Annotated in this window: 200 protein-coding genes, 3 tRNA genes and 2 pseudogenes (2 of these 205 cut by a window edge); 77 read left to right on the top strand and 128 right to left on the bottom strand. The window is 64.2% G+C overall.

Annotation, left to right across the window (positions count from 1 at the left end; genetic code table 11):
- The 6 genes from ccmE to N6H05_RS15365 form a co-directional block, all read left to right on the top strand.
- Positions 1-214, top strand: partial view of a cytochrome c maturation protein CcmE gene (ccmE, locus tag N6H05_RS15340; RefSeq protein WP_004207285.1) — the final stretch only. It extends 233 nt beyond the left edge of the window; only the last 214 of its 447 coding nucleotides appear in the window; its start codon lies off the left edge, out of view; its stop codon occupies positions 212-214.
- Positions 211-2,139 (top strand): heme lyase CcmF/NrfE family subunit, encoded by a 1,929-nt coding sequence (locus N6H05_RS15345; protein WP_284110336.1) that lies wholly within the window; start codon positions 211-213, stop codon positions 2,137-2,139. The genes ccmE and N6H05_RS15345 overlap by 4 nt, the downstream gene beginning before the upstream one ends.
- Positions 2,136-2,663: a redoxin family protein gene (locus N6H05_RS15350; RefSeq protein ID WP_284110337.1), complete on the top strand. Its 528-nt coding sequence runs from the start codon at positions 2,136-2,138 to the stop codon at positions 2,661-2,663. The genes N6H05_RS15345 and N6H05_RS15350 overlap by 4 nt, the downstream gene beginning before the upstream one ends.
- The gene (locus N6H05_RS15355) at positions 2,663-3,073 is read left to right on the top strand and encodes a cytochrome c-type biogenesis protein (RefSeq protein ID WP_284114243.1); all 411 of its coding nucleotides are present in this window, start codon (positions 2,663-2,665) and stop codon (positions 3,071-3,073) included. Before N6H05_RS15350 ends, N6H05_RS15355 begins: the two co-directional genes overlap by 1 nt.
- Positions 3,070-3,711: a tetratricopeptide repeat protein gene (locus tag N6H05_RS15360; RefSeq protein WP_284110339.1), complete on the top strand. Its 642-nt coding sequence runs from the start codon at positions 3,070-3,072 to the stop codon at positions 3,709-3,711. Before N6H05_RS15355 ends, N6H05_RS15360 begins: the two co-directional genes overlap by 4 nt.
- Before the next feature lie 133 nt (positions 3,712-3,844).
- Complete coding sequence (locus tag N6H05_RS15365) at positions 3,845-5,767, top strand: potassium transporter Kup (protein ID WP_284110340.1); 1,923 nt, start codon at positions 3,845-3,847, stop codon at positions 5,765-5,767.
- Between the two features lie 7 nt (positions 5,768-5,774).
- Here the strand turns inward: N6H05_RS15365 and N6H05_RS15370 are convergent, their stop codons facing one another.
- Positions 5,775-6,842, bottom strand: coding sequence for a PA0069 family radical SAM protein (locus tag N6H05_RS15370; protein ID WP_284110342.1), 1,068 nt, complete (start codon positions 6,840-6,842; stop codon positions 5,775-5,777).
- 86 nt (positions 6,843-6,928) lie between these two features.
- Here N6H05_RS15370 and N6H05_RS15375 point away from each other — a divergent pair, with 86 nt between their 5' ends.
- The gene (locus N6H05_RS15375; protein WP_284110343.1) at positions 6,929-7,441 is read left to right on the top strand and encodes a YbjN domain-containing protein; all 513 of its coding nucleotides are present in this window, start codon (positions 6,929-6,931) and stop codon (positions 7,439-7,441) included.
- Between the two features lie 6 nt (positions 7,442-7,447).
- Here N6H05_RS15375 and moaB read toward each other — a convergent pair whose 3' ends face one another.
- From moaB to N6H05_RS15390, 3 genes are read right to left on the bottom strand one after another with little or no spacing between them, the layout of a single operon-like run.
- Positions 7,448-7,975, bottom strand: coding sequence for a molybdenum cofactor biosynthesis protein B (moaB, locus tag N6H05_RS15380; protein WP_284110345.1), 528 nt, complete (start codon positions 7,973-7,975; stop codon positions 7,448-7,450).
- Positions 7,975-9,762, bottom strand: a complete 1,788-nt coding sequence (locus N6H05_RS15385; protein WP_284110346.1) for a lytic transglycosylase domain-containing protein — start codon at positions 9,760-9,762, stop codon at positions 7,975-7,977. The genes moaB and N6H05_RS15385 overlap by 1 nt, the downstream gene beginning before the upstream one ends.
- Positions 9,759-10,541, bottom strand: a complete 783-nt coding sequence (locus N6H05_RS15390; RefSeq protein ID WP_284110347.1) for a uracil-DNA glycosylase family protein — start codon at positions 10,539-10,541, stop codon at positions 9,759-9,761. Before N6H05_RS15390 ends, N6H05_RS15385 begins: the two co-directional genes overlap by 4 nt.
- Before the next feature lie 81 nt (positions 10,542-10,622).
- Here N6H05_RS15390 and N6H05_RS15395 point away from each other — a divergent pair, with 81 nt between their 5' ends.
- The 7 genes from N6H05_RS15395 to N6H05_RS15425 all read left to right on the top strand — a co-directional run bounded on the left by N6H05_RS15395 (position 10,623) and on the right by N6H05_RS15425 (position 18,509).
- On the top strand, positions 10,623-12,275 hold the full coding sequence (locus N6H05_RS15395) for an electron transfer flavoprotein-ubiquinone oxidoreductase (protein ID WP_284110348.1): 1,653 nt from the start codon (positions 10,623-10,625) through the stop codon (positions 12,273-12,275).
- Positions 12,276-12,300: 25 nt separating this feature from the next.
- Complete coding sequence (locus N6H05_RS15400) at positions 12,301-13,917, top strand: tetratricopeptide repeat protein (RefSeq protein ID WP_284110350.1); 1,617 nt, start codon at positions 12,301-12,303, stop codon at positions 13,915-13,917.
- Positions 13,918-13,994: 77 nt separating this feature from the next.
- Positions 13,995-14,795 (top strand): 4-(cytidine 5'-diphospho)-2-C-methyl-D-erythritol kinase, encoded by an 801-nt coding sequence (locus N6H05_RS15405; RefSeq protein WP_502958937.1) that lies wholly within the window; start codon positions 13,995-13,997, stop codon positions 14,793-14,795.
- Positions 14,792-15,508 carry an N-formylglutamate amidohydrolase gene (locus N6H05_RS15410; protein WP_284110353.1) on the top strand — a complete coding sequence of 239 codons (717 nt, stop codon included), beginning with the start codon at positions 14,792-14,794 and terminating at the stop codon, positions 15,506-15,508. Before N6H05_RS15405 ends, N6H05_RS15410 begins: the two co-directional genes overlap by 4 nt.
- A gap of 51 nt (positions 15,509-15,559) precedes the next feature.
- The gene (locus N6H05_RS15415) at positions 15,560-15,916 is read left to right on the top strand and encodes a hypothetical protein (protein ID WP_284110355.1); all 357 of its coding nucleotides are present in this window, start codon (positions 15,560-15,562) and stop codon (positions 15,914-15,916) included.
- Complete coding sequence (locus tag N6H05_RS15420; protein WP_284110356.1) at positions 15,916-17,307, top strand: NAD(P)H-hydrate dehydratase; 1,392 nt, start codon at positions 15,916-15,918, stop codon at positions 17,305-17,307. Before N6H05_RS15415 ends, N6H05_RS15420 begins: the two co-directional genes overlap by 1 nt.
- Complete coding sequence (locus tag N6H05_RS15425; protein ID WP_284110357.1) at positions 17,304-18,509, top strand: class I SAM-dependent RNA methyltransferase; 1,206 nt, start codon at positions 17,304-17,306, stop codon at positions 18,507-18,509. Before N6H05_RS15420 ends, N6H05_RS15425 begins: the two co-directional genes overlap by 4 nt.
- A gap of 163 nt (positions 18,510-18,672) precedes the next feature.
- On the opposite strand, the gene N6H05_RS15430 is transcribed toward N6H05_RS15425, so the two are convergent.
- The 10 genes from N6H05_RS15430 to N6H05_RS15475 form a co-directional block, all read right to left on the bottom strand.
- The gene (locus N6H05_RS15430) at positions 18,673-19,866 is read right to left on the bottom strand and encodes a type III PLP-dependent enzyme (RefSeq protein ID WP_284110359.1); all 1,194 of its coding nucleotides are present in this window, start codon (positions 19,864-19,866) and stop codon (positions 18,673-18,675) included.
- A gap of 260 nt (positions 19,867-20,126) precedes the next feature.
- Positions 20,127-21,299, bottom strand: a complete 1,173-nt coding sequence (locus N6H05_RS15435; RefSeq protein WP_284110361.1) for a carboxynorspermidine decarboxylase — start codon at positions 21,297-21,299, stop codon at positions 20,127-20,129.
- A 7-nt stretch (positions 21,300-21,306) separates the two neighbouring features.
- Positions 21,307-22,398, bottom strand: a complete 1,092-nt coding sequence (locus tag N6H05_RS15440; protein WP_284110363.1) for an alpha/beta fold hydrolase — start codon at positions 22,396-22,398, stop codon at positions 21,307-21,309.
- A gap of 101 nt (positions 22,399-22,499) precedes the next feature.
- A complete protein-coding gene (locus tag N6H05_RS15445; RefSeq protein WP_037519881.1) occupies positions 22,500-23,705 on the bottom strand; it encodes a saccharopine dehydrogenase family protein in 1,206 nt (401 codons plus the stop codon).
- Between the two features lie 210 nt (positions 23,706-23,915).
- Positions 23,916-24,697, bottom strand: a protein-coding gene (locus N6H05_RS15450) for an IS5 family transposase (RefSeq protein ID WP_284110366.1) whose coding sequence is annotated in 2 segments (ribosomal slippage) — positions 23,916-24,373 and positions 24,373-24,697 — 783 coding nt in all. Because the reading frame shifts where the segments join, the coding sequence is not laid out codon by codon here.
- Positions 24,698-24,760: 63 nt separating this feature from the next.
- The gene (locus tag N6H05_RS15455) at positions 24,761-25,021 is read right to left on the bottom strand and encodes a hypothetical protein (RefSeq protein ID WP_284110368.1); all 261 of its coding nucleotides are present in this window, start codon (positions 25,019-25,021) and stop codon (positions 24,761-24,763) included.
- Between the two features lie 2 nt (positions 25,022-25,023).
- The gene (locus tag N6H05_RS15460) at positions 25,024-25,596 is read right to left on the bottom strand and encodes a diacylglycerol kinase family protein (protein WP_284110369.1); all 573 of its coding nucleotides are present in this window, start codon (positions 25,594-25,596) and stop codon (positions 25,024-25,026) included.
- Positions 25,589-27,466: a linalool dehydratase/isomerase domain-containing protein gene (locus N6H05_RS15465; RefSeq protein WP_284110371.1), complete on the bottom strand. Its 1,878-nt coding sequence runs from the start codon at positions 27,464-27,466 to the stop codon at positions 25,589-25,591. The genes N6H05_RS15460 and N6H05_RS15465 overlap by 8 nt, the downstream gene beginning before the upstream one ends.
- Positions 27,463-27,834 (bottom strand): transcriptional regulator, encoded by a 372-nt coding sequence (locus N6H05_RS15470; protein WP_284110373.1) that lies wholly within the window; start codon positions 27,832-27,834, stop codon positions 27,463-27,465. The genes N6H05_RS15465 and N6H05_RS15470 overlap by 4 nt, the downstream gene beginning before the upstream one ends.
- Positions 27,834-28,334 carry a hypothetical protein gene (locus tag N6H05_RS15475; RefSeq protein WP_284110375.1) on the bottom strand — a complete coding sequence of 167 codons (501 nt, stop codon included), beginning with the start codon at positions 28,332-28,334 and terminating at the stop codon, positions 27,834-27,836. Before N6H05_RS15475 ends, N6H05_RS15470 begins: the two co-directional genes overlap by 1 nt.
- A 518-nt stretch (positions 28,335-28,852) precedes the next feature.
- Here N6H05_RS15475 and N6H05_RS15480 point away from each other — a divergent pair.
- Together N6H05_RS15480 and N6H05_RS15485 are read left to right on the top strand one after the other, a co-directional pair.
- Positions 28,853-29,689 carry a transcription factor jumonji, JmjC gene (locus N6H05_RS15480; RefSeq protein WP_284110377.1) on the top strand — a complete coding sequence of 279 codons (837 nt, stop codon included), beginning with the start codon at positions 28,853-28,855 and terminating at the stop codon, positions 29,687-29,689.
- Positions 29,686-30,873 carry a GNAT family N-acetyltransferase gene (locus N6H05_RS15485; RefSeq protein ID WP_284110379.1) on the top strand — a complete coding sequence of 396 codons (1,188 nt, stop codon included), beginning with the start codon at positions 29,686-29,688 and terminating at the stop codon, positions 30,871-30,873. The genes N6H05_RS15480 and N6H05_RS15485 overlap by 4 nt, the downstream gene beginning before the upstream one ends.
- Before the next feature lie 20 nt (positions 30,874-30,893).
- Here the strand turns inward: N6H05_RS15485 and N6H05_RS15490 are convergent, their stop codons facing one another.
- From N6H05_RS15490 to N6H05_RS15505, 4 genes are all read right to left on the bottom strand, one after another.
- On the bottom strand, positions 30,894-31,247 hold the full coding sequence (locus N6H05_RS15490) for a YbaN family protein (RefSeq protein ID WP_284110380.1): 354 nt from the start codon (positions 31,245-31,247) through the stop codon (positions 30,894-30,896).
- 98 nt (positions 31,248-31,345) lie between these two features.
- Positions 31,346-32,650, bottom strand: a complete 1,305-nt coding sequence (locus N6H05_RS15495; protein ID WP_284114244.1) for a sensor histidine kinase — start codon at positions 32,648-32,650, stop codon at positions 31,346-31,348.
- Between the two features lie 169 nt (positions 32,651-32,819).
- Positions 32,820-33,485 (bottom strand): response regulator transcription factor, encoded by a 666-nt coding sequence (locus N6H05_RS15500; protein ID WP_284110382.1) that lies wholly within the window; start codon positions 33,483-33,485, stop codon positions 32,820-32,822.
- 48 nt (positions 33,486-33,533) lie between these two features.
- A complete protein-coding gene (locus tag N6H05_RS15505) occupies positions 33,534-33,872 on the bottom strand; it encodes a hypothetical protein (RefSeq protein WP_004207540.1) in 339 nt (112 codons plus the stop codon).
- A gap of 70 nt (positions 33,873-33,942) precedes the next feature.
- On the opposite strand from N6H05_RS15505, the gene N6H05_RS15510 reads away from it, so the two are divergent.
- Positions 33,943-35,436: a DUF389 domain-containing protein gene (locus tag N6H05_RS15510; RefSeq protein WP_284110383.1), complete on the top strand. Its 1,494-nt coding sequence runs from the start codon at positions 33,943-33,945 to the stop codon at positions 35,434-35,436.
- 4 nt (positions 35,437-35,440) lie between these two features.
- Here the strand turns inward: N6H05_RS15510 and N6H05_RS15515 are convergent, their stop codons facing one another.
- Entirely contained in the window at positions 35,441-36,166 is a 726-nt protein-coding gene (locus tag N6H05_RS15515; RefSeq protein WP_284114245.1) for an SIMPL domain-containing protein, read from the bottom strand.
- Positions 36,167-36,306: 140 nt separating this feature from the next.
- On the opposite strand from N6H05_RS15515, the gene N6H05_RS15520 reads away from it, so the two are divergent.
- The 6 genes from N6H05_RS15520 to N6H05_RS15545 all read left to right on the top strand — a co-directional run bounded on the left by N6H05_RS15520 (position 36,307) and on the right by N6H05_RS15545 (position 42,314).
- Positions 36,307-38,085 (top strand): ABC-F family ATP-binding cassette domain-containing protein, encoded by a 1,779-nt coding sequence (locus N6H05_RS15520; RefSeq protein WP_284110384.1) that lies wholly within the window; start codon positions 36,307-36,309, stop codon positions 38,083-38,085.
- A 61-nt stretch (positions 38,086-38,146) separates the two neighbouring features.
- Positions 38,147-38,905 carry a class I SAM-dependent methyltransferase gene (locus tag N6H05_RS15525; RefSeq protein ID WP_284110385.1) on the top strand — a complete coding sequence of 253 codons (759 nt, stop codon included), beginning with the start codon at positions 38,147-38,149 and terminating at the stop codon, positions 38,903-38,905.
- Complete coding sequence (locus N6H05_RS15530) at positions 38,902-39,615, top strand: VIT1/CCC1 transporter family protein (RefSeq protein ID WP_284110386.1); 714 nt, start codon at positions 38,902-38,904, stop codon at positions 39,613-39,615. Before N6H05_RS15525 ends, N6H05_RS15530 begins: the two co-directional genes overlap by 4 nt.
- Before the next feature lie 39 nt (positions 39,616-39,654).
- On the top strand, positions 39,655-40,200 hold the full coding sequence (locus tag N6H05_RS15535) for a glutathione peroxidase (protein WP_284110388.1): 546 nt from the start codon (positions 39,655-39,657) through the stop codon (positions 40,198-40,200).
- A 99-nt stretch (positions 40,201-40,299) separates the two neighbouring features.
- Positions 40,300-41,616, top strand: coding sequence for a M20/M25/M40 family metallo-hydrolase (locus tag N6H05_RS15540; RefSeq protein WP_284110389.1), 1,317 nt, complete (start codon positions 40,300-40,302; stop codon positions 41,614-41,616).
- 53 nt (positions 41,617-41,669) lie between these two features.
- Positions 41,670-42,314: a trimeric intracellular cation channel family protein gene (locus N6H05_RS15545; protein WP_284110391.1), complete on the top strand. Its 645-nt coding sequence runs from the start codon at positions 41,670-41,672 to the stop codon at positions 42,312-42,314.
- A gap of 234 nt (positions 42,315-42,548) precedes the next feature.
- Here N6H05_RS15545 and N6H05_RS15550 read toward each other — a convergent pair whose 3' ends face one another.
- Together N6H05_RS15550 and N6H05_RS15555 are read right to left on the bottom strand one after the other, a co-directional pair.
- Entirely contained in the window at positions 42,549-42,761 is a 213-nt protein-coding gene (locus N6H05_RS15550; RefSeq protein ID WP_004212530.1) for a hypothetical protein, read from the bottom strand.
- Between the two features lie 158 nt (positions 42,762-42,919).
- Entirely contained in the window at positions 42,920-44,293 is a 1,374-nt protein-coding gene (locus N6H05_RS15555; protein ID WP_284110396.1) for a M20/M25/M40 family metallo-hydrolase, read from the bottom strand.
- Positions 44,294-44,395: 102 nt separating this feature from the next.
- Between N6H05_RS15555 and ettA the strand changes: the two genes are divergently transcribed.
- Positions 44,396-46,081: an energy-dependent translational throttle protein EttA gene (ettA, locus tag N6H05_RS15560; RefSeq protein WP_004212532.1), complete on the top strand. Its 1,686-nt coding sequence runs from the start codon at positions 44,396-44,398 to the stop codon at positions 46,079-46,081.
- A 319-nt stretch (positions 46,082-46,400) separates the two neighbouring features.
- On the opposite strand, the gene N6H05_RS15565 is transcribed toward ettA, so the two are convergent.
- Positions 46,401-47,405 carry a cytochrome-c peroxidase gene (locus tag N6H05_RS15565; protein WP_284110397.1) on the bottom strand — a complete coding sequence of 335 codons (1,005 nt, stop codon included), beginning with the start codon at positions 47,403-47,405 and terminating at the stop codon, positions 46,401-46,403.
- Between the two features lie 15 nt (positions 47,406-47,420).
- On the bottom strand, positions 47,421-47,618 hold the full coding sequence (locus tag N6H05_RS15570; protein ID WP_284110399.1) for a hypothetical protein: 198 nt from the start codon (positions 47,616-47,618) through the stop codon (positions 47,421-47,423).
- A gap of 182 nt (positions 47,619-47,800) precedes the next feature.
- On the opposite strand from N6H05_RS15570, the gene N6H05_RS15575 reads away from it, so the two are divergent.
- Positions 47,801-49,261, top strand: coding sequence for a DUF2142 domain-containing protein (locus N6H05_RS15575; protein WP_284110400.1), 1,461 nt, complete (start codon positions 47,801-47,803; stop codon positions 49,259-49,261).
- Here the strand turns inward: N6H05_RS15575 and N6H05_RS15580 are convergent.
- The 4 genes from N6H05_RS15580 to N6H05_RS15595 are packed head-to-tail and all read right to left on the bottom strand — an operon-like array spanning position 49,235 to position 53,012.
- The gene (locus tag N6H05_RS15580; protein ID WP_284110401.1) at positions 49,235-49,873 is read right to left on the bottom strand and encodes a phosphatase PAP2 family protein; all 639 of its coding nucleotides are present in this window, start codon (positions 49,871-49,873) and stop codon (positions 49,235-49,237) included. The two genes, N6H05_RS15575 and N6H05_RS15580, sit on opposite strands and share 27 nt — an antisense overlap.
- Positions 49,851-51,266 (bottom strand): dihydrolipoyl dehydrogenase, encoded by a 1,416-nt coding sequence (gene lpdA, locus N6H05_RS15585; protein WP_284110403.1) that lies wholly within the window; start codon positions 51,264-51,266, stop codon positions 49,851-49,853. Before lpdA ends, N6H05_RS15580 begins: the two co-directional genes overlap by 23 nt.
- A gap of 40 nt (positions 51,267-51,306) precedes the next feature.
- Positions 51,307-51,708 carry an acyl-CoA thioesterase gene (locus tag N6H05_RS15590; protein ID WP_004207606.1) on the bottom strand — a complete coding sequence of 134 codons (402 nt, stop codon included), beginning with the start codon at positions 51,706-51,708 and terminating at the stop codon, positions 51,307-51,309.
- Positions 51,708-53,012 (bottom strand): pyruvate dehydrogenase complex dihydrolipoamide acetyltransferase, encoded by a 1,305-nt coding sequence (locus tag N6H05_RS15595; RefSeq protein ID WP_284110405.1) that lies wholly within the window; start codon positions 53,010-53,012, stop codon positions 51,708-51,710. The genes N6H05_RS15590 and N6H05_RS15595 overlap by 1 nt, the downstream gene beginning before the upstream one ends.
- 189 nt (positions 53,013-53,201) lie before the next feature.
- Between N6H05_RS15595 and N6H05_RS15600 the strand changes: the two genes are divergently transcribed.
- Positions 53,202-53,657 (top strand): universal stress protein, encoded by a 456-nt coding sequence (locus N6H05_RS15600; protein ID WP_284110406.1) that lies wholly within the window; start codon positions 53,202-53,204, stop codon positions 53,655-53,657.
- Between the two features lie 126 nt (positions 53,658-53,783).
- Here the strand turns inward: N6H05_RS15600 and N6H05_RS15605 are convergent, their stop codons facing one another.
- The 3 genes from N6H05_RS15605 to N6H05_RS15615 are packed head-to-tail and all read right to left on the bottom strand — an operon-like array spanning position 53,784 to position 55,462.
- On the bottom strand, positions 53,784-54,089 hold the full coding sequence (locus N6H05_RS15605; protein WP_284110407.1) for an acylphosphatase: 306 nt from the start codon (positions 54,087-54,089) through the stop codon (positions 53,784-53,786).
- Positions 53,992-54,810: an NYN domain-containing protein gene (locus tag N6H05_RS15610; protein WP_284110408.1), complete on the bottom strand. Its 819-nt coding sequence runs from the start codon at positions 54,808-54,810 to the stop codon at positions 53,992-53,994. The genes N6H05_RS15605 and N6H05_RS15610 overlap by 98 nt, the downstream gene beginning before the upstream one ends.
- 13 nt (positions 54,811-54,823) lie before the next feature.
- A complete protein-coding gene (locus N6H05_RS15615) occupies positions 54,824-55,462 on the bottom strand; it encodes a carbonic anhydrase (RefSeq protein ID WP_284110410.1) in 639 nt (212 codons plus the stop codon).
- Between the two features lie 38 nt (positions 55,463-55,500).
- On the opposite strand from N6H05_RS15615, the gene lipA reads away from it, so the two are divergent.
- Positions 55,501-56,481: a lipoyl synthase gene (gene lipA / locus N6H05_RS15620; protein ID WP_004212573.1), complete on the top strand. Its 981-nt coding sequence runs from the start codon at positions 55,501-55,503 to the stop codon at positions 56,479-56,481.
- A 7-nt stretch (positions 56,482-56,488) separates the two neighbouring features.
- On the top strand, positions 56,489-56,965 hold the full coding sequence (locus N6H05_RS15625; protein WP_026109377.1) for a type II toxin-antitoxin system RatA family toxin: 477 nt from the start codon (positions 56,489-56,491) through the stop codon (positions 56,963-56,965).
- Here N6H05_RS15625 and N6H05_RS15630 read toward each other — a convergent pair.
- Both N6H05_RS15630 and N6H05_RS15635 read right to left on the bottom strand, forming a co-directional pair.
- Entirely contained in the window at positions 56,911-57,429 is a 519-nt protein-coding gene (locus N6H05_RS15630; protein ID WP_004212578.1) for a CinA family protein, read from the bottom strand. The two genes, N6H05_RS15625 and N6H05_RS15630, sit on opposite strands and share 55 nt — an antisense overlap.
- 7 nt (positions 57,430-57,436) lie before the next feature.
- Positions 57,437-58,606 (bottom strand): bifunctional 2-C-methyl-D-erythritol 4-phosphate cytidylyltransferase/2-C-methyl-D-erythritol 2,4-cyclodiphosphate synthase, encoded by a 1,170-nt coding sequence (locus tag N6H05_RS15635; protein ID WP_284110412.1) that lies wholly within the window; start codon positions 58,604-58,606, stop codon positions 57,437-57,439.
- A 129-nt stretch (positions 58,607-58,735) separates the two neighbouring features.
- Here N6H05_RS15635 and dusB point away from each other — a divergent pair, with 129 nt between their 5' ends.
- The 7 genes from dusB to hflX all read left to right on the top strand — a co-directional run bounded on the left by dusB (position 58,736) and on the right by hflX (position 68,069).
- Positions 58,736-59,758, top strand: a complete 1,023-nt coding sequence (gene dusB / locus N6H05_RS15640) for a tRNA dihydrouridine synthase DusB (RefSeq protein WP_284110414.1) — start codon at positions 58,736-58,738, stop codon at positions 59,756-59,758.
- On the top strand, positions 59,755-60,864 hold the full coding sequence (locus N6H05_RS15645; RefSeq protein ID WP_284110415.1) for a two-component system sensor histidine kinase NtrB: 1,110 nt from the start codon (positions 59,755-59,757) through the stop codon (positions 60,862-60,864). The genes dusB and N6H05_RS15645 overlap by 4 nt, the downstream gene beginning before the upstream one ends.
- Positions 60,864-62,306, top strand: a complete 1,443-nt coding sequence (gene ntrC, locus N6H05_RS15650; RefSeq protein WP_284110416.1) for a nitrogen regulation protein NR(I) — start codon at positions 60,864-60,866, stop codon at positions 62,304-62,306. The genes N6H05_RS15645 and ntrC overlap by 1 nt, the downstream gene beginning before the upstream one ends.
- Before the next feature lie 98 nt (positions 62,307-62,404).
- Positions 62,405-64,660, top strand: coding sequence for a sensor histidine kinase (locus N6H05_RS15655; protein ID WP_284110417.1), 2,256 nt, complete (start codon positions 62,405-62,407; stop codon positions 64,658-64,660).
- Positions 64,650-66,023, top strand: a complete 1,374-nt coding sequence (gene ntrX / locus N6H05_RS15660) for a nitrogen assimilation response regulator NtrX (RefSeq protein ID WP_004212586.1) — start codon at positions 64,650-64,652, stop codon at positions 66,021-66,023. Before N6H05_RS15655 ends, ntrX begins: the two co-directional genes overlap by 11 nt.
- Before the next feature lie 156 nt (positions 66,024-66,179).
- Positions 66,180-66,662, top strand: coding sequence for an RNA chaperone Hfq (hfq, locus tag N6H05_RS15665; RefSeq protein WP_004212587.1), 483 nt, complete (start codon positions 66,180-66,182; stop codon positions 66,660-66,662).
- 75 nt (positions 66,663-66,737) lie between these two features.
- Positions 66,738-68,069, top strand: coding sequence for a GTPase HflX (gene hflX, locus N6H05_RS15670; RefSeq protein ID WP_284110418.1), 1,332 nt, complete (start codon positions 66,738-66,740; stop codon positions 68,067-68,069).
- Here the strand turns inward: hflX and N6H05_RS15675 are convergent.
- The 4 genes from N6H05_RS15675 to mazG all read right to left on the bottom strand — a co-directional run bounded on the left by N6H05_RS15675 (position 68,066) and on the right by mazG (position 71,679).
- Complete coding sequence (locus N6H05_RS15675) at positions 68,066-68,971, bottom strand: 5'-methylthioadenosine/S-adenosylhomocysteine nucleosidase (protein ID WP_284110419.1); 906 nt, start codon at positions 68,969-68,971, stop codon at positions 68,066-68,068. The two genes, hflX and N6H05_RS15675, sit on opposite strands and share 4 nt — an antisense overlap.
- A complete protein-coding gene (locus N6H05_RS15680; protein ID WP_284110421.1) occupies positions 68,968-70,299 on the bottom strand; it encodes an NCS2 family permease in 1,332 nt (443 codons plus the stop codon). Before N6H05_RS15680 ends, N6H05_RS15675 begins: the two co-directional genes overlap by 4 nt.
- 124 nt (positions 70,300-70,423) lie before the next feature.
- Positions 70,424-70,927 carry a GNAT family N-acetyltransferase gene (locus tag N6H05_RS15685; protein WP_284110422.1) on the bottom strand — a complete coding sequence of 168 codons (504 nt, stop codon included), beginning with the start codon at positions 70,925-70,927 and terminating at the stop codon, positions 70,424-70,426.
- Positions 70,900-71,679, bottom strand: a complete 780-nt coding sequence (mazG, locus tag N6H05_RS15690; protein ID WP_284110424.1) for a nucleoside triphosphate pyrophosphohydrolase — start codon at positions 71,677-71,679, stop codon at positions 70,900-70,902. Before mazG ends, N6H05_RS15685 begins: the two co-directional genes overlap by 28 nt.
- A 195-nt stretch (positions 71,680-71,874) precedes the next feature.
- Between mazG and N6H05_RS15695 the strand changes: the two genes are divergently transcribed.
- From N6H05_RS15695 to N6H05_RS15705, 3 genes are read left to right on the top strand one after another with little or no spacing between them, the layout of a single operon-like run.
- The gene (locus N6H05_RS15695) at positions 71,875-73,089 is read left to right on the top strand and encodes a tyrosine-type recombinase/integrase (RefSeq protein WP_284110425.1); all 1,215 of its coding nucleotides are present in this window, start codon (positions 71,875-71,877) and stop codon (positions 73,087-73,089) included.
- Positions 73,080-75,209, top strand: coding sequence for a tyrosine-type recombinase/integrase (locus tag N6H05_RS15700; RefSeq protein WP_022674669.1), 2,130 nt, complete (start codon positions 73,080-73,082; stop codon positions 75,207-75,209). Before N6H05_RS15695 ends, N6H05_RS15700 begins: the two co-directional genes overlap by 10 nt.
- Positions 75,206-75,676, top strand: coding sequence for a hypothetical protein (locus tag N6H05_RS15705; RefSeq protein ID WP_022674670.1), 471 nt, complete (start codon positions 75,206-75,208; stop codon positions 75,674-75,676). Before N6H05_RS15700 ends, N6H05_RS15705 begins: the two co-directional genes overlap by 4 nt.
- Before the next feature lie 220 nt (positions 75,677-75,896).
- On the opposite strand, the gene N6H05_RS15710 is transcribed toward N6H05_RS15705, so the two are convergent.
- The 10 genes from N6H05_RS15710 to N6H05_RS15755 are packed head-to-tail and all read right to left on the bottom strand — an operon-like array spanning position 75,897 to position 85,870.
- The gene (locus tag N6H05_RS15710) at positions 75,897-77,201 is read right to left on the bottom strand and encodes an MFS transporter (RefSeq protein WP_284110428.1); all 1,305 of its coding nucleotides are present in this window, start codon (positions 77,199-77,201) and stop codon (positions 75,897-75,899) included.
- Positions 77,198-77,857, bottom strand: coding sequence for a retropepsin-like aspartic protease family protein (locus N6H05_RS15715; RefSeq protein ID WP_284110430.1), 660 nt, complete (start codon positions 77,855-77,857; stop codon positions 77,198-77,200). The genes N6H05_RS15710 and N6H05_RS15715 overlap by 4 nt, the downstream gene beginning before the upstream one ends.
- The gene (locus tag N6H05_RS15720) at positions 77,857-78,645 is read right to left on the bottom strand and encodes an MBL fold metallo-hydrolase (RefSeq protein ID WP_284110432.1); all 789 of its coding nucleotides are present in this window, start codon (positions 78,643-78,645) and stop codon (positions 77,857-77,859) included. Before N6H05_RS15720 ends, N6H05_RS15715 begins: the two co-directional genes overlap by 1 nt.
- Positions 78,642-79,430: a TatD family hydrolase gene (locus N6H05_RS15725; protein ID WP_284110433.1), complete on the bottom strand. Its 789-nt coding sequence runs from the start codon at positions 79,428-79,430 to the stop codon at positions 78,642-78,644. Before N6H05_RS15725 ends, N6H05_RS15720 begins: the two co-directional genes overlap by 4 nt.
- Positions 79,431-79,433: 3 nt before the next feature.
- Complete coding sequence (gene metG / locus N6H05_RS15730) at positions 79,434-81,002, bottom strand: methionine--tRNA ligase (RefSeq protein ID WP_284110434.1); 1,569 nt, start codon at positions 81,000-81,002, stop codon at positions 79,434-79,436.
- Between the two features lie 43 nt (positions 81,003-81,045).
- Positions 81,046-82,017, bottom strand: coding sequence for a DNA polymerase III delta subunit-related protein (locus tag N6H05_RS15735; protein WP_284110436.1), 972 nt, complete (start codon positions 82,015-82,017; stop codon positions 81,046-81,048).
- Positions 82,014-82,640, bottom strand: coding sequence for a dTMP kinase (gene tmk, locus N6H05_RS15740; protein ID WP_284110437.1), 627 nt, complete (start codon positions 82,638-82,640; stop codon positions 82,014-82,016). Before tmk ends, N6H05_RS15735 begins: the two co-directional genes overlap by 4 nt.
- Positions 82,637-83,800 (bottom strand): D-alanyl-D-alanine carboxypeptidase family protein, encoded by a 1,164-nt coding sequence (locus tag N6H05_RS15745; protein WP_004207133.1) that lies wholly within the window; start codon positions 83,798-83,800, stop codon positions 82,637-82,639. Before N6H05_RS15745 ends, tmk begins: the two co-directional genes overlap by 4 nt.
- Positions 83,801-83,847: 47 nt before the next feature.
- Positions 83,848-84,834 carry a septal ring lytic transglycosylase RlpA family protein gene (locus N6H05_RS15750; protein WP_284110439.1) on the bottom strand — a complete coding sequence of 329 codons (987 nt, stop codon included), beginning with the start codon at positions 84,832-84,834 and terminating at the stop codon, positions 83,848-83,850.
- Positions 84,818-85,870, bottom strand: a complete 1,053-nt coding sequence (locus N6H05_RS15755) for a lytic murein transglycosylase (RefSeq protein ID WP_284110441.1) — start codon at positions 85,868-85,870, stop codon at positions 84,818-84,820. The genes N6H05_RS15750 and N6H05_RS15755 overlap by 17 nt, the downstream gene beginning before the upstream one ends.
- Before the next feature lie 135 nt (positions 85,871-86,005).
- On the opposite strand from N6H05_RS15755, the gene N6H05_RS15760 reads away from it, so the two are divergent.
- Together N6H05_RS15760 and N6H05_RS15765 are read left to right on the top strand one after the other, a co-directional pair.
- Positions 86,006-86,095 (top strand) — tRNA-Ser (locus N6H05_RS15760).
- Positions 86,068-86,610, top strand: a complete 543-nt coding sequence (locus N6H05_RS15765) for an integrase arm-type DNA-binding domain-containing protein (RefSeq protein ID WP_284110443.1) — start codon at positions 86,068-86,070, stop codon at positions 86,608-86,610. Before N6H05_RS15760 ends, N6H05_RS15765 begins: the two co-directional genes overlap by 28 nt.
- 384 nt (positions 86,611-86,994) lie before the next feature.
- On the opposite strand, the gene N6H05_RS15770 is transcribed toward N6H05_RS15765, so the two are convergent.
- The 8 genes from N6H05_RS15770 to ectA form a co-directional block, all read right to left on the bottom strand.
- The gene (locus N6H05_RS15770; RefSeq protein ID WP_284110445.1) at positions 86,995-88,236 is read right to left on the bottom strand and encodes a mechanosensitive ion channel family protein; all 1,242 of its coding nucleotides are present in this window, start codon (positions 88,234-88,236) and stop codon (positions 86,995-86,997) included.
- Positions 88,233-89,567, bottom strand: a complete 1,335-nt coding sequence (locus N6H05_RS15775) for an MFS transporter (protein WP_284110446.1) — start codon at positions 89,565-89,567, stop codon at positions 88,233-88,235. Before N6H05_RS15775 ends, N6H05_RS15770 begins: the two co-directional genes overlap by 4 nt.
- Positions 89,564-90,799 (bottom strand): MFS transporter, encoded by a 1,236-nt coding sequence (locus N6H05_RS15780; protein WP_284110447.1) that lies wholly within the window; start codon positions 90,797-90,799, stop codon positions 89,564-89,566. Before N6H05_RS15780 ends, N6H05_RS15775 begins: the two co-directional genes overlap by 4 nt.
- A 20-nt stretch (positions 90,800-90,819) precedes the next feature.
- Complete coding sequence (locus N6H05_RS15785) at positions 90,820-92,262, bottom strand: aspartate kinase (protein ID WP_284110449.1); 1,443 nt, start codon at positions 92,260-92,262, stop codon at positions 90,820-90,822.
- The gene (gene thpD, locus N6H05_RS15790) at positions 92,259-93,179 is read right to left on the bottom strand and encodes an ectoine hydroxylase (RefSeq protein WP_284110451.1); all 921 of its coding nucleotides are present in this window, start codon (positions 93,177-93,179) and stop codon (positions 92,259-92,261) included. Before thpD ends, N6H05_RS15785 begins: the two co-directional genes overlap by 4 nt.
- A 178-nt stretch (positions 93,180-93,357) precedes the next feature.
- Positions 93,358-93,771, bottom strand: a complete 414-nt coding sequence (locus N6H05_RS15795) for an ectoine synthase (RefSeq protein WP_284110453.1) — start codon at positions 93,769-93,771, stop codon at positions 93,358-93,360.
- Between the two features lie 15 nt (positions 93,772-93,786).
- A complete protein-coding gene (ectB, locus tag N6H05_RS15800; protein WP_284110455.1) occupies positions 93,787-95,097 on the bottom strand; it encodes a diaminobutyrate--2-oxoglutarate transaminase in 1,311 nt (436 codons plus the stop codon).
- 14 nt (positions 95,098-95,111) lie between these two features.
- Entirely contained in the window at positions 95,112-95,555 is a 444-nt protein-coding gene (ectA, locus tag N6H05_RS15805) for a diaminobutyrate acetyltransferase (RefSeq protein WP_284110457.1), read from the bottom strand.
- Between the two features lie 312 nt (positions 95,556-95,867).
- Between ectA and N6H05_RS15810 the strand changes: the two genes are divergently transcribed.
- The gene (locus N6H05_RS15810) at positions 95,868-96,356 is read left to right on the top strand and encodes a MarR family winged helix-turn-helix transcriptional regulator (protein WP_284110459.1); all 489 of its coding nucleotides are present in this window, start codon (positions 95,868-95,870) and stop codon (positions 96,354-96,356) included.
- 155 nt (positions 96,357-96,511) lie between these two features.
- Here the strand turns inward: N6H05_RS15810 and N6H05_RS15815 are convergent, their stop codons facing one another.
- Positions 96,512-97,435, bottom strand: coding sequence for a LysR family transcriptional regulator (locus N6H05_RS15815; protein WP_284110461.1), 924 nt, complete (start codon positions 97,433-97,435; stop codon positions 96,512-96,514).
- 101 nt (positions 97,436-97,536) lie between these two features.
- Here N6H05_RS15815 and N6H05_RS15820 point away from each other — a divergent pair, with 101 nt between their 5' ends.
- Positions 97,537-98,952, top strand: a complete 1,416-nt coding sequence (locus tag N6H05_RS15820) for an aldehyde dehydrogenase family protein (RefSeq protein ID WP_284110463.1) — start codon at positions 97,537-97,539, stop codon at positions 98,950-98,952.
- Positions 98,949-99,680 (top strand): SDR family oxidoreductase, encoded by a 732-nt coding sequence (locus tag N6H05_RS15825; protein WP_284110464.1) that lies wholly within the window; start codon positions 98,949-98,951, stop codon positions 99,678-99,680. Before N6H05_RS15820 ends, N6H05_RS15825 begins: the two co-directional genes overlap by 4 nt.
- Before the next feature lie 14 nt (positions 99,681-99,694).
- Here the strand turns inward: N6H05_RS15825 and N6H05_RS15830 are convergent, their stop codons facing one another.
- The 5 genes from N6H05_RS15830 to N6H05_RS15850 all read right to left on the bottom strand — a co-directional run bounded on the left by N6H05_RS15830 (position 99,695) and on the right by N6H05_RS15850 (position 103,918).
- On the bottom strand, positions 99,695-100,228 hold the full coding sequence (locus tag N6H05_RS15830) for a cytochrome P460 family protein (RefSeq protein ID WP_284110465.1): 534 nt from the start codon (positions 100,226-100,228) through the stop codon (positions 99,695-99,697).
- A gap of 11 nt (positions 100,229-100,239) precedes the next feature.
- Positions 100,240-101,274: an alpha/beta fold hydrolase gene (locus tag N6H05_RS15835; RefSeq protein WP_284114246.1), complete on the bottom strand. Its 1,035-nt coding sequence runs from the start codon at positions 101,272-101,274 to the stop codon at positions 100,240-100,242.
- 136 nt (positions 101,275-101,410) lie between these two features.
- Entirely contained in the window at positions 101,411-102,181 is a 771-nt protein-coding gene (locus tag N6H05_RS15840; RefSeq protein WP_284110466.1) for an alpha/beta fold hydrolase, read from the bottom strand.
- A 25-nt stretch (positions 102,182-102,206) separates the two neighbouring features.
- On the bottom strand, positions 102,207-102,620 hold the full coding sequence (locus N6H05_RS15845; protein ID WP_284110467.1) for an organic hydroperoxide resistance protein: 414 nt from the start codon (positions 102,618-102,620) through the stop codon (positions 102,207-102,209).
- 26 nt (positions 102,621-102,646) lie between these two features.
- Positions 102,647-103,918: an epoxide hydrolase family protein gene (locus N6H05_RS15850; RefSeq protein ID WP_284114247.1), complete on the bottom strand. Its 1,272-nt coding sequence runs from the start codon at positions 103,916-103,918 to the stop codon at positions 102,647-102,649.
- Between the two features lie 214 nt (positions 103,919-104,132).
- Here N6H05_RS15850 and N6H05_RS15855 point away from each other — a divergent pair, with 214 nt between their 5' ends.
- Together N6H05_RS15855 and N6H05_RS15860 are read left to right on the top strand one after the other, a co-directional pair.
- Positions 104,133-105,218 carry a redoxin family protein gene (locus N6H05_RS15855; RefSeq protein WP_284110468.1) on the top strand — a complete coding sequence of 362 codons (1,086 nt, stop codon included), beginning with the start codon at positions 104,133-104,135 and terminating at the stop codon, positions 105,216-105,218.
- A 107-nt stretch (positions 105,219-105,325) separates the two neighbouring features.
- On the top strand, positions 105,326-108,067 hold the full coding sequence (locus N6H05_RS15860) for an ATP-binding protein (protein ID WP_284110469.1): 2,742 nt from the start codon (positions 105,326-105,328) through the stop codon (positions 108,065-108,067).
- 183 nt (positions 108,068-108,250) lie between these two features.
- On the opposite strand, the gene N6H05_RS15865 is transcribed toward N6H05_RS15860, so the two are convergent.
- From N6H05_RS15865 to N6H05_RS15875, 3 genes are read right to left on the bottom strand one after another with little or no spacing between them, the layout of a single operon-like run.
- Positions 108,251-109,657, bottom strand: coding sequence for an efflux transporter outer membrane subunit (locus N6H05_RS15865; RefSeq protein WP_284110471.1), 1,407 nt, complete (start codon positions 109,655-109,657; stop codon positions 108,251-108,253).
- Positions 109,650-112,739: an efflux RND transporter permease subunit gene (locus N6H05_RS15870; RefSeq protein WP_284110472.1), complete on the bottom strand. Its 3,090-nt coding sequence runs from the start codon at positions 112,737-112,739 to the stop codon at positions 109,650-109,652. The genes N6H05_RS15865 and N6H05_RS15870 overlap by 8 nt, the downstream gene beginning before the upstream one ends.
- 1 nt (position 112,740) lies before the next feature.
- The gene (locus N6H05_RS15875) at positions 112,741-113,883 is read right to left on the bottom strand and encodes an efflux RND transporter periplasmic adaptor subunit (protein WP_284110473.1); all 1,143 of its coding nucleotides are present in this window, start codon (positions 113,881-113,883) and stop codon (positions 112,741-112,743) included.
- A gap of 549 nt (positions 113,884-114,432) precedes the next feature.
- Between N6H05_RS15875 and soxR the strand changes: the two genes are divergently transcribed.
- On the top strand, positions 114,433-114,873 hold the full coding sequence (soxR, locus tag N6H05_RS15880) for a redox-sensitive transcriptional activator SoxR (RefSeq protein WP_284110475.1): 441 nt from the start codon (positions 114,433-114,435) through the stop codon (positions 114,871-114,873).
- 271 nt (positions 114,874-115,144) lie between these two features.
- On the opposite strand, the gene N6H05_RS15885 is transcribed toward soxR, so the two are convergent.
- From N6H05_RS15885 to secA, 4 genes and pseudogenes are all read right to left on the bottom strand, one after another.
- Positions 115,145-115,405 carry a DUF1905 domain-containing protein gene (locus N6H05_RS15885; RefSeq protein WP_284110476.1) on the bottom strand — a complete coding sequence of 87 codons (261 nt, stop codon included), beginning with the start codon at positions 115,403-115,405 and terminating at the stop codon, positions 115,145-115,147.
- A gap of 376 nt (positions 115,406-115,781) precedes the next feature.
- Positions 115,782-116,594 (bottom strand): annotated as a pseudogene (locus N6H05_RS15890) (IS5 family transposase).
- Between the two features lie 330 nt (positions 116,595-116,924).
- Positions 116,925-117,437 carry a glycine zipper 2TM domain-containing protein gene (locus N6H05_RS15895; RefSeq protein WP_284110477.1) on the bottom strand — a complete coding sequence of 171 codons (513 nt, stop codon included), beginning with the start codon at positions 117,435-117,437 and terminating at the stop codon, positions 116,925-116,927.
- Between the two features lie 160 nt (positions 117,438-117,597).
- Positions 117,598-120,330, bottom strand: a complete 2,733-nt coding sequence (gene secA, locus N6H05_RS15900; RefSeq protein ID WP_284110479.1) for a preprotein translocase subunit SecA — start codon at positions 120,328-120,330, stop codon at positions 117,598-117,600.
- Between the two features lie 254 nt (positions 120,331-120,584).
- Here secA and N6H05_RS15905 point away from each other — a divergent pair, with 254 nt between their 5' ends.
- The 4 genes from N6H05_RS15905 to N6H05_RS15920 are packed head-to-tail and all read left to right on the top strand — an operon-like array spanning position 120,585 to position 124,819.
- Positions 120,585-122,102, top strand: a complete 1,518-nt coding sequence (locus N6H05_RS15905; RefSeq protein WP_284110480.1) for an ArnT family glycosyltransferase — start codon at positions 120,585-120,587, stop codon at positions 122,100-122,102.
- Positions 122,103-122,153: 51 nt separating this feature from the next.
- Positions 122,154-123,380: a bifunctional glutamate N-acetyltransferase/amino-acid acetyltransferase ArgJ gene (argJ, locus tag N6H05_RS15910; RefSeq protein ID WP_284110481.1), complete on the top strand. Its 1,227-nt coding sequence runs from the start codon at positions 122,154-122,156 to the stop codon at positions 123,378-123,380.
- A 12-nt stretch (positions 123,381-123,392) separates the two neighbouring features.
- Positions 123,393-124,190, top strand: coding sequence for an inositol monophosphatase family protein (locus tag N6H05_RS15915; RefSeq protein ID WP_284110482.1), 798 nt, complete (start codon positions 123,393-123,395; stop codon positions 124,188-124,190).
- Positions 124,191-124,207: 17 nt separating this feature from the next.
- The gene (locus N6H05_RS15920; protein ID WP_284110483.1) at positions 124,208-124,819 is read left to right on the top strand and encodes a glutathione S-transferase family protein; all 612 of its coding nucleotides are present in this window, start codon (positions 124,208-124,210) and stop codon (positions 124,817-124,819) included.
- 51 nt (positions 124,820-124,870) lie between these two features.
- Here the strand turns inward: N6H05_RS15920 and trxA are convergent, their stop codons facing one another.
- The 10 genes from trxA to N6H05_RS15970 all read right to left on the bottom strand — a co-directional run bounded on the left by trxA (position 124,871) and on the right by N6H05_RS15970 (position 139,153).
- The gene (trxA, locus tag N6H05_RS15925) at positions 124,871-125,191 is read right to left on the bottom strand and encodes a thioredoxin TrxA (protein ID WP_004207167.1); all 321 of its coding nucleotides are present in this window, start codon (positions 125,189-125,191) and stop codon (positions 124,871-124,873) included.
- Positions 125,192-125,250: 59 nt separating this feature from the next.
- Positions 125,251-128,661, bottom strand: coding sequence for a double-strand break repair helicase AddA (gene addA / locus N6H05_RS15930; protein WP_284110485.1), 3,411 nt, complete (start codon positions 128,659-128,661; stop codon positions 125,251-125,253).
- Positions 128,642-131,620, bottom strand: coding sequence for a double-strand break repair protein AddB (addB, locus tag N6H05_RS15935; RefSeq protein WP_284110486.1), 2,979 nt, complete (start codon positions 131,618-131,620; stop codon positions 128,642-128,644). The genes addA and addB overlap by 20 nt, the downstream gene beginning before the upstream one ends.
- Complete coding sequence (locus N6H05_RS15940; RefSeq protein WP_284110488.1) at positions 131,613-132,320, bottom strand: nucleotidyltransferase family protein; 708 nt, start codon at positions 132,318-132,320, stop codon at positions 131,613-131,615. The genes addB and N6H05_RS15940 overlap by 8 nt, the downstream gene beginning before the upstream one ends.
- Positions 132,317-133,303: an aminoglycoside phosphotransferase family protein gene (locus N6H05_RS15945; RefSeq protein ID WP_284110489.1), complete on the bottom strand. Its 987-nt coding sequence runs from the start codon at positions 133,301-133,303 to the stop codon at positions 132,317-132,319. The genes N6H05_RS15940 and N6H05_RS15945 overlap by 4 nt, the downstream gene beginning before the upstream one ends.
- Complete coding sequence (tsaE, locus tag N6H05_RS15950) at positions 133,300-133,743, bottom strand: tRNA (adenosine(37)-N6)-threonylcarbamoyltransferase complex ATPase subunit type 1 TsaE (RefSeq protein WP_502958978.1); 444 nt, start codon at positions 133,741-133,743, stop codon at positions 133,300-133,302. Before tsaE ends, N6H05_RS15945 begins: the two co-directional genes overlap by 4 nt.
- Positions 133,744-133,750: 7 nt before the next feature.
- Positions 133,751-136,099, bottom strand: coding sequence for a sensor histidine kinase (locus tag N6H05_RS15955; protein ID WP_284110493.1), 2,349 nt, complete (start codon positions 136,097-136,099; stop codon positions 133,751-133,753).
- 179 nt (positions 136,100-136,278) lie between these two features.
- Positions 136,279-137,697 carry an adenosylhomocysteinase gene (ahcY, locus tag N6H05_RS15960; protein WP_004207176.1) on the bottom strand — a complete coding sequence of 473 codons (1,419 nt, stop codon included), beginning with the start codon at positions 137,695-137,697 and terminating at the stop codon, positions 136,279-136,281.
- A 119-nt stretch (positions 137,698-137,816) separates the two neighbouring features.
- Complete coding sequence (locus N6H05_RS15965; RefSeq protein WP_284110495.1) at positions 137,817-138,407, bottom strand: hypothetical protein; 591 nt, start codon at positions 138,405-138,407, stop codon at positions 137,817-137,819.
- A 185-nt stretch (positions 138,408-138,592) separates the two neighbouring features.
- A complete protein-coding gene (locus N6H05_RS15970) occupies positions 138,593-139,153 on the bottom strand; it encodes a YqgE/AlgH family protein (protein WP_284110496.1) in 561 nt (186 codons plus the stop codon).
- Between the two features lie 144 nt (positions 139,154-139,297).
- On the opposite strand from N6H05_RS15970, the gene N6H05_RS15975 reads away from it, so the two are divergent.
- Positions 139,298-139,780, top strand: a complete 483-nt coding sequence (locus N6H05_RS15975) for a peroxiredoxin (protein WP_125997541.1) — start codon at positions 139,298-139,300, stop codon at positions 139,778-139,780.
- A 93-nt stretch (positions 139,781-139,873) separates the two neighbouring features.
- Positions 139,874-141,328, top strand: a complete 1,455-nt coding sequence (locus N6H05_RS15980; protein ID WP_284110499.1) for an AMP nucleosidase — start codon at positions 139,874-139,876, stop codon at positions 141,326-141,328.
- A gap of 35 nt (positions 141,329-141,363) precedes the next feature.
- Here the strand turns inward: N6H05_RS15980 and N6H05_RS15985 are convergent, their stop codons facing one another.
- Genes N6H05_RS15985 through N6H05_RS16005 form a run of 5 tightly spaced genes read right to left on the bottom strand, consistent with a single transcriptional unit; the run spans position 141,364 to position 146,901 of the window.
- Complete coding sequence (locus N6H05_RS15985) at positions 141,364-142,512, bottom strand: GGDEF domain-containing protein (protein ID WP_349666193.1); 1,149 nt, start codon at positions 142,510-142,512, stop codon at positions 141,364-141,366.
- Between the two features lie 31 nt (positions 142,513-142,543).
- Positions 142,544-144,367 carry a M2 family metallopeptidase gene (locus N6H05_RS15990; protein ID WP_284110503.1) on the bottom strand — a complete coding sequence of 608 codons (1,824 nt, stop codon included), beginning with the start codon at positions 144,365-144,367 and terminating at the stop codon, positions 142,544-142,546.
- Between the two features lie 58 nt (positions 144,368-144,425).
- Positions 144,426-145,187, bottom strand: a complete 762-nt coding sequence (locus N6H05_RS15995; protein WP_004207183.1) for an alpha/beta fold hydrolase — start codon at positions 145,185-145,187, stop codon at positions 144,426-144,428.
- Entirely contained in the window at positions 145,184-145,867 is a 684-nt protein-coding gene (locus N6H05_RS16000) for a DUF2238 domain-containing protein (protein ID WP_284110504.1), read from the bottom strand. Before N6H05_RS16000 ends, N6H05_RS15995 begins: the two co-directional genes overlap by 4 nt.
- A gap of 8 nt (positions 145,868-145,875) precedes the next feature.
- Positions 145,876-146,901 (bottom strand): aspartate-semialdehyde dehydrogenase, encoded by a 1,026-nt coding sequence (locus tag N6H05_RS16005; protein ID WP_004207185.1) that lies wholly within the window; start codon positions 146,899-146,901, stop codon positions 145,876-145,878.
- Between the two features lie 163 nt (positions 146,902-147,064).
- On the opposite strand from N6H05_RS16005, the gene N6H05_RS16010 reads away from it, so the two are divergent.
- Positions 147,065-147,775: a class I SAM-dependent methyltransferase gene (locus N6H05_RS16010; protein WP_284110507.1), complete on the top strand. Its 711-nt coding sequence runs from the start codon at positions 147,065-147,067 to the stop codon at positions 147,773-147,775.
- Positions 147,776-147,846: 71 nt separating this feature from the next.
- Here the strand turns inward: N6H05_RS16010 and N6H05_RS16015 are convergent, their stop codons facing one another.
- Complete coding sequence (locus N6H05_RS16015; RefSeq protein ID WP_284110509.1) at positions 147,847-150,066, bottom strand: S9 family peptidase; 2,220 nt, start codon at positions 150,064-150,066, stop codon at positions 147,847-147,849.
- Positions 150,067-150,357: 291 nt separating this feature from the next.
- Here N6H05_RS16015 and N6H05_RS16020 point away from each other — a divergent pair.
- Positions 150,358-151,545: pseudogene (locus N6H05_RS16020) on the top strand (MFS transporter); the annotation flags it as partial.
- A 107-nt stretch (positions 151,546-151,652) separates the two neighbouring features.
- On the opposite strand, the gene N6H05_RS28190 reads toward N6H05_RS16020, so the two are convergent.
- The 3 genes from N6H05_RS28190 to N6H05_RS16030 are packed head-to-tail and all read right to left on the bottom strand — an operon-like array spanning position 151,653 to position 156,330.
- Positions 151,653-152,648: a phospholipase C/P1 nuclease family protein gene (locus tag N6H05_RS28190; protein ID WP_349666194.1), complete on the bottom strand. Its 996-nt coding sequence runs from the start codon at positions 152,646-152,648 to the stop codon at positions 151,653-151,655.
- Between the two features lie 8 nt (positions 152,649-152,656).
- Positions 152,657-153,835, bottom strand: coding sequence for a YdcF family protein (locus N6H05_RS16025; RefSeq protein WP_284114248.1), 1,179 nt, complete (start codon positions 153,833-153,835; stop codon positions 152,657-152,659).
- The gene (locus N6H05_RS16030; RefSeq protein WP_284110512.1) at positions 153,835-156,330 is read right to left on the bottom strand and encodes a TonB-dependent receptor; all 2,496 of its coding nucleotides are present in this window, start codon (positions 156,328-156,330) and stop codon (positions 153,835-153,837) included. The genes N6H05_RS16025 and N6H05_RS16030 overlap by 1 nt, the downstream gene beginning before the upstream one ends.
- 125 nt (positions 156,331-156,455) lie before the next feature.
- On the opposite strand from N6H05_RS16030, the gene N6H05_RS16035 reads away from it, so the two are divergent.
- Positions 156,456-157,568 carry an ROK family transcriptional regulator gene (locus N6H05_RS16035; RefSeq protein WP_284110513.1) on the top strand — a complete coding sequence of 371 codons (1,113 nt, stop codon included), beginning with the start codon at positions 156,456-156,458 and terminating at the stop codon, positions 157,566-157,568.
- A 63-nt stretch (positions 157,569-157,631) separates the two neighbouring features.
- On the opposite strand, the gene speD is transcribed toward N6H05_RS16035, so the two are convergent.
- From speD to N6H05_RS16085, 10 genes are all read right to left on the bottom strand, one after another.
- Positions 157,632-157,994, bottom strand: a complete 363-nt coding sequence (speD, locus tag N6H05_RS16040; RefSeq protein WP_284110514.1) for an adenosylmethionine decarboxylase — start codon at positions 157,992-157,994, stop codon at positions 157,632-157,634.
- 8 nt (positions 157,995-158,002) lie between these two features.
- Positions 158,003-159,616 (bottom strand): NAD(P)-binding protein, encoded by a 1,614-nt coding sequence (locus N6H05_RS16045; protein WP_284110516.1) that lies wholly within the window; start codon positions 159,614-159,616, stop codon positions 158,003-158,005.
- Entirely contained in the window at positions 159,606-161,144 is a 1,539-nt protein-coding gene (locus tag N6H05_RS16050; RefSeq protein ID WP_284110517.1) for a polyamine aminopropyltransferase, read from the bottom strand. Before N6H05_RS16050 ends, N6H05_RS16045 begins: the two co-directional genes overlap by 11 nt.
- Complete coding sequence (locus tag N6H05_RS16055) at positions 161,137-161,349, bottom strand: DUF350 domain-containing protein (protein ID WP_004212540.1); 213 nt, start codon at positions 161,347-161,349, stop codon at positions 161,137-161,139. Before N6H05_RS16055 ends, N6H05_RS16050 begins: the two co-directional genes overlap by 8 nt.
- 9 nt (positions 161,350-161,358) lie before the next feature.
- Complete coding sequence (locus N6H05_RS16060; RefSeq protein ID WP_004212539.1) at positions 161,359-161,505, bottom strand: hypothetical protein; 147 nt, start codon at positions 161,503-161,505, stop codon at positions 161,359-161,361.
- Complete coding sequence (locus tag N6H05_RS16065; RefSeq protein WP_284110520.1) at positions 161,502-162,845, bottom strand: DUF4178 domain-containing protein; 1,344 nt, start codon at positions 162,843-162,845, stop codon at positions 161,502-161,504. Before N6H05_RS16065 ends, N6H05_RS16060 begins: the two co-directional genes overlap by 4 nt.
- Entirely contained in the window at positions 162,835-163,506 is a 672-nt protein-coding gene (locus N6H05_RS16070; RefSeq protein WP_284110522.1) for a DUF4178 domain-containing protein, read from the bottom strand. Before N6H05_RS16070 ends, N6H05_RS16065 begins: the two co-directional genes overlap by 11 nt.
- Before the next feature lie 7 nt (positions 163,507-163,513).
- The gene (locus N6H05_RS16075; RefSeq protein WP_284110523.1) at positions 163,514-164,503 is read right to left on the bottom strand and encodes an SPFH domain-containing protein; all 990 of its coding nucleotides are present in this window, start codon (positions 164,501-164,503) and stop codon (positions 163,514-163,516) included.
- Between the two features lie 169 nt (positions 164,504-164,672).
- Positions 164,673-166,784 (bottom strand): TonB-dependent receptor plug domain-containing protein, encoded by a 2,112-nt coding sequence (locus tag N6H05_RS16080; protein ID WP_284110524.1) that lies wholly within the window; start codon positions 166,782-166,784, stop codon positions 164,673-164,675.
- Between the two features lie 584 nt (positions 166,785-167,368).
- Positions 167,369-167,443 (bottom strand) — tRNA-Val (locus N6H05_RS16085).
- A 142-nt stretch (positions 167,444-167,585) separates the two neighbouring features.
- On the opposite strand from N6H05_RS16085, the gene N6H05_RS16090 reads away from it, so the two are divergent.
- Positions 167,586-167,714, top strand: coding sequence for an entericidin A/B family lipoprotein (locus tag N6H05_RS16090; protein ID WP_004207212.1), 129 nt, complete (start codon positions 167,586-167,588; stop codon positions 167,712-167,714).
- Positions 167,715-167,749: 35 nt separating this feature from the next.
- Here the strand turns inward: N6H05_RS16090 and N6H05_RS16095 are convergent, their stop codons facing one another.
- The gene (locus N6H05_RS16095) at positions 167,750-167,935 is read right to left on the bottom strand and encodes a hypothetical protein (protein ID WP_284110526.1); all 186 of its coding nucleotides are present in this window, start codon (positions 167,933-167,935) and stop codon (positions 167,750-167,752) included.
- 183 nt (positions 167,936-168,118) lie between these two features.
- Between N6H05_RS16095 and hslV the strand changes: the two genes are divergently transcribed.
- The 3 genes from hslV (at position 168,119) to N6H05_RS16110 (ending at position 172,238) form a co-directional block, all read left to right on the top strand.
- Positions 168,119-168,685, top strand: a complete 567-nt coding sequence (gene hslV, locus N6H05_RS16100) for an ATP-dependent protease subunit HslV (RefSeq protein ID WP_281391417.1) — start codon at positions 168,119-168,121, stop codon at positions 168,683-168,685.
- Positions 168,686-168,702: 17 nt separating this feature from the next.
- Entirely contained in the window at positions 168,703-170,004 is a 1,302-nt protein-coding gene (gene hslU, locus N6H05_RS16105; RefSeq protein WP_010338799.1) for an ATP-dependent protease ATPase subunit HslU, read from the top strand.
- 110 nt (positions 170,005-170,114) lie between these two features.
- Positions 170,115-172,238, top strand: coding sequence for a S9 family peptidase (locus tag N6H05_RS16110; protein WP_284110530.1), 2,124 nt, complete (start codon positions 170,115-170,117; stop codon positions 172,236-172,238).
- A 126-nt stretch (positions 172,239-172,364) separates the two neighbouring features.
- On the opposite strand, the gene proS is transcribed toward N6H05_RS16110, so the two are convergent.
- The 3 genes from proS to phaR form a co-directional block, all read right to left on the bottom strand.
- Positions 172,365-173,891 (bottom strand): proline--tRNA ligase, encoded by a 1,527-nt coding sequence (proS, locus tag N6H05_RS16115; protein WP_284110532.1) that lies wholly within the window; start codon positions 173,889-173,891, stop codon positions 172,365-172,367.
- An 89-nt stretch (positions 173,892-173,980) separates the two neighbouring features.
- Complete coding sequence (locus tag N6H05_RS16120; protein WP_284110533.1) at positions 173,981-174,325, bottom strand: hypothetical protein; 345 nt, start codon at positions 174,323-174,325, stop codon at positions 173,981-173,983.
- Between the two features lie 6 nt (positions 174,326-174,331).
- On the bottom strand, positions 174,332-174,910 hold the full coding sequence (gene phaR, locus N6H05_RS16125) for a polyhydroxyalkanoate synthesis repressor PhaR (protein ID WP_284110534.1): 579 nt from the start codon (positions 174,908-174,910) through the stop codon (positions 174,332-174,334).
- 124 nt (positions 174,911-175,034) lie between these two features.
- On the opposite strand from phaR, the gene N6H05_RS16130 reads away from it, so the two are divergent.
- Both N6H05_RS16130 and N6H05_RS16135 read left to right on the top strand, forming a co-directional pair.
- Positions 175,035-176,009, top strand: a complete 975-nt coding sequence (locus N6H05_RS16130) for an alpha/beta fold hydrolase (RefSeq protein WP_284110535.1) — start codon at positions 175,035-175,037, stop codon at positions 176,007-176,009.
- Positions 176,010-176,059: 50 nt separating this feature from the next.
- Entirely contained in the window at positions 176,060-177,232 is a 1,173-nt protein-coding gene (locus N6H05_RS16135; protein ID WP_284110537.1) for an acetyl-CoA C-acetyltransferase, read from the top strand.
- A gap of 59 nt (positions 177,233-177,291) precedes the next feature.
- Here N6H05_RS16135 and alr read toward each other — a convergent pair whose 3' ends face one another.
- Positions 177,292-178,335 carry an alanine racemase gene (gene alr / locus N6H05_RS16140; protein WP_284110538.1) on the bottom strand — a complete coding sequence of 348 codons (1,044 nt, stop codon included), beginning with the start codon at positions 178,333-178,335 and terminating at the stop codon, positions 177,292-177,294.
- Positions 178,336-178,362: 27 nt separating this feature from the next.
- Positions 178,363-179,952, bottom strand: a complete 1,590-nt coding sequence (locus tag N6H05_RS16145) for an MFS transporter (protein ID WP_284110540.1) — start codon at positions 179,950-179,952, stop codon at positions 178,363-178,365.
- Between the two features lie 180 nt (positions 179,953-180,132).
- On the opposite strand from N6H05_RS16145, the gene N6H05_RS16150 reads away from it, so the two are divergent.
- Positions 180,133-181,119: a M28 family peptidase gene (locus N6H05_RS16150; protein ID WP_284110541.1), complete on the top strand. Its 987-nt coding sequence runs from the start codon at positions 180,133-180,135 to the stop codon at positions 181,117-181,119.
- 1 nt (position 181,120) lies between these two features.
- Here N6H05_RS16150 and N6H05_RS16155 read toward each other — a convergent pair whose 3' ends face one another.
- The 8 genes from N6H05_RS16155 to N6H05_RS16190 form a co-directional block, all read right to left on the bottom strand.
- The gene (locus N6H05_RS16155; RefSeq protein WP_284110543.1) at positions 181,121-181,492 is read right to left on the bottom strand and encodes a tRNA-binding protein; all 372 of its coding nucleotides are present in this window, start codon (positions 181,490-181,492) and stop codon (positions 181,121-181,123) included.
- Positions 181,493-181,634: 142 nt separating this feature from the next.
- Positions 181,635-183,635 (bottom strand): acetyl-CoA carboxylase biotin carboxylase subunit, encoded by a 2,001-nt coding sequence (locus tag N6H05_RS16160; RefSeq protein ID WP_284110545.1) that lies wholly within the window; start codon positions 183,633-183,635, stop codon positions 181,635-181,637.
- A gap of 73 nt (positions 183,636-183,708) precedes the next feature.
- Positions 183,709-183,927, bottom strand: coding sequence for a hypothetical protein (locus N6H05_RS16165; RefSeq protein WP_069337016.1), 219 nt, complete (start codon positions 183,925-183,927; stop codon positions 183,709-183,711).
- A gap of 132 nt (positions 183,928-184,059) precedes the next feature.
- Positions 184,060-185,073 carry a biotin synthase BioB gene (gene bioB, locus N6H05_RS16170; protein WP_284110547.1) on the bottom strand — a complete coding sequence of 338 codons (1,014 nt, stop codon included), beginning with the start codon at positions 185,071-185,073 and terminating at the stop codon, positions 184,060-184,062.
- Positions 185,074-187,227, bottom strand: coding sequence for a methylmalonyl-CoA mutase (gene scpA / locus N6H05_RS16175; protein WP_284110549.1), 2,154 nt, complete (start codon positions 187,225-187,227; stop codon positions 185,074-185,076).
- 179 nt (positions 187,228-187,406) lie between these two features.
- On the bottom strand, positions 187,407-187,844 hold the full coding sequence (mce, locus tag N6H05_RS16180) for a methylmalonyl-CoA epimerase (protein ID WP_284110550.1): 438 nt from the start codon (positions 187,842-187,844) through the stop codon (positions 187,407-187,409).
- 49 nt (positions 187,845-187,893) lie between these two features.
- Entirely contained in the window at positions 187,894-188,184 is a 291-nt protein-coding gene (locus tag N6H05_RS16185; RefSeq protein ID WP_284114249.1) for a GIY-YIG nuclease family protein, read from the bottom strand.
- 120 nt (positions 188,185-188,304) lie between these two features.
- On the bottom strand, positions 188,305-189,837 hold the full coding sequence (locus N6H05_RS16190) for an acyl-CoA carboxylase subunit beta (protein ID WP_004207231.1): 1,533 nt from the start codon (positions 189,835-189,837) through the stop codon (positions 188,305-188,307).
- Positions 189,838-189,977: 140 nt separating this feature from the next.
- Here N6H05_RS16190 and N6H05_RS16195 point away from each other — a divergent pair, with 140 nt between their 5' ends.
- The gene (locus tag N6H05_RS16195) at positions 189,978-191,393 is read left to right on the top strand and encodes a helix-turn-helix domain-containing protein (protein ID WP_010338815.1); all 1,416 of its coding nucleotides are present in this window, start codon (positions 189,978-189,980) and stop codon (positions 191,391-191,393) included.
- A 244-nt stretch (positions 191,394-191,637) separates the two neighbouring features.
- Positions 191,638-194,094: a TonB-dependent receptor gene (locus N6H05_RS16200; protein WP_284110551.1), complete on the top strand. Its 2,457-nt coding sequence runs from the start codon at positions 191,638-191,640 to the stop codon at positions 194,092-194,094.
- Positions 194,095-194,130: 36 nt separating this feature from the next.
- On the opposite strand, the gene N6H05_RS16205 is transcribed toward N6H05_RS16200, so the two are convergent.
- Positions 194,131-195,027, bottom strand: coding sequence for a LysR substrate-binding domain-containing protein (locus N6H05_RS16205; protein ID WP_284110553.1), 897 nt, complete (start codon positions 195,025-195,027; stop codon positions 194,131-194,133).
- Positions 195,028-195,129: 102 nt separating this feature from the next.
- On the opposite strand from N6H05_RS16205, the gene N6H05_RS16210 reads away from it, so the two are divergent.
- Together N6H05_RS16210 and N6H05_RS16215 are read left to right on the top strand one after the other, a co-directional pair.
- Positions 195,130-195,915 carry an SDR family NAD(P)-dependent oxidoreductase gene (locus N6H05_RS16210; RefSeq protein WP_284110554.1) on the top strand — a complete coding sequence of 262 codons (786 nt, stop codon included), beginning with the start codon at positions 195,130-195,132 and terminating at the stop codon, positions 195,913-195,915.
- A 152-nt stretch (positions 195,916-196,067) separates the two neighbouring features.
- The gene (locus tag N6H05_RS16215; protein WP_284110555.1) at positions 196,068-196,781 is read left to right on the top strand and encodes a 2OG-Fe dioxygenase family protein; all 714 of its coding nucleotides are present in this window, start codon (positions 196,068-196,070) and stop codon (positions 196,779-196,781) included.
- 98 nt (positions 196,782-196,879) lie between these two features.
- Here the strand turns inward: N6H05_RS16215 and gor are convergent, their stop codons facing one another.
- A complete protein-coding gene (gene gor, locus N6H05_RS16220) occupies positions 196,880-198,226 on the bottom strand; it encodes a glutathione-disulfide reductase (RefSeq protein ID WP_284110556.1) in 1,347 nt (448 codons plus the stop codon).
- A 198-nt stretch (positions 198,227-198,424) separates the two neighbouring features.
- Positions 198,425-199,924: a glucose-6-phosphate isomerase gene (gene pgi / locus N6H05_RS16225; RefSeq protein ID WP_037519667.1), complete on the bottom strand. Its 1,500-nt coding sequence runs from the start codon at positions 199,922-199,924 to the stop codon at positions 198,425-198,427.
- 189 nt (positions 199,925-200,113) lie between these two features.
- Between pgi and lepB the strand changes: the two genes are divergently transcribed.
- The 4 genes from lepB to N6H05_RS16245 all read left to right on the top strand — a co-directional run bounded on the left by lepB (position 200,114) and on the right by N6H05_RS16245 (position 204,153).
- The gene (gene lepB, locus N6H05_RS16230) at positions 200,114-200,938 is read left to right on the top strand and encodes a signal peptidase I (protein ID WP_284110557.1); all 825 of its coding nucleotides are present in this window, start codon (positions 200,114-200,116) and stop codon (positions 200,936-200,938) included.
- Positions 200,938-201,618, top strand: a complete 681-nt coding sequence (rnc, locus tag N6H05_RS16235) for a ribonuclease III (RefSeq protein ID WP_284110558.1) — start codon at positions 200,938-200,940, stop codon at positions 201,616-201,618. The genes lepB and rnc overlap by 1 nt, the downstream gene beginning before the upstream one ends.
- A 73-nt stretch (positions 201,619-201,691) precedes the next feature.
- Positions 201,692-202,600, top strand: a complete 909-nt coding sequence (gene era, locus N6H05_RS16240) for a GTPase Era (RefSeq protein WP_284110559.1) — start codon at positions 201,692-201,694, stop codon at positions 202,598-202,600.
- A 53-nt stretch (positions 202,601-202,653) separates the two neighbouring features.
- A complete protein-coding gene (locus tag N6H05_RS16245; RefSeq protein ID WP_284110561.1) occupies positions 202,654-204,153 on the top strand; it encodes an ABC1 kinase family protein in 1,500 nt (499 codons plus the stop codon).
- Between the two features lie 57 nt (positions 204,154-204,210).
- Here N6H05_RS16245 and N6H05_RS16250 read toward each other — a convergent pair whose 3' ends face one another.
- The 6 genes from N6H05_RS16250 to N6H05_RS16275 form a co-directional block, all read right to left on the bottom strand.
- Positions 204,211-204,900 carry a hypothetical protein gene (locus N6H05_RS16250; RefSeq protein ID WP_284110562.1) on the bottom strand — a complete coding sequence of 230 codons (690 nt, stop codon included), beginning with the start codon at positions 204,898-204,900 and terminating at the stop codon, positions 204,211-204,213.
- Positions 204,897-207,485: a type I DNA topoisomerase gene (topA, locus tag N6H05_RS16255; RefSeq protein WP_284110563.1), complete on the bottom strand. Its 2,589-nt coding sequence runs from the start codon at positions 207,483-207,485 to the stop codon at positions 204,897-204,899. The genes N6H05_RS16250 and topA overlap by 4 nt, the downstream gene beginning before the upstream one ends.
- A gap of 64 nt (positions 207,486-207,549) precedes the next feature.
- Positions 207,550-208,194, bottom strand: a complete 645-nt coding sequence (locus tag N6H05_RS16260) for a YoaK family protein (protein WP_284110564.1) — start codon at positions 208,192-208,194, stop codon at positions 207,550-207,552.
- A gap of 16 nt (positions 208,195-208,210) precedes the next feature.
- A complete protein-coding gene (gene dprA / locus N6H05_RS16265) occupies positions 208,211-209,293 on the bottom strand; it encodes a DNA-processing protein DprA (protein ID WP_284110566.1) in 1,083 nt (360 codons plus the stop codon).
- Complete coding sequence (plsY, locus tag N6H05_RS16270; protein ID WP_284110567.1) at positions 209,290-209,904, bottom strand: glycerol-3-phosphate 1-O-acyltransferase PlsY; 615 nt, start codon at positions 209,902-209,904, stop codon at positions 209,290-209,292. The genes dprA and plsY overlap by 4 nt, the downstream gene beginning before the upstream one ends.
- Before the next feature lie 167 nt (positions 209,905-210,071).
- Complete coding sequence (locus tag N6H05_RS16275) at positions 210,072-210,614, bottom strand: sugar O-acetyltransferase (protein WP_284110568.1); 543 nt, start codon at positions 210,612-210,614, stop codon at positions 210,072-210,074.
- Between the two features lie 99 nt (positions 210,615-210,713).
- Between N6H05_RS16275 and murI the strand changes: the two genes are divergently transcribed.
- From murI to N6H05_RS16290, 3 genes are all read left to right on the top strand, one after another.
- A complete protein-coding gene (gene murI / locus N6H05_RS16280; RefSeq protein ID WP_284114250.1) occupies positions 210,714-211,517 on the top strand; it encodes a glutamate racemase in 804 nt (267 codons plus the stop codon).
- Positions 211,518-211,699: 182 nt separating this feature from the next.
- The gene (gene hemA / locus N6H05_RS16285; RefSeq protein WP_284110569.1) at positions 211,700-212,926 is read left to right on the top strand and encodes a 5-aminolevulinate synthase; all 1,227 of its coding nucleotides are present in this window, start codon (positions 211,700-211,702) and stop codon (positions 212,924-212,926) included.
- 135 nt (positions 212,927-213,061) lie between these two features.
- Entirely contained in the window at positions 213,062-214,123 is a 1,062-nt protein-coding gene (locus N6H05_RS16290; RefSeq protein WP_284110570.1) for a class I SAM-dependent methyltransferase, read from the top strand.
- Between the two features lie 9 nt (positions 214,124-214,132).
- Here N6H05_RS16290 and N6H05_RS16295 read toward each other — a convergent pair whose 3' ends face one another.
- The 5 genes from N6H05_RS16295 to N6H05_RS16315 all read right to left on the bottom strand — a co-directional run bounded on the left by N6H05_RS16295 (position 214,133) and on the right by N6H05_RS16315 (position 218,808).
- Positions 214,133-214,777, bottom strand: coding sequence for a class I SAM-dependent methyltransferase (locus tag N6H05_RS16295; protein ID WP_284110571.1), 645 nt, complete (start codon positions 214,775-214,777; stop codon positions 214,133-214,135).
- The gene (locus N6H05_RS16300) at positions 214,774-215,997 is read right to left on the bottom strand and encodes a BtaA family protein (RefSeq protein WP_284110573.1); all 1,224 of its coding nucleotides are present in this window, start codon (positions 215,995-215,997) and stop codon (positions 214,774-214,776) included. The genes N6H05_RS16295 and N6H05_RS16300 overlap by 4 nt, the downstream gene beginning before the upstream one ends.
- 470 nt (positions 215,998-216,467) lie before the next feature.
- Positions 216,468-216,544, bottom strand: a tRNA-Pro gene (locus N6H05_RS16305).
- Positions 216,545-216,736: 192 nt separating this feature from the next.
- Positions 216,737-217,456, bottom strand: coding sequence for a histidine utilization transcriptional repressor HutC (hutC, locus tag N6H05_RS16310; RefSeq protein WP_284110574.1), 720 nt, complete (start codon positions 217,454-217,456; stop codon positions 216,737-216,739).
- Positions 217,453-218,808, bottom strand: coding sequence for a formimidoylglutamate deiminase (locus N6H05_RS16315; RefSeq protein ID WP_284110575.1), 1,356 nt, complete (start codon positions 218,806-218,808; stop codon positions 217,453-217,455). The genes hutC and N6H05_RS16315 overlap by 4 nt, the downstream gene beginning before the upstream one ends.
- Before the next feature lie 95 nt (positions 218,809-218,903).
- Here N6H05_RS16315 and hutI point away from each other — a divergent pair, with 95 nt between their 5' ends.
- The 4 genes from hutI to hutU are packed head-to-tail and all read left to right on the top strand — an operon-like array spanning position 218,904 to position 224,112.
- Positions 218,904-220,103, top strand: coding sequence for an imidazolonepropionase (gene hutI / locus N6H05_RS16320; protein WP_284114251.1), 1,200 nt, complete (start codon positions 218,904-218,906; stop codon positions 220,101-220,103).
- Positions 220,100-221,629 (top strand): histidine ammonia-lyase, encoded by a 1,530-nt coding sequence (gene hutH / locus N6H05_RS16325; protein ID WP_284110577.1) that lies wholly within the window; start codon positions 220,100-220,102, stop codon positions 221,627-221,629. Before hutI ends, hutH begins: the two co-directional genes overlap by 4 nt.
- On the top strand, positions 221,626-222,438 hold the full coding sequence (hutG, locus tag N6H05_RS16330; RefSeq protein ID WP_284110578.1) for an N-formylglutamate deformylase: 813 nt from the start codon (positions 221,626-221,628) through the stop codon (positions 222,436-222,438). The genes hutH and hutG overlap by 4 nt, the downstream gene beginning before the upstream one ends.
- A gap of 6 nt (positions 222,439-222,444) precedes the next feature.
- On the top strand, positions 222,445-224,112 hold the full coding sequence (gene hutU / locus N6H05_RS16335) for a urocanate hydratase (RefSeq protein ID WP_284110580.1): 1,668 nt from the start codon (positions 222,445-222,447) through the stop codon (positions 224,110-224,112).
- Between the two features lie 19 nt (positions 224,113-224,131).
- Here hutU and N6H05_RS16340 read toward each other — a convergent pair whose 3' ends face one another.
- The 4 genes in view from N6H05_RS16340 to bcsA are tightly spaced (each overlapping or abutting the next) and all read right to left on the bottom strand, a layout consistent with a single transcriptional unit that may run on beyond the window.
- Positions 224,132-225,142 (bottom strand): family 8 glycosyl hydrolase, encoded by a 1,011-nt coding sequence (locus tag N6H05_RS16340; protein ID WP_284110581.1) that lies wholly within the window; start codon positions 225,140-225,142, stop codon positions 224,132-224,134.
- On the bottom strand, positions 225,132-225,596 hold the full coding sequence (gene bcsD / locus N6H05_RS16345) for a cellulose biosynthesis protein BcsD (RefSeq protein ID WP_010339109.1): 465 nt from the start codon (positions 225,594-225,596) through the stop codon (positions 225,132-225,134). The genes N6H05_RS16340 and bcsD overlap by 11 nt, the downstream gene beginning before the upstream one ends.
- Complete coding sequence (locus N6H05_RS16350; RefSeq protein WP_284110583.1) at positions 225,596-228,976, bottom strand: cellulose biosynthesis protein BcsC; 3,381 nt, start codon at positions 228,974-228,976, stop codon at positions 225,596-225,598. The genes bcsD and N6H05_RS16350 overlap by 1 nt, the downstream gene beginning before the upstream one ends.
- Positions 228,973-229,418, bottom strand: the 3' end of a protein-coding gene (gene bcsA, locus N6H05_RS16355) for a UDP-forming cellulose synthase catalytic subunit (protein WP_284110585.1). Its footprint extends 3,931 nt past the window's final position; only the last 446 of its 4,377 coding nucleotides appear in the window; its start codon lies beyond the right edge, outside the window; it ends in the stop codon at positions 228,973-228,975. Before bcsA ends, N6H05_RS16350 begins: the two co-directional genes overlap by 4 nt.

The following is a 229,418-nucleotide window of genomic DNA, read 5'->3' on the forward strand; positions in this document are numbered from 1 at the left end:
CGATGGCAAGGCGACCGTGCCGGCGACGTTCAGCGGGATCGCGCCCGACCTGTTCAAGGAAGGCAGCGGCGTCGTTGCGGAAGGGGCTTTCGACCGGCAGGGGCGGTTCGTCGCCACCAATTTGCTGGCCAAGCATGACGAGCGCTACATGCCGCGCGAACTGGACGGCATGACCTATAATGAAACCACGCATGAGATGAAGGCCGCGCCATGATCGCCGAAGCGGGTCTCGCCGCCCTGTGGTTTGCCGCCGTCCTCGCGCTGCTCCAGCTGTTTCTGGTCGGCATGGGGCTGGCGGGCGGCAAAAGCGAGGTGCTGGGCGCTGTGCGCCCGGTCGCTGTTTTGCAGGGCGTGCTGACGGCCGTCGCCTTTGTCGCGCTGATCAGCCTGTTCCTGCGATCCGACATGTCGGTGCTGCTGGTGGCGACCAACAGCCATTCGGCCAAGCCCTGGCTGTACAAATTCGCCGGAACCTGGGGCAATCATGAGGGGTCGATGCTGCTGTGGGTCACGGTGATGGGCGTTGCCGGCGCGGCCGTGGCGTTGTTCGAGCGGGCGTTGAAGCGCGACGCGCATATGGCGACGCTGGGCGCGCAGGCGGCAATCAGCCTGGGCTTCTATGCCTTCCTGCTCTTCTCCTCCAATCCCTTCGCCCGCATTGCCCCGGCACCGGCGGACGGACAGGGGCTCAACCCGCTGCTGCAGGATCCTGGCCTCGCCTTCCATCCGCCGACGCTCTATCTCGGCTATGTGGGTCTGTCGGTCGCCTTCTCCTTCGCGGTCGGGGCCTTGCTGACGCGGCAGGTGGATGCGGCGTTCGCCCGCGCCATGCGCCCCTGGGTGCTGGCCGCCTGGATCATGCTGACGCTTGGCATCACCGCGGGCAGCTATTGGGCCTATTATGAGCTGGGCTGGGGCGGCTGGTGGTTCTGGGATCCTGTCGAAAATGCGTCGCTGATGCCCTGGCTGGCGGCGACCGCGCTGCTGCACAGCGTGACCGTGCTGGCGACCCGCGACGCGCTGCGCGCCTGGACGGTGATGCTGGCCGTCGTCGCCTTCTCCATGTCGATGGTCGGCACTTTCCTAGTCCGGTCGGGCATATTGACCAGCGTCCATGCCTTCGCCGTCGATCCCGAGCGGGGCAGCTTCATCCTGGCCTTGCTGGCGCTCTATATTGGCGGCGCCCTGGCCCTGTTCGGCTGGCGGATCGGCTCGGTGCGCGAGGGCGCGCCGTTCGAACTGGTCAGCCGCGAAACCTTCCTGGTGGTCAACAACCTGTTGCTTTCGGTGATCCTCGGGCTGGTGCTGATCGGCACGCTTTACCCGCTGATGACCGAAGCGTTCGGGCACAAGGTATCGGTCGGCGCGCCCTATTTCGATCGCATTGCCGGGCCGATAGCGCTCATCCTGCTGATCGTGATGGCGGCGGGGCCTCTCACCCGCTGGCGCCGGGATCAGGCGCGCGCCGTGGCCGGGCGCATGCTTGTTCCGGCGGCGGCCGCACTGGCGGCTGTGGTGCTGGTCGGTGCGCTGGCCTGGGGCCGGATCGCGCTGTTGCCCTATTGCGGGCTGGTGGTGGCGCTGGCCGTCGGCGTGGGATCGCTGGCACCGCTGTGGAAGCGTAACCTGCGCCGCACGCCGCTCTTCACCTATGGCATGGTGATTGCCCATCTGGGCTGCGCCGTCAGCCTGGCGGGCATGGCCTGCGATTCGGCGTTCACGGTCGAGAAGCTGGTCGCGGTCCGGCCGGGCGATAGCATCGAGACGGCCGGCTGGACGCTGCGCTTCCAGCGCATCCTGCCGCTTGCCGGCGATAATTGGACGGCGCTGCAGGCGGACGTCATTGCGGAGCGCAGCGGTCGGGCGGTGGTGATCCATCCGCAATCGCGCTTTTTCGCTTCGCCGCCGACGACCACGACCGAGGCGGCGCTGCTGACCCGGTGGAATGGCCAGCTCTATGTCGTGCTGGGTCAGGAAGCCGATGCCGGCCGCTGGCAGATGCGGATCTGGTGGAAGCCGTTCGTGACGCTGATCTGGCTGGGGGGCATCATGATCGCGCTGGGTGGCCTGCTGGCGCTGATCGGGCGGGAGCGGCGCGGCTGGCTGATGAAATGGCGAGCGCGGAGGGCAATGGCATGAGGAAGTTGCTGATCTGGCTGCCGCTCGGCCTGTTCCTCGGCTTTTTCGCGCTGTTCGCAAGCGGCCTTTTCAAGCCGGATGACCGTGTCATCACCTCCAAGCTGATCGGCCAGGCTTTGCCGGTCTTCACCCTGCCGGCTGCCGCCAGCGATCGGCCCGCGCTCGCCAGCACGCAATTGGCGGATGGCAAGCCGCGCCTGCTCAATATCTTTGCCAGCTGGTGCATTCCCTGCGCGGCGGAGGCGCCGCAACTGATGGCGCTCAAGCAGGCTGGGGTAGCGATAGACGCGATCGCGATCCGCGATGCCCGGCCCGATGTCGACGCCTTCCTGGCGCGTAACGGCAATCCCTATAGCCGGATAGGCCTGGATGCGCGCAGTGGCGTGCAGATCGCACTGGGCTCGTCGGGCGTACCGGAAACCTTCGTGATCGATGGCAGGGGCAGGATTGCCTATCAGCATATTGGCGACATCCGCGCCGATGATGTGCCGATGCTGCTGCAACGGCTGAAGGACGCGCAATGATGCGGGGGGTGCTTTCTCTTCTCCTGTTGATGCTGGCAGCGCCGGTTCAGGCGCAGACCGCCCTGCCGCCCGCGCCCTATGCCGACCGGCAGCTTGATGACCCGGCGCTGGAGCGCAAGGCGAAGGCGCTGATGGAAACCATCCGCTGCCTTACCTGCCAGAGCCAGTCGATCGCCGATTCTAACGCCAGTATGGCGGGTGATATGCGCTCCGAGATCCGTGAACGGATCAGGGCGGGGGAGGAGCCGGAGCATATCAGGCACTGGCTGATCGAGCGTTATGGCGATTGGGTCAGCTATGAGCCGACGGCCGCACCGATCCTCTGGCCGCTCTGGGCGGCGCCGATCGTGCTGCTTGCATTGGGGGTGCTGTTGATGCGCGGACGGATCAAGCGGAGGCCGCGGGCATGACGGGCTGGATCATCGCTTTTGGCATCGCCATCCTCGCCATGGTGGCGCTCTGCTTCATCGGTCGCATCCCGCGGGTCACGCGGGAGATCGTCGCTGCGGCTTTGCTGGTCGGGCTCGCCGGCTATGCCTGGCAGGGGCATCCGGGCCTTGCCGGTGTGCCGCATCTGCTGGCGGCCGAGAAGGAAGCGCAATTTGACGAGAAGCTGGCGGAACGACGCCGGAGCTTGGCGGAGCGCTATGGTCCGGCCGGCCAATGGTTGATCATGTCGGATTCCTTCGGACGGCGCGGCTTGACCAAGGAGGCGGCCAATATCCTGCTCTCCGGCCTCAAGCAGACGCCGGAAGACGCCAATCTGTGGCTGGGCATGGGAAATGCACTGGTTGCGCATGCCGATGGCGTGGTCGCGCCGGCGGCAGACTATGCCTATCGCCAGGCGCTGCGGCTTGACCCGGAGGGACCGGCGCCGCGCTATTTCTACGGCCTCGCGCTGGCCCAGGCTGGTCAGCTGGAAGCGGCGCGTGATCAATGGTTGCCGCTGGCACAAAGTGCGCCAGAGGGTAGCAAGATCAAGGCGGAACTGCAGGCCAATATCGCGCGTATCGATGCCATGCTGGCGATGGATGCGGCTTCGCGATGATCCGCATCGGGGCGATCATTGCGTGAACCCTGTGCCCATGGTAGGGGCCGGCGGTTTGCTGGGCTCCGTCCTTGGAATGAGAATTGCCCTGGCAAGGGTTGCGACATGATATTGATGATCGAGCATTTCCTTCATGGCTGATGAGAGCGCGGTCGCCGTCCCCGAAGACGGCGAGCAGGAAGGGCATGGTCATGCCCGCCAGAAAGCCACGGCCAAGCTGGTCGTCGGCGCAATCGGCATCGTTTTCGGCGATATCGGTACCAGCCCCCTCTACGCCTTCCGCGAAACCTTCGCCGGCCATCATCATCTCGACCTCGATCCCGACCATATATTGGGCGTCATCAGCCTGATGTTCTGGTCGATGATGCTGGTTGTGACGCTCAAATATGTCAGCATCATCATGCGCGCCGACAATAAGGGCGAAGGCGGCAGCCTGGCGCTGCTGGCGCTGATCAACGGGCAGACCAAGACGCAGCGCTGGTCGCGCGGCATCGTGCTGCTGGGCGTGTTTGCGACGTCGCTCTTCTACGGTGATTCGATGATCACACCGGCGGTTTCCGTGCTGTCGGCGGTGGAAGGTCTGGCGGTCTACAACGCCAACCTGGCGCCGGCGATCCTGCCGGTCGCGGTGCTGATCCTGCTTGGCCTGTTCTGGATCCAGGGGCTGGGGACCAACAAGGTCGCGACGCTGTTCGGGCCGATCATGCTGATCTATTTCGTGACGATCGCATCGCTCGGCGTGCTCAGCATCGTCAAGACACCGGGCATTCTCTACGCCTTCAATCCTTATTGGGCGGTGATGTTCTTTGCCACCGATCCGCTGCCCGCCTTCCTGGCGCTGGGGTCGGTCGTGCTGGCCGTGACCGGCGCCGAGGCGCTCTATGCCGATATGGGTCATTTCGGCCGCAGCCCGATCCGCGTGTCCTGGCTGATCTTCGTGCTGCCGGCGCTGATGCTCAACTATATGGGGCAGGGCGCGCTTCTGTTCCGTGAAGGTGCCGCGGCGCTGCACAGCCCCTTCTACAATCTCGCGCCGCAATGGATGCAATTGCCGCTGATCGGCCTCGCCACGCTGGCGGCGATCATCGCGTCGCAGGCGGTGATATCCGGCGCTTTTTCGGTCACGCAGCAGGCGATCCAGCTCGGCTTCATGCCGCGACTGCGGATCGAGCATACCAGCGCCTCGACGGCCGGCCAGATCTACATTCCCCTGATCAACTGGGGGCTGATGGTGATGGTCATCCTGCTGGTGCTGGTGTTCAAGACCTCGTCCAACCTGACCGCGGCCTATGGCATTGCCGTCACCGGCGCGATGTTCATCGACAATGTGCTGCTGACCGTGGTGCTGTACCGCCTGTGGCACTGGAAATGGTATTATGCCGCGCCGCTGCTCACCGTCTTCTATCTGGTCGATGGCGCCTATCTGGCGGCCAATCTGACCAAGGTGCCCGACGGTGGCTGGTTCCCGCTGCTGATCGGATTCGTGGTCTTCACCCTGCTGACGACCTGGTCGCGTGGTCGCCGGCTGGTGCAGGAACGGCTGCGTGAGGCGGCGATGCCGATCCCGGTATTCGTGGCTTCGGCCGCCAACAGTGCGGTGCGCGTGCCGGGCACCGCTGTCTTCATGACCTCGACGCCCGACGGCGTGCCGCATGCGCTGCTGCATAATCTCAAGCACAACAAGGTGCTGCATGAGCGGGTGATCCTGCTGACCGTCAAGATCAAGGATGTGCCGGTGGTCGAGGATGATGGCCGCTGCAAGCTGGAGGATCTGGGCCGCGGCTTCTTCCGTCTGGTGCTGCAATATGGCTTCATGCAGGAACCGGATGTTCCGGCCGCACTCAAGAATGTCACCGGCTGCGGCCAGGCGTTCAAGATGATGGACACCAGCTTCTTCCTGGCGCGCCAGACGCTGCTGCCTTCGGCCAATCCCGGCATGCCTTTGTGGCGCGAGAAGATCTTCGCCTGGATGCTCCGCAACGCGGAAAGTGCGATGGAATTTTTCCGCCTGCCGACCAATCGCGTGGTCGAACTGGGCAGCCAGGTCGAGATTTGACCGGCCTCTAGAAGAGCCGCATCTGCGCGCCCTCGGGCGGCCGGAACAGATCGGTGCGGACGCTGATCCGCGCCTGTCCCAGATTGGCCTTGCGCCGGGCCTTGATGAAGCGGGTGCGGGTCAGGTCGGCCCAGACGCCTTGACCGCGCATCCGGCTACCGAAATCGGGGTCATTGTCGCGGCCGCCGCGAATGTCCCGGATCATCGCCATCACCTTGGCAGCGCGATCGGGATAATGGGTTTCCAGCCAGGCGCGGAACAGTGGCGCGACCTCATGCGGCAGGCGGACGAGGATGTAGTTGACGTCCTGCGCGCCGGCCATGGCGAGCCGCGTCACCACTTGCTCGATCTCATGATCGTTGATTGCCGGGATGATCGGCGACATGTTGGCCGATACCGGCACGCCGGCTTCAGCTAGGCGAGCGATCGCGGCCATCCGCCGTTCGGGATGGGGCGCGCGGGGCTCCAGCGTGCGTGCGACCTTGGGATCAAGCGAGGTGACTGAAATCATCACCGCAACCAGATTGTCGCGCGCCAGATCGGCAAGCAGGTCGATGTCGCGCAGGATGCGGTCGGACTTGGTGGTGATGAAGACCGGATGGCGGCATTCCACCATCACCTCCAGCAATTGGCGGGTGATCCCCCAATCCTTCTCGATCGGCTGATAGGGGTCGGTATTCGTGCCCATGGCGATCGGCGAGACGCTGTAGTTGCGATGCGACAGTTCCTTGCGCAGCAGCGCTGCCGCATCCGGCTTGGCGAAGAGGCGAGTCTCGAAATCCAGACCCGGCGACAGGTCGTGATAGGCGTGGGTCGGCCGGGCAAAGCAATAGATGCAGCCATGTTCACATCCGGCATAGGCATTGATCGACTGGGAGAAGGCGATGTCGGGCGACGCGTTGCGCGAGATGATCGTGCGTGGCGTGATCAGCGACACGCTGGTGCGCAGTTTTTGGGCCGGTCCGTCGATTGCCTCCACGGCGTCAAGCCAGTCGCCGTCCGCCTCGCGCGCGGCCAGGTTGAAGCGGCTGCTGGCCTGATTATGCGTCGCGCCGCGTCCTGGGATGTTTGCCATCTTGGAATAAGAACATATCATGAACCTATTGACAAGGTCGCTTCCAACGCGTCATGGCTGCGCCCTTGAAAGCAGGGGGAAATATCATGCGTGCCTGGTGGCTTGTTCCGGCTCTGATGATGATGTCTGGCGCGGTCGATGCCGCGACGCCGACGACGGATTGCGCGGCAAATATGGTCTGCGCCAGCCGGCCCCAGTCGGTGGTCGATGCGCTACAGGCAGCGGGCTACAAGGCGGCGCTGACCAAGAGCAAGTCGACCGGCAACCCGATGATCGAAAGCGCTGCGAGTGGCTATAATTTTACCATCTATTTCTATGGCTGCGAGGAGATGAAGAACTGCAACTCGCTGCAGTTCGGTATCAATTTCGCGGATGATGGTGGCAATACACCGGAAGTCGCGAACAAGTGGAACCAGTCCAAGCGCTTCATCCAGATGTCGATCGCGGACGACAAGACGATGGACGTTTCCTATGACGTCAGCACGATCGGTGGGCTCAATCAGGAGAATTTTGCCGATGTGGTCGACTGGTGGGCGGTGATGCTCGGTGAACTCAGCAAATTCTTCAAGGAGAACCCGGCGCCCACGCTCAGGAAGTGAGGGCGTTTAGCGCTCGGTGAGGCGCGGCATTAGTTCGACGAAATTGCAGGGACGGAACCGGCTGTCGAGCTGGCTGGCGAGAATGCCGTCCCAGGCATCGCGCACCGCGCCAGTCGAGCCGGGCAGCGCGAAGATATAGGTGCCGCGCGCGACGCAGGCGGTGGCGCGCGACTGGATGGTGGAGGTGCCGATCGACTGATAGCTGAGCCACCGGAACAGCTCGCCAAAACCGGGAATTTCCTTGTCCTGCACCTGGGCCAGTGCTTCGGGCGTGACGTCCCGGCCGGTGACGCCGGTGCCACCGGTGGTCAGGATCACATCGACCTGCGGATCGTCGATCCAGGCGTGAAGGCGGGCGACGATGGCGCTGCGATCATCGGTGACAATCAGTCGGTCGGCCAGAACATGGCCCGCGCCGATCAGGCGCTCGACCAGCGTATTGCCGGACCGGTCGTCGGCCAGCGTGCGAGTGTCGGAAACGGTCAGGACGGCGATGCGGACGGGCAGGAAGGTCCGGCCCTCATCGATCGGCATCAGTCCGATCCGCCGGCGATCATCGCCCGGCCATCGGCCTTGCTGAGGCGCACCAGCTTGACGCCCTTGGCATTGGGGAAGGTCGGCCACATGCCCTGTGCCATGCCGGTCAGGCAATCGGCCTCGCCCTTGGCCTGGATCTGGTACATCCAGTAATTGCGCATGACGATGTTCACATAGGCGCGGGTTTCATAATAGGGCAGGGATTCGATGAAGAGCAGCGGATCGCCCTTGTCCTTCACCTCGCTGTTCCAGCGTTCGACCGGCAGCGGGCCGGCATTATAGGCCGCCATCACCTTGGGCAGCAGGCCGCCGGTCGCGCTCATGTCGCGCAGCGATTCCAGATAGCGCTGACCATATTCCATGTTGGTGGACGGCACGAACAGCTGCGATGCGTTGGACAGGCCGACATCGCCGGCGGTTCCGGGCCGCACCTGCATCAGGCCGCGGGCGCCGGCGCTGGAGACGACGTCCGAACGGAAGCCGGATTCTTGCAGCGTATGGGCGTAGATCAGCGACGGGTCGACGCGCCAGCCGCCGTCCGGCCGCCAGGCCGGCGCCGGGAAGCGGGCGAAGCTGTCGGGCTGCTTGCCGGCGGGGCCATTATGGGCGAGCCAGAGCTGGGTTGCCGGCAGGTTGAGCGCGCTGGCGAGGCGCAGCAGTGCATCATATTGAGCGGTGCCACCCAGCTTCGCCTGATAGCGGAGGATTTCATCGGCGCGGCCATTCTCGCCGATGCCGGCCAGCGCGATCGCGCTGCGGACATTGGGGCTGTCCTTGAGCTGGCGCCAGTCATTGTCGCTGAAGCGGGCATTCATGGTTGCGCCGCCCAGTGGCATGCCCAGGCTCTCGCGGGCGAGCAGGCCATAGAAGGTCTCGTCGGATCGCGCCGCGAGCTTCAGCATATTCTCGACCTTCTCGGCCTCGCCGCAGACCATATAGGCGCGCGATGCCCAATAGGCGCCGGCGGCCCGCATGTCCGCGTCGCCCGCCAACGCGGCGACATTGGCGAAGGCCGGGGCGGCGGCGCGGCAGTCATTCTGGCGCCAGGCGGCCAGGCCCGTGGTCCAGTGCGCCTGCACGGTCCAGTCGCCACCGGTACGAGTTTCGAGCGCGCGCGCCGCCATGCGGCGGGCGTTGAGATCATCGCTTTCGATATAATAGGCCCAGGCAACACGCTGGCGCACCTCGGTCAGGCCTTCGGGCGTCAGCCCCGCTTCGCCAGCGGCAAGCAGCCCTTCCGCGCCGGCCGGATCGTCATTCTTGATGAAGGTCAGGATCTGGGCCGACAGGCTCTGGGCCAGCATGTCGGTCTTGCTGCCGCTGACATATTGGCGGCGGGGCGCGGAGCCGAGCCATACCAGCTTCTGCACCTGCGGCAGATCGGGCAGGATGGTCGCGCCGCGCTTCTGGGCCAGGCGGGAAAGCTGGTCCGCCTTGGGCAGCCAGGCCGCCTTGTTGACGAGGTCGAGCAGATCAAACAGCTCGACGCGCGGCGACCCCTTGGCAAGATAAAGTTCCGACAGGGCGAGCGGGCGAACCGCATCCTGCGGGTCGAGCGCCAGGATCATCGCCTTGGCATCCGACCATTTCTGGTCGCGCAGGGCGGCGAAGATCGCATTGTAACGCGCCTTGTCGCCATCGGACAGCAGAAGCGGCGTGTTTGCAATGGAACTGGTCGGCAAGAGAGGGAGGGTTTCGGCCGCCTTGGCACTGGCCGGGATCGCCAGCGCCGCACTCATACTGAGCAGGGCAAGGCTGGAAATGCGGGTTGCAACGCGAATCACGGGCGATCTTCCTCAATCAGGCTTTGCAGGGCGCGCCAGCATTCCGCCTTGGCCGCGGGCTGGCTGAGCAGCAGGCGCGGATGGAATGTGGCAATGACGGGCACAGTGCCGCCATCATGGTTAAAGGGGCGTAAACTGGCGGACTGATCGGCGCCGTCGGTCGGAAGCAGAGCACGGGCCGTCCGATCGCCCAGCAGGAGCAGGCGGCGGGGCGCGGCGAGATGGACATGCAGCCTGATGCGATCGGCCGCATGCGCCAGATCGCTTGCCTCCACCATGCCGCCAGCGGGGCGGACGGTGAACAGTGAGGTCAGGCAGATATCGTCGCGGCGCAGGCCGATGGCGCGCATCATGGCGTCGAACAAGGCGCCGGCACGATCGGCGAACAAATGGCCCGCGCCGACATCTGCCATGTCGGGCATGTCGGTAATGACCATCAACGACGCCTCGGCCGGGCCGGCCGGTAGGATCGGGGTGCCGGGCCATTTGCGTTCGGGCTGGGCCGAATCACTGGCAAGCCATTCGAGATAGGCGTCGAGCGTCTTGGGTTTTTCGGGCGGTGGCGGGGCAAAGGCTTTCGCAGCCTGCTCGGCGATCTGGACGCGCGTCGGTTGCGGCCGCAACCAGTTGACTGGAGCTTCCGCTACGGCGCCATCCACCCCCGCCAGCGACCACCACGCCAAATAAGCGTCAGGCGCTGCGGCTCCAAAGTCCCGCTCTAATCCCCGCATCACGATGCCCTTGGGCCAGAGGTTGACGCGAGGGTCAAGAATCTTCATCGCGTGAGATGTCAAAACGTTGGAGTAATAAGGCGACCGGATGGACGGACATGTGCCGGCGGACGCCTCTATGGAGGGATTATGAGCGAACGGGAATCGATGCCTTATGACATCGTCATCGTCGGTGGGGGACCGGCTGGCCTGTCTGCAGCGATCCGGCTGAAGCAGTTGGCCAACGCCGCTGGGCAGGAACTGGCCGTCTGCGTGCTGGAAAAGGGGTCGGAAATCGGCGCCCATATCCTGTCGGGTGCGGTGGTCGATCCCAAGGCGCTGGATGAACTATTCCCTGATTGGCGTGATATGGGCTGTTCACTCGCCGACGTGCCGGTGACCGACAACCAGCACTGGATGCTGACCAAGACCGGCAAGATCGCGATGCCGCACATCCTGACGCCGGGCTGGATGCACAATAAGGGCACTTATACCGGATCGCTGGGCAATCTGTGCCGCTGGCTGGCCGAGCAGGCCGAGGGCCTGGGCGTCGAAATCTTCCCCGGCTTCGCCGCCGCTGAGATTCTCTACAATGAGGATGGCAGTGTGAAGGGCGTCGCGACCGGCGACATGGGCATTGCCCGTGATGGCGAGCGGAAGGCGGACTATCAGCCGGGCTTGGAACTGCACGCCAAATATACCTTCTTTGCGGAGGGCGCGCGCGGCCACCTGACCAAAATCCTCAAGCGCCAGTTCGATCTGGAGGCCGATTGCGAGCCGCAGGTCTATGGTTTGGGGATGAAGGAATTGTGGGACATCGATCCCGCCAAGCATCAGCCGGGACTTGTTATCCATAGTCAGGGTTGGCCGCTAACTGACGCATATGGCGGCGGTTTTCTCTATCATCAGGCCAATGGACAGGTCGCATTGGGCTTCGTCGTGGGCCTGGGCTATCGCAACCCGCATCTCTATCCGTTCGAGGAATTCCAGCGCTGGAAGCAGCATCCGGAAATCCGCAAGTTCCTGGAGGGCGGACGCCGCGTTTCCTATGGCGCGCGCGCGATCAATGAGGGCGGCTGGCAGTCGATCCCCAAGCTGGTCTTCCCTGGTGGTGCGCTGATCGGTTGCTCGGCCGGTTTCGTCAACGTGCCGCGGATCAAGGGCAGCCATACCGCCATGAAGTCGGGCATGCTGGCCGCCGAGGCCGCGTTCGAGGCGATCCAGGATGAGCGTGCGCGCGACGTGCTGCACGATTATGAGGATCGCCTGCGTTCGAGCTGGATCGCGGATGAACTCAAACTGGTGAAGAATGCCGAGCCGCTGCTGGCCAAGTTCGGCAACACCATTGGCACGCTGCTGGCGGGCATCGACATGTGGATGCGGACGCTCAAGATCGGCCTGCCCTTCACCATGAAGCATAAGCCCGATTGCGAGAAATTGTGGCGCAAGGACCAGTGCGAGAAGATCGCCTATCCCAAGCCCGATGGCGTGATCAGCTTCGATCGTCTGTCCTCTGTCTTCCTGTCGAACACCAATCATGAGGAGGACCAGCCGGTCCATCTGCAGTTGAAGGATCCGTCGGTCCCGATTTCCTACAATCTGCCCCTTTATGACGAGCCGGCTCAGCGTTATTGTCCTGCCGGTGTCTATGAAGTGGTCGGTCTGGATGAAGGGGAGCCTCGATTCCAGATCAACGCGCAGAATTGCGTTCACTGCAAGACATGCGACATCAAGGACCCGACCCAGAATATCAACTGGGTCGTGCCCGAGGGCGGTGGAGGACCGAATTATCCGAACATGTAAGGGCCTGATTCCAGGACTGTTGCTGATGCTGCCGGTTGCGGCCGGCGCATCGGTCGATCCCGATATGGCCTTGCATGCCTATGCCCGCGCGCGCCTTGCCGATGGTGAAGGCGCGCTTGGCGTTGCGGTCGACAGCTATCGTGTGGCCCTCGCCGGCGATCCGACCAGCCTCGCCATTGCCCGTCGTTCCTATGTCCAGGCATTGGAAAGCGGCGACATGCCGCTGGCGCTGCAATCGGCGGCGCTGCTGGATGAGGGCGGCATGCTGCCGCGCGACGGCACCTTGCTGCGGATTTGCGACGCATTGGGTCGCAAGGATTGGGCGGTGGCGCAGGCCTTCACCGACCGACTGGTGGAGGAGGGCAATTTCTCCTTCCTCGCCCCGATCGTGCAAAGCTGGATATCGCTGGGGCAGCGCCGCTATGTGGCGCCGGTCATCGATAGCAAGGACAAGTTCGGCGCGCTGGGCGCCCGCTATCTCGACGAACATCTGGCGTTGCAGGCCATGGCGCGGGGCGACAAGGAAGAGGCCATTGGTGCGATGCGTCGCGCCCTGTCCTTGCGGGTGACGGATGATGACGCGCTGCGCCTGACCTTCGCCGCGCAATTGGCCGGGCGCCGGGCGAAGGCGGATGCCCTGGCCCTGCTGCCCGCCGATGAAGCGAGCTTCGCCAAGGCCCGCGCGGACGTTGCGCGCGGCAAGATGCCCGGTGCGATTGCCATGTCCTTCACGCCCAAGCAGGGCTTTGCCCAATTGCTGGCCCGCTTGGCGGTCGATATCGCGTCCGACGAGACGGGCACGGCGCTGGGCATTCGCCTGGCGCGGATCGCAACCTTTGCCGATCCAGCGGCGGCGGAACCGCATCTGGTGGCCGCCAAGCTGCTGGTGGCGGGCAACCTGGCCAATTATGGCGCGGAGGAAGCGCGCAAGGTGCCGGTCACTGGTTGGTATGGCGCGCTCGCCCAGGCGGAGTTGGTCGAGGCACTGGCGGCCTCGGGGGATCGCGACGGCGCGATTGCACTGGCACAAAGCCTGGCATCGGCTCCCAATGCTGAGCCGGAACGCTTTGTAAGGCTTGGGCGATTGTTGGCGGACTCTGGCGATTTCGACGGCGCTGCATCGGCCTTTCATCGCGCACAGGCGGGCTATTCGGCTGACAACCTGCCTTGGGCGCTGTTGTTGTTCGAAGGCAGCGCGCTGGAGCAGGGTAAACGGTGGGACGAAGCCCATGCGGTGCTGGAAAAGGCGGCCGCCATGGCCCCGAATGAACCGGTCATCCTCAATTATCTCGGCTATGCCCAGATCGAACGGCGCCAGAATGTCGATGTGGCACTGGACCTGCTGAAGAAGGCGAGTGCGCTCAAGCCCCAGGATGCGTCGATCACGGACTCGCTCGGTTGGGCCAAATTCGTGACCGGGGACGTCAAGGGCGCTGTCCCGGTGCTGGAGCGCGCCGCAGCCGGAGCGCCTGGCGATGCTACGATCAACGAACATCTTGGCGATGCGCTGTGGACCGCTGGCCGTCGCTACGAGGCGCGTTATGCATGGCGCGCGGCGGCGGTGTTCGCGGAGGGGGATGTCGCCAATCGGCTTGACGCCAAGGCCCGTGAAGGGTTGAAGCCCGAATATGCCGCGCCCTGAGATTGCATAGAAATTTTGTGAATATATCTGAACAACTAACTGAAATTGCTTATGCAAAGGTCAATCTGGCCTTGCATGTGCGAGAGCGCCGCGCAGATGGCTATCATGCGCTGGAAAGCCTGTTCGTCTTTGCCGAGGATGGGGATATTCTCCGCGCTCGGCAGCGCGACGATGGTGTCATCACGCTCGCCGTGGAAGGCCCTTGTGGCGCCGGCCTGGGCGGTGACGAGGACAATCTGGTGATGCGGGCGGCGCGGCGCCTTCAGGCGGCCACCGGGATAATGGCCGGTGCCGATATCCGGCTCGACAAGCGGCTGCCGGTTGCGTCCGGCATTGGCGGCGGTTCGGCGGATGCGGCCGCGACGCTGCGCTTGCTGATGCGCCTCTGGAATATTGCCGTGGAAGACGCTGTATTACAGCAATTATCCCTGTCGCTCGGGTCGGACGTACCGGCCTGCTTGACCAGCATCACGCAACTGGTGCGCGGCCGCGGCGAACTGCTGGAGGCGCAGGCACTGGATGACCTGTCGGGCCGGCCGATGCTGCTGGTCAATCCGCGGGTTGGCGTCTCGACGGCGTCGGTCTTTGCCGGCTGGGACAGGATCGATCGCGGTGCGCTCGATGCGCTTGATATTGACGGGCTTGTGCGCGACGGGCGCAATGATCTGGAGGCGCCGGCTCTGCTGTTGGCGCCGGTGATCGGTGAAGTGCTGGAGGCGGTGCAGGCGCAACGGCCACGGCTCGCGCGCATGTCCGGGTCGGGCGCGACCTGTTTTGCGCTGTTCGATAACGGGCAGGCAATGGCGCAGGCCGCGACGGCCCTGCGCCGTGATCATCCGGATTGGTGGGTGATGGAAACGAGGATCAGGACATCATGAGCGAAGCCTTCACCACCATGCGGAAGGGCGATCTCGACCTGCTGATCATCGTCGATCATGCCTCGGCCCATGTCCCCGACGATATCGACCTGGGCATCGATCCGGCGCTGCTTCGCGACCATATCGCGATCGACATCGGCGTGGCGGAAGTCAGCCAGTTGCTCGCCGCGCAACTGGGCTGCTCGACGATCCTGGCTGGCATCTCCCGCCTGGTCATCGATCTCAATCGCGAAGAGGATGCACCCGGCCTGTTGCCGGTGATGAGTGACGGCCATGCCATTCCGGGCAATCGCGACGCCGATCTGGCCGAACGGATGCGCCGCTTCCATCATCCCTATCATCATCAGGTGGCGGCGATCCTTGACGGCATGACGTCACCTTTCATCCTGTCCGTGCATAGCTTCACGCCGCGCCTGGCGAGCGATTCGGCGCAGCAGCGGCCCTGGGATATCGGCATTCTCTATAATCAGGATGATCGGGCGGCGCGGATCGCCATTCCGATGCTGGCGGCGGCGGGCCTGAATGTCGGCGACCAACTGCCCTATTCGGGGCAATTGCTCAACGCGACCATGAACCGCCATGCCGAAGCCAATGGCATCCCCTATCTGGGGATCGAGATGCGGCAGGACCTGGTTGGCGATGCTGCCGGGCAGCGTCGCTTTGCCGATCTGCTCGGGCCGATCGTGCTGGAATGCCGCAACCGGCTGAGTTGATGGTGCGGTCTAACATGCCGGGCTATAATGGTGTCGAAAGGGGATATTCTGATGGGGCTGCGATTGTCTGGCGCATTATTGCTGGCGGGGCTGGCCCTGACGGGATGTGACGGCAAGGGTGGTCGGACTGGAGCGATCGCCGATGACGACAGCCTGATCGACTGCGCGATCGGCAAGGGCGATTGGTCGCGGGCGTGCGGCGTCGAACGCGAGGGCGACATGCTGACCCTGCGCCATCCTGACGGCGGGTTCCGGCGGCTCAGGATCGTGCAGGACGGGCGTGGCTTGGTTTCGGCCGATGGTGCCGAGGACGCAAAGCTCACCATTATCGACAAGGGGCTGGTCGAAGTGACGATCGGTATCGACCAGTATCGGCTGCCCGCTACCGTGGCGGCCAAGTCGGACTGATGGTGCCCGACCCGATATTGACGGCAGCAGCCATGCGCGCGGCCGAGCAGGCGGCTTTTAATGCCGGGGTCGATCCTTACGAACTGATGGAACGAGCCGGCGCGGCGGCGGCGCATATTATCTGGCGCGCGGGGCATCGGCGCGATGTACTGGTCCTCTGTGGTCTTGGCAATAATGGCGGTGATGGCTTTGTTATTGCGCGGATATTGCGCGAACTTGGCGTGCCGGTGCGGGTCGCCTCCATAGGGGATAGTCGCACTGCGTCCGCCCAGCGGGCCAGGGCTTTATGGGGTGGCCCGGTAGAGCCGCTGGCGGACGCCGCGCCGGCTGCGCAACTGGTCGACGCGCTGTTCGGCACAGGGCTGACGCGCGGCCTGGATGCGGCTGTCGCGGACCGGTTGGGCGCATTGGTGGCGCATGCCAATCACAGCTATGCGATCGACCTGCCCAGCGGGGTGGGGACCGATGATGGCCTGCTATTGTCGGCGGTGCCGAAGTTCGGTGTGACGATCGCGCTGGGGGCGTTCAAGCCCGCGCATCTGTTGCAGCCGGCGGCGGACCTTATGGGGAGGCTGGTGCGGGCGGACATCGGCATAGCCATGCCGCAGCATGTGCATGTGCTTGCACCGCCGCGGCTCCGTGCGCCTGATGCCGTTGCACATAAATATAGTCGGGGTCTAGTTGGGGTTGTTGGAGGCGCCATGCCGGGCGCGGCGGCGCTGGCAGCGGCCGCAGCGGCCCATTCCGGTGCTGGGATGGTGAGGCGCTATGACGCTTCACCTTGTGAGGCCGGGCTGCACGCCATCGTTCATCAGCAGATTGAGGATGTCATTGTTCTGCGCGCTTCCCTTTCCGACCTTCGGCTGGCGTCTGTGCTGGTCGGTCCGGGACTGGGCCGGGCAGAGGGCGCGCAAGCGCGCCTCGACGCAGCGCTGGCATGTAAGCGTCCAGTGGTATTGGACGCCGATGCACTGACCCTGTTGGCCGGCAAAGCTGAGACCCATGTCCCCGCCGGATCGATCCTGACCCCGCATGAGGGCGAATTCGTCCGGTTGTTCGGCAATCTGCCGGGCAGCAAGATCGATCGGGCGCTGGCGGCGGCGCGCATGACGAACGCGATCATGATCTACAAGGGCGCGGATAGCGTGATCGCCGCGCCGGATGGCCGGGTAGCCGTGGCGCGGAGTGCTTCGACCTGGCTGTCCACCGCTGGAACGGGCGATGTGCTGGCTGGCTTGGCGGCCGGGCGACTGGCCGTGACCGGCGATCCATTCCGCGCGGCGTGTGAGGCGGTGTGGTTGCATGGGGAGGCTGCGCGAAGGGCTGGGCCGGCTTTTGTCGCGGATGATTTGCTTGCTGCGCTTCCAGCCGCTATCGGCTCGCGGCTGTGACCCACGATAATGATCTCATCCTCCGCATCGCCGCCAAGGGCGATGGCGTGACCGCCGATGGGCGGCATTTCGCACTGGTAGCACCGGGCGACCGGATTGCCGCCGATGGCAGCATCATCGCCGGCCCGCATCATGTCGATGCGCCCTGCATCCATTTTCCCGGTTGCGGTGGCTGCGAGTTGCAGCAGATCGACGAGCCGAGCCTCGCTGATTTCGTCAGCGCCCGCGTGACCGGCGCCTTGGCCGGGCAGGGCGTGGTGTCGCAGGCGATACTGCCGGCGCATGTCTCGCCGCCGCGCACGCGTCGCCGCGCCTCGCTGCGGGCTGCGCGGCAGGGCAGGCGGATCACCATCGGCTTTGCCGAGCAGGGCAGCCATGTGCTGGTCGACCTGACGATGTGCGAAATCCTCGATCCGCGCCTGTTCGCACTGATCGCGCCGCTGCGGACGATGCTGCTGACCTGCCTGCCCGACAAGCGCGCCGCGCATGTGCGCATGTCGCTGACCGACCAGGGCGTCGACCTGCTGCTGGAAGGCGTGAAGGTCGAGGGGCTGGCGGCGGACGAGGCGCTGGGCGATTTCGCCCGCGGACACGCTCTGGCACGGCTGACGATCGACCAGGGCGATGGCCCCGAAACCCGTTGGGAGCCGGAACCAGTGACCGTCAGCTTCGGCGGTGTCGCGGTCGGCTTCCCGCCCTATTCCTTCCTGCAGGCGACGCCCGATGGTGAGGCGGCGCTGGTTAAGGCAGTGCAGGATGCGTTGCCCGCGACCGGTGCTGTCGCCGACCTGTTCTGCGGCCTTGGCACCTTTGCACTGGCGATCGGCGTTAATCGGCCGGTCTATGCGGCGGAGGGCGCGCGCGATCTGGTGCTATCGCTCAAGCTTGCGGGCCATCGCGCGCAGCGGCGCATGGTGGCGGATCATCGCGACCTGTTCCGTCGCCCGCTGACGCCCGAGGAACTGAACCGCTTTGCCGTCGTGGTGATCGATCCGCCCCGTGCTGGTGCGCGCGAACAGGCGATGCAGCTGGCGCAGTCGACCGTGCCGCTGATCGCTTATGTCTCGTGCAATCCGGGCAGCTTCGCCCGCGATGCTGCGCATCTGGTGGCGGGCGGCTATGTGCTCGACAGCGTCATGCCGGTCGGCCAGTTCCGCTGGTCCACCCATGTCGAGCTGGTCGGGATTTTCCGGCGCCCCTGAGCGATTTCCTACGAAGTTCACACCGTCGTGGAGGGGTAAAATGCCCCAAAGAAAATCCCCCGCTGCGAGGGGGCGGCAGCGAGGGATATAGTCTTTCGTTCGATCCTCGGCCTATGCGGGCCGTTGGGCGGGCACCCTCTCCTAAAGGGGAGCGGCGCCCGTCTTAACCGAGCTTGATGACAGTTGCGCGACGACGGGCCGGCAGAGTTTCGGCATAGAGGCTGGCCATCGGCTCGTCCGACACTTCGATCGTCGATTCCGACGTGAAGCCGTTGAAGCCGGTGCGCATCGCCGCGCCATAGGCGCCGAGCATGCCGATCTCGATATAGTCGCCGACTTTCACGTCCGCAGGGAGCATGAACGGGCCGACCATATGGTCCATGTCGTCGCAGGTCGGGCCGTAGAAGGAAAAGCCTTCCAGCTCTTCCTCGCTCTCATCCCCGCGCAGCAGGGCGACGGGGAAACGCCAGCCGATATGCGCGGCATCGAACAATGCGCCATAGGCGCCGTCGTTGATGTAGAGTTCCTGGCCACGGCGGCGTTCGACGCGCACGATGATCGAGCTGTACTCGGCCGACAGCGCGCGGCCGGGTTCGCACCACAATTCCGATGAATAGCTGACGGGCAGGCTTTCGAAGCCGCGATGGATCGCTTCGAAATAATTTTCGAGCGCGACCGGCTCCATGCCCGGATAGATGGACGGGAAGCCGCCGCCGACATCGATGATGTCGACCGTGACGGCTGCGTCCACGATCGCGGCGCGCACACGCTCGATCGCATCGCTATAGGCCTGGGGGCTCATCGCTTGGCTGCCGACATGGAAGCAGATGCCCAGCGCATCGGCGGCCTGACGGGTTGCCATCAACAGCTCGCGGGTTTCGCCCAGCTCCGCGCCGAACTTCGACGCCAGGCTGAGTTCCGAATGTTCGGACGAGACGCGCAGGCGCACGCACAGCTCCAGATCGGTCGCATCACCGGTGGCGCGCATGATCTTTTCCAGCTCGTCGATCGTGTCGAGCGAGAAGGTGCGCACGCCATGGACATGGTAAGCTTCCGCGATCGCTTCCTCGGCCTTGACCGGGTGCATGAAGCAGAGCTTGGCCTTGCCTTCGAGCGTTTCGGCAACGAGACGCACTTCGGCAATCGAGGCCACGTCGAAATGCGTGATGCCCGATGCGAAAAGCGTACGGATCAGATCAGGAGACGGATTCGCCTTGACTGCATAGAGCGAGCGACCCGGAAACTTCTCAGTGAAGAAACGGGCGGCCCGAGCTGCGGCTTCGGGACGGATCAGCGTTACCGGTGCTGCCGGTGTGAGGGCGGTCGCTACCCCCAGCGCGCTATGATGCTTGTGCAACTCAAGGGACCTCCAGTGTAGTTCAGGGCGAAAAAGCTGCCTTGCGGTGGAAGTCCCATGGGGCAGCGAGCGGCCGATATATGCGGTGGGGTCCCCCCTGTAAAGCGCATATGAAAATTTTGTTGCGCAGCCCGCTATGAAACGTGCGTCATCCTGGATGGGTCGTTGAAAAGGCAGGATATTTCGGCCGGGCGAAAGATAGTTTCCGTGAAATTAACGCGGAATTTCACACGCCCGGCCGGGCAGAAACAGGAATGGAATCAGGACAGGCGGCCCTTGAAATCCGCGTAGGAAAAGCTGCGGATTTCCCGGAGTTCATCGCTCTGGGAATTCCACAGCCAGATGGCGGGCAGGGGCACGCCGTTGAAGGTGTTGGTCTTCACCATCGAATAATGGGCCTGGTCCAGGAAGGCGATGCGCGCGCCCGCTTCGGCGCCGCCAGGCACCCGATAATCGCCGATGATATCGCCCGCCAGGCAGGATGGGCCGCCCAGGCGCGTGACCGGGCCGTCTTCCTGCTCATGCAGCATGGCGGGGCGATAGGGTGCCTCGATCACGTCGGGCATGTGGCAGGTGGCGCTGATGTCGGTGATTGCGACGGCCATGCCATTGTCGATCACGTCGAGGATCTCGCCGACCAGGATGCCCGCATCGAGCGCCATCGCCTCGCCCGGCTCGATATAGAGTTCAAGCCCGGTCTGCGCCTTGATCGCCTGAAGGAAGGCGATCAACTCGTCGATCTGGTAGTCGGCGCGGGTGACATGGTGGCCACCGCCGAAGTTCAGCCATTTGAGGCCGGTAACATGGGGCATGACGAACGGCTCGATCGCCGCCCAGGTGCGCTGGAGCGGCAGGAAATCCTGTTCGCACAGATTATGGACGTGGAGGCCGTCAACGCCGTCCAGATGCTCTGCGCGCAACTGGTCGATCGGGAAGCCGAGGCGGCTATGCGGCTGCGACGGGTCATATTTGGGCACCTCGCCCTCCGGGTGGAGCGGATTGATGCGCAGGCCGATGTCGAAGATGCGACCTTCTGCGCGCGCGGCGTCGATCACCGGCTTCATCCGGGCGATCTGGCCAGGGCTGTTGAAGATCACATGGTCGGAAATCTTGAGGATTTCGGCCAGATCGTCGGGCTTGTAGGCGGCGCAATAGGTCGCGACCTCGCCCTGATATTCCTCGCGGCCAAGCCGAGCTTCATAGATGCCCGAGGCGCAGACGCCGTCGAGATATTCGCCCAGCACGCCGCCCAACGACCACATGGAAAAGGCCTTGAGCGCGCCCAGCACCTTGATCCCGGCGCGGTCGCCGATATCGCGCAGCACCGACAGGTTGCGCCGCACGGCGGCTTCATCGACGACGAAGGCGGGCGAGGGGACGCGGTACAGGTCGAAATGGGCGAAAGCGGCGGGATCGCCAGCCTTGGTTTCCATGAAATTATTACTCCTGATCCGCCAGCGGGCGGACATCGTTGATCAGGGCCTTGAGGACCAGGCCGGGTTCCTCGACCATCGGCATATGGGCCGAATGCTCGAACCAGATGGTCTTCTTGGCGGGGGCTTTCAACCGGTCCATCCATTGCGCGGCGAGCGGCGAGGGCACGGTATAGTCGGTGCGGCCGAGCAGCATGATCACCGGCAGCTTCATCTCGTGAACCTTGGCGAAGCTGACATCGGCGACGCGCGGCCACATGGTCGTGGTCGAAAATTCGCTGCCCACGCCCCAGGCCTTGCGGTCTTCGGGCGTATAGTCGGGCGACAGGCGCGGCGTCTGGAAATAGAGCGTCGGGTCGGGCCGGTCGGCCATCAGCGAGCCGTAAGGAATGGCATAGCGGCGCCAGCCGTCCGCCTTGTCGATCGTGAACGGCCCGCTGGCGGGATAGGGGGCAAGCGCCTCGATCGCCTTCACGGCATCGGTGTTGCTGGCCTTCCTTGCCTGCGCGATCGTCCAGTCCATGCCCATGCGTTCGCCCGCGCGGAAGTCGATCGCCTGGCCCATGCCGACATAGGCATAGAGCAGGTCGGGCCGCTTGATCGCCACCGACAGGCCGACGGCGGAGCCCCAGCTATGGCCGAGCAGGAAGACCTTGCGCTTGCCATAGCGGGCCTTGAGATAGTCGATCAGTTCGATGGCATCGTCGCGATAGCGATCCAGCGTCATGGTCGGAGCGATCGCCTTGGGATCATTCAGGGCATAGCTTTTGCCAGCGCCGCGCTGGTCCCACTGGACGACGGTGAAGAAATCCTCCCATGGCCGTTGGAACGACCAGGCGAAGGGCATTTCCACCGCGCCGGGGCCGCCATGGACATAGATAAGAATTGGGTTGGCGCGATCGGCGCCGCGCACATTGATCGCCTGCCGCGCGCCGCCCAAGGTCACGACCAGATTTTCCTGGACGCCATTCGGCGTCACGATCCGGTTGACGTCGGCGACGATTGCCTTGGCCGGGGCATAGGGATCGGCGGGCTGCTGCGCAGAAACCGGCGCTCCAAAAAGAGAAAGCGCCAGAACGGCGCTCATCAGCTTTCGCATTCCATCCCCTCCATCATACCGCTGTCACGGATCAACATGCCGCCCCACTCCTATGAACGCGAGGTTCAATGAGTGGAGCGGCATGTGATATCGCGTGTCGCTTAGAAGGCCAGCGGCGCGTCCAGTTCCTTCACCTGCCAGGGCAGGCCATGCTTGTTCAGCATATCCATGAAGGGATCGGGATCGAACTGCTCGATGTTGAACACGCCTTCGCCCTTCCAGGCGCCGGTCAGCATCATGGCGGCGCCGATCATCGCCGGCACGCCGGTGGTGTAGCTGACAGCCTGGTTGCCGGTTTCGGCATAGGCGTCCTCATGGTCACAGACCTGATAGATATAGACGGTCTTTTCCTGACCATCCTTCTGACCGGTCGCGATGTCGCCGATATTGGTCTTGCCCTTGGTGGTCGAACCCAGGCTCGACGGTTCAGGCAGAACCGCTTTCAGGAACTGGAGCGGGATGATTTCCTGGCCATTATAGATGACCGGATCGATCCGGGTCATGCCGACATTCTGCAGCACTTCGAGATGCTTGAGATAAGCGTCGCCGAAGGTCATCCAGAAGCGGATGCGCTTGATTTCGGGATAGTGGGTGGCGAGGCTTTCCAGTTCCTCATGATACATGAGGTACATGTTCTTTTCGCCGACCTGGTCGAAGTCGAACACCTGCTTGTGGCTGAGCGCAGGGCCTTCGACCCATTCGCCGTTCAGCCAGTGGCGCGACGGGGCGGTCACTTCGCGGATGTTGATTTCCGGATTGAAGTTGGTGGCGAAATGCTGGCCATGGTCGCCGCCATTGCAGTCGAGAATGTCGAGCGTGTCGATCGTGTCGAGCAGATGCTTCTTGATATAGCTGGCGAAGACGCTGGTGACGCCCGGATCGAAGCCCGAACCCAGCAACGCCATGATGCCGGCTTCCTTGAAGCGTTCCTGATAGGCCCACTGCCAGCTATATTCGAACTTGGCGGTGTCGCGCGGTTCGTAATTGGCGGTGTCGAGATAGTCGGTCTTGGTCGCGAGGCATGCGTCCATGATCGCCAGATCCTGATAGGGGAGCGCCAGGTTCACGACCAGCTTGGGCTGGACCTTCTGGATGAGGGCGATGGTCTCTTCGACATTGTCGGCATCGACCTGGGCCACGTCGATATCCACGCCGACCAGCTTCTTCACCGATTCGGCGACCTTCTCGCAGCTGACGATGCGGCGGCTGGCCAGCGTGATGTGGCTGAAAATATCAGGGTTCATCGCCATCTTGTGGACCGCGACAGACCCGACGCCGCCTGCGCCGATGACCAGAACCTTGCTCAATTCAACTGCTCCATAACTGTGGTCGCGCCGGACGCGCGAAAGCGCCCATATAGGGGCGTCGCGTGACAGAGCAAAGTCAGAGTTAGAAGCGCGCTCCGTCAATCTTCCGGATGGTCAGTGCTTCAGTATCGATCGCATGCACGCATCGTTATTGGATAAACTCGCCGCAGGAAGGAAAAGGTGCCTCGCTACCAGCGCTGAAATATGGTCCTAGGCGGCGTGGACAAATTTGAGCCAGTATCTGGCGGTTGCGATATGAACCATGCCGAGGAAGCTATTGGCCAGTTGGTCGTAGCGGGTGGCGATGGCCCGGTTGATCTTGAGGTGGCCGAACATGCGCTCGATGCGGTTTCGCTGCTTGTAGAGCGTGCGGTCATGCTCGATCTTCACGCGGCGGTTTGACCGGCCGGGAATGACAGCCTCGATTTTCCGTTCGGCAAGGTCGGCACGGATGGCGTCGGCGTCGTAGCCCTTGTCGGCAAGCAACGCGAGCGGTGCACGCTCGGGCAGGCCGATCAGTGCATCATAGGCTTTGCAGTCTGCCGCCTCGCCGACCGTTAGATGGAAGGCGAGCGGTCGTCCGAGGGCATCGGCCAGGCAGTGAAGCTTACTGGTGAACCCGCCCCGCGAGCGACCAAGAGCGCGTCGATGAGTCCCCCTTTTCCGCCCGCTGCCGAGACGTGCGCGCGAACTGTGGTGCTGTCGATACTGTAATGGCCGCTGTCCGCCATGATCTCGGCCAGCGTCACGGCAACGGTCTCCCAGACCCCGGCTTCGCTCCACCGTCGGAACCGGCGATAGATCGTGTTCCAACTGCCATATTTGGGCGGCACGTCGCGCCACGGAGCGCCGCAGCGGAGCCGCCACAGAATGCCGTTGATAATTGAGCGGTTTTGCTCGGGCGGCCTGCCTCGACCACGGTTTTCAGGCTCGATGGGCAACAAGCCCTTCAGAACCCGCCATTCTGCTTCAGTAAGATCGCCCCTGCTCAAGCCTGCCTCCAAAAGACAGCCTTGAATCAACCCGCTTGCGAACCGTCAATGACCCTTATGCAGCTAGCGAGGGAAAGAAACGGCCTCGCTGACACCCTCGTCCGTGAAACCGCGTTCCGCGCGGTTATGCGGCGTGGCGTCGCTGGTCCAACTCCGAAGTTGCGGCTCATCGCGTTGCAAAGCGATCCAGAGGTCCTCGCTGACATCAGCAACCATATGCGTCATTTCACGGATACGGCTCCATCCAGAGCTAACGCTCATGATGGCGTTCCCTTCGCCTTCAGCGCGACGAATAATGCGCTGGATCGCAATCGAATCTGCCAAGATCAGGCCCTCCACTGACGCGCAGACCCTAGATGCGTCGGTGACTGAGGGAAACCAACATCAAGCCGGAATTTGTCCACGCCGCCTAGCGTCATTGCGCCAATCGCGGCTGCGGCAATCGCGCATAGGAGAACGGCACCGGCTGCCACATCCTTGACGCGCTTCACTGTGGGGTGGCGCGCCTGATGCACCAGATTGCAGAGTTGCTCAATGGCCGTATTGCCGGCCTCTGCGGCCCAGACGAGACCAATCGAGAGGATCAGCCAGCGCCAGTCAGAAAGGCTGATGTGCAACATCAGACCTGCGCCGATGGCGGCTGCTGATGCCGCGAGATGTATCCATGCATTATGTTCATGGCGAACGAGATACCACAGTCCTTCCACGGCATAACCGATACTTCGTGCCCTGGCAGACAGGCTGAAACCGGGATGGGAAGGGCCGTTCATGAGTGTGGCGTCAGGCCGCCAAGCCAGCGGGGATGCGCGACGAGAAAGGAGACGACGCCACGGCCAGCAGGTGAGGGTCAGCAATGCGGCAAAGAGGGCGCAGCAGATCATGGCTTCATACTCATGCAAGCAGTGTGATTGTCAGAGCTGTGCGGCCGGTCAGATTGACGGCCAAGCTTGCTTCGCCCGTTGCTCCTGCTTGAATGATGCTTGGTGCGGGGCCTGCAACGCGATAGCGACGCTCCGGCTGCAGCCCGGCGAGACGAATGAGTTGAAGGCGGTCGAGGCCACCTGGATAGAGAATGAGGGTCAGGCCGCCATCCTCTGCAACGGCGCGTGCCACCAGCACGGCAGGGTAGCAGGCTTCGGCGAGATAGGGGCCTGCGCCAGCGCCGGATTTGGCCATGACAAGATCGGCAAGGCCATTGCGATGGTTGCACAAGGCTGAAAATTCCAGCGCATGCGCCCAGAGCGAGGCCCGAGGCCGATGGCGAACCCCATCAATGAGTATCTGTGGGCATTGCTCGTCGAGCATTGCGAGCATGGCCGCCGCACTGTCGCCGTCGCCCATTTCCGTTGCGGCCGCTGCGCTGGCTGCCAGGCTTGATGCACGGGAGAATCCATAATTGCCGACATCAATGGGCCAGAAGGTACGGTTCCAGTTGGTCCGGTCCAGACGTGCCCGGACCTGTGCCCACTGTTCTTGGGCCAGATCGGGAAAAAGTGTATTGAGGAACAGGCAGGGAAAGGCCTGCATGACGATACCTCCGGCCATCGGCATAGCCATTCCGGTGAGGCTCGATCGGAACGGGACTATCCGGCCATCGCTGGTCATGAATTCGTTCAGGAGGCCGTTACGGAATGTCGGTGCGATCGCATCCCAATCGGAAGCGTCGGAGTGCGCATCGGCAGTGCGAATGGCAGCGGCCGTGATCAGATTGCAAAGTGGGTAGATCCAATTGGGCTCGCAGGCCAGCAGGCCCCAGGGCGATGCCCGATACTGCTCGACAAGTTGGGCCACGAGCGAGAGAAAATCATAGCTGGACCGTTGCTTGCCGATACGCAGATCGAGATGGTCGTCCTGAGCGATCGTCCTTCCGCCTGCTGCCTGTGCGAATGCGATCTGCGCCGCGACGAAGCCGCTATACATGATGTTATCGCGCGACACCGGATTGGTGGACCAGCGCAGATGGCCCCACAGGCTTTCCAGCAGCCAATAGCGCCACATGCGGGGATCGCTCTGCTTGGCGAGCAACTTGCGCTGGGCTTCGAACATATAGCCGGTAAATGCCGGCATGACATGCGCCTGCGACAGCGAAAGGGCATAGGACAGGAAGTTGAGTTGATAGCGTACGGCCGCTGTCTGGAACTGGTCGCGCCATTCAAACCCCTGGAACTCCTCTACTGGCTGGAGGGCGCGGTCAAGCAACAGCCGCTGAAGTTGCAAGGCGGAGATATCCAGTTCGGCAGGGCGGGGAGGGGCAGCGAGCGCGGGAAACGAGGTTGAAACTGCTGGCCGCTTGCCGCCCCGCGTGATCCGCAGCGCCAGCGCGAAAGTCGCGGGCATGATGCTGGCGACAAGCAGCAGGTCAAGAACGGCGATCGGCGGGATGGTATGATTGTCGGAGAGAAAGGCGGCGATGCCGGCGCTGCCGATCCACACGAACAGCGGCGCCAGAACATTACCTGTCCCGAACCACAGGATGAGGGCGGCCAGAAACATTGCCACTGCTCCACATATGGCAATGGCGGGGGCGAAGGCATCTGCGCCCACGCATATCGGCGCGCCAAAACCGGCGCCCGGAGCCATGATGCCCAGCCCGAAAGCCAGCATCGTCGTGGACCGGGCGGTGATCGCGACGGCTAGTCCAATGGCGGCGATCGAAAGTAATGCAGCTATTGTCTGGCGCTGCCGATACAGCGTCAACGGCGCATTGCTCCAGTTATTTAAATAACTTTGCAATGCAAAGTTTACGGGTAAATGAAAGGCACGCCTCATATCGGCTTCTCCGAAAACGTCGGCGCTGATGCGGTTGCCTTGGAAGTTGCTTGTGAAGCCTTTTTGAGGACTTGTTCGAGCACCGTCAGATAGTCGCCGAAACGGCGAAGCCCTTCTTCGGTCAGCTTGCAACGGGTATGCGGGCGCCTGCCTTCATAGCCCTTCTCCAGAGCAACGAACCCTGCCTCTTCCAATAGCTGAAGGTGACGGCTGAGATTGCCATCCGTCAGGCCGCAAAGCGATTTGAGGTCGGCAAAGCCAAGGCCGTCGCCATGGCCGGCAAGAGACGTCACGATGCTCAGCCGTGCCTTCTCATGAAAGATGCGATCAAGGCCTTCATAGGCATAAAGACCCGCAGGCCCCGCCATCACTGTTTCTCCGATGCGCGCTGAAGCAGGGATGCCATGAGGAGTTGGCCGCCTCCAAAGGGGAGGCCCATCATCCATGGCGTTGCCATATGATCCTGTCCTGCAAGCACAAGGACGATAGTTGCGCAGAGTAGATACCAGCCGGCCACCCATGCGACTGTCTGCGGCAGGTTTGTAATGGCAGCGGTAAAGGCCAATAGCGCGATCAGCATCTGCCACAGGCCCGGCAGCAGCCAGTAGACTTCGGGTGCAGTATGCAGCAGGACCAGTGTGAGAAGACCGCCGACCGCACCGAAAGGAACGAACAGGCGTATGGTGCTGCCCATCATCAAGTCGGCCATGTTGCCATGTAGCCGATGCGAGCGACCGAAGGCTTCGATCGCGATTGCGATCGCCGCGATCGCACCGACAATTGTCCAGAACAGCACGAATCTTGCTGGATTACCGGAAAAGTACGCAGGCCAGGTCATCTGGGAAAAAGCGGCTGCCAGAGCGAGCATGCCCGTTCCCGCTACGGCTTCCGGGGCAAGCCCCCTGAACCGAATGCTCGCAGTCATCTGTGTCCGTATGTCAGCCAGTTGGGCCAGGGCACGATCTACGTCACTCACAACGCACATCTCCTTTGCAAGGCAAAGTACATTGCTGTGCAATGAAGTCAAGGGTCGCCCCTGCTTTCAATCTGATCGGCGGCCTGTGCTTCTCCTGTCCCGACATCGGCATTGATTGGGTGTAGCGAAAATTCAATAATTTCTTTGTTGCTGTGAATCAATCGTACCGTATATGCATGGAAACACATTGGAAATAAATGTGTATATTTATTTGCAATTCCGTATTAATGGAATTCCATTTTATGGTGGCAGGGATTTGTTGTGTTGAAATTCGTGTGATGTCATGAATTTTTCATTGGAGTATGATCGGGCGATATTTAAAGATTGAAATTTCTTGTTTAACGTTATTTTCAATTTTCAGCGACAAATTTGAAAGCAATCACTCTTGCCGTCGTAGAAGAATAGCAGCCATGTCGTTCCTTGCCGCGTCCAGCCTTGCTCCTTTTTCAAGCGCTTATCCCTTGTCTCCGACAATGCTGACGCACGCTCTGAGGGGGCATTCGCTGTTGTCATGGGAAGCGCTGGCGAAAGCGTCCCTCGAACTGCCGCCGCAATATGTCGAGCGCCGCATCGGTAACGCTCCAAATGGCGGCATATTTGCGATGGACCAATCGGACCATGCCGATGTCGCAACCGTCATTCGCTCGATCCATGGCAGCGGTAACTGGATCATGTTGCGCTTTGTCGAGCAATTGCCAGCCTATCGCGATCTGCTGGATAAGTTGATGGAGCAGATCGGGCCGGCCATTGCCCCCGCGACAGGGCCAGCCCTGACCGTGAGAGGGTTCATCTTCATTTCTGCGCCGGGAACGCTGACTCCGTTCCACTTCGACTGCGAATATAATATCCTCTTGCAGATTGCGGGCGACAAGCAATTCGCGACCTATCGCCCCGTTGCACCATGGTTGCCGCATGACCGGCACGAGGCATATTATGGCGGCGGCGACAATATGCTGCCCTGGAACGACGCCTATGAGGTCGAGGCAAACATCCATCATCTGCGACCGGACGATGCGCTGTTCATCCCCTATGCGTCCCCGCATTGGGTGAAGGCCGGTGCCGAGCCATCCATCTCGCTATCCATCACGTGGCAGAGCGAATGGAGCCAGGCGCTCGGTGATGCCATGCAGGTCAATCCGTTGTTACGGCGATGGGGGTTGCCAACCGGTGCTGTGCCGGGGTGGCCAAAGACGGCCAAATGGCGTTCGCTTGGCTGCCGCGTGGCGCGCAAGGCGGGGTTCTTATGAGCCATCTGCCTGCGGCGAGTAGCTTTCATGTGGCCACCAGCCGCATATGGCCGATGGCAGGTACTGATCAGCCTATAGTGCGCATTCTGCGTCATGCCGATCTGACGGCGGGTGATCGCGCGCATTGGGCGGCCTTGTCTGCATTGGCCGGGGCAGCCAATGTCTTTGCGCAGGATTGGTTCATGCAGGCAGCGCTGAGTCACGATGATGGCCGCAGCGACGAGGTACTGTTGGTCGTCGTCAGCCCGGTCGACGGGCCATGGCTGGGCGTCATGCCATTGATCGCTGAGCGGGGCTTCGGACGCTGGCGCGTGCGTGTCTGGCGCAATTGGTCGGCGACGAACCAGTTTTTGGGTACGCCGCTGGTGTCCGCGCAATCTGCTGACATCTTCTGGGACAAGTTGCTGGCGTTCCTCGATCAGCGCACAGGCGCCGAGATCATGCTGCATTTCGAGCGTTTTGACGCTGATGATCCGGTCTGCATCGCCTTGTTCGACCGTTGCAAGCGGGAAGGGCGCGGGTTTCACGCCATCCATTGCCATGATCGTCCGGCGCAGCGCGCAGGAGAAGACGTTCAGGGCCGCAGCGACGCCAAGATCCGCAGCCGACTACGGAGTCTGCTGAAGCGGCTCGAACAGGAGCATGGGCCGGTTGCGATCGGCATCCTCGACCCAGGTGAGCCTTGCCTTCCCTGGATTGACACATTCCTAGAGATGGAGGCCGCAGGCTGGAAGGGACGTGGCGGCAGCGCATTGGGTAATAATTGTGCGACTGAAGGCCTGTTTCGCACGGTTGTCGCGCGCGGTCATGCCAATGGTAGCGCACGGCTTGCGACCCTTTCGGTCAATGGCCGTGCGATTGCCATGTCGAGTTGGTTTGAATCCGCAATCTGGGGCCATGGTTTCAAAATGACCTTTGACGAGGAATATCGCCCTTATGCTCCGGGTCAGTTGCTGATGCGCGCCGTCAGGGACACGATCGCGCACCGAACCGATATGTCTTTCGATACCTGCGTCCCACGTGATGCCAGTCACTGCCACAGCCTTTGGCAAGGCAACAGAAGGATTATCGATGGTGTGGTCGCCATCGGTTCTCCATGGCAACGGCTTCATTTTGACGCGCTGATCAGGGCACGAGCAGCCTATGGGGCGGTTAAGGCTCGCCTTTCCGGTCGCCGACCTTAACCAGAGAGGCGACGATAGGTTCAGACTTCCGGCCGGGTCCAGATCCAGCTGCCGCCGATCAGCGCGGCAGCCAGCGGGATGAGATACCAGGGGAAGGGGGAGAAGATCAGCGCCAGGATCGCGCTGAAGGCGAAGGCACAGAGCGCGGCTTTCTTGCCCCTCCGGCTGATCGCGCCGCGTTCGCGCCAGCGCCGGATATGCGGGCCGAAATGCTTGTGATCGAGCAGCCTCGCCTCCAGTTCCGGGCTGGACCGGGCAAAGCAATAGGCGGCGAGGATCATGAAAGGGACGGTCGGCAGCAGCGGCAGGAAGGCGCCCAGCGTGCCCAATCCGATCGAGAGGAAGCCGGCAATGAGATAGAGATGGCGCCGCACCCGTCGATCCCGTCTGGAATGGGCCAATGCGGCCCGGTCTGTCCTGTCTATGCTATTGATTTGCAGGAACGCAATCGCCTTTCGTTGGGGGCCTTTTGTCAGGCGGCCGGCAGGCGCAGGCGGACCAGCAGGCCACCCAGATCCTCGCTTTCCTCGAGCGCGACCGATCCGCCATAAATTTCGGCGACGTCGCGGACGATGGCGAGGCCAAGGCCCGTGCCGGGCTTGCCCGAATCGAGCCGCACGCCGCGGTCGAAGATGCGCACCCGGTCAGCTTCGGGAATGCCCATGCCGTCATCCTCGACCATGATCTCGACCATTGCGTCGACGCGGCTGACCGTCGCGAACACGCTGCCGCCACCATATTTGGCCGCATTTTCGATGAGGTTGCCGAGCATTTCGTCCAGATCCTGGCGCTCGACGCGGACGGCGGCATGCTTGTCGCCATCCATATCGACCCGCGCATCGTGATAGAGATGGCGCACGGCGCGCTCGACCGCCTCCAGGCTGGCCCAGACCTCGGCCCGGCTCTGCGCCGCGCCGCGCCGGCCGACGGCACGGGCGCGGGCGAGGTGATGGTCGACCTGGCGCCGCATCGTCGTCGCCTCGCGCACCACCGTTTCGCCTAGGTCCGGCGCACTGGCGGTCGCCGCGTTCATGATGACCGTCAGCGGGGTCTTGAGCGCATGGGCGAGGTTGCCGGCATGGGTGCGGGCTTCTTCCGCCTGTCGCTCATTATGGGCGAGTAGGGCGTTCAGTTCCTCGACCATCGGCAGCACTTCGGCCGGCATGGGTTCTGTCACCCGGCTCTTGTCGCCATCGCGCATCTTGATGATTTCCAGCCGTACCTTGCGCAGCGGCCGCAGGCCATAGATGGTCTGCAAGGTGGCGAGCACGATCAGGCCCAGCGCCAGCAGCGCGAAGCTCTTGAACAGGGTGGATCGCAGCGTCTTGATCTGGGCATCAAGCCCCTGGCGGGCCTGTGCTACCATGAACATCCAGCGCGCGTCGGAACCGGGCAGGATGACGCTGCGCTCCATGACGCGCAGATCCTCGCCGGGGAATTGCTTGCTGTCATAGACATGGAAGTTGCGGTCGGCATGGTCGCCCGGCACTTTGAGCGCCCGGTCCCACAGCGATCGCGACCGCCAATCCTCATGCCCCTTGGCGCTGATCTGGTAATAGAGGCCGCTATTGGGTTCCAGGAAGCGCTGGTCGGCCAGTTCGCGGTTGAACAGCACTTCGCCGTCCGGGCCGATCTCGGCCGCCGCGATCATCGCGGTCAGCACATAATTCATGCCGTCGTCGAAATTGCGCGTCACCGCGTCCGACAGCACCCGGTCGAGCGCGACGCCGCCGCCCAGCAGCAGCACGCTGATCCACAGCGCGGCAATGCCGATCATGCGGCGGCTGATCGAACCGGTGGACCGGACGGGGGAGGGCGACGGGCTGGCCATGCAAAATGATCCTACACCCGTTCACTGCTGACGCAGCCGAGAAACATGGCCGATGGGTCGGACCTGTTTGCCTGTCGACTTCGCCCGCAGCGAACGGAGGCGGATGGGGCGCGGATCAGCGCCCCGGCTCGTCCAGGCTGTAGCCAAGGCCGCGGATGGTGGTGATGACATCGGCGCCGAGCTTTTTGCGGATGCGCGTCACAAACACTTCGATCGTGTTGGAATCGCGATCGAAATCCTGGTCGTAAATATGTTCGATCAGCTCGGTGCGGCTGACCACCTTGCCCTTGTGGTGGAGCAGGTAGGATAGCAGCTTATATTCCTGCGCGGTGAGCTTCACCGGGTCGCCGTTCAGCGTCACCTTACCCGAACGGGTGTCGAGCCGGACATCGCCGGCGATCAGTTCGCTCGACGCATTGCCGCTGGCACGACGGATGAGCGCGCGCAGGCGGGCGATCAGTTCCTCGCTCTGGAACGGCTTGGCCAGATAATCGTCGGCGCCGGCATCAAGGCCGGCGACCTTGTCCGACCAGCTGTCTCGCGCGGTCAGCACCAGCACCGGGAAGCTGCGGCCTTCCTTGCGCCAGCGATCAAGCACGGTCAGGCCGTCGATCGTCGGCAGGCCCAGGTCCAGGACCACGGCGTCATAATTTTCGGTAGAGCCCAGGAAATGGCCGTCCTCGCCATCGGTGGCGAGATCGACGGCATAGCCGGCACCTTCCAGCGTGTTCCTGAGCTGCTGGCCCAGACTCGGTTCATCCTCGACGATCAGCAGGCGCATAGGGTTCCGTTTCTTGTTATCGACGCAATGGGTTTGGCCGGCACGCGGTCAGCGTGCCCAGCCGATGATATCGCCTGTCCGGCCGTCGGCATCAACCCACATCACCTTGCCGTCCTTCACATATTTCAGGCGATAGCGATTGGTGGAAGGGTTGAACTCGCTGCCGACATAGGTGGCACCGCCCACCTGGGCGTCGACCCGGCGCTTGATCATCGAAAAGGGCATGACCTGGCCGTCCAGCATGGCGCGCCGTGCGGCATCCTGCTCGTCGCGGCGGCCACCGGCCTCTGCGACCGGTGTCATCAAGGACAGGGCCATAATTGCGGCCAGTCCGGCAGTCAGGCTTTTGGCGATCATTGTCATGGGCATGGCATAGGCGAAGCGCATTGAACAGGTGGTGAATGACCGGTCATTCCGCGCTGGAAAGGAGCGGCCGGGCGAATTAGGCTTGCCAGCCATGCAGATGGAAGATGACAGGCCCGTAGCCGATGCGCCCTTGTGGCGCTCCGTTCCGCGGTGGTGGCGCAGCCATGTGATCCGCGGGATCGATCATCAGGCCGTGCTCGAAAGGGTCCGGGCCGATGATGGCTGGAGCCCCTCCTATGCCTTCATGATCCTGATGTCGGCGGGCATTGCGGTGCTCGGCCTGTTGCTCTCCTCGCCGGCCGTGGTGATCGGCGCGATGCTGATCTCGCCGTTGATGGGGCCGATCGTCGGACTGGGCTTTGGCCTTGCCATGACCGATGCGCGCGAAATCCGACGGACGATCGTCGCGCTGGCGGGCGGGGCGCTGGTGGCGATTGCGTTCACCGCCTTCATCGTCCTGCTGTCGCCGTTGCAGACGGTGACCAGTGAAATCGCCGCCCGCACCCGGCCCAACCTGTTCGACCTGATGGTCGCACTCTTTTCCGCGCTGGCGGGCGCCTATGCGATGATTCGCGGCAAGGCGGGCACGATCGTCGGCGTCGCGATCGCCACTGCGTTGATGCCGCCGCTGGCAACGGTGGGCTTTGGCCTGGCGACGCTCAATGCGACGGTTGCGGGTGGTGCCTTTCTCCTCTTCTTCACCAATTTCGTCACGATCGCCCTGGCCGCGGCGATCATGGCGCGCCTCTATGGCTTTGGCCGGCGCCTGTCGCCCAGCCAGAGCTGGCTGCAGATGGTTTTCATCGGTGCCATCTTTGTCGCGCTGGCAGTGCCGCTCGGCCTGTCGCTCGGCCAGATCGCCTGGGAAGCGCGGGCCGCCCGCGATGCCCGCGACGTCATCCAGCGCGAATTTCCCGATGGCGCCCGGATCGCGCAACTCGATCTGGATTTTGCCGCCAGGCCGCTTGCCGTGACCGCCAGCGTCCTCACCAGCCATTATGAGCGCGACGCTGCGGCGCGCGCAGGACGTATCCTTGGCGACATGCTTGGCAAGCCGGTGTTGCTGGATATCGAACAGATCCGGGTGGGTGAGGGGACGGATGCCGACAATGCCCAGTTGCTCGCCGCGCAGACCGCCCGGCGTGAGGTGCAGGGCCAGGTCGATCGCCTGACCGACCGGCTGGCACTGGTCGCCGGGGTCAATACCGATGCGGTGACGGTGGATACTGCGCGCAAGCGGGCGGTGGTGCGGGCGCGGGCTTTGCCGGATGCGGGCATCGGCGCCTATTGGGCGCTGGAGCGGCGGGCGGCGGCGGCAACGCCGGGCTGGGCGATAGAGATTACGCCGCCGACCCTGCCCCTGCCGTCACTCGCGCTGGATGATGAGGGGGCCGTGGCGGACAAGGATCGGCTGGCGCTCGTACTGTGGGCGGCGCAGCGCACCGGCTTGCCGATCGACCTTTCGATCAAGGGGGAGGGGCATGAGGGGCTGCTCAGGCCCTTTGCCGATCGTGGCATCGACGCGCGGCTGGTCAAAGGCGCCAGCGCGGACCTTGCGGTACCGCACTGGCGCGTCGAGGAGTGACGGCTTAGCGTTCCAGCGCGTACTGGACCGTCAGGCTGATCGATGCGCTGACCTGGCCGGGTTCGACCGGGGTGGGCGCCGCGTCGGCCTTGAACCGGGCGGCCATCAGCGGCATCGGCGCATTGCCGCCGCTGCTGCTTTCCGAGATCGAGACCAGCCGGGCCGAGCGATAGCCTGCCGCCTGGGCATAGAAATCGGCCTGGGCTTTGGCGGTCTTGAGCGCGGTGGCGCGGGCCTGCGCCTGCAAGGGGCTGGGATCCTCGATCGAGAAGCTGGGGCCGTTGATGTTGGTCGCACCCGCCTGCACCAGCGTATCCAGTAGCGCGCCAACCTTCTTCACGTCGCGTACCTTGACGCTGAGCTGGTTCGACGTCTCATAGCCCAGGAAACGCGGACCGGACGGCTGGCCATCGCGGTTGCTATAATCATATTGGGCGTTGAGGCTGATGCCGCTGGTCTGGATGTCGGCCTTGGCGATGCCCGCTTTGGCCAGCGCGGCGATCAGCCCGTCCATCTTGCTGGCATTGTCCTTCATCGCCTGGGCCGCGGTCGGGGCCTTGGTCTGGACGCCGGTGCCGATGGTCGCGACATCGGGCGCGGCCTCGACGCTTTCGGTGACGTTCAACGTCACCACCGGCGCGGTCTCGGCGATGGTGACGCTGGTCTGGGCAACAGCCGCGACAGGCAGTGCGGCGGCGCCGAGCGCCATCAGGGCGAGAGCGGATTTCATGGACATGGTCTCCTCTATAAGTCCTGCACCCGTTTTTGGCCGGGGTGCGATGAATGGACGCTGTCCTGCGTTGAAAGCCGTCGGACAGCTTTCCGGTTCCACTCTTGCCCCGACGCCCGATAGGCCCTAGCTGCACCGCCATGGCAGCACCCATTCTCTCCTTCGAAAATCTCGGCCTCTCGCAGGGCAGTCACTGGCTGTTCCGGCATATTGACATCCATGTCGGCCAGCGCGACCGGCTGGCACTGATCGGGCGCAACGGCGCGGGCAAGACCACCTTGCTGAAGCTGATCGGCGGGCAGATCGAGGCGGATGAGGGCATTCGTTCGGTACAGCCGGGCGCGCGGGTGGTGACGCTGGAGCAGGATCCGGACGTCAGCGCCTTCAAGACGCTGCATGATTTTGCGCTGGCCGGCGCATTCGCGCCGCCCGCCCATGAGGTCGAGGCGATCGCCGACCAGCTTGGTATCGACCTGTCGCGCGAGGCCGCGACCGCGAGCGGTGGTGAGCGCCGCCGCGCCGCGATCGCCCGAGCCTTGGCGAGCGAACCGGACCTGCTGCTGCTGGACGAGCCGACCAACCATCTGGATATCGCGGCGATCGACTGGCTGGAAAGCTGGCTCGCCCGCTATACCGGCGCCTTCATCGTCATCAGCCATGACCGCGCCTTCCTGACGCGCCTGACCCGCCAGACGCTGTGGCTCGACCGTGGCCAGATGCGCCGCAACGAAATCGGCTTCGGCGGCTTCGAGGACTGGATGGAAGCGGTCTATGCCGAAGAGGCGCGCGCCGCCGAGAAGCTGGACGCCAAGCTCAAGATCGAGGCGCACTGGCTGGAGCGGGGCGTTACCGCGCGGCGCAAGCGCAACCAGGGCCGCCTGGCCAAACTTTGGGAGATGCGCGCCCAGCGTGCCGCGATGCAGGGACCGCAGGGCACCGCCAAGATCGCGGTGGCGAGCGACGACAGCAAGACCAAGAGCGTCATCAAGGCCGAGCATGTCACCAAGACATTCGGTGACCGCACCATCATCAACGACTTCTCGCTGCGCGTGCAGCGTGGCGACCGGATCGGCATCGTTGGCGGCAATGGTGCAGGAAAGTCGACCCTGCTGAAGCTGCTGACCGGCGAACTGGCGCCCGATAGCGGCGAGGTGACGCTGGCCAAGACGCTGGACATGATCTTCATCGACCAGCAGCGCAGCCTGATGCAGGGCGACAAGAGCGTGCGCGACGTGCTGGCCGAAGGCGGCGACTGGATCGACGTGCGCGGCGTGCGGAAGCATGTCCATGGCTATCTCAAGGACTTCCTGTTCGATCCCTCGCTGGCCGAGGCGAAGGTCGGCACCCTGTCGGGCGGCGAGCGTTCGCGCCTGCTGTTCGCGCGCGAATTTGCCCGCGAATCCAACCTTCTGGTGCTGGACGAACCGACCAACGACCTCGACCTCGAAACGCTCGACCTGCTGCAGGAAGTCATCGCGGACTATGACGGCACGGTGCTGATCGTTAGCCATGACCGCGACTTCCTCGACCGCACCGTCACCGTGACGCTCGGCCTCGACGGATCGGGCAAGGTCGATGTGATCGTCGGCGGCTATGCCGACTGGATCGCCAAACGCGACCCGCGCCGTGCGCCCAAGGCGGAGAAGAAGGAGGCTGTCGCCCCGCCACCGCCCAAGCCCGCCTCGACCAAGCTGACCTACAAGGACCAGCGCGACCTCGACCTGCTACCCAAGAAGATCGAGGAACTGGAGGCGGCTATTGCTCGGGATGAAGAAGCGCTGGCCGATCCGGCGCTCTATACCCGCGATCCCAAGAAGTTCGCTGCGCTGACGGCTGCGATCGAGAAGGCGCGGGGCGAAAAGGACGCGGCCGAGGAACGCTGGCTGGAACTGGCGGAGAAGGCCGAGGGGCTGGGCTGAGCCTCTTGCGCTACCCCCTCCATCTGATAGCCAGACGGCGTCGAGACTTCAGGATGGTCGCATGATCGATACCGACAGGGACTGGCGGATATGGGGGGAGACCGACCCCTATTATGGGGTGGTCTCCGCGCCTCAGTTCCGACGCGAACAGGTCGATCTCGACGCCTTTTTCCAGACCGGCGACGCCTATATCCAGGAACGGCTGGGCCGGCTGGAACGGCAATTGGGGATGCTCCCGCGTCGACGGGCCCTGGATTTCGGATGCGGCGTAGGCCGCGTCGCCCTGCCGCTGGCGGGATTGTTCGACGAGGTGGTCGGGCTCGATGTCGCGCCGGGCATGCTCAAGGAGGCCGAGCGGCTGCGGCTGGAACGCGGCATCGGCAACGCCCATTTTCGCCAGTCCGATGATCGGCTGAGCATGGCTGTCGGCGAGTTCGACTTCGTCCACAGCTATATCGTCTTTCAGCATATCGCGGTCGAGCGCGGCCTGCCGCTGATCGGGCGTCTGCTTGATCGCGTGGCGATTGGCGGGATGGCCAATATCCATGTGGCGATCCGGCGCGGTGACACGCCGGTCCGTGCCGCCTTCTATCGCGCGCGCACCCATATTCCCGGCCTGCAGCGGCTGGTTCATCGGCTGCGCGGGAAGAAGCCGAGCGAGCCGATGATGCAGATGAACGAATATCCCGTGTCCGCCATCTTCTCGATGATGCACCTGCGCGGTTTTGGCCAGGCGCTGGTTGATGTGGAACGGCATGGCCGTTTCCTGACCATGCATATCGCGGCGCGACGGGTCAGCCCGACGGAGATACTGCCATGACCACGCCGCGCGTCGAGCCGCCAAGGCCGCATCACGCCGTTCATTATGTCAACCGGGTCGGCTGGCTGCGCGCGGCCGTGCTGGGCGCCAATGACGGCATCGTGTCGACGGCGAGCCTGATGAGCGGCATTGCCGCTTCCGGCGCGTCGGGATCGACCATCTTGCTATCCGGTATCGCGGCCTTGGTGGCTGGCGCCATGTCGATGGCGGCGGGCGAATATGTGTCGGTGAGCGCCCAGTCGGATACCGAGCGCGCCGATCTTGCCAAGGAAAAGAAGGCGCTGGCGACGCAGCCTCATGCCGAATGGGAGGAGTTGCGCGACATTTATGTCGAGCGCGGGCTGGACAGGGACTTGGCTGGGCAGGTGGCTACCCAGTTGATGGCCACCGATCCGCTGGGCGCCCATGCCCGCGACGAGCTTGGCATTTCCGACCTCAGCACGCCGCGCCCGGTGCAGGCGGGGCTGGCCTCGGCGGCGAGTTTTGCCTGTGGTGCGGCGCCGCCTGTGTTGGCGGCGGCCATCGCGCCGTCGCTGGCCGGGATCAGCGTCGTGCCGGTGTCGCTGCTCTGCCTGTTGCTGCTGGGCTATGTCGGGGCGAGGCTGGGTGGGGCACGGCCGGGGCGGTCGATGCTGCGTACCTTCTTCTGGGGCGCGCTGGCGATGGCTGTGACGGCGGCGGCGGGGCATCTTTTCGGCGCCGCCATATGATGGCAAGGTCCGCCGCCTGATATCCAAGGGAGACGATGCATGACCGACATCCAGCAGATACCGCTCAAGACCATCAAGGGTGCCGACGCGACCCTGGCCGATTATGCCGGCAAGGTGGTGCTCGCGGTCAATGTCGCCTCCAAATGCGGGCTGACGCCGCAATATGAGGGGCTGGAAAAACTCTATGCCGATTATCGGGACAAGGGGTTGGTGGTCGCGGGCTTCCCGGCCAATGATTTCGGCGCCCAGGAACCGGGCAGCAATGACGAGATCGCCACCTTCTGCACCACCAATTTCGGCGTCGATTTTCCGATGTTCGAGAAGATCGTGGTCAGCGGGCCGGACAAGCATCCGCTTTATGCCGCGCTGACGAGCGCCCTGCCGGAGGCGCAGGGCGATGGCGACAGCTTCCGCGAGCGCCTCAAGGGCTATGGCATGACGCCCAATCCGGTGCCGGAAATCCTGTGGAATTTCGAGAAGTTCGTGATCGCCAAGGATGGCAGTGTCGCGGCCCGTTTCGCGCCGACGACGGCGCCCGACGATCCGGCGCTGGTTGCCGCGATCGAAGCCGAACTGGCGAAATAAGCATCCGACGGGTGGCGTGTCTGCGCGCGCCACCCGTTCTATTTTACGGCTGCCCCGGAGCGGCCCATTCTTCCTTTGTTTCGGTGAAGTTACGAACCCATGCGACAGACTATTGTGAAGGCGGCGCTGTGCGGCGCAATGCTGCTGACGACCACGGCACAGGCGGCACTGAGCCCGGCTGAACAGAAGATTGGCGCCAGCGTCGATGCCGGCCATGAGCCCGCGATCGCCCTCCTCGAAAAGATCGTGAACCAGAATAGCGGATCGATGAACGTCGCCGGCGTCAAGGCGGTGGCCGACATGCTGCGTCCCGAGTTCGAGGCGCTGGGCTTCACCGTTACCTGGAAACCGATGGATGAGGTCAAGCGGGCTGGCCATTTCATCGCCGTGCATAAGGGCAAGGCCGGCTCGACGAAGATGCTGCTGATCGGCCATCTTGATACCGTGTTTGAGCCGGACTCGCCGTTTCAGACCTTCAAGCGGGATGGCGACTGGGCCGCCGGGCCGGGAGTCGGCGACGACAAGGGCGGGGTGGTGACGATGCTGCTCGCGCTCAAAGCGATGCAGGCGGCGGGCACGCTCAAGGGCGCCAATATCGAGGTGGTGCTGACCGGTGACGAGGAGGATTCGGGCGATCCGGTCTCGATCTCGCGCGCGGATCTGATCGCGGCTGGCAAGCGCGCCGACGTGGCGCTCGATTTCGAGGGGCTGAGCCGTGAGGACGGCAAGGATATGGGCTCGATCGCGCGTCGCTCCTCCAACAGTTGGACGCTGACCACCAGCGGCAAGTCGGCGCATAGCTCGGGCATCTTCTCCGCCGCCGCCGGTGATGGCGCCGTCTATGAAATGGCGCGGATCATCACCGCTTTCCGAAAGGAATTGCCGGAACCCAACCTGACCTTCAATGTCGGCCTGATCGGTGGCGGCCAGAGCGCCGAAGTCGACAAGGATGGGGTGCGCATCGCCGTGACCGGCAAGACCAACATCATCCCGCCGATCGCCGTCGCCAAGGGCGATTTCCGCACCCTCAGCCAGGACCAGACCGAGCGGGTCCGGGCGAAGATGCAGGCGATCGTCGATAGCGGCCATCTGCCCGGCACCGGTGCCAGCATCGCCTTTGACCTCGGCTATCCCTCCATGGCGCCCACGGCAGGCAACCGCGCGCTGCTCGCCAAATTGAATGGCATCAACAAGGATCTGGGCCTGGCCGAAATGCCCGAGCTTGATCCGCTCAAGCGCGGCGCGGGCGATATCAGCTTTGTTGCGCAGGATGTTGACGGACTGGTAGGGCTGGGCCTCGCCTCGACCGGCGATCATAGTCCGGCGGAAAAGGCGGACCTGTCCACCATGCCTCGCCAGGCCAAGCGGGCGGCCATATTGATGACCCGTTTGTCGGCCGAGAAGGGCCGGAAATGATCGCCCCTCGGGCGCCGGCTTTCGCTGGCGCCCGATAGCGGCTACGGAAAGCCATGCTGCCGCCGACCCCGACGATCGCCACCCATATCGGACCCGTGCTGGAGGCGTTGAGCCTGATCGGCACCTTCGTCTTCGGGGCTTCCGGGGCATTGGCCGCCGCGCGCCTGCGCCAGACATTGGTGACCTTCGCCTTCTTCGCACTGCTGACCGGGGTGGGCGGCGGCACGGTGCGCGACCTGCTGATCGATGCGCCGGTCTTCTGGATCCATGATCCGGCGCCGTCGATCGTGTGCATGGCGGCCGCCATCACCGTCTGGATCACGCCGCGCCGCTGGTGGAGCGATCATGCGCTCGACTGGCTCGATGCGATAGGGCTGGCCGCTTTCGCGGTCTTCGGCGCGGCCAAGGCAATGGGCTTTGGCGTGCCGCCCTTTGTCGCGGGGATGATGGGCGTGGTCACCGGCTGCGTCGGCGGGATCATGCGCGACACGCTGGCGGGCGAGCCGTCGATCCTGCTGCGCCCCGAACTCTACGTCACTGCCGCGGCGTTCGCCTCCGGCCTGTTCGTGCTGTTGCGGCTGGCCGGGCTGGATGTGCCGGTCGCCGGCGTGATCGCGGCGCTGCTGGGCTTTGGCCTGCGGGCGCTGGCGATCCGGCGCGGGCTGGGTCTGCCAGCTTATAAAGATATGGACGGCTAGGATTGTCTTTTCGGGAGCGTCTAGAGCGTATTCCGATCAGGTGGAATAACCTGATGGCTCGGAGGCGAAGGCCAGCGCAGCTAAAACCTGCCAAATCAAAAATATAGGACCGTGGAGCCGACGCAGTCGGATAGGAATCTGCTCCAGGTAGCGGTTCCAAGAATATGCATATCCCTGAAGCAAAAAAGGGCGGACCGTGAGGTCCGCCCTTTCGAAATCTCGCCGTGGCAGAGATTAGTGCGCGTTCGCAACGTTCTCGGCAACGTTAGCGGCGTTAGCAGCTTCGTTGGCGGCGTTGGCGGCGTTGTCAGCAGCGTTGGCGGCGTTTTCGACAACGTTCTCGACGACGGCGTTCGAAGCGTTCGCGGTTTCGTTGGCCGGCTTCTCACCGCAAGCGGCGAGGGCCATCAGGCTGGCCGAAGCGAAAACAACAGCGATCTTCTTCATTGTGTACGGCTCCCATAGCATTATGCCGCGTCTGGCACGTTACAAATGTGACCCTACGCGAGCGACCCGCATTAACGTGTGCGCTGCACAAATCAATGCTTTTCTGACGTCGGTGAAGCGGCAGAATCACGCGACGGGGCGTTCTCTACTATAAAAGTTCAGTTAATGCCCAATGTTTCTGTCGCATTCGCAGCAATGTTGAGCGTGACCGCCCAGGCGGCGACATTCTGCCGCAGCTGCGCCGGATCGATCTTGTCCAGCGTGTCGTCAGGCGTGTGGTGAATGTCGAAATAGCGGGTGCCGTCCTGCTGCAGGTCGATCACCGGAATGCCCGCTTCCACCAGTGGTTCGATGTCCGATCCGCCATGCGCCTTGTCACGGCTCGGCACGATGCCCAGCGGCGCCAGCCCCTGTGCGATCCGGGCCGACAGCGCTTCATGGCCGGCGGGCAGGGTGAAGTCGACCTTCCACACCTTGTCGGCGCCAAAGTCCGATTCCAGCACCAGCGCATGCGGCTCCTTGCCATGGGCAGCATAATAAGCGCGGCCACCATTGCCGCCCACTTCCTCGGCACCGGCGAACAATATGCGGATCGTGCGGCGCGGCGTGCCGGCCTTGGCGACCTGCAACGCAGCAGCGGCCACGATGCCGCAGCCCGAAGCGTCGTCAATCGCGCCGGTGCCCTGGTCCCAACTGTCGAGGTGACAGGCGGCGACAATGACGCCGGTCTTGGGATCGCTGCCGGGAATTTCACCAATGACATTGCCCGATGGCTGATCCTTGGCGGTCTTGGACACGGCGGTAAGATGGACGCGGACCGGCTGGCCGCGCGACACGACGCGTGCCATCTGCTCGGCATCGGGTACGCTGACGGCCACGGCCGGGATCGGCGTCACGCCATCGGCCCACATCTGCACGCCGGTATGGGCGATGCGGTGATGATCGGTGCCGATCGACTTCACCAGGATCGCGATCGCGCCCTTCTTGGCGGCGATGCTGGGGCCCTGGCGACGGGCGGCGCCATAATAGCCATAGCCCGACCCGTCCTGGGCGGCGACCATGTCATGGCTGACGAACACGATCTTGCCCTTCACCGTGCTGTCCGGCGCAGCCTGGAGATCGGCGATGGTCGGGTAATAGGCGATCTCGCCCTCGATCCCCTGGGGCGGGGTCGATCCGCTGTTGCCCAGCGCCGCGACGACTAGCTTCTGCGGGAAGGGGGCGATAATCGCCGCCTCGTCATGGACGCGTTCCCACAGCGGCATCTTATAGGGTTCGATGCGGACGTTGGCGAAGCCCAATGCCTTGAGCTTGGCGGCGGCCCATTCGCGCCCGCGCGCTTCCTGCGGCGTGGCGGCCGGGCGCGGACCGACTTCGGTCGTCAGCCCCTCGGTAATGTCCCAGGCGACATCATCCTTCAGGGCGGCTTCGCGAATCGCTGCGTCACTGGCCGGAGCGGCCTGCGCCAGAGCGGGGGTGAGGATGCTGCCAAGGAGCAGGGCGGCGAGCGGGCCCGATCGGATTTTCTGCATGGCTGAAGGCTTACTCAGACATACCCCATTTGCCAATGGCTTCCGCCTTCGCTAATTCGGCGCAAATTTTCCTGTCCATACCCTTTGGAGCTGCGCGAACCCATGTCCGCCTCATCGCAATATGCCTATGTCATGAAGAACATGACAAAGACCTTCCCCGGCGCGCCCAAGCCGGTGTTGAACAACATCAATCTGCAATTCTATCGCGGGTCCAAGATCGGCATCGTCGGCCCGAACGGCGCGGGCAAGTCGACCCTGATCAAGATCATGGCCGGCATCGACACCGATATCAGCGGCGAAGCCTGGCCGGGTGAGAATGTCACCGTCGGCTATCTGCCGCAGGAGCCCCAGCTCGACCCGACCAAGAATGTGCTGGAAAACGTCAAGGACGGCGCCCGCGAGATGGCGGACAAGCTGGACCGTTTCAACGAGATCAGCATGATCATGGCCGATCCGCCGGAAGACGTCGATTTCGACGCGCTGATGGAGGAAATGGGCACGCTGCAGGAACAGATCGACGCCGCCGATGGCTGGACGCTCGACAATCAGCTCGAAATCGCGATGGAAGCGCTGCGCTGTCCGCCGTCGGACTGGTCGGTGGAAAGCCTGTCGGGTGGTGAAAAGCGCCGTATCGCGCTGACCCGCCTGCTGATCCAGAAGCCGGACATCCTGCTGCTCGACGAACCGACCAACCATCTTGACGCCGAAAGCGTCACCTGGCTGGAAAATCACCTCAAGGAATATGCCGGGTCGGTGCTGATGATCACCCACGACCGCTACTTCCTCGACAATGTTGTCGGCTGGATCCTGGAGCTCGATCGCGGGAAATATTTCCCCTACGAAGGCAACTACTCCACCTATCTGGAGAAGAAGGCCAAGCGTCTGGAGCAGGAAGACCGCGAGGCCACCGGCCGCCAGAAGGCGATCAACGACGAGCTGGAATGGATCCGTCAGGGGCCCAAGGGCCGTCAGACCAAGTCCAAGGCGCGTATCGCCAAGTTCGAACAGCTGGTTGCATCCCAGGAAAATCGTGCGCCCGGCAAGGCGCAGATCGTCATTCAGGTGCCCGAGCGTCTGGGCGGCAAGGTGATCGAGGCCAAGGGCATTTCCAAGGCCTATGGCGACAAGCTGCTGTTCGAGGATCTGTCCTTCATGCTGCCGCCCGGTGGCATCGTCGGCGTCATCGGCCCGAACGGCGCGGGTAAATCGACCCTGTTCCGCCTGATCACCGGCCAGGAAACCCCCGATTCGGGCGAGATCGACATCGGCTCGACCGTGCGCCTGGGCTATGTCGACCAGAGCCGCGACCATCTCGACGCATCGAAGAATGTCTGGGAAGAAGTCTCGGACGGTCTCGATTATGTCAAGGTCAACGGCCATGACATGTCGACCCGTGCCTATGTCGGCGCCTTCAACTTCAAGGGCCAGGACCAGCAGAAGAATGTCGGCAAGCTGTCGGGTGGTGAGCGCAACCGCGTCCACATCGCCAAGATGCTGAAGCGCGGCGGCAATGTGCTGCTGCTCGACGAACCGACCAACGACCTTGACGTCGAAACGCTGGCGGCACTGGAAGAGGCGATCGAGAATTTCGCCGGTTGCGCCGTGGTCATCAGCCATGACCGCTTCTTCCTCGACCGTCTGGCGACCCACATCCTCGCCTTCGAAGGCGACAGCCATGTCGAATGGTTCGAAGGCAATTTCGAGGCCTATGAGGAAGACAAGCGCCGTCGCCTGGGCGATGCTGCCGATCGCCCGACGCGCCTTGCCTATAAGAAGCTGACGCGCTGATCTGATCGGGAGGCTGGAAACGGCCTCTCGCAAAATAGCGTCAGAACAATGACTTGAAACGCCCGGTGTCCCTCAGGGATGCCGGGCGTTTTGCTGTTCCATCGCCCTCGCGGTAATGAAGTTGCAATATCTGCAACGCGGGTTCCGCCCTTCGCAATTGCGAAAGAACGCACTGCGCTGCACATAGGACGGGCCTTTCAGGCATCCTCTCCTAAAACTTATCAAGGCCGGCCTTTCGGGGCTGGCCCTTTTTTTGTCCGTCGAACGGGTGGTTTCAGGTTGGGCCAGTTCACGCGGGGCCAGTTCACGCGGGGCCAGTTCACGCGGGGATTGGGCAGGTCGCGGGCGGCCGGGCCAGCGCGTCATTGTTCAGGAAATCATGGTCCGTCAGCGCGTCGAGAAAGGCTAGCAGGGCAGGCATGTCGACATCGACCAGAATCGGTGCGGCATGACGGCGGATGGCCGATTCGATCGTCGGCGACTGGCCATCGTGCAGCCAGGGGCCAGTGACGGCGACATTGCGCAACGACGGCGTGCGGAACTGTTCGGGCGGCGGCTCGAAGCCCGGCGGCAGGGGCTTTCCGCCATAAGCGGCCGCATCGACCTCCTGCGGTGCAGCGGTGCCGACATAATGGGTCTTGCTGTCGGTGAAGTCCGGCCCGGAATGGCAGCCGCCACAGCCCGCTGCGGCAAATTGCTTGGCCCCACGCTGCGCCAGTGGCGACAATGTGCCGCGATCATGGGCGCTGCCGAAGGAGATCATCGTGCGCTGGAACGCCGCAAGAGCGGCGGTCACCCTTGCGAAGTCCAGGTCATTGGGTGCGCCGGGGAAGGCAGCCGCGAACATGCGGCGATAGCAGGGATCGGCACCGATCCGCCGGGCCAGCCCGACATCATCCTGCGTCAACCCCATCTCGACCGGCTTGGTCCCGGTCATCGGCACCATCGCCTGCTGCTCCAGCGACGACAGGCCGGCCTCGGTCCAGGTCAGGCTGCTGCGCCACGCGACATTGGCAAGGCCGGGCACATTGCGCACGCCCATCTCGCCCCTCACGCCCCGATGGGTGGCCAGACCATCGGCAAAACCCTTCTCCTGCTGGTGGCAATCGGCGCAGGCCATGCTGCCATCGGCCGACAGCGTACGATCATAAAAGAGCCGGCGGCCAAGCGCGACCTTGGCCGCGGTCATGCCGTTTTCGGACGGGATGGCGGGCGCTGCAACGCCAGCGGGCAGGGCAGGCCAGCGCCAGGCGGGACGCGCAGCCCCCAGTCCCGTCGCCAGCAACGCCGCCGCCCCGATGATCGCCGCTCCGCCCACTCGCATCCGCTGTCCCCTTCGTCACATATGACGAAACAAAGCTGGCTGATCCTCAGGCCGGGGTAAAGAGGAGGAGGGGAGCGGCCCTGAAATGACTTCAAGGACGAAGGCCTGATAGGCAGCAACGTCCATCAGGCGGGTGCGGTCTATATGCACCGTCGGCAATGTCAGAGTGACCATGAGCAACCGGCTATCGGTATCGACGGCAATCCAGCGCATCTATCGCTTTTCCAATCCCGCCATCGGCCACTCTCAAACAGTCTCTATGAAGCCGTCCGTGCCACTGCCGTTCGGCTTCATCTTTGCCAATTTCCCAATGTAAAATGTTAACGGGGCATATCTACGATGTATCAGCATCGATATACAAGGCGGACATGCGAAGCGATCGATCTTCTTTTAATATGGGTTTTGATACCGACAAGGCGGTTATCGCGCCATGGTCGCGCCTCGAACAGATATTGTTTCTCGCCATAGCCCTCGCGACGATGTTCTTCTCAATCCTCACTCCGCCTTTTCAGGCGCCCGACGAGAACCAGCATTATATGAAGGCGCTGGCCCTGTCGCAGGGCCAGGTCGTGACGCAAATCCAGGGCGACCGGATCGGCGCAGAGCTACCAAACGCCGCGGTTGACCTGCATGCCGTCGATTTCCCGACCGAACCGGACGGCCAACGCCACCGCTATGACAAGGCGATGATCGATCGAGCCTGGTCCGCGGACGTCGCCCGCCCCGGCACGCGCTTTGCCGAATTTCCCAATGTCGCCAGCTATGCGCCGACCCTCTATGCCCTCGGCGCCGTCGGCCTCGCGATAGGCGACGCGCTCGGCCTGCCGCGCATCGGCGCCTTCTATGCCGGCCGCATCGTCAATGCGCTGACCGCCTTGCTGCTGCTCGGCACCGCGCTGCGCCTCATCCCCTTCGGCCGCATGGCGCTGCTCGGCACCGCGCTGCTGCCGACCTTCTGCTACCAGATCGGCTCGCTCTCGCCCGATGCGGTCATCAACGGCGTCGGTTTTCTCGGCCTCGCTCTGGCGCTGCGGATCGGCTTCATGGCGCCGCAGCGCGCCGGCACCGCCGCCACGCTCGTCACCGCGCCGCTGCTGGCGCTGGCCAAGGGCGTCTATCTACCGCTGATGGCCGCCGGCCTCCGCTGGTCCAGCCGCGCCAGCCTGCCCCGCAACGCGCTGATCCTTGGCGCGATGATGCTGGGCGCTGTCATCTTCGCTGTCTGGATGAAGGCGAACGGCGGTAGCCAGGCGCTCTATCACATCACCTCGCGCAAGACCGGGGAGAGCGTGCTGACCGCGCCGCTGGCCCAGCAACTCGCCGTGATCCTGGCCGATCCGGCCGGCTATGCCCGCATCCTCGCGTCCAGCATCATCGAACGGGCACCAGTCTATGCGCTGCAGATCGTCGGCCGCTTCGGCTGGAACGCGATCCTGCTGCCGCTGCTCGCCTACCCGCTTGCCCTGCTGATGCTGGGCAGCGCGGTGCTGAGCGGATCGGGCGCGCGCTTCGGCCTCGGCCAGCGCCTCTGGTGGCTGGCGATCGCGCTCGGCACCGCGCTGCTGATCGAAACCGCCATGTATCTCACCGGCACGCCGCTTGGCGCCGATTATGTCCAGGGGACGCAGGGCCGTTATTTCCTGCCGCTGCTGCCGCTTGTGCTGCTGGCGCTGATGCCGGCCGCCCCGCTGCGCGGCGCTCGCCTGCTTTGCGCCGGCGCGGGCCTGGCCCTGCTGCTGGTCGCGATGCTCAGCGCCTGGGACAGTTTCTGGGTCCATGGCTTCGTCACCGCCGACGGCATGCCGCCGCACAGCAGCATCGGCCGCGCCTTACTGCTGCCCTCGCCGCGCTGGTAGCCAGACCGCACACAGCATAAGCCAGCCCAGCCCTTCGATCCATCCGGCCATCACGTCGCTTGGCCAATGCACGCCCAGCCATACCCGGCTGGCGCCGATCAGCGCGATCATCACTGCCGCTGCCCCATAGGCCGAGCGCATGCCGAGCAGCATCGCGAGCGCGCCGAAGAACATCATGTTCCCTGCCGAATGGCCGCTGGGAAAGCTGTAGGTGTGGACGATGTCGAGATGCGGCAGCAGGTCGGGCCGGGGTGCGGCAAAGACCTGCTTGAGCGCCAGATTGAGCAGCGTCCCACCGATCACCAGCAGCAGCAGCCAGATCGCCCGATCACGCGCGCGCCGCCAAAGAAAGGCCAGGGCCAAAGCCAGCAGGCACAAACGCCCCACCGTGCCGCCGACCGCCGAAGCAATCTGCATGAGCAAGGTGACAATGGCGCCCCCGCTCGTATCCCGTGCCCGCCCGGCGGCGCCCATCAGGCCGATGTTCAGATCGTCGAGCAGACCATTACGCTGCGCCAGCGCGATTCCCAGCACGCAAAAAAGCGCGAGGATGAATATCCCCGCGCCCTTTTTCAGCACCATATGCCGATCAGATATGGAGCGCACGCCCATAAGCGGCGAGCACGCTTTCATGCATCGATTCCGAGATGGTCGGGTGCGGGAACACCGTCTGCATCAGTTCGGCCTCGGTCGTCTCCAGCGTCTTCCCGATGGTGTAACCCTGGATCATTTCGGTCACTTCCGCGCCGATCATGTGGGCACCCAGCAGTTCGCCGGTCTTGGCGTCGAACACGGTCTTGGTGAAGCCCTCGGCCTCGCCCAGCGCGATCGCCTTGCCGTTGCCGATGAACGGGAACATGCCGACCTTGACGTCGTAGCCCGCTTCCTTGGCCTTGGCTTCGGTCAGGCCCACCGATGCAATCTGCGGGTGGCAATAGGTGCAACCCGGAATGTTGCGGACGTCCATCGCATGCGGGTGGACATCCTTGTTGCCCAGCGCCTGCGCGATCGCCTCGACCGTGGTGACGGCTTCATGGCTCGCCTTGTGGGCCAGCCATGGCGGCGCGGTGACGTCGCCGATCGCCCAAATGCCGTCTACATTGGTGCGGCCATAGGCGTCGGTCTTGATATGATAGCGCTGATCCGGCTCGACGCCGACATCTTCCAGGCCGATATTCTCGACATTGGGGACGATCCCGATCGCCACGATGACATGGCTATATTCGGCAGTGATGTCCTTGCCGGCCTTGTCCTTGATGGTCGCGGTCACGGCCTTGTCGGTCGCGGCGATCTTCTCGATCTTGGCGCCGGTCAGGATGGTCATGCCCTGCTTCTTGACTGCCTTTTCAAGGAAGGCCGAGACATCGGCATCCTCGACCGGCACGATCCGGTCCATCATCTCGACCACGGTCACATCAGCGCCCATGTCGTTGTAGAAGCTGGCAAACTCGATACCGATCGCGCCAGAACCGATGACCAGCAGCTTGGTCGGCATTTCCGCCGGGGTCATGGCGTGGCGATAGGTCCACACGCGCTTGCCGTCAGCCTTGAGTTGCGGCAGGTCGCGGGCGCGGGCGCCGGTCGCGACGATGATATGCTTGGCGGTCAGTTCTTCGCTCTTGCCATCCTTGGTGACGGTCAGCTTGCCCTTGCCGGTCAGCTTGCCATCGCCCATGTGGACGGTGATCTTGTTCTTCTTCATCAGGTGCGTGACGCCCTGATTGAGCTGCTTGGCGACGCCGCGCGAACGCTTCACCACCGCTTCGATGTCGGCGCTGATCTTCTCGGCTGCCAGGCCATAATCCTTGGCATGCTGCATATAATGGAAGATTTCAGCCGAACGCAGCAGCGCCTTGGTCGGAATGCAGCCCCAGTTGAGGCAGATGCCGCCCAGATTTTCGCGCTCCACGATCGCGGTCTTGAGGCCCAGTTGCGCCGCCCGGATGGCAGCAACATAGCCGCCCGGGCCGGAGCCGAGGACGATCAGGTCATAGGTATCAGCCATGGTCTCTCTCGCTATTCGATATCTTGGTCAGGCCGCGCCCTTATTGAGCAGGCAGCGGCGGCACGGAACGGGGTTGGCGATCCTCACCGATCGCCACGAAGGTGAAGGTCGCCTGGGTCACGCGATAGGACCGGTCGTCATGACGGGCTCGGCGCCACGCCTCGACATCGATCTTCATCGACGTGCGGCCGACCGACTTGAGCGTCGCGAACACCGACACTTCGTCGCCGACGATGACCGGACGGTGGAAGGTCATGCCCTCTACCGCGATCGTCACCGCACGGCCGTGGCTGTAGCGCGCCGCGACCGAACCCGCAGCCGAATCCATCAGGCTCATCAGCCAGCCGCCGAAAATATCCCCGTGGGGATTGGTATCGGCCGGCATGGCGATGACGCGCACCGCCGGGCTATGCTCCGGCGGCTGCTCGTCGATCTTCGCCATCAGGCCAGCATGCCCAGCGGATTTTCGATGAGTTCGCGGAACGCCTTCATCAGGCGAGCGCCATCGGCGCCGTCGATCGCGCGATGATCGAAGCTGCCGGTCGCCGACATGACGGTCGCAATCTGGAGCGAGTCATCGACCACGAAGGGACGCTTCTCGCCCGCGCCGATCGCCATGATCATGCCCTGCGGCGGGTTGATGACCGCCTCGAACTGCTTGATGCCGAACATGCCCATGTTCGACAGCGACGCGGTGCCGCCCTGATATTCGCTCGGCTGCAGCTTGCCGGCCTTGGCGCGATCGGCCAGATCCTTCATCTCGTTCGAGATGGCGGCCACGCCCTTGATGTCCGCGCCGGTGACGATCGGGGTGATCAGGCCACCGGGGATCGACACGGCCACCGAAATGTCGGCACGCTTGAACTGCAGCATCTGGTCGCCGGCGAACTGCACGTTGCACTCGGGCACCTGCATCAGGGCCACGCCCAGCGCCTTGATCAGCAGGTCGTTGACCGACAGCTTGACGCCACGGCCCGACAGGCCGGCGTTCAGCTCGCCGCGCAGCTTCAGCAGCTTGTCGAGCTGAATGTCCACGGTCAGGTAGATGTGCGGCACCTGCTGCTTGGACTCGGTCAGGCGACGCGCGATCGTCTTGCGCATGCCATTGAGCTTGATGACTTCGTGCGGGATGCCGAAATCCTGTGCGGCGGCGGCCACCGGCGCCGGGGCAGCGGCGGGCGCAGCAGCGGCCGGGGCGGCAACCGGTGCAGCGGCCTTGGCCGGCGCGGCAGCGGCGCCATCCAGATCGGCCTTGACGATGCGGCCGTTCGGGCCCGAGCCGGCGACAGCGGCCAGATCGACACCCTTGGCTTCGGCCAGACGACGGGCGAGCGGGCTCGCCTTCACGCGGCCTTCCGCCGGAGCGGCGGCAGGCGCAGCCGCCTTCGCCGGCACCGGATCAGCCTTGGCGGCGGGGGCGGCGGCTTCGGCCTTGGCCGGCACCGCATCAGCCTTGGGCGCGGGCACAGCGCCACCGCTGGCGGCAGCTGCGGCGACATCCTCGCCCTCTTCGGCGATGATCGCGATGACGGTGCCGACCTTCACGCCTTCGGCGCCTTCCGACACCAGGATCTTGGCGACGGTACCTTCATCGACCGCTTCGAATTCCATGGTGGCCTTGTCGGTCTCGATCTCGGCGAGAAGGTCGCCGGACGATACCTTGTCCCCTTCCTTGACCAGCCACTTGGCCAGCGTGCCCTCCTCCATGGTGGGGGACAGGGCAGGCATCTGGATCGTCTTGCTCATGCGTTCGGGGCCTCTTCTTGATTATCTGGCACGCGCCGTTTCGGAGCCCGTTTTCACCCTTTGGCCGGAACGGTCAAGGCCACGCCTTGCGCAAGGGCCCATAATGCCCCACATTTCACCTCGTTGGTTCGTCGGGGCAGTTTTGACGGGCCGGCAAGGCCGATTTTTGTTTCTCGGGGATATCGAACAATGCGGACATATCTGGTGGTCGTGGACGAATCGCCCGAAGCGGAAACCGCGCTGCGCTTCGCCGCGCGCCGTGCCGCCAAGACGGCGGGCACCGTCCGCATCCTGGCCCTCATCCCGCCGTCCGAATTCGTCCAGTGGGGCGGCGTTCAGGCGACGATGGAAGATGAAGCGCTGCAACGGGCCGAAGCGCTGGTGACCAGTGCGGCCGGCACGCTGACCGACGAATCTGGCATCCGCCCCAGCATCACCGTGCGCCAGGGCGATCCCGTCGCGGTCGTGCGCAAGACGCTGGAGGAAATGGACGATGTCGCCGCGCTGGTCCTGGGTGCTGCCGCCAGTGGCCCGCCCGGTGCCCTGGTATCCCATTTCACCGGATCGGACGCGGGCAAAATGCCCTGCCCGATCATGATCATTCCCGGCGGCCTGGACAGCGACGCGATCGACCGGCTGAGCTGAACAGCGAGCGCCCAATGGCCCGATTTATGGGGGTAGGTGATCGGCCAATTGGGCCGTCATACCAGCGCGCGCTGCGCGTCTTGCTTTTTGCGTGACCGCGACACCTAATTGCCGTGATCCTGGTAATCAGCACAGCGAGCGACCCGTCCTGCACCAGGGCAACAAATCGCTCACGCTCGCTCCTTCGTCTTGTACCGATAATTCGGCACTGCGGTCCATACGATTGCCTACCCAACCCGCTGAAACCAGGCTACACACGGTGTCGACTGTCCAGTTGCGGTAAAAGACGCGCTGCACCAGCCCAGGATCATCAGATGGCGGGCGCTGGCCGACATCAGCGGATACGCTTGATCCAGGTCTGGCCGCCTTCGCGCACTTCGGTGGTGAAATTGGGGATGGCGGCGACCAGATCGGACAGGCGCTTGAAACCATAATTGCGCACGTCGAAGCTGGAGCGATTGCCGACCCGCTGGCCGACTGGTCCCAGGGCGACGAAACCGCGTTCGTCCCGTTTCGCCTCGTCATAGGCGTCGATAAGCAAACGGACGACTTCCGGGTCCACCGCTGCGCCTGTGCCTGCCGGTGCAGGCGTTGCCGCTGGCGGTGGCGAGAAGGTCGGCGTTGCGACGGGCTTGGCAGCCGCGCTGCTCTTGGCTGGTGCCTTCTTCTTGGGCGCCGCTGCGGGCTTGGCCACCGGCACTTCGACCGGCCGCAGTGCCGCGACGTCGATGAAGCGGGTGCAGGCACGACGAAAGCCCTCGGGCGCATTGGCGTTGCCAAAGCCATAGACCGGAATGCCGTCCTGGCGCAGCCGCGTCACCAAGGGGGTGAAGTCGCTGTCGCTCGACATCAGGCCGAAGCCGTCGACGCGCCCGCTGGACAGCAGGTCCATCGCGTCGATTGTCATCTTCATGTCGGTGGCATTCTTGCCCTTGGTCAGGTCGAACTGCTGCTGCGGCTCGATCGCCTGCGCGACTGACAGTGCCGCCCAGGTCTTGAGCGTCGCCTTGTTCCAATTGCCATAGGCGCGGCGGATATTGACCGTGCCCAGCTCCGCCAGCACCGTCATGACCGCGTCGAAATGGGCCGCCGACGCATTGTCTGCGTCGATCAACAGGGCGATATTGCCGCGCCCTTCCTGCCGCATGGGCATGATGTGCCTCCCGTCAGGCTGCGGCGAAGACGCCGGTCTGTTCGTCCAATATGTGAAGCTGGCCATCGGCAATAGCGAAGAAGCTGCCGACCAGCTTCAGTTCGCCGCTCTTCTCCTTGGCGCGCACGCAAGGGAAGCTGCGCAAATTGGTAAGGCTGACCTTCACGCCTTCCTGCTCCATGGCGCGCTCGACATCCCGGTCGCGCTGGTCGCCATAGCGGCCTACCACCACGTCGCGGGCATCATCGAGCAGTTGGATCCAGTTATGGATAAAGCCGCCTTCGCCCGGAGGCGCGTCCTTGAGGTCATGGCTGAGCGCCGCCTTGCAGCCGCCGCACTTGCCATGGCCCATGACGACGATCTCGCCGACCTTGAGCACCTGGACGGCAAATTCCAGCGCAGCCGACACGCCGTGCCAGCCGGGATTGGTTTCAAAAGGCGGCACCAGCGCGGCGACATTGCGCACGACGAAGATTTCGCCGGGGCTGGTGTCGAAGATCTGGGCCGGGTCGACTCGGCTGTCGGAGCAGGCGATCACCATCACTTTGGGGCTCTGCCCCTCGTTGAGTTCGTCCCATCGCTCGCGCTGCTGGGACCAGCCGGTGTCACGGAAGCGGCGATAGCCTTCGAGCATGTCTGCAAAGTCGGTCATGATGATTGATGTGCCGCACAAAGAGAGGGCTGGCAAGTATGGTCCTGCATCGCTATCTGGGGCCGATGAACGACATTGCCCCGATCCCCGTCCCCGGTCAGCCCGCCACGACCGAGCGTGCCCGCAAGCCTGACTGGATCCGCGTCAAGGCGCCGACCAGTCCCGCTTATCACGAGACGCGCAAGCTGATGCGGGAAAAGGGTTTGAACACGGTCTGCGAGGAAGCGGCCTGCCCGAATATCGGCGAATGCTGGACCAAGAAGCACGCCACGGTGATGATCTTGGGCGATGTCTGTACCCGCGCCTGCGCCTTCTGCAACGTCAAGACCGGCATGCCGCGCAAGGTGGACGTCAACGAGCCGCAGAACCTGGCCGATGCCGCCGCCGAGATGGGGCTTGAACATATCGTCATCACCTCGGTCGATCGCGACGACCTGCCCGATGGCGGCGCCAGCCAGTTCGTCAAGGTGATCGAGGCGCTGCGCCGCACGACGCCGGGTACCACGATCGAGATCCTGACCCCCGACTTCCGCAACAAGCATGAACGTGCGGTCGCGATGATCGTCGAAGCGCGCCCGGACGTTTATAACCATAATCTGGAGACGGTGCCCCGGCTCTACCCGACCATTCGCCCTGGCGCGCGCTATTATGCGTCGCTGCGTCTGCTGGAGAGCGTCAAGAAGCTCGATCCGTCGATCTTCACCAAGTCGGGCATCATGCTGGGCCTGGGCGAAGAGCGTCTGGAAGTCCACCAGGTGATGGACGACATGCGTTCGGCCGACATCGACTTCCTGACCATGGGCCAATATCTGCAGCCCACGCCCAAGCATGCCAAGGTGATGGAATTCGTCACCCCGGCGGCGTTCAACGCCTATGCGGCGATCGCGCGGGCCAAGGGCTTCCTGCAGGTCGCATCGAGCCCGCTGACCCGGTCGAGCTATCATGCCGGCAAGGACTTCGCCGAGATGCGCGCCGCGCGCGAGGCGAAGCTGGCCAAGGCGGCCGCCACGAAGGCCTGACTGGCGAATGCCCAAGCATAACGAGACCCGTCAACTGCCCTATAGTCCGGAACAGATGTTCGACCTGGTGTCGAACGTCTCGGCCTATCCGCAATTCCTGCCCTGGGTCAGCGCGATCCGTATCCGCTCGGACAGCGAAAGCGAGATGGTCGCGGACATGATTGTCGGCTTCAAGGGGATCAGCGAGAGCTTCACCTCGCGCGTCCACAAGCATCGCCCGGACCATGTCCGGGTCGATTATCTCAACGGCCCGCTCAAGCATCTCCACAATGAATGGCGCTTCCGCGACGACGGGCAGGGCGGCGTGCTGGTTGATTTCGAGGTCGAGTTCGAATTCAAGAACCGGATATTCGAGATGCTGGCCGGCCAGTTCTTCGACAAGGCGCTGCGCAAGATGATCGGCGCGTTCGAGACGCGCGCGGCAGCGCTTTACGGCGCCGGCGAATCGGGCAGCAGCAGTTCGAGCGCACACAACGCCGCCTGAAGCCGGACGCCGCCCCGACCATTATCCTCGAAATGATGCATGTCGGCCACGACCTTGTCGGGGCTGCCGCCCCGTTCTGCGCGGGCGAAGACGACGGTGCCGACTGGCTTCTGCTCGCTGCCGCCGCCCGGCCCGGCGATGCCGGTGATGGCGACCGCGACATGGGCGTGGCTTTTCTTGAGGGCGCCCTGTGCCATCGCCCAGGCGGTGGCTATGGAGACTGCGCCGAACGTGTCCAGCACGTCATGTGAAACTTTCAGAAGTTCCGCCTTCATGTCATTGGAATAAGTAATGAAACCGGCCTCGAAGACGTCGGAGGAGCCGGCGATTTCGGTAAGCGCTGCGGATACCAGGCCGCCGGTGCAGCTTTCCGCGACTGCGACGGTGCGGCCGGCGCGGCGGTTGGCGATGATGACCTTTTCGGCGAGGTCGACGAGCTGGGCGGGCAGGATGGTATTGGGCATGGTCGGCTCAGAATAGCGTGGGGAGGGAGAGGGTGGCAACCGCCTGCGCGGCGATGCCCTCGCGCCGGCCGGCGAAACCCAGCCGCTCGGTGGTGGTGGCTTTCACGCTGATCCGGTCGAGCGGAACCGCCAATATCTCGGCGATCCGGGCGCGCATGGCGTCGCGATGCGGCCCGATCTTGGGCGCTTCGCAGATGATGGTAAGGTCGATATGGTCGATCCGGCCGTCCCGTTTCAGGACCAGATCGCGGGCATGGGCGAGAAAACGATCGGACGAGGCGCCGCGCCATTGCTGATCGGACGGCGGGAAATGGCTGCCGATATCACCATCGGCGAGCGCGCCGAGGATCGCATCGACGATGGCATGGAGCGCGACATCGGCATCGCTGTGGCCGGCGAGGCCCCGTTCATGCGGGACCAGCACGCCGCCGAGCCACAATTCTTCGTTGGGCGCGAGGCGATGGACGTCATAGCCCATGCCGACGCGGGTGGTGCGGGCGTCCATGATGCGCGCTTGCGCGCGAGCGAAATCCTCAGGATAGGTCAATTTCTCCAGCCTTTCATCGCCCTGCACCAAGATGACGTCATGGCCCCAGGCGCGCAGGATCTGGGCATCGTCGGTGGCTTCCTGAGTCTCGTCCCAATCGTGGTGCGCGGCCAGGATCGTTTCGAAACGGAAGGCCTGCGGCGTCTGGACGCGATGAAGACTGGCGCGATCGACGCCGTCGCCCATCCGCGCGCCGTCGCTGCGCACCAGCGTGTCGGCGACGGGCAGGGCAGGGATGGCGCCTTCGGCATCCGCCAACGCGGCCAGCAGTCGATCGATTACCGATGGCGGAAGGAAGGGGCGGGCGGCGTCGTGGATCAGCACGATGTCAGCGCCACCCCCTGTCGCGATCGCCTCCAGCCCGGCCCGGACCGAACCGCGCCGGTTGTCCGCGCCGGTGACGAAATGGGCGGTGCGATCCCCGAGTGCAGCCTGAGCACGGTCTTCCTCGCCTTCGCCCAGCACAATGTGGATGGCCGACACGCCGTCATGCGCCGTCAGCGCGTCATGGGCATGGGCGAGCACGGCCTTGCTGCCAATCTGCCGATATTGTTTGGGAATGTCGCCACCGGCCCGGCTTCCCTGTCCGGCGGCGACGATCAGCGCGGCGATCCTGCTGTTCGATGTCATGCAGCGGCGCTTAGACGCTCTGCCCCATGCTCGCCAACCTCTAAAGCGTAACGCGCGTCCTTGGCGCCCGCCTTGTCGTCGCGGCCATTTTCGGCTAAGGGCTGCCTGTTTTTTAGGCAGTGATAGAAGATGACGCGCAGGCTTTCCTCCATTTCCGTTGGACCGGTGACGGTCGATATGCCGGTGATCCTGGCGCCGATGACGGGCGTTACCGACATGCCCTTCCGCACCCTGGTTCGCCGTTTCGGGTCGGGCCTGAACGTCACCGAGATGATCGCGAGCGCGGCGATGATCCGCGAAACGCGCCAGTCTTTGCAGAAGGCTGCCTGGCATCCGCTGGAAGAACCGGTGTCGATGCAGTTGGCCGGTTGTTCGCCGACAGAAATGGCCGAAGCCGCCAGGCTGAACGCTGATCGCGGCGCGGCGATCATCGACATCAACATGGGCTGCCCGGTGAAGAAGGTCGTCAATGGCGATGCGGGCAGCGCGCTGATGCGCGACCTGCCGCTGGCGGCAGCGCTCATCAAGGCCACGGTCGAGGCAGTCGATGTGCCGGTGACGGTCAAGATGCGCATGGGCTGGGATCATTCGAGCCTCAATGCGCCCGAGTTGGCGCATATCGCCGAGGATCTGGGTGCGAAGCTGATCACGGTTCACGGCCGCACCCGCTGCCAGATGTACAAGGGCAGCGCCGACTGGGGCTTCGTCCGGTCGGTCAAGGATGCGGTCAAGCTGCCGGTGATCGTCAATGGCGACATCTGCTCGATCGAGGACGCTGAAACCGCGCTCGACCAGAGCGGTGCCGATGGCGTGATGATCGGCCGTGGCGCCTATGGCAAGCCCTGGCTGCTGGGCCAGGTGATGCACTGGTTCGCTACCGGCGAGCGCCGTGCCGACCCGAGCCTTGCTGAGCAATATGACCTGATCACAGAACATTATCGCATGATGCTCGATCATTATGACAATATGACCGGCGTCAACATGGCACGCAAGCATATCGGCTGGTACACCAAGGGCCTGACCGGATCGGCGGAGTTCCGTAACACGGTCAATCAGGAGGCCGACGCGCAGCGGGTGCTGGATATGCTGGCCGCCTTTTATGAGCCGCTGATCGCGGCGGATGAACCGGCGGTCGCACTTCAGGCTGCATGACCATGCCATTGCCGTCCCTCCCGCCGCTTCAGATGCAGCAGGATGGACCATCCCTGTCGGAACTGATGACGGCGTTGCCGGTCGCGACCTTGGTGGTGCGACCGGACAACGGCATTGCTGATGCCAATGTGCGGGCGGAAACCCTGCTCAACATGGCGCGGTCGGCGATCATCGGCAGCGATGTGGCGCGCACGGTGCGCATCGCGGAGGCTGGCGCGCGGTTCGATATCTGGCACAGCAACAAGCCGATCGCCGCCTATGACATCAAGGTCCATGCCGGTCGCACCGCCGAGATGGAGGTGGACCTGATGATTTCCCCCATCGTCGATCATGAGGGCTGGCGGGTCGTGTCGATCCATGCGCAGGGACAGGCCCGCAAGATCGGCCATCGCGGCACGGCAGGCGGTGCGCGATCGGCGGTCGGTGCCGCGGCGATCCTGGCTCATGAGATCAAGAATCCGCTGTCGGGCATTCGCGGTGCGGCGCAGTTGCTGGAAACGAGCAACGGCGGCAGCGATGCAGCGCTGACCCAGTTGATCTGCAACGAGGTTGATCGGATTGCCGCGCTGATCGATCGGATGCAGGATTTCACGACGGATCGCACGCTGGAATGCGGCCCCGGCAACATTTATCCGTTGATCGATCGCGCATCGCATATTGCAGCAGCCGGATTTGCAAAGAATGTAAAAATTATAAAGCGTTATGATCCGTCCCTACCATTCGCGATCATCAATGACGATGCGCTAGTGCAGGTGATGATCAATCTGCTGAAGAATGCGGCGGAAGCGCTGGAGCATGTCGAACAGCCCTGCATTCGCGTGGAGACGGCTTTCCGGCATGGCATGTCGGTGCTGGTCGGCGACCGCAAGGGCAGCGCCGTGCTGCCGATCGAGATCGTGGTGATCGACAATGGGCCGGGCGTACCCGAACATATTCTAGACCACCTCTTCAACCCGTTCATCACGGGCAAGCGGGACGGGCAGGGGCTCGGCCTGGCACTGGTAGACAAGTTGGTGAGGGACATGAGCGGTTTCGTGCAATATTCCCGCGATCAGGAAGTCGGGGAGTCCACCTTCCGCATCCTGCTGCCGATGGGAATGGGCTGATGGCCGCGACGGGTACGGTCCTGGTTGTCGATGATGATCCCGCCATCTGCGTCGTGGTGGGGGAGGCTCTGCGGCGTCAGGGGCACAAGGTGAAGATCGCCGGGTCGATCCGTGAGCGCACGGCGCTGATGGAGAGTTTTTCTCCGGACATTCTGATTACCGACGTCATGCTGCCAGACGGCGATGGGCTGGATGGCGTGGCGGAGATTATCGAGCGCAAGCCTGACCTGAATGTTATCATTCTTTCCGCACAGAACACCCTGAATACCGCGATCCGGGCGACCGAGAAGGGGGCGTTTGAATATCTACCAAAGCCGTTCGATCTCAATGAGTTGACGCGAGCTGTCGCGGACGCTTTGGGGCATCGATCGGGCGGGGCGGACGCAACCGAGCAGGGGTTGCCGCATGATGGCCTGCCGCTGGTGGGCCGCTCGCCTGCCATGCAGGAGGTCTATCGCACCATTGCCCGCGTTCTTTCCAATGATCTCAGCATATTGGTGCTGGGCGAGTCGGGAACGGGCAAGGAACTGGTGGCCGAAGCGATCCATAGCCTGGGTCAGCGGCGCACCCGGCCCTTCGTCGCGATCAACATGGCGGCCATTCCGCGCGAACTGATCGAAGCAGAACTGTTCGGCTACGAAAAGGGGGCCTTTACCGGCGCGCAGGCGCGCACCGCAGGCAAGTTCGAGCAGGCGCAGGGCGGCACCCTGTTCCTGGACGAGATTGGCGACATGCCGATGGAGGCTCAGACCCGGTTGCTGCGCGTGCTCCAGTCAGGCGAAGTGACCACGGTCGGCGGGTCGAAGCCGGTGCGGGTCGATGTCCGCATCATCGCCGCCACCAACAAGGATCTGCCGCGGCTGATCGAGGAAAACCGGTTCCGGCAGGATCTCTATTATCGGCTCAATGTCGTGCCGGTGTCGCTGCCGCCTTTGCGCGAACGACGCGAGGACGTGATCTTGCTGGCCCGCCATTTTCTGGATCGGGCGGCGCAGGACGGCTTGCCGCGCAAGGCCCTGTCCGACGACGCGGCGCAGCTGCTGATGGCCTATCATTGGCCGGGCAATGTGCGCGAACTTCAGAATATCATGCAGCGCCTGGCCGTGCTGAGCCGTGAGAATGTGATCGCGGCGGATATGCTGCGCCATGCGCTCCCGCTTGATGCAATGCCCGCCGACCATGCCGCGCCGGCAGGCCAACTGGCGCAGGCCGTGCGGGAATGGACCAAGCGACAGCTTGGCGTAGGCCTTGGTCAGACTGATCCCAACCTGCACGACAATCTGCTCGCAGTGATCGAGCCGATCCTGCTCCAGGAAACGCTGGCCAGCGTCGATGGCAACCAGATCCGGGCTGCCGGCCTGCTCGGCATCAATCGCAATACGCTGCGCAAGAAGCTGACCGATTATGGTCTCGATCCGCTGCAACTGCGGTTGAGCGATTAGCGGCGGCGGGACGAAGTGCCCAATCGCATCGACCAGCGACATGGTTTTATGTAAAAACTGTGTTTGATCGGGCACGGCATTGTTGTAACGAAGCCACTATGACTGGTGCGGTGACAATCCCCCGACGGGGGCAGGCTTGGGCAAGGCTGATCCGGCCTTACCTGCGCAACGGTCGCCTAGCCGCCGCGATCGAAGCGGTCACGCTCATCCTGTTTCTTGGCACCGCTGGCCTGACCTATCGCCTGTTGTCTGGGCAGGACCAGTCCTATACCCTGTTGACCCCGCCGATCGTGGCGCTGTTGCTGGTTGCCAATCTGGTGCCGGCGATCGCGCTGCTGATGCTGCTGGGGCGTCGCGTGGCCAAGCGTCGGGCGGCCAAATCGGCGATCGGCAGCGATGGCCAGCTTCATGTCCGTCTGGTGGCGATCTTCTCGGTCGTGGCCAGCGTGCCGATGCTGCTGGTGGTGATCTTTGCGTCGCTGCTGTTCCAATATGGCGTGCAATTCTGGTTTTCGGACAGCGCACGCGGCATGCTGCAAAATGCCAGCGATCTGGCGCGCGGCTATTATGAGCAGAATTTGCGCGAGGTCCGCGACGAGACGCTGACCATGGCGAGCGACTTGCGCGACTATCTGGGCCAGTCGAGCGTTTCGAGCCCGCGCTTTGCCGAAGGCTATATCTATCAGGTAGTGACGCGAAAGCTGAACCGGTCGGCGATCATCGAGATCGGCAAGGACGGCGTGGCGCGGACCGCCGCGACGGTCGACCCCGAGAGCCGGCCGGCATCCGAAATGCTGTCCGCCGATGTCGTGAAGCGCCTGGCGTCCGGCGAGGATGTGGTGGTGGCCGCCAAGCCGAACCAGATCGAAGCGGTGACGCTGCTCTACCCCAATTCCAAAATCTATCTCTACGCCACGCGCAATGCCGGCAGTTCGTCCTTCTCCAATGTGGAGCGGGCGCAGAAGGTGCTGGGCGATTATGACCTGTTCGCGGCCCAATCCCGCGCGCTGCAATTGCGGTTCAACCTGCTGCTGTTCGTCGGATCGCTGTTGCTGGTCGGCATCGCCGTCTACATCGCGCTGGCGGTGGCGGACTGGATGGTGCGGCCGGTCAATGAACTGGTGACAGCGGCCCGCAAGATCACGGCGGGCGACCTGTCCGCGCGCGTGACCAGCCCGGCCAGCCGGGACGAAATCGGCACGCTGGCCTCCGCCTTCAACCGCATGACCCAGCGGTTGGAAGCGCAGACCGGCGCGCTGGTCGCGGCCAACAGCCAGCTTGACGAGCGGCGCGCCTTTATCGAGGCGATCCTGTCGGGCGTGAGTGCCGGCGTGCTTTCGGTCGATCGCGGCGGCGTGATCCAGTTGCTGAACAGCTCGGCCGCTGCGATCCTGGTGCGTGAAGGCGATGATCCGGTCGGACGGCCGCTGGCCGAGATTTCGGCTGAGCTGGCCGAACTGGTTGCGTCGCAGGAGGATGCCGGGATTGTCCAGGTGCGCGCCCAGGGAGATTTGCGCACGCTGGCGGTCAAGGTGTCCGAAGATGTGTCCGGCCATATCCTGACCTTCGACGACATCACCCAGCAATTGTCGGATCAGCGCCGCGCCGCCTGGTCGGACGTGGCGCGGCGTATCGCGCATGAGATCAAGAACCCGCTGACGCCGATCCAGCTGGCCGCCGAGCGCCTGCAGCGCCGCTATGGCGAGGAGGTGACGAGCGACAAGCCGACTTTTGCCCGGTTGACCGGCACGATCGTCCGTCAGGTGGGCGACCTGCGCCGCATCGTCGACGAGTTTTCCTCCTTTGCCCGCATGCCCAAGCCGGTGTTCCGGCGCGAGGCGCTGGGCGATATTGCTCGCCACGCCCTGTTCTTGCACGAGGTGGCCCATCCTGACATTCGCTTCGCATTCGAGGCCGATGACGGCGACATGGAAATGGTCTGCGATCGCCGCCAACTCGGTCAGGCGCTGACCAACATCGTCAAGAATGCGGTCGAGGCGATCGAGCCCAAGCCCGTGCCCGAAGAGGGCAATGTGCGTGGCAATATCCGCATGCGCCTCCATCAAGTCGAGGGCGCGCTGGTGATCGAGGTGCGCGACGATGGCATCGGCCTGCCGCCCGAACGTGAGCGCATCCTGGAGCCCTATATGACCACCCGGTCGAAGGGGACGGGTTTGGGCTTGGCCATCGTCAAGAAGATTGTCGAAGAACATATGGGCGAAATCCGCTTCGATGACGCGGAAGGCGGGGGCGCGCGGGTTACGCTGCGCTTCCCTGTCGCGGCCCTGGAGAAACTGGAAGAGGGGCAGGTGGTTGCCTTGCCCAAAGGAAAAGTGACGGCCAATGGCGCTTGATATTCTGATAGTCGACGACGAAGAGGACATTCGCGATCTGGTTGCGGGTGTGCTGGAAGATGAGGGTTTCACGACCCGCACTGCCGCCAACAGCGACAGCGCGATCGAGGCGCTGGACAGCCGGCGCCCCTCGCTGGTGCTGCTCGATGTCTGGCTGCAGGGGTCGAAGCTCGACGGGCTGGAACTGCTGGACGAGATCAAGCGGCGCGACGCGACCGTCCCGGTGCTGATGATTTCCGGTCATGGCAATATCGACACGGCGGTAGCGGCGATCCGCAAGGGCGCGGCCGATTTCATCGAGAAGCCGTTCGAGGCGGACCGGCTGCTGCATCTGGTGGCGCGGGCCACCGAGACCGAGCGGCTGCGGCGCGAGAACCAGACGCTGCGCGCGCGCTTTGGCCAAGATGATGAGCTGACCGGCACGTCGGCATCGATCAACGGCGTGCGGGCGACGATCAAGAAGGTTGCAGGCACCGGCAGCCGGGTGCTGATTTCCGGGCCGGCGGGCGTCGGCAAGGAAGTCGCCGCCCGCATGCTGCACAGCTGGAGCGGGCGGGCCGATGCGCCCTTCATCATCGTCGCCGCGGCGCGGATGGACCCGGATCGGGTCGAGGAAGAACTGTTCGGCGTAGAGGATCCCAGCGGGCTGGTGCGTCCGGGCTATCTGGAACAGGCGCATGGCGGCACGCTCTATCTGGACGAGATCGCCGACATGCCCGTCACCACCCAGGGCAAAATATTGCGCGTGCTGACCGACCAGAGCTTCACCCGCGTCGGCGGGCAGCGGCAGGTGAAGGTCGACGTGCGGGTGATTTCCTCGACCGCGCGCAACCTGACGGCGGAAATCGAGGAGCGGCGCTTCCGCGAGGATCTCTTCTATCGGCTCAATGTCGTGCCGTTGCAGATTCCGTCGCTGTCCGAGCGGCGCGATGATATTCCGCCGCTGGTCGAGCATTATCTGGCACGCTTCGCCGCCGATCGTCGCGTCAACCCGCCGGAGATCGCCAGCGACGCGATGGCCGCATTGCAGGCCAATGAATGGCCGGGCAATGTCCGCCAGCTGCGCAATGTGATCGAACGGACGATGATCCTGGCACCGGGCGATCGGATCGGCCGGATCGAGCTGGACATGCTGCCGGCTGAATTGACGAGCGGGGGCGGCGGCGATGGCATCGGCCAGTCCGCCATCATGGGCGCGCCGCTGCGCGAGGCGCGCGAAAGTTTCGAACGGGAATATCTGCGCATCCAGATCCGGCGGTTTTCCGGCAATATCTCGCGCACCGCGACCTTCATCGGCATGGAGCGGTCTGCGCTGCATCGCAAACTGAAATTGCTGGGCATTACCGACGGAAAGGACGGCTGACGCTGGGGAAAGTCCTGATGGCGATGTCAGGCATGGACGCCCCTTCGCAATTGCGGTAGGATTGCTTCGCCCTCGACAAGCGGGGGCAGGCAAGACACCTCCGCCCAGAGGTGCGAGAGCGGGTAACGTCCCGCCAATAAAGGACTGGCAAAAACCATGGCCGACAAAGTGAACAACCTTCAGGATATTTTCCTCAACAGCCTGCGCAAGTCGAAGACCCCGGTGACCATGTTCCTGGTCAAGGGCGTGAAGCTGCAGGGTATCATCACCTGGTTCGACAATTTTTCCGTGCTGCTGCGCCGGGATGGCCAGTCGCAGCTGGTCTACAAGCATGCCATTTCGACGGTCATGCCGGCCCAGACGATGGACCTGACCGATCTGCGCAAGGCCAGCGACGGCAATGGCAAGCCGCGCCTGCTGCAGGAAATCTTCCTGAGCGCCGTGCGCAAGTCGGGCAGCCCGGTGACCATGTTCCTGGTCAACGGCGTCATGCTCCAGGGCGAGATCGCCGCCTTTGATCTGTTCTGCATGCTGCTGGAACGTGACGGCATGGTGCAGCTGGTCTACAAGCACGCCATTTCGACCGTGCAACCGCTCCATTCGCTCGACCTGTCGGGCGAGAACGAGCAGGACGACTGATCGTCCGCGCCGCATCCGGTCTTCCTGCCGATCCGCGCGGATAGACCGGAGCGCGGCCAGATGCTCTAAGCTGACATGGCCATATTCAATCGCGACTCCGAGGACGAAGTGGCGCGCGGTGCGCGCGCCGTTGTCGTGCATGCCGAAACCCACGGCGGCGACCGCCGCGACAGCGACGCCCGGCTGGAGGAAGCCCGTGGTTTGGCCCTCGCCATCGGTATTGATGTGCGCGCGGCCCAGAGCTTCCGCGTCCGCGACCGCAAGCCTGCAACCCTGTTTGGCAGCGGCCAGGTCGACCAGATCGCCACGCTGGTGAACCAGGAAGAGGCCGAACTGGTCATCGTCGACAATGCGCTGACCCCTGTGCAGCAGAGCAATCTGGAGAAGGGAACCGGCGCCAAGGTCATCGACCGGACCGGGCTGATCCTGGAAATTTTCGGCGAGCGCGCCGCCACCAACGAGGGGCGGTTGCAGGTCGAACTCGCCCATCTCGACTATCAGGCCGGCCGCCTGGTGCGCAGTTGGACCCATCTTGAGCGCCAGCGCGGTGGCTTTGGCTTCCTGGGTGGTCCGGGCGAAACCCAGATCGAGGCGGACCGGCGCATGATCCGCGACCGCATGGCCAAGATCCGGCGCGAACTGGATCAGGTGACCAAGACGCGCGGCCTGCATCGCGCTCGGCGCCAGCGCGCGCCCTGGCCGGTGATCGCGCTGGTCGGCTATACCAATGCCGGCAAGTCGACCCTGTTCAACCGCCTGACCGGCGCCGAGGTGATGGCGGAGGATCTGCTCTTCGCCACGCTCGACCCGACGATGCGGCAGATCGTGCTGCCGGGGCTGGACAAGGCGATCCTGTCCGACACTGTGGGCTTCGTCTCCGACCTTCCGACCCAGTTGATTGCGGCCTTCCGCGCGACGCTGGAGGAAGTGCTGTCGGCCGATATCATCGTCCATGTCCGTGACATTGCCCATCCCGACACGGACGCCCAGCGCGACGATGTGCTGGACGTGCTGAGCGAACTGGGCGTGGCCGGCGAAGGTGCCCTGGAGCGTGGCGATGGCGAGGCTGATCCGCCGCCGATTATCGAGGCGTGGAACAAGCTTGACCTGCTCGACGAGGAACAGGCCGCGCTGGCCCGCGAGACGGCGGCCCGGCGTGACGATGTCGTCATTATCTCGGCGTTGACCGGCGAAGGTGTCGACAAGCTACAGCGGGCAATCAGCGCCCGACTGACCCGTGGCGCGCGGGTTCACAGCCTGCGCCTGCCGATCAGTGATGGTGCCGCCCTTGCCTGGCTACATGAGCATGGCGAGGTGCTGGCGACCCGGCCGAGCGAGGCGGAGATGCAGGTGGATGTCCGCCTGTCCGACTCCGGTCTCGCCCGCTTCCTCAAGCGCGATCGTTAATCGGGCAGTCGCGCCACGAAATCCTGCACGACGCGGGCCGAATTGGCTGAGGCGAGCGCCATGAAGACGCTCATCTGGTTCTGCTCCGCGTCGCCACCGGCGAGGTCGGACAGGCTGCGAAAGGCCAGGAAGGGCACGCGGTTGGCATAAGCCACCTGCGCCACCGCTGCGCTTTCCATATCCAGCACCTGCGCCTGGAAAGTCGCGAAAAGATATTGGCGATAAGCGGCATTGTCCATGAAGGCGGGGCCGCTGATGCCGCGTCCGCCGACATGCAGGCTGGGCTGATGCGGCAGGCATTTGGCAGCGGCCGCATCGGCACAGCGGGCCAGGCTTTCCGAGGATGACAGGGCGCGCGCGACGGCGAGCAGAGCGGGATCGGCCGGGAAGGCGCGGTGCCAGCTTTTGGCCTCGGCCTCATTGCCGACCTCGACATCGCGCGGGAAGATCATGCCATAATTGGGCAGGTCGTTGCCCGGTGTGCGGAAGATCGGCGCATAGCCGCCCGGCGCCTCACGCGCGATCGTGCTCTCCATGAACTGGCCCCAGTCGGCCGCCACCACGACATCGCCGATATGCAGCGACGGATCGATGCCGCCGGCGATGCCGGAAAAGAGGATGCGTTTCACCGCAAAGCGATCGACCAGCCATTGGGTGGTCATGGCGGCATTGACCATGCTGACGCCGCTTTCGACCAGCAGTACTGGCTTGCCGGCCATCTGGCCAAGCGTCACCGGCACGCCGTTGACGCGCACCGTGCGGGGCTGCTCGATCCGGCCGACCAGCGCGGCATGTTCGGGCGGGAAGGCGGTCATGATCGCCGTGCGCGGCTGCTCGTCGAGCTTCTGGGCGAGGGCAGGGCTGGCGGTCAGCAGGCCGACCAGGGCGAGGAGGAGTTTCATGCGGCGGCAACCCAGGCAAAGCGGATGACGATCAAGATGGCGAGCAGGAAGAGCAGCCAGTCGGTGCGGCTCATCTTGCCGCGCAGCAGCTTCAGGATCGCATGGGCGACAATGCCGAAGGCGATGCCGTTGGCGATCGAGAAGGTGAGAGGGATGAGCGCGAGGGTGAGGAAGGCGGGGACGGCCTCGAACGGTTCTTCCCAACTGACCTCGACCAGCGGCGCCATCATCAGGCTGCCGACCAGGATCAGCGCCGGCGCCGTCGCATAGAGCGGCACCAGGCCGGCATAGGGCGCGGCGAAGATGGTGACCAGGAAGAGGAGGCCGGTAACGATGGCGGTGAGGCCCGTGCGCCCGCCCGCCGCAACGCCGGCTGCGCTTTCGACATAGGAGGTGACGGTGCTGGTGCCCGCCGTCGCGCCGACCATGGTCGCGGCCGCGTCGGCGATCAGGATGCGGTTGAGATTGGGCACGCTGCCGTCCGGGCGAGCGAGGCCCGCGCGCTTGGTCACGGCCATCAGCGTGCCGAGATTGTCGAACAGGTCGACGAACAGGAAGACGAAGATGATTTCCAGTACGCCGATGCCATGGCTGCCGGCGAAGACCGCACCAAGATCAAGATGGAAGGCGGTGCTGCCGAGTGCCGAGACATCATAGGGCGTCGGCGTGAAATGCAGCGCGCCGACCAGCCGGCCGAGCAGGGTAGTGGCAACGATGCCGATCAGGATCGCGCCGCGCACCTGGCGGATCGACAGGCCCGCGATCAGCGTCAGGCCGAACAGGGTGAGCAGCACCGGCGCGGAGCGAAGGTCGCCGAGCGCGACCGAGGTGGCGCTGTTGGAGACGACGATGCCGGCATTGCGCAGGCCGATGAAGGCGATGAAAAGGCCGATGCCACCGGCAACCGCCGCGAGCAGATGGGGCGGGATGGCAGCCAGGATCATCTGGCGGATGCCCGCCAAGGTCAGCGCCAGGAAGGCGACCCCGGAGAGGAAGACGCAGCCGAGCGCCACTGGCCAGGGAATGCCCAGGCCCAGCACGACCGAATAGGTGAAATAGGCATTGAGGCCCATGCCCGGTGCCAGTGCGAGCGGGACATTGGCAACCATGCCCATCAGGATGCTGGCGAAGGCCGCAGCGAAACAGGTTGCGGCGGCCACGCCCACCAGCGGCATGCCGGCCTCGCTCAGGATCGCCGGGTTGACCAGCACGATATAGGCCATGGTGAGGAAGGTGGTGATGCCCGCGACGATTTCCGTGCGCACATTGCTGCCGCGCGCAGCTATCTGGAAACGTCTGTCGAGCCAGGAGGACAGGGGAGCGGTCATCGCGCGCAACCGGGCAGGAAAAGGGAAGGGGCCATGGCCGGCCCGGACAGCGAAGTTGACACCAGATACCCCCTATGCGCGATGGTCGCGATTGCGCGCCCTATGCCGCCGCGCACGCGCCGCGTCAAAGGTAACGATACATCACAAATGTGTCGACCAGCCCCAGCGTTGGATGGGCAAAGGCATCGGGCATGCGGCCGACTATGGCAAAGCCCATCGCCTGCCACAGCGCGACCGCGCGGCTGTTGGAGGAAACCACGAAATTATATTGCATGGCGCTGAAGCCGAGATCGCGGGCCAGATCGAAGGAGGCCGCGCACATGCGCCGGGCAATGCCGCGTCCGGTGGCGTGGGCAGCGGTGACATAGCCGGCATTGGCGACATGGTTGCCACCGCCCGGCTGATTGGCGCGGACGTAGAAGATGCCGAGCAGGGCGCCATCCTCCTCGACGACGCGGACGGTGCGGTCTGGGGACAGCCACAGGGCAAGGGCATCTTCGCGGCCGATCGCGCGATCGACCGCCAGGGTTTCGCCAGCGCGCAGCACGGGTTCCAGGATTGCCCAGATCGCGTCATGATCGGCCGGCGTCACCGGCCTGATCATTCCGCCTGCTTCGCCTGCTGCCATAGCGCTTCCTTCTCGTCGAGCGACAGGCCCACGAACGCATCGCCGGCGATTGCCTCCATCTGGCGGAAACGACGATCGAACTTGGCATTTCCGCCACGCAAGGCGACTTCAGGATCGATCTTGAGATGGCGTGCGAGGTTGACGACAGCAAAGAGCAGGTCGCCGACCTCTTCTTCCCGATGGGCATGACTGGTCGCGCTGGCGACCTCGTCCAGTTCCTCATGGATCTTGGCGATCGCGCCCTGGGCATCGGGCCAGTCGAAGCCGGTGCGGGCGGCCCGCTTCTGCAATTTTTCGGCGCGCAGCAGCGCGGGGAGCGCCTGCGCCACGCCGGCCATGGCGCTCGGATCGGGGATCTTGTCGGCGCGCTCAGCCGCCTTGATGCTTTCCCACTGGGCATGGCCATCCTCACGCCGGGCGCCTTCGCCAAAGACATGCGGATGACGCCGGATCATCTTGTCTGCGATACTGTCTATCACGTCCTGCAGGCGGAAATGGCCGGCCTGTTCGGCGATGCGGCTGTGGAAGACGACCTGCAGCAGCAGATCGCCCAGTTCATCGCGCAGGTCAGCCATGTCGTTACGCTCGATCGCGTCCGCCACTTCATAGGCTTCCTCGATCGTGTAGGGGGCGATGCTCGCGAAATCCTGCTCGATGTCCCAGGGACAGCCCGTTTCCGGATCGCGCAGCCGCGCCATGACGTTGGCGATCGGCATGATATCGGCGGGACTGGCTTTGCTGGTGTCGGACATGAGGAACCTGATGCGAGGAATGGATGGCTTTGGCGATAGAGTTTCGGCCGGGGGATAGCCAGTCCGGCCTGATCGATTTAAGTTCGATAATATATATTATGTTAATAGCGATACCGCAACTGTCCATGTAAACTGTGTCCAGTGTGATGGGGAAAGGCTTGCAGTCACGGCGGTCTTTCAACAGTATCAGCGACCGTGTCCACTTCGTTCGCCACGACGCCCTGGCAGGCAGCGCGTATCGAAATGCCCGGCGGCCGCCGGTCGTGGACGGTATTGGATGATCACGGCGACGTCGTCGAGTGCCTACGTCATTGGATCGTCCATCTCGAGCAGACGCACGCGTCTCCGAACACGATCCGCGCGTATGTTCGCCATGTCGTCGACTTCGCGAACTTCCTCGGCGCCAACGGCGCCGGCATCCATGAAGCCACGGTTGCGCTCTACGACGGCTTCCTTGCCTGGCGGCTTGCCCGGCGAAAGGATGCCTTGCCGAGCCCGCGGCTGATCCTGCTGCGAAAGCAGGAAACGCGGGTTCTGGCGCCATCGACGCGCAACCAGATCCAGCTGGCGATCAAATCGTTCTACCGCTTCTATAACGGCACCGACGACTTCGCGGTCGATACGGCTGAGGTCAGCAAGGTCTATGACGGGCACCGGATCTACAAGCCGTTCCTCGAGCATATCAGCCAGCGTCGCACGACGCGGCGCAAGGACCGCTATCTGTCGGGCGATCCCGGCCGTGTACAGCAGCAGGTGCTCAAGAAGCGCCTGACGCCAAGCGAGGTCCTGCGGCTGATCGAGGCGTGCGGTCTCGCGCGCGACGCGTTCCTGATCGTGCTGCTCTACAATACCGGTCTCAGGATCGGCGAAGCGCTGGGTCTGCGCCATGTCGACATCGACCTCGCTGAAAAGGTCGTCTGGGTCGTTCCGCGCGAAGACAATGCCAATGGCGCCCGCGCCAAATCCGGCCGGACGCGCGGTGTGCCGGTCCACGACTACGTGCTCAACATGTACGTCGACTACCTCACCAGCGACGAATATCTCCCGGCCTTCGAGTCCGGAGCGGAGTACGTCTTCGCCAATGTGAAAGTCGGCATGATCGGGCACGCCATGAGCCTGTCCTATGCCCAAAAGCTCGCGGGCCTGCTCGAGCAGCGCACGCATATCGACTTCAGCTGGCACATGTTCCGCCACAGCCATGCATCCGAAGCGATCGCGGCGGGATACAGCCTGCTCGAAGTGGCCGATCGCCTCGGACATGCCAGCCCGCAGACAACGGCCGCGTTCTACCAGCACCTGTTCGCCTCGGAAATCCGCAGGCTTTACCTCACAGGTCCCGACGAGGTGCATGAAAGGCTTGAGAAACTTCGCGAGGCAGAGCTTCTTAGAAGGGATATGCGATGGGCATGACGCCGCTGGCGCTCGTCGGCGGCACACCGCATGATACCGATCGCTACAGCAACTGGCTCGAAGCTCGGCTCGGGGGACTATCCCCCCTTCTCGTTGAGAATCCTGTCTGGTCAGACGCCATAATGAACGAGGTGTTCGGCCATTCCTGGCTGAGCCAGACATACGCAAGTCTGCCGCTCAGCGCTGCGGTTCCGGTGCTGACCAACGAGATCAAGGCCTACCTCGCGGCATCGGTGCTCGATGATCGCAAGGCCGACACCCAATGGTTCCAGCGCCGGATCCCGGTGATCCGATATCTCGTCGAGGAAGGCGCAAGCCTGCTTCAGCATTTTGGAGCGGGCTGTCTGGCGGACATCCCCCACCCGGGCTTCGGCGCGTCAGATGGCGATACTGCGAAGACGAAATGCCACAACGATGCCGTCCTCGAACTCTACGCCACATGGTACGGCGAACAGTACGGGCGGCGGAGGCAAAGCCAGACCCGCCAATGGATCCGGGACGGCGAGATCGTCACCACCCAGTATCGATCACCGGAAGTGCAGCTGTTCGGTGATATCCATCGCTTCTCGATCATCAATCGGGCGCAGATGGCGCCGATGCATGACCGCGACATCATCTGGATCAACGATCTTTACAGCGAGGAGGACACGCGCTTCCGCGACCGGCAACGCCGAAGCGACACTTATCTGAACTTCCTGTGCTTCGAGCCTTGGCTGCGCCCGTTGATGCGCGGCTTCCTGCTCGACAAGGTCGCACATGGCGAACTTGCGCCGGCGACCCTTGTGGGAATGCAATCGCGCTTGCGAACCTTCGGGCAGTTCCTGCACGGCGAGGGCATCGCCGAGCCCGGGCGAGTCACTGAACTGACGATGGAGCGTTACCTCGCATGGGGAAACGCGCGAAATGCCGCAGGCAAGAACTGGTACACCGACATCGTGCAACTCCTGCGCGCGGCTCCGGTCCTGCTGCCAGGCCAATGGCCGCGGATCGCACTCGACAAGCGCGCCGCACGGCGCATCCGTTACAAGCAGGCACCGGACGACCCGCGGAACCGGCTTTACGCATCACGCGAGGGTGCCAACCGGGCCGCCCCGCCGGAAGCCCTGGCGGCCATGGTGGCCAGGCTCGACGAACTGCCCGCCCCTATCCCGGTAATCTTCATGATCGGCGTCACGACCGGGGCGCGGGCCGAAGACCTGCATGCCCTGCTCTTCGACTGCCTGCGGCCCGATCCGCACGACACGCGCTTCATGCTGTTCACGTTCTGGCAGAACAAGGTCAGCCGCTGGAATACCAAGCCCTTGCTGGTCACCGATCCTGCGCACCAGGCGATGATCAAGCTGATCGAGGCGCAGCGGGATCATGTCCGGCAGCGTTACGGGCGCGTCACCAAATACCTGTTCCCGGTCTTCTCCGGCAAACGGGAGTCGTTCCTCGGCTACAACTGGACCTTGCAGGAACTCAAGATGCTGTGCCTCAGGCATGGAATCGTCGATGGCGAGGGCAAGCCGTTCGACTTCTCGTGGCATCCACTGCGCCACCATCGCGGGACGCAGATGGCGGCCGAAGGCCATGACATCCTCAGCATCATGTTCGAACTGGGCCATGCCTCGCCCGATATGGCGTCGATGTACGTCAACAAGCGTCTCGACCTCAAGAAGAACGCCTTGCTGCGGAAAGGTGGCGGCCAGTTCTTCACGATCGCGGGCAAGGTCGACGAGGCCGTCGGCGATCTCCTGCTGCGCAAGGAAACCATGCTGGCGACGCGGGTCAGTGGCGGCGCCTGTACGCTGCCCGGCCAGCTTGGCGAATGGTGCGAGCACGCCCATGCCTGCCTGACCTGCCGGTTCTTCCGCGCCGATGGCGACGACCTCGAGCACTTCCGCTGCGAGCGCGCCGGACTTTACGTCGCGATCGAAGGCCTCGAACAGGAAGCGCGGGATTACGAGGAAGGCGGTCAGGCCCGCATGGCCGACATCACGCGCAAGCGGCTGCAACGCAACAAGGATGCCGTCCACAACACTGACACCATCATCCGTTCCATCGAGGAGCACGGTCTCTACAAAGGTCAAAAGCAGCGCTACAGGCCGAGCGCTGCTCGGGAGGAAGCGACGCAATGACTGATCTACGGATCGCCACTCTCAACGATGCCCGCAGCCGTCGTAGCGCTGAAAAGCGCGCCGCGGTCGAGGACGCAATCATGCAACTGCGCGAGACCAGGCAGGCTGTGACGTTCGTCTCGGTGGCTCGTGAGGCCAAGGTCAGCCGTCAGTACCTCTACAATAACTTCGCCGATGAAATCGGCGAGGAACGCGTCGAGACCCGTGCAGAAACCGAGGTCATCGACGGCAAGAAGGTCCCGCTGCGAACGCCCGAGGAATACCGGCACATCGAAGCGGCGCTCCGCAACAAGATCGAGCGGCTTGAGACCGAACTGCGGGATGCCCGTGCCGAAAAGGCCAAGGCGGACCGAACGGCGGAACGTGAGCGCGGCAAAGCCGAACACTGGCGTCAGCTCTACACAGCTGTCCTGACGCGCGTGTCCCCTGGACAGTCCCCCGAACCGCTGCCGTCCGCCGAAGACTGAACCGTTCCGCTCCCATCGGGTTACGATCAATCGAGTAGGAAGTGAGCCGCCTACGGCGTCTTGCACTTCCAACTCCCTTGATCGTCCAAATAATTAGCGAAACACAATGGACAGGCATAATGCCATCAAGCCATTGAAACTACACCACAAGACATGACGTGGTGTTGATATATGTTAAATCATAGCCGGGATCGAGGGGAGGTCTTCCTCCTCATCCATTTCAGTCTTCCAGAATGCGGCTATGGGCCTTGGTGTCGCGCATGCGGACATAGACTGTCAGCGAGATCGCGATCATGACGCTGACATAAATATAGAAAGCGGATTCCATCCCGGACTGTTTGAACCAGAGCGCGACGAACTCGGCCGTGCCGCCGAACAAGGTATTGGCGAGCGCATAAGGCAGCGCCACGCCCAATGCGCGGATATGTGCCGGAAACAACTCGGCCTTCACCACGGCGTTGATCGAGGTGTAGCCGGTGACGATCACAAGGCCCGCCATCACCAGCAGTCCAGCGACCAGCGGATCACGCGTCACCGCCAGCGTGGCGAAGATCGGATAGGTGCAGAGCACGCCCATGATGCCGAAGCCGATCATCAGCGGCTTGCGCCCGATCCGGTCGGACAAGGCGCCGGCCAAAGGCTGCAACAACATGAAAATAAACAATGTTATCCCATTGATTTCCGACGCTGTTTCGCGGCCGAAGCCGGCCGTGTTGACGAGGAACTTCTGCATGTAGATGGAATAGGCATAGAAGGCGATCGTGCCGCCGGCGGTCAGCAGCATCACCGTCAGCGTCTCACGCGGATGGTTGGTGATAAGTTCGATGAAGCCGGACTTGGGCGCGCCTTCGGCTTTCGCCACTTCATAGCTTTGCGTTTCCGCAAGGCCGCGCCGCAGCCAGAAGACGATCACCGCCAGCGCGCCGCCAATGGCGAAGGGAATGCGCCAGCCCCAGGCGTCAAGCTGTGCCTCGGTCAGGATCGACTGGAGCAGTAGCAGGACGCAGATTGCCACCAACTGCCCGGCGATCAGCGTCACATATTGGAAGCTGGAATAGAATCCGCGCCGGTCCTTCCCGGCCATTTCGGTGAGATAGGTTGCGCTGGCGCCATATTCGCCGCCGATCGACAGTCCCTGCATCAGCCGGGCAAGGACGAGCAACAGCGGCGCGCCGACGCCGATCACCTCATAACCCGGCGTCACCGCGATCAACAACGACCCCGCGCACATCAGCGACACCGACAGGGTAAGCCCGCTCTTGCGACCATGGCGATCGGCATAAACGCCCATCAGCCAGGCGCCGATCGGGCGCATCAGGAAGCCCACGGCAAAGATGCCGGCCGCGCTCAGCAACTGGGCGGTGCGATCTTCGCTCGGGAAGAAATGCGGTGCAAAATAGAGGGTGAAGGCGGCGTAGGCATACCAGTCATACCATTCGACCAGATTGCCTGTGGAACCGCCGATGATCGCCTTGAGCCGGGCCTGTTTGTCGGGTGCGACACCCTGCCCCTCATGTGACGTCATGGTGTCAGCACCATTTCACCATTTTCAACGCTCCAGCTTTTGAGGCGGGACAGCATATTCATGCCGATGACATTGACGTCGCCCAGCGCCGGCGAGACGACAACTTCGACCTCACTGGCGCGCAGCGGCCCGACCGTCAGCGTCGAGATGCTGGCGCGGCGCGCGTCGATCTTGCCATTGGCGGTGTTGAGCGGGATCGGGGGCGCATTCATGTCGATATTGAGGCCCGTGGCGCGGGCGGTATTTTCCGAAAGGGCGGTGATGGTCGCGCCACTGTCGATCAGGAAGCGCGCGGACATGCCATTGACCATGCCCTCGACCCAATAATGGCCATCCGGCGCGACCGGAATGCGCACCACCTGCCCATCGGACTGGATCGGCGGTGGGGCCGGCGGTGGCGAGGGCTGCGATATGGGCTCGGCACTGTTCTGCGGCTGGAGCAAGGCCCCCTCCTCCGCTGCAAATTTTGCCGGCATCAGTCCCGCCTTCTGGGCAAAGGTGAAGAGGCCGAGCAGGGCGCCGAAGATCAGCACCCAGAGTAGCGCCATCCTTACGAAACTGCCCAGCGCGATGCGGCGGCCGATCAGGGCGGAGCCGACCAAGACCAGGGCGAGCAGATACCAGATGCTGGACATCGCCTGATCCGTGCCGTCCATCAGCGGGGTGCTCCGTCGTTGAGGTCGATGACCAGCCCATCATAGCCTGGCTCCACCCCTTTGGGGAGCGTGTCGCACAGGGTCGCATAGTCCATGCTCTGGTCCATATGGGTCAGGATCGCGCGACCGGGCCGGGTTGCCGCGATCCCCGCCAATGTCATCTCCAGATGGGCATGGGTGGGATGTGGTTGCGCGCGCAGTGCATCGACCACCCAAATGTCGAGATCATCGAACAGCGCTAGCATATCCGGCGTTATTTCATGAAAATCCGTTGCATATCCGATATGACTATCATCATGGCTGAAGCGAAATCCAGTCGAATAAATGTCGCCATGGGGCATGTCGGTGCAGGCAATGTCGATATCGCCGATCCGTAGCCCATCGGGCAGATCCTGCGGGATGATGATCGGGGGATAGCCCCCCTTCCCCGCAAAGGCATAGCCAAAGCGGGCCTGGAGCAGGCGCATCGTCTGGGCACGGGCATAGCCGGGGATTGGGCTGCGGCGATGATGGAACAACTGGCGAACGTCGTCGATGCCATGGCTGTGATCGGCATGGTCGTGGGTCCACAGGATCGCGTCGATGCCGATCACGTTGGCGGCCAGCAACTGGGCCCGCATGTCGGGCGAGGTGTCGACCAATATCCGGGTCGTTGCGCTTTCCACCAGGATCGAGACGCGGGTCCGGCGGTTGCGCGGCTCCGTGGGGTCGCAGGCGCCCCAATCATTGCCGATCCGGGGAACACCGGAAGATGTGCCGCTGCCAAGGATGGTCAGCTTGAGGCTCATGCCTGCGGCCGGCCCTCGATCTTGGCAAAAAGGCGCAGGAAATTGGTCGAGGTAGCCGCCGCCAAATCCTCGATGCTCTCGCCGCGCAGATCGGCCAGAAAGCGCGCCGTGTCGGCGACGAAGGCCGGTTCGCACGGCTTGCCGCGATGGGGCACCGGGGCGAGGAAGGGCGAGTCCGTTTCCACCAGCAACCGGTCGAGCGGCAGGCGCGCGGCCGTTTCCTGCAGATCCTTCGCGCTCTTGAAGGTCACGATGCCGGAAATGCTGATGTAGAAGCCAAGGTCCATCGCCGCGTCGGCAAAGGCGCCGCTGGCGGTGAAACAGTGGATGACGCCGCTATAGGCCCCCTTCCCCATCTCGTCCCGCATGATCGCCAGCGTATCCTCTTCCGCCTCGCGGGTATGGACGATCAGCGGCAGGCCGGTCTCGCGGCAGGCGGCGATATGGCTGCGGAAGCTCTTCTGCTGCCGCTCGCGATCGCTATGGTCGTAATAATAATCGAGGCCCGTTTCGCCGATGCCGATGACGCGCGGATGGGCCGCGCGCTCGACCAGCTTGGCGGTGTCGACATGGGGATGCTCGTCCGCCTCATGCGGATGGATGCCGACGGTCGCCCACACGTCCGCCTCGCGCACCGCCGTGCCCAGCACATCGTCCCACTCGCTTTCGCGGGTGGCGATGTTGAGCATCAGGTCGATGCCGCGCGCGCGGGCGCGTTCCAGCACATTCTGCTGATCCTCGATCAACCCCTTGTAATTGAGGTGACAATGGCTGTCGATCAACATCCGTCAGGCGTCCGCTTCGGTCAGTTCCAGGCGCGGGAAGAGTGGCTTGGGCGCGGCCAGCACGAAATCGCTTTCGGCCAGGTCGCTGTACCAATGATCGCCGATCGCGCCATAGCTGCGCTTGTCCGCCGGCACGCCCATATGGTCGAGCAGCGCTGTGGCGCTCGCCGGGATCACCGGCTGGATCGCGACCGCCAGCTGGGCGATGGCGATATAGAGCGTCGCCAGCACCGTCTCCATCCGTTGCGGATCGGTCTTGCGCAGCGACCAGGGCGCCTGCGCGTCGATATATTGGTTGCAGGCAAAGGCGGCGCGCAGCCAGGCATCGATCGCCACCGACGGTGCCAGATCGGCCATGGCGGCGGGCATGTCGCCGCGCACGACCTTGTCGATCAACACGAACAGCTCGGTATCGGCCGCATCATGGCCATTGATGGCCGGCAGGCGCCCTTCCAGATTTTTGGCGATGAAGCTCAGCGTGCGCTGGGCCAGATTGCCGAACGCATTGCCGAGATCGCTGTTGGAGCGCTGGACGATAGCTTCGGCGCTATAGCTGCCGTCATTGCCGAAGGTCACTTCGGACAGCAGGAAATAGCGCAGTTGGTCGACGCCGAAGCGTTCGGCCAGTTCCATCGGATCAGCGACATTGCCGACCGACTTGGACATCTTCTCGCCGCGGTTCAGCAGGAAGCCATGGCCGAACACCTGGCGGGGCAGCGGCAGCTTCGCGCTCATCAGGAAAGCCGGCCAATAAACCGTATGAAAACGGACGATATCCTTGCCGATGATATGGGTGATGTCGCCACCCTCGGCCCAGTAGCGCGCCATCCGTTCGGCATCGTCGGGATAGCCGCAGCCGGTGATATAGTTGGTCAGCGCGTCGACCCAGACATACATGACATGGCCGTCGGCGCCGGGCACCTGAACACCCCAGTCGAAGCTGGTGCGCGAGATGCTGAGATCGGACAGGCCGCCCTCGACGAAACGCAGGATTTCGTTGCGGCGGCTTTCCGGGCGGATGAAGTCGGGCTGGCTGTTATAGAGTTCCAGCAGCTTGTCCTGATATTTGGACAGGCGGAAGAACCAGCTTTCCTCGACGGTCCATTCCACCGGCGTTCCCTGCGGCGACAGCTTTACGCCGCCTTCGCCCTCGGTGATTTCCTTCTCGTCATAAAAAGCTTCGTCGCGGACCGAATACCAGCCCTCGTAACGGCCCAGATACAGGTCGCCATTGGCCTCCATCGCCTGCCAGATCGCTTGGCTGGCGCGGTGGTGATCGGGTTCGCTGGTGCGGATGAAGCGATCATAGCTGATATTCAGACTGTCGTTCATCTGCTTGAAATAGGAGGACATCTCATCGGCCAGCTCACGCGGCTCGATACCCCGGTTGCGCGCCGTCTGGGCCATCTTCAGCCCATGTTCGTCGGTTCCGGTCTGGAAGAAGACATCGCGGCCCATCATCCGCTGGAACCGGGCGATCGCGTCGGTGGCGATCACCTCATAGGCATGGCCGATATGCGGACGGCCGTTGGGATAGGAGATGGCGGTGGTGATGGTGTAAGGCTGCGACATGCAGCCTCCCTAGCGGCTGTTCGCGTCGCCGCAAAGCCGCTTTTCAGGTCGCCGTATCAGCCAGCGCCGCGACATGCCCGCCCAGCTCGAAAACGACCGAGGCCGGGTCCAACGACAGGATGACCGCACCGCCCGCCAGATGCCGGGCTGCTTCCCAATGATCGAGCGCGCTGCCCAGTGCCGGGCCATGGCGGGTCCGGGCCGCCTGTGCAATGAAGGCGGGCGCGCGCTCCAGAAAGGCTTCGTAACGCGGCTTGGCCGCCTTGCCTGCCAACGTCTTAGCCAGGCGCAGGCGTTCGCGATTGCCCGGATCGCCGTCGGCCGCGATCGCCAGCAGCGATTTTTCGAGGCCCGCAAGCTCGAGGCCCGCATAGCGCAGCGCACGACCCGGCGAACCCTCCCCGGCGCGCAGCAGCGCGTCCAGTTCCGGCCCAGACAGGCTTTCATCCTCCCGCCGAAGCACCGTCGCCATGGCCCCGTCGGACAGCGGATCGAAGCGCATCGTGCGACAGCGCGAGCGGATGGTTGGCAGCAGCCGGCCCGGCGCATGGCTGACCAGCAGGAAGATCATGTCTGCCGGCGGCTCTTCCAACGTCTTGAGCAGGGCGTTGGCTGCGCCGCGCTCCAGATCATCGGCACTGTCGATCACGACGATTCGACGGGAGGAAAGCGACGGCGCCGACTGGATCAGCCGCTGCAGGCCGCGCACCTGGTCGACGCTGATGTTGCGTGCGGTAACGCCATCCTTCTCCAGCGGCGCCAGCTCGGCATAATCGGGATGGGCGCTCGCCTCGATCAGGCGACGGATCGGGTGGCTTTCGGGAACGGCGAGCCCCTCGTCCTCGATCTTCGGACCGGCCGCATCCGCCAGCAGGCGCATCGCCATGGCGCGGGCAAAGCTGGCCTTGCCGATGCCGCGCGGGCCGCTCAAGATCCAGCCATGATGCATGCGGCCGCTGCTCGCCGCCGCCAGCAGGGTCTGCGCCTGGGCATCATGCCCAACCAGTGACGTCATGACAGCAGGTCGTCCAGTGCCGCGAGCAGCCGGGCAGTGACATCGTCTGCCGCGCCCGACGCATCGATCGCGCGGACCCGCGCCGGCTCATCGGCGGCAAAGCGGACGAACGCATCGGCCACGGCCCGATGAAAGGCACGGTCGCGACCGCCGATCCGGTCCGACACGTCGCCGTCACGGGCATGGGCGCGGGCTTCCGCCTCGGCTTCCGGCAGGGTCAGGAACAAGGTGCGATCGGGCAGGAAGCCGGCGCTGCCGATCTGGTGCAGCGCCAATATGTCGGCGTCGGTGAGGTCACCCTGCCCCTGATAAGCGCGACTGCTGTCGAGGAAGCGATCGGACAGAACCCAGGCGCCACGGGCCAGTGCCGGGCGGATCGTCTTTTCGATATGGTCGGCGCGCGCGGCGGCGAACAGCAGAGCTTCGGCGCGGGCATTCCAGCGGTCCGCGCCGCCAGTCAGCAGCATGGCGCGGATCGCCTCCGCCCCCTCGCTGCCGCCCGGCTCGCGGGTTTCGACGACTTCAAGCCCGCGCGCCCGCAGCGCCGCCGCGAGCGCACGAAGCTGGGTCGACTTGCCGGCGCCCTCGCCGCCTTCAAGCGTGATGAAACGGCCTGTGATCACCCGAAGAAGGACTTCAGACCATTCCACAAACGACCGAAAATGCCGGCTTCCGCGACATCTTCACCAGCGACCAGCGGCAGCACCTGTGGCGGCGTATCCGGGGTCTGGACGATGAGCTGGGCGATCTGCTGGCCCTTGGCGATCGGCGCCTTGATCGGGCCGGTATAAACGACCTTGACCTTCACATTGGCCGATGCGGTGCGCGGCATGGTGACGGCCATATTCTGCGGTGCGACCAGCGACACGGTCGACGCGCTGCCTAGCTGGACGGCGGCGGTTTCGACCGTCTGCCCCTTCTTGAACAGCGGTTGTGCCTTCCAGGCGCGGAAACCCCAATCCATGAAGCGGACGGATTCGGTAATCCGGCCGTTGAAGCTGGTCAGGCCGGCGACCACCATTACCAGGCGGCGGCCATCCTGCTCGGCCGAACCGGTGAAGCCGAAACCGGCTTCCTCGGTATGGCCGGTCTTGAGGCCGTCGGCGCCCGCGATCTTGCCCAGGATCGGATTGCGATTGGCCTGCGCAATGTCAGAGCCGCCCATGGTCTTGCCCCAGGTGAAGGAGCGGGTGGCGTAGAATTTCTTGTAGAGATCCGGCGTCTCGACGATCGTGGCTTCGGCGAGTTTGGCCAGATCCTCGGCGGTGACATAGGTCACGCCCTCGTCAGGCCAGCCGTTGCTGGTACCGAAATGGCTGTTCTTGAGGCCCATGCGCTTGGCCTCCTCGTTCATCAGCGCGACGAACGCCTGCTCGGTGCCGGCAATGCCCTCGGCCAGCACGACGCAGGCGTCGTTGCCTGACAGGGTGACGATGCCGTGCAGCAGATTTTCGACCGACACCTGCTCACCCACCGACAGGAACATGGTCGAACCGGCCTTGGGGCCGTGCCATTGTTGCCAGGTTTCCGGACGGACCGTGAATTTGGTATCGAGCTTAAGTTCGCCCTTCTGGATCAGGCGGAAGGCGACATGCGCCGTCATCATCTTGGCCATCGAAGCCGGCGGCATCCGGGTCTCGCCGCCCTTGTCATAGAGGACAGCGCCCGAGGAAAGATCCTTGAGATAGGCGATCGGCGCCTCGCTCGTATAAGGCGGGGCCGCGGCAACCAGCGGCTGGGCCAGCAGACCGACGAAGAGAGTGGCGGCAACGGTTTTCTTCATGAACTCAAGCCTTCGACTGGATAGATTCGCTGGACGCATCGCTATGATTAGCGCGCGTCATTAGCCATGACACGGACATTCGCAAAGCCCTTCGCTTCCGCCGCCTTCACGCCGGCCTGCGCCGCCGCCTGCGAGGGGTAAGGACCATAGCGCACCCGCCAGACCGGACCGGCCGCGACCGCATGTGCGCCGATCTGCCTGGCCAGCGCTTCCGCCCGGCTCTGCGAGGAAAGCGCAGCAACCTGAACCACATAGCCACCCGATACCGGTTTTGCCGGTGCTGGTTTTGCCGGTGCCATGGCCTTCGGGGCCGGTTTGGGAATGGGCGGCGTGGACGTGTCGAAGGAGGCGCCGGGACGACTGCGGCTGCTCACGGCCGGTAACGTCTGAACGACGGGGCGTGCTGCCTGGGGCTGCGGCGGCGGGCTTGCAGGGGCTTCCGCCAGACGCCCGCGCAGCACCTTCAATAAGGGCTGCGGCGTCTCGATCCGCGCGGGCGCGCGGTGATAGGCGCGCAGCAGCGCCTTTTCCTGCTCCGGCGGATTGACCCGGCGGACGCGAACGGCCGCCGCGCCATCGCCGGTAATGCCCAATTGCTCGGCCGCGCCGTGCGACAGATCGATGAGCTTATCGTTGCTGAACGGGCCACGGTCATTGAGCCGGACCAGGATGGTACGACCGCTGTTGAGCGCCGTCACCTCGACATAGCTTGGCAGGGGCAAGGTCTTGTGCGCGCCGCTGATCGCGGATGGCATGAAATCCTCGCCATTGGCCGTCGGCTTGCCAATCGCCTCCTCCCCATACCAGCTGGCATAGCCGACCTCGTCATAATTGACCGGGTCGGCCGGGACATAGGTCTTGCCACCCACATTATAGGGCTCGCCGATCTTGACCGGTTCATCCGCAACCGCTGGCGCCGTTATAGGTGTCGCGGGGCGTGGGAGCGGCGGCGCGACGGCCCGGTCGCTGCCGCAGGAGGTTAGCACAGACGCCGCGCCGCCCAGCGTGAGCCAGTTCCTATTGCTTGACCGCATCGGCCAGCAACCCCACGGAAAGAGCGTAGAAATTGGAGCAATTATAATCCAGGATCGCGCGATAATTGCTGGTCAGCAGATAGGCGGTCTTGCCCGGCCCATCCGGCTCCAGCAGGGTTGCCAGGACATTGTCCGCCGGCCAGATGCCGCTGGCCGGGAACAGGCCCAGCTTGCGCCATTCGGCCATGGTCAGCCAGCGACTGTGGCGGTTGAATACCCGCGGGCAGCGCGGCGCGGTGGTGCGCGCCGCCACTGCGCTGCGGTTGAAGCTCGACGGCACGCTGACGGCCACGCCCCAGGGCTGGCCCCGCCGCCACCCGGCCGCGACGAAATAATTGGCGATCGAGGCGAGGGCATCCGCCTGGCTGGTCCAGATGTCCGCCCGGCCATCGCCGTCGCCATCCTTGGCCAGCTTGAGATAGACCGAGGGCAGGAATTGCGGATAGCCGGTTGCCCCGGCCCAACTGCCGACCAAGCGGCTGCGCGGCACGCCGTCGTTCAGCATTTTGAGCGTCGCCAGCAATTCCGGCTCGAACAAGGTGCGGCGGCGCCCTTCATGCGCCAAGGTTGCAAGCGACCGGATCAGATCGAAATCACCGGTATAGGAGCCATAATTGGTCTCATGGCCGAAGATGGCGACCATGATTTCCTCCGGCACGCCGGTTTCCGCCTCGATCCGGGCCAGCCGCGCGCGATTTGCGGAATAGACCGCCCGCCCACGGCTGATCCGCGCGGCATCGACATGCTTGACCCGATAGGGCTCGAAATTGGGAATGGGCGAATAGGCGCCGCCGCCCGGCTGGCTCTGGTCAAGCGCCACGACGCGCGGGTTGATCGTCAGGGTGGGAAAGACGGCGTCCAGCGTCGCATCGCGAATGCCCATGGCCCGTGCCTTGGGCCGCAGCGATTCCAGATAGGCGCGAAAATCTCCATCATCCTGCGCGATCGCGACCTGCGGCGCAGCCAATCCTGCCACAACCGTCGAAAAACCCATCATCAGCGCAATGGCCAGCGAATTGAACCGAGAATCTGCCATGGCCTTTTGTGGCACAGCCAGGGCAACCGGCGAAACCCCTATCCGATACGAAGTCGCGAATGGGCGACCATTCCCCTCAATATTGTCATTTTTGCCCTTGGCTTGTTCGCCGGCTTCGCTAGGAAGCGTCGCAACGGAAGTGTGGCCGAGTGGTTTAAGGCAGCGGTCTTGAAAACCGCCGTGGGTGCAAGCTCACCGTGGGTTCGAATCCCACCGCTTCCGCCACCATCCTGTCCTTTCGAATCCGTATCAAATCGCAAAAGCCAAACTTTTTCAAGGGTTTGAACGTGATTCGTGTCCACGGCTATCCCTGCTCGTCCACAAGTGACCGATTGGTAATGTGGGAAATTTGGGAGCATGGGAAAGCTTTCCGCTACCGCTGTAAAGGCAGCAAAACGACCTGGATGGCCCGGCGATGGCGATGGGCTGTTTTTCATTGTTCAGCCTGGTGGTCGGAAGAACTGGATGTGCCGAGTATAGAAAAAAATGGCCATCGCCGTGACTTTTGCCCGGGACGCGCCTCGAAAGTTTCATTGGCGACAGCGCGTGAGCGTGCATGCGAGATTCGCGCTTGGGTAGAACTTGGCCTGGATCCGATATTTGAACGCTGCAAGGCTGAGGGCATTCCGACATTTCGGCAGGCTGCAGCCAAGGTGATCGCTGCCCACAGCAAGACATGGCGGCATGAAAAGCATGCTAGGCAGTGGCATCAGACCCTCGAAGCCTACGTGTTCTCATAAATCGGTGATTTGCGGGTTCATGAGATCACCGGTCTGATCAACGCTGTCGCACATCATGCCCATTACGGTTTCAGCAACCATGGCCCGGTGCTCGATCAGGGTGCGGAAACAAGCAGTCCCTATCCAACGGTGTGCGTTGTACTAATCGGTCGCCGCACCAATCTCGAACAGTTCCGCCAGCGGCATGCAGTCTTAAGATCATTGGATGAGGTTTCTTTCCCTTGATCATATCCGCCCCATTCGAGACACTAAACCCGAAATTTGCCCTCCAATTGCAGCCCGTCCGCTTTTCGATGCCGCTTCAACTTCTCATAAAGACCGCCGGACCGATTTAATTATCGCTGCGTGGCAATAGAAAGTGACAGAAGAATTCATCGGGTTCGATCACTTGGACGACCCCAGATCGCTTCCCGCGGGCCGCTGGAACAGGCGCAGCCCGAATTCGGGCAGGATCGCGATCAGATGGTCGAAAATGTCGGCCTGTATATCTTCATATTCGGCCCAGATGATGGTGTTGGCGAAGGCGTAGATTTCCAGCGGCAGTCCATGTTCGCTGGGCGCCAACTGGCGCACCAGCAGAGTCTGGTCGGGGCGGATATTGGGATGCGCGCGCAGATAGGCCAGCACATAGGCGCGAAAGGTGCCGATATTGGTCAGCCGTCGGCTGTCCAGCCTGTTGTCCGCCGCATGGTCCACATTCCAGCGCGACAGATCATCCCGCTTGTCGTGCAGATAGGTCCGGAGCAGGCCGAAGCGCGCAACCGCCTCCAGCCCTGCCTCATCGAGAAAGCCGACGCTGTTCTGGTCGATCACCAGCGCCCGCATGATCCGGCGGCCGCCCGATTCCTGCATCCCGCGCCAGTTGCGGAAACTCTCGCTGATCAGCCTGTGCGTCGGGATGGTGGTGATGGTGCGATCGAAATTCTGGACCTTCACCGTGTGCAGCGCGATGTCGATCACGTCGCCATTGGCGTCGAGCTGCGGCATCTCGATCCAGTCGCCCACCCGGATCATGTCGTTGGAGCCGATCTGGACGGATGCGACCAGCGACAGGATCGTGTCCTTGAACACCAGCATCAGCACGGCCGCCATCGCCCCCAGCCCCGACAGCAGAAGCAGGGGCGACTGGTCCATCAGCGCCGCGATCATCAGGATGCACGCCGCGCCATAGACCAGCAGCTTGGCCACCTGCACATAGCCCTTGATCGGCCGGTTCGCGGCATCGGGGCGGCGCTGGTACAGGTCGTTGCCGAGGGTCAGCAGGCCGCTCAAGGCGATGGCCAGCGTCAGGATGATGAAGGCGGCGCACAGGCTGGCGATGAAGCCGGCGAGCCTGGCCGGCAGATGCGGGACGGCGGCCGCGCCCGACTGGATGATGAGCGCCGGCACGATGTTGGACAGGCGCGCGACGACGGCACCGATATGCGCGGCCTCGACCCGGAACGGCAGTTGATCGATCAGCCGCAGCAACAGGGTCAGGACGATACGCTTGGCCACCCAGTTGGCCGCCCAGGCGAATGCGCCAAGCAGCAGCAATCCCGTCCCGGCCTGCAACCACGCATTCTCGACATAGCCGCGGGTCAGTATCTGGAGGCTGTCGGACGCGATATAGAGCTGGCTGATCATGCGGCACGCTCCCCTTCGAAAGGATCGTCATGGAGCGAGCGGCCTGCCGTTTCCGGCATGAAGCGCAGCGCAATCAGGCCGATGATGCAGGCCGCCATCATGTAGAAGGCGGGCATGAGTTCATTGCCGGTCGCGCCGATCAGCGCGCTGCCGATCGCCGGCGCCGTGCCGCCGAACAGCGATGTCGACAGATTATAGGCAATCGCGAAACCGGCGAAGCGCGCGGCGGTGGGGAACAGCGCCGGGAAGGTCGCCGAAATCGTCGCCAGTTGCGGTACATAGAGCAGGCCGAGCAGGACAAAGCCGATGGTCGCGCCGGCAAGGCCCGTCGCCATCAGCATGTAGAGCGGCACTACCGCGACCAGCAGGCCGATCAGCGACAGCCGCCACATCGGACGGCGCCCGATCCGATCGGACATATGGCCGGCGATCGGCAGGAAGAGCATCATGAAGAGCATGCCGATGATCGGCACGACCAGCGCCTCGTCCGGGGACAGGCCGATGCGGCGCTGCAAATAGGTCGGCATGTAGCTGAGCAGCGTATAGTTGACGACGTTGAGCGCCACGACCAGCCCGCCCACAACCAGCATCGGCCGCTTATGATCGCGCAGGAGCCGGGAAAGGGACGGCGATCCGCTGCCTTCGGCCGCCTGCTCGCGAAAGACCGGCGTGTCCTCCATCCTCGACCGCAGATACATGCCGATGAGGCCCATCGGCGCGGCCACCAGGAAGGGAATGCGCCAGCCCCAGGCATGCATGACCGCGTCTCCGAGCAGCAGCGAAAAGCCCAGCATCAGTGCCGCACCGAAGGAGAAACCGGCGAGCGTGCCGAACTCCAGGAAGCTGCCGTAAAAGCCGCGTCGGGCGTCGGGCGCATATTCGGCCATGAAGGTCGCGGCCCCGCCATATTCGCCGCCGGTCGAAAAGCCCTGAACCATGCGCAGCAGGATGAGCAGCGCGGGCGCAGCCCAGCCAATCTGCGCATAGGCGGGGATGAGGCCTACGGCCAGCGTCGCGCCCGACATCAGCAAGATGGTCAGCGCCAGCACCGACTTGCGCCCCAGCCGGTCACCCAGCGGCCCCCAGAACAGGCCACCCAATGGCCGGACGAGGAAGGAAATGGCAAAGGTCGCCAGTGCGAACAGCACGGCATCGTCCACCTCGCCGGGAAAAAGCGCAGCGGAAATATAGGTCACGCCATAGGCATAGATGCCATAGTCGAACCATTCGGTGGCATTGCCCAGCGCCGACGCGGCGATGGCCCGGCGCAAGGTGGCCTTATCGGCCTGTACCGGGGCAGCAGCGGTGGCAGGAACGGCGGAAGCGGTCATTCGGTCAGTCCGTCTACGGTATTGGGATCGAGCAGCGAGGCCACCGGCGTGGTCCGCGGCACGATCTGGAAGTCCTGCTGTTCGGGCACCGGCACGGGCGGGGTCGCCGTCTGGCGCCAGAGGCCGAAGGCCAGCGTCGCGCCGGCACACAGGGCAATGAAGAGAAAGAGGCCGCTCGTCGGCGCCAGGCTCATCAGCAGGGCGGCGCCGAGCGGACCGATCGCCGCGCCAACCGAATAGAGCAGCACCAGCCGCCCGCTCGCCGCGACCCGCTCGGTCGCCAGCAGCCGATCGTTGCAGTGGGCGACGCAGAGCGGATAGAGGGCGAAACTGAGGCCGCCGAACAGGGCGCCAAGCGCCAGCAGCAGCGGGCCGCCCGACACCAGCATCGCCAGCACCGTGCAGACAGCCAGCGTCGCGGCAAAGCAGCCCACGATCACCCGCCGCCGGTCGAGCCGGTCCGACAGGCGCCCCAGCGGCCATTGCAGCGCGACGCCGCCCAGGATGACGATCATCATGAAGCTGGCGGTCGCGCCAAGATCCAGCCCAAGCCGGCGCACATGCACCGCCGCCATGCCATAGAAGGCGCCCAGCATCAGGCCGGTCGCGACCGACCCGACCGTGCCAAGCGGTGACGCGGCATAAAGGGCGCGGATGGTGAAGGCCTGGGCATCGACCGGCGCGGGGGCGCTGCTGCGCGTCAGGCAGAGCGGGATGATGGCCAGGGAAATGAGGATGGAGGCGATCTGGAACGGCACCGCCGGCAACGCACCGCTGGCGCCCAGCAGCAATTGCCCGACCGCCTGCCCCAAATAGAGGGCAACCATATAGGCTGCGAGCACGCTCCCGCGCGTTTCCGCCTCCGCCCGATCGTTGAGCCAGCTTTCCAGACAGATGAACACGCCCGCGACGCAGATGCCGTCGATCAGGCGCAGGCAGGCCCAGAAGAGCGGATATTGGACCAGTGCATAGGCCAGCGTGCTGGCCGACAGCAGCGAGACGAAGGCGGCGAAGCCGCGGATATGGCCGACCTGTCGCACGATCGCCCCGGCGCGCAACGCGCCGACCACAAGTCCGGCGAAATAGGCGGTGGCGACCGCACCGATCGCCATCGTGCCTGCCCCTGCCCGCTCCAGCCGCAGGCCGATCAGCGTGGACAGGAAGCCGCTGCCCGCCATCAGCATGAAGATGGCGAGCAGCAGGCTGCGGACGGGGTGGATCGCGGCGAACATGGGGGATGGCTAGGTGCGGATCAGGCCGCGCGCCGATCCTCCGCCGGTTCCGCCCCGTCCTCCACCAGAGCACGGTGCAGCGCGCCCACGGCGGTCTCATAATGATCGACATCGACGATGAACTGCACGTCGACATTGCGGATCTGGTGCTGCATCGCAACGATCGGCACATGGGCATCGGCCAGCGCCTGCAGGGCGTCGGGCACCAGCCCTGGCCGCGCGATGTCGCTGCCGATGACCGACACGATCGCCACCGGCTGGGCCGATATGGCAGCGTCGGGATAGCGCGCCTGCAAATCCGCGATCACCCGCTTCACCGTCGCCGCATCGGCGGACAGATAATGGGTGATGGTATTGGCGTTCGACGCCTTGCTGACGATCCAGGCGCCATGGCGGGCCAGCGCGTCCAATATCGCCGCGTCATAGCCTTTCACGCCGACCATATCCTGCTCGGAGAACATTAGCGCCTGCGCTTGGCGCACGCCGGTGACGATCTCGACGCGCGGCGTGTCGGAGACATAGGCACCGCAGATCAGCGTCCCGCCATCTTCCCGGTCGAAGGTGTTGCGCACCCGCAGCGGAATGTCGGTCTGGCGCAGCCCCCGGCCGGCGCCGGGATGGATCGCCTCCATACCCAGATTGGCAAGCTGGTCCGCCACGTCATAATTGGTCCGGCCGATCTTGCGCGCCTTGTCCGTGCCCACCAGGCGCGGGTCGGCGCTCGACAGGTGGAACTCCTTGTGGATGATCGCCTCGCGCGCCTTGGTCAGCACGGCGATGCGCGAAAAGGTCATTTCCGAATAGCCACGGGCATAAAGGCGCACCATGCCCTCGCTGCATCCGGCATAGCCGGTGACGATCGGCAGGGTGGTGGAAAGGTCGATCGGCGCAAACGCCTGGCCGATCCGGTCGTCCAGCTCGCGCATGTCCTGCTGGTCCCACAGGGTCAGGTCGACAAACTGCGCATTGACGCCCCGGTCGCGCAGCAGCAGCGCAGTCGAATGCGCGCTATGCGCTTCGCCGAGACCCGCCAGCAGTTCGCGCACCGTCACCAGTTGTTCCTTGACGCAGAAGCGGCCATGGCTGCGCAGCCGCGCCAGATCGTCAAGACAGGCGGCGACCGCATCGATCCGCATGTCGACAAAGGCATTGGCCTCCGCCAGCCGGTCGGCGCGGACGAACATCGTCGCATTGCGCTCCCGCATGGCGCGGCGTACCGCCTCCATCGCCTGGCGCCAGCCGTCCGCATCCTCGTCCGCCACGAAACGGGCATAGACACCCGGTTCGCCGCTTTTCTTGTGCTCCAGCAGCAGGTCGGTCATGCCGGCATAGGCCGACACGACGAAGATGCGATGATAGAGGTCCGCGCCCTTGCGGCCGGCGATCAGCACATTGTCGAACAATGTCGCGGTCGCGGCCATGGAGGTTCCGCCGATCTTCTCGACGCTATGCAGGCTGCTCATGCCAGCGCCTCCTTCATCAGCGGCCCGGTGACGGGTGCGATCATCTGCGGTTCGCCGCGCGCAGCGATGAAGGCGGGACGTGGCCGATCGACGCCAAAGGGCGCCTCCAGCCGGTTCGACACCGCATTATAGACCAGGAAGGCATTGGCGCGCGGGAACGGCGTGATGTTGCCGTTCGACCCGTGCATGATGTTGCAGTCGAAGACCACCACCGATCCGGGCTTGCCGGTCGGCGCGACGATGCCATGATGATGCGCCAGTTCGGCCAGGCTGTCCTCGTCGGGAACGCCATATTCCTGGCGCTTGAGCGACTGGCGATAATGGTCCTCGGGCGTCTCGCCGACGCAGGTCAGATATTGGCGATGCGATCCGGGGATCAGCATCAGCGGGCCGTTATGCGGCGTGTTTTCCGCCAGCAGCACCGACATGGACAGCGCGCGCATGCGCGGCATGCCATCCTCCACATGCCAGGTCTCGAAATCGCTGTGCCAGTAGAATTCCTTGCCCTGGAAACCGGGCTTATAGTTGAGCCGCGACTGGTGGACATAGACATCGTCACCCAGCAGGAAGCGGGCCACGCCGGCCAGGCGGCTGTCCGCCGCCAGCCGCTCGATCACCCGGCTCTGGGCATGGATGCGGAAGATGGAACGAACTTCCTTGCCGCCCGGTTCGGTGATCACCGTTTCGGCTTCCAGCGCATCGGGATCGGCCAGCAGCTTGCGGGCCTCGTGCTGGAGGAAGGCGACTTCCGCGTCGGAGAAAATGTCCTCCAGCACCAGATAGCCGTCGCGGTCGAAGGCATCGGCCTGGTCGCGGCTGATCGGCGCGTCGGCGCTCCAGTCGGCATGGACGACCGGATCGTGGCGCGGCAGGAATTCCGCCATGTCGGCATGGCGGGACGGGTAGAGGTCTTTCATGGGACTCCCCCTTTTTTCAGTCTAGGAATGATTTGGGCGTGGCAGGCTCGGGCAGCCCCCAAGCCAGAGCTTGATCCGTTCATACTGAATCGGATCAAGCTCCAATTTTCGTTGTTGTCCGCATTTTCCGAGTCAGCAGATGTGACCATCTGCTTTGAAAATGCTGGAGCGTCACGCATCAGTCGGCCAGCGCAGGCTCGCGCGCGGCGCTGATATCAGCGGGATAGGCGCCATTCTCGTCATGCACTTCCTTGCCGGTGACCGGCGGATTGAAGGTGCAGGCGCACAATATGTCGGTTTCCGGCCGCACGATATGCTGGTCATGGGCATTGAGCGCATACATGACGCCGGGCGCCAGTTGATGGGTGATGCCGGTGCCCAGATCTTCGATCGTGCCCGTGCCCTTGAGCACCAGCACCGCCTCCAGATGGTTCTGGTAGTGCATGTGCAGTTCCTCGCCCGCGTACATGGTGGTCACGTGGAAGGAAAAGCCCATATTGTCGTCCTTCAGCAGAAGGCGGGCGCTTTCCCAGCCCTTGGACTTCACATTGTGGTCGGACTTGCGGATGTCCTGAAGCTTGCGAACGATCATGTCTGAAATCTCCTCTTATTCTGCGGCGACGCCATAGGTGACGGTCAGCGCGGACCGGATGCTCTCCTCGAGAATGTCGAGGCCGGCCGACAGCGTGGCGTCCTCGATCACGAGGGGCGCCAGTATCTTGACGATCTCGTCATGCGCGCCGCTGGTTTCGATGATGAGCCCCTGCGCAAAGCAGGCGGCGGTAATGGTCTGAGCGATTTCGCCCGATCCGACGTCGATGCCGCGCATCATGCCGCGGCCGCGCGTCGACAGGCCATGTTCGGCCGCCATCGCGTCCAGCCGCCGTTCCAGCAGCGCGCCGCGACGGGCGATATCCTGCTCGAACTGCGCATCGCTCCAGAAATGGCGCAGCGCGGCGGTGGCGGTGACGAAGGCATGGTTATTGCCCCGGAAGGTGCCATTATGTTCGCCCGGCGCCCATTGATCCAGTTCCGGACGGAACAGGGTGAGCGCGAAGGGCAGGCCCATGCCCGACAGCGACTTCGCCATGGTGACGATGTCGGGGGTGAAGCCCATGCCTTCGAAGCTGAAGAAATTGTCGGTGCGGCCACAGCCGGCCTGGATGTCGTCGACGATCATCAGCGCGCCATGGCGCCTGGCGATCTCGGCAATCCGGCGCAGCCATTGCGGCGAGGCGGCATTGAGGCCGCCTTCCCCCTGCACCGTCTCCACCAGGATGGCGGCCGGCGCGTCGAGGCCGCTCGACGGATCGGACAGGCGCCGCTCCAGCAGGTCGGCGGTATCGACATCGGGACCATGATAGCCGTCATAGGGTTCATGGGCGACATGGCTCAGCGGCACGCCCGCGCCGCCGCGCTTGGCGGCATTGCCGGTGCAGGCGAGCGCGCCCAGCGTCATGCCGTGAAAGCCGTTGGTGAAGGCGATCACCAGTTCGCGACCGGTGATCTTGCGCGCCAGCTTGATCGCGGCCTCGACCGCATTGGTGCCGGTCGGCCCGGTGAACATGGCGCGATAATCAAGCCCGCGGGGACGCAGGATCACATCCTCCAGCGTGGCAAGGAAGTCGGCCTTGGCATCGGTGTGCAGGTCGAGGCCATGGGTGATACCGTCGCCGGCGATATAGTCGAGCAGCGCGGCCTTCAGGACCGGGTGGTTATGGCCATAGTTGAGCGTGGAGCAACCCGACAGGAAGTCGAGATAGCGGCCGCCCTGATTGTCGTGCATCCACACGCCTTCCGCGCGGTTGAACTGGCGCGGCATGGCGCGGGCATAGCTGCGCACGGCGGATTCGCGCCGCTCATAAATGGCCGTGTCGGGCATGGTGCTGGTGGGTTTGGGCTGGGTCGTGACGGTCATGGTTTCAATCTCTCTCAACTCTGTGCCGGGGTCGGCAGCGGGCCGATGCGCGCCTGCCATTCGGTGGCGTGGGCGCCGGCAAAATGGGCCTGTTCTTCAAAGCGGGCAGTCTTTTCGATCCGAACGCCCCAACGCCGCGCCAGCCCCTGGAACAGGGCCCAGGAGGCGCGATTATCGTCGGTGATGGTCGTCGTCAGATAGGTGACGCCGGCCTGCGCGGGCCGGGCCAGCAGCGCCTCGATCATGCGCCCGGCAAGGCGCTGGCCGCGCGCGGCGGACGACACCGCGACCTGCCACACGAAGAACGTGTCGGGTGCTGCCGGGGAGCGATAGCCCGATACCCAGCCGACCACCGCACTGCCACGCTCGGCAACGATGCAGTAGTCGGCAAAGTCGGTGCATTGCAGCAGGTTGCAATAGGCCGAATTGGGATCAAGCGGCGGACAGGCTGCAATCAATCCGCTGATGGCTGGCCCGTCCGTGGCGACGGGCTTGCGTAAGACGATGTCCTGCCCCTCGCCCGATCGAGAGCGCGCAGAAGCCCGTGGCGGCAAGGCAGCCGCTGTAGCTTGGGAATCGAAGATTGTTCATCTCCCGAATTATATTTTACTCGGAGAAGCAGGTTCTCCGGCGAGACGGGCGCTTATATGCCGATAATCGGCGCCATCTTCAACCCCAAAGCCGAAATTATATTTCATATAATGAAGTATGTGACGAGGAACTTTTGGCCCCGTTGGCGCTTTGCGGGACTTCGCGCTATGCGCTTTCCCATGGATTCCGAAATTGCCTCCCTGACCCTGCGCGCGCTGCGCCGCGTCCTGCGCGCGACCGAAATCGGCAGTCGCCAGCTGGCGACGACGACCGGACTCACGCCGTCGCAATTGCTGGTACTGCGGGAAATCGACACGCGCCTGTCCGTTACCCCCTCCGCCGTGGCGCAGGCGCTGCAATTCAGCCAGGCGACGATCACCGCGATCGTCGACCGACTGGTCGCGCTCGGCTTCGTCCAGCGCCAGCGCGGCGAACGCGACAAGCGCCAGATCCACCTGACCCTGCTGCCCGCCGGCCGTGACGCCCTGGCCGACGCCCCCGACCCGCTGCAGAAGCGCTTCACCGATCGCTTCGACGCCCTTCCCACCTGGGAACAGGCCATGATCCTCGCCGCGACGGAAAGGCTGGCGATGCTTATGGATGCAGATTCGATCGACGCCGCACCGCTGCTCGACAGCGGCCGGATCGACCGGTCAGAGCCGCATTGACGACCCATGCCAGTCATTCCGGTGGCAATTTTGATCATCTAAGTGCCGACCGTCCGCTTTTCCCACGCAGTGCGAGAGGTACACGGTGAAAGGAATGCATCAGACCTAAGCCGTCTCTTTGACCACCGTGGCGATCATAGCTTCTTGTGGTCCTTCTAGCGCAGAATCGAGTTGGTCAAATCATAGTTTAGTCTGTGCCCCTCGCGGATCAGGTCGATCAGCGCCTGCAACTTGCGCGGAATATGGCGACGCCCGGCAAAATAGAGCGACAGGCCGGCAAAGGGCGGCGTCCATTCGTCGAGCAGTGGGACCAGCCGACCGGCGGCAATATGGGGCAGCGCGCCGCGCTCCTCGACATAGGCCAGCCCCGCGCCATCGACGGCCGCGTCCAGGATCAGGTCGGTCGCGTCGAGGATGAGATTGCCTGGCGCGTCAATCAGCGTCGCCTCTCCATGCCGCTCGAACTCCCAGCGATAGAGGCGTCCGCTGGATAGCCGCATGCCAATGCAGCGATGGTCCAGCAGATCGGCTGGCACGATCGGGGCACGACGCCCAACCAGATAGGCCGGTGCGCCGACGACTATCATCCGCAGTTGCGGAAAGATCGGCACGGCAATCATGTCGGGCGGGATCGCATCGGCCAGCCGCGCGCCCGCGTCAAAGCCTTGGCCCGTAATGTCGACCAGCGCGCTTTCGGTCACGACTTCGACCGTGACCTGAGGATAGCGACGACCATATTCAAGGATGATCGGTTGCAGCATCATGCGGGCTGCGCCGGGCGAAGTGTTGATCCGCAGCGTGCCGGACGGCTCGCTGGCATTGGCGCCCAGATCGTCCACAATTTGGGCAATCGCCTGCAATGCCGGCGCGATCCCGGCCACGAACTGCTCACCCGCAGTCGTCAGTATCACGCTGCGTGTCGTCCGGTTGAACAGGCGCACGTCCAGCCTTTCCTCCAGTACGGCGACCGCATGGCTGAGCGCGGACGAAGATAGGCACAGATCACGCGCTGCCGCGCGAAAGCCGCCATGGCGGGCGACCGCCAGCACCGCCTCCATCTCCGCAACGCTCGGCATCATTGTGCGAAATACCTTATCAGTCTGTACAATATTGTCCTTCTTATCAGATCGACGATGCGGGTCCACATGCAGCGCAGATGCAAAGATGGAGGCGTCACGCCATGCAGAAGATCAGCGAAAATTATATCGACGGCCGGTTCCAGCCTGTTTCGGGCGATGAACAGGCGCCCTTGTTCAACCCTGCTACGGAAGAGCAGATCGGCATCGTCCGCCTGTCCAACGCAGCGGATGTGGATACCGCGGTAGCGGCGGCGAAGCGGGCCTTTCCCGTGATGGCTCATAGCACGGTGCCCGAACGCATCGCGATGCTGCGGCGCCTGGCCGATGTGGTCGCCGCCCATGGCGATGCCATGGCATCCGCAATGGGCCAGGAATATGGCGCCCCGACCTATTTCATTGACTATAGCGCACGGCGCGCAGGCTCAGCCTTCTTCGACATGGCCAATGTGCTGGAAAGCTATACCTGGCAGCGCCGGATCGGGGCTGCGGAGGTCGAAATGCGCCCGATCGGCGTCGCGGCTGCGATCACGCCATGGAACAGCAATTTCGGCTTCATCTGCGCCAAGCTGGCCACCGCGATTGCAGCCGGCACATCCATCGTCATCAAGCCGTCCGAGATGAGCGCGCTCCAGACCCATGTCCTGCTGCAGGCGCTGCACCAAGCCGACCTGCCAGCGGGCGCGCTCAACATCGTCAACGGATCGGGCGCGGTCGCCGGTGCCGCGCTCACGGCCCACCGCGACATCGCCAAGATCAGCTTCACCGGATCGACCGGCACCGGCCGGGCGATCCTGCATGCCGCCGCCGAACGGATGGCCCGCGTCACGCTCGAACTGGGCGGCAAGGGCGCACAGATCATCCTCGACGATGCCGATCTCGATACCGTCGCTGCCCAAGCCCTGGCGAGCGGCTTCATCAACAGCGGCCAGGCCTGCATTGCCGGCACCCGCATTCTGGTTCCCGCCGGCTTGAAGGCCGCGTTGCAGGATCGTTTGGTCGCCGCGCTGGATCACTGGCCGGTCGGCCCGGCCAGTGATCCTTCATCGCGCATCGGACCAATGGTCAGCCAGAAGCAATGGGACCGGGTGCAATCCTATATCCGGCTCGGCCAGGCGGAGGGCGCAACCCTGCTGGCGGGCGGAGAAGAACGTCCCATGGGCCTGGATCGCGGCTGGTTCGTCCGCCCTACCCTGTTCACTGATGTCGACAACGACATGCGCATCGCGCGCGAGGAGATATTCGGCCCGGTGCTAGCGATCATCGCCTATCAGGACGAAGCGGATGCGATCCGGATCGCCAACGATAGCGATTATGGCCTGCAAAATTATCTGCTGGGTACCGACCCCGACCGGCTGAAGCGCGTAGCAAGACAGCTGGACTCAGGCCGGGTCGTCATCAACGGCGCGGCACATGAGCCGCTCGCCCCCTTTGGCGGGGTCAAACAGTCAGGCATCGGCCGCGAATTTGGCAGCTTCGGCCTCGACGCCTTCCTCGAACCGCGCACGGTGCTGGCATGAGCCGGATCGCGTTCGTCACTGGCGCCAACAAGGGGCTGGGCAAGGAAGTGGTGCGCCAGCTCGGCCAGGCCGGCATGACGATGCTGCTCGGCAGCCGCGATGCCGGGCGCGGCGCAGAGGCGGTGGCGGAACTGCGCGCCGAGGGGATCGACGTCCAGTCGATCCGCATCGACGTGACCAGCGACGCCAGCGTGATCGCGGCCGCCGCTCAGATCGAGGCTGAGCATGGCCGGATCGACATATTGGTCAATAATGCCGGCATGTTGCGGCGCGTGCCGACGATCGAGACGTCGGCGGCGAACATGCGCGAAACCTACGACACTAATGTCTTTGGCCTGGTGCGGGTGACGCGGCAGATGCTGCCGCTGCTGGTCCAATCCGACGCGCCGCGCATCGTCAACATCGCCAGCACCAGCGCCTCGCTCGCGCTCACCAGCGATCCCGCCACTCTGTTCGGCCAGTCGGACACGATCCTGGCCTATGCCTCGTCCAAGACCGCCATTTTGATGCTGACGCAACATTATGCCCACGCTTTCCAGCGCAGCGCGGAGCACCAGCACATCCGCATAAACAGCGTGACGCCTGGCCATATCGCCACCGACCTCAACGGCCATGCCGGCACCCGCACCGTCGAACAGGGCGCGCGGGTGGTCATGACCTTTGCGACGCTGCCGGACGATGGCCCCAATGGCGGCTTCTTCAATGAGGATGGCCCCCTGCCCTGGTAGAGCAAGGCCGCCCCTTATTCGGCATAGTCGGTGAAGACTAAATCCCTGCCCTTTTCTAGCCCCTCCAGCTTCTGGTGACAGGCAAAGCAGCTCTGCACCACGGCCGGGTCGGGATTGGGTCGACCGCCCTCGAACTGGCCATAGCCCCAACCGCCGGTCGCGCCGTAGCGCTTCGCATCCTTGACGCTGACCTGCACATTGGTCGGCGCGCCGGCGACAAAGGATTGCGGCGCGGGAAACACCGCATCGTTGCGCGGCGAGGCCTGATAACGCCAGGCCAGCCGAACGATCACCGCGCCATCAGGAAAAGGCCGCTTGCCATCGCAAAAGGCCTTCACCGCGATGGCATTGCCCAGGATCGCGCGAATATCGTCATTCCTGCCATTTTCCTGCGCCACGCTGATCAGTTTCCAGTCTCGATAGCCCTTGGGCAGGGGCACGCCATAAATCGGGGAAGCCTGTGCCTCGCGGGCTGGGCCGGCGAAGACCACCGATCCGCCCAGCAGCAATGCCGCCATGCCCAGGGCCAGAGTGCCGATCCGTGTCATCGCTGGCTCCCTCATCCGGCCATGCGTGCGGCGTCGAGCACCGCTTTCGCGAAGGCGGCCGGCGCTTCCTGCGGCAGATTATGACCGATGCCCCCGTCGATCAGCCGATGGTCATAAACGCCCGCGAACTTCGCGCGATAGGCGGCCGGATCGGGGTGCGGCGCGCCATTGGCATCGCCTTCCATCGTAATCGCCGGGATCGTCACCGGCGGGCCCGCCGCCAGTTTCGCCTCCAGCGCGTCATATTGCGGCTCGCCTTCGGCCAGGCCCAGCCGCCAGCGATAATTGTGGATGACGATCGCGACATGGTCGGGATTGACGAAGGAGGCCGCCGACCGGGCAAAGGTCGCATCGTCGAACGCCCAGCGCGGCGACGCCAATTGCCAGATCTGCTTGTTGAAGGCGTTGGTATTGGCGGCATAGCCGGCCTTGCCGCGCTCCGTCGCGAAATAATATTGATACCACCATTGCAGTTCGGCGGCGGGCGGCAGCGGCTTGGCATTGGCGGCCTGGCTGCCGATCAGATAGCCGCTGACCGACACCAGCGCCTTGCACCGTTCGGGCCACAGCGCCGCCATGATGTCTGCCGTGCGCGCGCCCCAGTCGAAGCCGGCCACCACCGCGTGGCGGATGCCCAGCGCATCCATCAGCGCGATGCCATCCGCGCCCAGCGCCGCCTGCTGTGCATTGCGCGGGGTGGCTGCGTCGCGGAAGACGGTGCTGCCATGGCCGCGCAGATGCGGGATGATGACCCGGTGCCCCTGCGCCACCAGCAGCGGCGCGACCTCGGCAAAGGCATGGATGTCATAGGGCCAGCCATGGAACAGCAGGACCGGCGCGCCATCGCGCGGCCCCATGTCGACATAGCCGATATTGAGCACACCGGCGTCGATCTGGCGGATCGGGCCCAGCGCAGGCGGGTTCGCCCCGGCTACCGGAGCGGCAAACGCCCGACCAGCCGACCCGCCAGCCACCAGCGTCGCGGCCATGGCGGCTGCGACACGAACGAAATCCCGGCGAGCGGGGTCTGCAATATCCTGACGCATCATCATTCTCCCATCCATGGGCTGAGCCGGGTTCAAGCTAGCCGGCACTCACGGCGACGGTTTCCTGATAGACGCATCGCCGGCGATGCGCCTGTTAATCGCTGTGATCTGCTGTGAGCCGGCATGGTTCCCGTTGTCAGTCGGCAGTCGCCGCCTTTTCGATCAGCCGGGCGACTTCGGGTGCGTGCGATACCATCACGACATGCGATGCGCCGCGGATCACCACGCTCTGCCGCGCCGCTGCGCGCTGCGCCATGAAGGCCATGGCGGCGGGCGGGATGTTGCGGTCGGCGTCGCCATAGATGAACCAGGACGGCACGGTCTTCCACGCTGCCTGGGTCGCGGCTTCCGACAGGGCGGCCTCGGCAATCGGGCGCTGCCCCGCCGCCATCAGGCGCGCTTCGGCCGGCGGCACGTCGGCGGCGAACTGGTCATGGAAGCGGGCCTGCAGGATATAGAGATCCTTGCCTCCCGAACCGAGCGAGACCGGCGGTGCCAGTGCCGGCCCTAGCGTGCTGCCGGGGAATTTGCCGGTCAGGCCGATGGCGGTTTCGCCGACGTCCGGCGCGAAGGCGGCGACATAGACCAGCCCCTTCACATTGGCCTGGCCGGCCGCAGCCTCGCTGATCACCGACCCTCCATAGGAATGACCGACCAGGATCACCGGCCCGGCGATGCTGCGAACCAGATCGGCCACGACATCGGCATCGGCGCGCACGCCGCGCAGCGGATTGGGCGCGGCGACCACCCGATAGCCATCCTGTTCAAGGAAGGGGATCACCCCGTTCCAGCTGGAACCGTCGGCAAAGGCGCCATGGACAAGAATGATGGTCGGCTTGACCGGCTGGGCCTGGGCATTGCTTGCGGCAAGCCCCACCAGCAATGCGCCCATGATGAGAGTCCGCATGTCAAATCTCCTGAGGTTCGGGGTTTCAGACAAGCGTGACCAGGGCATCGATATTGCCCTTGATCGCCTTGGAATAAGGGCAGGTGCGGTGCGCCTGCTCGATGATCTGCCGGGCCATGTCGGGCGCGAGGCCGGGTACCGAGACATTGAGCCGGGCGGCAAGCGAATAGCCTTCGTCGCCATGGCACAGCGACACCGCCGCATCGATCGCCAGGTCATCCGGCAGGGTCACGCCCTTCCCCTTCGCAGCGATCACCATCGCGCCTTCGAAACAGGCAGACCAGCCGGCCGCGAACAATTGTTCGGGATTGGTCCCCTGCCCCGGTCCGCCGGGCGTGGAAAGAGGAAGGTCGAGGCGCCCATCGGAACTGCGGGCGTGACCTTCGCGTCCACCGGTCACATGGACCTGGGCGGTATAGAGCGTCTTGGTGTCGGACATGGCAAGTCTCCTTTTATTGAGGGGGTTCAGCGCAGCGAACGGAAGGCGGCGCGCAGTTCCTGTGCGAACAGCATCGGCTGTTCCCAGGCGGCGAAATGGCCGCCATCGGCCACCGCGTTGAAATAATGGAGGCGGCTGTAGCAGCGCTCGGCCCAGCTTCTGGGCGCGCGGAAAATCTCGCCGGGGAAGACGCTGATAGCGACCGGCAGGTCGATGACACCGCGCGCGTTGAAATTATTGCTATGATCTTCCCAATAGATCCGGGCGGCCGAGGCGCCAGTGCCGGTCAGCCAGTAGAGCGAAAGATCGTCGAGGATGACATCGCGGCCCAGCAGCTTCTCGGGCTGGCCGTCGCTAAAGGTCCATTGCGCGATCTTCTCGTACATCCACGCCGCCATGCCGACCGGCGAGTCCACTAGCGCATAGCCGATCGTCTGCGGCCGCGTGTTCATCATCGCGGCATAGGCGGCATTGTCGCGATAGAAGGCGGCGAGTTGGTCGAAGGCCCGGCGTTCCGGCGCGCTCGAGGTGGCGGGGGCGGGATCGCCGGCGGCAAGGATATGGGCGATCTCGGCCGGCACCACGGCCGGCATGTTGAGATGGATGCCGATCAGGCCCGGCACATGCTGCGGAGCCATGCGCTGCGAGATCACCGATCCGCAATCGCCGCCCTGGCTGACATAGCGGTCATAGCCCAGCCGCCGCATCAGCACTGACCAGGCCCGACCGATATGGTCGGATCCCCAGCCCGGCACGCGGGGCTTTTCGGAAAAGCCGAAGCCAGGGATCGAGGGAATGACGAGGTGGAAGGCGTCGTCCGCCGTGCCGCCATGCGCGGTCGGATCGGTCAGCGGACCGATGACCTTCAGAAATTCCAGGATCGACCCCGGCCAGCCATGGGTCAGGATCATCGGCAAGGCGCCAGCATGACGCGAACGGACATGGATGAACTGGATGTCGAGCCCGTCGATCCGGGTCATGAACATCGGCTGCGCATTGAGCTGCGCCTCGACCCGGCGCCAGTCATAGGCGCCCGCCCAGTAGCGCATCAGCGGTTCCAGCGTCTGGCGCCGCACGCCCTGGCTGTCATCAGCGACCGACTGGGGATCGGCCCAGCGGGTTTCGGCGATGCGCCGCTTCATCGTTGCAATGTCCACCTGCGGGATGGCGACGCGAAAGGGCCGAACAGCCGTGTCGTCGATCGCGGCCCGCAGCGCGGACGGCATGGCGCCGGCCGCGCCTGCCAATGCAGCACCTGCCATGAACCGGCGGCGTGATGTCGAATGGGGTTCCGTGATGTTCATTTCCTCGATCCGGGAAGTCATGGTCCCGGAGATAGAGGAGCGCGCGCGGAACGCCCGTTAGTTGGGATGATGGGGCGTTAGCCGTTGCAAATGCGATCTGCCGCCCGCGCCACTGCCGCCAACTAATGCGCCCGCACAGGGCCTAACAGGCATCCGCGCAACCGGCCGCTACATTGCAGGCAAGAGAGCAACCACAAGGCCGCCCGCCATGACGAGAACCCGTTCCATCCGCTTTATCACCGCCACGCTGCTGGCAGCCGGTGCCACCACCATCGCCTGCTGCGCCGATGCGATCCGCGCAGCGCCCTCCCTTGCCGCGCCGTTCGGCGCCCCGCGAAAGGCCATTGACGTGCTCGATCATGCAGGCCCCTGGCTGACGCCCGTGCCGGGTGGCGTGGCCTCGCTGCGCGGCAAGGTGGTGCTGGTGAATTTCTGGACCTATTCCTGCATCAACTCGCTGCGCGCCCTGCCCTATCTGCGCGCCTGGCAGGAACGCTATTGTGACAAGGGGCTGGTCGTGGTCGGCGTCCATACGCCCGAATTCCGGTTCGAGCATGATCCTGCCAAGGTCCGTCAGGCCACCGCCCGGTTGGGCGTGGGCTATCCCAATCTTCAGGACAATGACTATGCCGTCTGGCAGGCGTTCGGCAATCAGGGCTGGCCCGGCTTCTATTTCATCGACGCCAAGGGACAGGTGCGCGGCTATCGCATCGGCGAGGGCGATTATGCCGAGTCCGAACAATTGATCCGCCGCCTGCTGGCCGAGGCCGGTCACGATCCTGCGGCCATTCCCGTGACGCCGATCCAGGGGCGCGGAATCGAGGCCCCGGCCGACTGGCGCAATCTGGCATCGGGCGAAGCCTATCTGGGCCATGACAAGGCAAGCGGCTTCCGGTCGCCCGGCGGCCTGCGCCGGGATGCGACCGCAAGCTACAACGCGACAACCGATCTGCCGCTGGGCGGGTGGGATCTGTCCGGCGACTGGACCGTCGGATCGGAATTTTCCCGCCTGGATGCGCCCAATGGCACGCTGCGCTATCGCTTCCATGCGCGCGACGCGCATCTGGTCCTGGGCGGCGCACCCGATGGCCACCCGATCCGTTTCCGCGTGACGATCGACGGCGCGGCGCCCGGTGCCAGCCATGGCGCCGATACCGATGCGCAGGGCTGGGGCGAAGTGCGGGAAGACCGGCTCTACCAGCTTGTCCGCCAGACCGGCCCCATTCGCGATCGCACCATCGCCATCCAGTTCGCCCGGCCGGAGGCCAGAGCCTATTCCTTCACCTTCGGCTGATTTCCCGGTCCATCTTTCGCCACCCTACTGGTCGTTGCCTTTCGCTAACGATATGGCAATGCAGCAGACAGCGGCGCGAGCGTCGCCGGAAATGGGACGGTGCGAGCGTGGCGGACGGAGACAGGCAGCTTCTGGGCGAACGGCGCAGCTTCGGCCCCTTCGCGCTGCTGCCGGCCGAACGGCTGCTTACCCGCGATGGTGTCCCGGTCGAGATTGGCGGCCGCTCCTTCGACCTGCTGGTAGTGCTGACCGAACAGCCAGGGCAGATCCTTTCCAAACGCGACCTGTTGAAGCGGGTCTGGCCCGATGTCGTGGTCGAGGATGGCAGCCTGCGCTTCCATATGGCGGGCCTGCGCAAGCTGCTGGGCGAAGGCACCGGTGGCGCACGCTATATCGCGACCCAGGTTGGTGTCGGCTATGCCTTCGTCGCCCCGGTCGCGGTGCAAGGGCCGGAGACGGGTCAGACCGTGACGCCCGCCCCTGCCCCGCTCGCACCGACGCATAATATCCCGCCGCGCCTGCCGCACCTGATCGGCCGGACGGAGGATCTGGCGCTGTTGCAGGACCGGGTCATGGACACGCCGCTCTTCACCATCGTCGGCGCTGGCGGGGTCGGCAAGACGTCGCTGGCGATCGAGATCGGCCACGCCCTCGCCCCGCAATTCGCCAATCGCGTCGCCTTCGTCGATTTCAGCATGTTGGAAAATCCCGGCCTGGTGCGGCCGATGATCGCCGGCGCCATGGGCCTGACCGTGCAGAGCAACGATCCGCTGGCGGTGATCCTGGGCCATCTGCGCGATCAATCCTTTCTGCTGCTGCTCGACAATTGCGAGCATCTGATCGGCCCCACGGCCGAGTTGGTCGAGCATATCATCGACGCCGCGCCGCAGGTGCGCATCCTTGCCACCTCGCGTGAGCCGCTGCGCGTCCGCGGCGAACATGTCCATCGCCTCGATGCGCTCGGCTATCCCGATGATGCACAGGCGCTGACGCTAGCGGAGTTGCGCGCCTATCCCGCGATCGAGCTATTCCTGGAACGGGCGCGCGCGGCCGACAGCCAGTTTCGGGTCGATGAGGGTGACGCGCGCCTGATCGGGGATCTCTGCGCCCGGCTGGGCGGCATGGCCCTGCCGATCGAACTGGCGGCCGTGCGCGCGGCGACCCATGGGCTGGAAGCGACGGCCCGGCAACTGGGCGAACGGTTCAGCCTGATGTGGCCGGGGCGGCGCACCGCCCTGCCGCGTCAGCAGACATTGCAGGCGACGCTCGACTGGAGCCATGACCTCCTGCCCGACGTCGAGCGGATCGTGCTGGAGCGGCTGGCCATCTTCGTCGGCCCCTTCTCGATCGACGCGGCGCTCGCGGTGGTGGCCGACGCGCTGGTGGGCGCGGACGATATCGCCGCCGCCGTCGATCAACTGGTCGCCAAGTCGCTGATCGCGCCAAATCGGATGCGAGGCGCGGGTACCTATCGCCTCCTGGAAATGACCCGTGCTCATGGGCGCCAACATCTGCTGACCCGTGGACAGGCCGAGGTTAATGCCAATGCCCGGCGCCATGCCGCCTATTATCTGGCGGAACTGGAAGCCCTGCTCGCGCAGGAAGATGACGTCCTTCAGGATCAGCGCCCCCTGCGACAGCAACTGGGCAATATCCGCAGCGCGCTCGATTGGGCCTTTGGTGACAAGGGCGATCGGCGCATTGCCGTGCGCCTTGCCGCTGCCAGTGCGCCGGTCTTCCTCAATCTCTCGCATCTAATCGAATGCCGCAACTGGTGCAGCCGGGCGCTGGCCGAAATGATGGACAGCGAACGCGGCACCGCGATCGAGCTGGAATTGCAGGGCGCGCTCGCCATCGCGCTGATGTTCACCCGTGGCAATCGGCCGGAAGCCGGCAAGGCGCTCGACCGCGCGCTGGAAATCGCCCGGCTGCTGGACGATCACTGGAGCGAGCTGCGCATTCTTGGCCGACTGCACATTTTTCATGAGCGGATCGGCGAATATCAGGCCGCGATGGATCACGCCGCGCGGGCAATCCAGGTGGCCGAGGCGGTCGGCGAGGATGAAGCCATCGGCGTCGCCTATTCGCTGTCAGGCATTTCGCACCATCTGGCCGGCAACCAGATACAGGCGCGCGCCGATCTGGAAATGTCCCTGGCGCATGCTCCCCAATCGCTGCGCAGTCAGACGGTGCGCTATGGCTTCGACCATCGCAATCGCTCCATCATCGCACTGGCCCGCACGCTCTGGCTGACCGGTGACGAACGACGGGCCAAGGCGCTGGCGCGCCAGGCCGTCGAGGACGCCGCGACGCTCAATCATCCCGTGACCCTCTGCATCGCGCTCATCTGGTCGCTGTCGATCCACAGCTGGATGAGGGACTTTGCTGCCGCGGAGGAGACGCTCGCCACCTTTGCCGACTGTGCCGAAGCCAATGCCCTAGGCCCCTATATCGCCGCAGCCAGCGGCTTTGCCGGCGAGTTCGCAATCCTGCGCGGGGAAGCAGGCGGCGGCGCGCTGGCCGCCATCGAGCAATGCCTCGTCCGGCTGCGCACTGCCCGTTATGACCTGCTGACGACGCCTTTTTCCATCGCACTGGCGCAGGGCATGATGCTCGACACGCGTTTCACAGAGGCTGGGAATGTGATCGACGCCACCATCCGTCGATGCGAGGCGAATGGCGAACAATGCCTGATGCCCGAATTGTTGCGGATCAAGGCCAGGATCGCAATCGCGCTCCTCAACGGGACAATTGCGACACCCTTGCTGGATCGCGCCATGACGCTCGCCCGTCAGCAAGGCGCTGTCGCATGGGAGTTGCGGGCTGCCGGTGATCTGGCTTCTTCGTGACGGCTGTTGGAGGATAGGTTCGCTAGGGTATGGGAGAGCCCGGAGAGAGCCTTCTCGGTTGCTTAGCGAACATATCTCCCCTCCCAGCAGTCGACCGACTGCTATCGTTGTCCACCAGCGGTTGACCTCGCCTGATTGAAGGCAGGCGCGAACGCGAGCCTGCGGTTGCCATCGCGTGACCGATCATTTCCCGATATCCATCCACCCCCCTCCAAGGGATCTGAAAAGGTCCACGCGCAACGATGACAGGCGCTGTACCGAGGAGGCTTGTGCCGCCCGCGCGTCCAGCAACGCCGTCTGCGCGACCAGCACATCGAGAAGACCGACAGACCCAGCGCGATAACGCGCATTGGCAAAGTCGAATGCGCGCTGGGACCGGCTCTGCGCCTCTTCCAGTGCGGTGAGCCTTTCCTGTTCCCGCGCGACATTGCTGAGCGCCTGTTCAACCTGCTTGAGCGCCGTGATGACGGTGCCGTCGAAGGTCGCCAGAGAGGCGTCCCCCTGCGTTTCGGCCTGACGGATGCGGGCACGCGCGACGCTGATATTGGGGAAGCTCCAACTGAGCAGCGGTCCCACCGAAAAGCTGAGACTGTCATTGCCGCGGACGCTGTCGTTGCGGAAGAGATTGCCCGATCCACCCAGGCTGATCTTCGGGTAGAGCGCGGCGGTGGCGACGCCGATCCGCGCCGTGTCGGCCGCCAGTTGCCGTTCCGCCTGGCGCAGATCAGGGCGACGGCGCAACAGGGATGCGCCGTCGCCCACCGGCAATGCCGCCACGGGGGCAGGCGGCGTCGTGCATTGCCGGGCAGAAAGGGGAATGTCGGTAGGTGTGGCGCCGAGCAGGGCCGCAAGCTCGAACAGGGCGACCTGATGCTGCGCTTCCAGCGCCGGGATCGCTGCACGCGCGGTTGCGGCCGCGGCGGCGGCACGTTCGACATCGAATTTGCCGACCGATCCGGCTTTTGCCTGCGCGGTCACCAGCCGCAGGCTGTCGGTGCTGACACGCCAGCTATCCTGTGCAACGCTGAGGGCACGTGCATAGGAGCAGGCATCGAGATAGGCGCGTGTCGTTTCCGCCACGACCGTCACGCGCACAACGTCGCGGGCGGCCTCCACCGCCTGCGCATCGGCGCGGGCGGCCTCGACCGCGCGGCTGACGCGGCCGAAAAGGTCAACCTCCCAGATCAGCGCCAGGCTGCCATTTTGCGACCATTGCGCTGTGTCCTGGCTGAAGGCGCCGCCCGCCCCCTGCATCCCATCGCCATAGCTGACCCCGCCATTGATGTCGGTGGTCGGCAGGCGTCCTGCCTTGGCCTCGCTCAGGGTGGCGCGGGCCTTGGCGAGATTGGCGGCGGCGACGCGCAGGTCAGTGTTCGCGACCAGTGCCTGCGAAACTAACGCATCGAGCGCCGGATCATCATAGAGTTTCCACCATTGGTCCGGCAGCGGCGCGGTCGGATCGAAGGCATTGGCTTGCGTCATGAAAGCGCCACTGGCGTCGGCCTTCGGTTCGGGACGATGATAGTTGGGGCCGGCGGCGCATCCGCCGGCCAGCAGCGCCGCGACCAGCGGCAACAGGATCTTATGCATGGGCAAGGTCTCCCGCAGGCTGGGCGGCTTCATCGCCGGACGCCGTCTTGCGATGGTCGCCGGCCAGCAGCGTGTAGAAAGTGGGCAGGACGAACAGGGTGAAGAGCGTGCCTATCAGCATGCCCATGACGACGACGATGCCGATGGCGAAGCGGCTCGCCGCCCCCGCGCCGCCAGCGAAGAGCAGCGGGACAAGCCCCGCCACCATCGCCGCCGTGGTCATCAGCACAGGCCGCATCCGGACGGCGGCGGCATGGCGGATCGCCTCCATGCGGCTCAGCCCTTTCTTCGCCTGCATCTCGTTGGCGAAGGACACCATCAAAATGCCGTGCTTGGATATCAGGCCGATCAGCGTCACCAGCCCGATCTGGGTGTAGATGTTGAGCGTGGTGAAACCGAGATAGAGCGGCACCAGCGCGCCGCACACCGCCAGCGGCACCGTTACCAGGATGACCAGTGGATCGCGGAAGCTTTCGAACTGCGCCGCCAGCACCAGGAAGATGACGATCAGGGCAAAGGCGAAGGAGACGGTCAGCCGGTCCCCCTCGGTCACATATTGGCGGCTGTTCGACAGCCAGTCGATGCTGGTGCCGGCCGGCATCGGCTGCTTCTTCAGGAAATCGACCGCCTGGCCCATGGTAACGCCCGGCATCAAAACCGCGGACAGGGTGGCAGAGTTCATCTGGTTGAACTGCGGCAGCTTGTTGGGCTGGGGCCGCATCTCGACCTGTGCCACCGTGGACAGCGGAATCAGCGCGCCGGAACCAGCCCTAAGATAATATTGGCCGAGATTGTCGGGGGTCACGCGCTTGTCGCGCGGCACCTGCGCAATCACGTCATAGCTCCGGTCATGCCAGTTGAAGCGGTTGACATAATTTTCGCCCACCAGCACCGCCAGCGTATCGGCAATCTCCGCCATGGTGACGCCCAGTTGCCCGGCCTTGGCTCGATCAACGCGGATATGCGCTTCGGGACTGTCGAAGGCGAGGTCGCTGTCGACGAAGGCGAAGAGGCCACTGCCCCAGGCTGCCCCCTTCACTGCCTCCAGCGTCTGGTAGATTTGCGGGAAATCGTCGGACGAACGGATCACCATCTGCACCGGCAGGCCGCCGCTGCCCGCCGGCAGCGGGCTGTCCTGGAAGGCGGTGGCATAGATGCCGGTCACCGCGCCGGTGCGACCGGCCAGCTCATTCTGGATGGCATCGGCGCTGCGCTTGCGCTTGTCCCATTCCGACAGGATGATCCCGCCAAAGCCGCTGTTCGTGCCGTTGGCGCCGCCGGCGTCGAACCAACTGCCGCGATATTCGGGGAAGGTGCGGAAGATGTCATCGACTTGGGCATTGAAGCGCGAGATATAGTCGATATTCGCATATTGCGGCGCCTTGGTCGCGACGAAGACATAGCCCATATCCTCCTGCGGGGCGAGTTCGCGCTGGCTGCCGGTGAAGAGCAGGACGATCGTGCCGAGCATCGCCACGCCGACCACCAGTACGGCCGCGCGCGCCGCCAGCGTGCGATCGAGCAGCCGCCCATACCCCCGGATCAGCCGTTCCATATTATGCTCGATCGCCTGGCTCAGCCTGCCCTCTGCCAGCTTGGCATTGAGCAGCTTGCCGCTCATCATCGGTGACAGGGTAAGCGCGATCACGCCCGAAACGATCACCGATCCGGCCAGGGTGAAGGCGAACTCCCGGAACAGCGCGCCGGTGAGGCCACCCATCAAGCCGATCGGCGCATAGACTGCTGCCAGAGTGATGGTCATGGCGATGACCGGCACAACAATTTCGCGCGCGCCGACCAGCGCCGCGTCGAAGGGCGACAGGCCTTCCTCGATATGGCGGTGGATATTTTCGACCACAACGATGGCATCATCGACCACCAGCCCGATCGCCAGCACCATGGCCAGCAGGGTCAGCAGGTTGAGCGAGAAGCCGAAGGCCAGCATCAGCGCCGCCGTGCCGAGCAGTGATAGCGGGATGGTCACGATCGGAATGATGACCGCACGGACGGAGCCAAGGAACAGGAAGATGACGAGGATGACGATGACGATCGCCTCGATCAGCGTATGTTCGACCTCCTCGATCGAGGCGTTGACGAAATGGGCGACGTCGAAGTCGTTATGGACCTTCACCCCCGGCGGGGCGACGCGCTGCATTTCGGGCAACAGGGCCTGCACCGCCTTGACGATCTCCAGCGGATTGCCATCCGGCGTCGGCGCGATCGCGATCGATATCCCCGGCACGCCCGATGACAGGGCGCCGGCATCATAATTCTGCCCGCCCATTTCGACCGTTGCGACATCAGCCAGGCGGACGATACCGCCCTCCCCGCTTTTCAGCACCATGTCGCGGAAGGCGGCCACATCGCGCAGATCAGTCGCGGCCGTGATGTTGATCGTCGTGCTGGCGCCCTTCAACTGGCCGGGCGATGCCTGCACATTGTTGGCGCGCAACGCATTGGCGACGTTACTGGCGGTCAAGCCGCGCGCCGCCAGCTTCACCGGATCGACCCATATGCGCATGGCGAGCGGCGCACCGCCGGTCATCTCTGCCGAAGCAACGCCTGGGACAGAGGTGATCATCGGCTGCGCCACGCGAGTGGCGAAATCCTGGATCTGCGGCGGCGACAATGTCTTGCTGGAAAAGGAGACATATTGGATCGCCGATGCGCCGTCGGTGATTTTGGCGATGACCGGATCGGTGACGCCGGTCGGCAGGCGATATTTGACCTGCTGCACCTTGGCCAGAATCTCGGTCATCGACCGGTCGGCATTGGCGTTCAGCACCAGCTTGGCGGCGATATGGCTTTTGCCCTGGCTGGAGGTGGAGGTGAGATATTCGATGCCGTTGGCGGTCGCGATCGCCTGCGCGATCGGCGTCGTGACAAAGCCCTGCATCACATCCTGTGCTGCGCCCGGCAGCGCCGTGTCGATCGTGATCGTGGCGCTTTCCATCCGGGGATATTGGCGGATCGGCAGGCTGAACAGCGCAGCAAGACCGACGAGCAGGATGAGCAGGCTGACGACGACCGACAGGATCGGCCGGCGAATGAAGAGATCGGTGAAGGAGCGGGTGGCCGTCATATCAGCGCCCTCCCTGCTTGGCGGGGATGGCCCCGGCGACCTTGACCTCGGCGCCCGGCTGTACTCGCAACTGGCCCTCGGTGACGATCACGTCCCCAACGTGCAGGCCGCTCGTGACGACGACATCATTGCCGACCCGGCGCCCGGTCTGGACCGGCACGATCTCCGCCTTGCCGCCAACGCGTGCATTGCTGCCACGAATGACGATGATGCTGTCCCCTTGTGCCGACGTCTGGATCGCCGTGGCGGGGACGAGCAGCGCGCCCTGCTGCACCGGCAATTCCAGCGCGGCGGTGACATACATGCCCGGACGCAATGCGCGATCGCCATTCCCCAGCAGCGCCTGCACGCTGACGTTGCGGGTATCCGCGCCGATTTTCGGCTCGATCGCGTTCACCTTTGCCGTGAAGCGGCGGCCGGGCCAGGCATCGCTGGTAACAATGACCGTTGCTCCCGGCTTCAACCGGCTCAGTTCCTGTTGCGGCAGGGCGAAATCAACGAACAGGCTGTCAAGCGCGGTCAGCGTCGCCACGGCATCGCCGGGATTGAGATATTGGCCAAGATTGACCTGCCGGATGCCCAATACCCCGGCAAAAGGCGCGCGCACCTGCTTCTGGACCAGCCGTGCGTCGATCTGCTGCACGGCGGCTGCGGCCTGATCGCGATCGGCACGGCGCTGCTCCAGCTTCTCGCGCGGCTCCGCACCGGTCGGCGCCAGTTGCTGCGACCGGGCGACCTGCACCCCGGCAAAGGCCGCCTTGGCCTGCGCCGCTCTACGATCCGCAAGTTCCGGCCCGTCGAACAATTGCACCAGCAGCGCGCCGGCTCCAACCGGTTGCCCCGCTTTGAAATGAATCGCTGAAACTCTGCCGGCAATTTCGGGCGACAAAGTGACTTCGCGCACGGCACGCAGAGAACCGACAGCTTCCAGCGCTGCGGGGATGTCACGCGACTGCACGACCATGGCAGCGACCGGCACCGCTTGTGGCTGCCAGGTCTGGGCCTGACTCGCGCGCCATCCACGCCAAAGATAAAGGGTCCCCAGAAGCACGAAAAGCAGGACGATCGTCAGCGACATGGTGCGTGTCGGGCGGATCAATCGGGGTGCAACGCGCGATGGTTCGGACAGATTGTGGTCGCTCATGCTTTCACCTCCCCCGCTTCGGGCGAACGAAGTGGGGCCAGAGGAGAACCGCAAGGCCGAAAGGATCGATGCTCATCGAGAATCCAGTTGGATAAGAGGAATATAGGCGAGATGGCTGCCGCGAAGTCACGCAGGGCTTCGTCAAAGACAGTCGCTCATCGGAGAATGGGGAAGGGGCGCAATCGTCTGCGCGCACGGGCTATCCTTCGCTGGGACAGGACGTGCGTCGGCAAGAGCCGCAAATACCGCGCGCCATGCCCCGAAACAGGTTCGGGTTGACGCCGCGGCGGAGAAGAACTTGCCACCTGGCAAGCGCAGGAGACACCACCCTGCAACTCTATTTCCGGCCAACATCGATTATTCTTGTTGCGAGAAGCTTGCAACAGGAATCGCTTGTGAGCGCGCCAATGCGACGCGCGAACCATTGAGATCAGGAATAACAAATTGGCCTCCCTTGCGAATCAGGGAGTGCCTCTATAAAACCTCAACAAAAGTTGAGGTAAAGCGATATCTCGTCCGCGACGGTATCGCTGCAAAATGGATATATCGATGCCGCTGGCAGCTACTGGCCTTGGTGTGGGTGAAGTCGCCCGGCGCGCCGGCGTGCCGATCTCGACGCTTCATTTCTACGAGGCGCAGGGTTTGATCGAGAGCCAGCGGACCAGTGGCAATCAGCGGCGCTATCATCGCTCGGTGCTTCGCCTGATCGCAGTGATCAAGGTGGCGCAGCGGGTCGGCATTCCACTCGGCCAGATTCGCGAGAACCTCAGCCATCTGCCCTCTGGGCATTTGCGCAACGCAGCCGACTGGTCGGCCTTATCGACAGACTGGCGCGAGGAACTGGATCAGCGGATCGCGCTGTTGGTGCGGCTGCGCGATCAGTTGGACAGTTGCATTGGTTGCGGCTGTCTATCGTTGACGGATTGCCCGCTGCGTAATCCTGGCGACGTAGCAGCCGGATTCGGGTCGGGCGCACGCGCATTCGACTAAGAACAAAATCTCTGTTCACACGCGCCCCTTATGAGACGCTCAGAGCCAGAATTCGGCTCCCTAGGTACAGACCTTCCGCTTTCTGGCAGCTCGCGACCGACTTGCGCCGTTCTGGAGCAATGCTGGCAATGTCAGATTGCGCCGAAGCAAGCCATCTTCTCGCATGACGATTGTCGAGCAGCGAAGCGCGACGATGGAGCCGTCTAGAGAAGTTGTCACCACGCTGATCAGAACTGTGCGGACCAACCGCCCTCAGGCTGAGCGCTCATTCCTAGCGTGATGGTCCCTTGGATAGGGTAATTCGTACTGTGATCATGTCGCCTTCGGCTAGCTTTTCTGCTTTTCTCACGCTCGCCTTGATGGGCAGCAAGTAGCCTTGGCGCGCCTTGTTCGGAAAGACTGATGTGCACCAACATGTTTCGCCAATGCCGGCCTCTACGTAGACCGATCCCCAAGCCGCTGATTGGCCAGACGATGCTACACGGATGGCGTCGGCGACCTCACCGTCGATCGTCAGAAAATGCCACGACATCGATGAGGGCTGGCCTTCCTTGCTTTCCCGCGCCACAACCAGATAGGGCCGACATGCTCCCAAGCTGTTTCGTCACGTGAGACGTCTCCGCCCAGTTCCTCGCGCAGGAAGCGGATGAGCTCGGGGTCTGTTGGGCCATCGTTCGTTTGCACCACGGGATCATTGGCTGAGCGCTCGTTTGATGCAACCCGATCTTGCGCTATCGTTTGCGTCTACTTTCTCTTTCGTTGGGCGCCGCAGTTGCCCCCTTGTGGCCACTCTGCGGCCAAATTTAAACGCTCGGTTGCGGAAGGTCCGTATTCTGTCAGGCGTTGGCTCCCGTTCGCCTCTGGACTCACATGGAATCATCTTGCCAATAACTTAAAGTACATAACAATTACATCCTCCGATATATCCCAGGCAGTTTAAGTACCGCGACCAAATCACTAGGCTGTGACTCATAAACGCGGAACCAAAGGCGTATTGAGGCGAGTTGAACCATGGCGAGGAATTGGGCGGCGATCATGTCGTAACGGGTGGCGATCCGGCGGATGTGCTTTAGCTTGGAGAAGAACCGCGCGATCAGGCTGCGCTCGCGGTAGAGGCGCTTGCTGAAGCAGGACTTCCATTTCCGGTTGGATTTGGCTGGGATGTTGGGCGTGGCACCCTATTCGTGAATTAGCATCCCGGATGCGGTCGGAGTCATAGGCTTTGTCAGCCAGCACGATCATATGCGGCCGAGGCGATTGAGCAGTTTGTCAGCGGCTTGGCCATCATGCGCTTGCCCCGCCGTCAAGCCGAGCCGGATCGGGAGGCCTTGCGCATCGATGACCGCGTGGATTTTGGTCGTGAGACCGCTACGGGAGCGACCGAGACAATGATCTCGATCCCCCTTTTTGCCGTCGCGGCCTACTGGTGGGCCCGAACAGAGGTGCTATCGATCATCTGGATCTCGCCGTCATGGGCAGCGGTGATGGCGTCCATCATCCGGTCCCAGACGCCTTCCTTGCGCCATCGCACGAAGCGGTTGTAGCAGATGGTTCATGGGCCATAGCGCTCGGGCAGGTCGCGCCACGGCGCACCGAGCGCAGTATCCAGAAGATGCCATTCAGCACGCGGCGGTCATCGACGCGCGGCACGCCCGCGGCTTGTTGGGCAGCAGGGGCTCGATCACGCGCCGCTCGAAGTCGGCCAGGACATATCGGCTCATGCCAAGCCTGAATCAGATAGCAGCTCGAATTGATAGCCAACAATCGAACAGACCCACCTTTATCTTGCGATGAAAAACGTCCAGACGGGCAAAGTCAGCACAGCAATGCTGAGTGCAGCATCCAGAATGCCCAACGGCCCTGGCGCGAGCGGCCTTATCGTCGAAAATCCATAATCGTGGAGAGCGGCAAAACCCATCGCAGCAAGCCACAACCAAAGAAACAGGATTAGCCAATACCACCAACGAATGGACACAAGCGTAGCAGCCTGCAACCGATCAATGGCGTCCTGTTCTTGCCGGTTTATGAGTTTACGACCTAGTGACGATCGCTTATTCGCAATAGACGTTACCGCGATCAATCTCACGGCCCAGCGCGCCGCCAACGCCTGCGCCCAGGATCGTGCTCAACACGCCGGAGTCGCCGTCACCCAGCGCATTGCCCAGAAGGCCGCCGACGGCCGCACCAACAATCAGGCCAGTCGATCCATCATTGCGACGGCAATAATAGCGCCCATTACCGCCACGATAAACGCGCGTATTCCGATCAATGCGATAGCGATCACGCGACGAACCGGGGCGATAATGCTGGTCGGGATAATATTTTCCGCCGTGGGAGGCGGAATGCGACGGCCTGCCCGGTGCCGGCGGACGTCCATTATTATGGGACGGCTTGCCATGGGATGCGCCAGGACCAGGTCCGCCATTATGGCCTGGCGGTCGCTGGCCGGGGCCATTGCCGTTATTGTGCGAAGGCTTGTTCTGTCCGTGGCCGGGCGGCTGAGCCGTGGCCGCAATCGGGGCGGCCATCACAGCCAAGGCCAGCACCATCGCGAATTTTCTCATGCCCTTCTCCTTCCGCCGGAACATCCGGTCCGCATCGCATAGGCGCAATGCGCAACGGCCTGTCAGCGCAAGAGTTCCCCATTTTCATTGCAGGATCAAAACAAAAAAAGGGCGCTGCCATCGGCAACGCCCTTCCCTGTTTCTCGCCTGTGGTCGCGCCTTAACTCAGCGCACCATGGCAATGCTTGTATTTCTGGCCCGAACCGCAGGGGCACAGCGCATTGCGGCTGATATCCAGATTGGCGAACTCGCCCGGCGCAACATTGTCCACCGGCGCGCGCGGAATGGTGGTGGTGATGCCCGCCAGCTGGCTGCCATCGATATCCGCGCTGTTATCCTCGCCCGAGAAGGGGTCGATATGGGTGGTGATGAAGTCCGGCAGCACCGGCAGGTCGAACTGCGGCTGCGGCGCCTCCATGCGAAACTGCACCCGCGCGATCGAACTGGTCACGTCCTCGCGGATATTTTCCAGCATGCGCTCGAACAGGGCGAAGGCTTCCTGCTTATATTCATTGATAGGCGTCTTCTGCGCATAGGCGCGCAGATGGACCACCTGGCGCAGTGCATCCAGCGTGGAGAGATGCTCCTTCCAGTGATGGTCGAGGCTCTGGAGCATGATGCTCTTCTCGATCATGTGCCAGTCGGTCGCTTCGACTTCCTGCGTCTTCTCGGCAATGGCCGCGTCGGCCAGACCGGCAAGCCGTTCCTCGATCATTTCCGGATCGACGGCATCCTCGGCCAGCCAGGCGTCGAAATCGGGCTCCAGGCCCAGCACTTCAGCAGTGCGCAGCTTCAGCCGCTCCATATCCCATTGTTCGGGATAGGTGCCCGGCGGGCAGGACGCGCCGACCAGGTCGTTGACCGTCTCATGGCGCATGTCGGTGACGACATCGTCCACCGTTTCGGCGTCCATGATGTCGCTGCGCTGCTCGTAGATCACCTTGCGCTGATCGTTCATGACATCGTCATATTCGACGACCTGCTTGCGGATGTCGTAGTTGCGGGCCTCGACCTTGCGCTGGGCGGTCTCGATCGCCTTGCTCAGCCATTTGGACGGGGGCAGCGCCTCGCCATCCTCCAGGTTGGACCGGATCATCTTGGCGAACATCGTGTCCGGGCCGAAGATGCGCATCAGGTCATCGTCGAGGCTGAGGTAGAAGCGCGACAGGCCGGGGTCACCCTGGCGGCCCGAACGGCCACGCAGCTGATTGTCGATACGGCGGCTTTCGTGCCGCTCGGTCGCCAGAACGAACAGGCCACCGGCGGCCAGCACTTCCTGCTTCTCTGCCTCGATCTCGACCTCGATGCGGGCGATCGCAGCATCGCGCTCCGGGCCTTCCGGCACATCGCGCAACTCGTCCTCGACGCGCATCTCCAGATTGCCGCCCAGCTTGATGTCGGTGCCGCGGCCAGCCATGTTGGTGGCGATCGTCACTGCGCCTTTGCGACCTGCCTGGGCAACGATATGGGCTTCGCTCTCGTGGAAGCGCGCGTTCAGGACCGCGTGCTTGACGCCTTCCTGATTGAGGAATTCCGACAGCATTTCCGACTTTTCGATCGACACGGTGCCGACCAGCACCGGCTGACCCTTTTCGGCATGTTCCTTGATGGTGCGCGCGATGCCGCGGAACTTGTCTTCCAGATTCTTGTAGAACGTGTCTTCCTCGTCGACGCGCTGCACCGGCCGGTTGGTCGGGATGGTGACGACGTTCATCTTGTAGATTTCGTAGAATTCGGTGGCTTCGGTCGAAGCGGTGCCGGTCATCCCCGAAATCTTGGGGTACATGCGGAAATAATTCTGGAAGGTGATCGATGCGAGCGTCTGGTTTTCCGGCTCGATCTGGACGCCTTCCTTGGCTTCCACCGCCTGATGCAGGCCATCCGACCAGCGGCGACCATCCATCATGCGGCCGGTGAATTCGTCGATGATGACGACCTTGCCGTCCTTGACGATATAATCGATGTCGCGACGGAACATCACCACCGCGCGCAGCGCCTGGTTGACGTGATGGACGACCTGGGTGTTCTCGAAATCGTAGAGATTATTGCCCTGGAGCAGGCCGGCGGCCTCCAGCAGGCGCTCGATCTTCTCGGTGCCGTCCTCGGTCAGCGTGATCGTGCGCTGCTTCTCGTCCTTCTCATAATCCTCCTCGACCAGCTGCTTCACGATCGCGTCGACCGCGACATACAGCTCCGACTTGTCGTCGGTCGGACCGGAAATGATCAGCGGCGTGCGCGCCTCATCGATCAGGATCGAATCGACTTCGTCGACGATCGCATGGTTGAACGGGCGCTGGACCATCGCACCGCGATCGAACTTCATGTTATCGCGCAGATAATCGAAGCCGAGTTCATTGTTGGTCGCATAGGTGATGTCGGCATTATAGGCCTCGCGGCGCTGGTCTTCCGACAGGTTGGGCACGATCACACCGGTCGTGAGGCCCAGGAAACGATAGACCTGGCCCATCCATTCGCAGTCGCGGCTGGCCAGATAGTCGTTCACGGTGACGACATGGACGCCCTTGCCTTCAAGCGCGTTCAGATAAGTGGCGAGCGTCGCCACCAGCGTCTTGCCCTCGCCGGTGCGCATTTCGGCGATCTCGCCGCGATGCAGCACGATGCCGCCGATCATCTGGACGTCGAAGTGACGCATGCCCAGCACACGGACCGATGCTTCGCGGACGGTCGCAAAGGCTTCGGGCAGCAGGCCGTCCAGCGTCTCGCCATTGGCCAGACGCTCGCGGAAGCGCGCCGTCTGGTTCACCAGTTCCTCATCGCTCATCGCCTGGATCGTCGGTTCGAAGGCGGCGATCTGGTCGATGACCTTGCCCAGCGATTTCACATAACGTTCGTTGGACGATCCGAAGATAGACTTGGCGAGTGCGCCGAACATGCAAATTCCTGACAATGAGGGGGCCATGGGTCCAACGGACACATGGGCAGATATGCGCCGCGATTTAGGCATGGCACAGCCGATAGTCAATCAACGCAACGGACTGTCGCACGGCTGTAACGGCTTTGCCCGATGCGGTTTTGCCGCAGCCGTGCCGTCCTGCCGTCGTGCAGGCGCGACGCGCGGCCGAAAATATTTTGCGTTTGGGCTCACGCCGCCGCAAGAGCGCCACGGCAACAAGGGTCGCAAACAGGGTGTATCGTTCCATTTCCATGGCGCCGTCGCGCCGATTGCGCCTGCCTCTGGCTGTGCTGCTGATCAGCGCATTGACCGGCTGGTTCCTGATCGCCGCGATTGCCGCGCCCTTCGATCATGACGAGAGCCAATATGTCGCCGGCGCCTATTTCAGCGGGCATGCAGTCATGTTTCGCGACTTTCTCTATCTTCAGCCGCCGCTGCATGCCTGGGTGCTGGCACCGCTGAGCCTCTTGGTATCGGGCCATATGGTACTGGCGATGCGCCTCGCCACTGCCGTCATGGCACTCGCGACGCTTGCGTTCATCTGGGCGGCCCAGCGTACGGCAGGCATATCCCGCTCCAGCGCTACCCTGGCCATGCTACTGATGGCGGCAACAGCCGCGTTCCAGTTCAGCGGCTCCGTGGTTCGCAATGATATGCTGCCGACCCTGCTGGCTTCTGCCGCCATGCTGCTGACCTTGCTCGGCCTGCGCCATCGCGCGGACAGCCACTGGCTTGGGGCCGGCCTGCTGTTTGGCCTTGCGATCGCGACAAAGCTCAATTTCGCCCCGCTCGGCGCCACCGTCGGCCTGTTCGTTATCGTCAGCGGCGGCCGACACGCTATTCGCGCGGCCCTGTGCCTGGCCCTCGGCGCGCTGCTGGGCATGGTCCCCATGGCCATTGCCTGGGCATCGGGGCCGGACAGCTTTCTGTACGGCGTCCTGACCTATGGCATGACCGCGCCCCACGCCTGGTATGCGGCCAACGGTGCCGCGCAGGAACTGGCAACGATTGAAAAGCTGCGCGACCTCTTCAAATATCTCTGGAAGGGGCCGGCTCTTGTCGCCTTGCTGCTGCTCATCGCCAACTGGATCGCGACCCGTGGCCGCACGCGCTCATCCGGGCGCCGGCTGGCGATCTGGATGAGCGCCGGCGCACTGATCGGCGCCGCGCTGCCGACGCCGACGCAATTGCAATATCTGATGCCGTTGCTCCCGCCGCTCGCCCTCGCCCTGGGCTATCTGCTCGACGACGCCCGTCACTGGCGGCCGCTGCGGCGCAAGGCGATGCTGGCGCTGCTCTGCCTGGCAATGATCCCCGGTCTCATTCCCTCGATCCGAGATCTGGTGACGGCCGCCCGTACCGGATCGCCGCTATTGGCTGCGCAGGCCAATGCCCATTGGCTGGGCATGACGGTGCGCGCCGCGGGCGGCGCCGATATCCTTACCCTCTCGCCGCATCTCGCGATCGACAGCGGCTTGGCGCTCGATCCGCGCCTGGCAACCGGCCCGTTCGTCTATCGCACCGGCTGGACGCTCCGCCCCGAGCAGGCCCGCCGGCTCCATGCGCTGACGCCCGCTACCCTGCCTGACCTGGATCGCGCCATGCCGGCAGCGATCCTTACCGGCTATGAAAATGGCACGCGCAAATTGCCGCTGCGCCCTGACGACAGCCTGGAATATTACGCCCGCTGCCATGGCTATCGCATGGTCCCGATGCCCGACGGCGTCGGGCGCCTCTATCTGCGGGACTAGCGCCCGATCGGGCCATTGACGCAAGGGGGGATTTCGCTCATGCCGCGCCCCATGACCGACCGTTCCCCCCTCGCCCCCGCCGCCTTTCCGGCCCTGCCCGCCATTGCCGGCGTGACATTGCGTGTCGCAAAGGCGCGCTACAAGAATTGGGACCGGTGCGACCTCACCTATGTCGAGCTGGACGCGGGCACGGCGGTCGCAGGCGTGACGACGCAGAGCAAATGCCCCTCGCCCGAGGTCGAATGGTGCCGTGACGCCATCCCGCTGGGTCAGGCCCGCGCCGTCGTCGTCAATGCCGGCAACGCCAACGCATTTACCGGCCATCGCGGCCGTGCCGCTGTCGAGGCGATCGCCGCCAAGGTTGCCAATCATCTGTCCTGCCAGCCGTCCGACATCTTCGTCTCCTCGACCGGCGTGATCGGTGTGCCGCTGCCGATCGACAAAGCCGAGGCGGGCCTGGAAGCGGCCTTCACCGCCGCACCCTGCGGCTGGGAGGATGCGGCGAACACGATCGGCACCACCGACACCTATGCCAAGGGCGCCCATGTCTCGGCGATGATTGGCGACACCCGCGTCGATCTGGTCGGCATCATTAAGGGATCGGGCATGATCGCGCCCGACATGGCGACGATGCTCGGCTATATCTTCACCGACGCCGCGATCGAGCCGGCGCTGCTGCAACAGATGCTCTCGGCCGCCAACAAGCGGACCTTCTCCTGTATCACCGTCGACAGCGACACCTCGACCAGCGACACGGTGCTGGCCTTCGCTACCGGCAAGGCGGGCAACGCGCCGCTCGCGTCGATGGACGATGCCGGGGCGGATGCCCTTGCCGCTGCGCTGTCCGACCTGTGCCGTCAACTCGCCCATCTGGTCGTGCGCGACGGCGAAGGCGCCAGCAAGTTCATCGAAATCACGGTCGAGGGCGCCGAGAGCGATGCCAGCGCCCATCGCATTGCCCTCTCCATCGCCAATTCGCCGCTGGTGAAGACGGCGATCGCTGGCGAGGATGCCAATTGGGGCCGCGTCGTCATGGCGGTGGGTAAGGCCGGCGAACCGGCCGAGCGTGACAAGCTCGCCATCCGCTTTGGCGCCACCCAGGTGGCGGCCGGCGGCCTAGCGCTCGACGGTTATGACGAGGCCCCCGTTGCCGCGCATCTCAAGGGGCAGGACATCGTCATCGGCGTCGATATCGGCCTGGGCGAAGGCCGCGCCACGGTGTGGACCTGCGACCTGACCCATGGCTATATCTCGATCAACGCGGATTATCGCAGCTAAGGGGACCGGCGCATGATGGTGGAACTGCATGATCCCGTCGTCGCGCTGATGCGACAGGTCGGGCGCGACATCGTCATGCCCCGCTACCAGAATCTGACGGCGGAAGAGATTAGCGAGAAGGCGGCGAACGACTTCGTCACCATCGCCGACAAGGAAAGCGAGATACGGCTCGCCGAAGGGCTGACGTCGATCCTGCCCGAAGCCGGGGTCATCGGCGAAGAGGCCTGCGCGGCCGACCCGTCGATCCTCGACCGCGCCGGCGACGGCCTCAACTGGATTATCGATCCGATCGACGGCACGGGCAATTTCGCGTCGGGCAAGCCGCCCTTCGGCATCATGATCGCGCTTGCCGACAATGGCGCGACTCTGGCCGGCTGGATCCTCGATCCGTTGACGGGCCGGCTGTGCCATGCAACCCTGGGCGGTGGCAGCCATGTCGATGGCGAACGGATCATGGCGAAGGAAAGCATCGGCGACCTGCCGATCGCAGCCATCTCCACCATCTTCATGGAAGCCGACGAACGGGCCGAGATGGAGCGCAAGTCGCAGGCCATTTTCACCATGGTGGACATTCCCCGCTGCGCCGCCGAGCAATATCCCCGGCTGGTGCTAGGGCAGAATGACGTGTCGATCTTCGCGCGCGTGCTGCCCTGGGACCATGCGGCCGGCACTCTGTTCGTCAACGAGGCGGGGGGCTGCTGCCAGCGGCTCGACGGCAGCGCCTATCGGGTCGGTGAACAGCGTCGGGGCCTGATGGGCGCATCCTCGCCGCGCCTGTGGGATCTGGCGGCCAAAACCTATTACGCCTGACCGAAGGAAGACCGACAATGCTGACGATCTGGGGCCGCCTCAATTCGCATAATGTGAAGAAGGTCGCCTGGTTCGCGCAGGAAATCGGCCTGCCCTTCATCCGCCATGATGTCGGCATGGAACATGGCATGTCCGACGCCTATCTGGCGATGAACCCCAACCGGCTGATCCCGACGATCGAGGATGGCGATGTCGTGCTGTGGGAATCCAACGCGATCCTGCGCTATCTTGCCCACCGCTACGCCTCGGAGGAGATGTATCCTGCCGATCCGGCGCGGCGGGCGCAGGGTGACAAATGGATGGACTGGCAATTCAGCTTTGCCGATGCCCAGCGCGACGCCTTCATCCAGTTGGTGCGACGCCAAAGTGGACAGCGAAATTTACAGGTGGTCGAGACATCCGCGCAGGCGTCCGGCGCGGCGATGACGATCCTCGACCGGGCGCTGGCGGATCAAGAATGGCTTTCGGGTGTCAATTTCGGTGTCGCGGATGTGCCGATGGGCGTCTATGCCCATACCTATTTCACGCTCGACATGGCGCGGCCCGACCTGCCGCATCTGCGGGCCTGGTATGAGCGGCTGCGCGAAAGGCCGGCCTATGCCGAACTGGTGATGATCCCGCTCAGCTAGTAAAAAGGGACGGCAGTGGGCTGCCGTCCCTTTTTAAGATGCATCAGCGGCTTAGAGGACGCTTTCGATCCAGCCCTTGAGCGCGCTCTTGGGCGCAGCGCCGACCTTGGTTGCGGCGACTTCGCCGTTCTTGAACAGGATCATCGTCGGAATACCGCGCACGCCATACTGGCCCGGTGCATCGGGATTTTCGTCGATGTTGATCTTGGCGATCGTGACCTTGTCGGCCAGTTCCTCGCTAATCTCTTCCAGAGCCGGGCCGATCATCTTGCACGGGCCGCACCATTCGGCCCAGAAGTCGACAAGCACGGGCTTGTCGGCGTCGATCACGTCCTGCTTGAAGCTGACATCGGTAACTGCCTTGGTGGCCATAACTACAAACTCCTTAAGTTGGTCGATATCTAGGATGGCTGCGCCCGCTGCTCAACGGGTCACAGCAGCAAATATTGCTGCGTGGGCGAGAAGCCCGGCTTGTAGGGCGCCAGTTGCGCCGCCGGCAGCGCGATGAGCCGTGCCGCGCTGGTATAGAGCAGGGCCGCTTCCACCACGCGGCCGGGGAAGATCACTTCCAGCGCGGCGACATAGGCCGCCATCTGCCGGACATGGGCGACCGGCACCTCCTCCGCATCGCGCGGCGTCATCCGCCCGGTCTTGAAATCGACCAGTTGGACCCGGTCCGCCTCGACCCGCAGCCGGTCGACCGTGCCGGCAATCACCGCTTCGCCCACCACCGCCGCGATCGGCGCTTCGGCGAGCGCCCCCGGCGCGAACAGGGCGGCGAAATGCGGATCCTCGATCACCCGAAGCGCATGGTCGATTACATCCCGGCGCAGCGTGGCATCCCCTGCCCCCTGCTGTTCCAGCCAGCCCTCCGCGCCCTCGCGCCGCCGCTCGGTAGGCAGGTCGGGCAGGCGCTGGAACAGGGCATGGAGCCAACGACCGCGCTCGGCCGCCTGGCGCATCGCGGCGGTCGGCGGCGGATTGGGCACGTCATCCTCGACCGGCGCGGACGGCGCCAGTGGCCGGGGCGGACGCTGTTCCGCCGGCGCCTGCGCGCGCAGCCAGTCCGGCTCGACCACCACAGGCTTCTCTTCGGCGCTTTCGGGCTGCGCGGCCTTGGGCGTCAGCACCTCGGTCCCGCGCCAGCGGCGGCGGGCGCCCCAGAGCGGATCGGCTTCCCAGTCGCAGCCCATGTCGACCATCGCCGCATCGACCGCGCCATACCAGCTTTGCGGCTTGACCTCGCCCTTCGCCCTTGGCCCGAGCGATCCGGCAACGATCAGTTTCTCCTCGGCACGGGTGAGCGCGACATAGAGAAGGCGCCAATGCTCCTCCCGCTCGATTGCCGCGGCATCGGCCGCGACGTCGCCGACCGGTCCCAGTCGCTCGCCCTTGCGCGGGGCCAGGATCGGCAGGCCGTTCCACTCGAGCGAATCCATGCGGTTGCCGGCGTCGGGATCGAGACAGGCATCGGCGAGAATGACGATCGGCGCCTGCAGCCCCTTGGCGCCATGCACGGTCAGCAGTCGCAGCGCATCGCCTTGCGCCGCCGCATCGCGGACGATTTCGACTTCGCCGCGATCGAACCAGTCGATGAAGCGCTGGAGCGAGGGATGATCGTCCGCCTCAAAGCCCAGCGCGGCGTTCAGCAATTCCTCGATCGGGTCGGCCGCTTCCGCCCCCAGCCGCTCGATCAGCCGGCGGCGGCCGTCCATCGGGCCGGACAGGATCGCCTCCAGATAGCGATAGGGGGTGGTGAAGTCCGCCTGCCCCAGCAATTGCCGCAGCGGCAGCAGTTGGGCGTCGTTCAAGTGCTGGAGCAGATGGCGCCACAGGCCACCCTTGCGCCCGATCGCTCGCTCCATCAATTCATCCTGGGTCCAGCCGATCAGCGGCGACACCAGCAGGGCGGCGAGGTTCAGGTCATCGTCGGGCTGCGTAGCAAAGCGCAGCGCGGCCAACAGGTCGCGGACCGCCAGCGGCGCATTGAGACGCAGGCGGTCTATCCCCGCAACCGCGACCTTTTCCTCATAGAGACGGGCGACGATCAGGCGCGCGAGTTCGCTGCGGCGGCGGACCAGGATCATGATGTCGCCGGGGCGGACCGGGCGCCCGCGCGCCTCCAGCATCATCTTGTCGTCGATCCATTGCCGGATCTGGCGCGCGATCTTGCCGGCCAGTTCCCGTTCCTGATCGGCGACCCAATCCTCCTCGCCCTCGACCTCGTCGGCCAGCCCCGCAATCGTCGGCTTCCACAGCAGCACGTCGCCGGGATGGCGATTGGCACTGATATGGCGCACCTCGCCATCGGAAAGGCCCAGCGACTGCGCCCGCAAGGTGGCGATCGTCCGGTCGACCAGATCCAGCACCGGCGGCGTCGAGCGGAAGCTGCGATCGAGCGACAGGTCGTGAAAGGCATGGCCGGCGATGTCGGCATGGCGGGCGAACACCATCTGCGCGGCGGCGAAAGCCTGTGGACTGGTGCCCTGGAAGCCGAAGATCGCTTGCTTGAAATCGCCCACGGTGAAGATGGTGCGGACCTTGTCGGCCTTGGCACCGTCACCGGCGAAAAACTCGGCGGCCAGCGCACCGACGATCGCCCATTGATGGACATTGGTGTCCTGCGCCTCGTCGACCAGGATGTGATCGATCCGCTGGTCGAGCTTGTAGCGTATCCATTCGGCGATCCCCTCCTTCTGGAGCAGGGACGCCGTGCGCGCGATCAAATCATCGAAATCAACTGCACCGGCGAGCCGCTTGGCCTCGTCATAGGCGCGGGCATAGGCGCGGCCGGCATGGAGCGCGCGGGCCAGCAGTGCGGCATAATCGGCCTGCAGCTTGACGCCGATCAGTTCGGCGCAACGGGCATGGAGGCGCGCGGTCGCATCGCCATAGCCGTCGATCGGCGGCACCCAGCCCTTGGCGGAGATAAGGTCGCCATCCGCCTTGGCCCAGGCGCCGTGCAGGTCGGTCAGGGTCGCGGCGCGCGCGGCGGGTTCGCGGCCGCGCCAGGCGGCGATCCGGTCGCAGCGCTCCAGCGCCCGGCCCGTGCCCCAGTCGGCATTGGCCTGCGCCACCCAGGCAAGGCTGCGCATGTCGAACATGGCGTCGCTGCACTGATCCGCCAGCCAGGCGTCGATATCGCCTTCGGGCAGGCCCAGTTCGCGCGCCAGCCAGGGACCGATATCGCCGGGTAGCTCTGTCAGTGCGGAGAGGCGGGCGGCACAGCGCAGCAGGAAAGTCTCGGCCGCCCCCTCTCCCAGTCGCAGGCTCAAAGCCTGCAACGCGTCGATCAGGTCGCCATCGCCCAGTTCCTCGGCGCGGATGACCATGTCGGCCAATGTCTGGCGCGCCAGCACACCCTGTTCGCGCGCGTCGAGCGGGCGGAAGCCGGGGGCGAGGTCCGCCTCCAGCGGGAAGGAGGCGAGCAATTGCTGGCAGAAGCCATGAATAGTCTGGATGCGCAGGCCGCCACCGGTCGATTCCAGCACTTCGGCGAACAGGCGCCGGGCGCGGTCGCGCGCTTCCGGTCCGCTCTCTTCGCCGAGTGCTTCCAGATCGTTGAACAGGTCGCGTTCCTCGGCCTGCACCCAGGTCGCGAGCCGGTCATGGATGCGGTCGGCCATTTCCGCCGCGCCCGCCTTGGTAAAGGTCAGGCAGAGGATATTTTCGGGACGCACGCCCTGCAGCAGCAGGCGGAAGACGCGCGCGGTCAGCACATGGGTCTTGCCGGTGCCGGCGGACGCCGACAGCCAGACATGGGCATCGGGCGCAGCGGCCAGCGCCTGCGCGCCGGCCAGCGGTTGCAGCGGGCTGGAGCCTTTAGCCATCGTCGCGCCCATACCATTCCTCCAGCCGCATCAACTGGTCATAATCGCCATAATTGGCCACTTCCGGATTGACCTGTGCGGCGAAGGGCGCAGTCCCGGTGAGCCAGGTTTCGGCCGCGTCGCGGAACTGATCATAGACGAAGGCGGTAAAATCGGCGGTGACGATCTTGTCGCGCTTGCCCATCGGATCGACCGGGCTCTCGCGATAGCCGAAGGCGTCGCCCTTCTTGGCCAGCGACCAATATTCGAAACTGCCCGCCACCCGCGCGCCGGCTACACCGGGAAAGGCGCCATGGGCGGATTCCGCGATCAATCCGAGCAGGCCGAGCTGCAACGCATAGCCGCCGCGCACCTGCCGCGCGCTGGGCGGCTTGCCCGTCTTGTAGTCGACGATGCCGATGCTGCCGTCGGGCATCCGGTCGATGCGGTCGGCCTTGCCGGTCAGCAGCACGCCGGCAATCTCAGCCTTGCCCTCGGTTTCGACCGCAAGGATATGCCGGCCCGCAGCCTGATCCTTCGTCACTTCGGCCGCGATCCAGCGGATCGCCTCGATCAGGCGCGGTTGCCACAGCGCGCGCAGCAGCGGATGGACATCGGGCCGGGCGAACATGGCGCGGGCGCGCGCCTCCAGATCGGCCGGATCACGGCTGCCGCCCTGCGCCCAATGCTCCAATATCTCATGCACGACCGTCCCGCGCCACGCCGGGCCGGCATCGGCATCGACCGGATCGAGCCGATTGAGCTTCAGGATGCGCCGGGCATAGAAGGCAAAGGGATCGGCCTTCAGCCGGTCGACATCGGTGACCGGAATGCGGGTTGGCCGGACGGCGAGCGGCGGCACCGGCGCGGGGCGTTGCGATGGCCGATGGCTGGGCGGTAGGTCCAGCGCATCGGCCAGCAGGCGATAGCGATCGGCCGTCTTCCATTGCGGACCCGCCATCGCCTTCAGCCGCAGCCAGAAACGCGAGGCGATTGCCGGGCCGCCGCTGCCGCGCCGGGCGCGGGTGATGAGGACATGGGGCGCGCCGAGCGCGCTCGCAAAATCATGCGCGGCAAGGCCGATCCGGGTTTCGAGGCCCGGCAAGCCCAGTTCGCGACGAATGCGCGGCGCCAGCCAGGGATCGGGCGATGGCAGGCCCGGCCAGCTGCCTTCGTTGAGGCCGCCCAGGATCATGAGGTCTGCCTGCACCAACTGCGCCTCGACCAGACCCAATATGGCGATACGCGGATGGCCGCCCTGTGGCGGTCGCACCGACACGCCGCCCAGCATATGGTCGAGTAGCGCCGGCAGCGACCGGATATCGGCCTGGCGCGGCCCTTCGGTGGCGGCGGCCTCCATCTCGGCGAACAGGTCGGCGGCGGCATGACCCTGATGCCCGGCCCAAAGCGCGTCGTTGGTGAGCGCCCCGGCCTGTTCGCGCACCGCCGCCAATTGCCCCGCCAGATCAGGCGCGAGCGCGAAGGCGGCCTCCAGCGGTTCGAGCAGATCACGCGCCCAGGGCCACCAGGCGCGGGCCTGCGCCCGAAACTCCTTCTGCCGGTCCTCTCCCTCGCGTGGCTCCAGCAGCAGGTCGATGCCGCGCAGCCCCGCCTGCGGCCGCGGCCCCCGCAACAGCAAGTCGAGCTGACGCACCCCCTCCAGCCAGGGCAGGCGCATCGCGCCGCGCATCACCAGCGGATGCTTGAGCAGGGTCAGCAGCGCGACCGGCGCAAAGCGCTCGGCCGCCGCCTCCGCCATGGCGATCAGCAAGGTGCCGGGCGGCAGGCGCGACAAAGGCTGGCCCGCGGAATCGTCGGCGTCTATGCCCCAACGGCGCAGATGGGCGGAGACACGCACGGCGAGTTGTCGGTCGGGCGTTACCAGCGCGGCGGTGAGTTCGGGTGTTTCCAGCGCCTCACGCAGCGCGATGGCAATGGCCTGCGCTTCCTCGCCGGGCGTCGCCACCTCCAGCGCCTCGACCCCGGCGAGCGAGCGGTCGGCGGTCTTGAGGTCACGCCAGCGACTAGTCAGGCGCGGCGGCAGCATCGCGTTGGAAATATTGCGGCCGCGCACAGCGCGGGCATCATGCTCGCTGCCCCAGCGCCATTGAGCGACATCCTCGCGGCTGGCGCTCATGCGGTCGAGCAGGCGCTTCAAGGCATATTGAGGATGGGTCTCATGCCCTGCGGCGCTGCGGCCGGTGACGGGATCGGGCGGGAATGGACCGATCGCCGTCCAGGCATCTTCATCCAAATTCTGGTCGAGGCCGGCGAATATCACCTGCCCATTAGGCAGTTCGGCGATCCGCCGCAGCAGCCTAGCGATCGCCGGAGCGGTTGCGCTGATGCCGGCCGCGACGATGAAACCTGGTGGCGGTGCTTCGCCCCAGCGCGCCGCGACCCGATCGAACAACCGGTTGCGCCGATCCGCAAGGTCGATGAAGCCCAGCCGCGCCAGTTCGGCCGGCCAACGCGCGATCAGGATGGAGAATAGGTCGAGCGATTTTTCCCAATGGCTCGACAGCCCCTCGATAAGGTCGAGATTCGACAGCGCATCGAGCGGCACCCGCTCCACCTGCATCTGGTCGAGCACGGCGCCCAGCGCCTGCCCCAGTTGCAGCGCCTGACCGGCATCGGCCGCGCCGCCTGCATCCTGCACCATACGCGCAAGGATCATCTGTCGCCGCATCGGCGGGATGGCGGCCGGAACGGCGTTGCCTTCCCAGAGCGGATCGAGCGCACCGCCCACTTCCTCGCCCAGTTCCGGATCGCCCAGCGCGACCAGGCGCGGCAGCAGCAGGCCGCCCTCGGCCCGCCGGACAAAGGCGTCGCTGACGGCACGGACCGCGCGATTGCTGGGCAGCAGGATCATGCCCTGCGCCAGGCGGACGGGATCGCTCCCCTGCTGCGCCAATATGCCGGCGACCAGCGCGTCGGCGAAGGCCCGGTGCGCCGGGATGGTGTACAGCGCCGGCTTGGCCTGATCACCCATGGGCGATCATCGACTCCACGACGGGAATGGCCTGCGGCGTGCCCACGTCGAACCACAGTCCCTGATGCACCGCGCCATAGAGACGCCCCGCCTCGATCGCACGGTTCCAGAAGATGTTCGTCGAAAAGACATCCGCCGGTGGATCGACCAGCAGGCGGGGCGACAGGATCTGCACGCCGGTGAACACGAACGGCGCGACATGGGCGGTCTTGCGCCGGGTCAGGCGGCCATTGGCGTCCATGTGGAAATCGCCCGGTCCGCTATGGCAATTGGCCCGCGCCAGCGGCACCAGCAGCAGCAGCGCATCCATCCGTTCGGGATCCCATAGCCGCTGCATCATGCCCAGCGTCTCGGCCGGCCCGTCGATCCACAGATTGTCGCTATTGGCGCAGATGAACGGCTTGTCGCCGAGCAGTGGTCTGGCGTGGATCAATCCGCCACCGGTTTCCAGCAGCTTGGCCCGCTCGTCGGAAATGCGGAAGTCCATATCCTTGCGCGTCTTCAGGTGCGCTTCGACCGTGTCAGCGAGATAATGGACGTTGACGACCACCGTCTTGATTCCGCCGGCCGCCAGGCGATCGAGCGCATGGTCCATCAGCGCCCTGCCGGCGACCTTGACCAACGGCTTGGGTCGGGTCGCCGTCAGCGGGCGCATCCGTTTACCCAGGCCAGCGGCCATCAGCATGGCGGTATCGATCATGCCTGGGCAAACTCTTCGAGTGCATGATGGCGCTTGTCGGCGGGGATATTGGCGTCGAACCAGACCTTGACCGGTGCCAGCGCCGGATGGGCCAGATCGCGTTCCAGCAGTCCCCACATGCGCGGCAGATAGGACAAATAGCGCGGCTTGTGGTCGCGCTGCCAAAGGCGAGTGAAGATGCCGATGATCTTCGCGTTGCGCTGGGCACCCAGCACAGCATAAGCGGCGTCAAAATCGGCCGGCGGATTGGCGACCGCATGATAATGGGCCAGCATCGCGGCCTCCAGTTCCGGCGACACGTCGCGCCGGGCGTCCTGCAGCAGCGAGACGAGATCATAGGCGGGATGCCCCGCCAGAGCGTCCTGAAAATCGAGCAGACCAAGGCCTCGTACTTCGGGGCGGTCGATCAGCATGATGTTTTCGGCGTGATAGTCACGCAGCACGGTGACGACGGGACTGGCCGACTTTTCGGCGATCGGCAACACCGCGTCCCAGGCCGCATGATAGGCGTCGGCATCGACGTCCAGCCCGAGCGCCGGGCAATACCATTCGGTCAGCAGGCCGACCTCGCGCTGATAGACCGCGCGGTCGTAAGGCGGGACATCGGCAGCGGGCAGCTTGTGCAGGTCGGCCAGCAGGTCGATTGCGCGGCGATAGACCGCCAGTTCGCCCGCCGGAACCTCCTCGACATGTTCCTTCAGGCGTTCGTCGCCAAAATCCTCGATCAGGACCAGCCCCTGCGCCAGATCCTGCGCCAGGATCGCGGGCGCGGCAAAGCCCTGACCCAGCAGATGCTGAGCAATGGCAATGAAGGGGCGCGGATCTTCATGCGGCGGCGGCGCGTCCATCAGCACGGCACGGCGGCCGCCATTGAGCACACGAAAATAGCGACGGAAGGAGGCATCGCCGGCAAGCGGAACGATGGCGGCGCCATCCCAGCCCGCCTGCGTGAGGAAAGCGGGGGCGGTTGCGGGGGGGATCATATCTGTGACCATCGCTCCGTCCAAGCGTCGGGCACGCGCGCTGTCAAGCGCCGTGCGCCATCCGGCTCGATCATGATGGTCAGAAACAGGGCGTGCGACCAGAGCCCATCGCCCAGCCTGTCGGGCCATTCGATGATCAGCAGGCTGTCCTGCAGATATTCGTCCAGCGCCAGCTCGGCCGCTTCCTCCGCATCATCAAGCCGGTAGAGATCGACATGGGCGACCGGCAGGCGGACATCGGGAATGTCATAGGGCTGGACGATCGCGAAGCTGGGGCTGGGCGCCTCCCCTTCCAGGCCAAGCCCCTCCAGCAGGCCGCGCGCCAAAGTGGTCTTGCCTGCACCCAGTCCGCCTTCCAGCGCGATGACGTCACCGATGCGGACATGCGCCGCCAGTCGTCGCCCCAGATCGAGCTGGGCGCCCTCGCCCTCCAGGATCATATCCAGATCAGCCACGCGGCAGCTCGATCACGACCATCGTTCCCTGTCCCGGTTCAGACACCAATTCGAACGTGCCGCCATGGGCCTGCGCCAACTGCTTGACCAGCGGCAGGCCAATCGTCGCTCGCGCGCCCTTGCGGTTCTGCTCGGCGCGGCTGATCGCATCGAAGATCGTGGCTTGCCGGATCGCATCGATGCCGGGGCCATTGTCCGACACGACCAGGCGAGCGAGATCGGGGCCGCCATCGCCATGCAACAGCACTCGTGCGCCCGCGCCGCAATAGCGCACCGCATTTTCCAGAAGATGATCGACCGCCTGACCGATCCGTCGCGCATCGCCCTGGATCACCCCCAGCGTATCCTGCAGGGTGACGGCAAGATCGATCCCCTTGGCCTTTGCCTCGGCGTCGATGCGCGCGACGCTAGCGCGCACCAGCGCCGCCAGATCGACCTCGCTGCGCTCGATCGGCAGGGTGCCGGCCTCGCCCTGAGTCAGGTCGAGCACATTGTCGATCAGCATCGACAGGCGCCCGGTGCTCTGTAGGATGCCGTTCACATATTCGACCGCACTTTCGCTGAGTTCACCGGCATAGCCCGCGCTCATCATCTCGGCAAAGCCGGCAATGGTCGTCAGCGGCGTGCGCAATTCATAACTCATATTCGTGACGAAGGCGGTCTTGACCTTGTCGGCCTGCTCCAGCGCCTCGTTACGGTCGCGCAGCATCTGCTCGACCCGCCGGCTGTCGGTGACATCCAGCATGGTGAACAGGGCATTGCCATCCGGCAGCGGAATGGCGGCAAATTCGAAGATACGCCCATCGGCAAAGCCGACATGGCCGACGCGCTGCTTGCGCTCGACCGTTGCCGCGCGGACCAGTTCGCGCACCAGATTGCTCTGCTGCGGTTTGGCAAGGCGGCTCTGCACGGCGCGCATCAACTCATCAATGCGGGGATGCTTGCCCAACGCCTCTTCGCTGATGTCCCAGATGGTGCGGAAACGGCTGTTCCACAGATGCAGGCGCCCATCCGACGAGAAGACGCCGATCGCCTCGAACAGATTGTCGAAGGTCGCCGTCCGCACCCGCAGCAGCGTATCGCGCGCACTGGACAATTGCACCTGCTCGGTCCGATCCTCGAAGATCAGCAACAGGCCACCGTCGGGCAGCGGCTGGGCATAGACGCGCAAATGCGTGCCATCGACCAGCAGCCAGTTTTCCTCCAGTGGATCAGGCGACAGGAACCAGTCGCGCCGCTCCGCGCGCCAGGCCGGAAAATCGCGATTTTCCGGCAGGCGGCGCGCATCGCGCATCTGATCCAGCACGCGCTCGAACAGCGGCGCATCCGTGAGCGCTTCCTGTTTCAGGCCGAACAGGCTGATGAAGGGCTGGTTCCAGAAACGCAGCGCCCGGTCGGGACCAAAGCGCGCGACACCGGCCGACAGCCGATCGAGCAGATCGCGCTGTGCCGCTTCCAGCCGGCGATGCTCGACCCGTGCCTGTTCCAGTTCATGCTGGTCCATCGCGAAGCCTGCGACCCCGGCCGCACCCAGCGGCACGTCGACGACGCGCATCGTCCGCCGTTCGCCATCAATGGTCGCAGGAACGATCCGCGCAAGTGAGGCGCCCTCTTCCATGGCCTGCGCGGCGGCATCCTGTGGGCTGAACCCGTTGACGTCCTCGACCAGTTCGGTGCCGTTCATGATCACATCATGGGCACCAGGGCCATCGACCGCGCGCACATAGGCGCTGTTGACCAGGCTCAATCGAAGATCGGGCGTCCGGTGCCACATCGGGAACGGCGCGGCCTCGACCAGTCCTGCCAGTGCCTCCAGCGCCTCGCGCAGTTGTGCCACGGTCCCGCTCAGCGCCTGAATTTCAGCCTGGCTGTCGGTCGCGTCGAAGATCCAGAGGACCACGCCGCCATTGCCTGCCAGCCCCGGCCCTGCCGGCGCCCCGCGAACCAGCAAGGTTCGGGATGATCCGCTGCCTCTGATCGGCAGGGAAAAGCTCTTGCCGGCCTTTTGTGCGGCACCAATTTCACGCCCCAACGCGGCGGCATCGCCGGGCTCAAGCCCACCGTCAGGCGCCGTCAGTTCGGACACGAAGGTCGGGACACGATCCCGGCCCAGCCATTTGCCCAGCCGGTCTGCAGCCTCCATCCGTCCGTCGGGATGAATGATCACAGGTGCAGCGGGTGCCGACGCCAGCAATGTCGTCAGTCGATCCAGTTTTCCCTGCGCCTGCATGCCTTCACGACGCATGCGCTGGCCAGTGACCAGCGCCCATATCGCAGCCCCCAGCCAGCCGGCCATCATCGTGCCCAGCAACAAAGTGGCAAGCGGGCTCACAGACCCCATTGCGCCATTCCCATCCCGTTCGCGACCAATTGTTTATCGTTCATACAGACCAATGGCCATGGGCCTATCGCAAGTCTGCGACGGCGGGAAGCATCCAGATATGATGAATGCCCGGTACGGCATGGTCCGGGCATCAGATAAGGTAAAAAGGGGGAGGATGACCCTCCCCCTTTTTTGTCTTAATAGCGGTAATGGTCCGGCTTGAACGGGCCTTCGACCGGCACGCCGATATAGTCGGCCTGACGCTGGCTGAGCTGGGTCAGCTTGACGCCCAGCTTTTCCAAGTGCAGCGCGGCGACCTTCTCGTCCAGATGCTTGGGGAGGACATAGACGTCGTTGCCGTAGGTTTCGCTCTTGGTCCACAGCTCGATCTGGGCCAGCGTCTGGTTGGTGAAGCTGGCCGACATCACGAAGCTGGGATGGCCGGTGGCGTTGCCCAGGTTGACCAGGCGGCCCTTCGACAGGACGATGATCTTCTTGCCATCGGGGAATTCGACTTCGTCGACCTGCGGCTTGATCTCGGTCCACTTCATGTTGGCGAGGCCGGCGATTTCGATCTCGCTGTCGAAGTGACCGATGTTCGACACGATCGCCATATTCTTCATGGCGCGCATGTGATCGACGGTCAGAACGCCTTCGTTGCCAGTGGCGGTGACGAAGATGTCGGCGCGCGGCGCGGCTTCTTCCATCGTTACGACTTCATAGCCTTCCATCGCGGCCTGCAATGCGCAGATCGGATCGATTTCGGTCACGAGAACGCGGGCACCGCCGTTGCGCAGCGATGCGGCCGAACCCTTGCCGACATCGCCGAAACCGGCGACGCAGGCGACCTTGCCGGCCAGCATGACGTCGGTGCCGCGACGGATGGCGTCGACCAGCGATTCCTTGCAGCCATAGAGATTGTCAAACTTCGACTTGGTGACGCTGTCGTTCACGTTGATCGCCGGGAAGGGCAGCTTGCCCTTCTTCGACAGTTCATACAGGCGATGCACGCCCGTGGTGGTTTCTTCCGACACGCCCTTGATCGACTGGACAGTCTTGGTCAGGAAGCCCGGACGCTCGGCCAGAACGCGCTTCAGCACGGCGCAGAAGATTTCCTCTTCCTCGTTCGACGGCGTGAACAGTTCTTCGCCGGCTTCGACGCGGGCGCCCCACAGGGCGAACATGGTGGCGTCGCCCCCATCGTCGAGGATCAGGTTGCAGACACCGCTGTCGTCATTGTGCCAGTCGAAGATGCGCTCGACATAGTCCCAATATTCCTGGAGGCTCTCGCCCTTGACAGCGAAGACCGGCACGCCCGACGCGGCGATCGCGGCGGCGGCATGGTCCTGCGTCGAATAGATGTTGCAGGTCGCCCAGCGGACCTGCGCGCCCAGCGCGGTCAGCGTCTCGATCAGCACGGCGGTCTGGATCGTCATGTGCAGCGAGCCGGTGATGCGCGCGCCCTTGAGCGGCTGCGACGCACCGAATTCGGCGCGCAGAGCCATCAGGCCGGGCATTTCGGTTTCGGCGATCTCGATTTCCTTGCGACCAAAGGCGGCAAGGCCGATATCGGCGATCACATAATCCTGCGCCTTGTCAGCGGGTACGGTGGCCACGAGCCTGTCTCCATCATTAGAAATTGACCGGCCGCCGGCATAAGGAAGGCGGCGGCGATGGTCGGGCTTTACCAATCGCCGCCAAGCATGGCAACTCAATATAAAGCTTTCTTTATGTGTTAATTGGCCGGTCCCCGAACCTGTGCGGACGGTAGGCGTGCCTCCCCCTCCGCCAGTGCGATTGATCGGCCCGCCGAGCCGCCACTCACACCTTCGTCGGCCAGCAGATCATTGGCCAGCGCAATCGCCATGTCGCACTGGGGCGCATCGATCCGCGGCGCGATGCCGGCAGATTCCGACAATTTCCAGATCGCAGCCCGATTGGCCGGGACCGCATTGGCCGCCGCCTGGATCGCCTGAAGATCCCGGCATTCGAGCCCGCCGGCACCCGCACCATAGCTGTTGGCGAGCATGATCACATAGTCATCATAGGCGTCGAGGCCGCCCTCCAGACCTGCAACGTCCGCGAAGTGGCTCCGCAGCGCGTCATTCACCTCGACCAGCGCCGTCCGCTTTTCACGCACGAACTGGTTATAGGCCGGCAGGAAATCATAGGCACTCGTATTGCAGCGGAGCGCCGACACCATCAGCATCATCTCGAAATTGCGGACCTGCGCCGCCTCGACATGATCCTTCTTCCAGCAGGTCGCCGCCGACGCCGGCGCGAGCGGCATCGCTGCGGCAAGCGCCGCACAGATAATCTTCTTCATGAAATAACCCCGCATATTCCCCGGAGACGGAGAATGGGCGGAACCGATTGCTGCAATCTATCGCGCCACGGTTAAGGCGAATTTACCCTAAACGGTTCAGTTGCGATGACAGAACAAGCCGCGAATGACTTTTGTTGTTCTGGTTCTACAACGGTCGACAATCGACAGCGCAACGGATCAAAAAGTCAGGCCGACCCGCCGCCACTCACCAGATGAGCCGAATCGACCCCGGCAGCGGCATAGGCCGCGCGCCATTTGCGGTGCGCAGGTGTGTCGAACAGCAGGGCTGCATCCCCTTCGGCCAGGAACCAGCTTTCGCCGGCCATTTCCTGTTCCAGTTGGCCTGCGCCCCAGCCCGCATAGCCCAGCGCGACAAGATAGCGGCTTGGGCCGCGCCCTTCGGCAATCGCCTTCAATATGTCGAGCGAGCCGGAGAGCCCCCAGTCCGGTCCTGACTGCACCATATCCTGCCCGGCCCAGTCGAGCGAATGCAGCACGAAACCCCGTCGCGGTTCCACCGGTCCGCCCTTCAGCACCGGCTGGTCGGGAATGGCCGAGCCGTCGATATCGAAACTCTGGAGCAGATCGCGCAAACCGATCCCCTCTACCTCCTCGCTCAGGGAAATGCCCAGCGCCCCATCTTCGTCATGCACGCACAGAGCGATGACGGAGTGGTCGAAGCGCTCATCCTCCATGCCCGGCAATGCCAGAAGGAAGCGGCCGCCATAAAAGCGCGGATCGGTCATGCTTCGGAATATAGGCAGAAACGCGCCAATGCCAATCGGCGACCGTCGCGGCAAAGGGGCATCATGCCATATTCCGCGCCCGCACCCTTGACAGCGAAGGCACGAGCAACGAACTCCGCGACGCCACAGGCCAGGAGACAAGATATGACCATCGCCAAGGGTGATCGCCTTCCCAGCACGACCTTCACGAAGATGACCGAAAACGGCCCCGAGCAGGTTGTTTCGGACGAATATTTCGCAGGCCGCACCGTTGCCCTCTTCTCGGTGCCCGGCGCCTTCACGCCGACCTGCTCGGCCAAGCATCTGCCCGGCTTCATCGAAAAGGCCGACGCCCTCAAGGGCAAGGGCGTCGATGAAATCGCCTGCACCGCCGTCAACGACGCCTTCGTCATGGGTGCATGGGGCAAGTCGGCCGGCGCCGATGACAAGGTGACCATGCTGGCCGACGGCAATGGCAGCTTCGCGCAGGCCGTGGGCCTGACGATGGACGGCAGCAAGTTTGGCCTGGGCGAGCGCGGCCAGCGCTTCTCGATGATCGTCAAGGACGGCGTCGTAGAGGAACTGAACGTCGAAGCACCGGGCGACTTCAAGGTCTCCTCGGCCGACTTCATGCTCGAACAGCTCTGAATTTTCCGATCGCGCGCCCGGCCCGGTCGGTCGGGTGCGCGATTGTTTCGCTGGCATCTTCCTTCCGTCACACAAGTGCGGTAGCAAGAGGTGATGACACAGAGCATCGGCACAGCGATCGTCGCGCAACTCGACGCCATCTATCAGACATCCATCGAAAATCTGCGGGAAGCCATGCGTGCCTATGCCCGCGACGGCAGCATCCCGCCGCCCGAGGCCAGGGCCGATCGGCGCTTCTGCTATCCCGAACTGCGGGTCACCTATCAGGATGACAGCCAGGCGCCGCCGCCGGGCCGTTCGTTCGCGCGCCTGTCGAAACCCGGCCGCTATGTGACCACGGTCACCCGGCCTGCCATGTTCGCCGATTATCTTGCCGAACAGATCGACCTTCTGGTCCGCGACTATGGCGTGGAGGTGGAAACCGGCCTGTCGGATCAGCAGATCCCCTTCCCCTATGTCCTGGACGGGCTCGACATCAACGCGCTCGACGGCACGCCGCCGACCGAACTGGCGCGCCACTTCCCGGCAACGGAACTGGCCGAGATCGGCGACGAGATCGCCGACGGATTGTTCACGCCCGATGCCGAAGGCGACCGTCCGCTGGCCCTGTTCGACGGGCTGCGCACCGATTTTTCGCTGGCGCGCCTGAAGCACTATACCGGCACGCCGGCCGAACATGTGCAACGCTATATCCTGTTCACCAACTATCATCGTTATGTCGACGAGTTCGTGGACTGGGCGTGCAAGGAACTGCAGCAGCCGGGCAGCCGCTTCACCGCGCTATCGGGTGCCGGCGGCGTCTTCGTGACGCCTGAAACGGCGGACCCGGCCCAGATGATCGCCGACAGCGCTTGGCGCAAGCATCAGATGCCAGCCTATCATCTGATCGCACCGGATCGCAGCGGCATCACGCTTGTCAACATCGGCGTCGGCCCATCCAACGCCAAGACGATCTGCGACCATCTGGCCGTCGTTCGCCCGGAAGCATGGCTGATGATCGGCCATTGCGGCGGCCTGCGGCCCAGCCAGCGGATCGGCGACTATGTGCTAGCCCACGCCTATCTGCGCGACGACCATGTCCTCGACGAAATGCTGCCGCCCGAAATCCCGGTGCCGGCGATCGCCGAAGTGCAGGTCGCGATGGCAAGCGCCGCCGAAGCAATATTGGGCGGAGGCAATCCTGAGGATTTCAAGCGCCGCCTGCGCACGGGCACAGTCGTCACCACCGACGATCGCAATTGGGAATTGCGCTATTCCAGCTCCGCCCTGCGCTTCAGCCTGTCCCGCGCGGTCGGCATCGACATGGAATCCGCCACGATCGCGGCGCAGGGTTATCGCTTCCGTGTCCCCTATGGCACGCTGCTCTGCGTGTCGGACAAGCCTATCCATGGCGAACTGAAGCTACCCGGCCAGGCCAACCGCTTCTATGAGGAAGCCATTGCCGGCCATCTGCGCGTCGGCCTGATGGCCTGCGAACTGTTGCGCCAGGAAGGGCCAAAGCTGCACAGCCGCAAGCTGCGCGCCTTCAACGAGCCGCCCTTCCGGTAAAGCGGAAATCCCCGCGCTGCTGCCGATCTCTTCGATCAGGCGGCGGCGCGGGATACCGTGACCCGGTTCTTGCCTTCGCGCTTTGCGGCATAGAGCGCCGCATCCGCCCGCGCGACCAGATCGTCCAGTTCGCGATCATCCGGCCGCAAATCGGTAACGCCAAAGCTGGCATGCAACAGCGCTTGCGGCGCCTCGCCAAGGCGCAGGCAGCTGATTTCGGCCCGGACGCGCTCCATCGCATCGGCCGCGACCTCTGCGCCAGTGTCCACCATCAGCAGGCCGAACTCGTCGCCACCCAGGCGACCGACCACATCGCCACGCCGCACCGCATTGGTCAGCAAATGAGCAAAGCCGCGCAGCGCCGCGTCGCCCGCCATATGACCATAGCCATCATTCAGCCCCTTGAAGCCATCCAGATCACAAATGACCAGCGAGACAGGACGCCCCTGACGGCGGGCGTTGGCGATCGCCCGCTCTGCTGCCTCCGCGATACCCCGACGATTGAGCACATTGGTCAGCGGGTCGTGCATCATCTTCTGTCGCAATTGCTGGGCCAGGTCGCCCGCAACCACCAATACGGCCGCAACCGCCGTGCCGACATAGACGGTCGGCATGAACAGGCCCAAAATTGCGCGATAAAGCTCCTTGCCTTCGTCGGGGCCGCGGATCAGGGCGGCGGAGGTGGCAAGCGCCAGTTGGCCGATAGCAAAGGCGAGCAGCACCAGGAAAAAGGCGAACTCTGGCGGTGTGAAGGGCCGATTGCGGGGCCACAGCGACAGGGCACTGACCGCCATCAGCAGGCCGACATAGGCCGGTATGATCATCCCCTGCATGATCTGGCTGCCCACCGGTCCGATCGCAATGGCCATCGCCAGGCTCACCAGAATTGCGGGCAAGGCGAAAGCGAGCAGTTGCAAAGGCCGGCCCGAGCGCTGGCGGATGCCGATCGCTAACAAGGATGCACTGATGATCAGGCCGATACCGGTCACAATGAACAGCAGCCGGCTTTGCAGGAAATAGCCGCCCGCGTTGGCAATCCACTGAAGTATGGCAACCGCATAGGAGGCTGTCCAAGTCAGCACATGCTTCTGACGACCGAAATGCAGCCAAGAGACAGCCATGGCGATTGTCATCACCAGGGCAGTACCGAAAAGGAGAGAAAGGATAACGGCCGGCGCGCTCATAAACCGGCCGTTTACCAATTTTTACGGCAACTTACCAGCCGCAGGACTTGCCTTTATTCTGCTCCTTGAGCCAGCCCTGCAACGGCGCGAAATAGTTGACCAGCGCCTTGCCGGACATCTCGCGACTGCCGGTGAAGGCTTGCAGCGCATCCGGCCAGGGTTTGGATGCACCCATCTGCAACATGGCATCAAGTTTTGCCCCTACAGCCTTGTTTCCATAGAAGGAACAGCGGTGGAGCGGACCCTTCCAACCGGACTGACGGCAGGCTGCTTCATAGAATTGGAACTGCAACACACGCGCCAGGAAATAACGGGTATAGGGCGTATTCCCTGGGATATGGAATTTGGCGCCCGCATCGAACTTCATCTCGTCGCGCGCGACCGGCGGAACGATGCCCTGATATTGGCGGCGCAGGTCGGTCCAGGCCGACTCATATTTGCTTTCCGGGATCGATCCGTCGAACACGCCCCAGCGCCACTTGTCGATCAGCAGGCCGAACGGCAGGAACGCGACCTTGTCCATCGCCTGGCGCAGCAACAGGCCCAGATCCTTGTCGGTGCCCGGCACCTTGGCCGGATCGAGCAGGCCGATCTTCACAAGATAGTCGGGCGTGATCGACAGCGCGATGAAATCACCGATCGCCTCATGGAAGCCGTCATTGGCGCCGTCGAGATAGAGCGGCTTCTGGATATTATAGGCGCGCTGGTAATAATTATGGCCCAGCTCATGGTGGATGGTAACGAAATCGTCGCCATTCACCTTGGTACACATCTTGATGCGGATATCGTCCTTGTTATCCAGATCCCAGGCGGAAGCGTGGCAGATCACTTCGCGGTCGCGCGGCTTGATAATCTGCGAACGGTCCCAGAAGGTCTGGGGCAACGGCGCGAAGCCGAGCGAGCTGTAGAAGCCCTCGCCCGTCTTCACCATCTTGATCGGGTCGTAATTCTTGGCCGTCAGCAGGTCGGTGATGTCATAGCCCAGATCGCCGGCACCAGCGGGCGCGACGATGTCATAGATATTGCCCCATTCCTGTGCCCACATATTGCCGAGAAGGTCAGCGCGGATCGGCCCGGTCTTGGCCTGGACCGCATCGCCATATTTCTCGTTGAGCTTGGTCCGGGTATAGCAATGCAGCTCGTCATAGAGCGGCTTCACCTCGGCCCAGATCTTGTCGGTCAGCTTGGCGAAGTCGTCAGCCGGCATGTCATATTTTGACCGCCACATCGCACCGGTATCGGCAAAGCCCAGTTCCTTGGCGCCCTGGTTGGCGATCGTCACCAGCTTGGCATAGTCGCCACGCATCGGCGCGCCGACATTGTCGTGCCAGCTGACCCACATTTCCTTGAGCTCGTCCGGATTGCGGTCCGTGCCCATCTTCTCTTCGATATCGCTACCGTTGATCGGCTGGCCGTTCAGCGTGCCTTTGCCTTTGCCATAGGTGGACTGGAGTTTTGTCGCGAGATCGTTCAGTTCCTGCGAGGCGCCGGGCGTGGTCGGCGCGGGCAAGGTCAGCGCGGTGCGCAGCAGCGTCAGCCGGCGCTTGGTTTCCTCGGTCAGGCCCGGCGCGGTGGCGAACTTGGCAGCCTCCAGGGCATAGTCGACCCGCATCGTCGTATCGATCGCGCCGAAATAGGAAGCGAGCGCGTCGGTGTCGTCGGTGATGTAGGTTGCGTTGATCCAGGCGGCCCGGCTGCTGATCAGCGACTGGTCGAACAGCGCCTTCTCCGCCTTGGTCAGGAAGGCTTCGGCCTCGGCCGCGGTCTGCTGCTGCGTGGTCGGCGCCTGCTGCGCCAGCACCGGCGATGCAACAAGCGCAGCCGCAAGTGCGGCGATCGAAATGGCGATTTTCATGAAACTTGGCCCCTCAGGTCTTCTTATGGGGCCAAGGTGGATTAGGCGGGCGAGACAGTCAAGCGGTCAGGAAATCGACCATCGCCTGCCCCAGCTCCTTGCGGGTTACGGCGTTCATATGATTACCCGGTATCTCGACATAGCGACCGTTGGGCAGTGCATCGACCAGTTCCTGTGCAATACCATTATCCTGGTCGTCGGCGCCGCAGATCACTTCGGTCGGCTGCTGGAAGCCGGCAATCGTCGCCTCGTCGGTATCGACGAAGGTGTTGAGGATGTGCAGCATCGCCACCGGATCGCCCTTGGTGGTCTTGAGGAACGCCTCGGTCATCCATTCCGACGTGCCGCGCTCGAACGTGCCGAGATTGGTCAGCACCTTCTTGTAATAGCCGCCCTTGTCGAGTGTCTTGGTCAGGCCGCGCAGGCCCATGCCGGCCAGGATCACCCGCCGCGGGGTCGCACCACGGGCCAGCATCCGCACGGTCGTGCGGGCGCCCAGCGAATAGCCGCCGAGGTCATAATCGGTCAGCCCCATCTGCTCGACCAGCGCCAGATTGTCGTCGGTCAGCGCATCGGCCGGATAGTCCGCTGCATCATGCGGCTTGCCGCTTTCGCCATGACCGCGCAGGTCCGGCATGATCAGGCGGAAACCCGCCTCCACCAGCTTGGCGGCATGGCCGTAACGGATCCAGTTGGTCCAGGCATTGGAGAAATAACCATGGATGAGCACCAGGTCGCGTCCCTGTCCCACGACGTGCACCGCGATCGGCAGGCCGCCCAGCCCCTTGATATCATGGCGTTCGATCTGCAGGTCGGTCATTGCGCTGGTCCTTCGGGGCTTGGGGTCTCGCCGATAGGATCTCCGCCGCGCCCGCGCAAGAGCGCGATCAGGACCAGGGCGCTGCCGATCTGGGCGGCGGCCATGTCCTTTTGTGGATCCCACACATCGCCTTGCTGGCCGTTATAATAGTCCGCCGTCTCGCCGGCGGCGATCACTGTCAGCAGCCATTCGAATATCTCGTAAAGTGCGCTGCCAAGGCCGATTGCAGCAAAGGCGAAGGCCAGGCTCCAGCCATGGCGCAGGCTGCCATTGCGTCGCGCAATCTCTGCAAACGGCGCCGTCAGCAACGCACCGAAGGCAAAATGGACGAGCCTGTCATAGGCATTGCGCTGCAGGCCGAAGAGACTGGAAATATCATGACCGCTGAGCATCCGTGCCCAATCGTCATAGGGGACATAGGTATAGATCCAGCGCGCACCGAAGGTGTGAAGCAGCAGGAACAGCCAGATGCAGCCAGCCGATCCGGTCGAGAGCGGCCAGCGCCGCAGCAGCCAAGGCGCGGCAAACGCCAGCAGCAGTGTCGGCCCATGCTGCAACGGCGCGAGATCGGGAAAGGGCTGCGCGACATTGGCCAGCCCGATCGCCACCAGCAAGGTGGCGATCATCCGACGCTGTGCGACAGGAAGGGCGTTCCATGCCGCGACAGCGCCGGAGATCATGTGCAGGCTCAGCCCTTCTTGAGGTGGCGACGGCCCAGCAGTTCGGCGATCTGCACTGCGTTCAGCGCCGCGCCCTTGCGCAGATTGTCGCTGACGCACCACAGGTTGATGCCGTTCTCGATGGTCGAATCCTCACGCACGCGGCTGATGAAGGTCGCGAAATCGCCGACGCATTCGATCGGCGTGATGTAGCCACCGTCCTCGCGCTTATCGACCAGCATGATACCCGGCGCTTCGCGCAGGATGTCCTGCGCTTCCTTGGCCGAGATCTCATTCTCGAACTCGATGTTGATCGCTTCGCTATGGCCGACGAACACCGGCACGCGCACGCAGGTCGCGGTCAGCTTGATCTTGGGATCGAGGATCTTCTTGGTTTCCGCGACCATCTTCCATTCTTCCTTGGTCGAACCATCGTCCAGGAAGACGTCGATGTGCGGGATCACGTTGAAGGCGATCTGCTTGGTGAACTTCTTCGGCTCGGCCGGATCACCGACGAAGATGTTGCGCGACTGCTCGAACAGCTCGTCCATGCCTTCCTTGCCGGCGCCCGACACCGACTGGTAGGTGGCGACGACGACGCGCTTGATCTTGGCGGCGTCATGCAAGGGCTTGAGCGCCACGACCATCTGCGCGGTCGAGCAGTTGGGGTTGGCGATGATGTTCTTCTTCACATAGCCATCGATCGCGTCCGGGTTCACTTCGGGCACGATCAGCGGCACGTCCGGGTCCATGCGATAGAGCGACGAATTGTCGATCACGACGCAGCCGGCAGCCGCCGCCTTGGGCGCATATTCGGCGGTCGGGCCGGAGCCGGCCGCGAACAGGGCGATGTCCCAGCCGGTGAAGTCGAAATGTTCAATATTTTTGCATTTGAGTGTCTTGCCGGTGTCACCGAAATCAATTTCGGTGCCCTGCGACCGGGGCGATGCAACCGCCGCGATCTCGTCAATCGGGAATTCGCGTTCGGCGAGAATGGTCAGCATCTCGCGGCCCACATTACCGGTGGCACCAACGACGACGACCTTATAACCCATGACTTAACACTCCACTCCATGCAGTATTGCGGGGTGGCGCATAGCGCAGTGGCGCGATTTGTCCAGAAAGAAGGGCTATTGCCAGCGATAGGCAGTGGATTGTCGACGCGCCCAGATACGGCTAGGAAGCCAGTCCATTTCCGCAAGGCCCGGACCGATATTGATGTCGTCTTTGACGCTGCCCCCCCTCCCCGATCGCTGGTTTCATTCCTTCGCCTTTCCTGACGGTGAACAGGTTCAGGGCATCAAGCCGCTGCAGCCGCTGCGTGCTGAAGCAGACCTGATCTTCAACGAACCGATGGCGGGCAAGCGTGTCCTCGACATCGGTGCCTGGGATGGTTTCTTTTCGTTCGAAGCAGAGCGGCGCGGCGCCAAAGAAGTGCTGGCCACTGACCATTTCTGCTGGTCTGGCGAAGGCTGGGGCGACAAGCGCGGCTTCAACCACGCCCACGCCCGCTTCGACTCTGGCGTTCGCTCACTCGACCTCGACGTCGCGCAACATAGGGCCGAAGAACTCGGCCAGTTCGACATCGTGCTATTGCTGGGCGTGCTTTATCATGTCACCGACCCTTATCGCGTACTCGAAGCGGCAGCGGCGATGAGCAGCGATCATCTGGTGATCGAGACGGTGACGGCGCTGCGCCATGAGCCGGTTCCCGCTATGCGCCTGTTCACCGAACTGGAACTGGATCGCGATTCGACCAATTTCTGGGCACCCAACATTCTGGCACTGCGCGAGATGTGTCGCCGCTTTGGTTATACCCGTTTCCAGGTACTGCCCGAAACGCTGGACAATCTGGGCTGGCGCCGTTGGGCGATGCCTTTCCGTCGCAAGGATCGCTATCGCCGGGCGATCTTCCACGCCTGGCGCTGAGCCTGTTCCGCTTCAAGAAAATGGCCTCCAACTCCATGCCGAGCGGGAGGCCATTTTCGTTTCGGCGATCCTCAATCCTTGGGATCGATACCGTGATCGCGCAGGAAATTCTCGATCGTCGTCCAAAGGTGAACGCTGATTTTCGGTCCGCCCACGCGGTGGGTCTGGCCCGGATAGACCATAAGCTCGAAAGGCACCGCCGCAGCCTGCATCTTCGCCATCAGCGCAGTGGAGTTGTCGAACACGACATTGTCGTCCGACATGCCATGGATCAGCAGTAACGGGGCCTTGATCTTCACCGCCTCATCGACCGCATCCGACCCTGGATAGGCGCTCGGCTTGTCCTGCGGTTGGCCCAGATAGCGTTCGGTATAATGGGTGTCGTAAAACTCCCACTTCGTCACCGGCGCGCCCGAAACGATCGCGGCGAACGTGTCGGGTGCCTTTTCCGCCAGCTTGAGCGACATATAGCCGCCATAGGACCAGCCATAGGTGGCGATCCGCTTGGGATCGACAAAGGGCTGGGCCTTCAGCCATTCGACGCCCTTCAACTGATCGTCGACCTCGACCGTGCCCATGGCGCGATGGATCTGGTCCTCGAAGGCTTTGCCGCGATCGGGCGTGCCGCGATTGTCGATCGAAAAGACGATCCAGCCTTGATCGACCAGATATTGGTTGAGTGCGCCGCTCCATGTGTTGGTCACCTGGCGGCCAGCACCCGGACCGCCATAATGGATCATGAACACCGGATAGCGCTTGCCCGGCTGCATCGGTGGGGTGAGCATCTTGGTGTAGAGGGTGCTTCCGTCGGCGGCCTTGACGGTGCCAAATACGGTTTTGGCATGGCTCGCCAGATAGGGCGCATAGGGATGATCACCCTTCAGCGCATTTTCTGAAATCCACTGCAACTGCTTGCCCGCGCTATCGGCCAGATAGACCTGCTTGGGCTGGTCTGCATTCTGGCGGGTGACGACCATGCGGCTGGCCGCGCCATCCATCACTGCGTCGTTCCACCAGCCCTTGGCGGTCAGCGCCTTGAGTGGACCAGCCTTGGCCAACGAGGCGACGTAAAGTTGCTGTTCCAGCGGGGTCTCGCGATTGCCGGTGAAATAGACCAGGCCCTTGCCCTCATCCACGCCGACGATATCGCGCACTTCCCAGTCACCGCTGGTCAGCGCGGTCCATTTGCCGTCCCGCACATGATAGAGATGACCATGGCCGGTCTTTTCCGACCACCACAGGAAGCTGCCGTCGCTCAGCGGCGTGAAATTGTTGCTGAGGTTGATCCAACTCTTCGACGTTTCGGTGAGGACGATCTTCGCCTTGCCGGTCGCCGGATCGACCGTAAGCAGGTCAAGCCGCTGCTGGTCGCGGCTTTCGCGCTGGACATAGAGGGTCTTGCCATCCTTCGACCAGTCGACACGAGCGAGATAGACATTCTTGTCCGTGCCCAGATCCACCTGGACCTGGTCCGAGCCATCAGCTTTCATGACGAAAAGATCGACGATGGCGTTGGGCGTGCCGGCGGCGGGATAGCGCTGCTGGTAGACCTTGGTGCCTTCGCCGCCAATCGCAGTGCGGGTAACGATCCCGACCGGGCTTTCATCGACCCGTGCGACCGCGATCATCGCGTCGGTGGGGGACCACCAATAACCGGTGCGCCGGTCCATTTCCTCCTGCGCGACGAATTCCGACACGCCCCAGTTGACCGTATCGCTGGCGCCCTGGGTCAGTTGCTTCTCGCTGCCGTTCATCGGCTGCACGAACAGATTGCCGCCACGCACGAAGGACACGAAGCCGACCTTGGGGCTGACCACGCCATTGAGTTCACCATCCGGCGTGTCGGTGAGGCGGGTGACCTTGCCGTCGAGCGCGGCGAGATAGAGATCGCCGTCGACCGGCACCAGGATCGTCTTGCCATCAGGCGACCAGTCATAGCTCGTAATGCCGGTGCTTCCCGCGACCGAGCGGTCGCGCTCGCGCTGCATCTTCTCTGCTTCGCTCAGTTCCGCGCCGCTGCCGGTCTTCTTTGAATCCACCAGCATGCGCTCGGCGCCGGTTGCCGTGTCGATCGCCCAGAGGTCGAGCCGCTCCTTCTCGTCGGCACGCGGCTTGAGCAAGGTTACCAGCTTGCCGTCAGGCGAAAGCTTGAGCGCACGCGGCTGCGGGCCGGCGAGGTCGGGACTGGCGAACACGCGCTCCAGCGTCAGCTTGTCCTGCGCTTGCGCGGTAGCGACGGGAAGCAGCAGCAAGGCGCTGACTGCAGCACCGGCCTTCAGATATGGGGGCATCTTCATCCTTTCGAGGCCGCATCCAAAAGGACGCGGCAAGACCTGCATATCGCTTAGCGCGACGCGATGGAAAAGATCAATCTGTTGGAAGAATATGTCCCGCCACACCTGCATGTCCGCCATCTGCATCGCCGCAACCGTCACCTTCCGGCTCAATCAATGAGGCCTGCGCTTAGCCCTTTGTCGCACGAATGAAAGAATAGCCTTTTAGGACGCGCGCGCCCCACAAATCTCCGTGCGGTCACGAACATACGGGACGTTGAGGTGATCATTACACGGGAAGATGGCCGCATGCTGGCCTATGCCTCCGGCAATTTCGGTAAGGCGCTGGTCTTTGGCGGCGCGGAATTGACGATCCTGTTCTTGCTTACAGACATATTCGGCCTAGGTGGCACCACCGCGGGATGGCTGATGCTGGCCGCCCTGGGCGGCGATCTCGTCTTCGATCTGATCGCCGCACGGTTGGTCATTCGGCTACGACAGGCAGGCAGGGGTTATCGCTGGATGGTCGCGGTCGCGGCGACGCCCTGCGCGATCGCTTTTGCCCTGCTCTATGCGATGCCGATGCTGGGCGCGCGGCAACTATGGATGCTGGCGGCCGCGCTGCTGATGTTCCGGGGTGCCTATGCTATCATCGACGTGCCGCACAATGCGCTGATGGCGCAAGTGACCAGCGACAGCCGCGCCCGCGGGCGCGTGTCCGGCTATCGCCTGCTCTTCAGCACGGCCAGTGCGCTGGTCGTGGCGACCGTCCTGACGCCGCTGGTGCAACGGGCCGGCAGCGATCATGCCTTCGGCACCATGGCGCTGGCCGGCGCGGTGGCCGGCGGCCTGTTCGCCCTGACCATGATCCTGTGTGCCTGGACATCCGGCAGTGGCAGTCCCCGGCCGATGGGGCATGGGTCCGGCCCCGACGGTGTCGGCGTGCCGCTGCGCGATCCCATGGTGATCGGCATGGGCTTGCTGGCCCTTTTGACCGGCTTTGCCGCGCCGACCTTCGGACGGACGCTGCTCTATATGGGCAGCTATGTCGTCCACCGCCCCGATCTGGTCGCGACATTGTTACTGGCGCTGGCAGCAGGTCAGTTCGCCGGAGTCCTGTGCTGGACCGCCCTGACCGGCCGGTTCAGCAAGAGTGTGCTGCTTGCCCTGGGCCATGGCGTGAGCATCCTGGGGCTGGTGGCATTCGGGCTCTGCCTGTCCTGGTCAACGGCGCTGTTGGGATGCGCGGCGGTCATCGGCTTCGGCCTCGCCAGCGTCTTCATGCTGCCATGGGGGCTGCTTGCCGATGCTGTCGATGTGGTCGAATGGCGGCACGGCAGGCGGTTCGAAACTGGCCTGTTCGCCGCCTACCTCGTGATGGTGAAGGCAAGCGGCGCGGCCTCGACCAGCCTGATCGGCTGGACGCTGGGCGGCCTGGGCTATGTCCCCGGCCAGACGCAGACGATGGCGGTGCAGGCGGGTATCATCGGGCTAGGCTTGGGCATCCCGTTGATCGGCAGCCTTGCCGCCATCGCGCTGATGCGCTGCTTCGCACTGGGTCACGCCCGGCATGGCCGCCTGCTTGCCGCGCTGGACCGGCGCCGTCAGTCGGGCGCCGATCCGGTCTCCGGATTGAACCGGGGATTGGCGAAGTCCAGCGGGGCGGGCGTGACCTTCGCCGGCGGCTGGGCGCTTTCGGCCCAAGCGCGACAGAGCATGTCGCGCAGCATCGCGGCACCGGCCGCGGTCCGTTCATAGACCATGGCGCGCACGATCCGGTCGGCAAAATCGGTGAAGCCCGCCCGCTTCTCCAGCGTATATACCTGCGCCACCTTGTCGCCGGCCTCGTCCAGATAGGCGAGGACGGCGTCGAACATGTCGCCGTCGCGACGGCCGGGCGCGCCGATGCGCGGCGCGATGTCGGCCACGGTCAGCTTCATGCCATCGACAAACTGGCTCTCGAACCGGCCATGCACGCTGCGATCGGTCGTGAAGCCATTCGGATTGTCGCCACGCCACCCGTCCGAATGGATCGAGTCATGCATGGGCTGCGCACCATCGCCAATATAATGGCCAAGGCGGATTGTGTCGAAAGCGCAATGCTGCGCCGGCACGGATGCGTCCTGCCCCGTCGCCTGCGCCTTGCGGACCTGGCGCATGCAGACAATCAGCCGGTCATAGGCCTCGATCGCCGCATAGGGCAAAGTGCCGGTCCAGCGAACATTGGTGCGCGCGGCGGTCGCCGGATCGCTGGCCTTGATCGTCTCATAGCGTTTGTAGAGTGCGATCACGAATTCATAGCGCGAACGCGGGATCGGCTTCAGAAAGGCGAATTGCTCGCGGAACCAGCCATGATTGGGATCTTCCTCAATCTTCGAGAAATTCTCCGAATCCCCGCGCCAGCTGTCGGGCAGCGAGGCGGAGGCGGCGATATAGTCGGTATAGGCCTTGAGGAAGACGGGGCCGTCCTGCGGGATGGCGTCGAGCGCGGCGCGGTCGATCACCGCATGGGCGGTGCCGCCCCAGGCCATGGCGGCGCCGGGGCTGAACGCCAGCGCACCGAGCGCCAGGGCCAAGGTCAGTTTACGCATCATCATCATGCCTCCCTTCAGGGGTCAAGCGGATCGCGCGGATCGACCCGCGCGGACAGGCGCGACGGGCGGAACAACAATTCGGTGGGGGTCAGGCGCGCGCCGATGGCACCGGGCTGATAGCCCAGTTCCTTGTCGTTGCGCTGCACGAACAGGGGATTTTCGATCATCGCGCTCTGCCCCGGATTGCAGACGATGAGCGTATCCTTGTCCAGCGGCGCCGCCATCGCCATCAGCAGGCGGGTGGCGTTGCGCAAATTGGTGGTGGTGTGCCGGGCATAGGGTTCGATGATGATGGCATCGGCCGGCACGCCATAGCGGTCGATCAGCGCCTGGCGCATCTCCTGCGCCTCGGCAAAGCGGGTCGCGCGCGGATGGGCGCGGCCGCCGGTCAGGATGAGGAAGGGCGCGTCGCCATCGGCAAAGCGGTTGGCGGCAAGACGCAGATGATATTTGCCGAATGGGCTCAGCGCCATACCGTCGATTTCCGGGCCGACGCCGGTGACGATCAGCGCGCTGTAGCGATAGCGTTTCCAGTCGATATTTTTGGCCCGCGCCATGGCGGGCGCGTTGAGGCCGCCGGTCAGCGGCTCGAAGCCGATCGCGTCGGTGCGGTCACTGACGTCGAGCAGGGCAAGGACATAGTCGATGCTGGAATCCAGCGCCTGGGCCGATCCCTTGCGCGGCGTCTGCGCGATCCAGGCGGCGGCGCGCAGCCTGGCCTGGCGCTCGCGCGGGTCGATGGTGCCAGCGCCGTCGATATCGGGATAGGCGGGCACCTGCCCTAGCGCATAGCTGCGCAGGATGGCATTGATCCCCTCTACCTCGCGGCGGATCTGCGCACCGGCACCATCGTCGGCGACCGGCACGTCACGCAGCGAAAGCGCGGCCTGCACCATCAGGGCGATCTCAGTCGGGGTCCAGATATGGGCCTGTGCCACGCAATCGACATCGCCGGCACATGCCGTGCGGCGATCTTCGCGGGCATGGAGCAGCGCATCCATGTCCGGCCGGGCGCGGAAGGCGGCAAGGGCGGCCGGGTCGTGTCCAAGGGCGTCAAGTACGGGAAAGAGGCGCCGGGACAGCGCCTCCGTCACGGCGTCGCGCGCCGCCCCGGCCAGAGCCGGGACGGGCGTGATCGCCACCGCCGCCATCGTCATCAAAGACGCCGCAACGCGGCCGAGGCGGCGGGCCATCACCAGGACTTGCTGATGACGAGGCGGAAGTTGCGGCCGAAGATCGGGCGACCATAGATCGCCTCGGCACTGCCCTGCCCGCTCAGCGAGTCGGTGCGGGTATTGCCTTCGGTCAGGCCATGGGCGTTGAACAGATTGTCGCCCACAATCTGTGCCTGCCAGCTGCCATGGCGCGCCGTGATGCCCGCGCCGATCGTGCCATAGGCCGGCAGCGCGGTGTTGTTGTAGAGGTCGACATAGCGCTTGCCCATATAGGTGTAGCGCCCATAGACCGACACGTCGGTGTCGCCCGTCTGGAAGTCGAAGCTGGGGCGGATATTGCCGTAGATCTTGGGCTGGCGGACGATCTGGTTGCCTTCGGCCTGTTCCGGATCGGCGCCGGTCGAGCTTTCGAAATTCTTGTATTTGGGATCGCTGATGGTGAGCGCGCCATTGAGCGAGAACCAGTTGGTCAGCGCCAGCTTGCCGTCGAATTCGACGCCCCTCACCTGCGCCTCGCCAATGAAGGGCACGTTGACATCGTTGCGGCCCGTGGTCGGATCATAGGCCAGGAAGCTGGCGTTCAAGGGATCGAAATTGGTGTAGAAGCCGGTGACGTAGAGATAGGAGCGGCCGAAGGCGAGCTTCAGCCCGGCCTCGAACTGGTCGGCCTTGGTGGTGATGATCGTCGGGTTGATGCTCATCACCGTCTGGACGTTGGGCGGCGTTTCGAGGTGCGATGCGCGGCCATAGATGCCGACATGGCTGGAGAAGTCGTAATTGGCGCCGACCGTCCAGTTGGTGACGTTGGGCTTCAGTTTCTGGTTCAGGATCACGCCGGTGAAGGCACGGGTGCTGTCGTCCGCCAGGGTGCTGGCGTCGCCCAGATTGGCCGCCTCGGTCAGCGCGGCCCAGCCCTTGTAGCTGTAGCGTTCGTGACGGATGCCGGCGTCGATGCGCAGGCCCGGCACGATTTCCCAGGTGTCGTTGGCGAAGACGGCGAACATCTTGGCGTCGCTGTCGCCCTGGTTGAGGGTGGCGGCATAGTTGAGCACGCCATTGTCGGTGACGCGGCCGATTTCCGCGCCGGCGGCATTATAGGCGACCAGGTCCAGCGTGCGCGGCTTGCCCGCCACTTCGATCAGGTAATTCTGATAGAGGGTGCGGCTGTCCTCGCCATAGAAGCTGCCATAGACGCCGAGCTTGAGGTCATGGGTGCCAAAGCCGGTCTCGAACTTCTTGGCGACCGACAGATTGGCCTGGGCCGAATAGAATTTCGAATGGATGTCGCGATACTGGCCCTGCATCACCAGGCCGGACGCCGCATAGGGATCATAGACGGTGTTGGTGCCGGCCAGCGTATAGCCGAAATGGTCGACCGCACCGAAAGCCGTCGTGGCGCGGGCGAGATAGCCGGCGGCAAAGGCGTTGCCGTCAGCCGGGTTGGTGGTCGAGTAGAAGGCGCTGAAATCGAGCTTGCCCTGGGTGTAGCCGGCCTTGGCCGAAACCAGCCAGCCGTCGAAATCGCCATCATATTGCGCGCCGAAATTGACCATCTGCATGTGGCGGCCGTCCGACAGGTCGCCAGTGCGGCTCTGGACCTGGCCGGTGCCGTCGCGATATTTGAGGTTCACGTGGCGCAGCGCCGGCGAGTTCATCGTGCCATCGAAATAGTCGATATATTTGTCGAGCGAGACGCTGGGATCGCGCGGGTCGGAGATCGGGATCGGCAGATAGAAGACGTTGTGGTCGTTCACATAGTTGAGGTTCAGCTTGATCGAGCCATTGTCGAAATCATGCTTGATATTGGCGCGCAGCTGGCCGCCCTTGTCGTTGGCGAAGCCATTGTCGCGATAGCCGTCATGATAGCGGATGAAGCCGCCGATCGCATAATAGGTGTCGTTGCCGAGCGGGCCGGCCTGATAGGCGTCAAGGCGGTAGAGGCCGGTGTCGCCGAGCGTAACCTGCGCCTTGCCGCGCGCTTCGTCGCTGCCGGTCACGGTGATCGCGTTGATGATCGCGCCCGAATAGCTGGCATAGACCGGGGCCGGGCCGCCGCGCACGACCTCGACATGGTCGGTCATCAGATCCTGCTTCGGGATCGCGTCGCCGCGGAAGAAGACGCCGTCATTCTCGTGGAACAGCGGCAGGCCGTCCTGCTGGAAGCTGACGAAGCCGCCGTCGTTCGGCAGGCCGCGGATGCGGTAGATATTCTGCACTTCGCCGCCGGTGATTTCGGTCTGGAAACCGGGCAGCTGGCCGATCAGGTCGGCGAAATTGACAGGGGCGATCTTCTCCACATCTTCGGCCGAGATGGTGTTGATCGCATAGGATACGTCGAAGCGGCGCTGAGCGCGGGTGGAGCCGGTGACGATGATGTCGTTGGGGCCGTTGCCGGTATCGGCGGCCGCTTCGGCGGCGGGCGCGGTGTCGGCGGCGGCCTGCGCCAGGGCGGGCGTGGCGATGGTGCAAAGCGCGGCAAGCGCCGTGCCGGAGGCAAGGAAAGTCTTGAGCATGATGCGTCCCCTCTGAATTGGTCGGGGCGCCTCTGGCCGTCCGATATGACATTTTTAATTATTGTTGTGAAAATAAATAAATCACCATAACTGGTCGTCGCTTTTCACCGATAGCGGGATCGATCATGCAGTTTCCCACCCTGGACAAGGACCAGCGGCGCATCCTCCAGATGCTGCGCAAGTCCGGGCCATTGTCCCGCTCCGCGCTGGCGTCCGCGCTGGAGATCAGCGGGACCGCCCTCACCCGCCTGTCGCGCGACCTGATCGGCCTCAATCTGGTGGAGGAAGTGCCGGGCGCGGAAGCACAGGGTCGCGGGCGCCCTGCCATTCCCCTGCGCCTGGCCGGCCATGGCGGCTATGCTGTCGGCGCGACGGCGCACAAGGGCTTCATCGACATCGCCCTGGTCGATTTCACCGGCGCCACCATCGCCACCCATCATGAGGCCGTGGCACCGATCGATCCCCAGGAATTTGCCCGCAAGGTGCGGCGCATGACGCATGAACTGGTGGACCGGCACGGCCTGCTGGGACGGCGCATGCTGGGCCTGGGCGTCGCGGTGCCGGGGCCGTCCCTGTCGCCGGCCGGCGATCGATGGAGCGTCGTCGACGTCCTGCCCAACTGGCGCGATGCGCCGCTGCGCGACATATTGTCCGCCGAAATGGGCTGGCCGCTGTGGATCGAGAATGATGCCAATGCCGCGGCGATCGCCGAATATTATCTGGGGGGACTGCTGCGCGATTTCGGCACGATCGTCGTACTGCTGCTGGGCTTCGGCATTGGCGCCGGCGTCATTGTCGACGGGCGACTGATGCGCGGGCAATATGGCGTGGCGGGCGAGATTGGCTGCCTGTTTCCGGGCCATCTGCCCCGTCCCAGCCCGCTGGATCTGTTGGCTATGCTCCGCAGCAATGGGTGCGATCTTTCGTCGGTCACCGACATTGATTTCAATGCCGCGGACCAGATCCAAACCATTAAAAAGTGGCTGGACCGGGCTGCAGAGCAGTTGGAGTCGGTGTGCAACACGGCATTCGCCTGGCTTGATCCGGGGGCAATCGTCCTGGCTGGCACCTTGCCACCCACCATTCTTCAGGGCCTGGCCAACCGCCTGGATGATGCAGACCTCGTGACAACGGTCCATCACCGCCGGCCGCCTGTTCGGATATCCAGCCTTCAGGGGTCACCGATCACCTTTGGCGCCGCGCTGCTGCCCATTCATGCCTTGTCCGCCGATGTGTGAAATTTACAGACAGTCCGCTCCATCCTTCATCGAAAATGAATGAAGCGACGGTCCGCAGTTTACCTATCGAGATGCCGGCCCCGAAAGGTCCCCCCTGCGCACCAGATTCTGACTTATGCGGATCGGTGCCAAATGGCGGCACAACGCATCGAGCGCCGCCGCCGGATCATGGCGCGCGCCGCACAGGAAGATGTCGACCGCAGCATAGCCATGTTCGGGCCAGCTATGGATCGACATGTGGGATTCGGCCAGCAGCGCGACGCCAGTGACGCCCTGACCTTCGCCGAAATGATGGAGATGCAGGCCGATCACCGTCGCGCCCGCGCTGTCCGCAGCCGCGCGCAGGGCGGTTTCGACCAGCGCCACATCGTCGAGCACGGGACAGCCATAAAGGTCCGCCAGCAGATGTCGGCCATCATAGGTCATGGGTGGTTTCACAGCAAAGTCTCATGAGCATGGCCGATCGCGGACAGCGCCGCCTCGGCCGCGGCCATGCCCTGATAATGGGCTTCCTCGAACAGCGACAGACCGCTGAGGTCGGAATGGGCGCGGAAGAAGGGCGCGCGAATCCCGGCGCGCTGCCCCGGCGCAACCTGCCAGAGGAAGCCGGGCGTCGGCCGGATCATGGCATGGCCCCATTTCCACAAGTCGATCGAGCCGATTGCGCCGTCGAGATCGGGGTTCATGGCCAAAAGGTCGTTGCGGACCAGCCGCCGCCAGTCGGCATCGGAACGCTCGACCAACAGGCGGCGAGCCTTGGCTGGCGGCATGTCGGACAGGGCCATATACCAGGTCAGCACCGTCGGCCCTTCGCGCGATGCGTTCTGATGCGTGGCGACGACATAGCCGAGCGAGGCGCTGCTGGCGGAAACATTGTCCCAGGCGAGCCCACTGCCCTTCCCCGCCGGCGCGCGATCGACGGTGACATTGGCGATAAGCCAGGGCGCATAGCTGTGGGCGACGTCAGCCTTCTCGCCCAGCAGGCGGCTGGCGATGAAGTGCGGCATGGCGAGGATGACGGCATCAGCGCGGTAGCGGATGCTGGTCCCCCGCGCGGCATCGAAAACATCGACCGTTGCACCGCCGGCATCGTCAGGGCGCGCGCGAAAGGCGATCTGGCCGGTCAGGACGCGGTCGCCCAGCCGATCGGCCATCAAGCGGGTGAGGCGGCCATTGCCTTCGGGCCAGGTCAGTTCATTGTCACCCGCGCCATCGGCGGTGAAGCCGCGCCGACTGGCGAAATAGTGGATGCCGGCCCAGGCGGACACCTCCGCCGGTTCGGTGCCATAGTCATCGCGACAGGCGTAGCGGACATGGGCGCGCAGCACCGACGAGGTCCAGCCCTGCCGATCGAGCCACCGCGCGAAGCTGATCCGGTCGAGCGCGACCAGGTCTGCATCCTGCGCGCTATAGGCGATGGGGATTGCAAAGGCGGGCCGCCCCTGCGCATCCCGACGGCGAGAGAAATCGGCCATGGCCCGGTCGAAGGCGGCAAGATCGGCCCTGTCTCTCACCGACAGGCCGGTTTTCGGCACCAGCCCCTCCTGCCATTTGCCCTGCCAGAGCAAGCGTTCCTGCAAGTCGGCGCAGAGCTGCAGCGGATCATAGACCGGTCTGCCGTCCCGATCGCCGACGATCATGCCCAGCTGCCGCAGCATATGGCGCAGGCCGCGCGCTTCCTGGTTGGGAATGGGGAGATAATGGGCGCCCAGCGGATAGGCTGACACGGCGTTGCGGCCGCCGCGCGCATTGCCGCCGGGCTGTTGTTCCAGTTCGATCAGGCGGAAATCATCATAGCCCGCCTCGCGCAGCCGCCAGCCGGCGGTCAGGCCGGCGACGCCGCCGCCCGCGATCAGGATCGGCACATGCGCCTCCCGCTCCGGTTCGGGAAAGGCGCCGTCGCGCAGCCGGTGGCCAAGCGCCATGTCGGCGCCGCCACTGCTGCCAGCCGTAGGTGTTTCGCAACCGGGCAGAGCCAAAGCAGTCGCCGCCGCCATGCCTCCCTTCAACACGGCCCGCCTGTTCTGGACTATGGGATCAGCCTTCATAGCGCGCCCATTCCTCGGCGAAGCTGCGCACCAGCGCCTGATTGTCGAGCCGGTTCACCGGCACCGGACGGCGCGCCATGTCGGGCGGGAAGAATTGGGCCTGGCGTGCGATGGCGTCCGACAGGAAGCGATTGCCCGGCAGCAGCCGCGTCGCCGCGCCCGGATCGGCCAGCCCGGCCAGGATGAAGCCCCATTCGCCGAAACTGGGCACATAGACATGATAGGCGCGTGTGTGGAAACCGGCCGCTTCCAGCGTCTGCGCCACGGTCCAGAAAGCGGCGGGGGCGACCAGCGGCGAGGTGCTCTGGATCACCGCCATGCCGCCGGGCGCGAGATGCGGCTGCAGCATGCGGTAGAAAGTCTCAGTATAGAGTTTGCCGACCGAGAAATCGACCGGATCGGGAAAGTCGACGATGATGACGTCGAAGCGCGCCTTGTTCTCCCGCACCCAGCGGAAGGCATCGGCATTGACGACGTGCATGCGCTTGTCGGTGAGCGCGCTGCCGTTGAGTGAGCGCAGAAGGCCGGTCTGGCTGAACAGACGGGTCATGGCCGGATCGAGATCGACCAGCGTCACGCTGCGCACCTGGGGATGGCGGAACACCTCGCGCGCGGCGAGCCCATCGCCGCCGCCCAGGATCAGCACATGCGCTGGCCGCGCGACCCGCCCCATCGCCGGATGCACCAGCGCCTCATGATAGCGATATTCGTCGCGCGAGGAGAATTGCAGATTGCCGTTGAGATAGAGGCGGATGTCGTCGTCATGCCGGGTCAGCACCAGCCGCTGATAGGGACTGGAAGTCGCATAGATGACGCGTTCGCCATAGGCCGCAATTTCCGACCAGCGCTGGATGCGATCGGCAAGCAGGAAGCCGGCGATCAGGCTGGCCATCACCAGCAACGCCAGGATGCGTTCCCGCATCAGGCTGGCCCGCGCGGGGACCAGCAGCAGCAGGAGCAGCGCGACGCCGACATTGAGCAGGCCGAACATCAGGCCGGTGCGGATCAGCCCCAGATGCGGCACCAGCAGCAGCGGGAAGAGCAGCGACGCCGCCAGCGCCCCGACATAGTCGAAGGTCAGGACGTTCGACACCGTTTCGCTGAAGTCGAAACGGTCGCGCAGGATACGCATCAGCAGCGGGATTTCGAGGCCGACGAGGAAGCCGATGACGAAGACGAGGCCGTAGAGGATCGGCCGGAACTGCTCCACCAGCGGGAAGAGCAGGAACAGGCCGGCGGCCGACCAGCCACCCAGCAAGGCGACCAGTATCTCCACCCGGATGAACAGCCGCAATTCGTCGCGCTTCACATAGCGCGAGCACCAGCTGCCCACACCCATGGCGAACAAATAGGTGCCGATGACAGTCGAAAATTGCGTGACGCTGTCGCCCAGCAGATAGCTGGCGATCGTCCCGGCAAGCAGTTCGTAGATGAGGCCGCAGGTCGCGACCGCGAACACGCTGGCCAGCAGCAGCCCGACCAGCGCGGTGCGCCTGCGCTCCGTCGGGGCAGAAGGCGTGTCAGCCATGAATGGCGGCGGCAACGATGATCCCGAGCGCAATGGCGATAGCGCCCGCAAACTGGGCGACGGCGAGATTCTGCTTGTCGCGTATCTCCTCCCACAGCTTGCCCGGCGTCAGCAGGTCGAGAATGACGAAGCCGACGACGAAGACGAGGATGCCGACCCCGGCATAGACGAGCGAATTGAGCAATGTCGGCAGCGAGATGAGCATCGACGTCTCCTATTTATGCGTGGGACCATAAGCGCGATAGGCGCCGGCCGTGCGGCCGCCATCGGCGAAGGGGGAATAACCCTGCGATGCGGCGGCAAGATAGAGGCCAAGCACGCCAAGGCACCAGAGGGCGTAAAGAAAGCTGCTGCGGCTCATGGCGATTGCATCCCCTGCAGCCAGTCGTCAGCATCTGCCGGTGACCCGTCCTTCTGTGCCAGCCGTGCATTTTCGAACATGATGTGCAGCACCAGCATCAGCAGCGGCGGGACCAGGATCATCAGCACCGCCAGCCAGAAGTTGGAGGCGAAGCGCGCACCACGCGCCACGGTCAGGACGATCTCGACCGGAGGTAGACCTTCGGCCTTGTAGGTGCCGCTGGCCGTATCATAGGCAAAGCTTCCCGAACTGCCCCAATGATGTGCCTGTACGTCTACCACCAGATCATAGGTGCCAGCAGGGAGACTGGCGACCTTCAGCGTCTGCGCCCGCGCCCCTTCCGACCAATAGCCGTCGGAATCCCGTCCCGAATAATGTTCGTTGAGGGCATAGGCATCATAGCTGTCCTGGGTCTTGCGATCGACGAAGGCGACATCGACGTCGACCCAGCCCTGCTCGACACCGGGCGTTTCCACTTCCACCGTCATCGCCTGTCGTCCGAGCGGCAACTGGATCGGGCCGAAGGTCTGCGACACGGTCGGGCCATCGGGGATCGCCGACAGACTGAAGCCCTGGGGCTGCGCGGTCCAGCCGAACAGGGTCGCTAGCACTAGCAGCGCCACGAAGGACAAGGCGGCGATCGGCCACCAGCCCTTGATCCGCCGGGCATAGGGCGATGGCTGATGCGCGAGCGGCGTCATCCCGGGCAGCCAGGCCGGCGGCGGCGCGACATCGAAAGCGGCACCGATTTCTTGTCCGGTCAGCAATTCGCTGATCGTCCAGCTCTTCTCCCGATCATCCTGTTCCTGGCTCAGCATGAAGCCGGGGCGGACATAATCGGTGGCGCGCACTTCCTCGCCCACCTTGACCCGCCAGTAGAATTCGCCCGCCACCCGCGTCACCCGCGCGGTGCTGCCGCTGTAGAAGGGGCTGAAGCGGCGGCGGCCGACGATCAGGTCGCCACCGTCGCGCTGCGGCGTAGCGGTCAGCATGGTGCCAAGGCTCCAATGACCGTTCTGCGCGATCAGCCAGCGATAGCCGGCATATGGGTTGAACAGCAGATATTCGTCCCAGGCCGCCCAGCCATCGGTCCGTTGCAGCCAGCCGATCGCTTCCCACTCCACTCCGCGCAGCGTACCGCGCGTGCCGAGCGGAATGGCGAGCGATGCCTGCACCTCATGATAGCGGGTGATGATCCGCGCATCGGGATTGGTCGCATCGATCAGCGTGCCGCAATATTCGCAGGCGAGCGTCACCGTATAGCCGGCCGCGCGCATGGCGATCGTCCCGCCGCAGGCCGGGCAGGACAGGGTGCGGACGCTGCTGTCGTCAGGCGACATGCGGGTGCAAGCTCCAGCCCGGCAGGGACCGCAGGTTGCGCGGTTGCAGCGACGCCAGCGTCACATGATGGCCGACATAGAGGGACGGGCCGTGCCGATCCTTCTGGAAGGACGCGCAGCGCCCGTCGCGGTTGCGGAAATCGACGCTCAACGCTTCCCAGCCGGCCGGCGCGGTGAAGGGCAGTTCGCCCTCGCAACCAATGCAGCGCACGGTGCGGATATCGGTGATCTCATAGCTGTGCCCGGCAATATTGCCGCTCTCGCCCGGCATGACCGGCGCGTCGTTCATCAGGCGGCGGATCATCTGCGCCAGCGATCCTGCCAGTTCCACCTCGCGCAGCGCCATGAACTGGCCCATCGCCTCGCCCAGCCAAGCATGGCTGCCATCGGCCAGCAGCATCAGCCATTCGTTCCAGGCGCCATCGTCCCAGGCCCAGCGGACCCGGCCGATGATAGAAAAGGACTGGTCGAAGCACTGCCCTTCGGTGCCGATCTGGACGGGGCTGATGTCGAACGGCAGGACCGCCGCCTCCCCCATCGCTTGGGCGCTCTGGCTGTAGCGAACCACCAGCGCGCGACAATAGTCGCACACCCGGACGGGCAGAGCCGGCGAGCGGAAGACAACCTCCGCGCCGCAAGTGGGACAGGCAAGGGATTGCATCGACGGCTTAGCGGATGCGGCCCAGCAGTTCCGCCTTCTTGCTGTCGAACTCGGCCTGGGTGAGCGAGCCCATTTCCAGCAACTTGTGCAGCCTTTCGATCAGGGCGAAGGGATCTTCGGAAGGTGCCGCCGGGGCGCTGGCCGCGCCGCCCAGCGCCCCGGCCATGGCCTGGCCAATGGCAAGGCCGGCCGTTGCGCCCGCGCCGACGCCGGCGACACCGCCGGACTGCGCCGCGGCAGTCTCGATCGCCTCGGCCGCCTGGAACCTGGCATAGCGGTCGAGATCGCCCAGCACCCGCATCGAACTGGCCTTGTCGAGATGCTTCTGCACCTCTTCGGGAAGGGACAGGCTTTCGACGAAGAAGCTTTCGACCGACAGGCCCCATTGCGCGAAGGCGGGCGCGACCGCGGCCTTGAGCGCATCGGACAGGGCACTCTGGCTGGCGGCAAGGTCGAGGAAGGCGGTGCCGCCGCCCGCCACGCCGGTTGCCAGCGCAGTCTGGATCGCCGCACGGAGCTGCGGCTCGACATCCGCTACCTTCACTTCGCCCAGCGTCCCCATGATCCGCGAGGCGAAGGGCGCGATTTCCTTGATACGGAAGCTGTAGCGGCCGAAGGCCCGGACGCGCAGCGGCCCCAGTTCGGGGTCGCGCAGCGTCACCGGCTGCGCCGTCCCCCATTTGAGGCCGATCTGCTCCTTTTCAGAGAAGAAATGGACATCGGACTTGAAGGGCGACTTGAACCCTTTGTCCCAGTTCATGATCGCCGTCAGCAGCGGCAGGGTCGACGTGTCGAGCGTGTAGAGGCCGGGGCCGAACATGTCGGCGATGCGGCCTTCGTTGAAGAAGGCAGCGATCTGCCCCTCTCGCACCGTCAGTTGCGCGCCATTCTGGATTTCCCGATCGGCCAGCGGCACCCGCCAGCCAAGCTGGCCCGGTTCCTCCACCCAGTCGATGACATCCACGAATTGCTTCGACAGAAAATCCAATATTCCCATGACAATCCCCTGCACCAGCCGACAGTGTAGATGTCTGGTGTAACGGGACAAGAGGAATTGCAGAATCCCATCGCCGGCCAGCAATTAATCATCCCCCCATGAGATCGGCCCGGACCGGCCCATATGGGTCACGCAATGCCGACTTGATCGTCGGGTTCATCCGCTCGTCTCAGAACGTCCCCTTGACCATATAGGTGAAGGTCGGCCCGATCAGGCGGTCGCGGCTTTCCGTCGACAGGATCGGCGACGCCCCCCGCACGCCTTCATAGATGGTGCGTTCCCGGCGCGAACGGGCGTTCAGCACATTGCCGACCGTGAAGCGCATGGTAAGCCCCATCACATTCTTGTTCTCGATAAAGGCCGAGGCGAAGACCGGTCCCTCCCAGATACGGTCGACCTGATTACGGCGATAGCCCGCCTGCTGATGCATATAGGATGCGGACACGCCCGTCGCCCAACTGGTCGCCGGCACGTCATAGCGGAAATCGCCTTCAAATTCCCAATCGACGAACTCGCTCCAGTTGCGCGTCTGCCCGGTGAAGGGATCTTTCAGCCCCGACGTCTGGTAGACGATCGTGGTGTCGAGCCGCGCCCCCTTCCAGCCGATCGGATCGAGGTTGAGCGTATTGGTCGACACGATCGCCCAGGCCCATGCCTTGTCGATATTACCCACCGCTTCGCCGGTCGCGCCGACCGGGATGATGTCGACCCGGTCCTGCACATCGCGATAGATGAACTCCAGTTTGGTCGATCCCCATCGGCCCAGCCGCTTGTTCATCTCTGCGGTCCATGACCAATCCTGCTGCGGCCGCAGGTCGGCATTGCTGGCATTCTGGTTATTGTCGTCGAGGAAGGCGCGTGCCAGAAAATCATAGAAATCGAGCTGCAGCACGCGCCGTTCCAACTTGGCCGACAGATCAAAGCTTTTGGTCGGCTTCCATGCCAGGGAGATCGACCCCTTGGGTCGGTCGAACACGCGGGTGATCCCGGCCGGGCCGGTCTGGGCGATCCGGGAATGTTCGGCGCCCAGCGCGACCTGCACCGACAGCGACTTGGCCAGCGGGCGACCGAAGCTCAATATGGCTTCATAACGATCTTCCTTCACTCCGCCGCTCGCCTCGGGGAAGGGCTGCGACGTGAAGCCGCCCTCGATCGGATCGAACGTGCCGAGCGAGGCGATATTGTCGAGCGAATTATAGGCCGCCTCCGCCGCCAGTTGCCAGTCGCCGCCCAGCATCTTCCAGCTATATTCGCCGCGCGCGATCGTCTCGTCCAACGTGCCGACCTGCGCGTAGCGATCGCCGCTCGCGGCGCGGCCATCCAGCGGCGTGTCGATCACTTCCGAGGAATAGGGTTCATGGCTGCGCCGTTCGAGGCCGATCAGCTTGAGGCGGCCGGGTCCGGCGGCAAATTCGAAATCGCCGCTGAACTGATAATTCCAGCTGTCATTATCCTCACTGATCCAGCGCAGACGGTCGAGATAGACCGGCGAACCGGTCCGTTCGCTGCGTTCCCGGTAATGATGCCAGATCTGCTGATAGCTCGCGCCGAAATGGGCGACCGAACTGCCCGGCCCGTCCCAGGTGAACTGCCCCGAAAACTTCGGCGCATCATGGTTCGACGTCCACACATCGTCGCGCTGCTCGATCGCATCGCCGTTGCGCCCGCGGATCACCGTCTGGCCACCGGCGGCGCTGCGCCGCGCCTCGTCATTGTTGAGCGCCACCTCATATTGCAGCGCCCCCGTGCTGCCGCTGACCGAGACATTGCCCCGCGTATAAAGTTCATCGGCAAAATGCGCCCGCATCACCGGCCGCCACTCGAACTGGCCCGACGTGCGGCCGGCCTTGTAGGTCAGATTGGCCACCTGGCCGCTCAGCCCCGGTATATCCAGGCTGGCACCATCGACAATCTCGATGCGCTCGACATTGGCGGCCGGAATACGGGTGAGCTGGGTTTCCAGATCGTCCGACTTGTTGGATGGGCGCGCGCCGTTGAACAGCACATTGCTGGTCGCCTGGCCCAGGCCGCGCCGTTCCTGGCTCTCCTTGATCGCAAAGCCCGGTACCCGCAACAACATGTCCCAGGCATTGCGCGGCGCAAAGCGCTGAAAATCGGCCGGCGTATAGACGGCGCGTTCAGCCGGTCGGTTGGCGGCCGGATTTTCGACGATGGTCGGCTGCGTTTCGTCGCCGGGCGCGGTCACATCCTGCGCGCGCACTGCTGATGAAGCCAGCGCCGCCCCAATGGCGACGGCCGTTGCATGAATTTTGATCTGCATTCCCCTCTTCGCGCCGCTGCCTTATGCCGACAGCCGCACGCTCCCCCTGATGTGCCTGTGCGAACCGAACAGCCGCTCCTGTCTGGAGCCAGGCCGGGTACGACGCTCCCGCTGCTGGCCACATTTTCGGCCCATCGCACCCGTTGATCGACGAACAACATTGCGACGACGACAAATGTAGTTGAAGCACCACTTGCAGGAGCCCCCCCCCGTTAGGCTCAGGCTCCGCAGCACCCTTGCACCATTAGGCATGGTGCCGACCATCGGACGATCCGTTCACCTGCCCTGGTCGCAGCTCTGCGCTCCATCGACTCCAGACATCCCCGATAGCGATGGCCTGTAAGGAATTCGACGAGGACGGCCAAGATGCGGGCATCAATCTCGGCATGACAAAGCGCCTGCCGGCCGGGCCGCTTCCAAGCGGCGGGTGGCGCGATTCGCGAAACGGCGAATGTTCGCGAGATCGCTATACTGGGATTGCACAAACGATCTGCGCGACATGCCGTACGTTTGCGTCTTGTTCTGCTGAAAACTCCAAGACCGATTTTCGGCTGGCCATTAACTCTTTGAAAGACAAGAGTTAATGGTGGGCGCGACAGGGATTGAACCTGTGACCCCACCCGTGTGAAGGGTGTGCTCTACCGCTGAGCTACGCGCCCCCTATAAGGAGGAGGCGGCCTTTCGCATCCGATGTCTGACCTGTCAAGCGCTGCCTTACAGCTTTTGGGAAATTATCGCTGTCCAGCGCGTTCGGTCGCATTATACAGGCTCGACAAACATAGATCAGAAAGTGCATCATCCATGCGTCAGACCGTCGCTCTCGTCCTTGCCTCCATGCTCCTGTCCGCGCTCGCCGCCTGCAATACGGTGCAGGGCGTCGGCCGTGACATCGAATCGGTCGGCACCGCCGGCAAGGAAGTCATCCACTGACAGACGGGCGTGGGGCGGCGTCCTGCCGCCCTGCGTCATTGCAGGATGCGCGGAAAGGCCAATGCCTTGCGCAAACGGACGCCATCGCAATCCGGTTCGCCGCATTCGCATGCTTCGATCGCATAGCGTACGCCGCACATCACCAGCACATCCTGATCGAACGAATAATTGGAAATACCCGCGCGCTCGACCTTTTCTTGTGCTCTGGCCTTGAGTGTCATGGGCAACTTCCCTCCATTTGGGACAATCGACAATGATTGTTGCAATGCACAATGTCAATTGATCGGCATTGGTTCCTTAACCGATAGTCAGAAATCGTCCCGCAAATCGCACGTTTCGACGGCATGCCCGTGTTTCTGCATAGACGCTTGCAGCGCTTGATTGCCGCTCCCATATGCGCGGTCATGAATGACCATAACCGCTCGTCCATGCCGGTCTGGCATGGCACCACCATCATGTCGGTCCGCAAGAATGGAAAGGTCGTCGTCGCCGGCGATGGCCAGGTTTCCATGGGCCAGACCGTGATGAAGCCCAATGCGCGCAAGGTGCGCCGCCTGCATGACGGCAGCGTGATCGGCGGTTTCGCCGGCGCGACCGCCGACGCCTTCACCTTGTTCGAGCGGCTCGAAGCCAAGCTGGAGCGCCATAATGGCCAGTTGATGCGCGCCGCCGTCGAGCTCGCCAAGGACTGGCGCACCGACAAATATCTGCGCAACCTGGAAGCGATGATGATCGTCGCGGACAAGGACGTGACCCTGATCCTGACCGGCAATGGCGACGTGCTGGAGCCTCTTGGCGGTGTCGCCGCGATTGGTTCGGGCGGCAATTTCGCCCTCGCCGCCGCCCGCGCGCTGGTGGAATATGAGGAGGATGCCGAAACCCTCGCCCGCAAGGCGATGGCCGTGGCGGCGGACATCTGCGTCTACACCAATGACCAGCTCACCATCGAAACGCTCGACAGCGCAGCCTGAGATTTCAAGAAAAGACCATGAACGACAATTTGACCCCCAAAGCCATCGTCGCCGCGCTCGACGCGCATATCATCGGCCAGCATGATGCCAAGCGCGCCGTCGCCGTCGCGCTGCGCAACCGCTGGCGCCGCCAGCACCTGCCCGCCGACCTGCGCGACGAGGTGACGCCCAAGAATATCCTGATGATCGGGCCGACGGGCTGCGGCAAGACCGAGATCAGCCGCCGCTTGGCGAAGCTGGCCGACGCACCCTTCGTCAAGGTCGAGGCCACCAAGTTTACCGAGGTCGGCTATGTCGGCCGCGATGTCGAGCAGATCGTCCGCGACCTGGTCGAGGAAGCGGTGCGCCTGGAAAAGGACCGTCGCCGCGAAGCCGTGCGGGAAGCCGCGTCGGAAGCCGCCATGGCCCGCCTGCTCGACGCGCTGACTGGCAAGGATGCGAGCGAGGCCACCCGCCTCTCCTTCCGCCAGAAGATCGAGGGCAACCAGATGAACGAGGTCGAGGTCGAGGTGGAAGTCGCCGACACCCCGTCGATGCCGATGGAAATTCCCGGCATGGGCGGCCAGGTCGGCATGATCAACCTCAGCGACATGATGTCCAAGGCCTTTGGTCAGCAGCAGAAGAAGCGCCGCAAGATGCGCGTCGCCGACGCCTGGGACAAGCTGGTCGAGGAAGAGCAGGACAAGCGCCTCGATCAGGATGATGTCGCCCGCGTCGCCATCACCAGCGCCGAGCAGAATGGCATCGTCTTCCTCGACGAGATCGACAAGATCGCCGTCAGCGACGTGCGCGGCGGCTCGGTCAGCCGTGAAGGCGTTCAGCGCGACCTGCTGCCGCTGATCGAGGGCACGACCGTCTCGACCAAATATGGCCCGCTCAAGACCGACCATATCCTCTTCATCGCTTCGGGCGCCTTCCATGTGGCCAAGCCCAGCGACCTGCTGCCCGAGCTTCAGGGCCGCCTGCCGATCCGTGTGGAGCTGAAGGCGCTGACGGAAGAGGATTTCGTCGCGATCCTGTCCGACACCAAGGCCAGCCTTGTTGCGCAATATCGCGCGCTGCTGGCGACCGAGGAAGTGACGATCGACCTGACGCCCGAAGGCATCCGCGCCGTCGCCAAGATCGCCGCCGAGGTGAACAGCGAGGTCGAGAATATCGGTGCCCGTCGCCTGCAGACGGTCATGGAAAAGCTGTTGGAGGATGTGAGCTTCGAGGCGGAGGACCGCCGCGGCGAAACGCTGGTGATCGATCAGGCCTATGTCGACAAGCAATTGTCGGCCGTCGCCCATGACACCGACCTCAGCAAATATGTGCTGTAACTGAGCGCATAGCTTAAATTCGGGCCGGCCATTGCTTTTGGCCGGCCCGCAATCTTCCCCCCTGCCCGCCATCATGTCAGCCTCCGCCATGCGATTCGCAGGGAGGGAATATGATCCGCACTTCGGCCTGGCTCTTGGTGAGCCTCAGCATTGCCGCACTGTCCACCACCGCCGAGGCGCAGACCGCCCCCAAACCACCCGTCGCGGCCAGGAAGCCGCATGAGGTGAAGGCGCCCTTCGGCGCGACGCGGCAGGATCCCTATTATTGGCTGCGCGACGACAGCCGTAAGAACCCCGAGATGCTCGCCTATCTGGCGGCCGAAAATGCCTATGCCGACGCGCTGCTCGCGCCGACCAAGCCGTTGCAGGACAAGCTCTACACGGAGATCACTGGCCGCATAAAGCAGGACGACAGCAGCGTCCCCTATCGCAAGAAGGGCTACTGGTACTACAGTCGCTTCGAGACCGGCGGCGACTATCCGATCGTCGCCCGGCGCAAGGGCAGTATGGATGCGCCCGAGCAGATATTGCTCGACCAGCCCAGGATGGGCGCGGGCAAGGGCTATTTTGCGATCAGCGGCCGCGAAGTCAGTCCCGACGACAGGTTGCTCGCCTATGCCGAGGATCTGGTCGGCCGCCGCCAATATGTAATCCGCGTCAAGACGATTGCCGACGGCAAACTGCTGGCTGACGAAATCCCCAATGCCGAACCCGATTTCGCCTGGGCCGACGACAGCAAGACGATCTTCTATGTCGAGAAGGATCCCACCACCCTGCTCGGCAAGCGGGTGAAGGCGCATGTGCTGGGCACGCCCGTCAGCGCTGATCGGTTGGTCTATGAGGAGAAGGACGATACCTTCTACATGGGCCTGAAGAAGACGACGTCGGACAAATATATCTGTATCGTGCTGCAATCGACGGTCAGCAATGAGGAACGCTGCGCGCCGTCCGCCAATCCGGCCAGTTTCACGCCGCTCGCCCCACGCGAACGGGACTTTCTCTACAGCAGCGACAATGTCGGCGGGCAATGGACCATCCGCACCAACTGGCAGGCGCCCAATTACCGGCTGATGACCATATCGGACGCCGATGCCGCCAAGGGCCGCGCGGCCTGGACGGACATCGTGCCGACCAGCGCCAGCGTCTTCATCGAGAATTTCCAGCCCTTCGACAGTTTCCTCGCCATCGAGGAACGCTCCGAAGGGAATAAGCGCCTGCGCCTGCTGACCAAGGCCGGCAAGAGCAGCTTCGTCAATGCCGATGAACCAGCCTATGCCATGGCGCTCGACGTAAACGCCGAAAGCGGCACGCCCTGGGTCCGCTACACCTATGACAGCCTGCGCACGCCCGAAACCACCTATGAGGTGAATGTCGAGACGGGCGAGCGGAAGGTGCTGAAGGTCCAGGAAGTGAAGGGCTATGACCCCACCAAATATGTGACCGAGCGCGTCTGGGCGACCGCGCGCGATGGCACGAAGGTGCCGGTCTCGCTCATCTACGCCAAGACCTTCAAGAAGGACAGCGGCGCCCCGCTCTACCAATATGCCTATGGCAGCTATGGCTATTCGACCGACCCGGCCTTCACGCCGCTGCTGCCCAGCCTGCTCGATCGCGGCGTCGTATATGCCATCGCCCATATTCGCGGCGGCCAGGAAATGGGCCGCAAATGGTATGATGACGGTCATCTCAAGAACAAGATGAACAGTTTCACCGACTTCATCGACGTGACCCGCGCGCTGGTGGATCAGGGTTATGCGAAAAAGGGCCGGGTTGCCGCGATGGGCGGCAGCGCTGGCGGCCTGCTGATGGGCGCGGTCGCGAACATGGCGCCGCAGGATTACAAACTCATCATCGCACAGGTTCCGTTTGTCGACGTCGTGACCACCATGCTCGACCCGACCATTCCGCTCACCACCGGCGAATATGACGAATGGGGCAATCCCGAGCAGAAACAATGGTATGATGTGATGCTGGCCTATTCGCCCTATGATCATGTCGAGGCGAAGGCCTATCCCAGCCTGTTCGTCGGCACCGGCCTGTGGGACAGCCAGGTCCAATATTATGAGCCGACCAAATGGGTGGCCAAGCTGCGCGCGACCAAGACCGACAGCAACCCGCTCGTCTTCCGCATCAATATGGAGGCCGGCCATGGCGGCAAGTCAGGCCGCTTCCGCCGCTATCGCGATCAGGCCGAATATAGCGCCTTCGCGCTGGAGCGACTGGGGGTGAAGTAACCACTCTCCACCCCTCCCTTCCAGGGAGGGGTCGGGGGTGGGTCTGCCGCGTAGCGGCAGTAGAAGGCTCGCTTCGCTCGCTACCCACCCCTTAATCCCCTCCCTAAAAGGGAGGGGAAATAATGTTCAGTAGCTGCGGCCCACCAACACGCGCTCCACGGCCGCGCCGCCAGTGAAAATGCAATTGCCATCCGCCGCTTCCGCGTCGGTCGGCACGTTGCGCAGGGTGAGCTTCTCGCCCTTCAGCCACTGCACCACCTTCTCCAGTTCCGCGCCGGTCGGCTTGGCCCATTGGACCAGCGCCCAACCGGGCTTCTTGCTGGCGTTGAAATAGGCCTTGAGCGCGTCGAGATCGGTGATCGACTTGTCGATATTGCCATCAAGCCGCGCCTTGGCATCGGCGAACAGCGACGCCTGGATATCCTCCAGCATCGCGGTTGCGCCGGCGACGAAATCGCCCTTGGCGACGATCTGGCTGTCGAGCTTGCCATCTTCCCGATAGAGGCGGTCGCGGCGGATGACCGAAACATTGCCACCGGCAACGTCGCGGCCGCCCACTTCGATCACGATCGGCGCGCCCTTCTTGACCCAGCCCCAGCGCTTGGTCGCGGCCTTGGACGGGCGCTTGTCGAGCAGCGCGCGGACCGGCTCGCGGAACACGTCCAGGCCATTGAGCTGGTTCACCAGGTCGGTGCAATAATCGACGATTGCGGCGTCTTCCTGGGTATCGCGCAACATCGGCACGACCACAATCTGATAGGGCGCGACACGCGGCGGCACGCGCAGGCCGTCATCGTCGCCATGGACCATGATCAGGCCGCCGATCATCCGGGTCGACATGCCCCAGCTGGTGGTCTGCGCGAGTTCCTGCTGCCCTTCGGCATTCTGGAACTTGATATTCTGCGCCTGGCTGAAGGTCGTGCCCAGGAAGTGCGAGGTGCCGGCCTGCAGCGCTTTGCCGTCCTGCATCATCGCCTCGATCGAATAGGTCGCGACGGCGCCGGGGAAACGCTCATTCTCCGGCTTCTCGCCCGCCACCACCGGCAGGCCGACACATTCCTCGGCGAAGCTCCGATAGACTTCGAGCATCTTCATCGTCTCTTCCATCGCCTCATCGACGGTGGCGTGCGCGGTATGACCTTCCTGCCACAGAAATTCGCTGGTGCGCAGGAACATGCGGGTGCGCATTTCCCAGCGGACGACGTTCGCCCACTGGTTGATCAGCACCGGCAGATCGCGCCAGCTCTGGACCCAGCGGCTGAAGGCGGCACCGATCACGGTTTCCGACGTCGGGCGCACGACCAGCGGCTCTTCCAGCTTCGCTTCAGGATCGGGCACCATCTTGCCGTCCTTCTGGATCAGGCGATGATGGGTGACGACCGCCATTTCCTTGGCGAAGCCGTCGACATGCTCGGCTTCCTTCTCGAAATAGGAGAGCGGAATGAACAGCGGGAAATAGCAATTTTCGTGGCCGGTCTGCTTGATCCGCGCATCGAGCAGGGTCTGGATGCGTTCCCAGATGCCATAGCCCCAGGGACGGATCACCATGCAGCCGCGCACGCCGCTTTCCTCGGCCATGTCGGCTTCGGTGATGACGGCCTGATACCAGGCAGCGAAATCCTGTTCGCGGGTAACGTTAAGGGCGTGTTTCACGGGGTCTGTCGCCTGTCTAAAAGTGGATGGGGCGCCATAGGCCAGACCCGCCACCCCTGTCGACCCCCAAGCATCACGCCGGGCGGGGTTCAGCCGGCGTCGGCGCCCAGTCGCTCCAGCCAGGCCCTGGCCTGCTTGGGCTCGCCCACCGCGTCGGCGGCTGGCTTGCCCCGCGCGGCCATGAAGGCAGGATGGAGATCGAACGGCTCCAGCCCCAGCGTGTAGCGCATCGCGTCGATCTCTTGTGTCAGCTCGTCGAGCTGTGCCAGCACCGGCGCGGTCTTCGCGCGGGCGCTGCGATCCTGCTGATGGTCGAATAGGCCCCAGCGCCCGCCAGCGGTCACGCGCAGCGCCGCAATCAGCGCCGCGCGATATTCCTCTTCCAGCTCCGCCCGGCGGATATCCAGGCGCTCGAGTCTATCCGCCTTGGCCATGTTGGATCAGCTCAGCTTGTCGATCTTCGCATTGAGCGCAGCCAGCTGCGCCTTCAGCACGGCGATCTCGTCATCCTTGCTTTCTTCGGTCGCGGCCGGGGTCGGGCTGGGCGTGGCGCCCGGCATGCCCGGAACGCCATTGCCGAACGCGCTCGCCGCGGCCTCGAACATCTGCATGTTGCGCTTGGCGATCTCGGCCAGCGGACCGCCACCAAATGCGCCCTTCATGGCTTCCTGGAACTGCTGCTGGTTCTTACGGAAGGCATCCATCGACGCTTCAAGATATTGCGGCACCATCGACTGCATGGAATCGCCATACATCGATATCAGCTGGCGCAGGAAGTTGACCGGCAGCATGTTCTTGCCGCGCTGCTCTTCTTCCATGATGATCTGGGTCAGGACATTATGCGTGATGTCTTCACCGGACTTGGCATCGACCACAACGAACTCGCGTCCCTCGCGGGTCATCTGCGACAAAAGGTCCAGCGTGATGTAACTTGAAGTTTCGGTGTTATAAAGCCGCCTGTTAGCGTACTTCTTGATAATCACCGGTTCGGATTCATTAGCAGCCTTCGATTTGGCCATGCCTGTCTCTCCCTCACCTGCTCATGTCGCATTAGCACAGAGCGATGCCGCGCCGCAACATGGCCCGCGTCCTTTACCCCTTTTTCTCAATATTTTATGGCGCGAAACGGAGGGCGATCCTGATTTGCGTCGCCGCGCCTTCATCGGCCTGCGCCGATATCAGGAGGCCCGGCGTCCCCCGCCACCTCCCCCCGCCCCCGTTGCGGCTACCGCAGGCCATGCTCGATTGCTGCGGTATGGATCAGATTTGACACAGCAAAGCGATCGGGTGCCGATCGTCTTCATCCCTTCGCTCATCAACCCGCCCCAGGTTCTGGACCTATCGGAAAGACAATCCATGTTGCGCCATATGGCTGCAGCAGGCCATGATATTCATCTGGTCGATTGGGGCACGCCGACCGCCGCCGACCGCCTCCTCGACCTCGACGCGCATATCACCGAACGGTTGATCCCGATGATCGCTGCACTGCCGCGCCCGCCGATCCTGGTCGGCTATTGCCTGGGCGGCACGCTGGCGATCGCGGCCGCCGCATTGCATCGGATAGCGGCTCTCGCGACGATTGCCGCCCCCTGGAACTTTGCCGGCTTTCCGGCCACCGACCTCAACGGGATCGCCGCTCTGTGGCGGGACGCCAAAGCCGTCTGCGATCGCCTGGGCTATGTCCCGATGGAAGCATTGCAATCCGGCTTCTGGGCGCTGGACCCGCAGCGTACCGTTTTGAAATATGCCGCCTTCGCTGACATGACCCCGGACTCCGATGAGGAGCATGCCTTTCTCGCGGTCGAGGATTGGGCCAATGAAGGTGCGCCACTCACCTTTGCCGCGGGCCAGCAATTGTTCGAAACACTCTATGCCGCAAATGCGAGCGGCCGAAACGAATGGCGCATCGGCGGAACCGTTATCACCCCTGACGCGATCCGCTGCCCGGCCCTGTCGATCGCGTCGGCCACTGACCGAATCGTGCCCGCTTCGGCAGCGCCGCCCTTTACGGAAAGCAGGACATTGCACCTGGGGCATGTCGGCATGATATTGAGCCAGCGGGCGCCCGAACTCCTGTGGCATCCGCTGTCCCTTTGGCTTTCGCAGCATGGCGGATGATGTTATGTGCGCCTGCGAAAACAACATTACCACTAGTGAGGATCAAGGCTTTGTCAGACATCGTCATTACCGCCGCCAAGCGCACGCCTGTGGGCAGCTTCCTGGGGGCGTTCGGATCGACCCCGGCGCATGAACTGGGCCGTCAGGCCATTCTCGCCGCGATCGCGCAGGCGGCGATCGCGCCCGAAGAAGTGGACGAAGTGATCCTCGGCCAGGTGCTGTCCGCCGGCCAGGGCCAGAACCCGGCCCGCCAGGCCGCCGTCAATGCCGGCATCCCGGTCGAGCGCACCGCGATCGGCCTCAATCAGCTGTGCGGATCGGGTCTGCGCGCGGTCGCGCTCGCGGCCCAGGCGATCAAGGCCGGTGACGCCCGCATCATGGTGGCCGGCGGTCAGGAAAGCATGTCGCTGGCTCCCCATGCCCAGATGCTGCGCGGCGGCACGAAGATGGGTCCGGTCAGCCTGGTCGACACGATGATCCATGACGGCCTGACCGACGCCTTCAACAATTATCATATGGGCATCACCGCCGAAAATCTGGCGGAGAAATATCAGATCAGCCGCGACGCGCAGGATGCCTTTGCCGTAGCCAGCCAGAACAAGGCGGAAGCCGCGCGCGCGTCGGGCCGCTTCGCCGATGAAATCCTGCCCGTGACGATCAAGGGCCGGAAGGGCGACACCATCGTCGATGCCGACGAATATATCCGCGCCGGTGCCACGATCGAAGCGATGCAGGGCCTGCGCCCCGCCTTCAAGAAGGACGGCACCGTCACCGCCGGCAATGCCAGCGGCATCAATGACGGCGCGGCCGCACTGGTGCTGATGAGCGCCGACGACGCCGCCAAGCGTGGCTCGACCATCCTGGGTCGCATCGCCGGTTTCGCGACCTGTGGCGTCGATCCGTCGATCATGGGCATCGGCCCGGCCCCGGCAAGCCGCAAGGCGCTGGAAAAGGCGGGCTGGTCGGTCGCCGACCTCGATCTGATTGAAGCGAACGAAGCCTTTGCCGCACAGGCGCTGTCGGTCGGCCAGGAGCTGGGCTGGGATCCGGAAAAGGTGAACGTCAATGGCGGCGCGATCGCCATCGGCCACCCCATCGGTGCATCGGGCGCGCGCGTGCTGACCACCCTGCTGTATGAAATGGCAAAGCGCGATGCGAAGAAGGGGCTTGCCACCCTGTGCATCGGCGGCGGCATGGGCGTTGCCATGTGCATCGAACGCTGAGCTCCAAGCCGAATATCTAGAAAAGGGCGCCGGTCTCGCGATCGGCGCCCTTTTTCCTGTCAGGCCCAGATGCGGTCGAACCGTTTGCCAAGGCCCGTCAGCAACTCATATTGCGACAGGCCCGACGCCTGCGCCGCCTTCGGCAGATCATAGTCGATGGTCAGCCAGTCGCCCTCCGCGACATCCGGTCGTGCGCCGACATCGACCGCCAGCAAATCCATGGACACCCGGCCCAGCACCGGCAGGCGCACGCCATCGACCAGCGCCGCGCCGCGCCCCGAAAAGCCGCGCAGATAGCCGTCGGCATAGCCGATGTTGAGGATCGCGATCTCCATATCACGCTCCGCCCGATGAGTAGCGTTATAGCCGATCGTGTCGCCGGCGATCACCGCGCGACGCTGCAATATCTGGGCCTGTGGCTGCACGACCGAGCGGAGATGCGGCACCGCATCGGGATGCGGCACGCCGCCATAAAGGGCGATACCCGGCCGGGCCAGGTCGAAACCATAGTCACTGCCCATGCAGATACCGGCACTGTTGGCAAGGCTGTAGCGCTGCGCGGGCACTGCGGCCCGGACATCCCGGAAGCGGGCCAATTGTGTCGGATTGAGATCGCTGTCCTCGTCGGCTGACGCGAGATGGCTGAGCAGCGTCACGATCTCCAGCCCCGAAACCAGTTCGCCGAGGTCGGCGCGCCAGTCGAGGCCAAGCCGGTTCATGCCGGTATCGATCATCAGGTCGCAGACGCCGCCACCCGCAGCCTTCCAGCGCGCCACCTGCCCCGGTGTACAGAGCACCGGCCGCGCCCGCGAGGCCAGCGCCTGCGCCATATCCTCGTCGCGCACGCCGTGCAGGACGGCAAAGTTCACACCGTCCATCTGCGCTTCGAGCGCTGCCGCCTCGCCCCAGTTAGAGACGAAGAAATCGCGGCAGCCCGCGCTTTTCAGCCGCTGCATGACGCCGGCCGCGCCCAGGCCATAGCCATCGGCCTTGATCGCCGCGCCACAGGCCGGGGCGCCGCCCTGCCGCGCCAGCCAGCGCCAGTTGGAAAGCAGCGCATCGCCATCGAGGCGCAGGCGGAGCGGAGCGATATAGCCAGTCATTGCCCGCAGCCGATAGCGCGCCGGGGCTCAGGCGTCGAGGGGGCGTCCCCTGGTTTCCGGCAAGGCGACGAGGCAGGTGACCAGCGCCAGCGCCACCACCGCGATCGTGTACCACAGCCCGGCATAGGGATCGCCGGTCCGCGCGACGATATATTGGCTGACCAGCGGCAGGAAACCGCCGAAATAGCCGGTGCCGATATGATAGGGAATGGAGAGTGAACTGTAGCGGATGCGCGCCGGGAAATATTCCGAGAGCAGCGCCGCGACCGGGCCATAGGTCGCGCCCGACAGGGTCCAGAGCAACAGCAACGCGGCGAACAGCATCAGCGCACGCGGCCAGTCGGGCCGGACGACACCGAAATCATAGCCCTGCGCCGTCAGCGCGGCATCGATCCCGTCACTGCTGAGGTCCGCCACGGCCACGCCGCCGATGCTGACCGCGGGGGCGACGCCGCTGCGCTTCTCATAGGGGATGCCGCGCTTGGAAAAATGGTCGAGCAGTTTGCCGCAGGCGGTCGGCTGTATCTTGGCAAAGGGATCGAACCGGCAATCGGGGCCGCTCACCACCACCGGCGCCCGTGCCGCCGCCTGCGTCAGCGCCGGGTTCGCGGTCGCGCCCATAAACTGGTAGAGCGGCATGACCAGCAGCAGCACCAGTGCATAGCCGATGATGATCGGCTTCTTGCGCCCGACCCGGTCCGACAACCAGCCGAAGAAGATGAAGCTCGCCATGCCGGCAAAGGCGCTGCCGCCGACCAGCAACTGGGCGATGCCCGGCGCGACATGCAGGCCGCTCTGCAGGAAATAGAGCGCCTGGAACATCACCGTATAGGCGATCACGGTGAAGCCCGCCGCGATGCCGATCATCGCCACCAGCATCCGCTTCCTGTTGCCCGGCGCGGTAAAGGCTTCCTTCAAGGGGTTCTTCGCCTGTTGCCCCGCCTTCTTCATCGCCGTGAAGACCGGGCTTTCGCGCAGCATCAGCCGCATCCACAGCGAAATGGCGAGCAGCGCCAGCGAGAAGATGAAGGGAATGCGCCAGCCCCAGACGTCCCAGACATCCATGCCGACGATCCACTGGGTGCCGACCACGACGATCAGCGACAGGATGAAGCCGCCAATCACCCCGGCCTGGATGAAGCTGGTATAGAAGCCGCGCTTTCCGGCCGGCGCATGTTCTGCGACATAGATGGCCGCGCCGCCATATTCGCCACCCAGCGCCAGCCCCTGCGCGATGCGGAGCAGGATCAGGATGACCGGCGCGGCAACGCCGATGCTGGCCGCCGACGGGGTCAGTCCGACGCCGGCCGTCGCCAGCCCCATCAGGACGATGGTGGCCAGGAACGTATATTTGCGGCCCAGCCGATCGCCCAGATAGCCGAACAGCATCGCACCGAGTGGCCGGAAGCCGAAGCCAATCGCGAAGCCGGCGAGCGAATAGAGAAGCTCCACGGTCGGATTGTCGGTCGGGAAGAAGGTGCGACCGATGATCGGTGCGAGCACGCCATAGATGTAGAAATCATACCATTCGAACACCGTGCCCAGTGCCGAAGCGGTGATGACCAACCGGTCCCGCTTCGCATCCATCACATAGTCGCCCCCGACCGCCTGCGTCATCCTGCCCCCTTAACTTCGCATATTTCCCGTATATTTTGACATCTTCATGCGCCAACGGGAAAGGAAATTTCCAATCACCATATCGATAAGATCATGCTGGTCTAGCATGGCGAGGCCTGTGTAGGACAGGTGCAGCAATTGCGGGCGCAGCCATGCGCGGCCGGGCTTGGGGGAGGCAGAATGGACAGCGAAGGCGCGAACGCATCCGGCATGCCGACGAAAGCGATCCTGTTCTGGATGACCGCCGTGCCCGGTCGGTCGCACCAAGGGCCGCTGCCACGCCTTACAGCGGAGCAGCGGGCGCTCAGCGGGCGGCTGAGGACCGATGTCACGCTCATCGCGCGAAAGCCGCACAACGCTGCGCATTTGCACGAAATGGAGCATGTCGCACAGTATGTCGAAATGAAATTGCGACAGGCCGGCTATGCCCCACACCGCCAGCCAATCCAGGGCGTCCCCGGCACCTTCAATATCGAAGCCATGCTCGAACCCGCCAATGGTGATGCCCCGACGCTGGTGATCGGCGCACATTATGACAGCTATGGCACAACGCCGGGGGCCAATGACAATGGATCGGGCACGGCGGCAACCTTGGAACTTGCCCGCGCCCTGTCCGATCTGCGCGGACGGAGCCGATTGCGGCTACGCTTCGCCTTCTTCGCCAATGAAGAGCCGCCCTATTTCCAGACTACGCACATGGGCAGCCTTGCCTATGCCAAGGCGCTGGCGGCCGGTCAGGAGCGCACGCTCGGCATGATTTCGCTGGAGACAATCGGCTTCTACAGCGATGCCAAGGGAAGCCAGCATTACCCCTTTCCGTTATCCGCCCTCTATCCGGACACCGGCAATTTCATCGCCTTCGTCGGCATGACATCCCCGCGCCCGTTCATTCGTGCCACGGTTGCAGCATTCCGGCGCGAAGCAGCCTTCCCCAGCGTCGGCGGCAGCGCTCCCGGCTTCGTACAGGGAATCGACTGGTCGGACCATTGGGCGTTCGCGCAGGTCGGGATACCCGCCCTGATGATCACCGACACGGCCCCGTTCCGCTATCGCTATTATCATAGCGAAGCCGATACACCCGACCGGCTGGACTATGACCGCATGGCGCGGGTGGTCGATGGCGTGGAACAGGTGGTGCGTGCATGGGCGCGGAAGGGCGCGCTATAGCCTAAAACAGGCGCGAACCATTGGGCACAGGCTTGTCGGGCGCGAACAGCATGACGGCGCCGGCCGCATCGGCGAAGCCCAGGGTCAGCACTTCCGACATGAACTTGCCGATCTGGCGCGGCGGGAAATTGACCACGGCGGCGACCTGGCGGCCGGGCAGCTCTTCCAGTGCGTGATTTTCGGTGATCTGGGCGCTCGATTTCTTCTGGCCGATCGTCGGGCCGAAATCGATCAGCAGCTTGTAGGCGGGCTTGCGCGCCTCGGGATAGGGTTCGGCCGAGATGATCGTGCCGACGCGGATATCCACTTTCAGGAAATCGTCGAAGCCGATCGGGTCGGCGGCGGGGGCGCTGGGGTCGTGTGTCAGGTGCATGCAGGAACTCCATCTCCTCCCCGCCTGCGGGGAGGTGGCGGCGAAGCCGACGGAGGGGGCGTGCCCCAAATGCGAGGCCGCGTCCAGAAGTATCCCCCCTCCACCACTTCGTGGCCCCCCTCCCCGTTCCGGGGAGGAATGCTTACTCCAGTTCCAGGATCACCGCGTCAACCGGCAGGCTCTCGCCCTGTGCCGCCGACACGCTCTTGACCGTGCCCGCCTTGCCGGCGCGCAGGATATTTTCCATCTTCATCGCCTCGATCACCGCAAGCGGCTGGCCGATCTCGACCTTGTCGCCCTGCTTGACGTTTAGCGCGACCAGCAGGCCGGGCATGGGGCAAATCAGATATTTCGACAGATCGGGCGGGATCTTCTCGATCATGTGCGCGGCATAGGGCGCGGCGTGGGCGGGCAGGATGCGCAGCTTGTGGCTGGCGCCATGCGCCGTCAGCACGAAGCCAGACCGCATCGGCGCGATCCGCACCGCCAGCTGCTCCTCGCCAAATTCCGCCTCGATCAGGCGATCGCCGGGCGTATATTCGAGCGCCATGTCGATGCTCTCGCCGTCGACCGTCACTTCGTCGCCGTCGATCACGACATCATGGATCGCGTCGCCGATCTTCACCTGCCAGCCGGTGGGCGGGGCAAGACGCTTGCCAAGCTGCCCGTCGATGCGGCGGGCGCGGTCGGCCTGCGCCATGGCGGCAAAGGCGCCGATCGCCGACAGGCGCTGGAGCAATTCCGGCGAGGCCGGCGCGCCATGGAAGCCCTCGGGATATTCTTCCGCGATGAAGCCGGTGGTGATGTTGCCGGAGCGGAAGCGCTCATGCTGCATCAGCGCGGAGACGAAATCGATATTGTGGCCCGGCCCTTCGATCTCGAACTTGTCGAGCGCCTCGATCTGTTTGTCGATCGCCTCCAGACGGGTCGGCGCCCAGGTGATCAGCTTGGCGATCATCGGATCGTAGAAGATCGACACCTCGCCGCCTTCCTGCACGCCGTCATCCACGCGGATCAGCGCGCCGCTCTCATCCGTGCCGGTTTCGGGCGGATTATAGCGGATCAGGCGGCCGGTCGACGGCAGGAAGCCGCGATAGGGGTCTTCGGCATAGACGCGGTTCTCGATCGACCAGCCGTTGATCTTCACGTCGGCCTGGCCGAAGCTCAGCTTCTCGCCATTGGCGACGCGGATCATCTGTTCGACCAGGTCGACGCCGGTGATTTCCTCGGTGACGGGATGTTCGACCTGAAGCCGCGTGTTCATTTCGAGGAAGTAGAAGCCGTCGCCGGTCTTGTCCTCGCCGCTGACGATCAGTTCGACCGTGCCGGCGCTGAAATAGCCGACCGCGCGGGCCAGGGCGACGCACTGCTCGCCCATCTTCTTGCGCATTTCGGGGCTGACGAAGGGCGACGGCGCTTCCTCCACCACCTTCTGGTGGCGGCGCTGGATAGAGCATTCGCGCTCATTGAGGTAGACGATATTGCCATGCTGGTCGCCCAGCACCTGAATTTCGATATGGCGCGGGCTTTCGATGAACTTCTCGATGAAGACGCGATCGTCGCCGAAGCTGTTCAGCCCCTCGCGCTTGGTCGCCTCGAAGCCTTCGCGGACATCCTGTTCGCTGTAGGCGAGGCGCATGCCCTTGCCGCCGCCGCCGGCCGAGGCCTTCATCATCACCGGATAGCCGATCTCGTTGGAGATCTTCACCGCATGTTCGGTGTCGTCGATCACGCCGACAAAGCCAGGGACGACATTGACGCCCGCTTCCATCGCCAGCTTCTTGGATTCGATCTTGTCGCCCATCGCGGCGATGGCATTCGCCGGAGGGCCGACGAAGATGATGCCCTCGGCGTCGAGCGCCTTGCGGAAGCTTTCGCGCTCGGAGAGGAAGCCATAGCCCGGATGGACGGCGTCGGCGCCGGTCGCCTTGCACGCCTCGATGATCTTGTCGGCCAGCAGATAGGATTGGGCGGCGGGCGGCGGGCCGATATGGACGGCTTCATCCGCCATCAGCACATGCGGCGCGCGGGCATCGGCATCGGAATAGACCGCGACGGTCTTGATGCCCATCTTCTTCGCCGTGCGCATGACACGACACGCAATTTCGCCACGGTTCGCGATCAGGATCTTGGTGATTGCCATTATATTTCCTGTCCCAGTCCTTGTTCAGTTTCGTTCGCCCCGCTCTTTCAAGCGAGGCTCAATCCCATTCCGGTTATCGACCTCTCCAGATCGATTTCAGGAAAATGCCCTGCCCGATCATCAGCATCACACCGAAAATCGCCGCGGCCTCTCCAAAAGGCATCTTCCCACCCGTCGGACACGGGTCAGCGTCCGAGCATTCCATCATCGACCAGCCGAATAGCAGCAGGAGAACGGGAACGAGCAAAAGGCTCGTCCACACCGTCACCCATATCTGCCGGCGGCGTGTCATTCCTTCCATTCAAACACCAAACCCACCTTAGTCATGCCGGACTTGATCCGGCATCCCGCTTTCTTCCCCCGCGACGGCAAGAAGAAGCGGGACCCCGGCTCAAGGCCGGGGTGACGAGGGTGGGCGCGATTTTCACTCCGCCGCCTCCAGCTCGATCTTCACTTCGGCCTGCATCGGCACGACGCCCAGCTTCGCGAACAGCGCTGCATCGGCATTGTCTCCCGCATTGGCGGTGGTCAGCAGCTTGTCGCCGGTGAAAATGCTGTTCGCGCCGGCCATGAAGCAGAGCGCCTGGCAGCTATCCGACATGCTCTCGCGACCCGCGCTCAACCGCACCATGCTTTCCGGCATCACGATCCGCGCGACCGCGACCGTGCGCACGAACTCGATCTCGTCGATCTTGGCGAGTGGCGTGTCGGCCAGCATATTGCCCAGCACCGTGCCCTTGACCGGGACTAGCGCGTTGATCGGCACGCTTTGCGGATGGACCGGCAGCACGGCGAGCGCATGAAGGAAGCCGACGCGATCCTCGCGCGCCTCGCCCATGCCGACGATGCCGCCCGAGCAGACATTGATGCCCGAATTGCGGACATTTTCCAGCGTCACCAGACGGTCGTCGAAGGTGCGGGTGGTGATGACCTTCTCATAATGTTCGGGCGAGGTGTCGATATTATGATTGTAATAATCGAGGCCGGCCTCCGCGAGCATGTCGGCCTGGCTTTCGCTGAGCATGCCCAGCGTCATGCAGGTTTCCATGCCCATCTGGCGCACGCCCTTCACCATCTCGACGATGGCGGGCATGTCGCGATCCTTGGGGTTACGCCAGGCCGCGCCCATGCAGAAGCGCGAGCTGCCCGCGTCCTTCGCCTGTGCCGCCGCCTGCATCACCGCCTGCACGCTCATCAATTTCTCGGCCTTCAGGCCGCTTTCCGCCGAGGCCGACTGGTTGCAGTAACCGCAATCCTCCGGACAGCCGCCAGTCTTGATCGACAACAGGGTCGACAGTTGCACCTCGTTGCGCGGGAAGTTCGCGCGGTGGATCGACTGCGCTTCGAACATCAGGTCGCCAAAGGGCAGGTCGAACAGCGCGGCGATTTCCTCGCGCGTCCAGTCGTTGCGGGCGGTCAGGGTGCAGGGGGTATTCATTTACGCAGCTTCCTCTAGCCCCGCCGGGGGCATGTTGTGGCCGAGCAGGCGCAGCACATCGGCGGCGCACTCCACGACATTGGAACCCGGCCCATAAATGCCCTGAACCCCTGCGTCACGAAGATAGTCATAATCCTGCGGCGGGATGACCCCGCCGGCGATCACCTTGATGTCGCTACGGCCGTGGTCGCGCAGCCGGTTGATGAGTTCCGGGATCAGCGTCTTGTGCCCGGCGGCCAGCGACGATGCGCCGACCACATCGACGCCGCTGTCGAGCGCCAGCATCACCGTTTCCTCCGGCGTCTGGAACAGCGGGCCGGACACGACATCGAAGCCCATGTCGCCGAAGGCCGAGGCGATGATGTTGGCGCCCCGGTCGTGCCCGTCCTGCCCCATCTTGGCGACGAGGAGTTTGGGCTTGCGGCCGAGGCGCCGTTCGACGGCCTGCACCCCGTCGAGAACCTGTTTCCAGCGGCTGTCATCCTTGTAGGGCGCGCCATAGACGCCCTTCACCGGCGTCGGCTGCGTGCCATAGCGGTTGAAGCTATCCTCCATGGCGGCGGAGATTTCGCCCAGCGTCGCGCGCGCACGGGCGCACTCGACGGCATGGGCGATGAGATTGGTCTCGATCGACTGCGGCGCGGCGGCGGCATCGCGGAGCGATTGCAGCGCGGCCTGACAGGCATCCTCGTCGCGCTCCGCCTTCACCCGGTTGATGCGGGCGATCTGCGCCTCGCGGACCTTGGTGTTGTCGACTTCCAGCGTTTCGAGCAGATCCTCGTTCGCCAGGCGATATTTGTTGACCCCAACGATGACGTCCTCGCCCCGGTCGACGCGGGCCTGACGGGCGGCCGCCGCAGTCTCGATCATCGCCTTGGGCCAGCCCGCGCCCACAGCCTTGGCCATCCCGCCTTCGGCTTCCACGCGGTCGATGATTTCCTGCGCGGCGTCGACCAGTTGCTGGGTCAGCGCCTCGATATAATAGCTGCCGCCCAGCGGATCGACGACATTGCACATGCCGGTCTCTTCCTGGATGACGATCTGCGTGTTGCGCGCGATGCGGGCGGAGAAGTCCGTCGGCAGCGCGATCGCTTCGTCGAGAGCGTTGGTGTGGAGCGACTGGGTGCCGCCCAGCATCGCAGCCATCGCCTCGATCGTGGTGCGCATGACGTTGTTGTAAGGGTCTTGCTCGGTCAGCGACACGCCCGACGTCTGGCAATGGGTGCGCAGCATCTTGCTGCGCTCGTCCTGCGCGCCCAGCTTCGTCATGACCCGATGCCACAGCACGCGGGCGGCGCGCAGCTTGGCGATCTCCATGAAGAAGTTCATGCCGATGGCGAAGAAGAAGCTCAGCCGCCCGGCAAACTTGTCGATGTCGAGGCCGCTCGCCACGCCATAGCGCACATATTCCGCCCCGTCCGCGATGGTGAAGGCCAGCTCCTGCACCTGTGTCGCGCCCGCTTCCTGCATATGATAGCCGGAGATGGAGATGCTGTTGAACTTGGGCATCTCCCGCGACGTATAGCCGAAAATGTCGCTGATGATCCGCATCGAGGGTTCGGGCGGGTAGATATAGGTGTTGCGGACCATGAACTCCTTGAGGATGTCGTTCTGGATGGTCCCGTCGAGCAGCTTGCGTTCGACGCCCTGTTCCTCGCCCGCGACGATGAAGAAGGCCAGGATCGGGATCACCGCGCCGTTCATGGTCATCGACACGCTCATCTTGTCGAGCGGAATGCCGTCGAACAGGATCTTCATGTCCTCGATCGTGTCGATCGCTACGCCCGCCTTGCCGACATCGCCGACGACGCGCGGATGGTCGCTGTCATAGCCGCGATGGGTGGCGAGGTCGAAGGCGACGCTGAGGCCCTTCTGCCCGGCGGCCAGGTTCCGGCGATAGAAGGCGTTGGATTCCTCGGCGGTAGAAAAGCCCGCATATTGACGGATGGTCCAGGGACGGCCCGCATACATGGACGCGCGCACGCCGCGCGTGAACGGCGCAAAGCCGGGCAGGCCCGGATCGACGGTCACGTCCTCGGCGGTGTAGAGCGGCTTCACCACGATACCCTCCGGGGTATCCCAGTTCAGATCCTTGCCCTTCACTTCCTTGGCGGCAGCGGCGGCCCACTGGTCCAATGTCGGCTTCTCGGTCATCCTAATCCATCCCTTTCCTCGCCCATTGGGGAGAGGATACGCAGGCTTGGCAGCTTGCCTGCCTAGCCGAAGTTGGAGAGGGGACTGCGACATCGCACAAATCAGCCCCTCTCCGCTGCGACTAAGGGCTGCTGCGCAGCCCCAAGTCTCGCTGCCTCTCCCCTGAAGGGGCGAGGCGATTAATGGCCGTCCTTCGGCGTCTCCATGATCTCGGTCAGCACGCCGTTCATGTCCTTGGGGTGGACGAAGAAGATGGGCGTGCCATGGGCGCCAATGCGCGGTTCGCCCAGCACCTTCTTGCCCAGCCCCTCGAACCAGGCCTTGGCTTCCATGATGTCGGGCACTTCATAGCACATATGATGCTGCCCGCCGGCCGGGTTCTTGGCGATGAAGCCGTGAATGGGCGAGTTCTCGCCCAGCGGCTCGATCAGCTCGATTTGCGTGCCCGCCGTGCCGCCTTCGCCAGGCGTATCCACGAAGCACACCTTCACCCCCTGCGCCGGCAGGTCGAACGGTTCATGCGTGATCGTCGCGCCCATGATGTCGCGATAATAGGCCAGGCTCGCCGCCAGCGAAGGCGTCGCGATGCCGATATGGTTGAGACGGCCGAGTTTCACATCCTATCCTTCGTCATTGCGAGCGAAGCGAAGCAATCCATGCGACGTTTCACCCTTGAGCGATGCCCTGATACAAATCCTGCCAATCGGGATTGAACCCGACGATCAATGCTATCTTCCTTGCCCGCGAGCCTGCCTTGATCTGTTTCTCGCGCGCAATGGCTACCTCCATCGTCTCCGCCATTTCGTACCAGACCAGCATCTTGCAGCCGTACCGTTGCGTGAACCCGCCGGTGATATTCTCCCGATGCTGCCACACACGCTGCGGCAGGTTTGAGGTGACACCGGTATAGAGCGTCCCGTTCCGCCCGCTCGCCATGATGTAGGCCGCCGGACGCATCACCTTCATTCCATACCTCCGTCATTGCGAGGAGCCGCAGGCGACGCGGCAATCCAGATGGCGCGCCAGTGGATTGCTTCGCTGCGCTCGCAATGACGAATGAGATGTCATTTCAAGACCTCACAGCGGAATATTGTCGTGCTTCTTCCAGGGGTTCTCCAGCGCCTTGTTGCGCAGCTTGCGCAGGCCCAGCGCGATCCGCTTGCGGGTCGAGTGGGGCTGGATCACCTCGTCGATGAAGCCCTTGCTCGCCGCCACGAAGGGGTTGGCGAAGCGGTCTTCATATTCCTTGGTCTTTTCCGCAATCTCTTCGGGCGTCTTGCCGCGGAAGATGATCTCGACCGCGCCCTTGGCGCCCATCACCGCGATCTCGGCGGTCGGCCAGGCATAGTTCAGATCGCCGCGCAAATGCTTGGAGGACATAACGTCATAGGCGCCGCCATAGGCCTTGCGGGTGATAACGGTGATCTTCGGCACGGTCGCCTCGGCATAGGCGAAGAGCAGCTTGGCGCCATGCTTGATGATGCCGCTATGCTCCTGAGCCGTGCCCGGCAGGAATCCCGGCACGTCGACAAAGGTGACGATCGGAATTTCGAACGCATCGCAGAAGCGCACGAAGCGGCCGGCCTTCTTCGACGAGTTGATATCCAGCACGCCGGCCAGCACCATCGGCTGGTTGGCGATGATGCCCACCGTCTTGCCCTCGATCCGGCCGAAACCGCACAGGATATTGCCTGCATGAGCCGGCTGCACCTCGAAGAAGTCGCCCTCATCCACCACCTTGCGGATCAGTTCGTGCATGTCATAGGGCTGGTTGGCATTGGCCGGGATCAGCGTGTCGAGGCTGTCCTCCAGCCGGTCCCACGGGTCCGCGCTCGGCCGCTCGGGCACCGGTTCCTTGTTGGACGCAGGCAGGAAGTCGACAAAATCGCGCACTGCCAGCAGCGCCTCGATGTCGTTCTCGAACGCCACATCCGCCACGCCCGACTTGGTCGTGTGGGTGATCGCGCCGCCCAGTTCCTCCTGCGTCACCACCTCGTTGGTGACGGTCTTGACCACGTCAGGCCCGGTCACGAACATGAAGCTGCTGTCCTTCACCATGAAGATGAAGTCGGTCATCGCCGGCGAATAGACCGCGCCGCCCGCGCACGGCCCCATGATGACGCTGATCTGCGGCACCACGCCCGACGCCAGCACATTGCGCTGGAAAATCTCGGCATAGCCGGCGAGCGAGGCGACACCTTCCTGGATGCGCGCACCGCCGCTGTCGTTGAGGCCGATCACCGGCGCGCCGACCTTCATCGCGATGTCCATGATCTTGCAGATCTTCATCGCGTGCCGTTCCGACACCGCGCCGCCATAGACGGTGAAATCCTGGCTGAAGACATAGACGAGGCGGCCGTTGATCGTGCCCGATCCGGTAACGACGCCGTCGCCCGGAATATGCTGTTCATCCATGCCGAAATCGATGCAATTATGCTCGACATACATGTCCAGCTCTTCAAAGCTGTCCTCGTCCAGCAGCACTTCGATCCGCTCCCGCGCGGTCAGCTTGCCCTTGCCATGCTGCGCGTCGATGCGGCGCTGGCCGCCGCCCATGCGGGCGCCTTCGCGCTTGGCTTCCAGCTGTTCGATGATGGCGAGCTTCGACATGAAAGGCTTCTCTCCAAATTCGTGGCGTCAATAGCTTGGCCGACGCCGCCTTGCCCTTCCCCTACCCAGCCGCACACAAAGTTCGCAAATGTAAATTTGCCAATTTGCAAATCGCGACTTCGCAAATTAGGGTAAGGATTATGGCACGCGGCAACCGTATATTCGCAGGCCCGCGCCTGCGCCAGCTGCGCCTGGACCATCGCATGGACCAGGCGACGATGGCGCAGGCACTGGGCATATCCGTATCCTATCTGAGCCAGATGGAAAATGACGATCGCCCGCTGACCGCCAAGGTCAAGGCCGCGCTCGCCAATGCCTTTCCCACCGACTGGGCCAGTTTCGACAGTCGCGAGGATGAACAGCTGCTGGGCGCCTTCGCCTTTGCCCTGTCCCATCCCGAACTGCCCGGCCCGGCGCTGGAGCCGGAACGGATCGAGAAGCTGCACCTGCAATTTCCCGAATTCGCGGCCCGCTATGTCGATCTCTACAACGCCCATATGCGCGCCAATGAGCGGATCAACATGATCGAGGAGGCGATCGCCAACGATCATGAGGTGCAGGCCCGCCTGCCCTGGGAAGCGGCGCGCGACTGGTTTCATGAGGCCGGCAATTATGTCCATAGCCTCGACTGCCTGGCCGAGGAGATGGCCGAGAGCTTTGCCCAGGGCCAGGTGCTGGACGAAGGGATGCTGGTCGAGGCGCTCGCCCGCCGCCACGGCATCGAGACGCTGATCGCAGAGACGCCCGACAGCGCGCTGCGCGCCTATCGCGCCGCCGACCGGCAATTGTTCATCAACGCCGCCCTGCCGACCGAAAGCCGCAAGTTCATGCTGGCCCATCAGCTGATGATGCTGGAGGGACAGGCGGTGATCGCCGATGTGGTGCGCAAGGCCGGCCTGCCCGTGACTGGCGCCGATCGGCTGCTCGCGATCGGCCTTGGCAATTATGCCGCCGGTGCGCTGCTGATGCCCTATGCCCCCTTCCGCGAGGCGGCGCGGACGATGCGCCATGATATCGACCGGCTCGCCCGAACCTTCGGCGTCAGCTTCGAACAGGCCTGCCACCGCCTGTCCACGCTGCAGCGGCCGGGCCTGCGCGGCATCCCCTTCTTCTTCTGCCGGGTCGATATGGCCGGCAACATCACCAAGCGCCACAGCGCCACCCGGCTGCAATTCGCCCGCTTTGGCGGCGCCTGCCCGCTGTGGAACGTGCATGAGGCGGTGGCCGTGCCCGACCGCATCAATGTGCAGCTTGGCGAGACCCCCGACGGCGTGCGCTATGTCTCGATGGCGAAGGGGCTGGTGAAGCCGTCCGGCAGCTACAAGCGCACCCCGCGCCGTTTCGCCGTGGTGCTGGGCTGCGAGGTCGCCCATGCGGCCAATTTCGTCTATGCCGACGGCCTGCATCTGCAGGAGGAAGGCGCCGCGACGCCCATCGGCATCACCTGCCGCCTCTGCTCGCGCCAGAGCTGCGACCAGCGCGCCTTCCCGCCCGCCGACCGCCCGATCCATGTCGACCCCGACAATCGCCAGATCGTGCCCTACTGGATCGGCTGACACGAAGTAATAATGGCAAAAAATACGAAATAAAATTCACTGTTACTTTTACATTTCAATATTCATCTTCAATCATGAATATAATGAAGCATATTGAAATATAATTCAGCTATATGTCGTGTCACTTTTAACAAAATTGTCATAGCGAAATCCCAGTTGCAGGGCGGGACTGTCACGGACAGCTCGGTGCCAGAACAGATAATCGGCACCCTTGTCGCACATGGTAAAAAGGGATTTCGGGTCAATGAAACAGCTATTGATGTGCAGCGCCGCGCTGGTCGTGGCGGCTGCGCCGACGATCGCGCTCGCGCAATCGACCGGCTCGCAGGATTTCGAGGACAGCATCATCGTCACCGGCGCGCAGGGCGACCAGAGCGTCGGCGGCGTCAAGATCCCGGAGACGCCCAAGGCCAAGGTCACGCTGGATCAGGAACTCATCGCCCGCCAGCGCCCCGGCCAGGCGATCAACGAAACGCTGAACCTGGTGCCCGGCGTCAGCTTCTCCAACCAGGACCCCTGGGGATCGCTGGGCGGCAGCTTCACCGTGCGGGGCTTCAGTTCCGACCGCGTGTCGCAGACAATCGACGGCATTCCGCTCAATGACTCGGGCAATTACGCGCTCTACACCAACCAGCAGCTCGACCCGGAAATCATCGAGGCGGCGACCGTCAGCCTGGGCTCGACCGACGTCGACAGCCCGACCGCCTCGGCCGCCGGCGGCACGATCAACATCCGTTCGCTGATGCCATCGGACGAGATGGGCGCGATGATCAGCGCCAGCTATGGCAATATCGTCGCGCGCGGCAATGACGATGATCGCGCCTATCACCGCATTTTCGGCATGGTCCAGACCGGCGTCTTCACGCCCTTTGGCACCAAGGCCTGGTTCTCCGCCTCACGCGCGACCAACAAGTCGACCTACACCAATTATGGCGGCGTCGATAAGCAGCAATATAATGGCAAGATCTACCAGCCGATCGGCAGCAATGGCGACTTCATCGCGCTGGCCGGCCACTACAACCAGAACCGCAACACCTTCAACGGTTCGACCTATACCACCGCGACCTTCCCCGGCACGACCGACGGCCGCTTCTACGACACCGCGACCTGCACCGTGGACACGCCGCAAACCGGCGTCACCGACTATGCCAATAGCTGCGGTTCGGCGTTCGAGCGGCGCTACAACCCGTCCAACACCGGCAATGTCCGCCTCAATTCGCGCTTTACTCTGGCGAACGGCCTGACCCTCACGGTCGATCCCAGCTTCCAATATACCAAGGCCAATGGCGGCGGCACATCCTATGCCTATGAAGGCGCCAGCGCCGACGGCAACACGGGTGGCTATTATCTCAAGGACAGCCGCAACAGCGCCACCAGCAGCTCGACCCAATATTATTATGTCGGCGGCGTGGACCTCAACGGCGATGGCGACACGCAGGATTTCGTCCGCGTCCTGTCACCCAGCCAGACGGTGACCAGGCGCTATGGCGTGATCGCCAACCTGTCCTACGATATCGATCCCGACAACCGCCTGCGCCTGTCCTACACCTATGACCGTGCCCGCCATCGCCAGACCGGCGAGGCCGGCTATCTGGAACTGGACGGCGATCCGGTCGACGTCTTCCCGATCAACAATCCGATCGTCGATGCCGACGGCAATGTCGTGCAGAAGCGCAATCGGCTATCCTATGCCACGCTGAACCAGATTTCGGGCGAATATCGCGGCGCCTATCTCGACGATCAGGTCATCCTGCTGCTGGGCGCGCGCATGCCCTTCTTCAGCCGCGACCTCAATCAATATTGCGTCACCACCGACGCATCGGGCAATGTCAACTGCCCGGCGACCCAGGCCGGCATCGATGCCCAGCTTGCCGCCAACAGCGCCTATGCCGCGCCGCAGTCGCGCAAGTTCGACTATAACAAGCTGTTGCCCAACCTTGGCGTCACCTACAAGTTCACCAGCAAGGCCAGCGTCTTCACCAGCTATGCCAAGAACCTGTCCGTGCCCGGCACCGACGCCCTCTATGGCGCGCTCTATTTCGACGAAGGCTCCAGTTCGGGCAATCCCAAGCCGGAGACGTCAGACGCCTTCGACCTCGGCGTTCGCTATCAGTCGGGCATCGTCCAGGCGCAGCTGTCGGGCTGGTACACGCGCTACAACAACCGCCTGGCGACCGCCTATGACGCCGATTGCGATTGCAGCGTGACCCGCAACCTCGGCCGTGTCGACAAATATGGCGTCGACGGCAGCGTCGCGGTGCGCCCGGTCAAGGATCTGATGCTCTACGTCTTCGGCTCCTACCTCAAGTCGGAGATCAAGGATGATGTCCAGACCGGTGCCAGCACCTATGCCGCAACCGCCGGCAAGCGCGAGGCCGGCGCGCCGGTCTATACGCTGGGCAGCCGTATCCAGGGCACGCTCGGCCCGGTCGACCTCGGCCTCCAGATCAAGCGGACCGGCGAACGCTATGTCAACGACATCAACACGGTGAAGCTGCCCGGCTATACGCTGGTCGATCTCGACGCCCGCTTCTCGCTGGAGCAATGGGGCCTCAAGAAGACCTTCTTCCAGCTCAACGTCACCAACCTGTTCGACAAGGTCTATATCGGCTATTCGGGCACCGGCCTCACCAGCACTGCAACCACCGCCTATCTCGGCTCGCCCCGCGCGATCAGCGGGTCGATGGTCGTGGCCTTCTGACCGGACGAAGGGGCGCCGGCACCGGCGGGCGCCCCTTCACCCCACCACGGGCATCGCCCCGTCCAGATAGTCGAGAAAGGCGCGCACCCGCGCAGCGGTGCGGTCTTCCGCCGCGTAGAGCGCGTGGATGTCCTCGCCATCGCCGGGATTATAGTCGGCCAGCACTTCGACCAGACGCCCCGCCCTGATGTCGCTGGCGACATGGAAATGGCCGTGCCGGGCGATGCCGCCGCCGGCGACCGCCATCTGGCGCACCACTTCGCCTGAATTGCCGTAGAAGCTGCCTTGCACCGGCCGCTGCACCAGCTTTCCGCCGATGCGGAACGGCCAGCCGTCGATCGAGCGGCGGAAGCTGAAGCGCAGGCAGTCATGATCGTCCAGATCGTCCGGCGTTAGCGGCGTGCCGCGCCGGGCGAGATAGGCCGGGCTCGCCACCAGCATCATCGCGCTATGGCCCAGCTTCTTCGCGCGCAGGCTGGTGTCGCGCAGCGGACCGATGCGGATGGCGATATCGGCCCGCTCCTCGACCAGATCGACGATCGTGTCGGACAGGGTCAGGTCCACCGTTACCGCCGGATATAATGCCCGAAAGCCCGGCAGCACCGGGATCAGACATTCGATGCCGAAGGAGGGCGAAGCGTTGATCCGCAACAGCCCGCGCGGCGCGGTGCGATCCTCGCCCAGCCCCGCCTCCAGCGCCATCATGTCGCCCAGCAGCACCGCCATCCGGTCGCGATAGGTGACGCCTTCCGGCGTGAGCGCCAGCGCCCGCGTCGTCCGCCGCAACAGGGTGACGCCCAGCCGCTGTTCCAGCCGCGCGATCGACCGGCTGACCGCCGATGGCGTCAGACGCAGCGCCTTGGCGGCCGCCGCCAGACTGCCCTCGCCCGCCACCATCAGGAAGGTCTCGATATCACCGAACCGGTTATCCATGATTTTAAATCACTTCTAAAATGCAAAAGTGCAATCTAATCACCAATGATAAATAGTCTATCTTGGTGTCAACTTCGCTGTCACTTTTCAGAGGAATGCACCATGGATCTTCAGCTTTCGGGCAAGACCGCCCTCGTTACCGGATCGACCGCCGGCATCGGCTTCGCCATCGCCAAGCGCCTGGCTGAGGAAGGGGTCGAGGTCATCATTACCGGTCGCAACCAGGCCAAGCTGGATGCCGCTGCCGCCGAGCTTTCGCAGGCCGGCACCATCCGCGCGGTGCTGGCCGACCCCGCCACCGCTGCGGGCGCCGACGCGCTGATCGCCGCCGTCCCGGACATCGACATCCTCGTCAACAATCTCGGCATCTACGAGGCCAAGGACTTCACCGACATCACGGACGCGGACTGGCACCATCTGTTCGAGGTCAATGTCGTGAGCGGCGCCCGCCTTGCCCGCCATTATTTCCCGAAGATGCTGACCAAGAACTGGGGGCGCATCCTGTTCATCGCCAGCGAAAGCGGCCTGCTGCCGCCGGCCGAGATGATCCATTATGGCATGACCAAGTCCGCCCAGCTCGCCATTTCGCGGGGCCTTGCCGAACATACGCGCGGCACCGGCGTCACCGTCAATTCGGTGCTGCCCGGCCCGACCCGGTCGGAAGGCATTGTCGAGTTCATCCGCTCCGTGGTCGACAACAAGGACGCGTCAGAAGCCGAGCGCGAGGCCGAATTCTTCACCAAGCTGCGCCCGCTCTCGCTGATCAAGCGGCTGATCGAGGCCGACGAAGTCGGCGCGATGACCGCCTATCTCGCCAGCCCGCTGGCGGCCGCCACCAACGGCGCGGCGGTCAAGGTCGAAGGCGGCATGGTGCCGACGATCTACTAAGAAACTCCACCTCCGTTCGTTTCGAACTTGTCGAGAAACGGAAGCAAAGCGCTTGCCGCTTCTCGACTTCGCTCGAAGCGAACGGGAGTTTGCATCCTGCTTGTGGCAACTGGCCCTGTCGCTCGTTTCCCCCTCTGCCTATGAGGATGGAAATGAGCGATACGGACTGCCTGCCCACCATCGACCAGGCGCTGGAACAGGATGGCTATGCCCGCCTGGCCGGCGCCGACCTGCTTCGCCAACTGGATATCGGCGCGGCTGACTGGGCGCCCTTTGCCCGCAGCTGGGACGATCTTGGCCCCGATCTCTTCATGGCCGATGGCGGCCGTTATCGCCGTCGCCGCCACGCCACCTTTCGCTGCGCCGCCGGGCAGTTCAGCCGCCAGCCGCACCAGCCCCATTATCAGAGCCGCGACTACAATCCGCTGAACGGCGACGTGCAGCGCTGGTTCGATCCGGTCGAGGATGCCACGATCGCGCTGCCGGTGACGCAGGCGCTGCTGGCCTTCTGCGCCGGGCATTTCGATCCGGCGTCATCAGGCGACTGGCATGTCGAGATGCACCAGTTCCGGATCGAGGCGAAGCCGGGCGAGCTTGGCCGTCCCACGCCCGAGGGCATGCACCGCGACGGGGTCGACCGGGTCTTCGTGATGCTGGTCGAACGCCGCAACGTGCGCGAGGGCGTCACCCGCATCGGCGGTGCCGACGGCACGCCGATGGGGGAATTCACCCTGGCCCAGCCGGGCGACGCGATGCTGATCGACGATCACCGCATCTTCCACGGCGTGACCGAAATCCACGCCGTCGACCCAGCCCAGCCCGCCTGGCGCGACGCGCTGGTGATGACCTTTGTAGCCAACAGCTAAGCGCGTTCGTTTCGAGCGAAGTCGAGAAAGAAAGGGCGAACGCCGCGCTCTGCGCTTCTCGACACGCTCGAAGCGAACGGCTCTTTGATTCTCCGCCTTTATTTCAGCAGCACCAGTTCTTCGGCCATGCTGGGGTGCAGCGCCACGGTATCGTCGAAATCCTGCTTGGTGAGGCCCGCCTTCACCGCGACGGCGGCTGCCTGCAGGATTTCCGGCGCGTCCGGGCCGATCATGTGCAGGCCAACCACCTTGTTGGTGGTCGCGTCCACGACCATCTTGTACAGCGCCCGCTCGTCGCGCCCGGCCAGCACATTCTTCATCGGCCGGAAGTCGGAGGTATAGACCTTCACCGTGCCATATTTATTCTTCGCCTGCGCTTCGGTCAGGCCGACGCCGGCCAGCGGCGGATGGCTGAACACGGCCGAGGGCACGCAGCTATAGTCCACGGTGCGCGGATTGTTGCCGAACACGGTGTCGGCAAAGGCATGGCCCTCGCGGATCGCCACCGGGGTCAGCTGCAGCCGGTCGGTGACGTCGCCCACCGCATAGATGCTCTCGCAGCTGGTGCGGCTATATTCGTCGACCTTGATCGCGCCCTTGTCGTCGATCTCGACGCCGGCATTCTCCAGCCCCAGCCCGTCGGTGTGCGGACGGCGACCGGTGGCGAACAGCACGATGTCGGCCGCGACCGGATCACCATTGTTGAAGTGGACGCACAAGGTACCGTCCTCCTTCTTCTCGATCTTCTCCATCTGCGCATTGAAGCGGAAATTAATCCCCTTCATCGTCGAAATCTGGAGCAGGCGGTCGCGTATCTGCTCGTCATAGCCGCGAAGCAGTGTGCCGCCCCGGTTGACCATCGTCACATGGCTGCCGAACTGGTGGAAAATGCCGGCAAATTCATTGGCGATATAGCCGCCGCCGACGATGACGATGCGCTTGGGGCATTCGTCCAGATGGAAAACCTCGTTGGAGGTGATGCCATGTTCGGCGCCCTCCACTTCGGGGATCAGCGGCCAAGCGCCGGTTGCGACCAGGATGACCTTGGCCGTCACCTCGCGCCCGCTGGCGAGCTTCACGCTGTGCGGCCCGGTCACCGTTACCCGTTCGGCGATCAGCTCAACCTTATGGCTGTTCAGCGTATTGGTGTAGAGCCCTTCAAGCCGGTCGACATCGGCCAGCACATTGTCGCGCAGCGTCGCCCATTCAAAACCGCAATCCGGCACATTCCAGCCGAAACGACGGGCGTCCTTCAGATCCTCGGCGAAATGCGCGCCATAGATAAGCAGCTTCTTGGGCACGCAGCCGCGGATGACGCAGGTGCCACCGACACGAAATTCCTCGGCCACCGCGACCTTGGCGCCATGCGCGGCGGCGACGCGCGACGCACGCACCCCGCCCGATCCTGCGCCGATGACGAAAAGGTCGAAATCATAATCGCTCATGCCAGTCTCCGCTCGGCGCACATTCTTGGCGGCGGATATGGCGGCTGGACGGCGCAGTTACAAATGGGAATTTCCTCCCCGCCCGCGGGGAGGGGGACCATGCGCAACATGGTGGAGGGGGGGCGCCGCCAGCCCGGCGAAGAAGGATAGCCCCCTCCACCGGCCTGCGGCCGATCCCCCTCCCCGTGCCGGAGAGGATTATTCGCCCAGTGCGATCTCGATCAGCGCCATGGTCGAGGGGTCGAAGCCGGTCGGGCCATTGGCCTCGATCGACTTGGCGATCTCCTTGCCCAGCTCGACGCCGAACTGGTCATAGGGGTTGATCCCCATCAGCACGGCATTGGCGAAGGTCCGATGCTCGTAGAAGGCGATCAGCGCGCCCAGCGCCTCCGGGTTCACATCATCCATCAGGATGGTGGTCGACGGGCGGTTGCCGGCATAAGCACGGGCCGGATCTTCATTGTCCTTGCCGCGCATCAGCGCCGCGCCCTGGGCGAAGCAGTTGACCAGCAACGCGCGATGATGCGCCGGGTCGAGCGCGTTGCCCGGCTCGATCGAGGCAATGAACTCGACCGGGGTCAGGATCGTGCCCTGGTGCAGCAACTGGAACACCGCATGCTGCGCATCGGTGCCGACGCCGCCCCAGGTGATCGGCGCGGTCGGCCCATCCACCGGCGAGCCGTCCAGCTTCACCGACTTGCCGTTGCTCTCCATCTCCAGCTGTTGGAGATAGGAGGGCAGCAGTGCCAGCCGCTCGTCATAGGCGAACAAAGCGCGGGTCTCGCAGCCCAGCACACGGGCATAATATTGGTCGACGAAGGCGGCGATCAGCGGGATATTCTCGCGCGGATCGGTAAGCTGGAAATGACGGTCCATCGCCGCCGCGCCCTCCAGCAGACTTTCGAACGCGTCCCAGCCCAGCGCCAGCGCGGCCGGGAAGCCGATCGACGACCAGAGCGAATAGCGGCCGCCCACGCTTTCGGGGAAGGGCAGGATGCGGGTCTCGTCGACGCCCCATTCCATCGCCTTTTCCGGCGCGGCAGTGAGCGCGATGATCTTGCCATAAGGGTCTTCGACACCCGCCTCGACCATCCAGTTGATCGCGCTCGCCGCGTTCAGCATGGTTTCGCTGGTGGTGAAGGTCTTCGATGCGATCGCGATCAGCGTGGCGTCGGGGTCGAACGCATCCATCGCCTTTTCAAGCGCCGTGCCGTCGACATTCGAGACGATCGCGACGTCATAGCGCATCCCGTCGCCGCCCAGCGCATCGACGATCAGGTCCGGGCCGAGCGCCGACCCGCCGATGCCGATATGCAGGATATGGCGGATCGGGCCGAGCGCTTCCGCCTCGATCGCGTCGATCAGCGCGCGGGTGCGATTGTGCAGCGCCTTGGCCAGCGCCACGCTGTCGGCATTGCCGACGCCACGCTGCGCGGTGTGCTCTGCCGCGCGGCCTTCGGTATTGTTGACCGCCTCGCCTGCAAACAGCGCCTCGCGCCGGCCGGTGAAATCCTGTTCCTGCGCCAGCTTCAGGAAGCCGTCGACCAGATCGTCGGTCAGGTGGGTCTTGGACCAGTCGAAGCGCAGCGGCCCGTGGCTCAGCACCAGCTTGGACAGGCGGTCGGGATCACTCTCGAAGATGGTCTTGAGTTCAGCTTGAGGCAGGGCGGCAAGGGCCGCCAGTGCGGGACTGGACATGCGGGAGATCCTCTTGGTCGTTGGTCGATATCGACGCTGCACCGGTCGATTCTTCCTCTCCTTATCCAAAAGCGGCACGCATTGCATCGTCCACGCGCTTGACGCGGCGCGGGCGACCCCGCAAAAGCCGCGACAGGCCGCACTCACACGCTGCCGTGCGGCACGATCTTGAAGGACTATAAGACAGACATGAACGCAAAATCGGAAACGCGGGACTTCATCTGGTTCCTCGCCAAGCTGGCGGTGTTCGTCTTCGTCCTGCGCAGCTTCATCGTCTCGCCCTTCAACATCCCCTCGGAATCGATGCAGCCGCGGCTGCTGATCGGCGATTATCTGCTGGTTGCCAAATGGCCCTATGGCTATTCGCGCTATTCCCTGCCCTTCTCGGTGCCGCTGATCCCCGGCCGCATCTTCGCCTCGACGCCGCAGCGCGGCGACGTGGTCGTGTTCAAGGCGCCGCCGAGCCAGAAGAACGACTATATCAAGCGGGTGATCGGCCTGCCGGGCGACATGATCTCGGTCCGCGGCGGCACCGTCTATCTGAATGGCCAGGCAATCCCGAAGCAGAAGGTTGCCGACCTCGTCATTCCGGTGACGCCCAACATGGAAGATGCCGCGCAGAAGGAAGGCAGCCCCTCCCCCTGCTATCGCCCCGAATTCGAGCAGGCGGCACCGGGCGGCGGCAAGCAGTGCCGCTATCCCCAGTTCCGCGAGACGCTGCCCGGCGGCAAGAGCTATAACGTCCTCGACCTGGTGCCCGATGGCGCTGCCGACGACCGTGACACCGTGCTGGTGCCGCAAGGCCATCTGTTCATGATGGGCGACAATCGCGATCGCAGCGCCGACAGCCGCTTCCCGGCGGTCGAAGGCGGCGGCATCGGCCTCGTCCCCGAGGAAAATCTGGTCGGCAAGGCGCTCGTCTCCGTCTTCTCGACCGATGGCAGCGCCAACTGGCTGCTGCCCTGGACTTGGTTCACCGCCGCGCGCTGGAGCCGGATCGGGGAAGGCTTTTGATGGTGGCTTCGCACAGGCCTGATAGCGCAGCCTGGCTGATCGCGCTGATCGGCCGCGCGCCGATCAACCCCGCCGCGTTCGAACAGGCGCTAACCCATGGCAGCGCCAAGGCGGAAAATTACGAGCGGCTGGAATTTCTGGGCGACCGCATCCTGGGGCTGCTGATCGCCGAATGGCTCTATGCCCGCTTTCCGGCTGAACCGGAAGGCAAGCTGTCGCGTCGTTTCAACGCGCTGGTCTCGGGCGAGACCTGCGCGCAGGTGGCCCGCGCCGCTGGCGTGCCCACCCATCTGGTGTTGGGCAAGCAGGCCCGCGACGATGGCGCCGCCGACAGCGACAATGTGCTCGGCGACGTGATGGAAGCACTGATCGGCGCTCTCTATCTGGAGGCCGGACTGGACGAGGCGCGCACGTTGGTCCGTCGCCTGTGGGGCGATCGGGTCGATACCCAGACCGCCGCGCCGCGCCACCCCAAGTCGGCGCTGCAGGAATGGGCCGCGTCGAACAAGCGCAAGCCGCCCGAATATGTGATGACGGACCGGTCGGGGCCGCATCATGCGCTGCGCTTCACCGTCACCGTCTCGATCAAGGGCGCAGGCGAAGCGAGCGCCACCGGAGGCTCTAAGCAGGAAGCCGAGACGGCGGCAGCGAAAGCCCTGCTGGAGCAATTGGCGGGCTAAGCCTGTCCCCAACATTCATTTTGGTTTAGGAAGACGTCTCCGCGCATTGGCGTGGAGCGAACGGAGCATGTGATTGACCATCGAGTTTGAAAATCAGCGCTGTGGCGTCATCGCCATCGTCGGCGCCCCTAATGCCGGCAAGTCGACGCTGGTGAATGCGCTTGTCGGGCAGAAGGTGGCGATCACCAGTCCCAAGGCGCAGACCACGCGCACCCGGGTCATGGGCGTCGCGATCGAGGGCGACGCGCAGATGGTGCTGGTCGACACGCCCGGCATCTTCGCGCCCAAGCGCCGGCTCGACCGCGCGATGGTGCAGGCCGCCTGGGGCGGCGCGCAGGGCGCGGACCTGATCGTGCTGGTGGTCGACGGCAAGGCTGGTCTTGGCGCCAAGATGGAACCGATCATCGCAGCGCTGGCCGCCCGGCCGGAAAAGAAGTGGCTGATCCTCAACAAGGTCGACATCGCGATCAAGGAAAAGCTGCTGGTCCATACCCAGCGCCTCTATGAGCAGTTGGACATCGAGGAGACCTTCTTCGTCTCCGCCGCGACCGGCGATGGCCTGGCCGAACTCAAGACCGCCTTTGCGAACGCCATGCCCGAAGGCCCCTGGCATTTCCCCGAGGATCAGGTGTCGGACGCGACCGACCGTATGCTGGCGGCCGAAATCACCCGCGAACAGCTTTATCACCAGCTCCACGCCGAACTGCCCTATGCCGCTGCGGTCGATACCGAGCAGTATAAGGAGCGCGACGACGGTTCGGTCGAAATCCACCAGCAGATCCTGGTCGGCCGCTCCAGCCAGCGCGCGATCGTGCTCGGCAAGGGTGGCCAGCGCCTCAAGGAAATCGGGTCCAAGGCGCGCGCCGAACTGGCCAACCTCCTGGGCGTCAAGGTCCATCTCTACCTTCACGTCAAGGTGAAGGAAGACTGGGAAGAAGACCGCTTCATCTATCGCGACATCGGCCTCGACTGGGTCGACTGATCCACTTCGCTGCACAAGCGAAACATAATCGCTACCCCGGTCGTTGAGCCGTCATGCTCAAGACCATCATGGTGGCCACGCGGGATCGCGCACGACTGGCCGAGATTACCAGCGTCGCGACCCGCTTCGGCCTCGACATGCTGCTCGCCCGCCTGGGACTGGCCAAGGGCGGCGACGGCGCTGCCGCCGATCCGCCCGACCTGCCCCGCCGCACCCGGCAGGCGATGGAAGCGCTCGGCCCGACCTATGTGAAGCTGGGCCAGATCCTCGCCACCCGGCAGGATCTGCTGCCCGAAGCGTGGATCGCCGAATTTGGCAAGCTGCACAGCGACGCGCCGACCCTGCCCTTCGAGCAACTCCGCCCGCGCCTCGAAGCGGTGCTTGGCGAACCGGTCGAGACCGCCTTCGCCCGCTTTGACATGGCCCCGCTCGCCGCCGCCTCCATGGCGCAAGTCCATCGCGCGACCCTGACCGACGGGCAGGAGGTGGTGGTCAAGATCCGCCGGCCCGGCATCCGCCAGGCGATGGAGGCGGACCTGCGCCTCATCACCCACCTCGCCGGCATCGTCGAAGCGAGCAGCCGCGAGGCGCGCCGTTTCCAGCCGCAGGCGCTGGTGCAGCAATTGCTCGACACCGTGCTGGAGGAACTGGATTTCACGCAGGAAGGCCGCAATGCCGACCGGCTGCGCGAAGACCTGGCCGACAACCCGGCCGTGGTCATCCCGGCGATCCACTGGACCTATTGCGCGGAAACCGTGCTGGTGATGGACTATATCGACGGCGTACCGCCGCGCGACGGCGACACCTTGCGCGCCGCAGGCATCGATCCGGCCGCGATCGCCGACCTAGGCGCAGCGCTGGTGCTCGACATGGTGCTGGTCCATGGCCGCTTCCATGGCGATCCGCATCCCGGCAATCTTCTCTGCCTGCCCGGCGACCGACTCGCCTTGCTCGACATGGGCCTGATCGGCCATGTCAGCGCGCGACGGCGGCAGGAATTCCTGTCCTTCATCCTCTCGCTTCGCTCCGGCGACGCGCGCACCCTGGCCGACACGCTGCTGGTCTGGTCAAAGGCCAGCGCGCCCGATCCCGGCCGGGTGTTGGACGCGGCCGAGCAACTGGTCGCGCGCCATGGCAGCGGCCCGCTGGTCCTCACCCGCATGGTTGCCGACTTCTTCCCGCTGCTGCGCAAGGAGGGGCTGGTGCTACCGCCCGACCTCGCCCTCATCTTCAAGGCGCTGATCACGATGGACGGGGTGCTGGGCGCGATCCAGCCCGGCTTCGACCTGTCGCAGGCCCTGCAGAAGGCGCGCGGCCGGCTGGTGATGAACCAGGTTGCGGCGGCCCATGCCCCGGAAAAGACCGTCGCCCTGCTGCTCGAACTCTCGCGCATCGCCGACGACGCCCCGCGCCTGCTGCGCGCGCTGACCCGCCGGCTGGAGGCAGATGCAACACCCGCCACGCCATCACCGCCCGACAATGGCGCGAAATGGATCGCCGCCGCCGTCCTGGCTGCCGGCGCCCTGATCGCCGCCGCGCACTATTTCGGCTAGAGGGGCGTCGGTTCGGCTCCGCGCCACAACAAAGCAAGCGAGAAACTGGTCAGCCACTCAGTTCGTCGGGGCTTCATTCTCGGCGATGATCGACAGGGCAAAGTCCCGCGACCGTTGCACCAGCGTGCGGACCGTGTCCGGCCCGTCATAGCCCTCATAGGCCGCGACCAGGATCGCCTTGCCCGCTGCTGCCGTCAGGCAGCCGCCGACGCCGATCGCCACCTGCGCCTGCTGGGTCTGCATCGTCATCGATCCGCCGATGATCGCGCAGCTATCATCCATCCCCATCGGCACCACCTTGCCGCTGGTCTGGGTCTTGGCGCCGAACAGCGTCTCCATCCCCTTGTCGATGGTCCCGTTCACATCGCCCTTGTCCAGGAACGCCTTGAACGCCGGCGTATCGAACTCCGCTTCCATGAGCTTCAGGAACTGGTCCCGCTCCAGCGTCGCCATCAGCGCCGCGACCGGCGCCTTGACAAGGATATAGCGATCCAGCTTCGTCAGCGTCGCGTCGCAGGCATAAAGGGTCAGGACCGTGACATTCTGCGTATCCATGGTCGCCATCATCTGCGCCAGCGACGCCATCTGCCCCTTGGGCGGACAATAGCCCTCCGGCACGGTCCAGTGCAGTTCCTTGTCGCCGACCTGGAAGCGCACGACCTCCGGTTCGGCGGCCAGCGCGGGGCTGGCCGCCGACAGCAACAGGGCGGCGATGGCGCAGGCGCGCGCCGCCATGGCGCCGATCATGCCTTGGCAGTCTCCGCCTTCTTCTTGGCCGGGGCCTTCTTGGCGGCGGGCTTCTTTTCGCCGGCTTCCTTCTTCGCCGCCGGCTTCTTGGCAGCGGCCTTCTTCGCCGGCGCCTTCTTGCCCTTCTTGGCCGGGGCCGCCGCTGCGCGCGCGTCGATCAGCTGGGCCGCTTCCTCCAGCGTCAGCGCGTCCTGCTCGATCGTCTTGGGCAGGGTCGCGTTGGTCGTGCCGTCGGTGACATAGGGGCCATAGCGGCCCGCCATCAGCTTGATCTCCGCCTCGGTACGCGGATGCTTGCCCAGCACCTTCAAGGGCTCGCGCGACGAACCGCCACGACCGCCCTTGTTCGCCGCATCGGCGAGCTTGGCGACAGCCATGTTCATGCCCACCTCGAAAATCTCGGCGGTCGAGGACAGGCGGCCATATTTGCCGTCATGCAGCAGATAGGGACCGAAGCGGCCGATATTGGCGACGATCGGCAGACCGGTTTCCGGGTGCAGGCCGACCTCGCGCGGCAGGCTCAGCAGCTTGATCGCCCAGTCGAGCGTCATCTCGCCATCGGGCAGATCCTTGGGGATCGACCCGCGCTTGGCCTCCTTGCCCTCGCCCATCTCGATATAGGGACCGAAACGGCCGGACTTCTTGACGATGTCCTGCCCGGTTTCGGGATGCTGGCCCAGAATTTCGGGGCCGGTATCCGCGCCCTCACTGCCGCCCGGCTGACCGAACTTGCGGGTATATTTGCACTCGGGATAGTTGGAGCAGGCGATGAACGCACCAAAGCGGCCGCCGCGCAGCGACAATTGGCCATCAGCGCAGAGCGGGCAGGCGCGCGGGTTGCTGCCATCCGCCTTGGGCGGGAACAGCATCGGCTCCAGAAACTTGTCCAGCTCGGCCGTGATGTCCGACGGCTTCTGCTCCATGATCTCGGCGGTCTTGGGCTTGAAGTCCTTCCAGAAGGCTTCGAGCACTTCCTGCCACTGGGCACGGCCGCCGGAAATCTCGTCCAGTTCATCCTCAAGACCCGCGGTGAAATCATAGGAGACATAGCGTTCGAAGAAGCGCTCCAGGAAGGCCGTCACCAGTCGCCCGCTCTCCTCGGCGAAGAAGCGGTTCTTCTCGACGCGGACATAGTCGCGGTCCTTCAGCACCTGCAGCGTCGAGGCATAGGTCGACGGGCGACCGATGCCCAGTTCTTCCAGCTTCTTCACCAGCGAAGCTTCGGAATAGCGCGGCGGCGGCTGGGTGAAATGCTGCTCGGCGCTCACCTTCCTCTTGGCTGGCGCGTCGCCTTCGTTCAGGCGCGGCAGCAGCTTGCTGTCATCATCCTCGGCGTCGTCGCGACCTTCCTCATAGAGGGCCAGGAAGCCGGGGAAGATCACCACCTGGCCAGTGGCGCGCAGCGTGTGGCTGCCGCTGCCGTCGACCATGTCGATGGTGGTGCGTTCCAGCCGGGCCGAGGCCATCTGGCTCGCCAGCGCACGCTTGAAGATCAGGTCGTAGAGGCGCGCATGATCGCCACCGCCCACCTTGTCGCGATGGAATTCGGTCGGACGAATGGCTTCATGCGCTTCCTGCGCATTCTTGGCCTTGGTCTGATATTGGCGCGGCTTTTCTGGAAGATAGCCGCCGTCATAGCGCTCCGCGATCGCCTTGCGCGCTGCGGAAATGGCGCTGCTATCCATCTGCACGCCGTCGGTACGCATATAGGTGATCGCGCCGTCCTCGTAGAGCTGCTGCGCGATCCGCATCGTGTGGCTGGCCGAAAAGCCCAGCTTGCGCGCGGCTTCCTGCTGCAGGGTCGAGGTGGTGAAGGGCGGCGGGGGATTGCGGGTGAGCGGCTTGGTCTCGACCTTGTCGACGGTGAAGCGCCCGGCCTCCACGTCGGCCTTGGCGGCCATGGCGTCGCCTTCCTTGCCGATGGTCAGGCGATCGATCTTCTCGCCTTTCCAGCGGACCAGGCGCGCGGTGAAGCCCTGCCCGCCCTGCTCCATCTCGGCCGCGATCGACCAATATTCCTGCGGCACGAAGCTTTCGATCTCGCGCTCGCGCTCCACTACCAGGCGCAGCGCGACCGACTGGACGCGCCCCGCCGACTTGGCGCCGGGCAGCTTGCGCCACAGCACCGGCGACAGGGTGAAGCCCACCAGATAGTCGAGCGCCCGGCGCGCGCGATAGGCGTCGATCAGATCCTCGTCCAGCGCGCGCGGCTTCGCCATCGCGTCCAGCACCGCCGCCTTGGTGATGGCGTTGAACGTCACCCGGTCGACCGTCTGCGGCAGCGCCTTCTTGGCGCGCAACACTTCCTGCACATGCCAGCTGATCGCTTCCCCTTCGCGATCAGGGTCAGTCGCCAGGATCAATCGCGTGGCCTTCTTCGCCTCGTCGGCGATGGCCTTGAGCTGCTTGCCCTTGTCGCCATAATTTTCCCACGACATGGCAAAGCCGTTGTCGGGATCGACCGACCCGTCCTTGGGCGGCAGGTCGCGGATATGGCCGTAGCTGGCCAGGACATGGAAATCCCCGCCCAGATATTTCTCGATGGTCTTCGCCTTGGCCGGCGATTCGACAATGACAAGTTGCATTCAGGCCCCGGTTTGGAAGTCTCTCACGTATACGCGCGAGTCTGTAGGGTAGTGGTGGAGGGCGTCAAGCGCCCTGCGCATCTCGTCTCATGACCGCAATCAGCAAGGCCATGACCAGCGCCGCCCCGCTCCCCAGCCATATCGCATCCCGTTGCAGGATCGGAAACAGCCATGCGCCGGTCACCGCGCCCAAGACGAGCCCCAGCCAGAGCAGCGCATAGCTGCCCCAGCCTGGATAGCGCCGACCGGTAACCATTCCGGCAAGCCCAAAGCCGATACGCACCAGACTGCCGGTCATATAGGTCAGCCCCAGCGGCGCTTCGCCTTCGCGTTCGAACACGGTGTTTTCGGCGCCCATCGCCAGCGCCAGCACCCCCGCAGCGCAAAATGCCGAATGACCGACCATCAGCGCCGCAGCAGCCAGCAGTATCGCGACGAGGATCAATATGGCGCTGCTCTGCCGCCGCCCGGCAACCGCACCGACGATCGCGCCACCGGCAACACCCGCGACAAAGCACAGGATCAGGATGGCCGCCGCCGTCGCATCACTCCTGTCGCTCGCAATGCCGACGGCCAGCCGGGTCGAATTGCCGCTCATGAACGACACGAAGAAGCCCGATGTCATCAGGAAACCAAGCGCATCGACATAACCCGCCAGAAACGCCAGGGCGATGGCGAAGCCCTGCATCGGCCGATCGAACCGGATCATCGCGCGCGCCGCCGCCTCATATCAGGCTGACCCGTCCGCCCGCCTGTCGCTCCAGCCCGCCCGCCAGTTCCAGTTCCAGCAGCACCGTCTGCACGATGGCGGGCGACAGGCCGGACAGGCGGATGATCTCGTCCGCCGCCACCGCAACCGGCCCCAGCAGCGCGATCACCGCCGCGCGATCGGTATCGGCGACATCGCCCGACACCGGCTGGCCGATGAAATCGAAACTGCCCTGCCGCACCATGCGGGGATCAAGCCCGCCGACCGCCTCCAAAATGTCGTCGGCATTCTGCACCAATGTCGCGCCTTCGCGGATCAGCAGGTTGCAGCCTTGCGCACGCGGATCGAGCGGCGATCCCGGCACCGCCATCACCTCGCGCCCCGCCTCGGTCGCCAGCCTTGCGGTGATCAGCGACCCGGACTTGGGCGCCGCCTCCACCACAACCGTGCCCAGCGCGAGGCCGGCGATGATCCGGTTGCGTGCCGGGAAATGCCGGGCGAGCGGCTGGGTGCCGGGCGGATGCTCGGTCACCAGCAGGCCACGTTGTGCCACATCTTCCTGCAAGGCTGCATTTTCGGGCGGGAAGCCGATGTCGATGCCGCTGGCGATCACGCCGATCGTGCCGCTGTCGATCGACCCGCGATGCGCTTCGGTATCGATGCCGCGGGCCAGACCGGACACGACCACCGCGCCGCGATCACCCAGTTGCTGCGCCAATATCCGGGCGAAGCGGCAGGCGGCGGCCGAGGCGTTGCGCGCGCCGACCATGGCGATGCAGGGCTGCGCCGCGATTGCGGTATCGCCACGCACGATCAACGCCGGCGGCGCGCCCTCCATCTCTGCCAGCAAGGCCGGATAGTCGGGATCGCCCATCAGCAGATAGCGGACACCGATCGCGCGGGTGGCGGCAATCTCCCGCTCGATCGCGGCAGCATCGGCCACCCGCGCCTCGCCCCCGCCGCGCGCGGCAAGCACGGGAATGGCGCGCAGCGCCTCGGCCGCGCTGCCGAAGCGCGCGAGCAACTGGCGGTAGCTGACGGGGCCGATCCGCGGGGATCGGATCAGGCGGAGACGGTCGAACCGCTCCTGCCCGGTCACTCGGTGGCGGCTTTCTGCTTGGAGCTGCCGACCTTGGGTTCCTCACCCTTCATCAGCCGGGCGATATTGGCGCGGTGCCGCCACAGCACGATCAACGCGAGCGCCAGGCTGACCGGCACCAGATCGATCCGGCCAAAGGCAAACATGGCGATCGGCGCGCTGACCGCGGCTGCCATGCCGCCGACCGACGACCATTTGGTGCCGAACAGCGCGCCCAGCCACACGACCGCAAAGACGATGCCGGCCGGCCAGTACATGGCCGTCACCACGCCCATCATCGTCGCCACGCCCTTGCCGCCGGCAAAGCGCAGCCAGACGGGGTAGCAATGGCCGATGAACGCCATGGCGCCCGCCATCGGCCCGCCACCATCCACCAGCGCCGCGCCGATCAGCACCGCCGCCGCCCCCTTGAGCAGGTCGAGCAGCAGGGTCGCCGCCGCCAGCCCCTTGCGGCCCGTGCGCAGCACATTGGTCGCGCCGATATTGCCCGACCCGATCTGGCGCAGGTCGCCCGCGCCGGTAAAGCGCGTCAGCAGCAGGCCAAAGGGGATCGAACCGAGCAGATAGCCCAGCACCAGGACAAAAGCGGGAAGCAGCCAGGGAGGTGTCATGAAATTCGCCGATAAAGCGTTTTCGAAGCAGCTGGAACAGCAGCTGACTCGGAAAACGCGAAAATCAAAAGATCAGAACAGAACTGCCGATGCAATCGGCGGGCCTGTTCTGATTGTTGCGCGCGACCATAGCGAGACAGGCGCGGGGAGCAATGGGCAGTATCGGTTTACCGCACCCGCGCGGGATTGCCGACCACGGTTGCGCCGGCCGGCACATCGCGCGTTACCACGCTGCCCGCACCGATCAGCGCATCATCGCCGATCGTCACACCGGGCAGGATGATCGCGCCGCCACCGATCCACACATTGCGGCCGATAGTGATCGGCACGCCCCATTCGATGCCGGTCGCGCGCTCGGCCGGATCGCGCGGATGGTCGGCGGTCAATATCTGCACCCCGGTGCCGATCTGCGTGCCATCGCCGATCGTCACCGGCACGACGTCCAGGATCACGCAGTTGAAGTTCAGGAACACGCCCGCGCCCAGGAAGATGTTGAAGCCATAGTCGCAGTGGAAGGGCGGCCGGATCGTCGATCCAGCTCCCAGCGCGCCCAGCCGCTCGCGCAGCAGTTCCTCGCGCTCAGGCGGCAGGGTCGCGTTGAAACGCTGCATCCATGCCGCCGCCGCCAACTGATCCGCGATGATTTCCGGGTCGCTCGCATGATAGGGCTCACCCGCGATCATCTTCTGCTTCATGCTGGGCTGCGTCATCCTGTTCTCCTTTGATCGGCCCGCGAGGTGGCAGCGACCGGCCCGATTTGCAAGCACCAGGCGTTGACACTCCCGCCCCATGCCGCGACACAGGCGCGCATGACGGTCGCACCAGACGCTCCCATCCTTTTCTTCGATTCCGGCGTGGGGGGCCTGTCCATCCTCGCCCCGGCCCGCGCCGCCTTGCCAAACGCCCCTGTGGTCTATGCCGCGGACAGCGCCGGCTTCCCCTATGGCACCAAGAGCGAGGCGGAGATTGCCGCGCGCGTGCCTGCCCTGCTCGGTCGGCTGGTGGAGCGCTATCGCCCGCGCCTCGCCGTCATCGCTTGCAACACCGCCTCGACCATCGCCCTTCCGCATGTTCGCGCCGCGCTCGACATTCCGGTGGTCGGCACCGTCCCGGCGATCAAACCGGCGGCGCTATTGTCCAAAAGCCGGGTGTTCGGCGTGCTGGGCACCAATGCCACCGTGCGCCAGCCCTATGTCGACCGGCTTGCCGCTGAACATGGCGCCGACTGCACGGTGCTGCGCCATGGCAGCGCCGCGCTGGTGCAACTGGCCGAGGCGAAGCTGCGCGGCGAAACGCTCGATCCCACTATCGCCCGCGATGCGCTGGCGGGCCTCCTCGACCAGCCTGGCGGCGACCGGATGGACATGGTCGTCCTCGCCTGCACCCATTTCCCGCTGGTAGAACAGGAACTTGCTGCCACCGCGCCGCATCCTATGGGCTTCGTCCATGGCGGCGAAGGGATCGCCCGGCGCATCGCCTTCCTGACCGATGGCCAGCCCTGGCCGGACGCGCCCTCGCCCGGCATCGCCGTCTTCACCCGCGTCGATGACAGGGTCGAAGCGCTGCGCGATGCGCTGGCCGGCTATGGCCTCGATCGCATCGACGCGCTCTGACCCCAGGGGTAGGCCATTTGTCCAATGGCAAAGCGTTTCGATCACACTGATAGGGAATCTGCGTATCGTTGCGAGCGGTTATCGCTGGCAATGGCAGACGCGCGCAGGTAAATGCACTCCTCAGGCAGAGGATGGCGCGACCATAGAAGAACCGGCGCGCGAGCAACGGGAAGAACGGCGTAGTGAATTACAAGCATATCTTTTCGCAGGCGATCGACCGGCTCCACAGCGAGGGCCGCTACCGCGTGTTCATCGACATCCTGCGCAACAAGGGCGCCTTCCCCAACGCCCGCTGCTTCCACGGCCATAACGGCCCGAAGCCGATCACCGTCTGGTGCTCGAACGATTATCTCGCCATGGGCCAACATCCCAAGGTTGTCGCCGCCATGGAGGAAGCGCTCCATGATGTCGGCGCCGGATCGGGCGGCACCCGCAATATCGGCGGTAACACCCATTATCATGTTGATCTGGAGGCGGAACTCGCCGACCTGCATGGCAAGGAATCAGCCCTGCTCTTCACCTCGGGCTATGTCTCGAACGAAGCGACGCTTTCGACCCTCGCCAAGATCCTGCCGGGCTGCATCATCTTTTCGGACGAGCTGAACCATGCCTCGATGATCGCGGGCATCCGCAATTCGGGCTGCGAAAAGCGCGTCTTCCGTCACAATGATCTCGATCATCTGCGCGAACTTCTCGCCGCCGAAGATCCCGAGGCGCCCAAGCTGATCGCCTTCGAAAGCGTCTATTCGATGGACGGCGACGTCGCGCCGATCGCGGAAATCTGCGACCTGGCCGACGAGTTCAACGCGCTCACCTATCTCGACGAAGTCCATGCCGTGGGCATGTATGGCGCACGCGGCGGTGGCATTTCGGAGCGCGATGATGTCGCCGATCGCCTGACCATCATCGAAGGCACGCTGGGCAAGGCGTTCGGCGTCATGGGCGGCTATATCGCCGCCGACCAGATGATCGTCGACGTGATCCGCAGCTATGCGCCCGGCTTCATCTTCACCACCTCGCTCTCGCCCGTGCTGGTCGCCGGCGTGCTGGCGAGCGTGCGGCACCTGAAGGGCTCCAGCGCCGAGCGCGAAGGCCAGCAGGCCTCCGCCGCCAAGCTCAAGCAACTGATGCGCGACGCAGGCCTGCCGGTGATGAACTCGGTCACCCATATCGTGCCGCTGATGGTGGGCGATCCGGTCAAGGCCAAGCGGATCAGCGATATCCTGCTCGCCGAATATGGCGCCTATGTGCAGCCGATCAACTATCCTACCGTGCCGCGCGGCACCGAACGGCTGCGCTTCACCCCCGGCCCGGCCCATAATGAAGAGATGATGCGCGACCTGGTGTCGGCGCTGGTCGAGATCTGGGATCGGCTGGAACTGGAACTGCTCGAGCGCCAGGCGGCCTGACGGTCCCGACAGGCCACTTACCTCTTCAAAGGCCCAGGGCAGGACAGCGTGTCTGCCTGGGCCTTTCGGGCGCGAATATGTTATAGCGGCGGCGCGAACGCGCCGGAGTCGCGCGTCCTGCGAGAGGAGCGCACCATGTCCGCACCGATCGACGAAGCCAAATTGCACGCTTTCACGAGCAAAATGCTCGGGGATCTTGGCGGCGCGATGAGCGTGCCGACCGTGCGTATCGGGGTAAGGCTCGGCCTTTTCGATATATTGGCGAACGGGCCAGCATCCGCGGCCGAACTGGCGGCGCGCGCCGGCAATCTGCACGAGCGCTACATCCGCGAATGGGCCTATGCCCAGGCAGCAAATGGCTATGTCGATTTCGACCCGGCGACGCAGCAATTCAGCATGTCGCCCGAACAGGCGATGGTCTTCCACTATGTCGACAGCCCGGTCTATCTGGTCGCGGCTTTCGAGATGGTAGCCGCGATGATCGAGGCGGAATCCAAGGTGGAAGAATGTTTCCGAAACGGTAGCGGCGTGCGCTGGGGTGATCATGCCGGCTCCCTCTTCTGCGCGACTGGTGCCTTCTTCCGCCCCGGCTATGTCAATAATATCGTCCAATATTGGATCCCCGCCCTGCAAGGCGTGGAAGCGAAATTGCGCGTGGGTGCCAAGGTGGCCGATGTCGGATGTGGCGTGGGCTTTTCGACCCTGCTGATGGCGCAGGCCTATCCGGAGAGTCGTTTCATCGGCTATGATTTCCATGCGCCATCGATCGAGGAAGCGCGGCGCCATGCCGCAGCCCATGGGCTGGCGGACAGTGTTCAGTTCGAGGTTGCCACGGCAAAGGACGTGCCTGACAGCGACTTCGATCTGGTGACCATGTATGATTGCCTGCATGACATGGGCGATCCGCGCGGCTGCGCGAGCCATATGCGGCGGATATTGGCCGCCGGTGGCAGCTGGATGATCGTGGAGCCAGCGGCCGGCAATCGCCCGCAGGACAATTTCAATCCGGTCGGCCGGCTCTATTACAATGCCTCCACCATGATCTGCGTCCCGACCTCGCTGGATCAGGAGGTCGGCGAGGGCCTGGGCGCCCAGGCAGGCGAAGCCCGACTGACGGAGGTTATCCGCAGCGGCGGGTTTGCAAATGTGCGTCGCGCTGCCGATGGGCCATTCAATATGGTGCTGGAAGCTTGGTAGCCCGCTCACTCAGACCCGGATCAGCCCGCCCCTGACCGCATAGCCACGATAGAGCGTCCGGACATGGGGGAAGCCGCCCATATCCTGCGCCAGTCGGTTGATCGCGCCATTGAGTTCGCGCCGGGGCGAGACGTGGAAACGGGCCAGCCAGCCGAACAGCGCCCGTTTCCAGAGCGCTGGCAGGTCGTCCTGCTGGCCGAAATCGACGACCTCCAGCTTGCCGCCGGGCGCCACGCAGCGTGCCGCCTGGACCAGCGCCATTTCCCATTCGGGGATCATCGACAGCGCATAGCTGATGAACACCCGCTCGAAGCTCGCCCGGCTGAACAGCGCCTGCGGATCGAAACCGCAGGCGTCGCCCTGCGCCAGCGTCACGCGATCCGCCATGCCTGCTTTCGCGACCGAAGCTCGCGCCGTATCCAGCATCGCGTCGCTGATATCGACGCCATAGAGCCGCGCCTTGGGCCAGGCTTTGCCGACCGCGATCAGGTTGCGGCCGGTGCCGCAGCCAATCTCCAGCACCGCGCCGCCGGCGGGCGGATCGAGATCAGCGATCAACCCGTCGCGGCCCAGCAGATAATATTTGCGGGTCAGGTCATAAATGTGCCGCTGGTAGCGATAGACCCCGTCCATCAGCTGCCCATGGCCGCTCATGCGTCGGCGCCCTTCAGCACATAGAGATGCACGCCGCCATAGATGGCCGAGCGATCGCGCGCGGTATAGTCGCGCGAGGCGTCGGCCCGATAGTCCCAATGGGCCAGCACATCGTCGGCGACCCGGCCGGGCAGGATGCTCGGTTCGCCAGCCGTGCGGAACAGCACGCGGGCGCCCGGCTTGGCCGTCCGGGTGATCTGCGCCCAGAGCGCGTTCAACTGCTCGTCATCCATCCAGTCCTGCGCATCGAGCAGGATGTAACGGTCGCATGATGCGGCCGGCTGGCTGGTCAGGAAGTCGGTGAAGTTGATATGCCGGACATCGACCCGTTCGGCCCGGTCGCGCACCGCACGATGATTGGCCGCCTGCAGATAGGGCGGCAACGGCCCTTCGCCGCCTGCATAGCCGCGACCGAAAGCCTGCACGGCGAAATAATTGTCTTGGAGGTCGAAGTCGCAGGCCAGTTTCTTCAATCGCGCCTTCAGCACATTGTCCATCCGGTCGTCGCCGGCCAGCGCCTCGAACTGCGCGGGGGGGATGCCGAGGCCGAACAGCGAGGCGGGCTGGCTGGTCAGCCAGCGGACAAAGCCCTTGTCGAAGATCGGTGCCAGTTCGCGCTCGAAGATCGCCAGTTGCTCCTCGCGGCTCTGCGCGTCCAGCATCCGCTTGGGGTTCACGCCATGCAGCCGGGCGAGCAGATGGGCTGCGCCGATGAAGCGGCCGAGCAGGCCATGCCTGTATATGCCCCGCGCAAAGCCACCGATGCGACGGCGACCGGTCATGTCGCGGCCTTCCCAATAGCGGCGCGTCGCCTCATCCAGGTGCGGCGCGACGATCTCGCGATAGGCGGCAATGTTCGCCTTGTCGTCGGCCCGCGCGAAGAAGCGATGGAAGGCGGCATGATCGGGCAAGGTCTGCGCCGCCATCAGCTTTAGCCGGTTGAGCGCGATATGGGCGGTGTTGAGGTCGACCGCGGTGATCTTCGCGGGATCGGCGGTCAGGTAGGAGAGGACATTGCAGCCGCCCGACGCGATCGTCACCACATGGCTGTCGGGCGTGATCGCCAGCGCTTCCATGTCGACCGCCGGGTCTTCCCAGATCTGGGCATAGACCAGGCCACGGAAGGCGAAGGTGAAGGCGCGTTCCAGCAGCCCCTGCTTCGACAGATGGCGGTGACGATGCACCGCGTTGGTGACTTTCTTGTGGGCCGATGCGGCCATGGGCGCACTCCTCGCTGCCGGGTCGTTCGGTCGGCCGATAGGGCAGGCGCGTGTCGTGCGCATGACCGCTGGGTTACGCCATGATGACGCCCCTTGCGGAACCGGGACCGCCTTTCCCATCTTCTGCATCTGATGGCGCACTGGATCGAACTGCTGGCGGCTGAACATGCTGCGGACAGTGGCCTTGGCACCGGTCATTCGCTTGTGGTTGCGAATCGCTTCAGCATCATTCTCCAGCATCATTGTCGATGCCGCCGACACAGCGGAAGCGGGCCTGTTCCCGACGCGGAGAGACGCGCGATTGAAGCCCTTGACGCCGACGCCAAGGCCACAGAGCATGGAGGCATGACGGAATTGACGAAAGGAGGTTACAGGCCCCAATCTCATGGCGCGGAAGCCACACGCAAGAAGGGGGCGGTGTGAACCAATTGTAAAACGCCCCTGAGAGCATTCGCTAAGTTATTGAAGGTTGGTCGGGGAGACAGGATTCGAACCTGCGACATCCTGCTCCCAAAGCAGGCGCGCTACCAGACTGCGCTACTCCCCGATGCAGGCGCGCCTTAGCGGGGGAGCGCGCGCTTCGTCAATCCACCATCAATGAAAGAACAGCCACAAAAGTATGATAATGGGGATCGGCACGCCGATCAGCCACAGCAATATGCCCTTGCCCATCGCAATCCTCTCCTTCTTTCCGTGTGTTGAATAAACGCAGAAGGTCCAGAGAGGTTGCGTGTACGGGTCAGTTTCCGCTGCCGCCCGCCGGACCGAAGCGGGCCACCATGTCATAGGCGTCAGCCAGGAAGATCTGGCGAACATAGGTGATCGGATCCCCGCCGCGCCAGGTATGGCGCTCGACGCACAGGCAGGGCGCGCCGGGCGCGATGCCGAGCAGGGTCGCCTCCTCCCGCGTTGCGCCCACCGCCGAAATCCGGTTTTCCGCCTCTGTCCAGGGCACATGCTGCAGCAGCCAGGTGCCTGGCGAGATGCTGTCGAAATCGCCATCGACGATCGCGGGCACGGCGCGGGTCGCGATCAGGCGATGTTCCACCGCGAGCGGCCGATCATCGGCGCAATGAATGCCATCCAGTTCCAGTAGTTGCGCGCCATTGGCCAGCGCGGCTTCCTCGTCCCTACCCGCAACCGGACCGCGCAATTGCCGTCCGGTCAGACGATAGCTGTGCCGCTGGCCGCGCTCACCGATCTGGACGGCAAGGTCCGGGATATCCAGCACCATCGAATGAACGCGCGGCCGCGCGACGAAGCTGCCCGCCTTCTTGCGCCGCTCGACCAGGCCGGCCGATTGCAGCGCCGACAGCGCCTTGTTCACGGTCATGCGCGAACAGCCATGCGCCTGCATCAGTTCCTGCTCGGTCGGCAGCCGATCGCCCGGCGCCAGCGTGCCGGCCAGGATGCGGGCCTCGAAATCGGCGCGGATCTTCTCGTGCAGCGGCTGTTTCACGCGGTCAGTTTCTCCAGCGTCCGGCGATAGCGGGTGGCGATGGCCTCGCGGGCGCGATGCCGCCCGCCGCTTACCATCTGCACGCCCCGGCGCCAGACCGTATCGATCGCCTCGCGCCCGGCGCCGAAGATCAACCCATCCAGCACACGCTCGACCGGGCGATGGAACAGTGAGGGATGATCAAGGTCCAGCGTCACGAAATCGGCCGATGCGCCGACCCGCAATCCGGCCGCGGCGCCCAGCGCCTGCGCGCCGCCGGCCACTGCCGCACGATAAAGGCGATCGCCGGTCGACATATCCGCTTCGCGCGCCAGCACATTGCGCTGCTGCAGGCCAAGGCGCTGGCCATATTCAAGCAGCCGCAATTCCTCGGTCGCATCGATGCGGACATTGGAATCGCTGCCGACGCCATAGACGCCGCCGCCATCCAGGAAGGGTTCGGCAGGGAAGAGGCCGTCGCCCAGATTGGCCTCGGTGATGGGACAAAGCCCTGCCACCGCGCCGCTGGCTGCCATTGCTCGTGCCTCATCCTTGGTCATGTGGGTCGCATGGACCAGGCACCAGCGGTTGCTTACCGGCGCGTGGTCCAGCAGCCATTCGACCGGCCGCTGGCCGCTCCAGGTGATGCAGTCAGTCACTTCCTTCCGCTGCTCGGCGATATGGATGTGAACCGGATTATGACCCGCGATCCGGGCGAGCAGCGCCAGTTCATCGGGCGCGACCGCGCGCAGGCTGTGCGGCGCCACGCCGACGACGGTATCGGGAAGATCACGTGCACCGGCGATCGTCGCCTCGCGCAGCCGGGCAAAGCCGTCCAGATCATTGATGAAACGCCGCTGGCCCGCGCTCGGCGGCTGGGCGCCGAAACCCGACCAGGCATAGAAGACCGGCAACAGCGTCAGACCGATGCCGCTTTCCGCCGCCGCCGCCATGATCGCCAGGCTGGTTTCAGCCGGGTTCGCATAGGGCGCGCCGTCCGGGGCGTGATGCAGATAGTGAAATTCGCCGACGCGGGTGAAGCCGCTTTCCAGCATCTCGACATAGGCCTGGGCCGCGATCGCCGCGATGTCGTCCGGCTCCATGCGGCCGACGAAGCGATACATGAGGTCGCGCCACGTCCAGAAACTGTCGCCCGCCGGGCCGCGTACTTCGGTCAGGCCGGCCATCGCCCGCTGGAAGGCATGGCTGTGCAGATTGGGCAGGCCCGGCAGCGCAACGGCGTGACGGATATCCTCGACCTGCGGCGCGGTGCTTTGCTCGATCGATGCGATCGCGCCGCCCTGCAACTGCATGCGGACATCCCGCGCCCACCCCTCCGGCAGCAACACATGGTCGAAAAACAGGGACGTCATGGACTGCAAATCTCCCGGACCGATATAATGTCTATACATTAAATATCGAATCATGCAATCTGGGTACAGGCCGTGAAGGGAGGCTGGCGATGACGATGATATGCGACCGGCTATGGACCAATGCCCGGCTGGCGACGATGGAGGGCGACGGGATCGGCGCGGTCGAGGATGGCGTGATCGCCGCGCGCGACGGCCGCATCCTCTATGCGGGCGCCCGCGCCGATGGCCCTGCCTTCGCCCCCACCGAAACGATCGACTGTGCCGGCCGCTGGATCACCCCGGGGCTGATCGACTGCCACACCCATCTGGTCCATGGCGGCGATCGCGCCGCCGAGTTCGAGCTGCGCCTAGCCGGCGCCTCCTATGAAGAGATTGCGCGTGCCGGCGGCGGCATCGTCTCGACCATGCGCGCCACCCGCGCAGCGAGCGAGGCGGACCTAGTCACCAGCGCCCTGCCCCGGCTCGACGCGCTGATCGCCGAAGGCGCCACCACGGTCGAGGTCAAGTCCGGCTACGGCCTCGATCCCGCCTCCGAGTTGCGGATGCTGCGCGCTGCGCGCCAGCTGGGCCGCGAACGGCCGGTGCGGATCGCCACGACCTTCCTCGGCGCCCACGCCCTGCCGCCCGAATATGCCGGCAATGCCGACGCCTATGTTGCGATGCTGTGCGACGACCTGTTGCCCGCCGTCGCCGCCGAAGGGCTGGCGGACGCGGTCGACGCCTTTTGCGAGGGGATCGGCTTTTCGCCGGCGCAGACCGACCGATTGTTCAGCGCCGCGCGCGCGCTCGGCCTGCCGGTGAAGCTCCATGCCGAACAGCTTTCCAACCTGCTTGGCGCCGCGCTCGCCGCCAGCCATGGCGCTCTGTCGGCCGATCATCTGGAATATCTGGACGAAGACGGCATCGCCGCCATGGCCCGCGCCGGCACGGTCGCGACCTTGCTGCCGGGTGCTTATTATTTCGTGCGCGAGACGAAGCTGCCGCCGATCGACGGGCTGCGCCGTGCCGGCGTGCCGATCGCGCTGGCGACCGACTGCAATCCCGGCACCTCGCCGCTCACCTCGCTGCTGCTGGTCATGAACATGGGCGCCACCCTGTTCCGCCTGACCGTCGACGAATGCCTGGCGGGCGTGACCCGCAACGCGGCCCGCGCGCTGGGTCTATCCGACAAAATCGGCACGCTGGAGGCCGGCAAAAGCTGCGACCTTGCCATCTGGGACATAGAGCGCCCCGCCGAACTGGTTTATCGCATGGGGTATAACCCGCTCCATGCCCGCATCTGGAGTGGTCAATGAACGCTATCATCCTCGTCCCCGGCGAAGCCTCGCTGGCCGACTGGCGCGCCATCTATCGCGGCGCGACGGCCCGGCTCGATGCAGGATCGACGCCGCGCATCGCGCAAAGCGCGGCAGCGGTGGCGCGCATCCTGGCGAAGGGCGAGCCGGTCTATGGCATCAACACCGGCTTCGGCAAGCTGGCGAGCGTGCGGATCGGTGACGAAGACCTGGCCACGCTCCAGCGCAATATCGTGCTGAGCCATGCCGCCGGCACCGGTGCCCCCTCCCCCGTGCCGGTCATCCGCCTGATGATGGCGCTGAAGCTCGCCAGCCTGGGCCAGGGCGCGTCGGGCGTGCAGCCGCAGACCGTTGCCCTGCTGGAGGCGATGCTGGTCCAGGGGCTGACCCCGGTGGTGCCCGCCCAGGGATCGGTCGGCGCCAGCGGCGATCTCGCTCCCTTGTCGCACATGGCCGCCGCGATGATTGGCGTCGGCGACATCATGCTAGGCGAAGAACGCCTGCCCGCCATCGAAGCGCTGGCCCGCGCCGGCCTCGCGCCGCTGGAGCTTGGCCCCAAGGAAGGATTGGCGCTGCTCAACGGCACCCAATTCTCGACCGCCAACGCGCTCGCCGGCCTGTTCGAGGCGGAGACATTGTTCCAGGCGGCGCTGGTCACCGGCGCGCTCTCGACCGAGGCGGCCAAGGGCTCCGACACCCCCTTCGATCCTCGCATCCACGCACTGCGTCGCCATGCCGGACAGATCGAGACGGCCGATGCGCTGCGCGGCCTGATGGCCGGTTCGGCGATCCGCGCCAGCCATCTGAGCGGCGATGCGCGGGTGCAGGATCCCTATTGCCTGCGCTGCCAGCCGCAGGTGATGGGTGCCGCGCTCGACCTGCTGCGCCAGGCGGCGACTACGCTGGCCATCGAGGCCAATGGCGTGTCCGACAATCCGCTGATCTTCCCGGACAGCGACGAAGCGCTGTCGGGCGGCAATTTCCATGCCGAGCCGGTCGCCTTCGCCGCCGACATGATCGCGCTCGCCATCTGCGAGATCGGGTCGATCGCCGAGCGCCGCATCGCCATGCTGGTCGATCCGGCGCTGAGCGGCCTGCCTGCCTTCCTGACGCCGAAACCCGGCCTCAATTCGGGCTTCATGATCCCGCAGGTGACGGCCGCCGCTTTGGTGTCGGAGAATAAGCAACGCGCCTATCCGGCCAGCGTGGACTCGATCCCGACCAGCGCCAATCAGGAGGATCATGTCTCCATGGCCGCCCATGGCGCGCGCCGCCTGCTCGACATGGCGGAAAATGCGACCGCAGTGATCGGCATCGAATTGCTGGCGGCCGTGCAGGGCATGGACTTTCACGCCCCGCTCACCTCCAGTACCGCATTGGAAGCGGCGCGCACTTGCATGCGGGATCAGGTGCCGCACCTGACCGACGATCGCCATTTCCATCCCGACATGGAAGCGGCCAACCGCATCGTCCGATCGGGCGCGCTGGTGGCGGCCGCTGGTCACGCCCTCCCGGTGCTGGGATGAACGACTGGCTCGACATCCAGCGGGGCGCGGCGGCGCTGATCGTCGCCTTCCCGCATACCGGGACAGATCTCGCCGATGTCGGCGACGCCTTTCGTTCGCCCTGGATAGCGCGCGCCGATGCCGACTGGTGGGTGGACCAGCTTTACGCCTTCGCTCGCGATCTGGGCGCGACGACGATCCGCACCGCCATCTCGCGCAGCGTGATCGACGTCAATCGCGATCCCTCCGGTGCCTCGCTCTATCCGGGGCAGGCGACGACCGAGCTTTGCCCGACGACCGATTTCGATGGCGGACCGCTCTATGCCGGCGCCGTCCCTGACGCGGCCGAGATCGACCGGCGGCTGGCCAACTGGTTCACACCCTATCATGCCGCACTGCAGGCGGAGATCGACCGGCTGCGCGCCCGGCATGACCGGGTCGTCCTCTATGACGCCCATTCGATCCGCAGCCATGTGCCCCGCCTGTTCGACGGCGCATTGCCGCAGTTCAACATCGGTACCAATTTCGGCACGACCTGTTCGCCGGACCTCACCGCCGAGGTCGCCCGGCTCTGCGCAGCAAGCGGCATGAGCCATGTCGTCGACGGCCGCTTCCGTGGCGGCTGGACCACGCGCCATTACGGCCGGCCCGAACAGGGCGTCCATGCGATCCAGATGGAACTGGCGATGCGCGGCTATCTCCACGAACCGGCCGAGCGGACCGAGACCAGTTGGCCACCACCGCTCGACCCGGCCCATGCCGCACCGCTGACCGCCACCCTCACCGCCATCTTGAAGGCCTGCCTCGCCTTCACCCGCCAGGAAGGCTGATCCTCCATGACCCGCATCGACAATAGCCGCATCATCAAGCCCGCCACCGGCACGCAGCTCAGCGCCAAGAGCTGGTTGACCGAAGCGCCGCTGCGCATGCTGATGAACAATCTCCATCCCGACGTCGCGGAGCGGCCGGAAGAACTGGTCGTCTATGGCGGCATCGGCCGCGCCGCGCGCGACTGGGAAAGCTATGACCGGATCGTCGAGACGCTGAAGCGGCTGGAGGACGACCAGACCCTGCTGGTCCAGTCGGGCAAGCCGGTCGGCGTGTTCCGCACCCATCGCGATGCGCCACGCGTGCTGATCGCCAACTCCAACCTGGTGCCGCACTGGGCCAATTGGGAGCATTTCAACGAACTCGATAAGCGGGGCCTGGCCATGTATGGCCAGATGACCGCCGGTAGCTGGATCTATATCGGCACCCAGGGTATCGTGCAGGGCACCTATGAGACGTTCGTCGAAATGGGGCGCCAGCATCATGGCGGCGACCTCAGCGGCAAATGGCTGCTGACGGCGGGCCTGGGCGGCATGGGCGGGGCGCAACCGCTGGCCGCCGTCATGGCTGGTGCCTCCTGCCTCGCCATCGAATGCCAGCCCAGCCGCATCGAGATGCGCCTGCGCACCGGCTATCTCGATGTCGCGGCCGCGACGATCGAGGAAGCCATGGCGATCATCGAGCAAAGCTGCGCCGACAAGAAGCCCGTTTCGGTCGGCCTGCTCGGCAACGCGGCCGAAATCCTGCCGGAAATGTTCGCGCGCGGCATCCGCCCCGACCTGCTGACCGACCAGACCAGCGCCCATGACCCGGTGAATGGCTATCTGCCCGCCGGCTGGAGCGTTGCCGAATGGATCGAGCGGCGCGAGCGCGAGCCGCAAGCGGTGGCCAAGGCCGCCAAGGCCAGCATGGCCATCCATGTCCGCGCCATGTTGGATTTCCAGGCGGCGGGCGTTCCCACCACCGATTATGGCAATAATATCCGCCAGATGGCGAAGGACGAGGGCGTCGACAATGCCTTCGACTTCCCCGGCTTCGTTCCCGCTTATATCCGCCCGCTTTTCTGCCGCGGCATCGGCCCATTCCGCTGGGCGGCGCTGTCGGGCGATCCGGAGGATATCTACAAGACCGACGCCAAGGTGAAGGAATTGCTCCCCGACAACGCCCATCTTCATAACTGGCTCGACATGGCGCGGGAGAAGATCCATTTCCAGGGCCTGCCCGCGCGCATCTGCTGGGTTGGGCTGGGCGATCGTCATCGCCTCGGCCTCGCCTTCAACGAGATGGTGGCAAAGGGCGAACTCAAGGCCCCGGTCGTCATTGGTCGCGACCATCTCGACAGCGGCTCGGTCGCCTCCCCCAATCGCGAGACCGAAGCGATGATGGACGGCTCGGACGCGGTCAGCGACTGGCCGCTGCTCAACGCGCTGCTCAACACCGCATCGGGCGCGACCTGGGTATCGCTCCACCATGGCGGCGGCGTCGGCATGGGCTATAGCCAGCATAGCGGCATGGTCATTGTCGCCGACGGCACGGCGGAAGCGGCCGCGCGGCTGGAGCGGGTATTGTGGAACGACCCGGCCACCGGCGTGATGCGCCATGCCGATGCGGGTTACGAGATCGCGCGCGACTGTGCCCGTGACAAGGGACTGGACTTGCCGGGGATATTGGGCTGAGCCACCGGCTCAGCCCCAATCAGGCGAGCTTGCCCGCCAGCATCTGCAAGGATGCGGCATAATAGTCGGTCGACAAGCCTACCGGTTGCGGCAGGCCCATGATCTTGCCGGCAATCGCCATCCCGCCCGCCGACAGCGCATAGGGCGCGACCTCCCCGGACTGGACATCGACCCAGGCCGGGATCGGCTGCTGTCGGGTCACATAGCCCTGCCAATAATCCCGGATCGGCTTCAGCAGCGCAGCCCGGCGCCCGGCCTGGGCGTAGAGCGGCACGCGGATCGCGTCGAAACCGAAACGGGCAGGCTTGCCCACGGCCGGCACGACCATGTCATGCCCCGTCACATCGACCCAATCGGTCGGCAACTTGAGCGGACCGAATTGCGCCGCCGCCATCAGCGCTTCGCTGTCACTGATGATCCGTCCCCAGGCCGCCTCGCCATCCAGGCGACGGAAGGCGTCGAGCGCAGGCCAGACGAAATAGGAAGGGTTGAGCGTCACCGCCTCCGGCGTGACGAAGCCCTGCAGGCCGGGCAGCAGCAATTTGCGCCCATGGCGTTCCAGCACCAGATGCTGGCGGATCGCAGCGCGGATCTCGGCCGAACGGGTGGCATAACGCCCCTCGCCCCAGCTTTTCGCGGCTTCGGCCAGCGCCCAGGCGATGAACAGGTCGCCATCGGTCGCATTATTAGTGTCGGCCACCGGATTGGGCTGCCGGGGATCATAGCGCCAGGCGTAAAGCGCCATGTCGGGCCGGACCAGATTGCTATCAGTCCAGTGCAGGATCGCGTCGAACGCTTCCCGGTCATCGTTCCACAATGCCAGGCCCAGGCCATAGCCCTGCCCCTCGCTATGGCTGACACCGCCATTGCCATTGTCGATGATGCGGCCGGACGGGTCGAGGAAGGCGGCCTTGAACCGGGCCCAGTCGCCATTGGTCACGCTGCTGCCCCGCGGCTGACGCGCCTTGGCGCAGGCTGCCGTGAAAACCAGTCCCATCCCCACCAGCAACGCACGCCGGTCAACGCCCATGGCGTATTTCCATGATGCCGTCGCGCCATTGCAGCACGGAGGTATGCAGGTCCGCGCCGCCACCCAGCGCCCGGAACCAGGCGTCATAGGCGCCACGCAGCAGCGGCGGCGCCATGTCCGCCCAGCGGCCATCGACATCGCCCTGGAGCGTTTCGGGCAAACCGACATGCTGGATCATGATTGCATCGTCCGTCATCCGCAATTGCGCCTCACCCCAGCCCAACGTCCGCCACAGCCGGTTGATCCGCGCCATCAGCGCGTCCCCGTCCGAAATGTCGGCGACCTGAAGCAGCGACGCGATGCGCCGACCGACCGCGCCGAAGAAGGCATCGGCCTGGCCACGGGTCGCGGTGCCGAACACCTCGCTGCCGATCATCGCGGTCAGCAGCGACAGCCCGTCCATCGTCCACTGATCGGTTTCGGCGGGCTGATATTCCACGGCTTCCCGGATCATCAATTGCCTCCCAGAGACTGTTTGATCCCAATCAGCGACTTGAACTCGTCATAGCTGCCGAAGGTGTTGATGCTCATCTCACCGCCGACCCGCGTGCTGGGACTGACACGATAATAGATCGAGCCGTCCGCCGAAAGGGCAAAGCCGGTCTTGCTCAGGCTGTCATAATAGGAGCGCACATCGCTGTTCTGGGCCTTGAGGCCATCGAGCACCGCCTGTGCCGCGGGATCGGTCGGATAGACGTTGACCTGATCCTGGCTGTAGCTCTGATAGCCAGGCGCCACGCCGGCCTTCACCTCCAGCAGGTCCGACGCATAGGCATAACGCACCGGCAGGCTGATGCTGAAGAAGCTCTGCGGGCTGAAATAGCCGCCAAAGCCATAGGTGAAGTAATTCTGATTATTGTCGAAATTCTGATAGTTCACATTGACGCCGCCAGTGATCGACGACCGATCGCCGCGATAGAAGGGCAGATAGCCACCGACATTGGCCTGGAAGCCATGGTTCTTGCGGACATCATGCCCGGCATATTTATAATAGGACAGGTCGCCATAGACCCCCGCCCCATCCTGATCATAGGAGAAGGATGCGCCGCCACCGGTCCGCATCACCTGGCCCCACATCGCCCCGGTCACGGGATCGCGTGTGCCAGCATAGGACAGGACGCTGTCGGTCACCGGCTTGCGCTCGAACCAGGCGCGGGCCGTCGCATAGGGCGAGAAACGCGGGCTGATCGCCGCATGCCAGGTCACGTCGCTATCCTCGAAACCGAGCGGCGTGACGCCGACTTCCAGCTTCAGCAGCGGCGTCTCATAAGCGGCCGATAGCGCCACGCCGGACGCATGCTGGGTATCGGCATCCACCAGCGCGGACTCCTCCTGATCGACGATCCCCTGGGCTTCAGGCGTCGCATTGCGACCGAAGCGGGCCAGGCCCGACCGGCTGGGACGTCCGGCATCCAGCACCACGGCTTCCGCCCTCGCCTTGATCCGGCCGTTGCCAAGGCTGGTGGAGACTTCGGCCGATCCGGTCAGTTCCTTGAGTTCGCTCAGGCCCGCTTCACCCGATCGCTCGCGATAGCCGGTGCGCAGTTCGGCGCGCGGGCCGCTGTCACGGGTCAGTGTGCGGATCTCGGTCTGGATGCGGTCCATCACCGGATCACCGCTTGTCATCATCGATCCGCCGGGCGCAGACGCCGGTACGCCAACGGCCGGATAGCCACCCGGCATGGGCGCAGACTGGGCCACGACCGCCGGGGGGAAGCCGCCGGCTTCGCCAGCCTGCGGCATCGGCGCGAACGCCATGCCTGCCGGTGACGGCGCCTGTCCGGCCAGCCGCGCGCCCGATCCCAGCGCGAACGGATTGACCGCCGCCGGAGCGGCCGCAGCCGACTGGTTGCGGAACGGGTTGTTGCCCTGCATCGTCGCGGCAAAGGGATTGCCGGCGGTAACATTGCCTGCGCCGCTCTGCGCGGCATAGACTTCCTTCGCGCGTTTCAGGTAGCGCAGCGCGGCGCCCTCGTCGCCCCGCGCCTGCTCCATCCGCGCCGCCGCCATGTAAATCTGATAATCATTGGGCGACTGCTGCAAGGCGCGCTCGATCGTGGCGCGCGCCAGATCCTTGTCGCCCGCTGCGCCCGCCGTCTCGATCAGGCCCATCAGCGCACCCTTATCATTGGGCGACTGGGCCAGGACCAGTTGGTAGGTCTGGGCCGCCTGGGCCGGCATGCCACCGGACTGATAGAGCCGGGCCAGCGCGGCCAGTACTTCCTGATTGCCCGGCGCGGCGTTCCAGGCGCCCTGCAGCAGGTCGAACGCCTGGGCATTCTGCCCGGCCAGTCGCAGCCGATCCGCCTGCGACGCCGCCATGATGCCGTTCATCCGCGCGACGACGCGCTGGCCATCGGGCGTATTGCCCGCCATTTGCGCGGCGCGTTGCACGGCGCTGGTGGCAAAGGCATCGCGCCCGGTCTTGGCCAGCACCCGGACGATCGGTTCATAGCCGGCCGGGTCGGTGATGGTCCCGGCGGTCAGCGCCTGCTGCGCCAGTTGCGCCGCCCCTTCCCGGTCACCCAGTTCGAACATCGCATCGGCCACCGCAGCCTGCTTGGTCGGGTCGATGCCGGGGGTCGCAGCCAGTTGGCGCAGCGCCATCAGCGCATCGGCCTGCCGGCCCTGCGCGGCCATCGCCTTGGCCCGCTCGATCGCACCATCCACCTTCAGGCCAACAGCGAAATTGCGCATCTGTTCCGTGCGCTGCATTTCGGGAATGCGCGCCATCAGCGCATCGGCGGCCGACGCCCGGCCGCGATCGGCGTTGAGCAGCGCTGCCGCATAAAGCCAGTCCGGGTCGCTCGACGATCCCAGCGAGTTGATCAGCGACTCCGCCTCGGGCAGACGCTGGCGCTGGATCAGATAGCGGGCAAACTCATAACGGATCCACGGATCCTGCTGGTCCAGCAACAGGCCGGAATGAAATTCCTGTTCGGCGGTGACATCATCGCCACGCGCGGCCGCCGCACGGGCGCGATCGCGCGCCGCCCGGCTCGCCAGGCGACCATCGGACTGTTTCGTCCCTTCATTTGCCTGACGGTAGAGGTCTGCCGCATCGGCATAGCGCCCCTGCCGCTCATAGATATCGGCCAGCAATTCGAGCGCCGGGCCACGCTGCGGATAACCGGAACGGACCAGCGCCTCGGCATCCGCCTGCGCTTCGCCAAGCCGGCCCTGCGCCAGCGCCGCGCGCGCATCGGCCAGCCCGCCAAAGAAGCGCGCGGAGGCCAGCGCCTGCGCCCATTGGGCCGCCGAACCGCGCTGCGACGCCTGGTCGAGCAGGTCACGCGCTTCGCCAAAGCGCCCCTGGCGCAAGCGCACCAGGCCAAGACCGCCCAGCGCGTCGGCATCATTGCGATTGGCCGCCACGGCGCGTTCGAACGCACGCTCAGCACCATCCAGATCATTGGCGTCGAGCGCCTTGAAACCGCTCGCGCGCGATGCGCCACCGCCAACATTGCCGCTCGGGCGCGCTGCCTGCGTCCGATTTGCGCTCGAAGGGGTAGCCGCCGGCGTAGGTGTCGGGCTTGGCGTCGCTTCGGCGCGCCGCGCGGGCGCGGCCGCAGGTGCAGGCGTCGGCTTCGCCGCAGGCTGCGCCTTGGGTGCCGGCCCGGCCAGTCCCTTGCGCGCTTCGGCATTATTGGGATCGAGCGCCAGCGCCCGGCGATAGGCCTGGTTGGCCAGATCCTGTCGCCCCTTGGACTGCCAGTAGCGGCCCTGCTGGATCAGCGGCGCGACGCCCGGCACTTCGGCCAGCGTCGGCATCGGCGCCATGCAGACCAGCGCCAGGGCGGCGCAGGTGACACGCAGGCGGAGGGTGCGGCTCATGCCTCATCCTCCTTGCTCAGGCGACGGCGCTGCTGCCGGCTGAGGTAGAGATAGAGCGGTCCGGCGAGGATGAGCGCCGCGAGCAGGCCGCAGGCAGCCATCAGCAGCGGACGCTGGCTCAGCCAGAAAGCGGCCTTCATCCAGAAGGGCAAATAACCGACCCAATAGCCCGGCCCGACGGCAAAGCTGCTCATCCCGTCGCCGTTGGTGACGGCAAGGTCGCCCTGGATCTGTGCGTTGATCTTGGCGTCGGCCATGCCGCCCACCAGATCGGGCAGTGCGCGTGGATCATCGGCGAGCAGGGCCACGACGCTGCGTCCACCCTCGAACGGGGATTCAAAGCCGACGATGCCGGCAAAACCGCTGGCAGAGGTCACAAATTCCTGCGCCTCGCCGTCATTGTTCCGATCGAAGGGCGAGAAGAAGGCAAAGATGCGCTGGA

This window comes from Sphingobium sp. WTD-1, from assembly GCF_030128825.1.
Lineage (GTDB): Bacteria > Pseudomonadota > Alphaproteobacteria > Sphingomonadales > Sphingomonadaceae > Sphingobium.

What these genes read in the sequence shown, in the direction of transcription:
- N6H05_RS15345 (WP_284110336.1), top strand. Translation starts at nt 211, where the DNA reads ATGATCGCCGAAGCGGGTCTCGCCGCCCTGTGGTTTGCCGCCGTCCTC.
- N6H05_RS15350 (WP_284110337.1), top strand. Translation starts at nt 2,136, where the DNA reads ATGAGGAAGTTGCTGATCTGGCTGCCGCTCGGCCTGTTCCTCGGCTTT.
- N6H05_RS15355 (WP_284114243.1), top strand. Translation starts at nt 2,663, where the DNA reads ATGCGGGGGGTGCTTTCTCTTCTCCTGTTGATGCTGGCAGCGCCGGTT.
- N6H05_RS15360 (WP_284110339.1), top strand. Translation starts at nt 3,070, where the DNA reads ATGACGGGCTGGATCATCGCTTTTGGCATCGCCATCCTCGCCATGGTG.
- N6H05_RS15365 (WP_284110340.1), top strand. Translation starts at nt 3,845, where the DNA reads ATGGCTGATGAGAGCGCGGTCGCCGTCCCCGAAGACGGCGAGCAGGAA.
- N6H05_RS15370 (WP_284110342.1), bottom strand. Translation starts at nt 6,842, where the DNA reads ATGGCAAACATCCCAGGACGCGGCGCGACGCATAATCAGGCCAGCAGC.
- N6H05_RS15375 (WP_284110343.1), top strand. Translation starts at nt 6,929, where the DNA reads ATGCGTGCCTGGTGGCTTGTTCCGGCTCTGATGATGATGTCTGGCGCG.
- moaB (WP_284110345.1), bottom strand. Translation starts at nt 7,975, where the DNA reads ATGCCGATCGATGAGGGCCGGACCTTCCTGCCCGTCCGCATCGCCGTC.
- N6H05_RS15390 (WP_284110347.1), bottom strand. Translation starts at nt 10,541, where the DNA reads ATGAAGATTCTTGACCCTCGCGTCAACCTCTGGCCCAAGGGCATCGTG.
- N6H05_RS15395 (WP_284110348.1), top strand. Translation starts at nt 10,623, where the DNA reads ATGAGCGAACGGGAATCGATGCCTTATGACATCGTCATCGTCGGTGGG.
- N6H05_RS15400 (WP_284110350.1), top strand. Translation starts at nt 12,301, where the DNA reads ATGCTGCCGGTTGCGGCCGGCGCATCGGTCGATCCCGATATGGCCTTG.
- N6H05_RS15410 (WP_284110353.1), top strand. Translation starts at nt 14,792, where the DNA reads ATGAGCGAAGCCTTCACCACCATGCGGAAGGGCGATCTCGACCTGCTG.
- N6H05_RS15415 (WP_284110355.1), top strand. Translation starts at nt 15,560, where the DNA reads ATGGGGCTGCGATTGTCTGGCGCATTATTGCTGGCGGGGCTGGCCCTG.
- N6H05_RS15420 (WP_284110356.1), top strand. Translation starts at nt 15,916, where the DNA reads ATGGTGCCCGACCCGATATTGACGGCAGCAGCCATGCGCGCGGCCGAG.
- N6H05_RS15435 (WP_284110361.1), bottom strand. Translation starts at nt 21,299, where the DNA reads ATGGAAACCAAGGCTGGCGATCCCGCCGCTTTCGCCCATTTCGACCTG.
- N6H05_RS15440 (WP_284110363.1), bottom strand. Translation starts at nt 22,398, where the DNA reads ATGCGAAAGCTGATGAGCGCCGTTCTGGCGCTTTCTCTTTTTGGAGCG.
- N6H05_RS15465 (WP_284110371.1), bottom strand. Translation starts at nt 27,466, where the DNA reads ATGAGGCGTGCCTTTCATTTACCCGTAAACTTTGCATTGCAAAGTTAT.
- N6H05_RS15470 (WP_284110373.1), bottom strand. Translation starts at nt 27,834, where the DNA reads ATGGCGGGGCCTGCGGGTCTTTATGCCTATGAAGGCCTTGATCGCATC.
- N6H05_RS15475 (WP_284110375.1), bottom strand. Translation starts at nt 28,334, where the DNA reads ATGCTCGCTCTGGCAGCCGCTTTTTCCCAGATGACCTGGCCTGCGTAC.
- N6H05_RS15480 (WP_284110377.1), top strand. Translation starts at nt 28,853, where the DNA reads ATGTCGTTCCTTGCCGCGTCCAGCCTTGCTCCTTTTTCAAGCGCTTAT.
- N6H05_RS15485 (WP_284110379.1), top strand. Translation starts at nt 29,686, where the DNA reads ATGAGCCATCTGCCTGCGGCGAGTAGCTTTCATGTGGCCACCAGCCGC.
- N6H05_RS15495 (WP_284114244.1), bottom strand. Translation starts at nt 32,650, where the DNA reads ATGATCGGCATTGCCGCGCTGTGGATCAGCGTGCTGCTGCTGGGCGGC.
- N6H05_RS15500 (WP_284110382.1), bottom strand. Translation starts at nt 33,485, where the DNA reads ATGCGCCTGCTGATCGTCGAGGATGAACCGAGTCTGGGCCAGCAGCTC.
- N6H05_RS15505 (WP_004207540.1), bottom strand. Translation starts at nt 33,872, where the DNA reads ATGCGCTTCGCCTATGCCATGCCCATGACAATGATCGCCAAAAGCCTG.
- N6H05_RS15510 (WP_284110383.1), top strand. Translation starts at nt 33,943, where the DNA reads ATGCAGATGGAAGATGACAGGCCCGTAGCCGATGCGCCCTTGTGGCGC.
- N6H05_RS15515 (WP_284114245.1), bottom strand. Translation starts at nt 36,166, where the DNA reads ATGAAATCCGCTCTCGCCCTGATGGCGCTCGGCGCCGCCGCACTGCCT.
- N6H05_RS15520 (WP_284110384.1), top strand. Translation starts at nt 36,307, where the DNA reads ATGGCAGCACCCATTCTCTCCTTCGAAAATCTCGGCCTCTCGCAGGGC.
- N6H05_RS15525 (WP_284110385.1), top strand. Translation starts at nt 38,147, where the DNA reads ATGATCGATACCGACAGGGACTGGCGGATATGGGGGGAGACCGACCCC.
- N6H05_RS15530 (WP_284110386.1), top strand. Translation starts at nt 38,902, where the DNA reads ATGACCACGCCGCGCGTCGAGCCGCCAAGGCCGCATCACGCCGTTCAT.
- N6H05_RS15535 (WP_284110388.1), top strand. Translation starts at nt 39,655, where the DNA reads ATGACCGACATCCAGCAGATACCGCTCAAGACCATCAAGGGTGCCGAC.
- N6H05_RS15540 (WP_284110389.1), top strand. Translation starts at nt 40,300, where the DNA reads ATGCGACAGACTATTGTGAAGGCGGCGCTGTGCGGCGCAATGCTGCTG.
- N6H05_RS15545 (WP_284110391.1), top strand. Translation starts at nt 41,670, where the DNA reads ATGCTGCCGCCGACCCCGACGATCGCCACCCATATCGGACCCGTGCTG.
- N6H05_RS15550 (WP_004212530.1), bottom strand. Translation starts at nt 42,761, where the DNA reads ATGAAGAAGATCGCTGTTGTTTTCGCTTCGGCCAGCCTGATGGCCCTC.
- N6H05_RS15555 (WP_284110396.1), bottom strand. Translation starts at nt 44,293, where the DNA reads ATGCAGAAAATCCGATCGGGCCCGCTCGCCGCCCTGCTCCTTGGCAGC.
- ettA (WP_004212532.1), top strand. Translation starts at nt 44,396, where the DNA reads ATGTCCGCCTCATCGCAATATGCCTATGTCATGAAGAACATGACAAAG.
- N6H05_RS15565 (WP_284110397.1), bottom strand. Translation starts at nt 47,405, where the DNA reads ATGCGAGTGGGCGGAGCGGCGATCATCGGGGCGGCGGCGTTGCTGGCG.
- N6H05_RS15570 (WP_284110399.1), bottom strand. Translation starts at nt 47,618, where the DNA reads ATGCGCTGGATTGCCGTCGATACCGATAGCCGGTTGCTCATGGTCACT.
- N6H05_RS15575 (WP_284110400.1), top strand. Translation starts at nt 47,801, where the DNA reads ATGGGTTTTGATACCGACAAGGCGGTTATCGCGCCATGGTCGCGCCTC.
- N6H05_RS15580 (WP_284110401.1), bottom strand. Translation starts at nt 49,873, where the DNA reads ATGGGCGTGCGCTCCATATCTGATCGGCATATGGTGCTGAAAAAGGGC.
- lpdA (WP_284110403.1), bottom strand. Translation starts at nt 51,266, where the DNA reads ATGGCTGATACCTATGACCTGATCGTCCTCGGCTCCGGCCCGGGCGGC.
- N6H05_RS15590 (WP_004207606.1), bottom strand. Translation starts at nt 51,708, where the DNA reads ATGGCGAAGATCGACGAGCAGCCGCCGGAGCATAGCCCGGCGGTGCGC.
- N6H05_RS15595 (WP_284110405.1), bottom strand. Translation starts at nt 53,012, where the DNA reads ATGAGCAAGACGATCCAGATGCCTGCCCTGTCCCCCACCATGGAGGAG.
- N6H05_RS15600 (WP_284110406.1), top strand. Translation starts at nt 53,202, where the DNA reads ATGCGGACATATCTGGTGGTCGTGGACGAATCGCCCGAAGCGGAAACC.
- N6H05_RS15605 (WP_284110407.1), bottom strand. Translation starts at nt 54,089, where the DNA reads ATGGTTTCAAGCGCCTGTCCGATCTGGTCGCCGCCATCCCCAATTTCA.
- N6H05_RS15610 (WP_284110408.1), bottom strand. Translation starts at nt 54,810, where the DNA reads ATGCCCATGCGGCAGGAAGGGCGCGGCAATATCGCCCTGTTGATCGAC.
- N6H05_RS15615 (WP_284110410.1), bottom strand. Translation starts at nt 55,462, where the DNA reads ATGACCGACTTTGCAGACATGCTCGAAGGCTATCGCCGCTTCCGTGAC.
- lipA (WP_004212573.1), top strand. Translation starts at nt 55,501, where the DNA reads ATGGTCCTGCATCGCTATCTGGGGCCGATGAACGACATTGCCCCGATC.
- N6H05_RS15625 (WP_026109377.1), top strand. Translation starts at nt 56,489, where the DNA reads ATGCCCAAGCATAACGAGACCCGTCAACTGCCCTATAGTCCGGAACAG.
- N6H05_RS15630 (WP_004212578.1), bottom strand. Translation starts at nt 57,429, where the DNA reads ATGCCCAATACCATCCTGCCCGCCCAGCTCGTCGACCTCGCCGAAAAG.
- N6H05_RS15635 (WP_284110412.1), bottom strand. Translation starts at nt 58,606, where the DNA reads ATGACATCGAACAGCAGGATCGCCGCGCTGATCGTCGCCGCCGGACAG.
- dusB (WP_284110414.1), top strand. Translation starts at nt 58,736, where the DNA reads ATGACGCGCAGGCTTTCCTCCATTTCCGTTGGACCGGTGACGGTCGAT.
- N6H05_RS15645 (WP_284110415.1), top strand. Translation starts at nt 59,755, where the DNA reads ATGACCATGCCATTGCCGTCCCTCCCGCCGCTTCAGATGCAGCAGGAT.
- ntrC (WP_284110416.1), top strand. Translation starts at nt 60,864, where the DNA reads ATGGCCGCGACGGGTACGGTCCTGGTTGTCGATGATGATCCCGCCATC.
- N6H05_RS15655 (WP_284110417.1), top strand. Translation starts at nt 62,405, where the DNA reads ATGACTGGTGCGGTGACAATCCCCCGACGGGGGCAGGCTTGGGCAAGG.
- ntrX (WP_004212586.1), top strand. Translation starts at nt 64,650, where the DNA reads ATGGCGCTTGATATTCTGATAGTCGACGACGAAGAGGACATTCGCGAT.
- hfq (WP_004212587.1), top strand. Translation starts at nt 66,180, where the DNA reads ATGGCCGACAAAGTGAACAACCTTCAGGATATTTTCCTCAACAGCCTG.
- hflX (WP_284110418.1), top strand. Translation starts at nt 66,738, where the DNA reads ATGGCCATATTCAATCGCGACTCCGAGGACGAAGTGGCGCGCGGTGCG.
- N6H05_RS15675 (WP_284110419.1), bottom strand. Translation starts at nt 68,971, where the DNA reads ATGAAACTCCTCCTCGCCCTGGTCGGCCTGCTGACCGCCAGCCCTGCC.
- N6H05_RS15680 (WP_284110421.1), bottom strand. Translation starts at nt 70,299, where the DNA reads ATGACCGCTCCCCTGTCCTCCTGGCTCGACAGACGTTTCCAGATAGCT.
- N6H05_RS15685 (WP_284110422.1), bottom strand. Translation starts at nt 70,927, where the DNA reads ATGGCAGCAGGCGAAGCAGGCGGAATGATCAGGCCGGTGACGCCGGCC.
- mazG (WP_284110424.1), bottom strand. Translation starts at nt 71,679, where the DNA reads ATGTCCGACACCAGCAAAGCCAGTCCCGCCGATATCATGCCGATCGCC.
- N6H05_RS15700 (WP_022674669.1), top strand. Translation starts at nt 73,080, where the DNA reads ATGGGCATGACGCCGCTGGCGCTCGTCGGCGGCACACCGCATGATACC.
- N6H05_RS15705 (WP_022674670.1), top strand. Translation starts at nt 75,206, where the DNA reads ATGACTGATCTACGGATCGCCACTCTCAACGATGCCCGCAGCCGTCGT.
- N6H05_RS15710 (WP_284110428.1), bottom strand. Translation starts at nt 77,201, where the DNA reads ATGACGTCACATGAGGGGCAGGGTGTCGCACCCGACAAACAGGCCCGG.
- N6H05_RS15715 (WP_284110430.1), bottom strand. Translation starts at nt 77,857, where the DNA reads ATGGACGGCACGGATCAGGCGATGTCCAGCATCTGGTATCTGCTCGCC.
- N6H05_RS15720 (WP_284110432.1), bottom strand. Translation starts at nt 78,645, where the DNA reads ATGAGCCTCAAGCTGACCATCCTTGGCAGCGGCACATCTTCCGGTGTT.
- N6H05_RS15725 (WP_284110433.1), bottom strand. Translation starts at nt 79,430, where the DNA reads ATGTTGATCGACAGCCATTGTCACCTCAATTACAAGGGGTTGATCGAG.
- metG (WP_284110434.1), bottom strand. Translation starts at nt 81,002, where the DNA reads ATGTCGCAGCCTTACACCATCACCACCGCCATCTCCTATCCCAACGGC.
- N6H05_RS15735 (WP_284110436.1), bottom strand. Translation starts at nt 82,017, where the DNA reads ATGACGTCACTGGTTGGGCATGATGCCCAGGCGCAGACCCTGCTGGCG.
- N6H05_RS15745 (WP_004207133.1), bottom strand. Translation starts at nt 83,800, where the DNA reads ATGAAGAAAACCGTTGCCGCCACTCTCTTCGTCGGTCTGCTGGCCCAG.
- N6H05_RS15750 (WP_284110439.1), bottom strand. Translation starts at nt 84,834, where the DNA reads ATGCGGTCAAGCAATAGGAACTGGCTCACGCTGGGCGGCGCGGCGTCT.
- N6H05_RS15755 (WP_284110441.1), bottom strand. Translation starts at nt 85,870, where the DNA reads ATGGCAGATTCTCGGTTCAATTCGCTGGCCATTGCGCTGATGATGGGT.
- N6H05_RS15770 (WP_284110445.1), bottom strand. Translation starts at nt 88,236, where the DNA reads ATGATCAGCCAGCTCTATATCGCGTCCGACAGCCTCCAGATACTGACC.
- N6H05_RS15775 (WP_284110446.1), bottom strand. Translation starts at nt 89,567, where the DNA reads ATGACCGCTTCCGCCGTTCCTGCCACCGCTGCTGCCCCGGTACAGGCC.
- N6H05_RS15780 (WP_284110447.1), bottom strand. Translation starts at nt 90,799, where the DNA reads ATGTTCGCCGCGATCCACCCCGTCCGCAGCCTGCTGCTCGCCATCTTC.
- N6H05_RS15785 (WP_284110449.1), bottom strand. Translation starts at nt 92,262, where the DNA reads ATGAGCAGCCTGCATAGCGTCGAGAAGATCGGCGGAACCTCCATGGCC.
- thpD (WP_284110451.1), bottom strand. Translation starts at nt 93,179, where the DNA reads ATGAAAGACCTCTACCCGTCCCGCCATGCCGACATGGCGGAATTCCTG.
- N6H05_RS15795 (WP_284110453.1), bottom strand. Translation starts at nt 93,771, where the DNA reads ATGATCGTTCGCAAGCTTCAGGACATCCGCAAGTCCGACCACAATGTG.
- ectB (WP_284110455.1), bottom strand. Translation starts at nt 95,097, where the DNA reads ATGACCGTCACGACCCAGCCCAAACCCACCAGCACCATGCCCGACACG.
- N6H05_RS15810 (WP_284110459.1), top strand. Translation starts at nt 95,868, where the DNA reads ATGGATTCCGAAATTGCCTCCCTGACCCTGCGCGCGCTGCGCCGCGTC.
- N6H05_RS15815 (WP_284110461.1), bottom strand. Translation starts at nt 97,435, where the DNA reads ATGATGCCGAGCGTTGCGGAGATGGAGGCGGTGCTGGCGGTCGCCCGC.
- N6H05_RS15820 (WP_284110463.1), top strand. Translation starts at nt 97,537, where the DNA reads ATGCAGAAGATCAGCGAAAATTATATCGACGGCCGGTTCCAGCCTGTT.
- N6H05_RS15825 (WP_284110464.1), top strand. Translation starts at nt 98,949, where the DNA reads ATGAGCCGGATCGCGTTCGTCACTGGCGCCAACAAGGGGCTGGGCAAG.
- N6H05_RS15830 (WP_284110465.1), bottom strand. Translation starts at nt 100,228, where the DNA reads ATGACACGGATCGGCACTCTGGCCCTGGGCATGGCGGCATTGCTGCTG.
- N6H05_RS15835 (WP_284114246.1), bottom strand. Translation starts at nt 101,274, where the DNA reads ATGCGTCAGGATATTGCAGACCCCGCTCGCCGGGATTTCGTTCGTGTC.
- N6H05_RS15840 (WP_284110466.1), bottom strand. Translation starts at nt 102,181, where the DNA reads ATGCGGACTCTCATCATGGGCGCATTGCTGGTGGGGCTTGCCGCAAGC.
- N6H05_RS15845 (WP_284110467.1), bottom strand. Translation starts at nt 102,620, where the DNA reads ATGTCCGACACCAAGACGCTCTATACCGCCCAGGTCCATGTGACCGGT.
- N6H05_RS15855 (WP_284110468.1), top strand. Translation starts at nt 104,133, where the DNA reads ATGACGAGAACCCGTTCCATCCGCTTTATCACCGCCACGCTGCTGGCA.
- N6H05_RS15865 (WP_284110471.1), bottom strand. Translation starts at nt 109,657, where the DNA reads ATGCATAAGATCCTGTTGCCGCTGGTCGCGGCGCTGCTGGCCGGCGGA.
- N6H05_RS15870 (WP_284110472.1), bottom strand. Translation starts at nt 112,739, where the DNA reads ATGACGGCCACCCGCTCCTTCACCGATCTCTTCATTCGCCGGCCGATC.
- N6H05_RS15875 (WP_284110473.1), bottom strand. Translation starts at nt 113,883, where the DNA reads ATGAGCGACCACAATCTGTCCGAACCATCGCGCGTTGCACCCCGATTG.
- soxR (WP_284110475.1), top strand. Translation starts at nt 114,433, where the DNA reads ATGCCGCTGGCAGCTACTGGCCTTGGTGTGGGTGAAGTCGCCCGGCGC.
- N6H05_RS15885 (WP_284110476.1), bottom strand. Translation starts at nt 115,405, where the DNA reads ATGTCGTGGCATTTTCTGACGATCGACGGTGAGGTCGCCGACGCCATC.
- N6H05_RS15895 (WP_284110477.1), bottom strand. Translation starts at nt 117,437, where the DNA reads ATGAGAAAATTCGCGATGGTGCTGGCCTTGGCTGTGATGGCCGCCCCG.
- secA (WP_284110479.1), bottom strand. Translation starts at nt 120,330, where the DNA reads ATGTTCGGCGCACTCGCCAAGTCTATCTTCGGATCGTCCAACGAACGT.
- argJ (WP_284110481.1), top strand. Translation starts at nt 122,154, where the DNA reads ATGACCGACCGTTCCCCCCTCGCCCCCGCCGCCTTTCCGGCCCTGCCC.
- N6H05_RS15915 (WP_284110482.1), top strand. Translation starts at nt 123,393, where the DNA reads ATGATGGTGGAACTGCATGATCCCGTCGTCGCGCTGATGCGACAGGTC.
- N6H05_RS15920 (WP_284110483.1), top strand. Translation starts at nt 124,208, where the DNA reads ATGCTGACGATCTGGGGCCGCCTCAATTCGCATAATGTGAAGAAGGTC.
- trxA (WP_004207167.1), bottom strand. Translation starts at nt 125,191, where the DNA reads ATGGCCACCAAGGCAGTTACCGATGTCAGCTTCAAGCAGGACGTGATC.
- addA (WP_284110485.1), bottom strand. Translation starts at nt 128,661, where the DNA reads ATGGGCGCGACGATGGCTAAAGGCTCCAGCCCGCTGCAACCGCTGGCC.
- addB (WP_284110486.1), bottom strand. Translation starts at nt 131,620, where the DNA reads ATGGGTGATCAGGCCAAGCCGGCGCTGTACACCATCCCGGCGCACCGG.
- N6H05_RS15940 (WP_284110488.1), bottom strand. Translation starts at nt 132,320, where the DNA reads ATGATCGATACCGCCATGCTGATGGCCGCTGGCCTGGGTAAACGGATG.
- N6H05_RS15945 (WP_284110489.1), bottom strand. Translation starts at nt 133,303, where the DNA reads ATGATCCCCCCCGCAACCGCCCCCGCTTTCCTCACGCAGGCGGGCTGG.
- tsaE (WP_502958978.1), bottom strand. Translation starts at nt 133,743, where the DNA reads ATGATCCTGGAGGGCGAGGGCGCCCAGCTCGATCTGGGGCGACGACTG.
- N6H05_RS15955 (WP_284110493.1), bottom strand. Translation starts at nt 136,099, where the DNA reads ATGGGGTCTGTGAGCCCGCTTGCCACTTTGTTGCTGGGCACGATGATG.
- N6H05_RS15965 (WP_284110495.1), bottom strand. Translation starts at nt 138,407, where the DNA reads ATGAAGAAGATTATCTGTGCGGCGCTTGCCGCAGCGATGCCGCTCGCG.
- N6H05_RS15970 (WP_284110496.1), bottom strand. Translation starts at nt 139,153, where the DNA reads ATGACCGATCCGCGCTTTTATGGCGGCCGCTTCCTTCTGGCATTGCCG.
- N6H05_RS15975 (WP_125997541.1), top strand. Translation starts at nt 139,298, where the DNA reads ATGACCATCGCCAAGGGTGATCGCCTTCCCAGCACGACCTTCACGAAG.
- N6H05_RS15980 (WP_284110499.1), top strand. Translation starts at nt 139,874, where the DNA reads ATGACACAGAGCATCGGCACAGCGATCGTCGCGCAACTCGACGCCATC.
- N6H05_RS15985 (WP_349666193.1), bottom strand. Translation starts at nt 142,512, where the DNA reads ATGAGCGCGCCGGCCGTTATCCTTTCTCTCCTTTTCGGTACTGCCCTG.
- N6H05_RS15990 (WP_284110503.1), bottom strand. Translation starts at nt 144,367, where the DNA reads ATGAAAATCGCCATTTCGATCGCCGCACTTGCGGCTGCGCTTGTTGCA.
- N6H05_RS15995 (WP_004207183.1), bottom strand. Translation starts at nt 145,187, where the DNA reads ATGACCGACCTGCAGATCGAACGCCATGATATCAAGGGGCTGGGCGGC.
- N6H05_RS16000 (WP_284110504.1), bottom strand. Translation starts at nt 145,867, where the DNA reads ATGATCTCCGGCGCTGTCGCGGCATGGAACGCCCTTCCTGTCGCACAG.
- N6H05_RS16005 (WP_004207185.1), bottom strand. Translation starts at nt 146,901, where the DNA reads ATGGGTTATAAGGTCGTCGTCGTTGGTGCCACCGGTAATGTGGGCCGC.
- N6H05_RS16010 (WP_284110507.1), top strand. Translation starts at nt 147,065, where the DNA reads ATGTCGTCTTTGACGCTGCCCCCCCTCCCCGATCGCTGGTTTCATTCC.
- N6H05_RS16015 (WP_284110509.1), bottom strand. Translation starts at nt 150,066, where the DNA reads ATGCCCCCATATCTGAAGGCCGGTGCTGCAGTCAGCGCCTTGCTGCTG.
- N6H05_RS28190 (WP_349666194.1), bottom strand. Translation starts at nt 152,648, where the DNA reads ATGATGATGATGCGTAAACTGACCTTGGCCCTGGCGCTCGGTGCGCTG.
- N6H05_RS16025 (WP_284114248.1), bottom strand. Translation starts at nt 153,835, where the DNA reads ATGGCCCGCCGCCTCGGCCGCGTTGCGGCGTCTTTGATGACGATGGCG.
- N6H05_RS16030 (WP_284110512.1), bottom strand. Translation starts at nt 156,330, where the DNA reads ATGCTCAAGACTTTCCTTGCCTCCGGCACGGCGCTTGCCGCGCTTTGC.
- N6H05_RS16035 (WP_284110513.1), top strand. Translation starts at nt 156,456, where the DNA reads ATGCAGTTTCCCACCCTGGACAAGGACCAGCGGCGCATCCTCCAGATG.
- speD (WP_284110514.1), bottom strand. Translation starts at nt 157,994, where the DNA reads ATGACCTATGATGGCCGACATCTGCTGGCGGACCTTTATGGCTGTCCC.
- N6H05_RS16045 (WP_284110516.1), bottom strand. Translation starts at nt 159,616, where the DNA reads ATGAAGGCTGATCCCATAGTCCAGAACAGGCGGGCCGTGTTGAAGGGA.
- N6H05_RS16050 (WP_284110517.1), bottom strand. Translation starts at nt 161,144, where the DNA reads ATGGCTGACACGCCTTCTGCCCCGACGGAGCGCAGGCGCACCGCGCTG.
- N6H05_RS16055 (WP_004212540.1), bottom strand. Translation starts at nt 161,349, where the DNA reads ATGCTCATCTCGCTGCCGACATTGCTCAATTCGCTCGTCTATGCCGGG.
- N6H05_RS16060 (WP_004212539.1), bottom strand. Translation starts at nt 161,505, where the DNA reads ATGAGCCGCAGCAGCTTTCTTTACGCCCTCTGGTGCCTTGGCGTGCTT.
- N6H05_RS16065 (WP_284110520.1), bottom strand. Translation starts at nt 162,845, where the DNA reads ATGTCGCCTGACGACAGCAGCGTCCGCACCCTGTCCTGCCCGGCCTGC.
- N6H05_RS16070 (WP_284110522.1), bottom strand. Translation starts at nt 163,506, where the DNA reads ATGCAATCCCTTGCCTGTCCCACTTGCGGCGCGGAGGTTGTCTTCCGC.
- N6H05_RS16075 (WP_284110523.1), bottom strand. Translation starts at nt 164,503, where the DNA reads ATGGGAATATTGGATTTTCTGTCGAAGCAATTCGTGGATGTCATCGAC.
- N6H05_RS16080 (WP_284110524.1), bottom strand. Translation starts at nt 166,784, where the DNA reads ATGCAGATCAAAATTCATGCAACGGCCGTCGCCATTGGGGCGGCGCTG.
- N6H05_RS16090 (WP_004207212.1), top strand. Translation starts at nt 167,586, where the DNA reads ATGCGTCAGACCGTCGCTCTCGTCCTTGCCTCCATGCTCCTGTCCGCG.
- N6H05_RS16095 (WP_284110526.1), bottom strand. Translation starts at nt 167,935, where the DNA reads ATGACACTCAAGGCCAGAGCACAAGAAAAGGTCGAGCGCGCGGGTATT.
- hslV (WP_281391417.1), top strand. Translation starts at nt 168,119, where the DNA reads ATGAATGACCATAACCGCTCGTCCATGCCGGTCTGGCATGGCACCACC.
- hslU (WP_010338799.1), top strand. Translation starts at nt 168,703, where the DNA reads ATGAACGACAATTTGACCCCCAAAGCCATCGTCGCCGCGCTCGACGCG.
- N6H05_RS16110 (WP_284110530.1), top strand. Translation starts at nt 170,115, where the DNA reads ATGATCCGCACTTCGGCCTGGCTCTTGGTGAGCCTCAGCATTGCCGCA.
- N6H05_RS16120 (WP_284110533.1), bottom strand. Translation starts at nt 174,325, where the DNA reads ATGGCCAAGGCGGATAGACTCGAGCGCCTGGATATCCGCCGGGCGGAG.
- phaR (WP_284110534.1), bottom strand. Translation starts at nt 174,910, where the DNA reads ATGGCCAAATCGAAGGCTGCTAATGAATCCGAACCGGTGATTATCAAG.
- alr (WP_284110538.1), bottom strand. Translation starts at nt 178,335, where the DNA reads ATGACTGGCTATATCGCTCCGCTCCGCCTGCGCCTCGATGGCGATGCG.
- N6H05_RS16145 (WP_284110540.1), bottom strand. Translation starts at nt 179,952, where the DNA reads ATGACGCAGGCGGTCGGGGGCGACTATGTGATGGATGCGAAGCGGGAC.
- N6H05_RS16150 (WP_284110541.1), top strand. Translation starts at nt 180,133, where the DNA reads ATGGACAGCGAAGGCGCGAACGCATCCGGCATGCCGACGAAAGCGATC.
- N6H05_RS16155 (WP_284110543.1), bottom strand. Translation starts at nt 181,492, where the DNA reads ATGCACCTGACACACGACCCCAGCGCCCCCGCCGCCGACCCGATCGGC.
- N6H05_RS16160 (WP_284110545.1), bottom strand. Translation starts at nt 183,635, where the DNA reads ATGGCAATCACCAAGATCCTGATCGCGAACCGTGGCGAAATTGCGTGT.
- N6H05_RS16165 (WP_069337016.1), bottom strand. Translation starts at nt 183,927, where the DNA reads ATGACACGCCGCCGGCAGATATGGGTGACGGTGTGGACGAGCCTTTTG.
- bioB (WP_284110547.1), bottom strand. Translation starts at nt 185,073, where the DNA reads ATGAATACCCCCTGCACCCTGACCGCCCGCAACGACTGGACGCGCGAG.
- scpA (WP_284110549.1), bottom strand. Translation starts at nt 187,227, where the DNA reads ATGACCGAGAAGCCGACATTGGACCAGTGGGCCGCCGCTGCCGCCAAG.
- N6H05_RS16185 (WP_284114249.1), bottom strand. Translation starts at nt 188,184, where the DNA reads ATGCGTCCGGCGGCCTACATCATGGCGAGCGGGCGGAACGGGACGCTC.
- N6H05_RS16190 (WP_004207231.1), bottom strand. Translation starts at nt 189,837, where the DNA reads ATGTCGAAGCTCGCCATCATCGAACAGCTGGAAGCCAAGCGCGAAGGC.
- N6H05_RS16195 (WP_010338815.1), top strand. Translation starts at nt 189,978, where the DNA reads ATGGCACGCGGCAACCGTATATTCGCAGGCCCGCGCCTGCGCCAGCTG.
- N6H05_RS16200 (WP_284110551.1), top strand. Translation starts at nt 191,638, where the DNA reads ATGAAACAGCTATTGATGTGCAGCGCCGCGCTGGTCGTGGCGGCTGCG.
- N6H05_RS16205 (WP_284110553.1), bottom strand. Translation starts at nt 195,027, where the DNA reads ATGGATAACCGGTTCGGTGATATCGAGACCTTCCTGATGGTGGCGGGC.
- N6H05_RS16210 (WP_284110554.1), top strand. Translation starts at nt 195,130, where the DNA reads ATGGATCTTCAGCTTTCGGGCAAGACCGCCCTCGTTACCGGATCGACC.
- N6H05_RS16215 (WP_284110555.1), top strand. Translation starts at nt 196,068, where the DNA reads ATGAGCGATACGGACTGCCTGCCCACCATCGACCAGGCGCTGGAACAG.
- gor (WP_284110556.1), bottom strand. Translation starts at nt 198,226, where the DNA reads ATGAGCGATTATGATTTCGACCTTTTCGTCATCGGCGCAGGATCGGGC.
- pgi (WP_037519667.1), bottom strand. Translation starts at nt 199,924, where the DNA reads ATGTCCAGTCCCGCACTGGCGGCCCTTGCCGCCCTGCCTCAAGCTGAA.
- lepB (WP_284110557.1), top strand. Translation starts at nt 200,114, where the DNA reads ATGAACGCAAAATCGGAAACGCGGGACTTCATCTGGTTCCTCGCCAAG.
- rnc (WP_284110558.1), top strand. Translation starts at nt 200,938, where the DNA reads ATGGTGGCTTCGCACAGGCCTGATAGCGCAGCCTGGCTGATCGCGCTG.
- N6H05_RS16245 (WP_284110561.1), top strand. Translation starts at nt 202,654, where the DNA reads ATGCTCAAGACCATCATGGTGGCCACGCGGGATCGCGCACGACTGGCC.
- N6H05_RS16250 (WP_284110562.1), bottom strand. Translation starts at nt 204,900, where the DNA reads ATGATCGGCGCCATGGCGGCGCGCGCCTGCGCCATCGCCGCCCTGTTG.
- topA (WP_284110563.1), bottom strand. Translation starts at nt 207,485, where the DNA reads ATGCAACTTGTCATTGTCGAATCGCCGGCCAAGGCGAAGACCATCGAG.
- N6H05_RS16260 (WP_284110564.1), bottom strand. Translation starts at nt 208,194, where the DNA reads ATGATCCGGTTCGATCGGCCGATGCAGGGCTTCGCCATCGCCCTGGCG.
- plsY (WP_284110567.1), bottom strand. Translation starts at nt 209,904, where the DNA reads ATGACACCTCCCTGGCTGCTTCCCGCTTTTGTCCTGGTGCTGGGCTAT.
- N6H05_RS16275 (WP_284110568.1), bottom strand. Translation starts at nt 210,614, where the DNA reads ATGACGCAGCCCAGCATGAAGCAGAAGATGATCGCGGGTGAGCCCTAT.
- murI (WP_284114250.1), top strand. Translation starts at nt 210,714, where the DNA reads ATGACGGTCGCACCAGACGCTCCCATCCTTTTCTTCGATTCCGGCGTG.
- N6H05_RS16290 (WP_284110570.1), top strand. Translation starts at nt 213,062, where the DNA reads ATGTCCGCACCGATCGACGAAGCCAAATTGCACGCTTTCACGAGCAAA.
- N6H05_RS16295 (WP_284110571.1), bottom strand. Translation starts at nt 214,777, where the DNA reads ATGAGCGGCCATGGGCAGCTGATGGACGGGGTCTATCGCTACCAGCGG.
- N6H05_RS16300 (WP_284110573.1), bottom strand. Translation starts at nt 215,997, where the DNA reads ATGGCCGCATCGGCCCACAAGAAAGTCACCAACGCGGTGCATCGTCAC.
- N6H05_RS16315 (WP_284110575.1), bottom strand. Translation starts at nt 218,808, where the DNA reads ATGACGTCCCTGTTTTTCGACCATGTGTTGCTGCCGGAGGGGTGGGCG.
- hutI (WP_284114251.1), top strand. Translation starts at nt 218,904, where the DNA reads ATGATATGCGACCGGCTATGGACCAATGCCCGGCTGGCGACGATGGAG.
- hutH (WP_284110577.1), top strand. Translation starts at nt 220,100, where the DNA reads ATGAACGCTATCATCCTCGTCCCCGGCGAAGCCTCGCTGGCCGACTGG.
- hutG (WP_284110578.1), top strand. Translation starts at nt 221,626, where the DNA reads ATGAACGACTGGCTCGACATCCAGCGGGGCGCGGCGGCGCTGATCGTC.
- hutU (WP_284110580.1), top strand. Translation starts at nt 222,445, where the DNA reads ATGACCCGCATCGACAATAGCCGCATCATCAAGCCCGCCACCGGCACG.
- N6H05_RS16340 (WP_284110581.1), bottom strand. Translation starts at nt 225,142, where the DNA reads ATGGGCGTTGACCGGCGTGCGTTGCTGGTGGGGATGGGACTGGTTTTC.
- bcsD (WP_010339109.1), bottom strand. Translation starts at nt 225,596, where the DNA reads ATGATCCGGGAAGCCGTGGAATATCAGCCCGCCGAAACCGATCAGTGG.
- N6H05_RS16350 (WP_284110583.1), bottom strand. Translation starts at nt 228,976, where the DNA reads ATGAGCCGCACCCTCCGCCTGCGTGTCACCTGCGCCGCCCTGGCGCTG.